Origin of the sequence: Brevundimonas sp. VNH65, assembly GCF_049445955.1 — a bacterium.
Lineage (GTDB): Bacteria > Pseudomonadota > Alphaproteobacteria > Caulobacterales > Caulobacteraceae > Brevundimonas.
On record NZ_JBMSDX010000003.1, the window covers coordinates 55,573 to 278,745 of the forward strand.

Below are 223,173 nucleotides of genomic sequence, written 5' to 3' on the forward strand. Positions count from 1 at the left end.
GCCCAGGTCGATTTCGGCCTGCGTCTGAACGGTCCGGTTCACACCCTGCGCTTCGGGGCCAAACGCCGCGAGCACGAGACGGGGCAGTCGATGAGCGGCGTGGCTTTGGCCGCGATCCAGGGCTACGGCAACGCCAAGGCGTCGCAGTTCGACCCCCGCGACCTGCCGGGCAACTATCTTCAGGGCTTCGGCGACGTCGGTGCCATGTCCAAGCGGTTCACTATCGATGGCTGGGCCCTGGCCGACTACATCCTGAGCGGCGACTGGCTGGCGCCGTGGCAAACCATGCCTGTGCCCGGCACCTTCAACGACGCCTCCTTTGTTTCGAACACCTGGAACGTCACCGAGGATATCAACGCCGCCTACGTCCAGGCCGATTTCGACTGGAACGGCTTCCGCGGAAACCTGGGCGTCCGTTACGTCCAGACCGAGTCCGACAGCCAGGGCTGGCAATGCACCACCGGCACGGTCTGCGCCGCCAACGCGTACGATCTGGTCAGCGTGCGCAAGTCCTACGACGACGTCCTGCCCAATCTGAACATCGCCTATGACTTCTCGAACGACCTGGTGCTGCGCTTCTCGGCGGCCAAGGTCATCTCCCGCCCCAACTACGGCGACATGTCCAACTATCTGTGGCTGGGACCGCAGACCCTGACCGGCGGCGGCGGCAACCCCGACGTCGATCCCTACCGTTCGACCAACCTCGACGCTTCGGCGGAGTGGTACTTCACGCCCAACAGCATCCTGGCCGGCACGGTCTTCTACAAGGATGTCGGCAACTACATCCTGACCACCACGGGCGTCGAAACCCACTTCAACCAGAGCACCCAGACGGACACGCCCTTCGTGATCTCGCGCCCGAACAACGCCGGCGCCGCCAAGATCCAGGGCTTCACCGTCAACTACCAGCAGGACCTCGGCTACGGGTTCGGCCTGCTGGCGAACTACACCTATTCGGACGCCCAGGCCGACAGCGGCGATCCGATGCCCTGGACGTCCGAGCACCAGTATAGCGTCAGCCCCTTCTTCGAGAGCGGACGCTGGAGCGCGCGCGCCACCTACTCCTGGCGGTCGAAGTATTACACCCAGGTCGACCGCGGGAACTATCTGGTGACCGACGACTACCAGTCGCTCGACGCCAGCGCGGGGGTCCAGATCACGGATCAGGTCAGCGTCAAGCTGGACGGCATGAACCTGCTGGACTCCGAATATTACACCTATGCCCAGGTCGAGGGCGTGGCCAATACCGAGAAACTGGTGCGCGGCCTCTATCGCACCGGCCGCCGCGTGATGCTGACCGCCAGCGTGGCGTTCTGAAATGGCGGGCGGGGCCGGATCGCGGCCCCGCCCTTGCCGGATCGTCGAACGCGGACGCAAGCTGGCGTCATGACCCGTCCGACCCCGGCGCAACCTGTGTCCCTTCCTGAGGCCGAACTCGCGTGGGGCTGGTCCCCACGCGCCCTTTTTCATTGCTTTCGAGGCCGCCCGTGATCCGTATCGCCCCGACCTCTCTCAAGACCCGCCTTCTCGGTGTCATGGCCGCCCTGGCCGCCTCCATGTGCGCGCCCGCCGCGACGGGCGCCGGGCACCCGGGTCCCGGCGTCATCCCCCAACCCCTGAGCGTCGTCCACGGCGAGGCGATCTTCCGCATCAGCTCGGCGACGCCGGTCCTGACGCCTCCCGGCGACGCCGAGGCCGCCCAGGCGGCCGCACGCTTCATCGAGCTTGCGAAGTCGACCTGGGGCCTGACCCTGACCGCGACGGAAGGCGCGCCGCGTTCCGGCGCCGTCGTCTTGCGTCGCGGGTCGGGCCATCCGACCGACGGCTACGCACTGGACGTCACCGCCGACGGCGCGACCATCACGGCCGGCGACTTCGGCGGGCTGCTCTACGGCGGCGTCACCCTGTGGCAGTTGGGAACGCCTCAGACCGGAGCGACGTCGATCGCCGTCGGCGCCGTGCAAATCCAGGACGCGCCGCGTTTCGGCTGGCGCGGCCTGATGCTCGATTCGGCCCGTCACTATCAGTCGCCGGAGTTCATCAAGCGCTTCATCGACTGGATGGCGGCGCACAAGCTGAACGTCTTCCACTGGCACCTGACCGATGACCAGGCCTGGCGGCTGGAGATCAAGGCCTTTCCGCGCCTGACCGAAGTCGGGGCCTGGCGGGTTCCGGCCGGCGCGGCGCCCCGGGCCGACATCGACCCCGCGACCGGCCGGCCGAGGCTCTACGGCGGCTTCTATACCCAGGACACGGTGCGCGAGATCGTCGCCTACGCCCAGGCGCGCAACATCGTCATCGTCCCTGAAATCGACGCGCCAGGCCACGCCAGCGCAGCGGTCGCCGCCTATCCGGAGCTCGGCGTCACCGATGCGCCGGATTCCGCCGTTCCCGCCGTCCCTTCGGACTGGGGCATCTATCCGACCCTGTTCAACACCGAAGACGCCACCCTCGCCTTCTTCGGGGCGGTGTTCGACGAGGTCATGGACCTGTTCCCGAGCCTCTACATCCACGTCGGCGGCGACGAGGCGGTCAAGGACCAGTGGAAGGCTTCGCCCAGCACCCAGGCGCGCATGGCCGCCCTCGGCCTGCATGACGAGGAGGAACTGCAAAGCTGGTTCATCAAGCAGCTGGAGGCCCGCCTGAACGCGCGCGGCCGCCGTCTGATCGGCTGGGACGAAATCCTCGAGGGCGGTCTGGCGCCCAACGCCACGGTCATGTCCTGGCGCGGCGTGGACGGCGCCATCGAGGCGGCGCGGCTCGGCCATGATGCGGTGATGACGCCGGGGCCGACGCTCTACTTCGACTATCGCCAGAGCCCCGACGACGGCGCCCCGGGCCGCAGCACCGCCGTCTCCCTGCGCGACATCTATGAGTTCGATCCGACCCCCGACGCCATGACGCCGGATCAGGCCAAACGCGTCCTCGGCGTTCAGGCCAACATCTTCACCGAACACATGCGCGATGAAGGCCGTGTCGAATACATGGCCTTCCCCAGGACATCCGCCCTGGCCGAGATCGCCTGGACGGCCCACGATCGGCTCGACTGGACCAGCTTCCGCGCGCGGCTGGAGCCTCAGTTGGACCGCTATCGCGCCCTGGGCATTCGCTACGCCGAAAGCGGCCTGCGCGAACCGGTGACCACGCCGCCGCCGGACGGCGAGCGTCGCTACAGCCGCCAGCTGACCATGTGCACCGAAGGTCTCGGTCTGTCCCTGATCGATGACGCGCCGCTGATGGGTGAACGCGTCGCCTTCATGATGGACGTCATGAACCCCTGCTGGCTCTACAAGGACGCCGACCTCAGCCGGGGCGTGCGTTTCGAGGCGGCGGTGGGTCAGGTTCCGTGGAACTTCCAGATCGGCGCCGCGCGCGACAATATCCGCCTGGCTGCGCCGCGCACGCCTGAAGGCGAGCTCGAGATCCGGGCCGGCGGTTGCGACGGCGCGGTCGTCCTCGTCCTCCCGCTGACGACGGCGGCCGCTGATCCGGGCGTCACCGTCCTGAACGGAGACCTGCCGGCGCTGGAGGGCCGCCAGGATCTGTGCCTGCGCTTCACTCAGCATCAACTGGATCCGATGTGGGGTCTGGACTGGGTCCGACTGAGCCCTGCGTCATGAGCGATCTGATCGTCCATGCGCCGTTCAGCGGCTGGCTCTGTGGGTTGGCGGAGGTTCCGGACGGAGCCTTCGCCGGCGGCATGGTCGGAGAGGGCGTCGCCATCGACCCCGCCGACACGGTGGTCTGCGCGCCCTTCGACGGCGTCGTCGTCGGATTGGCGCGTTCCGGCCATGCCGTGACCTTGCGCTCAGCGGAAGGCGTTGAGGTGCTGATCCACATCGGGCTCGAAACCGTGGCCCTGCAGGGTCAGGGATTTCAGGCCCGGGTCGCCAGGGGCGCCGCCGTTCGCACGGGCGACCCCTTGCTGACGCTCGACCTGGACGTCATCGCCGCGCGGGCGACCAGCCTGATCTCCCCCATCATCGTCGTAAGCGGCGCCGGGGCTGTGCAGTCGATGCCGACGGGGTGCCGGATCCGGGCCGGCGAGCCGGTTCTCACCGTCTCGGTGGCCAACACTGCGTCAGCGTCTTCGGACGTAGCGGACGCGGCCGCCCTGACCCGAACGGTGCGCGCGCCCCTGCCCCACGGACTGCATGCGCGACCGGCCGCGCGCATCGCCGCCTGCATTCGCGGCTTCGACGCCCGTGTGATGCTCGGCCTGGAGGACCGCCGTGCCGAAGCGACCAGTCTGGTGGCCATGATGAGCCTCGGCGTGCGCGACGGAGACCCGATCACCCTCTCCGCCACCGGAACCCAGGCCGAGGCGGCTCTGAACGCGCTCGAAACCCTGATGACGGCCGGGCTTGAGGACGGCGAGCCCGCGGCGCCGCCCTCCGCAGTCAAACTCGCACCCTCGGCGGCCTCGCGGCCTGAGGTGGGTCAGGACGGCGAACTGATCCTGACCGGGGTGACCGCCGCGCCGGGTCTGGTCGTCGGCCGTGCTGTGCGGCTGCGCCTGGACGAAATCTCCCTGCCTGAAGACGGGACGGGCGTCGAGGCCGAGACCACGGCGCTGCGCCAGGCCCTGACGGACGTTCGGCGGCAGATCGAACAGGCGGCGGCGACCGGCGGCGCTCACCGTCGGGCCATCCTCGCCGCGCACCTGGCCTTCCTCGACGATCCCGGTCTTACTGAGGAGGCCCAACGCCTGGTCGCCGAGGGCCGAAGCGCCGGTTTCGCCTGGCGTCAGTCCACGCGTTCGGCCGCCGATCTGTTCCGCGCCATGGGCGATCCCCGCATGGCGGAGCGGGCGGACGACCTCCTCGATCTCGAACAGCGCGTCCTGGCGATCCTGACCGGCCAGACCCCGGCGACGATCGCGCTGGGGCCCGGCTCGGTCGTGATCGCGGACGATCTGCTGCCGTCCCAACTGCTGGCCATGGACTCCGGCCGGATCGCCGGCCTGTGCACATCCCGGGGCGGCCCCACATCGCATGTCGCCATCCTGGCCGCCGCCATGGGTGTTCCCGCCCTCGTCGCCGTCGGACAGTCGCTCGATCACGTCGAGGACGGCCTGCTGGTGATCCTGGACGCCGACAATCGCCGGATGATCGTCTCGCCCTCAGCCGCCCGCCAGGCCCAGGCCCAGAGCGCCTCCGCCGCCCAGGCGCGCCGCCGCGCCGAGGCGCAGGCCATGGCGATGGAGCCCTGCCACACGGCCGACGGGGTCCGGATCGAGGTCTTCGCAAATCTGGCCAACGCCGCCGAGGCGGCGCCCGCCGTCGCCGGGGGCGCCGAGGGGTGCGGCCTGCTGCGCACCGAATTCCTGTTTCTCGACCGCCAGACCGCGCCGGACGAGGACGAACAGCTGGCGCACTACCAGACGATCGCCGACGCCCTGGACGGCCGCCCGCTGATCCTGCGGACCCTCGACGCGGGCGGCGACAAACCCCTGCCCTATCTGCCCACGCCGCCGGAAGACAATCCGGCCCTTGGCCTGCGCGGCGTCCGCTCGGGTCTGCATCGCCCCGACCTGCTGCTGACCCAGCTGCGCGCGGCCTGTCGCGTCCGGTCGCGCGGCCTGATCGCCGTCATGCTGCCCATGATCGCCTCCGTCGCCGAGGTGCGGCAGGTCCGGGCCCTCCTCGACATCGCGGTGCAGGAGACCGGCGGCGCCCGGCCCTGTCTCGGCGTCATGATCGAAACCCCGGCGGCCGCCATGACCACGGACCTGCTGGCGCCGGAGATCGACTTCATCTCCATCGGCACCAACGACCTGACGCAGTACGCCCTGGCGATGGACCGCCAGAACGCCGCCCTCGCAGCCCAGCTCGACAGCCTGCACCCCGCCGTCCTGCGCCTGATCGCCCAGGCGGCGTCCGGGGCCTCAACCTTGAAATGGATCGGTGTCTGCGGGGGTCTGGCGTCGGACCCGGCGGCGACCGCCATCCTCATCGGTCTGGGCGTCCGCGAGCTGTCCGCGACGCCCGCCATGACCGCCGAGATCAAGGCCGGGGTTCGCGACCTGACCCTGAGCGACTGCCGCGCCCTGGCCGCCGAGGCTCTGGCCCTCGACAGCGCCGACGCCGTCCGCGCCCTGGTCGCGTCCCGCGCGATCGCCGGCTTCACGCCCTCGACCATGGAAGCCTTCGTATGAAGATCGGCCTTTCCAGCCTCCAGCCCCTCGGCCGCGCCCTGATGCTGCCCATCGCGGTCTTGCCGGTCGCCGGACTGCTGCTTCGCCTGGGCCAGCCTGACCTTCTGGACATCGCCTTCATCTCGGCCGCGGGCCAGGCGGTGTTCGCCAACCTGGGGCTGCTGTTCGCCGTCGGCGTGGCCGTCGGTCTGGCGCGCGACAATCATGGCGCGGCGGGCCTGGCCGGCATGGTCGCCTATCTGATCACCATCGAGGCGGCCAAGCCCCTGATCTCCGCGCCCCCCGAGGTCCTGGCCGGGCTCGATGCGGACGCCGCGGCCGAGGCCCTGACCGCCTTCCGCAACAGCGCCATGACCCGGCTCGGCGTTCCCGTCGGGATCGTCTCGGGCCTGATCGCCGGCGCCGCCTACAACCGCTTCTCCAACTTCAAGCTCCCGGACTACCTGGCCTTCTTCGGCGGGCGTCGGTTCGTTCCCATCGTCTCGGGCGTGGCGGCGGTAGGGGTGGCGGCCGTGATCGGCGTCTCCTTCGGCGCCATCGATCATGCGCTGGAGGCCTTCAGCCGCGCCGTGGTCGGATCGGGCGAGATCGGCCTCTTCGTCTACGGCGTCCTGAACCGCCTGCTGATCATCACCGGCCTGCACCACATCCTCAACAACGTGGCCTGGTTCGTGGTCGGCGACTTCAACGGCGCCACGGGCGATCTGAACCGCTTTTTCGCCGGCGACCCGTCCGCCGGCACCTTCATGAGCGGATTCTTCCCCGTCATGATGTTCGGCCTGCCCGCCGCCTGCCTGGCCATGTACCACGCCGCCCGACCGGAACGGCGCAAGGCCGTGGGCGGCATGCTGGCCTCGCTGGCGCTGACCGCCTTCCTGACAGGCGTGACGGAGCCGATCGAGTTCAGCTTCATGTTCCTCGCCCCGGTTCTGTACGTCATCCACGCCGTGCTGACCGGCGTCGCCATGGTGGTGATGGATCTGCTGGACGTTCGGCTGGGCTTCACCTTCTCGGCGGGCCTGTTCGACTATGGGCTGAACTTCGGAAAATCGACCAACCCCTGGCTGCTGATCCCGATCGGCCTGGTCTACTTCGGCCTCTACTACGGCCTGTTCCGGTTGTTCATCCAGCGCTTCAACCTCAAGACGCCCGGTCGCGAAGACGAGGACATCGCCCCCGGTCCTGTGGCGGCCCACGCCGGAACCGCGCGCGGCGACGCCTTCATCGCGGCCCTGGGCGGCCCCGCCAATCTGCGCGATGTCGCGGCCTGCACCACCCGTCTCCGGCTTGAGATCGCGTCGCGAGACCGCGTTGACGAGCCGGCTCTCAAAGCGCTCGGCGCCCTGGGCCTCATCTCGCCCGCGCCAACGGCCTTGCAGGTGGTTCTCGGGCCGGTCGCGGATTCGGTGGCCCAGGACATCCGCGACGCCCTGGCGGCCGATGGCGGACCCGCGTCGGCGCCGGCGCCGGTCGCGATTTCCGGCCGGCCAGCCACACTGCCCGACGCCGTCATCGCGGCCCTGGGCGGAGCCGACAACGTCGAGACGGCGGAAATCCGCGCCGGTCGCACCTGCGTGACGGTCCGCGATCCCTCGTCCGTCGCTGAATGCGATCTGGACGCCGCGGCGCCTCGGGGCTTCGTCCGCACGGGCGACCGGCGTCTGCAACTGCTCGGGTGAAGCCGACCCTGGACACGCCGCCGCGCCTGCTGTCCCTCGACGTGCTCCGGGGCCTGACGGTGATCGGCATGATCGTCGTCAACGCCTCGGCCGGACTTCAATACGGCGGCCAGTTCGAGGTCTATCCACAACTGCTCCATTCCAGGTGGATCGGCGTCACCCTGGCGGATCTGGTGTTTCCGGCCTTCCTGATGATCGTCGGCGTCTCCATTCCGTTGGCGGTCGGGGCCGACGCCGCCCCGCCGAAATCGCATCAGGTCCGCGCCGCCGCCGGTCGGACTGCCCGCCTTTTCCTGCTCGGCCTGATCCTTTCGAACCTGTTCTGGTTCCAGACCCTGGCCGAACCCGGCTGGCGGTTCTGGGGCGTGCTTCAGCGCATCGGTCTGGTCTATGCCGCCTGCGTGCTGCTGTTCCTCTACACAGGACCGAAAGCGCGGCTCGCCGTCGCGATGTCGATTCCTGTGCTCTACTGGCCCCTGTCGCTCCTGCCGCCGCTGGACGGCGGCGCGACCGACCTCGGGCGATCCGGGGTCAACTTCATCGCCTCGATCGACCGGTTGACGCTCGGCGACCACAACTACGTCAAGGGTCCGTCAGGCTATGATCCCGAGGGCCTGATCGGAACCTTTCCCGCCATAGCCCACGGCCTTATCGGCGTTCTCATCGGCGAGTTTCTGCTCAAGCGTCGCGGGCCAAGGGCGGCCGGACAGCTGGCGGCGGCCGGACTGGCCATGCTGGCCGCGGGATTGGCCTGGAGCCTGGCGTTCCCCGTGATCAAGGACATCTGGTCCAGCAGTTTCGTGCTCGTCACCTGTGGACTGACCACGATCATCCTGGCGATCCTCCACGGCGCCCTGGACAGGCCGGAGCCTTCGCGCGGCGCGCTGACCCTGCTGACCGCCGTCGCCGTCCCCTTCGGGATCAACGCCATCGCCGCCTATATCCTCCACGCCCTGGCCGGCCCCATGGTCGGCTGGCGACTGCTGCTGGCGCCCGCCGAACGGATGCAGCCCCTGATCGGCGACCAGACCGCCGCCCTGACCCCGGTCTTGCTGTTCACCGCCGCCATCTGGCTGTGCATGGCGTATCTGCGGGACCGACGCTGGGTTGTCAGAATTTGAACGGCGGTACGGTCAGTTGAACCGATTTCGGTTGAAGGGGACAACACATAGTCGAGGCCTGCCGACACCACGCCACACAAGGCAAAAAAGCCAAGCGTCGCTATCGCCTTGCCCAAATCTCTAGGCTAGGAAATGTCCATCTCAGCCTAGGAGCAGACCTCAACAGGTCTGGACGGAAGAAATCTTGACCAAGACCGCATTGATCACAGGCGTCACCGGCCAGGACGGGGCATATCTCGCTCGTCTTCTGCTCGAAAAGGGCTACGAGGTTCACGGTGTGAAGCGGCGTTCATCGTCGTTCAACACCGGACGGATTGATGAAATGATCCGTGACTCTCAGGATCCGGCAAATCCGATCACGTTGCACCATGGCGACATGACGGATTCCACCAACATCATCCGGATTATCCAGGAAACTCAACCTGACGAAATCTACAATCTGGCCGCTCAGAGTCATGTTCAGGTCAGCTTTGAAACCCCGGAATATACCGCCAACTCGGACGCAATGGGCGTACTTCGCGCGCTCGAAGCGATACGGATTTTAGGCCTTCAAGAAAAAACCAAATTCTACCAAGCCTCGACGTCCGAACTCTATGGCAAAGTCGTAGAAACACCGCAAAGCGAAACGACACCCTTTTATCCGAGATCGCCTTACGCAGCGGCAAAACTGTATGGCTACTGGATCACGGTGAACTACAGGGAAGCTTACGGGATGTTCGCGTCCAACGGCATCTTGTTCAACCATGAAAGCCCGGTTCGAGGCGAGACCTTCGTGACACGCAAGATCACGCGGGCCGTAGCCGAAATCGCAACCGGCTCTCGCCAACAATTCTGGCTCGGAAATCTGGACGCAAAGCGTGACTGGGGTCACGCGCGAGACTATGTCGAAGGCATGTGGATGATCATGCAGCATGATCGGCCTGATGATTTCGTGCTGGCCACCGGCGAAACGCACAGTGTTCGCAAATTCGTGGAAGCCGCTTTTGCATATGTCGATGCGCCGATCGAATGGAGCGGGTCAGGTCTCGAGGAGGTCGGAAAATGTTCTCGCACCGGGGCGGTCAGGGTGGCGGTCGATTCTCGCTATTTCCGCCCCACGGAGGTTGACCTGCTGCTTGGCGACGCGACCAAGGCTCGCAAGGACCTCGGCTGGACGCCGAAGTGTGGTTTCGATCAACTGGTCGCCGAGATGATGGATGCGGATTTGAAAGCAGCCAGGCGTGGCTGACCGTCATATCGACTAATCCAACCGCCCATCCAGGTTACGCGCCCCGGCAAACCACAAACCTATCGGAGAAAAGCCATGGCCGATCAGCGAAAGCTCTCCGGACGCGTCCTTGTCGCCGGGCATCGAGGGATGGTCGGCGGCGCGTTGGTTCGTCGACTGGCGGCCGAAAACGTCGAGGTCCTGACCCTTGGTCGTTCCGACGTGGATTTCGTTGACCAGGCCGCGACTTTCGAAGCCGTGAAGACGCTGCGGCCCGACGTCGTCATCGTCGCGGCGGCCAAGGTCGGCGGCATCCACGCCAACAACACCCAGCCGCAGGCCTTTCTCTACGAGAACATCGCCATCGCCCAGAATCTGATCGAAGGGGCGCACCGCGCAGATGTGAATCGGCTGTTGTTTCTCGGCTCCTCCTGCATCTACCCGCGCGAAGCCGAGCAGCCGATTCGCGAAGAGGCTTTGCTCACCGGCCCGCTAGAGCCGACCAATCAGTGGTACGCCATCGCCAAGATCGCCGGATTGAAGCTGGCTCAATCCTACCGCCGGTCCTTCGGCCGGGACTACATCTCGGCCATGCCGACCAACCTGTATGGCCCGGGCGACAACTACCATCCGGAGCACAGTCACGTCCCCGCCGGCCTGATCCGGCGGTTTCACGAGGCGAAACTGCGTGGCGACCCTCAGGCGACCGTCTGGGGCACGGGGACGCCGCGCCGCGAATTCCTGCATGTCGACGATCTGGCTGACGCCTGCGTCTTTCTCCTGAACACCTACTCCGACGAGACCGCGCTGAATGTCGGCGTCGGCGCCGACATCTCTATCGCCGACTTCGCCCGCGCCGTGGCCAGAACCGTCGGTTTCGAGGGCGAGCTGACATTTGACACCTCGCGGCCCGACGGAACCCCTCGCAAGTTGCTCGACGTCAGCCGCCTGGCGGCCCTAGGATGGTCTGCACGCATCGAACTGGATGACGGCCTGAAAGGCGCCTATTCGGATTTTCTCGAGCGCGGCCTGGGCTAAACCCTATCATCGAAGGAACTCGACCATGTCCGACGGTCATGTGAAGCTTCACCTGGGATGTGGCGTCAAACATCTTCCTGGATGGGTGCATGTCGACGCCCTGCCCTACGACCATATCGATCATGTCGGTCCGGTCGAGGTTCTGCCGTTCCAGGCCGACGGGAGTGTCGATCTGATCTACGCCTGCCATGTGCTGGAGCATTTCGGCCGCAACGAGTACCAGGCCGTCCTGGCGGAGTGGCGCCGGGTGCTCAAGCCGGGCGGCGTCCTGCGTCTGGCGGTTCCGGACTTCGCCGCGTGCGCCGAACTCTATGTTCAGGGCCGTTTGAACAGTCTGAACCAGATCATGGGTCTGCTGATCGGCGGGCAGCGGGATCAATATGACTTCCACAAGGTCCTGTTCGACGAACCCAGCCTGACGCAGGCGCTGCTCGACGCCGGCTTTTCCAGCGTCCGCTCATGGGATTGGCGCGACACCGAACACGCCGGCATGGACGACTACTCCCAGGCCTACCTCCCGCACATGGACAAGGTGAACGGACGACTGGTGAGCCTGAACCTCGAAGGGGTGGCGTAGAAAAGGCGATGCAGAATAGCAGAAAGAATATCGAGGTACAATAAGTGATTAGCAAGCCGACCAGTCACACTAGAGTGTTCCTGCTTGATGATATGCAGAACTCGCCGTTTGTTCTGAAAGATCAAGCCGCCTACCTGTCAGCGACTATAGTTGACGATATAGACGAAGCTGATTTGGTAGTTGGAAGACGCAGGTCTATGTTTGATGAAACTCGCCTACCCAAAGATAAAGTATATTTGCTTTGGACTCACGAGCCATTTTTTGATACTACGCCATCTACAATTATTGCTAACTTTTTTTCCGCGCAATTCCAAAATCGACACTTGTTCGTCTTCAATGTCCACAACGGGTTAGTCTATACAGATAATTTCTATCTTTCGGCCCGAACCCGGAAGATGAGGAACGTCGAAACAGAGTCCGATTTGAATGTCCCGTTCGCCGACAAAACAATTACATTTGCAGCTACCTATAAACTTTCGAAATGCCTGGTCGACGGAGTAGATAAATCTCTAAATAAACTCAGATGCGATATAGCAGTCGACCTGCACAGATCAAAGCAGATGAAAATCATTGGGCGAGATTGGCCTGATAATATTGCAGAAGCCGAAAGCCGATTTGACGATCGACCGAATAAGAAGCTTGAGTTCCTATCAACATCAAATTTCAACTTTTGTTATGAGAACTCACACGCAGATTACTATGTAAGCGAAAAGTTATGGGAGGCGATATCTGGCGGATGCCTCCCTATATACTACCCCAAGGACTCCATTTATTTGAATTTCCCCAGAAATTCTTTAATAGATGGAAGAGAATTCCCATCTTCTGATGATTTAGCAGAATTTGTCAATAGTATGACGTTCGAAGAATACAGGCGGCGTGTAAATTTGTGTCGCCGCATATTTAATTTGGCCGTCTCGGAGCAGCTGTTTTCGAGATCACGTCAGAGAACTACAGATCGACTCAACATGTTTTTGAGGACTGTTGTATCTCAATTGAGATCAGGACATTAAAAATGGGCAATGATCCAATCTACGAAGGACACTTATCTCAAAAGAAGCTCGCGGCCTTGCAGCGACTGTCGGCAAAGTACGCCGATGTGAATAAAGTACTGGTCACTTTTTCGAATAAATATTTCGAATCCGCTCAAATAAACCTGATAGACAGCGCCAAAAACCACTGCGAATTCACGCAATACGCATCATACAACAGTATGTGGCTCCTGAAAACGAGGTTTTACAAGAAATACTCAAATATACTAGATCAAGAAAAAGGAGCCGGGTATTACCTTTGGAAGCCATTTATAATACTCCACGCAATGGACCGTCTGAATGATGGAGACTTCATCATTTATAGTGATTGCGGAAAAAAAGATGGTTTGAAATTCGACCGAAGCATACTGCCCATTATCGGCAAATGCGACGAAAATGGCGGCATATTAACAGCCAGGCCTCTTCGATACAAGCAGTCGGAGTATACGAAAAGAGATTGCTTCGCTCTCATGTCTTGTGACCATGAATCATTTTGGAACTACAAGCAAGTACCTTCAGGATTCATTTGTTTGAAGGTCTGCCCGGACGCTAGAAATCTTGTTCAACAATGGCTCGATTTCTGCACTGATCAGAGAATTTTGACCGACATTCCAAACGAATCCGGCCTCGATAATTTCCCAGACTTCAAAATGCATAGGCATGATCAGTCGATTTTGACTAATTTGTACTGCTTGAATAACGTAAAGTTGAACACGGATTGGCCATCTCTACCCAATAACGGTCGAGATCTCGCTGGTCTTGCGGAGAATTCAATGCTGGATTTCGCTTGCCGTCCACAAGGTTTGAAGAATGTGGCGGTTGGCAAGTCGATATCTTTGAGCTCAGGAAGATTGCGCAACCCTAACGGGTGCTTAAAGGGCTTCAGGGGAGCCTTTAGTGCTTTCTCTGTAGAAACACAGAAAGAAGCGAAACCATGGATCCAAATAGATCTCGAAGATGTATACAATATTAAAGAAATTTATATATTTAATCGATCTGGAGGATGCGCTTCGCGTGCGAGAACCCTCAAGGTTAATATTAAGCAGAATGAAGAGCCCTATAGGTTGATATTCGACGCGGATTATTCTGATTGGAACTTTAACGAACCGTTGATATTGATTGTGGACGAACTGGCCCGATTTATTAAACTCGAACTCGATGAAAACGAGACCCTACACATCGACGAGGTCGAGGTATATTGTTAGATTCGGTCATGTGACTAGTATATTCGAACTGAATGCCAATTCTGTTTGATTTTGGCTAAAAATTTTGATCCAGGAAGGGATTATAAGATTTTCTCGGAGATTATTGATCGAAATTGGCTATTCATCATCTCATATTTCGTATAGCGGGATTCTCCGAAAGAAGAGCTGAGTTTCGTGCGGGAACTGAATGACCACTGATGATCTCGAAGGCCTGTCCTGGTACGCGGGCTCCAATCTCGCTGGCGACGGGCACCTCAAGCGCATTCCGCGCTGGAAGCGCCATTTCAAAGGCTACACCGACCGCACGGCTGACGTTCTGGATATCGGCTGCGGCGCCGGGGCGTCGGCGATCTTCTTCGCCAACTATCTGCCCCACGCCCTGATCACCTGCGTGGACGATCAGGATGACGCCGCCTGGGAGGTGTTTCGCGGCAATCTGGGTGAGGTTCACGCCGGCATCCGGCGCGAACAGGGCGGACCGCTGGGCAAGCTGGAACAGTTGCTTCAGGCCGATCGCAAGTTCGACATCATCCACATCGATCGGGTGCGCAATCGGGACTATGCGATCGCGGTCGGGCTGATGGCCTGGAAGGTGCTGCGCTTCGGCGGGATCATCGTCTGGAGCGAATACCAGTGGGGCGAGGGCCGTCCGTCAGACAAGCGCCCCCACGAGGCGATCAACCTGGTTCTCGCGCTCAAGGAGGCGGAGGCCCGCGTCCTGTGGACCGGCAGCCAGTGTGTGGTTCGGAAGTCGCGCCAGACAACCGACGGCTGATTTCGCCGACCTGCGCCGCCTCTGTGACTTGAAGATTCTGGACGCGCTGCGCCGGGCCGGGCAAGTTGGCGGCGGAGCGATGATCGACAGCCTCTCCCTTCATCGGTCTTGCTGATCACTCAACGGGATGCCGGATGGCCCTGCCTTTCAAGTTGCGCGTTTCGACCGGTGATGCAGCGACCGCCTTGCCGCTGGAAATCACCAAGGCCCTGAGAGACGACGGGGCGCCGCAAGTCTTCGAGGACGGGCTGCACTTCTCCTTCAGGGATGCGGAGGCCACCGGTCGGCTGATCCTCGACGGGAACCGCACAAACCCGGCCAAGGCGCAGACGGTTTTTGTCTACTACTTCGATCGGGAGAAGGTTTCCGCGCTGAATTTGTCGGCGTCCGTGGCCTTGTCGGGCCCGAATCCGAGCCTTGATATTCTCCTGCTCTATTACGACGACGAGGGCGAATACCTCGATGGCGTCAAGATTGCCTGTGTGTCTGCTGAGGTCACGCACAGGCTGGAGCTGCCCGAAGCCGCGACCTGTTGCAATGTCCAACTGCGCTTGAGCGGCGCAGGATCCATCTCCGGTGTCTCCATATCGACCGCCGATCTCGGCGTCAGCGTGAAGCGTCCCGCCGCCAGTTCGCTGTCGATCCCTCACATCCTGCAACGCGCGCGGCGTGTGGTGTCCTCGGGCCCGACATCCGTGGCTAGCGCGCCCGCAAAGCGTCGGATCGAACTGCCCCAGACCGTCGAAGGCTTGGCAGAAAAGGTGCGCCTCGTTCCAGGCGGAGGGGTTTCCACCTTCACCACCCTGGCTGCGAACGGCCTGCGATCCGAGTTGGTCATCGCTGCGGCCATGAACCAGGAGACGGTGGCGATGTTCCCTGCGCCGGTCCGCCCGTACCTCGGCAGCGCCGCTCTCGGCGCTCTGGGGGGGCGAAACGGCTACCAATTGGCGCGCGACCTTATGGAGCGCGAGGATCTGTTCGCTGACGTCGGCGCACTGGACGACGCCGAAACGCGCCGTCTGATGCTTCGTCGGGGGCGGATCTACTATCGCACCGGATCCGTTGAAGAAGCCTGTAATGTCTACAGGCGGCTTCTTGCCGACGATCCGCTCGATGGCGCGGCGTTCATGGGATATCTGCTTTGCCTTGATGACGCCGAGGCGCAGGATTTCCTCCTCGGTCATGCATCATCGCTCAACTATATCAAAGGCCTGTCGTCACGGGCCCTGGTCTATCTGGGCCAGAGCCTGCTGGGCGCAGGCGCGATCGATCAGGCCAATGCCCGTCTGCACAAGGTCATCGCGGCAGGCGATGTCGCCGACGGGAAGATCGGACTCGGCAATCTCTATCGCGCCATGGGGTGTGAGGCCCTTTGGCTTGACACCATCACGTCGGCCTTCGCCTATGACCGGACGCAATTGACGATTGAGCCGCCGGCCGACGGAAGCCCCTTCTTCTTCGGCATGAGCCTGTCGATCCCACGGCACTATGGCGGGCCGAAGGTGACGGTCGTCACCACCGCTTACAATGCTGAACGGACAATTCGACGAAGCATCGAATCTGTCCTCGCTCAAACTTCGGCGAACCTTGAGTATTTCATCGTCGATGACGTCAGTTCTGACGGCACGCGGGCCATCATTGCTGAAATGGCCAGCGCAGACAGCCGGATCCGGCCGCTCTTCCTCGGGCGGAACGGCGGCACCTACGTCGCAAAAAACCAGGCGATCGCCGCCGCTACTGGCGACTACATCACCTTCCACGATTCCGATGACTGGATGCATCCTCAGCGGATCGAAGCCCACCTCCGCATCTCGGATGGCAGCGCGTGCTCTACCTCGAACTGGGTGAGGGTCAGGGAGGACGGCCAAGCGATGGTGCAGCGCGGCGCGGCGTTCGTGCACCTTAATCCGGCGTCGACCTTTGTACCACGAGAGTTGTTCGGGAGGATCGGCGCCTTCGACAACGTTCGCGCCGGAGCAGACGCTGAGTTCCTCGCCCGCATTCGTGCCTCCGGTACGCCGGTGCGCAGCCTCCAGGAGCCATTGGGGATTGGCCTGGAACATGGCGGGTCGCTGACCCAGTCAGGCGCCACCGCCTTTGACGCGCATAGGTATTCGCCGGTCCGCTCCGCCTACGTCACGAGTTGGTTGGCATGGCATATTCACGAGCTCATCAGCGGCCGGTCGCCGGCGATTATCAGCGCCGAACGCGCCTTCGATTGTCCGCGTGAGCTGTCGCCGCATTGAACGTTACATTCAGGATGTGAATCGGCGTTCAACCGCACCGGACGAAAATTCCTCCACCGCCCGTGCCTGTATGTCCCGCTGACGCGCCCTGCCCGTCTTCACCCATCCCCTGACGATTTCGCGAACCACATCCCGCACCTCGTCCGGCTGGGCATAGTAGGCCATGTCGCCGAAATGCTCACGGAACGACGCGGGCAGGATAACCGGGCGCCCCCTGATCAAGGCTTCGACGATGGTCCGGCCGAAGGCCTCGCGCCACTGGGTGTGGGGGAAGTAGACGAAGAGGTCGATCTGATCGAGGTAGGTCCACGGATCGATCGCGCCATAGTCAAGCACGGTCCAGTTTTTCGGAAGCCCGCCGAGACGCCTCTGGGGAATGACCGCCCCGCCCAGGATGTGGATCTGGAAATCGCGGTCGGCTGGATAGGCGGCGCGGAGCTCATTCGGGTCTTCCAGCCACTTCTCCGGGCCGTCCCGACCATGGCGACCGATGACGATCGGGAACGTCAGGGCTTCGGCCACCTCGCCGACATGGCTTTCAACGTCAAAGGTCGGATTCCAGTCGGTCGCCGTCAGTTCCTGATCAGAAAATGTCTCCAGCAACTCCGCCCGTATGCGCGGGCTGATCGGAGCAAGGGCATAGCTGTCCGGGGTTGCGCGGCGGATGATTTGGCGCAGGACGTCAGGGTCATAGACCTGGCCGCCGCTGATCGCGTGGCGCGAGTTGTTGATCACATACCAGGCCCGGCCCGCGCGTAGGCCGCCGGCCAATCGTGCGAACGCCGGCGAGGTGATGACGCGGGGATGGCGAACGATCAGGTCGTCGCATTCTATGCCGTCAACGTCCCACCAATGCCGGATGATCTCGGCATGCTCCCGGAACTTGTCGGAGATGTCGAAATGGTCGCCGTTCTTCAGGCTGAACGCCACCGGACAGTGCACGACCTTGATGTCCACGCCGCCCGCCCGGAGCACGCGGATCTCCTCCAGGGTGGTCGAGGTGTTTCCTCCAGTGAAGTTGAGGTGCGTCACGATACAGACCTGAGCCTTTAGCTGGCGCTCCGGCGCAGGAGACTCTGTAGCGACCGCCAGGTTGGCGGCGACCTTCGCGTGCGGGTTCAGCGATTCCGGCTCGGCGGGATACTTTCGCGGTCTATGCGGGAACGGCAGATAAGCCGTCGATCGATCGAGACTGGAATGCCATCGGGCCGCCTTGCTCCGATTGCTCTTGCGCACCGCCGAGGGGCGACCGGGCGCATAGCCGTGATCGGGATGGTTGGTCAGGCCGTCGGGCATGTCGATGGCGAACATGGCGAACTCGGGCAGGCGCGGAATGATCCGCGCCTCGACCGTCTCGATGCGGTGGATCAATTCGCTGTCGCCGCCGAACCGAAGTTCGTCCCAGAAGCCATAGACGCCCTGAAGCCAGCGCCGCTCGATCATCAGGGAGATAAAGGCCGCAGACCCGACGCCGTCGAAACAGTTCCGCCCGATCTTGGCGAACCGGGTCACCTTCATGTCTGCGTCGAGCCTTAGCATGCCGGTCAGGCAGAACGGCTCGCCCGCCTCCTGCAGAAATCCGACCTGCCGCTCGATCCGCTGCGGGTGGGCCCAGTCATCGGCGTCGTGACCGGTCACATACTGGCCTCGCGCCAGCCGAAGACCGAGGTTTTTCGATACATAGGGCCCGACGTTCTCGGCATTGCGCAGGATCCGCACCCGCGGATCCGTTTGCGCCAAGGCCTGAAGCCGCTGCCAGGTCGCATCCGAACTGGCGTCGTCGATGATGATCAGTTCCAGATTTGACCAGCTCTGGGCGAGGATCGATCCTGCCGCGCCCATGACGGTGTCCGCCGCGTTGAACGCCGGCATCAGCACCGTGACCAGAGGCCCGCCCGTGCGTCGGGAAACCTCGCGGCAAGAAAAGCGATCGACCAGCTGCGGCCGGGACATGTCCAGCATAATCGGCGCCAATCCCTGGCCGGCGAGATATCGGTTGATGGACGCGGTCCATCCTTCGAAGTCGCCCGCAGCCGCCGCAGCGTTGGCCTTCAGCGCTTCCAGGCCGCCGAGTAAATCCTCGGGCAGGTGACGCTCGGCCAGGCGAAGGGCGAGATCGTGGCCGTGAGTCTCGACGATCTCCGACGCCGCCTTCAGCACGAACTGGCTGTCCGCCGGCAGGTCGGGATCCTCGTTCAGCCGTTCGAAAGCGCCCGCCGTGCGATTCTCGAACGCCTTGGCATGATGGCCGTGAGTCTGCCGATAGAAGGCCATCGGCGTGTCGGGGGACGGATCGCGCCCCATCCGGCTTCCGTATTTCAGCCAGTGCGTCCTGGGATCGAATTCGGCGTATTCGACGTCGCCGTAGCGCGCCACGTACCAGGCCTCGTCGAACTCGACTTCGACCCTGTGGTCGATAAGCAAATCCATCACCCGAACCCAGACCTCGCGCCCTGTCTCGCAACCTTGTCCCGCAGCGTTTGCGACTCGGGTCAGGGGATACGTCTTATGCCGCTCCGGGAGAAGTCCCCGCCGCCTCAGAGCGACCTCGCAGCGCCGTCGGAGGCATGTTGATCCAGCACGGCCGCGCGGCTTCTGAGAATCTCATCCAGCGGAACCGTCATTTCGTCACCGGCCCGGAACCGACGCTCACCCGGTCCGGGCGGGAACGGCAGCTCGCCGGCGGACGAGTCCTGGGCGAAGGAGCCATGCCAGGCGGCCCAGGCGTCACTGTAGATCCGGCGCACCGACGACAGCCTGCCCATCTGGTCAACGCCGTACGCAGGATCGTTGGTGAGACTGCTCTCCAGGTCCAGACAGAGCATGGACACCTGTTCGTAGGTTCGGAACGCTCCGCCGATCAGCCGCTTCGCCCGCGCGATCAGTTCGCTGTCCGCCGCAAATCGGACATTGTCCCACCCCCCGAGCCGGCGCTTCAGGAAGTCGGCCTGATAGAGGCAGGTCACGGACGCCAGCCGCAGCACGCCGTCCGGCGAGAACTCCGATCGTGCCCCGATCCTCACAAACCGACCGTCCGGCGCGAGACGCAGCATGTGCGTCAGACTGGCGGGCGGCGCCGTCGCTTCTTGGAGGACAGCGCCCATATGGGCTTCCAGACGCTGGGGATGGGCCCAGTCGTCTGCATCATGGCCGGTGATCCAGGCCCCCTGGGCCACCTCCAGCAGGATATTCTTGCAGACATAGGGGCCGACGCTGACCGGACTGCTGAACGCCTTTACGCGCGGGTCCCGGCGCGCGAGTTCCTGGATGACGGCGCCGGTGGCGTCGGTGCTGGCGTCATCGACGATCAGCAGTTCAAGGTTGCGCCAACTCTGGTTCAGGATCGACGTCGCGGCGGCGACCAGCGTGTCCTCAGCGTTCCGCGCCGGCATGAGGACCGACACCTTGGGCCCGGACGTCACCGCCTCCGACGCTGTCCCGATGAACCGATCAATGAGCGAAGCGCCCCCACCCAGCATCACCGCGCCGGCGCCCCGAGTTGTCAGATAGCGATTCAGACAGGCCAGCCAGCCGCTCTCGTCTCCCGCCGCCAGGGCGGCATTGGCGCGCAGAAGGTCGATCGCGGCGGACGATGCCGACGTCGCGTGCAATTCGGCGAAGAACAGTCCCTGTCGCGTCGCCCCGGTCCGACAGATCGCGTCGGCGGCCTGAAGCTCTCCGAACTCCGGGGGCGGGGCTCGCAGCAGGGCGATAGCGAGGTCGGAGTCCGCCGCCGCCTCAGGCCCCGGCGCGCGCCCCATCGCATGGCCATAGCGACGATAGTGATGCTCGGGGTCCAGCCTCAGGTCCCTGACGTCGGGATAAGTCGCCGCGTACCAGTCCGGATCGAACAGTCCGCGTCCGAAAACGGCATCCAGCGAAGCATCCAAGGCTGCCATCTACAGCCTCAGGTCGCTCGCATCGATGGGAAAGGCGGCCTTGAGGTCGAACAGAACCCCGTCAGGCGCCAGCAGCGCTCGCAGGCGATCAACGCCGCCGGCAACGACCTCGTCATGGGGCACCGCGACGACCACCGCCTGATAGGCGCCCGTTCGCGGTAGCTGGCGATCGATATTGGCGCCGAAAATACGGCGCACCTCGTCCGGATCAGCTTCCCCGTCAACGACATGCGGTTCCAGCCCGTATTCGCGCAGGTTTGACAGCAGGTCGATCACCTTGCTGTTGCGGATATCGGGGCAGTTCTCCTTGAAAGAGACGCCGACCACCAGGACCTGCGCGCCCTTCACGGGCAGCCCACGCTGGATCATCGTCTTCACCAGGCGGGAGGCTGCGTGCCGCGCCATGCCGTCGTTGATTTCTCGCGCCGAGCGAATGATGTCGGGGATGTAGCCGACCGACATCGACTTATGGACCAGGTAATAGGGGTCGACGCCGATGCAGTGCCCTCCGACCAGGCCGGGCTTCAGCTTGATGAAGTTCCACTTGGTCGCCGCCGCCTCGATCACCTCATTGGTGTCGATGCCCAAATGAGAAAAGACGATGGCCAGTTCATTGACCAGGGCGATGTTCACGTCGCGCTGGGTATTCTCGATGATCTTGGCCGCCTCCGCCACCCGGATGGATGACGCACGATAGGTGCCGGCCTCGATGATGCTGGCGTACAGGGCGTCGATGAAATCGGCCGCCTCGGGCGTCGAACCCGAGGTGACCTTGACGATCTTGGTCAGCGGCCGGGCCTTGTCGCCGGGGTTCACGCGTTCGGGGCTGTAGCCGGCGAAGAAGTCCCGATTGAACGTCAGGCCGGACTCTCTTTCGACGATCGGCAGGCAGTCCTCTTCCGTGGCGCCCGGATAGACGGTCGATTCATAGACCACCACTCCGCCTTGACGGATATATCGCCCCACGACTTCTGACGCGGCGATCAGGGGCGCCAGGTTCGGGCGACGGGAAGCGTCGATCGGCGTCGGAACAGCCACGATGAAGACGTTGCACTCGGCAAGGGCATCGATGTCGCTCGACAGCCGAAGACCGACCGATTCCCGCAGGTCCGCGTCGGCCACTTCTCCGGTCTCGTCGCGGCCGTCCAGGAGGGTCTGGACACGGGCGGCGTTCACATCGAAGCCGACCGTCGGGTATTTTCGGCCCAAAGCCACCGCCAGCGGCAACCCGACATAGCCGAGTCCGATCACCGCGATGCGCGCGTCATCGAGCGGGGGCAAGCGGGTCACTGGCGCGTCCATAAAGACGCCTCTACCCCATCACGACGCCGCCCGACACTGCTCGCGGCACGACCCGGCACCCGGCGTCAGCCGGCCTGGCCCTGAAGGCGTCGAAGTTCCTCGTCCTGCCGACGGGCCAAATCTTCCAACGCGATCCACTCAGCCCGATCAAACGAAGCGTCCGGGAGGTCGCGACTAACCTCCGCCTGCTGCTGGAGGGACTCGATCGTTGCAACATAGTCCCGGCGTTGCTGTTCGCTCTGATCTCGCAGAGCCGCAGCTTCAGCTCGCAGCGCCTCGATCTCACCGTTCAAACTCTCGACCAATGAGGAATCGGCCGCCGGCGCCCCCGCCGATTCAGCCGCACGACCATCGAGGCGTTCGGCCAGCGCCCAAAGCGCTTCGACGTCGACGGCCTGATCGGCGAGCCGACGCTCAAGATCCGCCAAGGTCGAATCGAACATCGCCTCGCGCTGCTCGATATGACGGGTCAACAGCGCCAGTTCCCGAAACCGTTCGTCGATCTCCGCGCGAAGCTGCGCCTCACCGGCGGTCGAGGAGAGCGAAATGGGAGAGGCCTCGTTTGGCGTGACCATCGTCCGACCTCAGTGCGCCGAGAGACGAACGAGCAGGAAGGAAAGGTCCCGCGTATCCGGCAAAACGTTCGCGGCGCGGTGCCGTGTCCGGATGCGCAGATCGACGCTCTCTCCTACGGCGAGCGCGACCGGCAAGGCGAACTCCTTCAGTTCGCCGAGGCGGGCGAAATCCGCCGTCGAGGCCGACGTCGATGCGGCCACGATGAACAGGGCGCTCGGCATATCCTCTTCCGGCTTGACCCAGGCGGCCACGCGCACCTCGTTCGTCGCGGCTTCGACCCTCACGGTCAGACGAACCTCGGGCTCGCACCAGTCGTCGCTGAAAAGGCCTTCAGATGCGACGATTTGCAGTCCAACCAGTTCCACGAAGATCTCCCGTGCCGAAACCCGATGGGATGGGCATAGCTTGAAGCCGTGACGGAAATCCAGACGCGGGGGTCAGAAATGTCGGACGACGCTCAAGGAGGCGCCGACCCGGTCAGCTGAACGCCGCGTCCAGGTCCAGACCCGGCGGCGCTCCACCGAGGTTCGCGGCGAAAGTCTCGTCGTCGACGCTCCAGGCATGGTGCCCGCCAGGACCGCGTCGGACATAGACATAGTCGTAGGGATCAGCCGACCAGACGCCCTTTCCCCCATCCAGCAAGGCCTGGCAGAAAGCCTGGTCCTCACCGTGAGGCCGGGCCTCGAACCGCTGATGTGACGCCTTGTCCCGGGACCACAGCAATGTGCCCCCGAACACCCGCTCAACCAGAGCATTCGGCCGCGCGCCCCCTTGGGGAAGCCCGAACGCGTCGCCGCTCTCGACATGACAGTAGGCCAGGGCCTTGCCGGTCAGGGCCACATGGTCGTGCTCATTGTGCATCAGCGCCGCGACGGCGCGTCGGATGTAGTTCGGTCCATAGTGATCATCGTCGTCGATCTTGGCGACGAGGTCGGTGTCGCTGGCGTCCACGCCCAGGTTCAGCAGAGCGCCCAGGGGGGCGTCGGCGGGGCCTCGCAGGATCGTCACCTTGGCGATCTGTCGGAACTGCGCCCTGACGATCTCGCCGTCGTACCCGTCCGCGACGAAAACAACACTCAGATCGGGATGGCGCTGCTCGTCCATCATCCGGGCGATCCGGGGCGCGAACTCGGGCCGCTTCGACACGCACACCATGGTTGTCGGCGCCGGCGCCAAGCGCTCGACTCCGGCGATGGCGTAGAAGGCTCGACGAGCCGCGGGCGCCGGCGCCAGGAACGGCTCCGGGGCGGCGAAAGGTCGGTCTGCAATCTCGTTCGGCGGAAAGGCCAGGGCCGTCGAACCGCCGGACGCCAGGGTCTGGTGCCAGGCCCGCCAGGCCTCGACATAGGCGCGACGCGGCCCCGTGGGACCGGACACATGATTGATGCCCAGAACCGGATCGCTGGTCAGGCCATGATCGCCGTCCAGGCAGATCATGCCCACATAGGGAAAGTCGACGTAGGCGGACGGCGCGGTCGTCCGCGCGCGATGCAGCATCTCGCTGTCGCCCCCGACCTTGACGCTGTCCCACGCCCCCAGATTCTGGTCGAAGAAATCGCGGCGGATCAGGGCGGAGATCGGCGCCTCCTTGGCCACCCCATCCGGAGAGTTGCGCGAGACCGGCGACAGGGACCGGCAACTGCCGTCGGATCTCAGTCGGACCATGCGCATCACACTGACCGCAGCCCGCTCCCGCGCGACGAAATCCATGTGGTCCGCGATACGGCGCGGGTGCGACCAGTCGTCGGCGTCCTGGCAGGTGAGCCAGAGCCCCTTCGCCAGGCGACTGGCGATGTTCTTGGAGACATAGGCCCCCATATTCACCGGATTTCGGTGCAGCGAGATCCTTTGATCGCGCGGTTCGAGCGCCTTGAGGCGTTTCCAGGTGTCGTCGGTGCTGCCGTCGTCGATGATGATCAGCTCAAGGCGGCGCCATGACTGGTTCAGGATGGACGTCACGGCCGCTTCGACCGTATCGGCGGCGTTGAATGTCGTCATCAGGACCGAGACCAGCGGGCCGTCAGGCCGATGTTCCGGAACCACCGCCTCGAGGTCGTTGATGATGTTGTCGCTGACGCGCGCCCTGCGGACCGCCGGAGACGCCGCACCGGCCAGATATGTGTTGAGCGCCTCGATCAGCGCCCTGCTCTCCCCGCCTGCGGCGTGCCGGTTCACATCCAGCATGGCCAGGGTGTGCGCCAACTCCGGGGGGATATGCCGTTCGGCGATGGTCCGGGCCCGTGCGTAATCAAGTCGCCTTTGAACGCAGGCCGCCGCATACAGAACCCGACCGCCGTCCATCACCGGCGTTCCCGCCTCTCGGGCGGCAAGGTGGCGGAACAGGGCCGGAATCTGCGACGGCCCGTCAGGCGGTGGACAGGCCGCGTCATGGAAGACAGGGCTGAAGACGGGCCCCGCGTCTCGTCCCAGCACCGCGCCGAACCGCCAGTAGTGCTCGACAGGGGACAGTCCGGACAGGCCCACGTCGGGATAGCGCGCCGCATACCAATCGCCGTCGAATTCTTCCGAAGACAGCAGGTCTTCCGGGCGTATCGACATGGTGGGTTCGACAGGATTCAGGCGGCGGGGATGCGCAGGACGATCGCGAACGCCCGGCTCGCCGACCCTATGGAGAATCGTCGCGAAGTCCACCCTCTCGCCCGTGCGTCGTCGATCTTGATTATTGTATACGATCTCGGATCGTGATGAAGTCGTCAGTGCGGCTGCCGCCGTTCGGAGGCTGACATGATCGTGCCGATCCTGCTGGGGGCTCTTTCCCTTCTCGCCCTGGCCTATGCCGCGCGCCTGATCATCGAGGCCCGGCGACGTGGGGACCTGGCCCTCCGCCCGGAGGGCGTCGCTGTCGGGGCCGTCGCCAACTTCTTCGACACCCTGGGAATCGGCTCGTTCGCCCCCACCACCGCATGGCTGAAGCTCAGAAAGCTGATCCCGGACAGTTTCCTTCCCGCCGTCCTGATCGCCGGGCATTGCCTGCCGACAGTGACCCAGGCCCTGGTCTTCATCAATCTGGTGCAGGTTGATCCGATCCTGCTGGCCGCCTGCATCGGCGCGGCGGTCGCGGGGTCGCTGGTCGGGGCCCCCATCGTCCAGAAACTTCCGGTGCGCGTGGTCCAGGCCGTCGTGGGCGTCGCCCTGCTGATCGCTGCGGTCCTGTACGCCCTGACCAATCTCAAGCTCATGCCCGGCGGCGGCCAGGCCCTGGCTCTGTCCGGCGGTCTGTTTGCCGCGGCGGTCGCGGCGCATTTTGTCATGGGGGCGCTGATGACCTTCGGCATCGGCCTCTACGCTCCCTCCCTGATCCTGCTCAGCCTGTTCGGCCTCGACCCCAAGGCGGCGTTTCCGATCATGATGGGCGCCTGCGCCTTCCTCATGCCGGTCAGCGCCTTCAGCTTCATCAAGGGCCCCCGCATCGACCTGAAACTGGTGCTGGGCATGGCGATCGGCGGCATACCGGCGGTTCTGCTGGCCGCGTTCGTGGTCAAGTCCCTGCCGCTGGAAGCCCTGCGCTGGGGCGTGGTGGTCGTGGTGCTGTACGCCGCCGCCGTCCTTCTGTGGTCGGCCCTCAAGGGCGGCGACCCCGATCCCGCCCCCAAACCCTGACGGAGGCATGATGACCCATCTGCACCTGATCGCTCCGCCGATCGCCGTGATCGCTCTGGCCGTCGCGCCCTCCCAAGCCTCCGCCCAATCGCCCAGCGCCGCCCTGACGCGCCTGTTCGAGGACGAGCGCGCCGCCGTCTACGCCGCCGATCCCCTCGCGGCGACGGAAGCCGGCGTGGCGGGGTTCAACGATCGTCTGCCCGATGTGTCGCCCGCCGCCCAGGCCCGTCGGCTGGACCAGGACCGCGCCTTGCTGGCGCGCGCCGAGGCCATGGACCGCTCGGGCCTGAGCGAACAGGAGCGGGTGTCGCTGGACCTGTTCATCTTCATGGTGCGCCAGCGGGTCATCCTGGCCGCCCATCGCGACTGGCGAATCCCCTTCAACAGCGACAGCGGCTTCTACGCCTCGATCCTCTCTCTGGGCGAACAGGCCGCGCCGAGAACCGTCGCCGACTATGAGGCCTATGTCGCCCGCCTGAACGACGTCCCGCGCTACTTCGACCAGAACATCGCCAATATGCGCCTCGGCCTGGACGAAGGGTTCACCCAGCCGGCGGAAATCCTGGCCGGGGTGTCCCGCATCATCGCCGGCGCCCAATACGCCCAGGCCGAGGACTCGCCCCTGTGGGCCCCGTTCGCCGACTTCCCCTCCGCCATCCCCGTCGCCGAACGCGAGCGGCTGACGGCGGCCGGACGGCAGGCTCTGACCCAGTCGGTGGCGCCCGCCTACGCCCGTTTCCAGAGCTTCTTCGAAACCGAATACCGTCGCCGCGCTCGAACCTCGCTTGGGGCCCGGGATATGCCGGACGGCGCCGCCTATTACGCCGATCTGGTCCGCTACTTCACCACCCTGCCCGACCCGACCCCCGACCGGGTGCACGAGGTCGGTCTGGCCGAGGTCGCCCGCATCCGGGGCGAGATGGACGCGATCATCGCCCAGACCGGATTCGACGGCGCGTTCCCGGAGTTTCAGGTCTTTCTCCGCACCGACCCGCGCTTCTATCCCAGGACGTCAGACGAACTGCTCCATCGATCGGCCTGGGCATCCAAACGCATCGAGGGGCGACTGCCCCAGTATTTCGGTCGCCTGCCGCGCACGCCGTTCACGGTGCGCGCCGTCCCGGCTCACCTCGCTCCGAACTACACCGGCGGACGGTACAATCCGGGGGCGCCGGGGGCGGCCGGTGAATATTGGGTCAACACCTATGCGCTGGAAACCCGACCGCTGTTCAACGTCACGGCCCTGTCCCTGCACGAAGCGGTCCCGGGGCACCATCTGCAAGGCGCCCTGGCCCGCGAGCTTCAGGACGTCCCCGAATTCCGCCTGAACTTCTACCCGCACGCCTTCGGCGAGGGCTGGGGCCTGTATGCGGAAGCTCTGGGGGTCGAAATGGGGGTCTATGAGACGCCCTACGATCACTTCGGGCGGCTCAGCTACGAGATGTGGCGCGCCTGTCGCCTCGTGGTGGACACCGGCATCCACGACAAGGGCTGGAGCCGTCAGCAGGCGATCGACTACCTGACCGCCAACACCGCCCTGTCGGCGCACGAGATCTCGACCGAGGTCGACCGCTACATCGCCTGGCCCGGTCAGGCCCTGGCCTACAAATGGGGCGAACTGAAAATCTGGGAGCTGCGTCGGCGGGCCGAGGCGGCGCTCGGCGACCACTTCGACATCCGGGGCTTCCACGACGCGGTGCTCGCGGACGGCGGCGTCACCCTGGAGGTGCTGGAAGGCCGGATCGATCGCTGGATCGCGAACCAGACCCGGCCTTCCGTCACGCCTTAAGCCGTCTGTTCGTCGGCGTATTTGACGGCGCACCCATACGGCGTGGCGTAGGGCGTCGCCACCGGGCGCCCGGCCTCGATGTCGGCGAGGGCGGCGCGGACGAAGTTGTTGGCGCCTTCCAGATCCTCGGGCTTGTTGGTCGGCCGGTCGTCAATGGCGCCGGCGTAGAGGATCCGTCCGTCCGGCCCGATGATGCGCATGTCCGGCGTCGTCTTGGCGTCATACAGACGTCCCACCTGTCCGGTGGGGTCCAGCAGCAGATGGGTGTAGCCGGCGTTGAAGCGCGTCTTCCAGTTCCGGGCGCTTTCGCCCTCGACATAGCCCTGGGTTCCGGGCGCGGAGGAAATGATGGTCAGCCAGACGATCCCGTCGGCCGCCGTCTCTCGCTGCAGCGCCTGCATGGCTCCGGTGTAGTGTTTCTTCACATAGGGGCAGCCCTCGTTCGACCACTCCAGAATGACCATCTTGCCGCGGAAGTCGGCGAGAGACCGCTGGGCGCCCTCGGAGTCGACCAGGGTGAAGGCCGGCGCCATGCCGGACACGCCGTTCGACGGCTGCGCCGCCTCGGTCGTCTGTTTGGCGGCGGGTTCTGCGGTTTGCTGCTGGCAGGCGGCCAGCATCAGGGCGGACAGGGATGCGGCGGCGAACAGGCGTCTCATGATCGTCTCCTTCCAGGTGAAAAGTCGGCTCAGGGTGCGGCGGCGGTTTCGAGAGCGGCCGTGACCACCCCTTCTGTCAGCAGTTGCGGCAGGACGACCGGCGCGCCGCCGCCGGCCGGATAGACAAGATACAGGGGAACGCCCGATCGGCCGTGCCGCTCCAGTTCGGCGGCGATGCTGTCGTCCCGGAGAGTCCAGTCCCCGACCAGATACAGGGCGTTGGCCGCCTCGAACGCCTCGGCGACGGCGGCGGAACTCAGCGAGGTGCGCTCATTGACCTTGCAGGTCACGCACCAGTCGGCGGTGAAGTTGACGAAGACCGGACGTCCCTCCGCCTGGGCGGTCTGGACCGTCGCAGCCGACCAGGGCTGGGACGCCAGGCGACCGGCGGCGGCCTCCCCGGCCGCTGGGGCAACCGCGCTGCGGGCGGCCAGCACGGTCAAGCCCAGCGCAAGAACGGCGGCCGCGCCCGCACAGATCGTCGCCACGATCGCTCGGCGACCCGACGCTCTGTCCACCTGAGCCGTCCCGCCCAGCCACAGCGCGAAGGCCAGCGCCAGCCCGCCCGCCAGCAGCAGGGCGGAAGACATGGCCCCTGCCTGCTGACCGAAAACCCAGGCCAGCCAGAGGGCGGCGCCATACATCGGAAACGCCAGAACGGCCTTCAGCCGGTCCATCCACGGCCCGGGCCTCGGCAGGCGTCGAATCAGGCCGGGCGTCAGGCTGGCCGCGACGAACGGCAGGGCGAAACCCAGACCCAGCATCAGAAACACCGTCAGCGCCAGGGGCCAGGGCAGGACAAGCGCCGCGCCGAGGGCGAAGGCCATGAACGGCGCCGTGCAGGGCGCCGCAACCGCCACGGCCAGGACGCCGGTGAAGAAGGCTCCGGCCCACCCTGGCAGCCGCGACAAGGGCCCGCTCGCCGCGCCCTGCAATCCGGCCCCGACATTGAAGACACCCGACAGGTTCAACGCCACCGCCAGCATCAGCAGGGCCAGTCCCGCCGTCACGCCCGGCGACTGAAGCTGGAAGCCCCATCCGACCGCCTGACCGCCCGCACGCAGCAGAAGGAGGGCGGCCGCCAGCACCAGGAAGGTCGCCAGAACGCCCGCGAGGAAGCCCAGTCCGTCTCGACGCGCCTCGGCCCGATCCCCGCCCACCGAGGCCAGGGCCGCCGCCTTCATCGCCAGGATCGGAAAGACACAGGGCATGAGGTTCAGGATGATCCCGCCGAGAAACGCAAACAGGGCCGCCTGGAGGAAGAGGCCCCAGCCGCCGCGTTCAGACGATCCGGCCTCTGCATCCGTCAGGCCGCCGCCTCCCGACGCCCCCGCCAGGGGCTCGCCGGGGCTCGCGACGATCTCATAGCCTTTGCCGTCGATGACCAGCACGCCCGGAAGCGGCGCGTTCAACCCGCCGGCGGCCAGAACCCCGCCGGGTTTCAGACGCAGGGTGAGGCCCTCCGGTCCTCGCTCGCCGGTCTGCGGCGCGGCATGATCGATCACCCCGCCCTGGAAAGGCAAGAACCAGGCGCGGCTCGCCTCCCCTCCACCGGCCGGACCGCCGGCGGCCGTCAGCGTCAGAACGCCCCCGTCCAGGGTCGCGCGCGCCTCGATGCCCGCCGGTTGGGGGGTGGCGGCCATCGCGGCCTGAATCGCCGCGCCGTGCTCGGGAACCAGAGGCGGCGCGCCGTCACGCACCGGAATGTCCAGCGCCAGATTGAGGTCGTCCGGCACGCACATCTCGTCGCTGCAGACCAGGAACCGCGCCTCGACACGCAGGCGCAGCGTCTGGTCGGTCGGCGCGTTCGCCGGAATCGTGATCGGGACGGGCAGATAGACCACGCCGGAATAGCCGTAGTTGACCAGGGTCGCGATCCGCTGTCGCTCGGGCAACGGCCAGACGATATCGCCCGCGCTCAGGCCCGCCGGCAGGCTCCAGACCAGCGTCGTCGCCCCGCCGGAATCGCCCGGATTGCGCCAATAGGTGTGCCAGTCCGGCCGGATGTCCTGACGAACGGCCACCATCAGGGTCGAGCCGGGCGTCGCCCACGCCGTCATCGCCACCAGTTCCGCTTCGATGCGCTCGCTGCGCTGGGGCCCGGTCTCGGCCCAGGCCGGACGGCCCGCGAGCACCAGGCCGAGCACGAGCATCAAGAGGGCGGTCAGGCGGCGCAAGCGCGTCTCCGGGCAGAGGCGTTCGGTGGGGCGTTCCGGATCAAACGCGACGCGCCCGCCGATCCGTCGCGTGTCGGATGAAAACGATCGTCCGATTGCGGTCAACCGTCCATGAGGTCGCTGTCAGGCGGCGCGGTCGGTCCGGGACGATCCTGTCCGCGCCTCGACGGGGCCACGCTGGATGCTGACCGGCTCTGCGGCGGGCGGCGGTTGGCGGGTCAGGCGCACGCCCTTGATCCACAGCTTCAACGCCTCCCAGTGAATGGCCGCCACCACTTTCAGCGTCAGGAAGGGAAACGCCAGCGCCGTGCGCAGCACCTGGGCGTCGCTCAGATCGCGCCGCCCACCGCGCATCTGGGCCGTGATCAGCAGTCCCTCGTCATCCAGACCGTCGACCGTCATGTCCATGCACTCGCCCGGCGCATGCCCTCGAAAGGCGTAGTCCATGTCCATGCCCATGAAGGGCGAAACATACAGGGCCTTGGCCGCGCCCTGACGGATCAGCCCGCGTCGGGCGTCCTCGGCCGACAGCGGAATGACATAGGCGTGCCGCACCCCGAAGGTCGACGTCACCTCATAGACCATCGCCTTCAGAACGCCGTCGGGGCCGCTGCAGTAGTAGAGGCTGATCGGGTTGAAGACGAAGCCGAGAACGCGCGGCATGGTCATCAGGCGGACCGCACCGCCGGCGATCTCGACGCCAGCGCGCGACACCAGATCCTCTATCCGATCTCGCAACGCAGACCCGTCGCCGAGGCCGTGGTCGCGATCATGGAAGGACAGCAGATTGAACCGGTTTCGCGAGAAGAGCTTCAGCTTCCGATCGATGTCGTCGATCTGGTCCAGGTCCAGCAGCATCCAGAAGACCCGATAGCGCAACCTGTGCTCTCGCGGTCTCAGGCGACGGTGAGTCACCTCGCCGATATAGAGGGCCGAGGCCTCGGTCACGCCGCCGTCTCGACCGGGGCCCGCTCCGGCTGCACGAATATCCGACCGTTCGGCTCGGCCACAGTCCAGGGCCGACGAACGCCGCCGAGCTGCTCGGCCACCGCCAGGCCCGACTGCAGCCCGTCCTCATGGAAGCCCGCGCCGAAATGGGCGCCGCAGAACCAGACGCCGCCCTGCCCCTGCAACGACCACAGACGCCGCTGGGCCCGGATCGCCACGGGGTCGAAGATCGGATGCTCGTACAACTCGCTGCGCAGAAGCGATTCCGGCGCCGGGGGCCGAGGCGGATTCAGGGTCACGAACAGATCGCGGCCTGGCAGGCCCTGCAGCGTGTTCATCCAGTAACTGACGCACAGCCCGCCGTCGGCGCCGATATAGTTCCAGCTCGACCAGGCGCGGCGGCGACGCGGCATCAGGCTGGCGTCCGTATGCAGGACGGCGAGGTTCCGGCTGTACCGGAAAGCCCCGAGCAGCTCGCGCTCATCCGATGTCGGCGCATCCAGCATCCGCAGCGCCTGGTCGGCATGGGCGCCGATCACCACATGATCGAAAGTCGAGACGCCGTCGTCGCCATGCCGCAACTCGACGCCCGAGCCGGTCCGACGGATCGAGGTTACGGGCGAGGCCAGACGAATGTCGGCCTTCATGTCGCGGACCAGGGCCTGAACATAGCTGCGGCTTCCGCCTTCGACCGTCCGCCAGATCGGGCGGCCGGTCAGACGAAGCAGGCCGTGATTGTCGCAGAAGCGGATGAAGGACGCGGCGGGATAGTCCAGCAGGGTTCCCGCCGGCGAGGACCAGACCGCCGCCGCCATCGGCAGCAGGTGGTCGTCCCGAAACGCCGCGCTGTAGCCATTCTGCTGGAGATAGTCGCCCAGGGTCATATCGCTGTCGGCCAGACGCGGCAGGTCCGCCGGCGCCTGGCGATAGAAGCGCAGCACTTCCGCCAGCATAGTCCAAAGCCGGGGACGCAACAGGTTCCGCCGCTGCGCGAACAGGGCCGGAGCCGAGTATTCGAACCGCCCGTTCTCAAGCGACACCGCGAAGGACATGTCCGTGGCGCGGCTGCGCACGCCCAGATGGTCGAACAGGGCCGTCAGGTTGGGATAGGTCACGTCGTTGAACACGATGAACCCCGTGTCCACGCCGAGGTCGTCGGCCCCGTCACGCACCGTCACCGTGTTGGAATGGCCGCCCAGTCGTTCGTCCTGCTCGAACAGCGTCACCTCGTGTCGTTTAGACAAAAGCCACGCGCAGGACAGGGCGGAAACACCCGATCCGACAACGGCGATGCGGAGCGGTCGGTCGGTAATGTGGGTCAGGCGCGACATGGCGGCTCCATCGGGGTCTTGCATCGGATACGCGGTCCGCGTCTGATCGGATGCCGAAGTGATCCGGTTTTTAGTTCCGCGCGTAATCGGCGCCATGGATGTCGACTGTGCCCCCATCCCCCCGTCCAGAACGCGGTCGCCGATGACCGTAGAGGCGGACCTGCACGATCGCTGGATCGAGGCCGTGGCCCAGCGACGGGATCGCGATGCCTTCGGCCGCCTGTTCGCCCACTATGCGCCACGGCTGAAGGCCTGGCTGATGAAGACCGGCGCGACCGGCCCGGCGGCCGAGGATTTCGCCCAGGACGCCATGCTGGCGGTCTGGCGCAAGGCCGATCTATTCGACGCCCGTCGCGCTGGCGCCTCAGCCTGGATTTTCGCCATCGCGCGCAACCGCCGGCTCGACATGATCCGCCGCGAGCGCCGCGCGCCGCCCTCGCCCGAGGTCGATCCCTGCGCGCCCGAACACGAGCGGCCGGACGCAGTGCTGGCCGAGGCGCAGGACGCCCGCCGCGTCAGAGCCGCGCTGAAGCAGCTCACCCCCGATCAGGCCGAGGCCCTGCGCCTGGCCTTCTTCCTGGAACACAGCCACTCCGAAATCGCCGACCAGCTCGCCCTGCCGCTCGGCACCGTCAAGTCCCGCATACGCAACGCCATGATAAGACTTCGCCATCTGCTTGAAACTCCCGACGTCGGAGGTCGCCCATGAGCGCCCGGCACGCCGTCTCCGATGATCGCCTGATCGCCTATGCCGCCGGCACGCTCAGCCCGCCTGAGGCCGTCGTGGTCGCCACCCATCTCGCCCTGCGCCCCCGGTCCGAGGACGTGCTGCGCGCCCTCACCCATGTGGCCGGCGACGCTCTGGAAGATCTCGCCCCGGAGCCCCTCTCGGCGGATGCGCTCGACCAGGCGCTCGCTCGCGCCGAGGCCGACGGCGGCGAAGCAGAGGCCCTGCCCCCGCTGAACGACATGCCCGAGCTTCCAGCGCCGCTGCGCCGGTACGCGCTCGGCCCCTGGCGCTGGATGGGGCCGGGCGTCCGCGTGCGCGACGTTCTGGGACCGCGTGACGGCGACTGCCGGGTGATCCTGCTGAAGATCGAGCCCGGCCGATCGACGCCCCGTCACACGCACGGGGGCGTGGAGGTGACCTGTGTCCTCTCCGGCGCCTATGCGACGGATGATGAGCGGTTCGATGTCGGCGACATCGAGGAGGCTGACGATCACACCCTGCACCAGCCAAGAGTGGTGTCTTCAGAGGCGTGCCTTTGCGTCGCGGCGCTGGACGGCCAGATCCTGCTTCCCGGCCTTCTCGGGCGGCTGATGCAGCCTTTCGTCAGGCTGTGACATCGGATCGCCATTGACGCTTGCATAACTGGACCTAAAGTCGGCCTCAAAGCATAAAGGGAGGCCGACATGAACGCTCAGGACGTCCACGATTTCTCGGACCGTTTCTCCGAGGTGCTGGAGCGCGGCGACGGCGACGCCGCCCGCACCTTCTACGCGCCGGACGCGAAGATCTGGCACAACTTCGATGACTACGAGCAGTCGGTCGACGAGAACCTGAAGACCCTCGCCTGGATGCACCGCAAGCTGCCGGTCCGGAAATACAACATCATCCGCCGCGAGATCCTGCACGACGGCTGGATGCAGCAGCATGTGGTCGAGGCGACCCTGCCGAACGGCAATCCGTTCCGGATGACGGCCTGCTGCGTGGTGCAGATGAAGGACGGCAAGATCACCCGCCTGGACGAATACCTCGACCCCGCCCAGGCCGCCGTTCTGAAAGACATCCGGAACTGACGGGCGCTGGATATGGCGCGCGCCTTCACCCTGCCGCCGGCGACGAACCCCCAATCGATCGGCGGACTAATCAACGTCCACGCCGGGCGCGATCCGGACTACCCCGCCCTGACCTGCGGCGACGTCACCCTGACACGACGCGAGTTGGCGGCCCGCATCAACCGGCGCGCCCGGGCCCTGGTTCGCGCCGGGGTCGGCCAGGACGACTTCGTCGCCATCGCCCTGCCCAACGGCACGGCCTTCATGGAGATCGCCTTCGCCTGCTGGGCCATCGGGGCGACGCCCGCGCCGGTGCCACATCGGCTGCCGCCTGTCGAGTTGAGCGCGATCCTCGAGCTGATGAGGCCTCGCCTGATCGTCGGTGACGTGTCCGCAGCCGACGCCGGCGCTACCGTCGTTTCGGAAGCCGACCTCTACGACGCTGACCTCTCCGCCGATCCCCTGGCAGAAGCGGTGGCCCGCTATGTGAAGGCCATTCCCAGCGGCGGCAGCACCGGTCGGCCGAAGGTCATCGTCGACCACGCCCCCGGCGCGCTGGATCCCGACGCGCCGAGCCTGGGCATGCAGAATGGGGACGCCGTCATCATCCCCGGCCCTCTCTATCACGCCGCCCCGTTCGGCTTCGGCTATCTCGCGCTGGCGGCGGGCTGCCACCTGGTGCTGACGCCGCGGTTCGACGCCGAGGAGACCCTGCGTCTGATCGAACGCCACAGGGGCGCCTGGCTCTATGTCGTGCCGACGATGATGCACCGGATCTGGGCCCTGGGCGAAGAGACGCGCTCCCGGTACGACCTTTCGTCGCTGGAGATCGTCTGCCACATCGCCGCCGCCTGCCCGATCTGGCTGAAGGAGAAGTGGATCGAATGGCTGGGCCCGGATCGGATCTGGGAGGGCTATTCCGGCACCGAGTCCATCGCCGCGACCCTGATCGGCGGCCGGGAATGGCTGGAGCACAAGGGATCGGTGGGCCGACTGGCGCCCACCACCCAGATCCGGTTCCTCGGCGAGGACGGTCTTCCGGTCGCCCCGGGCGAGATCGGAGAAATCTATTTCCTGCCCCCCGGCGGAAAGGGGTCGACCTATCATTATCTGGGCGCCGAACCGCGCGCCCAGGGCGAGTGGGAATCCTGCGGCGACCTCGGCCGCATGGACGAGGACGGCTATCTGTATCTGGCCGACCGACGCACGGATCTGATCATCTCCGGCGGCGCCAACATCTATCCGGCGGAGATCGAGGCCGCGATCGACGCCTGTCCCGGCGTCCTGTGCAGCGTCGTGGTCGGCCTGCCCGACGACGACCTGGGCCAGAAGGTTCATGCCATCGTCGAGGTGGTCGCCGATGCGGCTCCCGACGCCGAAACCCTGAGAAACTTCGTGGCCGAACGGCTGGTGCGCTACAAACTGCCTCGCACCTGGGAGATCACCACCGAACGTCTGCGCGACGACGCCGGAAAGGCGCGCCGGACGGCCCTGCGCGACGCCCGGATAGGCGCACAAGGCTGAACCGAAACGGCCCGCGAAGCCGACGCTTCGCGGGCCTGATCCTGACCGAGGATCCGCCTATTTCCCGGCGTTCGGATCCTGCATCTGGAAATAGTCGCGCCACCCGGTGATCCGGCCGTCAGCGCCGAAATCGATAATCCCCATATAGGGGTGCTGGACCAGGACGCAGTCGGCGTTGACATACTCCTCGCGCCCTTCGGTCAGCAGATGGCCGTCACGCTCGGCCCAGTGCTGGATCACCCAGGTGCCCGACGAGTTGTTCGCCCAGTATTTGCGGAAGAATTTCTCGACCCAGTCCAGCCCTTTCAGCGGCCGGGTGCCGACATGGTAGTGGTACTCGATAGCCGGGTCGAAGAAGGCCAGGACGGCGTCCATGTCCTGGGTCTTGATGGCGGCCTGCAGCCGCTCGATCACCTGGATTTTCGGCTCGCTCATGCTGCGGCGCCTTCCGGCTTGCGCGCCGGCGGCGCGATGACCGAGCCGTCGTAGTAGTCACGCATGCGGGCGACCTTGCCGTCGCGGAATTCGATCGCCTGCATGAAGGGGTTGCGGATCAGCCGATCCTCCCCGCGATTGTAGATCATCTCAACACCCTCGCAGAGGATCAGGTCGCCCTGTTCAACCATATGGGTGACGTTCCACTCCTGCTGGTCGAACGCCGCCTCATAGTTGCGGATGAACTTCCGCAGCTTCTCCTTGCTGGTGATCGGCTTGGCGTGCATCGACCAGTAGTATTCCATCTCGTCGTGCCACAGATCGACGAAGGTCTCGTGATCCTTGGCCTTTGACGCCGCCATCAAGGCGCGCAGCGTCTCCTGATTGCCGCTCATGGTCGTCTCCCTGCTTGTCGTTATTGATCCAACGCTATCACTCAAGTTTCGGTATGCAAGCGACTTTGGACCATTGACGCAAGTCTCTCGGAAAAAGTAAGTTTCAAATTGCCAGTGACCGTTGGGGGCGTTTCCATGGATCTCAGAGCCGCCAAGGGGCGACTGCGCCTACCTGCGATCGCCGCGCCGATGTTCCTGGTCTCCGGACCGGATCTGGTTCTCGCGGCCTGTCGCGCAGGCATCGTCGGGTCCTTCCCCGCCAACAACGCCCGCACCCTGGAGGTGCTGGACGACTGGATGGGCCGGATCAGCCGCGAACTGGCCGGGACCGACGCCCTGTGGGCGGTCAACGTCATGGTCCATCGCTCCTATGCGCGGACCGCCGAGGAGATGGAGCTGGTGCTCAGGCACCGGCCGCCGATCGTGATCACCGCGCTGGGCAGTCCGGCCGCGATCGTCTCGGCGGTGCAGGGCTACGGCGGGCTCGTCCTGGCCGATGTCAGTTCCGTCGCCTATGCGCGCAAGGCGGTCGCCGCGGGCGTGGACGGCCTGGTTCTCGTGGCAGCCGGGGCCGGCGGCCACACCGGTCCGTTGTCGGCCTTTGCCTTCGTCCCGGCGGTCAGGGCCTTCTTCGACGGTCCGATCGTGCTCGGAGGCGCCATTGGGTCCGGCCAGGCGATCCGGGCCGCCGAAATCCTGGGCGCCGACTTCGCCTATCTGGGCACGCGCCTGATCGCGGCTGAGGAGAGCATCGCCGAGCCGGGCTACAAGCAGATGATGGTGGAGGCGACGATCGACGACATCGTCCTGTCCGATGTTCTGACCGGCATGCCGGCCAACTGGCTGGCGCCGAGCCTGGTCGCCGCCGGATATGATCCCAAGGCCATGGGTCAGCGCGGCGAGATCGCGCTGGGCCGCCCCGAGACCACCGGCGCCAAACGCTGGCGCGACGTCTGGTCCGCGGGCCAGGGCGTCGATGCGGTGAAAGCGGTCGAGGGCGTGGCGGCCATCGTCGATACGCTGGAAGCCGAATACCGCGCCGCTGGATAGAGAACTTTCTGGTCGACAGGTCTCAGGTCGACAGGCGCTCCCGCCTCAACCGCAGACCGGCAGCCTCTCGATCCCACGTCTGGGCCGTGACGCCCTCGTTGCGCAGTTCGACCTTCTGGATCTTGTTGGTCGGCGTCTTCGGCAGTTCGGGCTCGACCCGGATGAACCGCGGCACCATGAAGTGCGCCATCCTCGGGATCAGGAACTCCGCCAGTTCGCGAGGGTCGATGACGGCGCCGGCCTTCGGCGCGACACAGACCATCACCTCCTGCTCTCCGCCGTCCAGGTCCACCCCATAGGCGGCGACCTCGCGCACCGCCGGATGCGCCCCGACCTCGATCTCAATTTCGACCGAAGAGATGTTCTCGCCACGCCGACGGATGGCGTCCTTCTTGCGATCGACGAAGAAGAACCGCCCCTCCGCGTCGCGGCGCAGCAAGTCGCCGGTGTGGAACCAGCCGTTGCGCCACGCCTGGGCCGTCGCCTCCGGATCGCCCAGATAGCCCTTGAACAGTTGCCACGGCTGGTCGGTCCGCACGATCAGTTCGCCGACCTCGCCATCGGGCAGTTCCCGATCGTTCTCGTCGACGATCCGGCACTCCACCCCGGTGCGCGGCCGACCACAGCTGGACAGCGTCTTTTCGTTGACCTCGGTGACGAGCGGCGAGGACACTTCGGTCATGTTGAAGCCGGAGGTGTAGTCGAACCCGAATCGCTCGGCGATCCGCATGGTGTCTTCCGACACCGGCGACAGGGTGCAGATGCGCAAGGGATTGTCGCCGTCGTCCGCGCGCGGCGGCTCTTTCGACAGAAAGGCCGTCAGGGCGCCGATCAGTCCGCTGCAGGTGGTCGAGCCCGTCTCCCTTACCTGATCCCAGAACCGACGGGTGTCGAAGGCCTCGAACAGCGCGATCGAGCCGCCGACGGCCAGGCCCGCCATGATCCCGGAAATCCCCCCGACGTGGAACATGGGCAGATTGACCAGCATCCGGTCCTCGCCGGTCATATAGCCATAGGTCACCCGCGCCGTCGTCCACTCCTGCACATAGGAAGTGACGACCGCCTTGGACGGCCCCGTCGTGCCCGAGGTGAAGATGATCACCGGCGTGTCCCAGGGCTGAACATCGACCGGCGCCGCCTGGGCCGGATCGCCGATCAGGGCCTCGTGAAGTTCGACAACGCAGGCGACCGGCGGTGCCACATTCGTCGGCGCGGTCAGGATCAACCGCTCCACCTCACCCAGCGAAAGACCCTCCAGCCGCCCCGCCAGTTCGGGATGGATGATCAGCAGCCGGGCCCCGGTCTTCGCCAGGGCGTGCTCCAGCAGACGGCCTCGAAAGCTGGTGTTGATCGGCGCCAGGGCCGCTCCGGCGTAGTTCGCCCCGAACCACGCCCGGACCAGAGCCGCCGAGTTCGGCGCCCAGGCCGCTACGACGTCGCCCGGCTTCACGCCCCGGGCCTGCAAGGCGGCCGCAGTCTCCAGCGACTTGCGCCGGGTCTCAGCCCAGGTCCAGGTTTCTCCCGTCTCGAACAGCAGGAAGACCTCGTCGGGTTTCTCATTCGCGAACCGGTCGATGAGGCGCGGCACGACGCAGTCGGCGGCCGTGGGAGCCTTGGGTTCGAACCACGGCGGATGAAACGCGGCCATCACGCCCGTACCCGATCCGGCCGTCCTGCCGACACCGCAGTCTCCTTTCCCATCGCCGCCATACCTAATCCTCACAACCCTGAAGTCGTCGGTCGGCCCTCGCCGACCCTGTGACCCGACTGTTGCACGATGTCCACATTAGTCTCGTTATGCAAGGGATAGGGGCTGCGACCACATCTTAACTTGCAAAAACAGATTTCTGGTTAGATGGTTCGTTTGCGAAAGTCTCTCTTCTACCGCTCAGAGGGAGACCGAACGCCGGAGGCGGCGACCCAGACGTCGCGCCACGCAACCAATGATCGGGCGTCGCATCGCCGGCGCCGGACGACAACAACGGGGTCAATCCCCGGGAGGGAAACGAGAATGCGTAGACTTGCCTTGGCATGCCTTGCGACCACCGCCCTGACGGTGATCGCGGCCCCCCAGTATGCATCCGCCCAGACGGCGCCCCAGAACTCTGAGCCAGTCGCAACCGTCGAGGACATCATTGTCACGGCCGATCGCCGCGCTCGCAGTCTGCAGGAAGTTCCCAGCGCCATCACCGCCGTCACCAGCGAACAGCTGGAACGCCAGCGGATCGTCGACCTCAACACCCTGGCCAACAGCGTCCCCTCCTTCAGCATGACCGAAGGGTCATCGCTGGGTAAGGAGCTGAACATCCGCGGCATCACCAGCGTCCGCATCATCGACGCCAGCGCCGAACCCTCGGTCGGCATGTTCGTGGACGAAGTCTACATCTCCCGCATGGGCTCGGCCTTCACCGATTTCTTCGACCTGGAGCGGATCGAGGTCATCCGGGGTCCGCAGGGCGTGCTGCTCGGCAAGAACGTGGTCGGCGGCGCCATCAGCGTCATCACCGCCAAGCCCCGCTTCGAACCCTCCGGCCAGATGACGGTCGGACTGGCCAACTACAACGGCTTCAACGCCAACGGCTACGTCACCGGCCCCCTCAGCGACAACTTCGCCGGGCGCTTCGCCTTCCAGGTCCGCAACCGCGACGGATATGGCGAGAATGTCGTGACCGATACCGATGTCGAGGACCTGAAATCGCATCAGGCGCGCGCCGAACTGCTGTACCAGCCGGACGACGGCCGGCTGCGGGCCTTGCTCACCGTGGACTACGGCTCATCGGAGTCGGCCGGTTCCGCCCGCACCATGACCGACGACCCCTTCGCCGCCGGCACCGGCGCCATCGCGGCCTGGCGCGCCGCCCAGGGCCTCGGCCCTCGCCAGACCACCAGCCCCCAACGCGAATACGCCAACCGCACCGGCGGCGGCGCCATGCTGCGGCTCGACTACGACTTCGACTGGGCCCGCCTCAGCTACATCACCGGCTATCGGACGTCCGAAGGCGAGATGGGCTACAACCAGCTGGGCACGGCCTCGCCGCCCGGACTGGCCGACACCTTCTACTATGCGGAAGACAAGCCCGAGACCCTGAGCCAGGAAATCCGGCTGGTCTCGCAGAACCCCGACAGCCGGTTCGACTGGATCATCGGCGGCTTCTATCAGCACGACAATGTCCAGCGCTTCGACGCCAACCGCGCGACGACCTATACAGCCATTCCCGCCCTCAGCGGCCACTTCATGTACACCAACGACGCCGAGCTCGACACCATGGCGGTGTTCGGTCAGGTCGGTTTCAAGATCACCGATCAGCTCAAGGCCACGGTCGGCGCCCGCTACACCAAGGACAAGAAGGGCGGCTACCGGACCGCGACCTGTCTCGAAGACGGCGGCGACGGTCTCTGCGTCGCGGCCCTGGTCCTGGCCGCCGGCCAGAGCTGGGCGTTCAACTACGAGCGCGAATGGGACGCCTTCACGCCGCAGGGCATCGTGGAGTACCGCCCCAACGACGACGTCATGCTGTACGCCAGCGTCGGCAAGGGCTTCAAGGGCGGCGGCTGGGACCACATCCCCGCCACCGAAGCCGGCGGCCGTATCGGCTATGATCCGGAGGAGGTCATCAACTACGAGATCGGCGCCAAGACCGATCTGTTCGACAACCGCGTCCGCCTCAACGTCGCGGCCTTCCAGATGGACTACAAGGATCTGCAGTCCCAGCAGCTGATCCTGGAATGCCTCTGCACCGTCACCAGCAACGCCGGCACCGCCAAGATCCGCGGCATCGAAGGCGAGTTCCAGTTCGCCGTCACCGACGCCCTGTTCCTGACCGCCTCCGGCTCCGTGCTCGACGCCAAATACGAGGACTTCGTCAGCTCGGCCGGCGTGGACTTCTCCGGCAACCGCATCCAGCGGTCGCCCGAGAACAAGTTCGATGTCGGCTTCACCTATGAGTTCGGCGAGGGCGCCTGGGATCGGGCTTTCAGCCTGAAGGCCAACTACACCCGCACCGGCGAGGCCTTCTGGGGACCTGAGAACACGATCAAGCAGGACGCCTTCGGCCTGGTCGACGCCTCGCTCCGCATCCAGCCGCCAGGCGCCGACTGGAACGTCACGGTCTGGGGCAAGAACCTGTCGGACGAACTCTACGCCGTCGCCGCCCAGACCTTCTTCGGCGACCTGATGAACTACTACGGCCCGCCGCGCACCTTCGGGGTGGACCTCCGCTATTCGTTCTAACCCCTGGGCATAGAACGAAAATCAGCCCGCGAGGCGCCGTCCTCGCGGGCTTCTCTTTGCGCCGTGGCCAGGCCCGGAAGCTTGGCTCCGGGCCTGGTGAAAATCAGGCTCGGGCTTCGTACTCCGACGCCTCGATGAAGCTCTTGCGGGCCGCGAAAAGCGACAGCAGGCCGAGGGGCACGACAATCGCCGAGACGATGCCGACCGCCTCGCCGATCCGCACCGGATCCTTCAGCCAATAGTCGCTGATGAGGGCCACGCCCGTCGGCCCGACGGTGAAGGCGATCAGATTGCCGATCAGCAGGTACAGCGCCATCACCCGCGCCCTCAGCCGGTTCGGCGCGATGGCCTGAAGACTGGGCGCCGGCAGACCCTGGGTCAGGCCGAAGGTGAAGCACATGGCCGCGATCCCGACCATGGCCCAGGTTCCGTCCGGAGCAAACGGCGCACCGACCGCGAACGGCAGCGCCAGAACAGATCCAGCCATAGCCACGCGCAGCACGGCGTCCTTTGCACCCCGCGTCGCCATATGATCCGACCACCAGCCGCCCAGCAGAATCCCCCCGGTGCTGAACACCAGCAGGATCATGCCGTAGACCGCGCCGACATGGCTCATCTGCCAGCCGTGCGCCCGCACCATGAAGGCCGGCGTCCAGGTCAAATAGGCCGCGACCGACACGCCGATCAGGGAATAGCCGAGCGACAGCAGGGTGAAGGGCAGCCACCGGCGGCGCAGAAAGGCCACCAGCGACGGCGCCGCCTCGCCGGCCGCGACCGGGCGCTCCTGGCGCTTGGGCTCCTTCACCGGCCACATCGCCAGCAACAGGATCGGTCCGGGCAGGCTGACCATGAGGAAGGCCAGCTGCCAGCTCTTCAACTCGCCGATCAGCGGCAGAGCCACCGGCGGCGCGGAGATGGCCCACTGGATCACCGCCCCGCCGATGATCAGCGCCAGACCGACCCCCATGATGGATCCGATGGCATAGACGCCCAGCGGCCGCGCGCGTCGGGCGGGCGGAAAGCTGTCGGCGATCATCGAATAGGCGGCGGGGGACAGCCCGGCCTCCCCCACTCCCACGCCGATCCGCGCCAGGAACAGGGTCAGGAAACTGTTGGCCATGCCGCAGGCCGCCGTCATGGCGCTCCAGAAGGCGATGCTGATCACGATCAGGCGTCGCCGCGAGCTACGGTCCGCGACCCAGGCGAAGGGTATCCCCATCACCGTATAGAACAGGGTGAAAGCCAGGCCGCTCAGCAGGCTGAACTGGGTGTCGGTGATGTTCAGGTCGCGCCGGACCGGCTCGACCAGCAGCGTCAGAATCTGGCGATCCACGAAAGCCACGGCATAGGCGGCCATCAGGATCAGCACGGTCGCCCAGGCGCGCCGGGAAGACGGCCAGTCGGGCGCCTCGGGGACAGCGACGGGCTCGGCGTGGCGAACGGTCTGATCCATGGGGCGTTTCCAGCAGGCTTTTTATAATGGACCGAATGTGTCTCGCTTTCGTCCAGTAATGCAAGTCGTTTGATTAGGGCGTTCAGCCGCGCCGCGGGCGCACCCCTCAAGCGATCCGCCCGACCGCAAGGGCATAGTCTGTTTACGAAAGCAAACTCCCCCGCTATTGCTTGCAAAACAAGACTAATAGGGAGAGCGACATGGCGCGGCGTCGGCTGACGATCACCGCCGTCCTGGTGGCCCTGATGGTCGCGCCCGGCGCGGCATGGGCCCAGACGGACACCCCCGGAGACGCGGCCGCGACCGATCCCGCCGTCATGGGCTGGATGGTCGGCTCGCCGCCTCCGCCCGAGCGTCAGATCCGCTTCCACGATCTCAGCTTCATGCGCTTCCCCCAGACCCGCTGGAGCTTCTCCCACTGGCGCGAGCTGTTCCCGACCGCCCCTATAGCGCGGGCCGAGAGCGCTCCCAGCCCACTTCCCCTCGCCCTGCGGAACGACATCGACGCGGTCGCCTTCACCCCGATCGGCGCCTCGGCTCCCGTCACCTGGGCCCAGTCCCTCGACCTGAACTACACCGACGGGATCCTGATCCTGCATCGGGGTCGGATCGTCTATGAGCGGTATTTCGGCGCCCTGACCCCGACGGGAAGCCACATCGCGCATTCGGTCACCAAGTCCTTCGTCGGCACGGCGGCGGCGATGCTGATCGCGGAGGGGCGTCTCGACCGCGATGCGCCCGTCGTCCGCTACATCCCGGAGCTCGGCGACAGCGCCTTCGCCGACGCCACCGTCGGCCAGGTGCTCGATATGACCACCGGCCTCGCCTACACCGAAGTCTATACCGACCCTGATTCCGACGCCTTCGCCTTCGTTCGGGCCGGCGGGATGATGCCGACGCCGCCGGGATACGACGGCCCCCGAACCTTCTTCGACTATCTCAAGACCGTGAAGAAGGCCGGTCAGCACGGCCAGGGCTTTACCTACAAGTCGGTGAACACCGAGGTGGCCGGCTGGCTGGTCTCCCGCGTCAGCGGCAAGCCCCTGGCCGAGGTGCTGAGCGAACGCTTCTGGCGGCCGCTGGGCATGGAAGGCGACGGCTATATCCAGGTCGATTCCAGCGGCGCGGGCTACGCCGCCGGCGGCCTGAATCTTCGCCTGCGCGATCTCGCCCGCTTCTGCGAAATGATGCGCGACGGCGGGCGCTTTAACGGACGCCAGATCGTCCCTGCCGCCGTCGTGGGCGAGATCGCGCGCGGCGGCGACCCGGAGGCCTTCAAGTCCGGCGGCTATCAGACCCTGCCCGGCTGGAGCTACCGCAATCAGTGGTGGGTGTCGCACAACGCGCACGGCGCCTTCATGGCGCGCGGCGTCTTTGGCCAGGCCTGTTACGTCGACCCGAAGGCCGAGATGTCGATCGTCCGCTTCGCCTCCAGCCCCCTGGCCAGCAACGCCCTGCTCGATCCGATGTCCCTGCCCGCCTATCAGGCCGTGGCCGAGCATCTGATGGCGACCGCCGCCCAACCCTGACGCCGCGAGACCTCTGATGACCGAAGCCTACATCATCGACGCCTGCCGCACGCCGCGCGGGATCGGCCGGGTCGGCAAGGGTGCTCTGGCGGGGATCCACCCGCACCATGTCGCCGCGACCGTCCTGGCCGCCATCGCCGAACGCAACACCCTCGACACCTCCGAGGTTGATGACGTCATCTGGGGCGTCAGCACCCAGACCGGCCCCCAGGGCGGCGATCTCGCCCGCATGGCGGTGCTGGACGCCGGCTTCGATCCGGGGGCCAGCGCCGTGACGCTGGACCGGTTCTGCGGCTCGGGAATCACATCCCTGAACCTCGCGGCGGCCCAGGTCATGTCCGGTATGGAGGACCTGGTCATCGCGGGGGGGACCGAGATGATGTCCTATTCGACCGCCGTGCCGCCGCCGATGCCCGACGCCGGCAATCTGCGCCTGCGCGAACGCCATCCCCAGGCCCTGCCCGGCGTCTGCGCCGACGCCATCGCCACCCGGGAAGGCATCGACCGCGCCGCCCTCGACGCCTTCTCGCTGGCCAGCCAGCAACGCGCCGATCACGCCATTCGCAACGGCCATTTCGACCGCGCCCTCGTCCCCGTGTATCGCGAGGACGGATCCCTCGCCCTGGATCGCGAAGAGTATCCGCGCCCGCAGACGACCCTGGAGGGGCTTTCCGGGCTGAAGCCCGCGTTCGAGGTCCTGGCCGACCTGCCATGCGAACCCGGCGGCCCCACCTTCGGCCAGTTGGTCCGGCGGAAATACCCCGGGCTGAAAATCGAGCACGTCCATCACGCCGGCAGTTCCTCGGGCGTGGTGGACGGCGCCGCCGCCCTGTTGCTGGCCTCGCCCGCCTACGCCGCCCGGCGCGGCCTGAAACCCCGCGCGCGCATCGTCGCCACCGCCAACGCCGGCGACTGCCCCACCCTGATGCTGAACGCGCCCGTCCCGGCGGCCCGCAAGGTGCTGGCGAAGGCGGGCCTCACGACCGACGACATCGACCTGTTCGAAGTCAACGAGGCCTTCGCCGTCGTGGCCGAGAAGTTCATCCGCGACCTGCGGCTGGACCACGATCGGGTCAATGTGAACGGCGGGGCCATCGCCCTGGGCCATCCAATCGGCGCCACCGGCGCCATGCTGATCGGCATGATGGTCGATGAGCTGGAGCGCCGCGATCTGAAGCGCGGTCTCGTCACCATGTGCGCCGCCGGCGGCATGGCCCCGGCCGTCATCATCGAGAGGATCTGATCATGGCGGCCGACGCCTTCCGCACGCAGGTCCGCGACTGGATCGCCGACCACTTTCCCACGGCTCTCGCCGGACGCGGCGTCCCCACGGACGACGAGATTCTGGACGATGATCGCCTGGCCTGGCGGGCCGCCTTCGGCGCCACCGGCTGGGGCGTCCCGACCTGGCCGACCGCCTACGGCGGCGCCGGGCTCGGGCGGGCGGAGGCGCGAATCATCGCCCAGGAATTGACCGCCGCCCACGCCTACAATCCCATCGGCGGCATGGGCGTCATCATGCTGGGGCCGACCCTGCTGGAATACGGCACGGAACTGCAGAAACTGCGTCACCTTCCGCCCATCGCGCGCGGCGAGATCCGCTGGTGTCAGGGCTTTTCGGAACCAGGCGCCGGCTCCGACCTGGCTTCGTTGCAATGCCGGGCCGAGGACAGAGGCGATCATTTTCTCCTGAACGGCCAGAAGATCTGGACCAGCTACGCCGATCTCGCGGACTGGTGCTTCTGCCTGGTCCGCACCGACACTTCGAAAAAGCAGGGCGGCATCTCCTTCGTCCTGTTCGACATGCGCCAGTCAGGCGTCGAGGTCAGGCCCATCCGGTTGATCTCCGGCGACTCGCCCTTCTGCGAGACCTTTCTCTCCGACGTCAGGGCCGAGAAGGACGATCTGGTCGGAGACCTCAACGGCGGCTGGGGCATCGCCAAGCGGCTGCTTCAACACGAACGGTCCGCCATCTCCGACAGCGGCGACATCATGGCCGGCGGCGTCTCCCTGGTCGAGATCGCGCGCGAGGCGGTGGGCCTCGACGACGACGGACGCCTGGCGGACCCGGACCTTCGCGCCCGGATCATCCAAAACGAGATGGAACAGAAGCTGGTCGAACTGACCCTCGCCCGCGTCGCGGCGGAAGCGCGCGCCGGTCACGTCGGCGGATCCGCCAGCTCCATCCTCAAGAACGCCGGCGTCCGCGCCTTTCAGGACCGGGCCGAACTGATCGTCGAGGCCAAGGGCCTTCAGGGATTGGGCTGGGAGGGCGACGGCTTCTCAGAACAGGAGCTGACGCTGGTTCGAGAGTGGCTGCACGGCAAGGCCTGGTCGATCTTCGGCGGCAGCGACGAGGTCCAGAACAACATCATCGCCAAACAGATCCTTGGACTGCCCTCGTGAAGGCCTTGCTCAGCCACGCGGCCGGCGGGCCGGAGACTCTGGTGCTCGAGGATCGCCCGACGCCGACGCCGGGACCGGGCCAGGTGCGGGTCGCGGTGCGCGCCTGCGGCGTCAACTTCCCTGACACCCTGATCATTCAGGACCTCTACCAGATCAAACCCGAACGCCCCTTTTCGCCGGGCGGCGAGATCGCCGGTGTGATCACGGCTGTCGGCCAAGGCGTCGAGGGATTGGACATCGGCCAGCGCGTCCTCGCCGTGCCCGGCTGGGGCGGCATGGTCGAGGAAATCCTGCTGGACGCCGCCGCCGTCATTCCGATCCCGGACGCCATGCCGTTCGACGAGGCGGCGGCCTTCCTCGCCACCTACGGCACCTCCTACTATGGACTGAAGCGGCGCGGTCGTCTGACGAAGGGCGAGACCCTGCTGGTGCTGGGCGCGGCCGGGGGCGTCGGTCTGGCGGCGGTCGAGCTCGGCGTCGCCCTGGGGGCACGGGTGATCGCCGCGGCCTCCAGTCAGGACAAGGTCGATCTGGCCCTGTCCCGCGGCGCGGCCGGCGGGGTGGTCTATCCGACCGGCCCCTTCGACCGGGACGGCGCCAAGACCCTGGCGGCGGTGTTCAAGGAGGCGGTCGGCAAGGGCGGGGCCGACGTCTGCTACGACGGGGTTGGCGGCGACTACACCGAGGCGGCCCTGCGCTGCATGGCCTGGGAGGGGCGCTTCCTGATCGTCGGCTTCCCCGCCGGCATCGCCCGCATCCCGGCCAATCTGACCCTGGTGAAGGGTTGCGACGTGATCGGCGTCTTCTTCGGCGCGGCCGTGGCCCGCGATCCCGAGGCGTACCGGCGCGACGTCGCCGAGCTTTTCGACCTGTACGCGGCCGGCGCGATCCGGCCCCACATCACGGCCCGCTATCCGCTGGATTGCGCCACCGAGGCCCTGACCCATCTGGCGACCCGCAAGGCCAAGGGCAAGGTCGTCATAACCATGGACGAGGACCCCCGCTGATGGTTCTGGACGACATGCAGAAGATCGTGCTGGACACCGCGCGCGAGTGGACACGCGACCGGATGCCGGTCTCCGCCTTCCGCGCCCTGCGGGATCGCGGCGAGCCGCGCGGGTACGACCCGGCGATCTATGCCGAGCTCGGCGACCTGGGCTGGTGCGGCGTCGCGGTCCCGGAGGCGCACGGCGGCTCGGGCCTGGGCTATCTGACGCTCGCGCTGATCCTGGAGCAGATGGGTCGCACGGTCGGGGCCAGCCCCCTCCTCTCGACCGCGATCGTGGCGGACGCCCTCGTGCGGGGCGGAACAGAGGCCGTGCGCGACGTCTGGCTTCCGCGCCTTCTCTCCGGTCAGGCCGTGGGCGCCCTCGCCGTCGATGAGGGTCCCCGCCATGCGCCCGACGCGATCGGCGCCGTCGCTGTGAAGACGGGCGACGGCTGGCGGCTGGACGGCGTCAAGCGGTTCGTCACCGAAGGCCTGGGCGCCGACCTGCTGATCGTGGCCGCCCGTACCGACGACGGGATCGCCCTGTTCGCCCTGGACGCGGGGGCTGAAGGGCTCTTGCGCACGCCGCGTCGCCTGACCGACCAGCGCGGACACGCGGACCTGACGCTGGACGGCGTCCTGGCGCCGGAGCACGCCTGCCTGGCCCAAGGGACCGGAGACGCCGCCCTGATCGACACCCTGCTGGACCGCGCCCGGGCGCTGACGGCGGCGGAACTGCTCGGCCTCGCCGTCGGCGCCTTCGAGATGACGGTGGAATACCTGAAGGTCCGCGAGCAGTTCGGCCAGAAGATCGGCGCCTTCCAGGCCCTGCAGCATCGGGCGGCCCACCTGCATACCCGGCTGGAGCTGACCCGATCCGCAGTCCTCGCCGCCCTGCTGGCCATCGACGACGGGTCTGGGGACATCCCACGCCTGGTCGCCCTGGCCAAGGCGACGGCCTCCGAAACCGCCAATCTCGCCACCCGCGAGATGATCCAGATGCACGGCGGCATCGGTATGACAGACGATCACGACGCCGGCTTCTACATCAAACGGGCGCGGGTCCTGGAGGCGACCTGGGGCGGCGCCGCCTTCCATCGCGAACGCTATGGCCGGATGATCGGCGTCTGAGGTTTCGTCGGCGTCATGCCAGCGACTGCGGCCCCAGGTCCGACAGCGACCGCGCCCCGGTCAGGGTCATGGCGACGCGCATTTCCTTCTCGAACAGGTCGAGAAGCCGGCTGACCCCCGCCTCGCCGCCCGCCGCCAGCGCATAGACGAAGGCCCGGCCGATCATCACCGCATCGGCGCCCATCGCCCGCGCCCGAACCACGTCCAGCCCGTTCCGCACGCCGGAGTCCATCAGGATCTTCAGCCTGCCCTTCACCGCTTCGGCGATCGGCGGCAGGGCGCGGGCCGACGACAGCACCCCGTCGAGCTGCCGCCCGCCGTGGTTGGAGACGACGATCCCGTCCGCGCCGAAAGCGACCGCGTCCCGCGCGTCCTCGGGATCGAGGACGCCCTTGATGATCATCGGCCCGTCCCAGGCGTCCCGGATCCACTCCAGGTCCTTCCAGGCGATCGAGGGATCGAAATTCCCGGCCAGCCAGCCGATATAGTCGGCCAGGCCCGTCGGCTTGCCGAGATAGGCCGAGACATTGCCGAGGTCGTGAGGCGTTCCGCGCGCGCCCACGTCCCAGGCCCAGGCCGGATGGGTCATGGCCTGCACCATCCGCCTGATCTCGGCGTTGGGGCCGCTCATGCCGGAATGGGCGTCGCGATAGCGTGCGCCCGGCACCGGCATGTCGACGGTGAAGACCAGGGTCTTCACCCCCGCCGCCTTCGCCCGGTCCAGCACATTCCGCATGAACCCCCGGTCGCGCAGCACGTAAAGCTGAAACCACATCGGCCGCTCGATCGCGGGCGCGACCTCCTCGATGGGACAGACCGAAACGGTGGACAGGGTGAACGGCACGCCGCGGGACGCCGCCGCCTTCGCCGCCTGCACCTCTCCGCGCCGCGCGTACATGCCCGTCAGTCCGACCGGCGCCAGGATGACGGGCAAGGCCAGCCTCTCGCCGAACAGGTCAACCGACAGGTCCAGACCTTCAGACCCTCTCAGAACCCGCTGGCGCAGGGCGACCTGCGACAGGTCCGCGACGTTCCGCGCCAGGGTCTGCTCGGCATAGGCCCCGCCGTCGATATAGTGGAACAGGAACGGCGGAAGCTTGCGCCGCGCCGCCTCGCGGAAATCGCCGGGCGAGGAAATGATCACGCCGGGGCGTCCCTATTGGAAGTTGGCGAAGGCGCCGCCGTCGACCAGAAGCGCCGCGCCCGACATATAGCCCGCCATGTCCGAGGCCAGGAAGGCGACCACCGAGGCGATGTCCTCCGGCCGGCCCAGACGCCCGAGCGGGATGCGGCCCTCCATATATCTGCGCTTATCAGGGTCGGCGAGGTCGTCCTTGTTGATGTCGGTGGCGACCGTTCCCGGGAGGACGGAGTTGCAGCGGATGCCGTGCTTGCCCAACGCCACCGCGCAGGACTGCATCAGGCTGTGCACCCCGGCCTTGGTCGGGGTGTAGTGAGTCTGCATCTCCCCGCCGACGAGGGCAGAGATCGAGCTGATGGCGACGATCGAACCGCCGTCACCTTGTCTGACCATCTGGTTGGCGGCGGCCTGAACCATGAAATAGGCGCCGTGGAGGTTGACCTCCATCGTCCGGCGCAGGGTTTCGGCCGGCATGTCGAGAAAGGCGTGGAACGGACAGATGCCGGCGTTCGACACGAAGACGTCGACCCGGCCGAGAGCCGAAACGGCGGCGTCTACAAAGGCCGTCGCGCTCTCCGGCTGGGCCACGTCGCCATCGACCGCGATCGCCCGACGTCCCAGCGCCTCGATCTCGGCCACCACCCCGGCCGCCGCCCCGGCGTCGCGATAGGTGTTGATCGCGACATCCGCCCCCTGACGCGCGGCCTCGATCGCCGTCGCCCTGCCGATGCCCCGCGATGCGCCCGTGATCAGGACGACCTTGTTCTCAAGCAGCATGGAGGCTCCGGCGGTGGCTTCGGTTCAGGATTTCGGCGCCCAGCCCAGGTCGGTGCTGATGGCGTCGGCGGCGTCGGTGACAGTCTTGGTCAGTTCGGCCATGCGGGCGTCGGACATGTACTGCGCCGCCGACGAGACGCTGAGAGCGGCCACGATCTTGCCGTCCACGCCGCGAATCGGGGCTGCGACGCAGCGGATCTGATCCTCGTTCTCTTCCAGGTCGAAGGCGTAGCCCTTCTGGGCGTAGCCACGCATCCGCTCCAGCCACACGGCGCGCGCCGCCGAATCGAACGGCGCGCCCTCCGGCGCATAGAAGTCGGTCCATTCCGGCTCGGTCTTGTCCAGGATCAGGGCCTTGCCCAGGCCCGTCGAGGCGATCGGATGCCGCTCGCCCAGCCGCGACCCGATATTGATCCGTCGCCGCCCGGGCACCTTGTCCAGATAGAGGGCGTGACGTCCGTCCAGCACGCCGAGATGGACGGTGTCCTCCGTGGCGGCCGACAGTTGCTCCAGCCAGGGCCGCGCCACGCGGGGCAGATGCATCTGCTGGCTGGCCGCATGGCCGAGCTCCAGCAGCTTGGGCCCCAGCGAATAGCCCTCGCGCGGGCGGAACGACAGCAGACGCCGGTCCACCAGGGCCGAGGCCAGGCGGTGCGTCGTGCTGCGGGTCAGATCCAGCTTCTCGGAAAGTTCGGCCAGCGGCAGTGAACCGTCGATCAGGGCGTCAATGACGTCGAGGCCGCGCAGCAGGGTCTGGCTGCCGGAGGCCTTGCCTCCCGCCTCCTCGACGCCTTCACTGTCGATCATTGCAGTCTTGATTGACGCCATTCGTCCCATCTCGTAATCCTCTTTCCCAGAATGTAGCAAAACACGCAAGCCGACCATCCTGACAGGGTCGACTTTGACGGGTCGCACGGAGAAACGCCAGTGAAATCCCGCATTATGGGAACCGGTGACCAGGACGCGAGCCTGATCCAATGAGCCGTCTTCCGAAGATCAGACATGTCCGCGCCTTCGTCGTGAAGAACGACGGAACGGGCGGCGGCGCCGACTACCACGACCAGGGCGACGGCCATTGGATCGACGACCACATCGCCACGCCGATGGCGAAGTACCCCGAGTACCGCCAGAGCCGTCGGAGCTTCGGCATCAATGTTCTGGGCACCCTGGTCGTCGAGATCGAGGCCGAGAACGGCGTCGTCGGTTTCGCGGTTACCACCGGCGGCGAACCCGCCGCCTACATCGTCGAGAAGCACCTGGCCCGCTTCCTCGAGGGCCGCGATCCGTCCGAGGTCGAGAAGATCTGGGACCAGATGTATTTCTCGACCCAGTACTATGGCCGCAAGGGTCTGGTGGTGAACGCCATCTCCGGCGTCGATCTGGCGCTGTGGGACCTGCTGGGCCGCCTGCGCCAGGAGCCGGTCTTCGCCATGCTGGGCGGCCCGGTCCGCGACGAACTGACCTTCTACGCCACCGGCGCCCGGCCGGACAAAGCCAAGGAACTGGGCTTCATCGGCGGCAAGATGCCCCTGCACCACGGCCCGGCCGAAGGCGAGGAGGGTCTGCGCAAGAACCTCGCCGAACTCGAAGCCATGCGGAACGCCTGCGGCGATGACTTCTGGCTGATGTTCGACTGCTGGATGGCGCTGGACCTGAACTACGCCACCCGTCTGGCGCACGAGGCGCACAAGTTGGGGCTGAAGTGGATCGAGGAGGCGCTGAGCCCCGACGACTACTGGGGCTATCAGGCGCTGAAGAAGAACGCCCCAAAGGGCATGCTGGTCACGACCGGCGAGCATGAGGCGACCCGCTGGGGCTTCCGCATGCTGCTGGAAATGGAATGCTGCGACATCATCCAGCCGGACGTGGGCTGGTGCGGCGGCGTGACCGAACTGATCAAGATCTCCGCCATGGCCGACGCTAAAGGCGTGCTGATGATCCCGCACGGATCGTCGGTGTACAGCTACCACTTCGTCGTCACACGCCATAACAGCCCGTTCGCGGAGTTCCTGATGATGGCCCCCGGCGCCGATGAGGTCGTGCCGATGTTCCATCCGCAACTGATCGGCGAACCCGTGCCCGTGAACGGTCGGCTCAAGGTTCCGGATGCGCCCGGCTTCGGCGTCGAACTGAACCGCGACATCGCCCTCCACCGCCCCTACGCGCGCTGACCCCTCCTCCCGACGAGATCGACTGATGAAACTGCTCCGCTACGGCCCAAAGGGTCAGGAAAAGCCCGGACTGCTGGACGCCGAGGGCCGCATTCGCGACCTGTCCGGCGTCGTCGCCGACATCACGCCGGATCTGCTGTCGGCCGAAGGGCTGGCGAAATTGGCCGCGATTGACACCGGTTCCCTGCCCGTCGTCGAAGGTCAGCCTCGCTACGGCGTGCCGGTCAACGGCTCGCGCAAGTTCATCGCCATCGGCCTGAACTTCGCCGACCACGCGGCGGAATCGAACCTGCCGATCCCGTCCGAGCCGGTCGTCTTCACAAAGGCCATCTCCTGCCTGAATGGCCCCAACGACGACGTCGTCATCCCGCGCGGCTCGCTGAAGACAGACTGGGAAGTCGAACTGGGCGTCGTCATCGGCAAGGCGGCATCGTACGTCACCAAGGAAGAGGCGCTCGACCATGTCGCCGGCTACGTCCTGATCAATGACGTGTCCGAACGCGCCTTCCAGATCGAGCGCGGCCCGACCTGGGACAAGGGCAAGGGCTGCGACACCTTCGGCCCCGTCGGCCCCTGGCTGGTGACCAAGGATGAGGTCGGCGACGTCCAGAACCTGGACATGTGGCTCGACGTCAACGGCAAGCGCGTCCAGACCGGCAACACCAGGACCATGATCTTCACGGTCGCCGAGATCGTCTCCTACCTGTCCGAGTTCATGACCCTGGAACCCGGTGATCTCATCACCACCGGCACGCCTCCGGGCGTCGGCCTCGGCCAGAAGCCGGAGCCCTGGTATCTGAAGGCCGGAGACACTGTCCGCCTCGGCATCGAGAAACTCGGGGAACAGGGCCAGACCTTCGTCGCGTGGTCCCGATGAGCAGCTATTCCGGACGTTTCGCGGGCCGCACGGCCGTCGTCACCGGCGGCGCCTCGGGCCTGGGCAAGGCTTCGGCCGCCCGCATCGTCGCCGAGGGCGGCAAGGTGATCCTCTGGGATCTCAACGCCGACGCCCTGAAGGCCGCCGCGGCCGAGGTCGGCGCCGTCGCCGTCACCGCCCTCGACGTCGCCGATCCCGAGGCGGTCCAGGCCGCCGCCGAGACCGCCAACGCTATCCTGGGTCGGATCGACATTCTGGTCGCCTCGGCGGGCATCACCGGCGCCACCGTGCCGGTGCCGGAATTCCCGATCGACAGCTGGCGGCGCGTCATCGACATCAATCTGAACGGCGTCTTTTATTGCTGCCGCGCCATCGTGCCCTTCATGCTGGCCAATGACTACGGCCGCATCGTCAATGTGGCCTCGGTCGCGGGCAAGGAAGGCAATCCGAACGCCAGCGCCTATTCGGCGTCCAAGGCCGGCGTCATCGGCTTCACCAAGTCGCTGGGCAAGGAACTGGCCGGCAAGGGCGTCATCGCCAACAGCCTGACCCCCGCCACTTTCGAGAGCCCGATCCTGGAGCAACTGCCCCAGAGCCAGGTCGACTACATGCGCTCCAAGATCCCGATGGGCCGCCTCGGCGAGGTCGAGGAGAGCGCCGCCATGGTCTGCTTCATGGCGTCCGAAGAGTGCAGCTTCACCACCGCCTCGACGTTCGACACGTCGGGCGGCCGCACGACCTACTGAGGTCGGGCGGGTGGCGTCGGACCTTCGCATCGTCGATCCCCACGTCCATCTGTGGGACCTGTCCCGCGCACGCTATGGCTGGCTGCAGGACGATCCCCTGCCGAACAATCCGGCGGGGGACATGTCCCCGATCGCGCATCGCGACTATCTGCTGCCCGACTATCTGGCGGACACGGCCGGCTGGAAGGTCGAGAAGATCGTCCACGTCGAATGCGGCATGCCGATCGGGGCGCAACTGGCCGAAACCGACTGGCTGCAAGGCCTGGCGGACGCCTGTGGCTATCCCCAGGCGATCGTCGCGGGCGCCGACCTGCTTGATCCCGATCTCGACGCCCTGCTCGAAGCCCACGCGGCCCGGCCAAATGTGCGGGGCGTCCGCCAGATCGTCTGCTGGCACGACGATCCGTTGAAGACCTACCAGCCGCGCGACCTGCTGCCCGACCCGAAATGGGTCGAGGGGTTCGCCAAACTGGCCCGGCACGGTCTGTCCTTCGACCTGCAGCTCTATCCGTCCCAGATGGCGACCGCCGCCATCATCGCCGCCCGCCATCCCGACATCCCCCTGATCATCAATCACGCCGGCCTGCCGAACGACCGCGACGAGGCAGGTATGGAGCGCTGGCGCACCGGCCTGCGCCTGCTCGCGGCCCAGCCGCAGATCTCGATCAAGATCTCGGGCCTGGGCATCACCGACCGCGCCTGGAGCGTCGAATCCATCCGCCCGATCGTTCTGGAGTGCATCGACGCCTTCGGGACCGACCGGGCCATGTTCGCCTCCGACTTCCCGGTCGAAAGCGTCCACGGGACCTTCGACGCCTTCTATTCCGCCTTCGACGCCACCACCGCCGACTTCTCGGTCGATGAGCGCGACCGCCTGTTCGCCGCCAACGCCGAGGCGATCTACCGCATCTGATTTCATCCGCCGACGCCGCACGAAGACGGTCAGGCCCGAGGAACCCGAGGACGACATGAGCATCGAAACCGACGCCGCCCACACGCCCGGCGGACTGGCCAGACCGGATGGAAACCTGCGCGGCCCCCTGGCCTTCGCCATCGCCTGCTTCCTGATCTGGGGCCTCGCCTACGGGCTGCTGGACGTGCTGAACAAGCATTTCCAGGAAACGCTGAGCATCAGCCACGCCGACAGCGCCTGGCTCCAGATCGCCTACTTCGGCGCCTATCTGCTGCTGTCGATCCCGGCGGGCATGCTGCTCCAGGCGCGCGGCTACAAGTTCGGCATCGTGGCCGGCCTGGGCGTCACGGCCGTCGGCGCCCTGCTGTTCATCCCGGCGGCGGGCGCGGGCGGCTTCCTGCCCTTCGTCGGTTCGATGTTCGTCCTGGCCGCCGGCCTGTGCCTGCTCGAGACCTCGGCCGATACCTACGTCAACGTGCTGGGTGATCCGGCCAAGGCGCCCCAGCGTCTGAACCTGGCCCAATCCTTCAATGCCCTCGGCGTCTTCTTCGGCCCCCTGATCGGCGGCGCGGTCTTCTTCAGCCCGACCACGACCGAGGCCCTGGGCGGCGCCACCCGCTCCATCCAGATCGTCTACGGCCTGATCGCCCTGGGGGTGGTCCTGTTCGCCCTGGCGGTGTGGCGCGCCCGCCTGCCGGAAACCGGTCTGGCCGATCACGGCGCGGACGAGGTCGGCGGCGTGGCCAGGCCCCTGTCGCAACAGCCCCACTTCGTCTGGGGCGTGGTCACCCAGGCCCTCTACATCGGCGCCCAGGTCGGCATCGGCGCCTTCTTCATCAATCTGGTGACCCAGAACTGGCAGGGCCTGTCCAGCCAGCAGGGCGCCTTCATGCTGTCGCTCGCGGCCATCGGCTATCTGGTCGGCCGCTTCGCCGCCACCGCCCTGCTGCTGCGGGTCAAGCCGCGCACGCTCCTGACCACCTATGGCGTGGTCAATGTCCTTCTGACCCTGATCGTGGCCGCCGGCATCGACAAGGTGTCGCCGATCGCCTTGATCGCGGTCTTCTTCTTCATGTCCACCATGTTCGCCACCATCTTCGCCCTCGGCACCCAGGGCCTGGGTTCGGCGACCAAGCGGGCCTCGTCCCTGATGGTCATGGCCATCGGCGGCGGCGTGCTGCTGCCCTGGCCGATGGGCAAGATTTCGGACCTCTACGGCGCCAACGTCGCCTTCCTCCTGCCCGCCGCCTGTTTCCTGATGGTCGCCTGGTACGGCTGGAAGGGCGCCGGCCTCGGCCGGACGGAGGCCTCGTGATGCTCCGGCTCCGCCCGCTTCTGCTCGCCGCCACCCTGCTGGTTCCCATCGCCGCCTGCGCCCACGCAGAACCGACGCCGGCCGCCGCCGTGGCCCAGGCGCCCACCGCCCGCATCGACCGACAGGCCCTGGTCACGCGCCACAATGTGACCCAGACCGCCGTCGACCGGCACGCGCCCGTGATGCTAGGCAACGGCGACATCGGCTTCACGGCCGACATCACCGGCCTGCAGACCTTTCCGGAACAATATTCCGAACTCGCGCCCTTGCTGACCATGGCGCAATGGGCCTGGCACAGCTTTCCCAATCCCGAGCGCTACACCGAGCAGAGCGGCCTGATCAACGTGGAGGTGCCGGGGCGCGGGCCGCAACCCTATGCCTGGATGAAGTCCTGGTCGGACGCCGAGACCAATCCGGCCTACACCTGGCTGCGCGCCAATCCGCACCGCTTCTCGCTGGGCCGCATCGCCCTGACAGACGGCGAGGGACAGGCGCTGGACTTCAGCAAGGTCGCCGACACCCGCCAGACCCTGGACCTGTGGACCGGAACCCTGACCAGCCGCTTCACCTATGACGGCGCGCCGGTCGAGGTCGTCACCCGCGTCCATCCCGCGCTCGACGCCGTGGCGGCGGACATCCGGTCTCCCCTGATCGCGGATGGGCGACTGACCGCCGTCGTGCGCTATCCGGGCGTGGCGCCCGCCATCAATCCCGACCCGTCGAACTGGACCGAGCGCGGCCGCACCGACGTCCTGGCCCGTTCCGCTGACGCCGTCACCGTGCGCCGGACGATCGACGAGACCGCCTATGTCTCGCGCATCGCCGCCAACGGAAGCGTGACCGCTGCGGGCGCGCACGACTTCCAAGCGGTCGCCGCCTCCGGCGATCGCCTCAGCCTGACCGTCGACTACGCACAGGCGCAACCCGCCGTCGCCCTGCCGTCCACGGCGGAGACAGGCCCGGCCACGGCCGACCACTGGCGCGATTTCTGGACGCGCGGCGGGGCCGTCGATTTCACGGGTTCCACCGACCCACGCGCCGCCGAACTGGAACGCCGCGTGGTCCTGTCCCAGTACCTGTCGGCCGTGAACGGCGCCGGCGAACTGCCGCCCCAGGAAGAGGGTCTGTTCTCCAACTCCTGGTTCGGGAAATTTCATCTCGAGATGCACCCCTGGCATCAGGCCTGGCAGGCCATGTGGGGTCACGCCGACCTGCTGGAACGCAGCCTGCCCTGGTATCTGGGCAACCTCGACAACGCCCGCGCCGAGGCCGCGCGCCATGGCGTCAAGGGCGCATGGTGGCCCAAGATGACCGGGCCGGAGGGCCGCAACAGCCCCAGCCTCGTCTCGCCCTTCATCATGTGGCAGCAGCCGCATCCGATCCTGCTGGCCGAACTGGTCTGGCGCGCGGACAAGGACCGGGCGACGCTGGACCGCTATGCCGAACTGGTCGAGGCCTCGGCCGACCTCCTGGCCTCCTGGCCGCTGGATCGCAACGGCCGGATGGACCTCGGCCCGCCCATGATCCCGGCTCAGGAGAACTATGATCCCCTGACCACTGCCAATCCGACGTTCGAGGTCGAGTATTTCCGCTGGGCCCTGTCGACGGCCCAGGCCTGGCGCGAACGGCGCGGTCTTGCACGCAATCCGGACTGGGACCGCGCCCTGGCCCGGATCGCGCCGCCGGCGATGAAGGACGGCCTCTATCTGCCGACCGACAGCACGCCGGACTTCTGGGACATCGCCGGCTCGGACGCCTGTCGCGAACATGCGTCGGCGCCCCAGTGCAAGAACCGCGACCACCCCTCCTTCCTCATGGCCTACGGCTTCATCGCCGGTCAGCGGATCGACCGCGAAGCCATGCGCCGCACCTTCGAAGCGGTCGAGACGAACTGGGACATTCGCCAGACCTGGGGCTGGGACTTCCCGATGATGGCCATGACGGCCGCCCGTCTGGGCGAACCGGAGAAGGCCGTCGACTGGCTGTTCGCCGATCTGAAGAACAACCAGTGGGGTCCGACCGGCATGACCCCGCGCGTCCACCTGGATGAACACGCTGACGAGCTTGTGCCGGTTTCGGCCGGGGCCGGCGGCGTGGCCATGACGGTCAATCCCGACGGCGCCGGATACCGCCGCGCGGCCGAGACCTACTTCCCCTCCAACGGCTCCCTGCTGTGGGCTGTGGGCCTGATGGCGGGCGGCTGGGACGGCTCGACCGGACATGCCCCCGGCTTCCCGAAGGACGGCTGGACCGTCCGCGTCGAGGGCATCAAGCCCGCCCCCTAAGCTTTTCCCCGAGCGACCAGACAAGAAAGAGGAACGCCCCATGACGACGACCTCCCGCCGCTCCGCCCTCAAGGCCCTGCTGGCCGCCCCCGCCGCCGCAGGGGTCGCCGCCGGCGCCTCGACCGCGACCGCCCGCCAGTATCTGTCGACCAACGCCCCCCTGCCCCCGCCGGGTCAGGTCCCGACCTGGCCGGCGCCCAACACTGCGCCTCCCTCGGTTCAGGCGACGCCCGTCCCGCATCAACCGCACTGGGACGGCCCCATCCCGAGCGACTGGATCGATGCAAAGACCGGCCACCGCATCCGCCGCGTCACCCCCGATGGCGGCGGCAAGCCCTATTTCTACAAGAACATGTTCCTCCCGGGACGCGACGGCCACGCCGACCGCATGGTCATCTCCACGCCCCAGGGCATCACCCTCGTCGATCTGGCGACCTGGACGCACACGGTTCTGGTCCCCGGCCGGGATGCCGACCTGATGTTCACCGGGCGGCTGGGTCGCAACGTTTACTACTCGGTCACCGAACCGGCCGACGCCCAGCTGATGGACCGCAGCAAGACCTTGTTCTCCATCGACGCCGACACGCGAGAGGTCCGCCGCATCGCCCGAATTCCCAACGGAAACGTCAATTCGGTGAACGCCGACGAGACGCTGCTTCTCGGCTTCGTGGCCTACGATTCCCAGCCGCTTCAGCCGACCGTCCGCGACCCGCGCAACCGCCGCTTCGATCAGGCCGAATATGAGGCCAACGGACCGGACGGCCGCCCGCTGAACTTCGCCCGCGCCAAAGGCGTGCGCATGCTGCAACGCTGGGCCGCCCGCTATCCGATGGAGATCTTCGTCATCGACATCGCCACCGGCGAGCGCCGCGTCATCCACAAGACCAACGAGTGGATCGGCCACACCCAGTTCTCGCCGACCGACCCCCAGCGGCTGATCTTCTGCCATGAAGGCCCGTGGCATCGGGTCGACCGCATGTGGACGATGAAGGCCGACGGCACCGACCTGCGCAAGACGCATCAGCGGACGATGAACTTCGAGATCTTCGGCCACGAGTGGTTCAGCCCGGACGGTCGGCACGTCCACTATGACCTCCAGACCCCGCGCGGCCAGGTGTTCTGGGTCGCCTCCGTCGATCTGGAGACCGGCCGGCGGGTCTATCGCCGGGTCGAACAGAACGACTGGTCCGTTCATTTCAACTGCTCGCCGGACGGCAGAATGTTCGCGGGCGACGGCGGCGACGGCGACATGGTCGCCCATGCGCCCGACGGCAAATGGATCGTCCTGCTGCGTCCCGAACCCATCGTCGACGAGGACCCGTCCAGCGACAAGGACGACCAGATTTTCGTGGAGTACCTGCGGTCGGAGCGGCTCGTCGATCTGTCGAACCATGACTACCGTCTGGAACCCAACCTGACCTTCACGCCGGACGGCAGGTGGATCGTCTTCGTGTCCAATATGCACGGGCCCAACCACGTCTACGCCGTAGAGGTCGCCCGGGCGCGGAGCTGACGCGACCAAGGCAAAATTGCGCGCTGGATCCGCCGCTTGCGCCGTCAGGTGACGCCAGTCCGTCCACCTGTTGCAAAATGCGAAATGATGTTGCAATAAGTGGCACGTCGCTGCGTAGCACTATGCGCGACATCATACCAAAAAATGACACCGGTGCCAGCTGACGCCGGAATGGGGAGACAGATTGATGCGACCGACCCTCGACACCCGGACTCTGTGCGCCGTCGGCGTATCGCTCGCCGCCCTCGCCTGGGGCGCCGCCGCCTCTGCCCAGACCACGCCCGCGCAGCCCCAGGAGGGTGAAGCCACCCAGGTGGACGAGATCGTCGTCACCGGCTTCCGCTCCAGCCTGCAACAGGCGCTGAACATCAAGCGTCAGGAGGCCGGCGCGGTGGACGCCATCCTGGCCGAGGACATCGCCGACTTCCCCGACCAGAACCTGGCCGAGGCCATCCAGCGCCTGCCGGGCGTGACCATCGACCGCGTCAACGGCCAGGGCACGACGATCTCGGTGCGCGGCCTGGGATCCGACTTCACCCGCACCCGCATCAACGGTCTGGAGGCCCAGGCGGCCTCGGGCGGCAACCGCAACCGCTCCTTCGACTTCTCGATGTTCGCCTCGGAGCTGTTCAACGCCATCCGGGTCCGCAAGACCCAGTCGGCCGAGATCGAAGAGGGATCGCTGGGCGCGACCGTCGACCTGCAGACCGGCCGCCCGCTGGACTTCCGCACCCCGGGCATCTCTGCGGCCATGTCGGCCCAGGCGTCGTACAACGACCTGTCGGAGACGACCATTCCGCGCCTGGCGGGCCTGCTCAGCTGGTCGAATGAGGACCAGACCTTCGGCGCCCTGCTCTCCGTCGCCTATTCCGAACGCGCCCCGGTTCTGGGCAGCTTCAACACCACCCGCTGGCAGAAGGGCAATCCGGCGCAGGCCTACGGAACGGGCGCGAACTTCCGCTCCTGCATTCCCTGCACCACCGACGCCCAGCGCAGCGAAGTGCTGAACGCCTTCTATCCGCGCATCCCCCGCTACACGCTCGGCGAAACCTTCGAGGATCGCCTGGGCATGACGGGCGCCCTGCAATGGCGCCCCAGCGACCGGACCGAGGTCACGCTTGACCTGCTGTGGTCGCGCTTCAACTCCGAGACCGAAAGCCCGAACATGGAGGCGTGGTCCTTCAGCCGCGCGGCCGTGAACCAGCTGGTCCTGCGGGAATACGAGATCGACACCTCGCGCAACGCCTTCTCATACGGCGTGTGGGACAACATGATCGTGGCCGCCGAGAACGGCTTCACCCGCAACGAGAGCAACTTCTACCAGGCGTCGATCAACGCCCGGCACGAGTTCACCGATCGTCTGCGCGGCACGTTGAAGCTGGGCGTCAATCGCTCGGAAGCCCGGACCCCGCACAACGTCGCCTATCGCTTCGAAACGACCCCCAGCGCCACCTTCACCTACGACGCTCGCGACAACAATCGCCAGCCGCTTCTCGACTACGGCTTCGACGTCACCTCCGGCCAGCGCTTCACCCTGGTCAACGCCACGCGCTCGAGCGGCGGCGGCAATTTCGAAAACAACGTGGCCGCCGGCGCCCTGACCTATGACCTGAACGACTCGTTCTCGATCAAGGCCGGCGGCGAGTATCGCACCTACGCCTTCGAGACCTTCGGCCTCTCGCGCGCCCAGACGTCTCCCACCGGCGCAGATCGCCTGACCGGCGTGGACAGCATCGCTCGCCTCGTGAACCTGGAAGGGTACGTCAACGCACCGGCGGGAACGGCGCTGAACTTCATCGTGCCCGATATCGATGCGATCGCCGACTTCCTCAGCTTCTACGATGCGCCCCTCGTCGCGAACCGCAGCGAACGGGAAGTCGACGAAACGGACAACGGCCTGTTCGTCCAGGCGGACTTCAACACGATGCTGGGCGACTGGATCGTCCGCGGCAACGTCGGCGTTCGCTACGCCACGACGGAGGTCACGGCCAAGGGCTGGCAGACGGTCACGGTCGGCGGCGTTCCCGGCTACAACTACGTCACGGCCGAGAACGACTATTCCGACACCCTGCCGTCGTTCAACCTGGCCATCGAGCCGCGCGACGACCTGGTCATCCGCCTGGGCGCAGCCAAGGTCATGTCCCGCCCCACCCTCGGCGACCTGACGCCGGGCGGCAGCGTCTCGCCGACGACCCGCACCGTGTCCTACGGCAACCCGCTGCTCAATCCGTTCCGCGCCACCAACTACGACGCCTCGATCGAGTGGTATTTCCAGAACGAAGGCCTCCTGGCGCTCGCGGTCTTCCACAAGGAGATCGACAGCTTCATCACCTCGGTGACCGAAGGCCTGCCCTACAACACCCTGGGCCTGCCGCTGGAACTGCTGCAAGGCGCCGCCCAGCCGACGGACATCTTCCAGGTCACCCGCCGCATCAACGGCGACGGCGGCACGCTGGACGGGGTTGAACTGCAGTATCAGCAGCCCTTCACCTTCCTGCCCGGCTTCTGGTCGAACTTCGGCTTCATCGGCAACGTCACCTGGGTGGATTCCGACGTGGGCTACGGCACGGCCGGACGCAATCGTCTGACCGGCCAGTCCAAGAACACCGCCAACGCCACCCTCTACTACGAGGACGGACCGTTCCAGGCGCGCGTCTCCGCCGCCCACCGCAGCCAGTATCTGCTCTCCTTCCCGGGCGCGAACGGCAACTCGGAGGAAGGCATCAATGACACGCTGAACATCGACGCCTCGATGTCCTACGACATCACGCCGAACATGACCTTCTCGCTGGAGGCCATCAACCTGACCGACGAATACGTCGAACGCTATGTCGACGCCCTGAATCGCGTCTCCGACTACCGCCATACGGGTCGCGAGATCGCCGTGGGATTGCGCTGGAAGTACTGATCTTCCCTCCCTGATCTTCCACCGCAAACCTCAGGCCCGGAGCGTCGATCGCTCCGGGCCTTCCTTTTTTCATCGTCGCGCGTTCAAGCGAAATGCGTGGAGAGCTCGATACCTATCGGACGAAGCGGCGGTTCGCCGAGACACCTGAACCTCGGGGCGCCAAGGGCCGGCGCAAGGCGGCCGACCCGCTGCGCTACCTGATCCAGCGACACGCGGCGACGCGCCTTCACTACGATTTCCGCATCGAGATCGACGGCGTCCTCAAGTCCTGGGCGGTCACCAAGGCGCCGTCGCGCGATCCGGCCGTCAAGCGGCTGGCGGTGGAGGTCGAGGACCACCCGCTGGATTACGGATCCTTCGAAGGCGTGATCCCGGCGGGCAACTACGGCGCGGGAACGGTCCAGCTGTGGGACGTCGGATCGTGGCGCCCGCAACAGCCGGCGACGCTGGCGGACGACTACGCCCGGGGATCGATCAAGCTGATCCTTGCCGGCGAGCGGCTGCGGGGCGGCTGGGCGCTGGTCAGGCTGAAGTCCGATCGTGGCAAGCCGTCCAAACGCGCGAACTGGCTGCTGATCAAGGAAAGGGATGAGGACGCCGTCCCGGGCGAAGGCGACGCCCTGGCTCAGATCGACGCCTCGGTGACCACCGGCCGCTCACTGGCCCAGATCGCGGAAGGACCGGCGAAATGGACATCCTCCAGGCCCACATCGCGCAAGGCGCCGTCCAGGCCGAAGCCCACCCGGTCGGAGCGGCCGGTCGCACGTCCTCGCGCCTTCGTCCCGATCCAGCTGTGCAAGGTCTCGGATCACCCTCCCGCCGGCGCGGGATGGGCGCATGAAATCAAGTTCGACGGCTATCGCATCCAGATCGCCGTGGGCGGCGGCGGGGCGACGCTGCGGACCCGCAATGGGCTGGACTGGACCGACCGCTTCCCCGAACTGGCGGCCGACGCCTCATCATGGCCCGACGCCGTCCTGGACGGCGAACTGTGCGCGATCGACGACGACCATATGCCGGATTTTTCCGCGCTTCAGACCGCCATCTCCGAACAGCGCACATCGGGTCTGATCTACTTCGCCTTCGATCTGCTGTTCGAGGGCGCCGAGGACCTGCGCGGCCTCCCCCTCTCGCACCGGAAGGCCCGGCTCCAGGCCTATGTCGATCGTGTCGGCAAGGCCGGAGCGCGCCGGCTGCGCTACGTCGAACACTTCGCCTCGACCGGTCAGGCCGTGCTGGAAAGCGCCTGCCGCATGGATCTGGAAGGCGTCATCTCGAAGAAGCTCGACGCCCCCTATCGCGGCGGCCGGTCTTCGACCTGGCTGAAATCGAAATGCCGAGGCCGCGACGAGGTGGTGATCGGCGGATGGTCGTCCGAAGGCGGAGCTCGCCTGCGATCCCTGCTGGTCGGCGTCCGCGAGGGCCGTGGCCTGCGATACCTCGGCCGCGTGGGAACCGGATTCGGCGCCACGACCGTCAGCACGCTCCTGCCCGCGCTCAAGGCGGCGGGTTCGGACAGCAGCCCGTTCTCCGGCCCGAAAGCGCCCCGGGGCGGCAAGGACATTCACTGGCTCACGCCGGTGCTGGTCGCCGAGATCGAGCACGGCGGTTACACCGAGGCAGGGTCGCTCAGGCAGGCCGCGTTCAAGGGTCTGCGCGACGACAAGACCGCGAAGGAGGTCACCGCGGCTCCGCAAAAACCATCAACACCGGACGTCTCGTCCCGACCCCGATCCCGGCCCGGCAAGACTGTCGTCTCCGGGGTGACGATCTCGAACCCGGACAAGGTGCTGTGGCCTGCTCGCGACGGCCGCCCGGCCCTCACCAAGGCCGACCTCGCCCGCTACTTCGAGGCTGTGGCCGAGCGCCTGCTGCCCCACGTCGCCGATCGGCCCGTCTCCATTGTTCGCGCGCCCGACGGCATCACCGGCCAGACCTTCTTCCAGCGGCACGCCATGGCCGGATCCAGCCCCAGGCTGAAGCTGATCGACGTCAGCGAGCGCAAGCCCTATGTCGGCGTCGACGATGTCGGCGGCCTGGTCGCCATCGGCCAGTCGGGGGGGCTGGAGCTTCATCCCTGGGGCAGCAAGCCCGGCGATCCCGAGACGCCGGAGCAGATCACCTTCGATCTCGATCCCGACGCGGGCCTCGACTTCGACGACGTCATCGCCGCCGCCCGGCTATTGAAGCCGCGTCTGGAGGACCTCGGCCTCGCGCCTTTCGTGAAGACCACCGGCGGCAAGGGCCTGCATGTGGTCGTGCCGATCCGAAGCGACGCCCGCAGCCGCGTCGAATGGGATCAGGCCAAGGCCTTCGCAAAAGCCGTGTGCGAAGACCTGCGCTCGGCCCATCCCGACCGTTTCACCACCACCCTCGCCAGGAAGGCGCGCGGCGGAAAGATCTTTCTCGACTACCTCCGCAACGGCCGCATGGCGACCGCCGTGGCCCCCTGGTCGCCCCGGGCTCGCCCGACCGCCGGCGTCGCCTTTCCGCTGTCCTGGGGTCAGGTCAGATCCGGCCTCGATCCGAGCGCCTTCAATCTCTGGACCTACCCGTCCCTGCTCAGGAAGGCGGACCCCTGGGCGTCATTCAGAAGCGAGGCCGCCGGCCTCAAGTCCGCGCTGAAGCGGCTGGGGATCGACTAGCGCAGACGATCAGGCCGCCTTCTTCTTGCCGGCGGGCTTCCTGCTCGCCGCCTTTTTGGTCGGAGGCTTCGTCGGCGACGACTTGGAGCTTGCCGCCTTCGACGCCGTCTTCGCCCCTCTCGTGGACGCGCCCTTCAAACTGTTCCTGAGGGCCGCCATCAGGTCGATGACATTGGTGTCGTCCGGTTCCGGGGCCTCGACCACCGCCTTGCCGCCCTTCCTGGTCTTGGCCTTGATCAACTCGCGCAAGGCGTCGTCATAGCGGTCCTTGAAGGCGCTCGGATCAAAGTCGGCCTCCTTCTGGGCGATGATCCGTGCGGCGATCTCGACCATGTCGGCGTCAGCCTTCACCGTGGGGATGTCATCGAAATAGTCGGCGGCGTCGCGGACCTCGTCATGGGCCCGGAGGGTATAGGCCACCAGGCCCTTGCCCCGCACCTCCAGCGCGATCTGCCGCTCCTTGCCGCGCAGCACCAGCTTGCCCAGCGCCACCTTGCTCTGCTTGGCCATGGCGTCGCGGATGACGGCGAACGCCTCGATCCCCGCGCCCTTCTCCGGAACGACGAAGAAGGGGGCGTCCCAGTACAGCCGGTCGATTTCGCTGTCGTCGACGAAGGCGTCGATCGAGATCGCCTTGGTGCTGTCCAGCCGGACCTTGTCGAAGTCGGCGTCGTCGAACAGGACGTACTCGTCCTTGGATATCTCATAGCCCTTGACCAGATCTGCCCGCTCGACCGGTCCCGCGTCGGGGTCGGTCGCGACCATGCGGATGCGGTTGTTCGTCTCGGGATTGATCAGGTGGAACCGCACGTCATTGGCGCTGGTGGTCGCGGTGTACAGCGCCACCGGACACGTCACCAATGACAGCTTCAGATGCCCCTGCCAGGTCGGTCGCGCGGCCATGCTCGGTCTCCTCGTTGCGAGAACGCAACGCGGAACCGCGTCATCGGGTTCGTTCAGCCCAGACCCGTCACTCCGCTGGACGCCGTCACCTTCGGCCCCGTCCCGTCCAGGGTGTCGATGTCGCAGTCGGTGAAGCGCCAGTTCTTCGCATTGGCGATCGACCCAGCCTCGCGGACGTCCCACCGCAGACGCTCGAAGACGAAATCCTCAAGCGGCGCCTCGGGATAGGCGGCGGCCTCGAAGCCGATCTTGCCCCCGACGGCCCGGATGTCCGACAGGCGCACGTCGCGGATGCGGGGAATCCCCTGCTCGCGCGGCACCGGCGTGGCCAGGGCGGTCCAGTAGTCGGGCGGATTGGCAATCCCCGCCGGGATCCGGGCGTAGGAATAGTTTGGATACCAGTTCAGGTTCACCCGCATCAGGGTCGCCACGTCCTGCAGATGCACGTCGCGGATGCGGATGTTCGAGATCGAACCCCCGCGCGTGTGGCCCGACTTGAAGAAAATCCCCAGCGGCACCGGATATTCGATCCTCAGGCCGGATACCTCGATGTCGTGAAACCCGCCCGAGGTTTCGGATCCGAACGTCATGCCGGCCAGGGCGTCGCGGACGATGCAGTCGCGCACCTTCACCTCCCGGCAGGGTCGCGCGACCCGCAGCCCGTCCCAGTCCCGACCCGCCTTGATGCACAGGGCGTCGTCATTGACCGCCAGGTCGCACCGCTCGACCACGACCCGCTCGGACGAATCGATATCGACCCCATCCGTCGACGGTCCCCGTCCGCCGATGTTGTTGCGGATGATCAGGTCCGACACCTTCACGTCGCGCGAGTAACAGACATGGACGGTCCAGAAGCCCGCCCGCGCCAGGTTCAGCCCCGACACCTCCACCTTGTCGGCGTCATAGATGTGGATCAGCCGCGGCCGGCGACAGTCATAGTCGGCCGCCCACCTCAGGTCCCTGGGGTCATACTCGCGGCGCAGCGCCCAGTAGGCGTCCCAGAACACCTTGCCGTCGCCGTCGACCAGCCCTTCTCCGGTGATGCGGGCGTTCGACTGCTGATAGACGTTCAGCAACCCGGCCGGCCAGTCCATCTCGATGCCCGCCACCCGCGTCCGCACCATCGGATAGGCGCTCAGGTCGGTGACCCCCTTCAGGGTCGCCCCCCGCCCGACGTTCAGCGTCACGTTCGACTTCACGAACAGGGAGCCGGATCGATAGACGCCCGGTTTCAGCACCACGGTTCCCCCGCCCGCGCCGGCCGCCGCATCGATCGCCGCCTGGATCGCCCGGGTCTGGACCCCGTCGCCGTTGGGAACCGCGCCGAAGTCGGCGGCGTCGAACACCCGGCCGGTCTCCCGCGCCCAGGCCGGAGCGGTCATGGGGGCCAGGGCGCTGACGGCGCCCAGGCGCAACAGGGTTCTACGATGCATGGCGGACATCCTCCTCGGCGTGGGACCTGATCGAACTGCGGCGATCGGCGTCTTCATTTCCCACATTCTGTGCTTTCGTCTCACGATAGCGGACGATAGGGTGAAGACAAGTCGTCGTCGGCCTTGGGCGGCGATCGGTCGCGCGGTCTGGACACCGGTGTCCGTCCGCCGCCGCCCGGACCAGGTTCAAGCAGTCAGGCGCGGGTCCGCCGCGTCGTGGAGGAAGTCATGTTCTCGCATTCCCGCCTGGCTTTGGGCCTGTCCGCCGCCCTGCTCGCCACGACCGCCCTCGCCGGCCCGGTCATGGCCCAATCCTCCGCCCAGGCTCCGCTCCTGTCGCCCGGCGTGGAACGCGCCTGGCTGGAGCCGACGCCCCGCCCGGCATTGAGCACCGACCCGGCCCGTCTGCCCTCGCGCGCCGAGGCGATGGCGGCCGTCGAATATGTCGCCGCCAGCCAGATCAAGGCCATGGCCGCCGAGCCGATCGCCCTGTCGACCGGCAGCAATCTCAGTCAGATGTCGTCCAACTGGGTCGCGGCCACCTTCTACATCGGCGCCGCCCGGCTGGCCCGCGTGTCGGACGATCCGGAGACCCTGCGCTTCCTCACCGCCGTGGCCGAACACTACAACTACAGCGTCCGCGGCGCCCGGTCGGGCCCGACCATGCTGAACGCCGACGACATCACCATCGGCGACCTCTATGAGGAGCTCTACGCCCGGCGCGGTCAGGAAGGCGTTCTGTTGCCCCTGCGCCAGCGACTCGACTGGCAGGTCCCGCACCTGAACCGCTCCGCCGAGACGCCCCAGCTGATCTGGTGGTGGGCCGACGCCCTCTATATGGCCCCGCCGGTCTTCGCCCGTATGTCGGCCATCACCGGCGATCCGAAATATCTGCTCGCCGCCGACAAGGAATGGCGGCGCACGGCCGAACGCCTGTGGGTTCCGGAACAGCGCCTGTTCCTGCGCGACGAACGCTTCAAGGACGACCGCCATCGCAATGCGCGCGGCGAGCACATCTACTGGTCGCGCGGCAACGGCTGGGTGATGGGTGGTCTGGCGCGCTGGCTGGAATCCGTCCCGGCCGACTTCGCCGGCCGCGAATTCTACGTCGACATCTATCGCCAGATGGCCGGCCGGGTGATCGAGCTTCAGCGCGAGGACGGCCTGTGGCCCGCCAGCCTGCTGGACCCCGACGCCTTCCCCCAGGCCGAGACCTCCGGCTCGGTCTTCTACGTCTACGCCCTGGCCTGGGGCATCAACCACGGCCTGCTGGACAGGGCGACCTATCTGCCCCACGTCACGCGCGGATGGGCGGCCCTGAACCGTCATGTCCTGCCCGGCGGACTGATCGGCGCGACCCAGAAGACCGGCGACATGCCCGTGGCCACCGATCCGGGCGAGGTCGGCCTCTACACCACCGGGACCTACATCCTGGCCGGGCTGGAGGTGGCGGACCTGAACGGCCCGCCCCAGTCCCTGCCCCAGGCCGAACCGGCGCGCGACACGGCCGAGGTCATCGCCGCCACCACCCCGACCCCGCCCGCGCCGGTCACGGTGGTCGGCCCTGAAGAGGTTCGCCGACGCGAGGCCGAAATGCGCGCCACCCGCGCCCTGTCCTACGACCCTGCCCAGTTGAACCGCCCTTCGACGGTCGAGCCGCTGGCTCCGCCCCCGGCCGATCAACAGACGCCGCGCGCCGTCGTCCGTTTCGCCCCGGATCGGCTGGACGACCTCCTGTGGGAAAACGACCGCGTCGCGCACCGCATCTACGGCCCGGCGCTGGAGGCGCGCGAGCCGCCGTCGGGATCGGGCATCGACGTCTGGGCCAAGCGGGTGCGCTGGCCCTATATGGACCGCCAGCTGAAGTTCCCGAACTACCACGTCGATCGCGGCGAGGGCCTCGACTACTACGACGTCGGCCGGGGTCGCGGCACCGGCGGACTGGGCGTGTGGTACGACAACAAGCTGTGGACCAGCCGCAACTTCTCGACCTATCGCATTGAAGAAACAGGCGGTGACGTGGCGCGCTTCAGCGTCGACTACCGTCCCTGGCCGGTCGATGTCGCGCGCCGTGTCTGGGAAACCCGCGAGTTCAGCCTGCCGCTGGGCTCCAGCTTCACCCGCATGACCTCGACGATCCAGTCGGACACCGCCGAGCCCCTCACGGTCGCCATCGGCATTTCCAAACGCCGCAACGACAACGGCGCCGGCTTCGTCACGCGCGATCGCGAGAACGGCCGCCTGATGTTCTGGGAGCCCGCCAGCGCCGACCACGGGTCGCTCGGCATCGCCATTCTCGTCGACCCCGCCATGGTCGAAGGCTTCGCCGAGGATGCGGAGAACTACCTGATCCTGCTGCGCGTCACGCCGGGACGGCCCTTCACCTATCTGATGGGCTCGGCCTGGGATCGCGGCCTGGACTTCAACAGCCGCGCCGAGTGGGAGGCCTTCGTCGCCTCCCAGCCGCGCGTCGGTTCAAGACCACGGGCGCACTGACGGCGGCTGGCTCGCCTAGGGGCCGATCGGACACGTCGGGACGGGAAACAGCCCCAGATCGATGCAGCGGCCGTCCAGATCATTCGCCGTTTTCAGCCCGATGACATTGGCCAGTGTCGGGGCGATATCGATGGTCCGGATCGGCAGGAACCGCTCCTGCCCCCGACCCTCTCCGTCAATCCCGCCGGGCTTCCAGAAGATGATCGGCACGCGGCGATCATATTCCCAGGGGCTGCCGTGGCCGGCCAGGGTGCCGCCGACACGCCCGCCGGCGCTGACGTTCGGGGCCAGGGTGAATATGAGGTCGGCCGAACGGCCGTCCGGCAGGGTCGAAAGCCGCATCCGCTCGCGCAGGGTCAACATCTCGGGATTGGCCGTCGACGCAGGCAGCGGCTCGGCCGCCAGCACTTCCCGCCGCTCGACGAAGCCGACGTCCGGCAAGGGGCGCAGACGCTCAACCGCCGCCGTCGCCACCCGGGTGCGCAACGGCTCCGGCAAGGCTTTCCGTTCCCCGTCCGCAACCAGAAGACCGCTCGACCCAGACTGGAGCGGATCGGCGTCCAGGCTGAATTCCGCGCGCAGGGCGGCGTTGACCTGACCGATTGCGGCAGTGTCCAGCCTGTGGGCGTGCGGATAGCCGTGCACGGCCTCACGCTCGACGAAGTCCGACCCCCCGTGATCGGCCGTCAGGACCAGCAGCACCCCGCCCGGCACGTCATCAAGCCGATCCAGGAACGCTCCCATGGCGGCGTCCAGACGATACATCTGCTCGCACATCTCCGGCCCCTGTGTGCCGAAGCTGTGACCGATCCGGTCGGTGCCCGACAGGCTGACGCCCAGCATGTCGGTGACTCCGCGCCTGCCCAGTTGCTGACTGTTCAGCAGATACTCGGCGGCCGCCAGCGTTACCTCGTCCAGCAGGGGCGAGGTGTCGAACTCCTGCGACGCGGGCGGCACGGCGGACCTGAAGGTTTGCCCCCGGATGGTCCAGTCGCCGGCGAGAGCCTGACACTGGGCGTAGGCGCCGGTCCACATAACCGGGGCCTCGGACGTATCATCCCCTTCGACGAGCCTGGCCGCCGCCTGGAACAGGGCGTTGAAACCCGCGACGGGGGCCAGCCTTTCTTCCGCCGTCTGACCCGGTTCGACATAGGTGGTCAGACCGAATGAGCCGGTGAACCAATAGGCGCCGTTCCCATTGTGTCCATTGAGATTGATCGCGCCCCGATCCTTGCCCGAGACGGCGAAGACCCGACTCTGCGGACTGACGTCCTTCAGCCAGTCAGCCACGGTGGTCGCCTTCAATTGGCCGGGGCCGACCGGACCATTGTCGGTGATGCGGCCATGCGCCAGCGTGTTCTCCGGCGCCGCCAGACAATAGACCTCCTGACCCGTTGCCGGATCGATCCAGTCGTTGGCGGGAATTCCCGTGCCGGTCGGATGGCGACCGGTCAGGATGGTGGAGTGTCCCGGACAGGTCTCGGTCAAGCCGTGGGTCTGGTAGCCGTTGATCGACACCAGCCCTTCATCCGCCAACCGCTTCAGTCCGCCCGTGAACCGTGACCGATACTGGTTGAACAGATTGGCGCTGAACTGGTCGATCACCACTGTGACGATCAGGGCCGGCCCGTCGGCGCGGTCCGACGACGCTTCGGCAGGCGGCGCTTCGGGGGCTTGCGCTGCGGCGGGGGCCGAGACCGCAAGGGCGGCGGCCAGAAGGAGACAGCGGGCGACGGCGCGGGCAGGCTTCAAGACAGGGCTCCGATCGAACAGACATCAGCTGCGGCCCCCGATCTAGGCCGCCACCGTTGCGGGCCGATGACAGCGCCGAGCATCGCGCGATCCGCGCGAAAAGCCACGCGCCGGTATCACCAGACGCCGATCTTCTCGGCTTCCTTGTGGCTGATCGGGTGGCCCTGGGCCGCGTGGTCCACCTCGGCCAGGAAGCGGGAGGCGTCCAGCGCCGCCATGCATCCCATGCCCGCCGCCGTGACCGCCTGGCGATAGATGTCGTCGGTCACGTCCCCGGCGGCATAGACGCCTTCGATGTTGGTCGCCGTCGAGCCTGGCTTCACCACCAGATAGCCGCCGGCCTTCATCTCCAGCTGACCGCCGAACAGTTCCGACGACGGCGCATGGCCGATGGCGATGAAGACGCCGTCGGCGGCGATCTCCTTCGCCTCGCCGGACGCCACGTCCTTGACCCGCACCCCGGTGACGTTCGAGCTGATGCCGTCCGTCTGGCCCAGCACCTCATCCACCACATGGTTCCAGACGATCTCGACCTTGGGATGGGCGAACAGGCGATCCTGCAGAATCTTCTCGGCGCGCAGCTCGTCCTTGCGGTGGACCAGGGTCACCTTCGACGCGAAGTTGGTCAGGAAAAGCGCCTCCTCGACGGCCGTATTGCCGCCGCCCACCACAATGACCTCCTTGCCGCGATAGAAGAAGCCGTCACAGGTCGCGCAGGCCGACACGCCGAAGCCGCGATACTTCTGCTCGCTGTCCAGCCCCAGCCACTTGGCCTGGGCGCCGGTGGAGATGATCACGGTCTCGGCCAGCAGCTCGGCCCCGGAATCCAGCTTCAGCCGGAACGGCCGCTGCGACAGGTCGGCGGACACGACGATGTCCTCAATCACCTCGGTGCCCACATGTTCCGCCTGGGCCCGCATCTGCTCCATCAGCCAGGGCCCCTGGATGACCTCGGCGAACCCCGGATAGTTCTCGACGTCCGTGGTGATGGTCAGTTGCCCGCCCGGTTGCAGCCCGGCGATGATCACCGGGTTCAGCAGGGCGCGCGCCGCATAGATGGCGGCGGTCCAGCCGGCGGGGCCGGAACCGATGATGGCGAGGCGGACGGAGCGGGGAGCTTGGGTCATGACGCCCCTATCTAGGCCCTGATTCCCGTTTGCGCGACGCCTGCGCCCTCAACCTTCCACAGGGCCGCGCTCAGAACGTCCAGGCCGCCGGATCGAACGGACGGCGCGTTTCCGTCGCCGACGGATAGCCCCCGACCTCGGTCTCGTCGTCAATCACCTGGCCCCAGCCGGTGCGGGCCTCCTCCAGCACGCGCCGGTCCACGGCGTCGCGCGCCCACGGTCGCGCCCCGGCCTCCGCCCGCACCCAGGCCTCGACCTCGCCGGACGGCCGCGCCGCAAAGCCTTCGGGCCAGGTCGGCGGCACGGTCAGGCGCGTGATCTTCGGATCGCGATCCGAGATGATCCCGATCTCCTGCATCTCCCGGCCGTCGATGTGCCGGGCCGGATTGTCGACGGCGTACAGGTCCAGATCCCCCTGCCCCTCCACGATCAGGAACGGCAGATCGCGCCGTGTCGAACGTCCCCCGCGCGTCACATTGCCGACGATCGCCAGCTTCCCGACCTCCCAGGCGCGGCCCACCCACTCCGAGGCGTTCAGCGCATAGTGCATGCAGCGATTGCCGGGGTTGTAGATCAGGTTGTTGACCGCCGCCGCATGGACGCCGCCCTTGAACAGCACGTTCCGCTCGTGATTGTGAGCATACAGATTGCCGACGATCAGCACGTCCGTGGCGTTGTCGTGGATCAGCGTCCCCTTGGAATGCTCGCCCTTGACGTGGCTGGAGTCCGACAACCCCTCAGAGATGATGTTGCGGCTGAAGGTGACCCGCCGCGAGGTATGCCGGCGCCAGTCCCGGACCGTGTCTCCGCCGTCGAAACGCGGCCCCGAGGCCGACAGGTTCTCGTCCGTCGCCCAGCTGAACGAGCACTGGTCCACGATCAGGTTCCAGGCCGCCCGCGCGCTCAGCCCGTCCACCTCCCAGCCGCTGCCCTTGGCCGCGCCGTCAGCCCCGGCCCGCACGCGGATATGGCGAATGACGACGTCATGCGTCGCCACGTCCAGCCCGCCCCGGATCAGGGTGATCCCCGGATCAGGCGCTGTCTGACCGGCCAGGGTCAGATGCGGGTTGCGGATCCGCAACGTCTGCCGCCCCAGGTCGATGATCCCGCCGACCTCGAACACGACGATGCGCGGCCCCTCGGCCTCCAGCGCCTCCCGCAGCGATCCCCGCCCCGCCGCCGCCAGGGTCGTCACCTTGATGATCCGCCCGCCCCGTCCGCCGGCCGTCGTCGCCGCCCAGCCCAGGGCGCCGTCGAAGGCCAGACGCCTGTCCTCGGCCAGAACCGGCAGCGGCAAAGCCATCGCCGCTGCGGAAAGCAGCAGTCCGCGACGATCGATCATGCATTGTCTCCTGACGCCGGAACGAACGGCTGGTCGGCATGGGCGATGATGCGGCCTTCCGGGTCGAAGTCCACCCGGATCAGGCCCGGCTTCTCGCGAAACGCCGCCTGTTCGTCATTGCCGAAATAGGTGGTCCACCACCGTCCCTCTCGATCCTTGAAGACATTGCCGCCCCCGGCCCCCGGCACGGCCTCGTGCGCCAGCCGATACGGTCCGGTCAGGCTGTCGGCGATGGCGAAAACGAAGGAGTAGCGCCCTTCCGCATTGCCCACCGCCCCCAGATAGTAGAGCCCGTCCTTCCTGAAGATCGTCGCGCCTTCATAGCCCAGGGTGTTCTCGCCCTTCAGACAACGCGCCCGGTCGCGCGCCACAATGCAGGACGAAGCCGGGAGCTGGGTGCGCGTCCACTCCCCGGCATAGCCGGACAGGTCGTCCTTCAGCCGCACGATCTCGTCGCCCGAGCCGTAGGTCAGCCACACCGAACCGTCGTCGTCCTCGAACAGGGTCGCGTCGATGCCCCTCCTCAGATGGGCCTCGGGCGAGAAGGCGTATTCATAGGGCCCTTCAGCCTTTCCGCTGGTGCTGCGCAGAACGCCCAGCCCCGCCCGGCTGACGCTGAAGCAGATGAAGTAGTTTCCCGCGACATAGTGGATTTCCGGCGCCCAGATCGCCCGGAACGGCACGCCGCGCCGCATCCGCCACTCCCGCGCCCAGCCCCCGGCTTCGTCCAGGCTCCAGACCAGGCCCAGATAGGTCCAGTCGATCAGGTTCTGCGACCGCCACAGCTCGACCCCGTCGTTGAACGCCCAGATGTTGTCGCCGGTCGAGCCGGTCATATAGTAGGCGCCGTCTCCGCCGATGCAGATTTGGGTGTCGCGCAGATGCAGCTCCATCAGGGGCCGTATCGCCGGCGTCAGCTTCTTCTCGACCGCCGCCCCCGTCGCCGCCTCGCCCCAGGGCAGGGTCGGATAGGCCATGGGCCGGGCGCCGCTGTAACGCACGCCGGGCAGTCCCGACATCCAGCCGCCCGTCTCGCTGGCCGCATCGGCCGGAAAGCCCGGTCCGCTGACGCCGGAATAGGGATAGGGATTGGGCTCCGGCCGGGGGATCAGCCGTCCGGAATCGTCCCAGGTCGGGGTCAGGCCGCTTTGGGACGAGGCCGGCCAGGCCGACGCCGTCGCCACCCCCGCCAGCCCGCCCAGCAGGCCGCGTCTGTCGATCCGCATATCGCCTCCTCCGGCCGTCTGCGCGACCCTTCGGCGATATAGTATGATAAATTCTGGGATGCGAAAGACGCGGCGGTCCTTCGGACGCGCCGCGTAAGTCGCACCGGGAGCGAGCGTCCCGGCGATCACGAGATTCGCCGACGGCGAACCGAAAGAGGGGCCGACCGATCCTCGGATCGATCGGCGGAAGCCTTAGCCGCGGAACAGGCTCAGCAGGATGCCGCTGGCCTGGCTGGCGATCGACAGGGCCTGCACGCCCAGCTGCTGCTTGGTCTGCAGGGCCGTCAGCTTGGCGCTTTCCTTGGCCAGGTCCGCATCCACCAAATTGCCGACGCCGGCGACCAGGGAGTCCTGCAGCTTCGAGTTGAAGGTGATCTGGCGCTCCAGCGACTTGGCCGTGGTGCCCGTGGTCTGCAGCAGGGCGGCCCAGGCGTCGATCGAGGTCTGAACCTGAGCGGCCGTTTCGCCGGCGGGCACGGCGGCCGGGGTCGGGAAGGCGGCAGTGCCGTCAAAGGTGGCGGCTGCGGCGGCGGCGGTGATTTCGGCGGACAGGGCGGCGAAGTCGGCCTGATAGGCGGTGACGGTGCCGCCCGCCTCGATGGCGGCGGCCAGCGACTTCATTTCCGTCAGGGCGGCCATGATGGTTTCACCGGCGGCGAGACCGACTTCGGCGATCGACGCCTGGCGCTGAAGATTGTTGATGGTGGCGTCCAGAGCCTGGGCGTTGGCGCGCTGGGTGGTGGCCACGGCCCAGATGGCGCCGTTGTCCTTGGCCGAGGAAACCTTCAGACCGGTGGTGACGCGGTTCTGGGTCTTGTCCAGGTCGCGGCTGGTGGCGGCCAGGGCTTGGGCGGCGACGAGGGCGCCGTAGTTCGTGTTGATGCTCGCGGCCATTTTGGCCTCCTGTTTCTGTCTTCGACATGTCCGACGCCGTTTTGGCTGTCGGGAGCGTTTTGCTCATTCATCCGTTGGCAAGGGTCGGGCCAGCTGGCCGCGACAGGGGCAAGACACACAAGCCATTGATTTTATTGATGTCGATGATTTTCGTCAGGATTTCAGCAAGGAAATTTACGCCGGGCTTAACGACCGCCCGGCAAAATCAGCCCGGCAGAAACGACTCAGCGCCCCGCGTGGCCGCCCCGAACTGGGCGCGCAGGTCGTCCAGCGTGCCCTGGATGTGGCCGGCCAGTTGCGTCTCGACCGCCTCCGCACGCCCGTCCAGCCAGGCCTCCAGCAGATCGCGATGCTCGCCGTGCGCCCGCGCCTCACGTCCCGCCGGCTTCAGATGGGCCACCACATAGCGTTCGGACAGGATCGACAGCCGCTCGACCAGCTGGGCGGTCAGCGGACGCCCGGCGCTGCGAACCAGGGCGGTGTGGAAGTCCCGGTTCATCACCGCCACCCGCGCCAGATCGTCCGCCGCCGCCGCATCCAGGCGCTCGAACGCCGTCCGCACCGCCGTCCGTTCCGCCTCGCCCGCCTCGGCGCAAGCGCGACCTGCGGCGGCGGGCTCTATGGCCAGCCGCAGGGCGTAGATTTCCTCGGCCTGGTCCGCCGACATCGGCCGCACGACATAGCCGCGATTGGGTCGGCCGATCAGCAGCCCTTCCTGCTCCAGCCGCGCCAGGGCCTCGCGCAGCGGTATCTTGCTGACGCCCAGTTCCGCCGCCAGGGCGTCCTGACGCACCGGCGCATCTTCGGCGATGACGCCACTGACGATCCGTTCCCGCACCACCTCGAACGCCTGTTCCGACAGGGTGCGGACGGCGGCGTCCGGCGCGCCGCTCACGTGACCTGGAACCCGGCCCAGAAGGGATCCTGGCGGTCAATCCAGACGGTGTTGAACCCGGTGGCCACGGCGGAACCCTCGATGGACGGTACGATCCCCAACACATCGCCGATCCTCGCCTCCGCTTCAACACGCCCGATGAAGCGGCTGCCGATATAGCTCTCGTGGACGAAGCGGTCGCCGACCTTCAGCCGCCCCTGATCGAACAGATGCGCCAGCCGCGCCGAGGTGCCCGTGCCGCACGGGCTTCGGTCGATCGCCTTGTCGCCATAGAAGACGGCGTTGCGCCCGTCGGCGCCCTCGCCCTTCGGCGCGTCGGCCCACAGGATGTGGCTGACCCCCCGAATGGTCGGGTCCAGCGGATGGACCGGCTCATAGACCTCGCGGATCGCCGCCCGCAGACGGCCGCTCGCCTCGATCAGGCGCGCCGCCCCCATCTGGTCCAGACCGGCATAGGCGCCCTGGGGCTCCACGATGGCGTAGAAGTTGCCGCCATAGGACACATCGACCGTCAGCGGCCCGACCCCCTGGACCTCCACCTCGATGCCGCGCGCGGCAACATAGGCCGGCACATTGACGATCCGGACGGCGACGACCTTCTCGCCTTCGGTCTCATAGGCGATGTCGATCACCCCGGCCGGCACCTCGACCCTCAGCCGCCCCGGCTGGCGCGGCTGGATCAGCCCGTACTCCAAGCCGAAGGTGATCATCCCGATCGTCCCGTGCCCGCACATGGGCAGACAGCCCGAGGTCTCGATGAACAGGATGCCGATGTCGGCGTCCTCGCCCGTCGGCGGATACAGGAAGCCCCCCGACATCATGTCGTGGCCGCGCGGCTCGAAACACAGGCCGGTGCGGATCCAGTCGAACCGCGCCATGAAGTCCTGACGACGCTCCGACATGGACGCCCCACGCAGCAGCGGCGCGCCGCCCGCCACCAGCCTCACCGGATTCCCCGCCGTATGGCCGTCGATGCAGAAGAAGGTGTGGCGCACGGCGCTCTCCGGTTCAGCCCTTGATCGTCAGGTCCGGTCGCGTCGCCGCCGCCTGTTCCACCATGGCGATGACCTCGGCCCGACGCTCCCCGATCAGGGGCATGCGCGGCGGCAGAACCCGTTCCGACCCCCGCCCCATGACCTGTTCGGCCAGTTTGATCGACTGGACCAGATCATGTTCGGCGTCCAGATGCAGCAAGGGCATGAACCAGCGATAGATCTCCACCGCCTTGGCGTTGTCGCCCCGCTCCACAGCCTCGACCAGGGCCACCGATTCCTTCGGGAAGGCATTGGTCAGACCCGACACCCAGCCTCGCGCGCCCAGCCACAGACCTTCCAGCGCCACATCGTCCAGTCCCGCGAACAGGACATAGCGATCGCCGAACGCATTCTTGAAATCGGTGAACCGGCGGGTGTCGGGGGCCGATTCCTTGACCGCCACGATGGTCTTCACATCCTCGACCATGGCCATGACCTCGGGGGTGATGACGGTGCGATAGGCCGGCGGGTTGTTGTACAGCATGATCGGCAGGCCGACCGCCTCGCCCACGCCGCGGAAATGGGCGGCCAGTTCGTGCGGCTTGGGCACATAGACCATCGGCGGCAGCAGCATCAGCCCGTCCGCCCCGGCCTTTTCCGCCGCCTGGGCGTAACGGATCGCGCGACGTGTGTCGTACTCCGACACGCCCGTCACCACGGGCACCCGTCCGGCCGTCACCTCGACGATGGCCGTCAGCACCCGGACCTTCTCGTCATAGTCCAGCGAGTTGTTCTCCCCGACCGTGCCAAGGGCGATCAGGCCGGTCACCCCGTCGCGGATCAGGGCGTCCACCACCTTCTGGGTGGCGTCCAGGTCCAGGGACATGTCCTCGGCTACCTGGGTGGTGACGGCGGGGAAGACGCCCTTCCAATCGACGGTCATGATGCGTTGCTCTCGAATGCGGATGTGAATATCGTATACGAAATTGCTGGCGCATCTGCAATGCGGCGAAATGGCGAGGAGACGTGGTGGCGCGAGTGGGGGTGATCGGCGGCGGCGTGGTTGGGCTTTCCGCCGCCTTCCGTCTTGCCCGCGCCGGCCACGCCGTGACCCTGTTCGAACCTGACCCGCTGCGCCGGGCCGCCTCCTGGGGCAACGCCGGCCATATCGCGACGGAACAGGTCGCCCCCCTCGCCTCTCCTGAGACGCTGCGATCCGCCATCCGCCGCCACGTCTGGTTCGGCGGCGCCCTGGACCTGCCCCTGTCCCAGATCGCCGCCTGGACGCCGTTCGCCTCCGCCTTCGTCGCCGCGTCCGGTCCCGCCAGATTCCAGCGCGGCCAGTCGGCGCTCAAGTCCCTGCTGGCCCCGGCGCTCTCGGACTGGATGCAGCTGGCCGCCGACCTCGGACGGCCCGACCTGGTCAACGATCAGGGCCATCTGGTCGTCTGGGAAAGCCCGGCGACCACGCGGAAGGGTCTGGCGGGGTGGCGCGCGGCGGACATCGGCCGGACGACGGCGGCGCCGACAGACGCCTCGCAGGTGCAGGCCCTGACCGCTCGCCCCCTGCACGGGGCGATCCGCTTTTCCGGCAGCGGACAGGTCACCGATCTCGCGGGGCTGGCTGACGCACTGGAGGCCGGCCTGCTGCAGACAGGCGGCCGGATCGCCCGCCAGGCCGCCCGGCTCGACCTGCACGACGGCCGCGCCGTCATCGCCGGCCATGACGCCGATCTGGTCCTGGTCGCCGCCGGGGTCGGATCGGGCGACCTGATGCGCCCCTTCGGTCACCGTGTCCCGATCATCGCCGAGCGCGGCTACCATATCCGCGCCGAGGCCTCCGGCTGGCCCGCCGACCTGCCGCCCGTGGTGTTCGAGGATCGCTCGATGATCGTCACCCGCTACGCTGACTGCGTCCAGGCCGCGAGTTTCGTCGAGTTCGGCCGACCGAACGCCTCGCCCGATCCGCGCAAATGGGAACGGCTGGAACGCCATGTCCGCGACCTCGGCCTGCCGATCTACGGGCCCTTCCGCCGCTGGATGGGCGCCCGCCCCACCCTTCCCGACTATCTGCCCGCGATCGGACGTTCGGAGCGCGCCTCCAACCTGCTCTACGCCTTCGGCCACCAGCACCTGGGCCTGACCCTGGCCGCCGTCACCGCCCGCATCGTCACGGCCCTGGCCGGGCAGGCGCCGTCGCCGGTGGACGTCACGCCCTTTTCCCTCTCCCGCTTCGACAGGAGCCCACGCCCATGATCGGCGGATCGACACCCCAGGCCGAATTGGCCGACCTCTCGCCCTGGCCGAAACCTGCGCCGCCCATCTCGACGCAGGAATACCGGGATCGCCTCGACCTCGCCCGCAACCTGGCCGAAGGCCTCGGCGCCGACGCCCTCGTCGTCAACGTCGGCGCCAGCCTGCGCTACTTCACCGGCGTCACATGGAACCCGACCGAACGGCTGGTCGCCCTGATCCTGCCCGTGTCCGGCCCCCCGTCGATCATCTGCCCGGCCTTCGAACGCGGCTCGCTGGAGGCCGAACTGGCCCTGCCCTTCGACCTGCGCCTCTGGGAGGAAGACGAGGATCCGGCACGTCTGGTCACTGACGCCGTCGCCCCGGGCGCGACCCTGGTCATCGATCCGCTTCTGCCCTTCCACTACGGCGAGCGTCTTCGCGGCTTCGGCCTGGCGCTGACGAACGGGGCCCCGGTCATCGACGGCGGCCGCATGCGCAAGTCGCCCGCCGAACTGGCCCTGATGGCCCAGGCCAAGGCCATGACGCTGGAGGTTCACCGCCGGGCCGCCCGGATCCTGCGACCCGGCATCGCCGCCTCCGAGGTCAAACGCTTCATCGACGACGCCCATCGCGCCCTCGGGGCTTCCGGCTCCTTCTTCTGCGCGGTTCAGTTCGGCCGGGCGACGGCCTTCCCCCACGGCCTTCCCGGCGACCAGCGCTTGGAGGAAGATCAACTGGTCCTGATCGACACCGGCTGCACCGTTCACGGCTATCACTCGGACATCACCCGCACCTACGCCTTCGGCCAGGTCGATCAGCAGGTCCGCGACCTGTGGGATCTGGAAAAGGCCGCCCAGGCCGCCGCCTTCGCGGCCGTCGCCCCCGGCGTTCCCTGCGAAGAGATCGACCACGCCGCCCGCCGGGTTCTGCAGTCCGGCGGCCTCGGCCCCGACTACCGCCTCCCCGGCCTGCCGCACCGCACCGGCCACGGCATCGGCCTGTCGATCCACGAACCCGCCTACCTCGTGCGCGGCGACGCCACGATCCTGCAGCCCGGCATGTGCTTCTCGAACGAGCCGATGATCGTCGTCCCCGACCGCTTCGGCATCCGGCTGGAAGACCACTTCCACGTCACGCAAACGGGGGCCGCCTGGTTCACCGAGCCCCAGGCCTCGATCGACCGGCCGGTTTAGGCTGATGACGGCCGCCGAAAGAGGCGGCGCCCGATTGTGGGGGTTTCAGGGGATATTTAGGAAGCCGTGCTCTGATGCGGTCTGAACAAGGCCGGATCGGACCCCGCAACGCATGCATTTCAGCCGCGCGATGGACATCGAGACCACCGCGTCGTCACCGGCGGCGGCGGTCGTGCGCCCCGCGTCCGGACCGTCCGGCGACAGCGTTTTCGCGCGCCCGCTGCTGCCGATCTTCGCCGGCCTGATGGTCGCGGCCCTGACCACCGTCTCCATCCTCCTGGGCGACCCCAGGGCCCCGGTGCCGCTGTGGATCGCCAACGCCTTCGCCGCCGGCCTGTGGCTGAGGAGCGGGCGCGGCGCGAGTTTCGATCTGAGTTTCGGCGGCCTGATGCTGGCGGGCATCACGGTCGGGGAGTTCCTTGCGGGCAACGATCCCGTCACCTCCATCGTCCTGGCCCTGGTCAATCTGGCCGAAGTGGCCGCCGCCGTCCTGCTGGTGCGCCGGCTGGAACCCAACCTGGGCATCGGATCGGTACGGTCGACGCTGAACATCCTGGCCGCCGTCACCGGCGCCGCCGTGGTCGGCGGCATGGCGGGGGCCACGGCGTTCCACCTGCTGCGAGGCACCGACTTCCTGCACGGATTCCAGGTCTGGACCTTCGGCCACGCCCTCGGCCTGTTGATCGTCCTGCCGATGATCCTGTCGCTGGATCGCAAGATTCTGGACGGACTGAAGTCCCGCGCGAAGCTGATCGAGACGGTCCTGCTGCTGGGCGGCGCGTGCGCCCTGGCCTATTTCCTGTGCCTGAAGTCCTCGTCGCCGGTGGCGTTCCTGATGAATCCGGTGCTGCTGATCATTGCGGTGCGGCTCAGGGTCTGGGCCCTGTCGGTGGTGATGCTTGCGGTGTCGCTGTTTCTGATGGCGTCGATCTTTCAGGGCACCGGCCCGGCGACGACCAACGGCCTGCCGGTTTCCGATCGGGTGGTGCTGGCCCAGCTGATGCTGGCCTTCGCCGCCGCGCCTTACCTCTTCGTGGCGGCGCTGATCGAGGAGCGGGATCGTCTGTGGACCCAGGCGAGGGCAGGTCTGGCGCGAGCCGAACGGGCGTCGGAGGCCAAGTCGCGCCTGCTGGCCAATGTGGCGCATGAGATCAAGAGCCCGGTCGCCGGCGTCATCGGCATCGGCGAGCTATGGTCGTCGGGACAGCTGGGCCCCGTCAACGCCACCCAGGGCGAGATGGCCGGCATGCTGGTCAAGACGGCGCGACAGGTCGAGACCCTGGCGCACGACCTGCTCGACGTGGCGCGGGCCGAGGCCGGCACGGTCAAGGTCGAACCCCGGCCGACGGAGATCGTCAGCCTGATCGAGGACGTGCGTCGCTCGGCCCTGCTGCGGCCCGAGGCGCGCGGCGTCACCATCCAGGTCACGTCGGACGCGCCCAGTCTGGTGGCGCTGGCGGATTCCCAGCGGCTGCGTCAGGTCATCGACAATCTGGCCGTCAACGCGCTGAAGTACGGGGCCTCGGGCGGGGTCGTCGTGTTCCGGGCCCGCCACTGCGCCCTGGGCGTGCGGATCGAGGTCAGCGACCGTGGGCCCGGCCTGTCGGCCGACAAGCAGTCGCAGCTGTTCGAGCCGTTCAACCGCCTGGGTCTGGAGCGGTCGTCGATCGAGGGGCACGGCGTCGGCCTGGCCCTGGCGCGGCGTCTGATCGAACTGCAGGGCGGCGAGATCGGCGTGATCTCCGCGCCCGGCGAAGGCGCGACCTTCTGGGTCGAACTGCCCGCAGGCTGAAGCGGCCTTGCTCTGGCCGCGTTTCGCGGCACAGTGCCCCGCCATGATCCGCACCTGCCTGCTTTTCCGAACCGCCCGGCTGCTGGGCGGCGTGTCGCTGCTGATCGCGACGCCGGCCCTGGCCGCACAGGCCGCGCCCCAGACCGGACAGGCGGGCGCCGACCCCCAGGCCGAGACCCGACGCGGGCCGTCGCCGGAGGCGGTCGAGGCCGGCCGCAGCCTGACGCGCAATCTGAACAGCGGACCGCCGGTCGCCTATCCGACGCCGCCTCCACCGGCTGCGCCCGCGTCCTCAGCGCCCGCCGCCGCGACGCCCATCGCCAGTCCATCCGCAACCCCGATGCGAAGCGACCCGCCCGCGCCCGTCCCTGCGCCCCAGCGTGCCGAACCCGCGCTGTCGGCGGCCGAGATCGAGATACGCCGGGCCCTGACCCGCGATCTGAACAGCGGACCGCCCGCTGCGGCCCGGCCATCGACGCCGCCGCCGCTTGCGACGCCCGTCTCGCCGCCTGCGTCGCGGGTTGTCGAACCCGCCCCGGCCTCGGCTCCGCCGCCGTCAGCGCCAGCCCGCCGCCCGACTCCGCCCCCCGCGACGGTGACCGCGCCCGCCCCGCGTCCAACATCGCCCACGCCGACGGCCCCGGCCCCGGCCCCGACCCGGGCCGCGCCCGTCACGGCAGCGCCGCTTTCGCCGCCGCCCGTCGTCGCGCCCAGACCCGTCGTTCCGGCCCCCGTTCGGCCGTCGCCGAGCGGGTCCGCGCCGGCCTATACGCCCCCGCCCGCCTATGCGCCCCCCCGGCTGCCGGGGTCGAGCCCGGCCGTCGCCCCGCCGGTCGCGTCGGCGCCCGTCATGACGGCGCCGCCGCGCGCGGCCGCGCCCAGCCCCGCGGGGCCGACGACCGCAGCTGTCGGGGCGGCGGGCGTGCTGTCGGCGGCCGCCATCGCGGCCCTGCCGTTCACGGTGGACCTGCCGCAGGGCTTCACCCTGGTCCGCAGCCGACCGGGCGCGGACTTCGACGTCTATGCGGTGCAGCGGGGCGGCCGGTCGTTCGTGATGATCTACGCCGGACCCGCGTCGCAGTTTCCGATCTATGTCGGAGAGACGGCCCAGGTCGGCGGCCGGTCCTCGGTCGTGGTGGTCGAGGAGGGCCGTCGTCGGGCCATGGAGCACCTGTTCCAGCGTCCGGATTCGCCACGCGAGATCCATGTCTGGGTGGCCAGCGTCGCAGAAGCGGACGCCGCCCTGGCTGAAAGGATCGCCCAGTCGGTCGACGCCCGCTGAGGCGTCGCCCCGCAGGTCAGGCCGGACCGGGCTCACGCATCGGTGATGCCGAGCGGCCGCGACAGGCGCCGCCAAGGCTTGCGTGAGGCCGAAAGTCGATACAGTCTGCTAATGGTTCGCAATAGCGGAGACTGTCATGATCGTCCTGACCACCGGCGCCGGCGCCCTGTGCGCCCTGATCGGCGATCGACGCTGGGGCCGCCCGTCGCCCGCCCTCGCTAGCCCGCCCGCATCGCCGTCCCAGAGCCGCGACCCCGGACGCGGCGACGGCGTCAGCAGGTCATTGCAGCCCGGCGCCGGCGGCCTACGACCTGTCTGACCTCGACGTCAGCAGAGCCGACTTGCGCTCTCAGTGTCATCATATAAAACTTGATCCGGTAATGTGAGAGTCGCGCCGACAAGGCGCGCCACCGGGAAACGACGCCATGAAAGCCACCCCTCTTGTCCCGATCCTGGGCCTGATCCTCGCCGCCGGCGGTTTCGCAGCCGGCCTGGCGGCCGGACCGGCCGAGGCCGAGGTGATCCGGCTGAACACCCCCGCCCTGGGCCTGACGGCGGACCGGATCGGCGCCCTGCCCGACGCCGAGCGCGGCGCCTGGATGGACTATCTGGCGCGGTCACAGGCGCAGATGGCGGCGGACCGCGCGGCCCTGGCCGCCGAACTGCCCGCCGGGGCGACGCCGCCACCGCCGCCCCAGGCCGTGGGCGGAAACGGCCGCAACCTGCCGCTGGACCGGCCGGACGCCTGGTATGGATCGGCCGAGGCTCGCGCGACGGCGGACGCGGTCGTCACCTTCCAGACCCCGGCCGGCGGCTGGAGCAAGAACCAGGATCGCCGCATCGCCCGCCTGCCGGGCCAGAGGTTCTCCAACGACGCCGAGACGATGGAGCAGAACCCGGCCAATTTCGACGCGCCCGCCGACCGGTTCTGGACCTTCGTCGGCAGCCTGGACAATGACGCGACCTGGTCGGAGATGCGCTTTCTGGCCAAGGTGGCGGCTCATGCGCCGGGGCCCGAGGGCGACGCCTGGCGCGCCAGCGTGATCCGGGGCGTCCACTATCTGCTGAACGCCCAGTATCCGAACGGCGGCTGGCCGCAGAACTGGCCGCTGGAAGGCGGATTCCACGACTCGATCACCTTCAACGACAACGCCGTGGCCCAGGCCGCCATGGTGCTGAACGACGTGGCCCATGGCGCGGAAGGATTCGACTTCGTTCCGGCCGAACTGGAAAGCCGCGCCGCCGAGGCGACGCGCAAGGCCATCGACGTCATCCTGGCCGCCCAGGTGCGGTACGGCGACCGGGTGATGGGCTGGCCCCAGCAGGTGGAGCCGATGCGCCTGGTCCCGACCAGCGCCCGCAACTATGAGCCGCGATCGGTGGCCAGCGGCGAGACCACCGACATCCTGATCTTCCTGATGCAGCAGCCGGATCCCTCGCCGGAGATGCAGGCGGCGATCCGCGCCGGGGCGGCCTGGCTGGAGGCGGTCAAGGTCCATGACAAGTCGTTCGAGATGACGGCCGACGGCCGCAAGCTGATCGACAAGCCAGGGGCCGGTCCCCTGTGGTCGCGCAACTATGACATCGTCACGGGCCGCCCGATCTTCGGCGACAGGGACCAGACGATCCACGACGACGTCAACGGCATCTCGGTCGGTCGACGCAACGGCTATTCCTGGTGGCTGGCCTCGCCGCAGAAGGCGCTGGACGCCTACGCCGCCTGGTCAGCGGCGCGGCCCTGAGGCGGACGTGACGGGCGACCGGGGCTTCGGCCCTGGCCGGCCCGGCACCTACGGCCGGAAGTCCACATCGAACCGGCAAGGTTCGCCATAGGCCGCCGCCCTGGCCTCGCACAGCGCGGCGACGCCTGCCCCGTCCGGCCGCTCGCCGGTGTCGATCCAACCCTCCAGCGCCGCCAGCAGGGCTGCGTATTGCGGCGTGCTCAGCTTGGAATGCTCGGCCTCGCGCGTGAAGGTCTGCACCAGCAGGTCCGACCGGCCCGCCCGCGCCACCGTCTCGCGATAGGCCGCCGACATGGCGACGAAGGCGGTCGGATCGTCGATGCCGTGGATCGTCACGGTCGGCAGGACGATCAGCCCCGACAGGTCCGCGTCATAGGCCAATTGCGCCACCGCCGCCGGATCGGCCGAGAACCGCTCGACCCCAGCGTTAAGGGCCGCGTCGTCATCCGAGCCTGAATAGACCGTCCGGCTGTTGTCGAACGGATTGCGCCCGCCCAGCCGCTCCTGGACCATGTCCTGAAACAGGTTCGTGCCCCAGGCCAGATGGGCGACCAGCGCCCCTTCCTCGATCCCGACCACCGCCAGAATGTTCTTCAGGTTCGACGCCTGTTGCGGCGTGCGACGCGCGGCTGGCTTGTCCAGCCCCGTGCATTCACTGACCCGCGACGTCAGCTCCGCCCGCGTCATCCGCGCCCCGGCCGGCAGACCCTGCCACAGCGGATACTGCGCCTCGTCCGCGCGCGGGTGGTTGCGGCAATAGAATTGGTAGACGGCCCTCAGGTCGGCGCGAAAGCCGTAGGCCTTCGTCCCGCCCGCCAGGACGCCGCTGGTCAGCATGACCCCGTCGTAGTTGCGGTTGCCGTCCGCATCCAGGGCGTACAGCTCCGCCGCCTTGGCCGCGACGTTTCCGCCCCAGGACTGGCCGTGCAGAATCGTCCGCCTCGGCTTGCCGAACAGGGTCCAGAAGATACGCCGGACGATGTCGGTGTCCTCCGCCGCCATCCGCACGCCGTAACCGCCCCGCCGGTAGGTCGAGCCGATCCAGGCGTAGCCTTCGCGCACGGTCACGGCGAACCGCTGCAGATCCTCGGCCGTCTCGTCGATGTCCGGCGCTCCGGTGCGCGGCCCGCCGTGCGCGTGCACCACCAGGCCGCCGCTCCAGTCGGCGGGCACGGCGATCCAGTAGAAGGCGCCCTGGGCCGTTCCACCGCGCCAGCAGCGCGTCCCGCCCGGCAGGCCGCTCGGGCAGGCCGCCTCACCCGGCCCGCCCGCCACCGTCGCCGGCGTCGGCGTCGTGGGCGGGCTTTGCTGAGCCGAGGCGGGCGGGGTCGCCCCCGCCCAAACGGCGGCGGCCGCCGCGATCGCTGCAAACCCGCGCACCGTCATCCTCATCCCTCGTCCGTCCTCAGAACGACTTGCTGATCCGCGCATACCAGTAACGGCCATAGGGACGGTGGACCGAACCCAGATAGCCGCCGTCCGCCAGGGGCGGGCCTTCGTCGGCCGCATCCCTGACCCCGACGCGCACCCGCGTCCCGGCCAGGGCGCCCTCGTCGCCGAACTCATAGTCGCCATAGGCGTTGACCAGGAACTGGCTGTCCACGACCCAGGGATCGCCGGCCGAACTCAGCAGCCCGTTCTGTTCGATCTCGCTGACATACTGGGTCGAGAAGCCGGCGCGCCACGGCCCCTTGCGCCAGGTGAAGGTGGTGTTGATCCGCCATTCCGGACGTCCGCCCACCCCGATCAGCTGGGTCGAGTCCGGCAGGGGCGTCAGGGGATTGATCGTCCCTGCCTCGCGGGCGGCGTACAGCTCATCGACGATGTCGCCCGGCGCGCGGGAGAAGGTCAGCAGCTGCGAGGCGTTGAAGCGCAGGCTGAAGGTGCCCCAGGCGGTCCGGCGCTTGGTCCAGCTGGCCCCGAAGTCGACGCCCTCGACGGTCTGGGGCAGCAGGTTGATGAACCGGTCCGAGATGCTGATGATGTCGCCGACGGCCGTCAGTCCGGTGCCGGCGAAGAAAGCTTCGTCGTCCGCGTTCGGCGCCGCGCGCACGACCAGCGGATTCGCCCCGCCCTGCATCCGCAGCAGATAGTCCAGCGCCCGCGCGTTCTGCCCGCCCAACAGGCCGACGATGTCGGTCTGTTCGATCTTCCAGCGATCGACCGTGAAGGTGAAATCACCCAGGGCCTCCGGCAGGAAGCGCGGCTGGAACACCAGGCCGACCGACTGGTTGGTGCTCTCCTCCGGTTTCAGGTCCGGATTGCCCGCGATCAGCAGCGAGGCGCTGCCCGAGCGGTTGCAGCCGTTGAAGTCGGCGATGCGGCCCGCGCGCAGGTCGGCCTCGCACTTGTAGTAGTCGTTGCCGCTGTTCAGGCGCGCATACTGGGTCGCGTTCACCTGCTCCAGGTTCGGCGCCCGGAAGCCCTCGGAATAGGAGGCCCGCACCCGCAGGCCGTCGACGATGTCCCAGGCCATGGCGATCTTGGGCTTGGCCACCGAGCCGAAGTCCGAATAGTGCTCGGCCCGTCCGGCGACCTGGAAATCCAGAGCGTAGACCAGCGGGATGTTCATTTCCGGCGACACCACCGGAACGGCGAACTCGATGAAGGCGCCCGAAACCGTCCGATCGCCCTCGGTGTCCGGATTGGGGCTGACCGCCGAGACGTTCGACAGATTGGTGTCGCCCGTCACCATGTCCACGAAGGTGAAGGTGCCGTCCAGATTGGCGTCGCGATCGTCCGACTGGGTCTCGCGGCGGAACTCCACTCCGGCCGCCATGCCCAGCGAGCCGGCGGGCAGCTGGAACAGGTCGCTGCGCGAGACCTTGAAGTCCACCAGGGCCAGGGTCGTGCGCGACACCCGCTTCATGTCGAAGGTGACGGCGTCAATCGCCGCCTGCGACGACGTCAGACAGTCGCGATAGCTGGTGGTATCGACGCATCCGCCGCCGAACGGGTTGTAGGCGTCGGGCGTGGACAGGGCCAACTGCTGCTGCAGCTTGGTCATGTTGATGTTGGGCGAGACGTCCTCCGCCTCGGCCTCGGAATACAGCAGCGCCGTCTCCCAGTCGAAACCGCGCCACTCGCCGCGCAGCCCGCCCAGCAGGCGCGCCTGATAGTTCTTGACCGTCACTTCCTGGAAGCCGGTGTCCACGAAGCGGTAGTTGCCCAGCCGCACCGGCAGGCCCGCCGCCGGCACATTGGTCAGGTTCGGCAGCCGGTTCGGGTTGGCCGCGCCGTTGGCGAAGGTGATCGGGCCGAACGGATTGTAGTAGTTCGACGCCGGGATCCACAGGCCGTTCAGGTTGACCACCGGCGGCTGGATCGCCTTGCTCTCCGCCGCGTACACCCCGATCTCGCCGAAGGCCGTCACGTTCGGCGTCAGCTCGTAGTGGCCGGTGGCGAACAGGTTCAGCCGCTCGACCGAGGGCCGCACCGTCGTGCCGTAGCGTGTGTCATAACGCAGGTCGCGGTTGACGCCCGTATAGGCCACCGTCCCGCTGACCAGGCAGATGTCGCCCATGTCGACGCCCGTGCAGCCCATGCTCTTGGGCTGATAGTGGAACGCCCCGGCGGCGGTGGTCACCACCACCCCGTTCGAACGCGGCCTCAGGGCCGTCGTCGTCGCCGGCACGGCCAGCTGGGCCCACGGCGAGTGCGAGGATCGCCCGTCCGGCACATTGCTGGTCTCATAACCCGCATACTGCGAGAAGAACGGCCGCATGTCGTCGCTGCGGGTGAAGTCCTGCTCGTCCGCCATCAGGGCGGTGCGGTCGGAATAGTTCAGGAACAGGGAGACATTGCCCCGATCCAGATCCTTGCCGGCGAAGAGATTGGTCTCGAACTCCCGCATGCCGGTGCCTTCGGCGCCGCCGTACTGCAGGTCCATGCGCAGACCGTCGAAGTCGTCCTGCAGGACGGTGTTGACCACCCCGGCCACCGCATCGGCGCCGTAGATGGCCGCCGCGCCGTCCAGCAGCACTTCGACCCGCTCGAGCCCCGCCACCGGCACGGCGTTGGAGTTGAAGCTCTGGACCGGCACCGTGCCGGTGTCCGACGTGCCCTGGCTGGTCGGGTGCTGCACCAGTCGGCGGCCGTTCAGCAGCACCAGGGTGTTGCCCACGCCCAGCGAGCGCAGGTTGACCGAGTTGACGTCGCCGCGCGCCGAGTTCGACGTCTGCGGATTGTTGGCGCTGTCGAACAGCACGTCGCCCATCTGCGGAATGGAGCGGAACAGATCGTCGCCCGAGACCGCGCCGGTGGCGGCGATCTCTTCCTGACCCAGCACCGCCACCGGCAGGGCGCCGGTCGTGCGGGCGCCGCGGATCTGCGAGCCGACGACCACGACCTCCTCGACCTGGGTCGCTTCTCCGTCCTGCGCCGCCGCCGCGTCCTGCGCCAGGGCCGATCCGGCCGCCAGAACCAGAACCAGCGAGGCGGTCGTCCCCATCAGGGTCAGTCGATTGTGCGTTCTCATCTCTTCCTCCTCCCGGGCCGCCGTTGTGGTCGACGGTCCCGTCCGTGAATTCGTCCCGGCGGTCAGTCGTCCGCCAGGACCAGATCGTCGCCCGGCCCTGCGGCCGGGTCCGGCGCCGCCGCCAGCGGCTGGGGCGCACCGTCCAGGGCGGCCTTCAGGGCGTCACGATCCAACGCGCCCTCCCAGCGGGCCACCACCACGGTGGCCACGGCGTTGCCGATGAAGTTGGTCAAGGCCCGGCACTCGCTCATGAAGCGGTCGATGCCCAGGATCAGCGCCATGCCGGCGACCGGCACGTCCGGCACGACCGACAGGGTCGCCGCCAGGGTGATGAAGCCGGCGCCGGTGATGCCCGCCGCCCCCTTGGACGACAGCATGGCCACCAGCAGCAGCGTGATCTGCTGCCACAGTGTCAGGTCGATGTTCAGCGCCTGGGCGATGAACAGGGCCGCCATCGTCATGTAGATGTTGGTGCCGTCCAGATTGAACGAATAGCCGGTCGGAACCACCAGGCCGACCACCGACTTGGCCGCGCCGGCGCGCTCCATCTTGGAGATCAGGCTCGGCAGGGCGGCTTCCGAGCTGGAGGTGCCCAGCACCAGCAGTAGCTCTTCCTTCAGATAGCGGATCAGCTTCAGGATCGAGAAGCCGTTGGCCCAGGCCACCGCGCCCAGAATGCCCAACACGAAGATGATCGACGTCAGGTAGAAGGTCGCCACCAGCGCCGCCAGATTGACGATCGAGGCGATGCCATAGGCGCCGATGGTGAAGGCGAAGGCGCCGAACGCCCCGATCGGCGCGGCCTTCATCAGGATCCCGACCAGGCGGAAGAAGGCCGCCGACGCCGACTCCAGGAAGGTCATCACGGGCTTGCCCGCGTCGCCGATCATGGCCAGGGCTATGCCGAACAGGATCGAGACGAACAGCACCTGCAGGATGTTGCCGGTCGAGAAGGCGCTGACCACCGTGTCGGGAATGATGTTGAGCAGGAAGTCCTTGATTTTGGTCTCGTGCGCCGCCGAGGCGTATTGCGCGACCGCACCGCCGTCCAGGGTCGACGGGTCGATGTTCAGGCCGCGTCCGGGCTGCACCACATTGGCGACGATCAGGCCGACGATCAGGGCGAGGGTCGAAAAGACCAGGAAATAGCCGAACGCCTTGGCCGCCACCCGCCCGACCTTGCCGATGTCGCGCATACCCGCGATGCCGGTGACGATGGTCAGGAAGATCACCGGGGCGATGACCATCTTCACCAGCTTGATGAAGGCGTCGCCCAGCGGCTTCAGCTCCGTGCCGAACGCGGGCCAGAAGTGTCCGATCACGGCGCCCAGCGCGATCGCGGTCAGCACCTGCACATACAGGTGGGTCCAGAAGGGACGGCGGCCGGCCGGAACGGCGGCGGCATGCGGATCGACGCTGTGCAACACGATGTCCTCTTTCGCGGACAGGGTCCGCGCCTCCTCCGTCGCGGTCTTGGCGCCGCTGGGGTTCGCCTCATTCTTGCCGCCGCCTCGTCGGGAGCGAACCGATTTGTCCTTGGGCGTCTTCATGTTGTTTTTCCTGCCTTTTGTTCAAACTCCGGGCATGGACGCCCGCCAATGTGTGTGAAATTTCGCCGCGCTCTCTGGCCATAGTGTGCGAAATTCTGCACACTATGGCCGTCATGCCTCAGCGCCTTCATGCCCGGTTCTCGACGCTCTTTCGACAGCCGATGCGGCCGTGGACGGCGCTGGCGGCGATCTGGCTCATCCTGACGTTCGCCGCCGCCTTCGCCGCCGGTGAAATCGCCCGTCGTCAGGCCGCGGCCGAGCTTCGCGCCAAGGCCGAAGCCGCCGCCGCCCTGCACGCCGCGGTCCTGCGCAGCGAACTGGACAAGCACCGGTCCCTGCCCCTGGTCCTGGCCGAGGATCCCGAGGCCCTGGCCCTGCTGCGCGCGCCCGGATCGGACCCCGGCGTCATCAACCAGAAGCTCGAGCGGCTCGCGGCCCAGACCCGCGCCGCCGCCATCTATCTGCTGGACGCCGACGGACTGGCCCTGGCCGCCAGCAACTGGCGCCTGCCCACCAGTTTCGTCGGATCCGACTATGGCTTCAGGCCCTATTTCCGGCGTTCCATGGCCGAGGGCGGCGCCGAGTTCTTCGCCCTCGGCACGGTCAGCGGGCGGCCCGGCCTCTATCTGGCGCGCCGCCTGGTGGACGCCTCCGGCCGCCCCCTGGGCGTCGTCGTGGTCAAGGTCGAGTTCGACGATCTGGAGGCCGAGTGGCGACGGACAAGTGAACCCGCCTATGTCGCCGACCGCAATGGGGTCATCCTGATCACCAGCATCCCCGACTGGCGGTTCCGCACCGTCGCCCCGATGACCGAGGCCCAGCGTCGCGACGTCCTGACCGGCCAAACCCTGGGCCACGACGCCCTGGCGCCCCTGCCGTTCCGCACCCCCGCAGAAGGAACCGGCGTCGTCAGCGCCGCCGCAGAAGGTCCGGTGGAACTCTGGGCGTCGGCGGCCACCAGCACCTCGACGCCGGGGTGGACCCTGCATCTGCTGTACCCGGCCGGGCGCTCGATCACCGTGGCCGTCGCCAACGCCCGGGCCGTCGCCGCCCTGGGGACCAGCCTGCTGATGGGCCTCGCCGCCGTCTGGCTGCGCCGCCGGCTTCAGGCCCAGGCCGAGACCCGTCGCAGGGAGGCGGCCCGCGCCGACCTGGAGCGTCTGGTCGCCGAACGCACCACCGAACTCAGCACCGCCAACGACGAACTCAGCCGCCAGATCGAGGAGCGACGCCGCTCCGAGGCCGCCCGCGAACTGCTTCAGGACGAACTGGTCCAGGCGGGAAAGCTGGCGGTGCTCGGCCAGATCGCGGCGGGCGTGGCCCACGAGATCAACCAGCCCGTGGCCGCCATCCGCACCTCTGCCGAAACCGCCGAAACCTACCTGGGCCGGGGCGACGGCGACGGCGCGCACAAGGCGTTGAGGCGGATCGCCGACCTGACGGGCCGGATCGGCACGATCACCGACGAACTGCGCGCCTTCTCCCGCAAGACGGCGGCCAGCCCGACCCCGATCAGCCCCGACGCCGCCATCGACGGCGCCCTGCTTCTCCTCACCGGCCGCCTCAGGGAAAGCGGCATCCGCATCCGGCATGATCGCGGCGAGGATGATCTGCGGGTCCTGGCCGAGCCGGTCCGGCTGGAACAGGTCATCGTCAATCTGGTGCAGAACGCCCTCGAGGCCATGGAGGGCGCCGACATCGACCATCCGGCTCTCACCCTGTCCACGACGCAGAAGGGCGGCCGGGTCGAGATCAGCGTGACCGACAACGGCCCCGGCCTCGACGCCACGACGGCGGCGGCCCTCTTCACCCCCTTCACCACCACCAAGGCGCGCGGCCTGGGTCTGGGTCTGGTCATCAGTCGCGACATCGTGGCGGCGTTCGGCGGCGAACTGAACCTGCGGCCGTCCGAACGCGGCGCCGTCTTCGTCATCACCCTCCGGGCCGTCTGACACCGCCGCCATGGACTTCAGCCGCCCCAACGCCGTCTGCCTCGTCGATGACGACGACGATTTCCGCGACGCCCTCGCCGAACGCCTGACGCTGGAGAACTATTCCGTCACGCCCTGCTCCGGCGGCGAGGCGGCGCTCAAGGCGCTGGATCCCGGCTTCCCCGGCGTGGTCGTCACCGATCTCCGCATGCCGGGACTGGACGGCCGCCAGCTGCTCAGCCGCATCCAGGCCATCGACGAAGATCTGCCGGTCCTGATGATGACCGGACACGGCGATGTGGAGGACGCCGTCGCCGCCCTGCGCCAGGGGGCCTACGACTTCGTCGCCAAACCCTTCCCCTTCGACCGCCTCAAGGAAAGCCTGGGTCGGGCGATGGAGAAGCGGGCCCTCGTCCTCGACAACCGGCGCCTCGCCGCCGTGGCCGTCGACGCGGGCACCGAACTGCCCCTGCTGGGCGCCAGTCCCGCCATGGCGCGGCTGCGCGACACCATCGCCCAGCTCGCCGACGCCCGGCTGGACGTGTTGATCGAGGGCGAGACCGGCGTCGGCAAGGAGGTCGTCGCCCGCGCCCTGCACAACGGCGGACGCCGCCGCATCCACCCCTTCGTCGCCGTCAACTGCGGGGCCCTTCCCGAGGGCCTGATCGAGACCGAGATGTTCGGCCACGAGGCCGGCGCCTTCCCCGGCGCCCTGCGCCGCCGCATCGGCTACATCGAGGAGAGCCATCGCGGTTCCCTGTTTCTCGATGAGATCGAAAGCATGCCCCCGGCCGTTCAGGTCAAGCTGCTGCGCGTCATCGAGGAACGCGAGGTCCAGCCGATCGGCGGTCGCCCCCGCCCCGTCGATCTCAGGATCCTCGCCTCGTCCAAGATCGACCTGGAAGCCGCCGTCGAGGCCGGCGCCTTCCGTCGCGATCTCTTCTACCGTCTGAACGTGGTGCGCATGCGGGTGGCGCCCCTGCGCGAGCGGCGCGAGGACATTCCCCTGCTGTTCGCCCACTTCCTGCGCCGGGCGGCCGCCCGCGACGATCGCTCGCCTCCGCCCCTGACCCCGACGGTGCGGCGCCGTTTGCTGGACCATGACTGGCCTGGAAACGTCCGCGAGCTCATCAACTACGCCGAACAGGTCGCGGTGGGCCTGGCCGGCGCGGACCGTACGCTCGCAGACGTGCCGGATACGGGCTCGCTCACCGACCGCCTGGCCCGTTACGAGCGCGAGCTTCTGGCCGAGGCCCTGGAGCGCAGCGGCGGCGACGTCACCGCCGCCGGCGCCGCGCTCGGCCTGCCGCGCAAGACCCTCTACGACCGCCTGAAACGCCTCGGCCTCAGGCCCGCCGATTTCCGCGCGCCCTGAATGACCGTTCTCGGCGGTTGCTCAGCGACAGCACATGGACCGCGTCAGTGGCCGCTGAGGGTGGAAAAGAGACGTTGTACGACGGGCCTTTCGCGGGAACATTGCCTGCGCCGCAAATGGAGCCGATCGTGCAATCTCTTTTGGCAGCCTTGGCAGCCACACTTGTGCTCAACGGGTTTTCACCGCCATCCGATGCTGGATGGGAAGGCGCGGCGTGGGGAATGACACCGGAGCAGGTGTCAGCGGCTGTCCCCGGCGTTCGCGTTGTTCGTCGGGGAATGTCTCTGTCCAATGCGCGAAAACAGGGAGTAAGGGACGCTGCGATATACGGCATCGAAATCGAGTCTGAATATTTCTACGGCCCGGACGGCTTGAGCTTTGTTCGATTTGACGTCCCCTTCAGGCGATGCACGTCCCTGCTAGACGGCCTGCTCGCCGAGCATGGACAACCCACGAACGTAAGCGACCAAGCCATTTTGAAGTTGATCACTTGGGAAGACCCCGTAGCGGGCAATAGGCTCGTTCTACTGCACTCCGCCGCTGGCATCTGTGACCTTCGCATCCGGCCGATCGAGGAAGCTGGAAACGGATATGACTAATGTCGACAACGGGTGAAAAGCAGACGCCAGTGCCGTTACTGGAGCCTATGGTTGAGCCTCAAGACATCGGCGAACTGAAGGAGGGGCTAGGAGCGCCGCTTCTTCGTGTTCTCCAGGCTCGAGTAGGTCAACCTACTCTGGTTCGCATGGCGGATGGGACAATTCACACGGTCTTCGACGGCTCGGGATGGGGACGCGACCTGGGTGACAAGTGGGAGCATCTGACCGCTTTCCTCGGACCTGACCATCAAGCTGAATTTGCGTTCTTCTACATGTCTGATGTCGAGTGCCTGATCGATCCTGACTCGCGTGTTGTGCTGATCAGCCAAACACCCGCGCCCGGTGAATCCTGACGTCAGCAACGGGTCGGACGCTGTCGCCAAGACCAAGCCTGAACTCAGTGCTTCCTTCTCCCGGTTGGGAGAAGGTGGCCCGCAGGGCCGGATGAGGGGACGGTTTGGAGTTCGGCGACAGCCGCTGCACCGCCCGCGCTACGGCTGACGCCGACTGCAGCGGTTGTCCCCTCACCCTTGAGCGCCAGAACGACGGCTTCGCCGCCGTGCGCTCAATCCCTCTCCCAACCGGGAGAGGGGAGATCAGAACGTCCGCAACGGGTCGAGAACGGTCATCCGCAAACGCCCGCAAACGACCCTGAGCCGCGCGTTCGGCTTCATCGGAAAACGACGACCATCTCCTCGACCGCCTCCCCCTACGGAGGTTTCATCTCCCCGCCCCAATCCCGACGCAATTCGCTACGCATGTAACGCTACACATGTAGCGGACAACCTCGGGAGCCCCCCATGATCGAGACCCTGCCGCGCCGGGAACGGGAGGTCTTCGAGACCCTGTGCCGGCTGGACGGCGGCACGGCGGCCCAGGTTCGCGAGGCCCTGTCCGACCCGCTCAGCGATTCCGCCGTCCGCACCATGTTGCGCCGGCTGGAGACCAAGGGCCTGGTCCGGCGCGACGGCGGCGGCGACGGCTTCGTCTACCGACCTGCGCCCCGCACCGAGACCGTCGCCGCCGGCGCCCTCCAGCGCATGATCGACACCTTCTTCGCCGGGTCGGCCGCCAGTGCGGCCACGGCCCTGCTCGGCATGGGTCAACGCCTGTCGCCCGAGGAGGCGGCGGCTCTTGAGCGCGCCATCGACCAGGCGCGGGCCCGCGATGAGGAGGCGGGCCAATGAACGGCGCTCATCTGTCCGTCGTGATCCTGGGGCTCGCGCTGAAGTCCTCGATCATCGCCGCCCTTGGCCTCGCCGCCGCGCGCTGGCTGGGTCGCGCGCCGGCGGAACGCGCGACGCTGTTGCGGGTCGCGGTGCTCTTTGTCGTGGCCCTGCCCTTCATCGCCGCCTTCGCGCCGGATTTCGCTCTCACCGTCCTGCCGTCCGCCCGCCCCCTGCCGATGTCGCCGGCGCTCGACCCAGGCCCCATGTGGACCGGTCAGGTCGCCGCCGTCGGTGATGTGGCGGTGGCCGCCGCCCTGCCCTGGCCCACGCTCGGCGGCCTCCTGGCGACGGCCTGGATCGTCGGCGCCTGCGCCCTGTCGGCCCGGCTCGCCCTGGGTCTGCACACCCTGTCGCGCTGGACCGAACGGGGCCAGGCCGTGGCCCAGGGTCCGTGGCGCGACTGGCTGGCCCGCCTCTCCGACCGTCGCCCGCCCCTACTGCTGTCGTCGACCGAGGTCGCCGGGCCGCTCAGCTGGGGCGCGGGCCCCGGCGTGATCCTGCTCGATCCCGCCAGCCTCCAGGCGCGTGAGACCGCGCCGGCCGTCCTCGCCCACGAACTCGCCCACCTGCGGCGTCGCGACTGGATCTTCCTCGTCCTCTCGCGCCTCGCCGTCGCCGCCTTCTGGTTCAACCCGCTTGTCTGGCGGCTGCATGAGGCTCTGGTCGACGCCTCGGAACAGGCCGCCGACGCCGAGGCCGTCCACGCCGTGGGCCGGGACGCCTACGCCCGGACCCTGGTCCGTCTGGCCGCCCAGCCCGTCGCCGCCTCGCCCTCTCCGTTCGTCGCGACCGCCATGGCCGCCGACGCCCGTTCTCTCAAGAAAAGGATCGCCCTGCTGATGACCGACGCCCCTCCCTCTCGCCGCCGCCGCTTCGCCCTGAGCCTGGGCGTGGTCGGCCTCGCGGTCGTGGCCACGCCCCTGGCCGCGCTCGAACTCCACAACCGGGCCGCCGCGCCCGCCGCCCCGGCTCCGGCGGCTCTCGCCTCGGTGATCGCCACCCAGTCCACGGCGCCCCAGGCCCCGACCTCGGCGTCGACCTCGACCCGCGCCGTCTATGTTCAGACCGGCGGCCGCACCTATGTCTCGGTCCCGCACGGATCGCCCCTGCCCCAGGCGACCACCGAGGTGACCTATCTGCGGCCGGAGGACATGCCCGTCGCGCCGCCGCCCCCGCCGCCGCCCGCCCCTCCGGCCCCGCCCGCCGCTCCGACCTTCCTGGCCGCCTTCGCCCCGCCGCCTCCCCCGCCTCCCCCGCCTCCCCCGCCTCCCCCGCCGGCCCCTCCTGCGCCCCCCGCGCCTCCCGCCTTCACCGGACAGGGCGTCTACTACCGCTCATGGGAAGACCTGACGCCGGAACAGCGTCGCGACGTCGAACGGGCGCGTGAACAGGCGGCCCAGGCCCGGGAACAGGCCGCGGAGGCCCGCCGCCACGCCGCCGAGGCCCGTCGGGCGGGCGAAGAGGCCCGTCGCGCCGGAGAGCAGGCCCGCCGCGACGGCGCACGCGCCGCCGCCGACGCCCGCCGCCAGGCCGAGCACGCCCGCACCCACGCCCTCGCCCAGGCCGAACAGGCCCGCGCCCACGCCGTCCGCGCACGCGCCGACGCCGAACGCGCTCGGGGCGAGGCCAAGGTCCACATGCGTCAGGGCGCCGACCAGATGCGCTCCGGCGCCCGCCAGATGCGGGAAGAAGGCCGTCGCCTGCAGGACCCCGCCTACCGGGCCGAACAGATCGCCCGCAACCGCGAGCGCGGCCACACGGTGACCGACGCCCAGCTGCGCGAACTGTCCACCAGCCTGCCGCAACGCGCCGACGAACTGGACCGCCGCGCGGACGAACTGGCCGCCCGCGCCGCCCGGGACTGACACCACACGCCGCCCCGATCGGCCCCGGCCGGTCGGGGACTGCGGCAAATTTGTTTTTCGCCCCGTTTTCTGCGTTTCCGCCCAATTTTCCTCATCCAACCTCTGCGGTTTCGCGTAGTGTCGTTGCATGAAGGCATAGCGCCTCCGTGCCTCAGGCAGGCGGACGGACGGGATGGGCGATCGCGACGCGGCAAAGGAAGCAGGCTGGCCCTGGCGCGACTACTGGCGTTCGGGTCAGGCGGGTGTCGCGGGTGACGGAACCTGCGGGACCGAGGCGGGCAAAACGGACGCTGCCTGGCTGCCGTGGTTCGCTGACGCTCTTGATCGGGCCAGGGTTCTCGACCTCTGCACCGGCGGCGGCGCCGTCCTGCGCCATGCGGCCCAAGCCGCAGGGAGATCCTTCGAACTGATCGGCGTGGATGAAGCAACCCTCGCCGAAGATCCGTCCCTCGTGGCTCTGGGTATCAGGCGGATAGGCGAAACGTCGATCGACGCCCTGCCGTTTCCCGACGGCGCCTTCGATGTCGTCACCTCCCAGTTCGGCGTCGAATACGCCGACCACGGCCGGGCGCTTGCCGAGGTCGCCCGCGTGACCCGGCCCTCGGCGTCGGTCCGCTTCCTGCTGCACCACGCCCACAGCGAGATCACCCGTCAGGCGAGGGCCGGCCTCGCCGCCTATGATGCTGTGATCGGCGACGGCCGACTCGTCGACCAGTGCCGGGCGGCCTACGCCTCACGTCTGAACGGCGCCGCCGAGCTGGAGGCCGCCGCCCAAGCCCAGGCGCTCCGGGCCTCCATCCTGGCCGTGGCGGCGCGGGTCGGCGCCGATCCGGCCCTGTCCACGACCCGCTACATGCTGAGCTACATCAACGACCTGGCCATGGGCGTGGATCGCTACAGTCCGATGAGCGCCCTTCAGTGCATCCAGGACTTCAAGGACAGGAACGCCGCCTGGCGCGAACGCCATCGTCTTCAGGTCGCCGCCGCCATGGACAGCCCGGCGCTCGACGCCTTTCTCGCGATCTGCGCGCAGAACCGACTCAGCCTTCGGTCCCGTGCGGAGTGGCGGGACCCGGTCGGCGGACTGATGGGCTGGCTCGTCGATCTGTCGCGCGACGCCGACGGAGGCGTCTGAGCCGATTCAGGGCGCGGTTGGTCGACCGTCGGCGTCGAGCCCGGCCTCCGCCAGCGTCGCCGGCGGCGTGGTGATGTTCGCCCGGATCCGACGCGCCGCATGTTCGCAACGCCCCGGCAGGCCGAAGAACAGGCCGAAGGCCTGGCTGCGGACCTTCTCGTCCTCCTGCGCCATCAGCGGCGCGAACATCGCCGTGGCGTCGTCCGCCGCACGTCGCGCCGCCTCTCGCACGGCGGACGTCTGACGCGCGGAGGCCTCGGCCAGGGCGGAACGGAAGTCCACCGCCTCAAGACGGCCCAGGCGCATGATCTCGCGATCCAGCGGATCGTCATTGGTCAGGGTCTCGCCCAGCTTCACATGTCCCGTCACAAGGGCCTCGCACCACGCGACGAACGGATAGTCAGCCTCGGGCGCCCCGCGCGGCAGCGGCGCCTCATAGGCCAGCGCCTCGCGCGTCCGCACGTCCGCGACGCTCTCCAGGGGCCGGCGGTTGCCGGTCACCACCACATCGTCCTGGCCGGGCGAGGCGGTCTGCATCAGGGCGGCGAGAAGCAGGGAAGTCAGCATGCGATCTTGGTCCATGTTCCGCGCATCCGGGCGCGCGACGCCTTAACGCCTGGAGGGGCGCGATGGTTTTTCTGCGGCGGAGCTCGATCGGAGCCACGCTTCAGGCGCGCAAGAAAAGGGCGGCGGACCCGAAGATCCGCCGCCCCGTTCTGGCTTCGTCCGACCCGAGGGTCGGTCAGTCTTAGAAGTTCGCGGTCACGCCGACGAACATGTAGCGACCCAGGGCGTCGTACAGCTGCGGGTAGGTGTTCCCGTTGCCGCCGGTGCCGGCCGCGACCGACAGCGGCGGATCGCTGTCGAACACGTTGTTGATGCCGACGCGCGCGCTGACCGTATCGGTCACCTGCCAATCGGCCGACAGGTCGAAGTAGTTCATCGCATCCAGCGTCGAGTCGAGACGACCGCTGACCGGGCCGGTCAGGCTCGAACCGTAGTCGACCTCGCTGTAGTGACGCCACGTGCCGGACACGTTGACGTTCCACGGCGACTGCCAGGTGACGCGGGCGCGGTGACGCCATTCCGGGTTCGGAATGCCGCACTGGGCCGAGCCGTAGTAGCCGACGCAGTCCGAAACCGCGCTGGCGGTGCCGGTGCCGGTGTCGGATTCCAGCGAGTTCAGCCAGGTGCCGACGAAGGCGAAGCCCAGCTGACCCCAGCCCATGACGCCCCAGTCTTCCAGGTCGACATTGTAGCCGGCGTTGACGTCGATACCCGAGGTCTTCAGGCCGCCGATGTTGATCGACAGGTTCTCGACGAAGCCTTCACCGACCCACAGCGAACCGGTCGGACCGCGGTTGATGCGGCCGCAGGCGGCGGCGTCGTTGTCACGGTAGCACAGGTCCAGGGTGTTGGCGGCGCCGACCGACGAGATCAGGCCGTCGACCTGGATGTCGAAGTAGTCAACCGAGATGTTGAAGCGCGGCAGGAACGACGGGGTGGCGACGAAACCGAACGTGAAGGTGTCGGATTCTTCGGCGCCCAGGTTCGGGTTGCCGCCCGTGATCTGGTTGTACTGACCGGCCGGGCTGTTCAGAGCGGCGCTGCCGTACTGCGCCGCCGGAACGCCGGTGGCCGTGCACTGCGCCAGGGTGGCGCGGAAGGCCGTGCCGACCGGGGCGCCGCAGGGATCACCCGAGTCGATGTCGAACAGACCGAAGCCCTGAGCCGCGAACAGCTCCAGCACGTTCGGAGCGCGAACGGCGCGCGAGTAGCTGGCCCGCAGACGCAGGTCGGCCACCGGCGCATAGTCGGCGCCGAACTTGTAGGTGTCGGTCGAGATCGCCGCATATTCCGAGTGGCGATAGGCGGCGTCGATCGAGGCCGAATAGGCCCACGGCTGATCGTCGGCCAGCGGCAGCTGGACTTCCGCGAACACGTCGGTCACGTCCGCCGAACCGGTGATGCCGATCGTCGGGCCGCCCTGGCCGGCGCCGTCGCCCGAAGCGAAGGCGGCGTCCGTGGTCGAACCCAGATAGTCACGACGGTATTCGGCGCCGAAGGCGACCTTGGCGCCGGAGGCGGCCCAGGGCGACTGGATGCCGTACTGGGTCAGGTCGCCGGTCACGGCGGCCGTCACGACCTGCTGCGTCGTCTCGCCGGTCTGGACCAGCGGGATCTGCAGATAGTCGAGCGCGGCCTGGGTCACGCCGCCCGAGGTGAAGACGTCGTAGGGGACGCAGTTCGGGTCCGAACCGTCGACCACCGAACGGCAGGTCGGCACGCCGCCCACGTTCACGACGTCGGTCGCCCGCGTCAGACGCGTGACCGAGAAGTCGTTCAGATAGGTGCGCGACAGACGAACGCGCGAGAATTGCGCGGCGACGTCGTAGTTCCAGCCTTCGGTGATCAGACCGCGCAGGCCGACGACCATGCGGTAGGACTCATAGTTCAGCGAGTCCTGACGACCGCCGCCCTCGACGTTCCGGCGACCGATGTAGAACGGCACCGAATCGCCGGCGGCGATCTGGGCCGGGGTACAGATCAGGCCCGACTGTTGCGCCGACAGCAGCGGGTTGTCGCAGTTGATGGTCGAGGCGTTGAAGAACGAACCCGAGGGCGCGATCTGGGCCACCGACGAATAGTCGTTGAACATCAGCTGGGCGAAGGCCTCGGCGTGCTCATTGATCTCATAGCGACCGAAGGCGCCCATGGTGTAGCGTTCGTCGGGGCGCTGGTAGTAGTTGATCGGGCCGTAGTTGTAGGCGTTCAGGTCGCCGACATACGGGACGAACTCCCGGTTGGCGTTCACGGTGTACGCGAAGGTCGCGAAGTCGGTGAACTGGCCGGGGAAAGAGGTGCCCGAGCCGCCGCAGGCATAGGTCGTGGGACGCGCCGCGACCGGGTTGGCGATCGTACAGGCCGAATAGTCGCGGTGCGCCTGCAGCACTTCATTGTTGTTGCGATAGCCGGCGTAGGCCAGCAGCGAGCCCTTGCCGTCCGGCGTCTGCACGCCCATCGACAGGGTGATTTCGCGGCTTTCGCCGTCCGAGACGTTGTCGTCGGGCAGCTTGAACTGCGAGGCGTTGGTCTGGCCGCGACGCACGATTTCCGCGCGCACGTTGCCGACGCCGTCATAGTCGTTGTTGTGCTGATAGAAGCCGTACTGGGCGTCGATCTGGATGCCCTCGAACTCCTTCTTCATGATGAAGTTCACGACGCCGGCGATGGCGTCCGAGCCGTAGACGGCCGAGGCGCCGCCCGTCAGCACTTCAACCCGCTCGACCAGCTGGCCGGGGATCTGGTTCAGGTCGGCGGCGTCGTCGTTCGGCGAGCCGTAGCCCATGCGGCGACCGTCGATCAGCACCAGGGTGCGCGACGAGCCCAGGTTGCGCAGCGAGACCGTGGCGGTGCCCGAGGCGCCGTTCGACACCGTCGAGTTCTGCGAGGCGAAGGCCTGCGGCAGTTGGGTGATCAGGTCTTCGACGCGGGTCACGCCCTGGACGTCGATGTCCTCGCCGGTCACCTGGGTGACGGGGCTGGTGGTGACCAGGTTGGCCTGCGGAATACGCGAGCCGGTGACGACGATTTCGGCGACTTCGTCGGCCACCGGCTCCTGGCTCTGGGCCATGGCCGGGGCGGCGAAGGCCATCATGGCCACGCCGGTGATGATCGTCGTCGCCATCAGGCGTTGACGGGTGAATTGGGTTCTCAAGGATCTTTCTCCTGATTTTCTACGGCGCTTCCAGTCCCCCAGGGCGCCGCTTCTGACCGCTTGTTATGTCCGCAGACGCGAGCGCATGCGGCTGTCGCCGTATACGGTTCGCGTGCTGCCACAGGTTAGGCGCGAGATTCGCGGTTGCGCCACATCAATTACACAGCGGTAATCAACTCGACGCAGGACTGTCGTATTCGGGCCACGTTCCGGATTGGGCTCACGAAGCTGGCTTTCGGCGCTCCGGCCATGGCAAGCTGCCCCCGGATCTGGCGTCTCCGTTCGACACGCGTCCAGATCACCCGGATTTTGTGAAAGATATGAACATGTTGCCGCAAAACGTCTCGCACCTGCTCGTCGCGGCCGGCCTGACGGCGCTCCTCGGTCTGTCAGCGAACCCTGTTCACGCCCAGACCGCGCCCGCAGCGCGTCCGGAGGCGATGAATCGCCTTGTCGCCTGCCGACAGATCACCGAGGCCCAGGCCCGACTCGCCTGCTATGACGCCGCCGTTTCCGATTTCGACACCGCCCAACGCCAGGGCGAGGTGGTCGTCGTGGACCGCGCCCAGGTCAGCCAGGCCCGGCGTCAGCTCTTCGGCTTCCAACTGCCCAGCGTGACCCTGTTCGATCAGGGCGATCGCCCGGAGGCTCTGGACGCCATCGAGACCACCCTGGTGCGCGCCGGCCAGTCGGGCGAGGGCCGCTGGGTCTTCACCCTGGCCGACGAAAGCGTCTGGCGTCAGGTCGACACCGAGCGCGTCACCTTCCGCAACCGCCAGGGCGAGCCCGTCAGGGTTCGTCGCGCGGCGCTCGGCAGCTTTCTGATGACGGTCGGAAACAGCCGCGCCGTCCGCGTCCGGCGTCAGTAGGAGGCCTCGATATGGCGTTTCGCACCCTCGCGCCCGGCGTCCATGTCTGGGGCCAGATCGATGAGGCGGACCTCGATACGGCCGCCGCCCTGGGCGTTCGCCACGTCGTCAGCAACCGGCCGGACGGCGAAGAGCCGGGCCAGCCCGACGCCGCCGCCGTCGCACAGGCGGCGGCCGCGCGCGGCCTGGGCTTCACCCACGCCCCGGCCCGCGGCCTGCCTGACGCAGTGGCGATCCAGGCCGTGGACGAGGTCCTCCGCACCGGCGAGCCGGTCCTGCTGTTCTGCCGCTCCGGAATGCGCTCCGCCGCCGCCTGGGCCCTGGCCTCGGTCGGCTCCGGACGGCTCACCGTTGATCAGGCCGTGGCGGCGGGCGCAGAGGCCGGCTACGATCTCCGCGCCCTGCCCTACTGACCAGGCGTCGACGACTTCAGCGAACGACGGCTACGCGCACCGCATAGGGAACCGGCTCCGGGTCGCCGCAGGACGCCATCACCAGTTGCACGGCCATGAGACACAGGACCGCCGCCACGATGGGCTGGAGCCGATTTGAGACACCGAAAACGATCGCCTTGGCCACGCCACGCCCTCCGAACAGGATTTACAAGGCGTTAACGCAAGGGTCGGGCCAGATCGCCTGACCCGTCTCGGAGCAACCCATGATCCCTTACGTCCGAGAGTTCGACTTCGCCTGGGGCCGCCGGGATCAGGTCTCGCCGCTTGTTCAGCGGGTCATCGCCGAAAACCCCGGCCCCTTCACCTTCACCGGCACGGGGACCTACATCATCGGGCGCGACATGCCGGGAGCCGCCGTCGCCGTCATCGACCCCGGCCCCGCTGACGATCGCCATCTGGACGCCCTTATTGCGGCGGTCGCCGGCCGCCGGGTCAGCCATGTTCTGGTCACGCACACGCACCGCGACCACTCGCCCCTCGCCCGTCCCTTCGCCCGCGCCGTCGGCGACCCGCCGATCCTCGCCGCACGCCCGCCAGAACGGACGATCCACGCCTCGGGCGACAGCGAGGAGGGCGAGGACGACGCCTTCGCGCCGGACGTCGAACTGTCCGACGGCCAGACGATCGCCGGCGACGGCTGGACGCTGGAGGTCCTGGCCACCCCCGGCCACGCCTCGAACCATCTCGCCTTCGCCCTGAGTGAAGAAAACGCCCTGTTCTGCGGCGATCACGTCATGGGCTGGTCCACCACCGTCGTGGCGCCACCGGACGGAAGCATGGGCGACTATCTGGCGAGCCTTGACCGGGTCATCGCCCGCGAGTTCTCGGTCCTTTGGCCCACCCATGGCGCGCCCATCACCGATCCCGCGCCCTTCCTGGCCGCCTACCGGGCGCATCGCCTCGAGCGTGAGCGTCAGGTGCTGGCCCGTCTGGCGGCCGGCGACCGCACGATCGCGGCCATGGTGCCCCTCCTCTACAGCGCGGTGGATCGTCGCCTGTGGCCGGCGGCCTCCCTGTCGGTGCTCGCCCACCTGATCAAGCTCATCGACGACGGCCTCGTGTCCGCCGATCCGGGCGCGACCCTCGATGCGACCTACGCCCTGACCTGAGTCATCCCAGATTGGCGACGATCGCCTTGGCCAGCCGACAGGCCTCGCCCTCGTCGCCGGGCCGGTCGTCGCGCGAGGTCACGCGCACATCGGTCCGCCCCGGCCGGATGCGGATGGCCGCGTCCCAGGTGCGCCCGAACCACAGGCCGCTGCGCACCCCCGTCGCCCGCCCGACGCCCAGGGTCCCGATCTCGAACCCCGCCTCGCGCAGGGCGTAGCCGGCCACCCCCGGCGCCACCTGCCCTGGATAGGCCGCCAGGCCGTCGCACGTGCCCGATGCGCCTGCCCAGTGGTCGAGCGGAACCGCGCCATATCGACGCCGCGCCGACATCACGCTCTCGCTGAAGCCCGGCGGATCCTCGACATTGGTCAGGGCGTCGGGGATCGAGGTGGCCGCGCCCGCCTTCTGGAAGTGCCAGACGAACAGGCCGATCGTCGCCGTCGCCGCCACCGCGCCGATCAGCGCCGGCAGCCAGCCGCCCCGCCCCGCGCCCCTTGAGGCCCACAGCGCCAGCGCTCCGCCCGCCACGCCGATCCACGACAGGGGCCAGGCCAGCTTCAGCGTGACCAGATCCAGCGCCGTCGCCAGCGGGATCAGCCCGAACCTCAACGCCAGACTGGCCAGCAGCACGACCGCCGGCGCGGCCAGGGCCAGAACGGCCCCGGTCCAGGCCAGGCGGAAACGACGATCACGGGCGGAAACGGTCATGCGGCCAGCCTATCCCAGCCGCCGCCCCATGACCACGACGGCCTGCTCCGACAGGCCGAGCGCCTCGTGAAAGGCCAGGACTTCGGGGTTGTCGGACCGCACCATCAGCTGGATCTTGGGCGCGCCTCGGGCCGTCAGCCAGGTTTCGGCGGCCTGCATCAGGGCGCGACCGAGGCCGCCCCGGCGTCGCGCCGGCGCCACGCCCAGATAGTAGACCCAGCCCCGGTGGCCGTCGAAACCCGCCATGACCGCGCCTTCGACGGGGGCGCCGGCGATCAGGATCGTCGAACCGGGCGAGCCCAGCGCCAGATCGAAATCCGCCTCGGCGTCATTCCACGGCCGTGTCAGTCCGCAGGCCCGCCACAGCTCCACGACTTCCGCACGGTCCGGCGGCGCCGCCTCGCGGATCAGCAGGCTCACCCGATCTGCGCCCGATGCCGCAGCAGGGCGTCGGCCAGGACGCAGGCGGCCATGGCCTCGACCACCGGCACGCCGCGCAGGGCGACGCAGGGGTCGTGCCGCCCCTTGGTTCTCAGATCCGTCTCGGCGCCGTCCCGCGTCACCGTCTGGCGCAGGGTCAGGATCGACGACGTCGGCTTGAACGCCACCCTCAGCGTGATCGGCTGGCCGGTGGAGATCCCGCCCAGCACGCCTCCGGCCTTGTTCGACAGGAAGACAGGCCGGCCCTCTTCGTCCAGCCGCATCTCGTCGGCGTTGTCCTCGCCCGACAGCTCCGCCGCGCCGAATCCCGCGCCGATCTCGACGCCCTTGACCGCATTGATCGACATCATCGCGGCCGCCAGTTCGGCGTCCAGCTTCCCGTACAGGGGCGCCCCCCAGCCGACAGGAACGCCGGTGACTTCCAGGGCCACCACGGCCCCGATCGACGATCCCGCCTTGCGGACGCCGTCCAGATAGGTCCCCCATTCCGCCACGACGGCGTCCGAGGCGGCATAGAGGGGGTTGCGGTTCACGGCGTCGAAATCCACCGCCTCAGGCGCGATCCGGTGCGGTCCCAGCTGCACCACTCCGGCGCGGATGCGGACGCCGTCGCCCAGCAACCGGCGGGCCACGGCCCCGGCGGCGACGCGGCTGGCGGTCTCGCGCGCCGACGAACGCCCGCCGCCGCGATGATCCCGGACGCCGTACTTCTCCTGATAGACATAGTCGGCGTGCCCCGGCCGATAGGCGCGGGCGATCTCGCCATAGTCCCTGGACCGCTGATCCTCGTTTTCGATCTGGATCGCGATCGGCGTCCCTGTGGTCACCTGCCCGTCGCCGTCGTCGAAGACGCCCGACAGGATGCGCGCCGTGTCGCTCTCGCTTCGCTGGGTCACGAAGCGGCTGCCGCCGGGCTTGCGTCGGTCCAGCCACGGCTGGATGTCCGCCTCGGTCAGCGGGATCAGCGGCGGACAGCCGTCGATGACGCAGCCGATCGCCGGCCCGTGGCTCTCGCCCCAAGTGGTGACACGAAACAGATGACCGAAGGTGTTGTACGACATGACGGTCCCGATTAGGCCGCCAGCCGCTCCGGCGTCCAGACCTTGGTGAACCGCGCCAGCAGATGCTCCGCCGCCGACGGGGCGTCCTCGATCGTTTCCAGGGTGACGAACAGATGTCCCGCCGGTCGCGACCCGCGCGCCGGCAGTCCCAGGTCACGCAGCCGCAGTCGCACCGGCGCCGTCAGTCCGGCGGCAACCCAGGCGCTGCGCGGCCCGGCGTGGGTCTCGATCTCGACCCGGCCGCCGTCGCTCATCACCCGCCGCCCCACGGGCCGCGTCACATGGATGTCGTCGCCCAGCACCGTCATGCCGTCCGCCACCCGGATCAGCACCGGCAACAGCAGGTCCGACCCGTCGTCCGCCGCGCCTCTCAGCCTCAGATGATCGCCCGTCCGCACGCCGCGCGGCGCCTTGACCCTCAGACGACGCCGCCCCACGCGCACCTCGACGCTGGCCCCGCCCAGCGCCTGCAAAGGCGTCAGCCCGACCGCCGGCAGCGGGGTCGGTCGCATGACCGACGCCTTCGGCGCTTCCAGGGCCGGATGCGCCGGTGCGTGAATCTCGATCAGCCGGCCCGCGGCGATGACACGTCGGAATCGCTCGGCGTCGCCGCCCGGCATGTCGGGTCGCGCCGCCTTCACCGCCTTGCGGAAGGCGGCCTTGAACGTCGTCTCGTCGACCGGCCCGCCCAGGCCCAGCAGCCGATAGGCGTCGGTCAGCGTCAGACGGTCATCGGCCGGGGCCTCGTGGGGCGCGTCGCTCATGACGGCAGTTAGGATTGATCATGGTCAAGGCGAGGTTAACCGCGTCGATCTACGTCCCGGATTCACCCGACGCCGGTTCCCGCGCCTCGGCGCCGCCTGTAGGATGCCTGTCATGACCGCTCCCGTGATCCCGCCCAGCCCCAGCCGCGAGGACTACGCCCGCGACTACGCCGCCGCCCTGGCCGCCAACGGCGACGAGACCCTGATCCAGCGTGTTGAACCGATCGGCCCGTTCATCGACTGGCTGGAGGACGCCAAACGGCACGAACCGAACGACGCCAACGCCATGTCCCTGGCCACGGTCGACGCCGACGGCCTTCCCGACTGCCGCATGGTCCTGCTGAAGGACGTGGATGCGCGCGGCTTCACCTTCTATTCCAACGCCGAAAGCGCCAAGGGCCTGCAGCTGACCGCCCACCCCCACGCCGCCCTGCTGTTTCATTGGAAGACCCTGCGCCGACAGGTCCGCGTGCGCGGCGCCGTCGAACCGGTGACGCCAGAAGAAGCCGACGCCTATTTCGCCGGCCGCGCCCGTGAAAGCCGTATCGGCGCCTGGGCCTCGGAACAGTCCCGCCCCCTTCCCGACCGCGCGACGCTCGAGGCCGCCGTCGCCCGCGAATCCGCCCGCTTCGCCGATCAGGACCCGCCCCGCCCGGAACGCTGGACCGGCTGGCGCGTCGTGCCGGACGTCATCGAATTCTGGCGCGACCGGCCGTTCCGCCTGCACGACCGGGTCGTCTTCCGCCGCGACGGCGACGGCTGGGCCGCCTCTCGCCTCTGGCCCTGAATCCTTGACCCCTGAAGGCCGTCAGCCGGCGTAGCGCGCCAGGAAGGTCCTGACCGCGTCGTCCGCGATCTGACGCTCGGTCCGGGCGGCGTGAACCTCGTCCCCGGTGACCAGGGGCATGAAGAACACCGGGTGCTCGATCATCCCCATCAACTGCCCGGCCGCCCAGGACGGCTTGTCGACCCTCAGCTCCCCGCCGATCGTCAACTCCGTCAACAGCCGCACCAGCGGGCCGCCGAAATCGGTCCGGCCCCGCTCGAAGAAGGCCATCGCCACGTCGCGAAACCTCGGCCGCTCGGCCATCACCAGCCGGAACACGGATCGCACGAACGGATCGCCCATGAAGCCCGCATAGGCCTCGGCGAAGGCCGTCAGCCGCGTCTCGGCCGAACCTTCCGACGCCCCGACCCGGCACATTCGCTCGGCGAAGTCATCGGACGCGTCCGCGATCACCGCGTCGAACAGCTCGTCCTTGGAATGGAAATAGCCGTAGAGAGTCGCGGTCGAGACGCCCGCCGCCCTGGCGATCGGCTCCATCCGGGTCGCGGCGTAACCTCCGCTCATGAAGGCCTGCCGGGCGTTCTCCACGATCGCATCTCGGCGCGGGTCGCGGGCGGGGTCTGCTTCAGGATCGGCTGCGGCGTTCAGGTGCGTGTTCATGGTCAGGACGTCTCTGACCCGACAGTGGGCCAAGCCCGCCTTCCCCGCAAGCGAAGGCTGAATCGACCGTCAGCGCCGCAACCAGGGCTCCAGCGACGGATGGGCCAGCACCGGCGCCGCCAGCCGCACCACCGCCTGCGGATCCTCCAGCCGCACCGCCGCTGTGGCGTCGGCCACGATGAAGTCGGCATGGGTCTTGGACGGCTCGGTCAGCCGCTCATGCCCCGGCCGCACGGTCAGCAGATACTGATGGATCACCGATTCCGCCGTGCGCCCACGCTCGCTCTGGTCCCGCAGCAGCCGGCGGATGAAGCGGATGTCCGCCGGGGTGTCGACGAACACCCGGATGTCGAACAGGGCCGTCAGCGACGGCGTGCACAGCACATGGGTGCCCTCCAGGATCACCACCGGCGCCGCCCGCACCGGCTCGCCGCCCGGCTCGCGCCCGTGATGGATGAAGGAATAGATCGGCGCCACGATGTCGCGACCGGATTTCAGGGCCGTCAGATCCGCTTCCAGCAGCACGTGGTCACGCGCCGCCACATCGTCGAAATCGTGGGTGTCGGCGTCGAAGTCCGGCAGGCTGGCCGCATCCCGATAATAGGAATCCTCGCGCAGCAGCACGGCCGAACCCGGGGCCAGCCCCTCGACCAGGGCTTCCGCCAGGGTGCTTTTGCCGGAGCCTGAGCCTCCCGAAATGGCGATCAGAATGGTCATCGTTCTCCCCCCGCCGCACGGCCGTCGCCCGCCTGATAATCGACGGGCCGCCTTACGTCCAAATGACACATGAAACATGACGCCGCGTCACGTTGCTTATCGCCGTTCACCTAGATAGCGTGCCGTTCAAGCGCCGCGACCAGCCGGCGCACGATCCGAGGAAATGTGATGTTTGGACAGATGCAGGACTGGCCGCTGACGGTCGACAAGATCCTGGACCACGCGAAGAACTGGCACGGCAAGCGCGAAGTCGTGACGCGATCGGTCGAGGGACCCGTCGTCCGCACCACCTACGCCGACATCCACGAACGGGCCCGCAAGGTCTCCAGCGCGCTGCTCGGATGGGGCGTGAAGCCCGGCGACCGTATCGCCACCCTGGCCTGGAACACCGCCCGCCACATCGAGGCCTGGTACGGCGTCATGGGCATCGGCGCGGTGTGCCACACCCTGAACCCCCGCCTTTTCCCGGAACAGCTGATCTACATCATCAACCACGCCGAAGACCGGATCATCTTCGTCGACCTGACCTTCATCCCCCTGCTCGAGGCCATCCTGCCCCACTGCCCGTCGGTCGAGCGGGTCGTCGTCATGACCGACGAATGGACCATGCCGGCGACCAAGCTGCCGCGCGCCGAATGCTATGAGGCCGTGCTGAACGAGGCCGGATCGGACGTGACCTGGGGCCAGTTCGACGAGAACACCGCCTGCGGCCTCTGCTACACCTCGGGCACGACCGGAAACCCCAAGGGCGTCCTCTATTCGCACCGGTCGAACTTCATCCACACCCTGCTGGGGCTCCAGACCACGGTGCTCGGCCCGACCCCCAGCGAGGTGGTCCTGCCCGTCGTGCCGATGTTCCACGCCAACGCCTGGGGCATCGCCTTCGCCGGCCCGGCCTCGGGCTGCAAGCTCGTCATGCCGGGCGCGAAGATGGACGGCGCCTCCATCTATGAACTGCTGGAGAGCGAAGGCGTCACCTTCTCGGCCGCCGTCCCGACCGTCTGGCAGGGCCTGCTGGGCCACATGCGCGAGAACAACCTCAAGCTCTCCACCGTCAAGCGCGTGCTGATCGGCGGCTCGGCCGTGCCGGAAAGCCTGATCCGCGCCTTCCACGACGACTACGGCGTCGAGGTGCTGCAGGGCTGGGGCATGACCGAGACCTCGCCCATCGGCACCCTGTCGAACATGACGCCCGAGCTGGCCGCCCTGCCGTTCGAGGAACAGCTGAAGTGGCGCACCAAACAGGGTACGCCGCCCCTGGGCGTTGAGCTCAAGATCAAGAACATCGCCGGTCAGGACCTGCCGCATGACGGCCACACCTACGGACGGCTGATGGTCAAGGGCCCGACCATTTCCGGCGGCTACTTCCGCTCCGACGAAAAGATCCTGGATCACGAAGGCTTCTTCGACACCGGCGACGTCTCGACCATCGACGAGCACGGCTTCATGCAGATCACCGACCGCGCCAAGGACGTGATCAAGTCGGGCGGCGAATGGATCTCCTCGATCGAGATCGAGAACATCGCCGTCGGCCATCCCAAGGTCGAACTGGCCGCCGTCATCGGCGCCGCCCACCCCAAGTGGGACGAACGTCCCGTCCTGGTCGTCAAGCTCAAGCCCGGCGAAACCCAGGACAAGCAGGAGCACCTCGACTTCCTGGTCGGCAAGATCGCCAAATGGTGGATGCCGGACGACGTCGTCTTCGTCGACGAAATCCCCCTCGGCGCCACCGGCAAGGTCGACAAGAAGCTGATCCGCGAGCGCATGAAGGACTACCGCCTGCCTACGGCGGGCTGAGCTTTTAGCTCCGCGAGGCGTGGGCCCTGGGTCACGCCTCGCCGCCATTCGGCCATCCTCACGACAGGGTTACCCGTCATTCACACTCGCCCGGCTAAAGCGGGACGTGGGGAGAACCATGCCATGAAGTCCATTTCGCGCATCGCCGCCGTCGCCGTCCTGCTGAGCGGCTCGCTGATGCTCCAGGGATGTCTGGTCGGCGCCGTGGTCGGCACCACCGCCGCCGTCGTCGGCACGGGGGTCAAGGCCACGGGGGCCGTGGTCGGCGCCGGCGTCGACGCCGTCACCACCTCCGACGAGGAAACCAGGGCCAAGCGCGAGCGCGAACAGCGCGAATGGGAACGCGAACAGCGCCGCTGCGAACAACGCCAGCGCCAGGGCAAACGCTGCTGATCTGATCCCGGCTCGAGGTTCCCGGCGGTCATGCTAACCTCTCCGCATGACCCCCATCGTCCTGATCCCCGGCCTGGTCTGCACGGCTGAACTGTTCGCGCCCCAGGTCGCTGCCCTCTGGCCGCGCGGGCCCGTCACCGTCGCCTCCACCCTCGGCGCCGACAGCATCCACGGCCTGGCCGCCGACATTCTGGCGAACGCCCCGCCGCGCTTCGCCCTCGGCGGCCTGTCGATGGGCGGCTACATCGCGCTCGAGATCATGCGTCAGGCGCCCGAGCGAGTGACCCGCCTCGCCCTGATGGACACCACGGCGCGACCCGACACGCCCGAACAGACCGCGATGCGAAACGGCCTGATCGACCAGGCCCTGAACGGCGCCTACGGCAAGGTGCTGGCCCAGACCATGCCCAATCTGGTCCATCCCTCGCGCCGCGCGGACCGCCCCCTGGTCGACCAGCTGATCCGCATGGGCCATGACCTCGGCGCGCAAGTCTTCGCCCGCCAGCAGACCGCCATCATGGGCCGGATCGACAGCCGTCCGCACCTCGCCGCCATCTCTGTGCCGACCCTGTGTCTGGTGGGGGACAAAGACGCCCTCACCCCGCCCGACCGCGCCGAGGAAATGGCCGCCGCCATTCCAGGCGCCCGCCTCGCCGTCATCCCCGACGCCGGCCACGTCTCGACCCTGGAGCAGCCCGAGACGCTCAATGCGGCGTTGCTGGAATGGCTGAACGCCTGACTGTTCATCCGGCGCCGAGCATCGCTCTTGACTCAATTCGATGATTAGCTAATCATCGATTCATGAGCCAGGTTTTCAAGGCCCTTTCGGATCCGACACGCCGCCGCGTGCTGCACCTGCTGCGCGCCGGACCGCTGAGCGCCGGTGACATCGCCGACCAGTTCGACGTGTCCAAACCCACCATGTCGGCCCACTTCGCCGTCCTGAGGGAAGCGGACCTGGTTCATACGGAAAAGGTGGGGAAATCCGTCATCTATCACCTGAAGCTGTCAGTCCTCGAAGACGCGCTGCTGGGCTTCGTCCATTCCTTCGGCCTCGACGCACAGGCGTCTGGCCCTCGAGAGGAGACCGCCAAATGAACGCCGACATCATCAAGAGCCTGGCCTGGGGCGGCGGCATCGTCGTCCTGGCGCTGCTGGCCACCTTCGCCCGCGGCCAGGGCCTCATCGACAGCGAGATGGTCAACCGCATCGTCATGGGCGCCATCGGCCTGATGGTCGTCTGGTTCGGCAATCGCATGCCCAAGACCTTCGCGCCCAGCGCCCGGGCCCGGGACGCCCAGCGCGTCGGCGGCTGGTCCATGGTTCTCAGCGGCCTGATCTACGCCGGACTGTGGGCCTTCGCGCCCCACGAGGTGGCGGTGATCGGCGGCAGCGCGGCCGTCCTGATCGGCATCGCCGTCACCGTCGGCTACTGCCTCATGCTGCGGGGCCGGGCGGCCGCCTGAGCCCCCTACCGCACCCCGATGTATTTGTGCGTCTGGACGCTCAATCGCCACTGCGGATGGGTCAGGCAATACTCGATCGCCGCCGCCGTGTTCGCCGCCTGGTCCGGCCCGTCCATGGGCTGCAGCCAGAAGCGTTCGAAGTCCAGATGTGCAAACCGCTCGGGCCGGGCCGTCGCCTGGGGATAGACCAGCTTCAGCTCCTGCCCCGAGGTCTGCACCACCGGCGCCTCGGCTTTCGGGCTGACGCAGATCCAGTCGATCCCCTCCGGCGCCGCGATCGTGCCGTTGGTCTCCACCGCGATCTCGAAGCCCCGGCCATGCAGGGCCGCGATCAGCGACGGATCCAGTTGCAGCAGCGGCTCTCCGCCCGTCACAACCGTCAGCTTCGGATCGCCTGCCCGTCCGCGCCACAGGCCGTCGACGTGCTCCGCCAGCGCCTCCGCCGACCCAAACTTGCCGCCGCCGTCCCCGTCCGTGCCGACGAAATCGGTGTCGCAGAACGCACAGACCGCCGCCGCCCGGTCCCGCTCCAGCCCGTTCCACAGATTGCAGCCCGCGAAGCGCAGGAAGACCGCCGGCCGCCCGGCCTGACCGCCCTCCCCCTGCACGGTCAGGAAGGCCTCCTTGACCGCATAGGTCACGACCGCGCCCCGCGCCGATCCGCCAGTCCGCGCCACCAGGTCTCGAACCCCGCCGCCCGCAGCTCGCAGGCCGGGCAGGTCCCGCAGCCATAACCCCAGTCGCGCCGCCGCGTGCGATCGCCGCGGTAGCAGGTGTGGCTGTCCTCGACGATCACCTGCACCAGATCGTCCCCGCCCAGCTGATGCGCCAGGGCCCAGGTCTCGGCCTTGGTCAGGGACATCAGCGGCGTCTCGATCGGCACGGGCTTGTCCAGCCCCAGGCTCAGCGCCTGCTGCATGGCGTCGATCGTGTCGCGCCGACAGTCGGGATAGCCCGAGAAATCGGTCTCGCACATGCCGCCGACCAGCACCTCCAGCCCCCGCCGATCGGCCAGGGCCGCCGCATAGGTCAGGAACACCAGATTGCGCCCCGGCACGAAGGTCGTCGGCAGGCCGCGCGCATCCATTTCGATGGCGCGATCGGCCGTCAGGGCGCTCTCGGCGATCCGGCCGAACCCGGTCAGATCGACCACATGATCCGGCCCCAGCCGCTCGGCCAGGTCAGGCAGAGCCCCTTTCATGGCCTCGCGCACCGCCAGCCGCGCCTGCATCTCGACGGCATGCCGCTGGCCATAGTCGAAACCGACGGTCTCCACCTTTTCGTACCGGTCCAGCGCCCAGGCCAGGCAGGTGGCGCTGTCCTGCCCTCCCGAGAACAGCACCAGGGCGGAGGAATGAGGGGCCGAGGAAGGGGCGGCCAGCGGGGCATGGGCCGAAACGTGGGGGGTGAAGGGGATTTCGCTCATGACAAACCTGCGGTCGGCCGAAGGCCGCGCGCATTCCGGAAACGCCTGGAGATGGCGGATGAAGGCCCGATCCTACACCGCCGCCTGCCGCCCGGCAAATCCGCCGCCGCCGGACAGCGCGCGCGACCGATTGCCGAAAACGGGGGATTTTTAACGGTTCCGCAAACCTCGCTTTCTATCTTGGACGTGTGGTGTGGGGGTACGGCCAGGATGCCGATGGTTGAAGCGTACGCAGACAAGGTGACACCGGTCACCCGGGAAACCCCGGTGGCGGAGCTGCTCGCGCGGCTGGAATCGGCGCCGGATCTGCACCTCATTCCCGTGCTGGACGGCCAGCGGCTGGTCGGCCTCATCGAGCGCGGCGCGCTTCTGATGCGCCTGGCCGTGACGCCGGCGGCGCCGCTCACCGCTGAACAGCTGATGGATCCCGAGCCCGTGGTCGTCGAGGCCGACGCCGCGATCGAACCCCTGTGCGACATCCTGCTCCAGGGCGGGGACGCCGCCGTGACGCGCGGCTTTGTCGTGACCCGTCGCGGGCGCTATGTGGGTGTCGGAACGGCCTCCAGCCTGCTGCGCGCTCTCCGCGCCGAAGCTTCCGCCGCGCCGACCCAGGCCGCCGATGCGTCCGAGACCGCCGGTCTCGCCCGACAGATTCATCAGGCCTTCCGCGCCCCGGTCCAGGGCCTGACCGCCGCCGTCGAACTCCTGGAGCGCCAGGTCGAGGCCGGAGAGGTGCTGGAGCAGATCCGCGCGATCGGGGACCAGGCCCGCGAACTCGGCGACGTGGTCGGCGACGTGGCCGAGCTCTCCGCCCCCGCTACGCCTTCCGCATCCACCGCTGTCCCCACCCCGCTGCGGGGCCTGATGGACGACGTCGAGGCGCGCTGGACCGCGCGCACCGCCGGCGACGGGGTGACGCTGCTGGTGGGCTATGAGGGCGACACCGAACTGTCGGCCGATCTCGACGCCGCGCGTCTGCATCGCCTTTTCGACAATCTGATCGGATCGGCGGCGCGCTACGCCCGCGAGGGCATGGTCGAGGTCCGGCTCAAGGCCCAGGCCATGGGCCAGGAAGTCCATGTCTCGGCCCAGGTGCGCGACGACGCCGTCCGCTCCGATCCGGGCGCTTCCGATCTGTTCGGCGACGACCTCGCCGGTGCGGTTTCCCGCCGGCTGGCGGATCGCCTCGGCGGACGGCTTCGCGCCGAGAACAACGCCGGTCGCGGCTCGACCGTCACCTTCGAACTGGAGGCGCCGCTCAGCATCCCGGTCGAGGCTCCGGCCAGCAACGTCGAAAGCCTGGTCGATCTCGAGCTCGGCGCCGCCCCGCACGTCCTCATCGTCGATGACAACGCCACCAACCGCGTCGTCGCCCAGGCCCTGGTCGAAATGTTCGGCTGCAGCTGCGAAACCGCCGAGGACGGCGTCGAGGCCCTGGAGGCCGTCCGGGCGCGCCCCTTCGATCTGGTCCTCATGGACATCAAGATGCCGCGCATGGACGGCGTCCAGGCCACCCGCGCCATTCGCGCCCTCGACGGCCCGGAACGGTTCACGCCGATCATCGCCCTGACCGCCAACGCCGATCCGGCCGACGCCGCCGCCTATATGGCCAGCGGCATGGCCGCCGTGGTGGAAAAGCCGATCAAGCCCGAGCGGCTGCGCATGGCCATGAACGCCGCCCTCGCCGCCGAACCCGAAGCCGACCCGGTCGAGACCTCAGGACGCCGCAGCGCCTGACGTTCCCCCGTCCGCGGCCTCCTCCTCCGCGACGTCGTCTTCCTCGTCATAGCCGACCAGCCGCAGCGCCCGCGCCGGCTGGTCGTTCAGTTCGCACCACCGCAACAGGCCCTCTTCGCGGCCGTGGGTGATCCACGCCTCCCGGGGCCTCAGTTCCGTGAACGTGGCCGTCAGCTCGGGCCAGTCGGCGTGGTCCGAAATCACCAGCGGCAACTCGACCCCGCGCTGCCGCGCCCGCGCGCGCACCCCCATCCAGCCCGAGGCGAAGGCCGTCACCGGGTCGGCGAACCGACGCGACCAGCGATCCTGCGTCGCCGACGGCGGCGCCAGCACGATCTCCCCGGCCGCCCCGTCCGCCGCCGCCGTCGCCGGCCTCAGCGGCCCCAGATCGACGCCATGGGCCGCATACAGGGCGTTCAGCCGCTCCAGCGCCCCATGAACATAGATCGGCCGGTCCCATCCGGCCTCGCGCAGCAACCGGATCACTCGCTGCGCCTTGCCAAGGGCGTAGGCGCCGACCAAATGGGCCCGCTCCGGAAACCGGCCGACGGACGCGATCAGGCGGCTGATCTCCTCCCCGTCCGGCGGATGGGTGAACACCGGCAGACCGAAGGTCGCCTCGGAAATGAAGACGTCGCACGGCGTCGTCTCGAACGGCGCGCAGGTCGGATCGCGCCGACGCTTGTAATCGCCGGACACCACGATCCTCAGCCCCCGCCATGCGATCAGCGCCTGGGCCGATCCCAGCACATGGCCGGCCGGAACCAGGGTGACCGCAACCCCGCCGATCTCCGCCGCCTGCCCATAGGGCGCCGCCTGGCGCGTCCGACAGAAGTCCTGCCCGTACCGCTCCCCCATGATCGCCAGGGTCTCGGGCGTCGCCAGCACCGCATCGTGGCCCGACCGTGCATGGTCCGCATGGCCGTGGGTGATGACCGCCCGCGCCACCGGCCGGGTCGGATCGACGAAGAAGTCGCCCGGCGGGCAGTACAGCCCCTTCGGCGTCGGATGCAGCAGGTCCTCGAAACGAATCGTCGCCTCCCCTTCGTCGCTCTTGCACACGCCTGACGGCAGGATAAGGACGGTCGAATGAGCGATATGTTCCTGAACCAGATGCTGCCGCAACTGGCGACCGGCGTGCCCCACATGGCGGCGCTGGGCCTGGCCTTCGACGGCGTGCAGGACGGCCGGGTGCGGCTGCGGGCGCCCTGGCGCGAGGATCTGGTCGGCGATCCCGACACCGGGGTGCTCGCCGGGGGCCTGGTCTCCACCATGCTCGACCACGTCGGCGGCCTCGCCACCTGGGTCGCGCTCGGCCGGTTCGAGACCATCGCCACCCTCGACCTGCGGGTCGACTACATGCGCGCCGCCCGCCCCCACGCCGCCCTGATCGCCGAGGCGGAGTGCTATCGCCTGACCCGCAACGTCGCCTTCGTCCGGGGCTGGGCCTTCGAGGACACGGCCGACGACCCGGTCGCGGCGTCCCAGGCGGCCTATGTCCTCACCGCCGACGCCTCGTCGCGCTTCGGCGCCAATCTCCGCTCGCGTCGCGGAGACGCCGCATGACCGACGCCCTCTTGTCCCGCATCCCCTACGCCCGCTTCCTCGGTCTGGAGATCGAACGCAGCGGCGACGACCTGACCGTGGTCATGCCCTTCGCCGAACGCCTGATCGGCAACCCGATGCTCCCGGCCCTGCACGGCGGTTCAACCGCCGCCCTGCTGGAGCTCACCGCCACGGCCCAGGCGGCCATCGCCTTTCCGGCCCTGCGTCAACCCCGCCCGATCAACGTCACCGTCTCCTATCTGCGCTCGGGCCGGCCCGAGGCGGTGCGGTGCCGCGCCCGCATCCTTCGCGCGGGCCGTCGCGTCGCCCATGTCACCGCCGAGGCCTGGCAGGGCGACCCGGATCAGCCGATCGCCGCCCTGGTCGCCAACTTCCTGCTCGACGATCCCGATTGACGCCGGTTGCACGCCGCCCCCGCCCGTGGCTCACTTCGCGCGACGGAGGGAGGGCGGACGATGACGCGCATCACCGGACATGACGTGGCCGCCGGCCTGGCCCGCGCCCGGGCGGCCCTCGACGCCGCGACCGCCAAATCGGCCGCCGCCTGTCCCGACGCCGGCCGTGCTCCGACCGCGGCTCCGCCCCTGCTCCTGGCGCTGGAACAGGCCCGCGAGGGCCTCGACGCCGCAGGGGCCGCCCTCTCCGTCCTGGCGGATAAAATGGGCATGGAGCCGCTGGCCGTCGGCCCTCTCGACAAGCCCGAGGACAGCCCCCCGATCGGCGGCGGCCCCCGCCCTTCGCGCGCGCGGTAAGGCTTCGGCGAAATCTTTCGCGCGGCTTAACAAATCCCTACCGAACAGCGTTAACCTGTGTTAACGAATTGGCTGTTTCAGTTCTTTTGGAGGGATGTCTGAACATGGACCGCATCGAGACCATCAACCAGGTCGCCGCCGAGCTTCACGCCTCTGAACAGGCGATCGACGCCGCCATCGTCCAGGCCACCACCTTGGTCCAGGCCTTCGTCGGCGCCCGCGCCAAGCTGTCGCTGTCGCCGGTGGCCGCCGCCGGCTCCCAGACCAAGGCCATGGAAGCCGTCGCCGCCCTCGGCGCCGCGCGTGAAGCCATGATCGCCTGCCACGCCGAAATGGCCAAGGACCACCGTCGCCTCGGCTTCGGCGTCTACAACGTCGGCCCGCTGGACAAGCCCGACGACGCCGAATACGGCCCGCCGAAGAAGCCTACGGTCGAGGCGGCTGCGGCCAAACACCTCAAGGTCGTATAATTACACCGATTTCATCCCGGCCGGACTTCGGTTCGGCCGGGACCTGTACCATACTGCCCTCCCGTCGAACGACGCGGGGGGCGTTTTTATGTTTGACACATGGACCTCTCAGGTCGGCGCCGTCCTTGTGGTGGCTGTCTGCCTGTTCGCCTTCCTGAAGGGGGGCGAGACCGAACGCATCGGCACCGGGGCCTATATCCTCGGCTGGTTCGCCTCCCTGCTGCTCCAGAACGGCGGCGCCCTGTATCAGGCCCAGTACGGCGTCATGGCCATGGACATCCTGATGCTGGCGGTCCTGATCTTCCTGACCTGGCGCTCGCGCACCGCCTGGCCCGCCTGGGCCGCCGCCTGCCAGCTTCTGGTGGTGGCCAGCCACATCGTCTCCATGACCGACCTCCGACCGCAGTTGGGCAGCTACATCGCCGTCATCAACCTCGCCGGCCTCGGCGTCCTCGTCGCCATCGGCGTCGGCACCTTCTGGGCCTGGCAGGAACGCCGCGCCGCTGGCCTGGAATAGGTGGATATTCCTATTCACCCACGGTAAGCTGACCCGACTCAGCCCCCGGTCGCACCCTTGCCCCTGTCCCACGCCAAGATCTGGAAGGCCGTCGACAATCTGGCGCGGCGCGAGGGTCTGACGCCGTCGGGGCTGGCGCGCCGGGCGGGGCTGGATGCGACCAGCTTCAATCCGTCGAAACGCCATGGCCCCGGAGATCCGCCGCGCCCGCGCTGGCCCTCGACCGAGAGCCTGACCCGCATTCTGGAGGTCACCGGCGTGTCCCTGGGCCAGTTCGCCGCCCTGGCCGAGGACGATGCGCCCGCCGCCCTGCCCCTGCTCGGCCTGGCCCAGGCCGGGTTCGACGGCTTCTTCGACGATGCGGGCCTGCCGACCGGCGACGGCTGGGAACAGACCGAGCTGCCCCGGGCGGGCGATACGCTGTTCAGCCTGCGCATTTCGGGCGACTCCATGGTTCCCCTCTATCGCGAGGGCGACCGCGTGATCGTCGATCAGGCGGCCGGCGAGGTCCGGCGCGGCGACCGGGTCGTGGTCCGCACCCTGGCGGGCGAGACCCTGGCCAAGGAAATCCTGTCCCTGACGGCCCGGACCGTGACCCTGGGCTCGATCAACCCCGCCTATCCGCCCCGCGTCCTGAACCGTCGCGACCTGCACTGGATGGCCCGCATCCTCTGGGTTAGCCAATGAAAAGGGCCGCCCCTTCCGGAGCGGCCCCATTCACACACTGGCGCGCGGTGCGCCGGGCTTAGTTCACGCCGACGTAGCGGGCGCTGACCCAGCCGCCGCCGGCGATCTGGACCCATTCGCCCTGCGAGCCGATGGCGCTGAAGGGCTGGCCGGCGTCCAGACGCGACACCACGCGATAGTTGGTGCCCGGGCCCGAACGGACGTTCAGGTTCGACAGGGCGCGATAGTCGCCGCCCGCCTGCACGCTGGCCGCGCGAGCCCGCTGCTGGTTACAGCCGATGTAGGAACCGGCCGCCGCGCCGGCGCCGGCGCCGACGATGGTGCCGGCCGTGCGCTCGTTGCGGGCCAGGTTCGAACCCACGACGCCGCCCAGCACGGCGCCGATCAGGGCGCCGGCGCGCTGGCGACCGCCGGGGGCGTCGCAGTTGGTGATGCCGTTAGCCTGGGCCGAGGCGCTCATCGGCGCGGCGGTGACCAGGGCCGCCAGGGCGGCGGCGGCGGCGAACGAGGTGGTGATCATCTTCTTCGACATGGCTCTCTCCTGTCATCGAGGTTGGTCGATGGCTGAAAGAATGCCCGACGCGCCGTATGGCTCCGCTGAACGCGTCGTTGTTTTCGGTTCATGTTTGCGGGGTGCGCAGAGCCTCTCGACCTGAGCCCCGCGGCCCTGACTGAAAGGGCGTCACCCCGCCAGTTCGCCCCGCGCGCCCTTCTCGATCAGTTCGATCGTCTGCGGCAGGCCGTAGATGGCCGCGAACGAGCCGAACCGCGGCCCCTGGCTGTCGCCCAGCAGCACCTCGTACAGCGCCGCGAACCACGCCCGCAGCGGCTGGAACTCATGATCCTTGCCCACCGCATAGACCGCGTTCTGGATCACCTCGCCGTCCGTGGTGTCCGCCGGCAGGGCCTTCAGCCGGGCCGCCAGGTCCAGGAACGCCGTCGATTCCTGCTCTGTCGGCGCGCGATAGGTCTTCGTCGGCTTCACGAAGTCCTCGTAATAGTTCAGCGCATGGCCCATCAGCCGGTCCAGCGTCGGCTCGCTCTCGGGCGTGGCGTCCGGCAGATACTTCGCCACATAGGCCCACAACTGGGCCTTGTCCGAGGCGTTGGCCACCCCCACCAGGTTCAGCAGCAGGGCGAACGACACCGGGCTGGCGACCTTGGGTGGATCGCCCGCATGGATCGACCACACGGCGTTGTCGATCCGCTTGGCCGGTTCCTGGCCCTGGAACTGGTCGATGAAGCTCAGATAGTCGTCGATCGCGCGCGGAATGACGTTGAAGTGCAGGCTCTTGGCCGACTTCGGCGACTGGTACATGTACCAGCTCAGGCTCTCGGGCGTGCCGTAGCGCAGCCACTCGTCCATCGTCAGGCCATTGCCCTTGGACTTGGAGATCTTCTTGCCCTCGATGTCGAGGAACAGCTCGAAGTTGAAGCCCTCGGGCGCCACCCCGCCCAGGGCGCGACAGATCTTGCCGCTCTCGCGCACGCTCTCGATCAGGTCCTTGCCCGACATCTCGTAGTCGACGTCCAGCGCCGTCCAGCGCATGGCCCAGTCCGGCTTCCACTGCAGCTTCACATGCCCGCCCGTGACCGGCAGCTCGGTGCGCCCGCCCGCCGGGTCGTCGAACACGATCGTGCCCTTCTCGACGTTCCGCTCCAGCGTCGGCACCTGCAAAACGTGACCTGTCCGGGGACTGATCGGCAGGAAGGGCGAATAGGTCGCGCGCCGCTCCTCGCCCAGGGTCGGCAGCATGATCGCCTGGATCGCGTCGAACCGCTCCAGCAGGGTCAGCAAGGTCTGGTCGAACCGGCCCGACCTGTAGGTCTCGGTCGACGACATGAACTCATAGTCGAACCCGAAACTGTCCAGGAACGCCCTCAGCCGCGCATTGTTGTGCGCGCCGAAGCTGTCGTGCGTCCCGAACGGATCGCGCACCCGGGTCAGCGGCAGATGCAGGTCCTCGCGCAGCATCTCCGGGTTCGGCAGACCGTCCGGAACCTTCCGCAGCCCGTCCATATCGTCCGAGAACGCGATCAGCCGAGTGCGCCAGTGATCCCCGGTCAGGGCGCGAAAGGCGTTGCGCACCATGGTCGTGCGCGCCACCTCGCCGAACGTGCCCATGTGCGGCAGGCCCGATGGCCCATAGCCCGTCTCCAGCACCACCGGCTTCTGCAGCGCCTCGAACGTCGCCAGGGCCTCGTCGGCCTTGCCCGCGTCGATCAGCAGCTTCGCCGCATCCCGCTCCGCGTCGCTCAGCCGCTTCTTCAGAACATGGGCCAACAGGTTGCGGGCTTGTTCAAACGGCCAGGACTTGGCCTCGCGGGACAGGGATTCAAGGTTCTGCAGCATCCGGGCGGTTTGGCGTGTTGCAGCGCAACGGTCAACGTCCGCCGATCCCTATGACGCTCAACCGGCCAGAACCACCCTGCCGTCGTCCCACCCTTTTCCAACCGGGAGAGGGTCGCGACCGCCTTCCTTCTCCCAACCGGGAGATGGTCGCATAAAACATTCCTTCTCCCTGTTGGGAGAAGGTGCCCGCAGGGGCGGATGAGGGGACGATTTCGAAATCGGCGACAGCCGCGCACGGACCGTGACACGGCTCTCGCCGACTGCAACGATTGTCCCCTCACCCTTGAGCGCCAGAACGACGGCTGCGCCGCCGTGCGCTCAATCCCTCTCCCGACCGGGAGAGGGAGGAGTCTGGCAGAGGGCGGTCATCCATCACACTTCGACACCCCCTCCCGCTGTAATGCCTCAGCTTTCCCCGAAACTTGCGGCCCGCTTCCGGCCGCAGGTGAGACCTGCCCCATAATACCCCCACTCCGTCGCACGGGAGGGCCGTCGGCCGGCGACCTGCGGGCGGTGGAGGCGAGACAGCGGGGGCGGGGTCTGTTCACACGGGCCTCGCCGCCTCGACCGCGGAGGGGAACCTTTTCGGAGCCGAGGCTGGGTCGGAGTTGAAATCCCGACCGTTCCGGGGATCGGCCGCGCCGGCCGACCCGCCCGCCGGGGGGCTATTCGACGCCGGCGCCAATCAGCGCCCCCCGTCGCTCCTCCCGTCCAGGCCTCGCGCGGAGCGACCAGACTTCGTCGAAAACGGTACTTCTACCCTACAGACCGGGCGAGGCCCGGCGCTCCGCCCCTCCCCACCCTTCAGGCCCCCGCCGTGAAGCCGAAGACTCTTACCCAAATTCCGTCACCCTCGGGCCTGTCCCGAGGGCTTATCGAAAGCGCGGCAGGAACGGCGCCCATGGCGCACCAACGCCTGACCCACCTTAAGGCGGCCTTCAGCACAGCCCCAGCAACGCAAAACGGGCCGGGGATCGCTCCCCGGCCCGTCCTGTCTTCGCGAAAGCGGCGAAGGCCAGACTTACTTGATCTGGACCTTGGCGCCGGCTTCCGTCAGCTTCTTGGCGATCTCGTCGGCGGTCTGCTTCGAGACGTTCTCGACGACGTTCTGCGGAGCGCCTTCGACCAGGTCCTTGGCTTCCTTCAGACCCAGGTCCGAACGCACGCCACGGACTTCCTTGATGACGTTGATCTTCTTGTCGCCGCCGTCGACCAGGACGACGGTGAACTCGGTCTGCTCTTCAGCAGCTTCAGCAGCGCCGCCGGCGGCGCCGCCGCCGGCCGGCATGGCCATGGCGACAGGAGCGGCGGCGGAGACGCCCCACTTCTCTTCGAGCAGCTTCGACAGTTCAGCGGCTTCGAGAACGGTCAGAGCGGACAGGTCTTCAACGATTTTGGACAGGTCGGCCATTTGTCAGTTTCCCTTCGGAGGATTGGTAGGTTTAGAGATTTGCGGAGATGGAAAGGACGGAAACGTAAGTATGGGGGCTTACGCCGCTTCCTTGGTCGCATAGGCGTTGAACACCCGGGCCAGCTGACCGGCGGGCGCTTGCAGCACGCCGGCGATCTTGGTCGCGGGCGCATTGAGCAGGCCGATGAGCGAGGCGCGGACTTCGTCGAGGGTCGGCAGCTTGGAGAGAGCCTCCACGCCCTTCGGATCGACGACGGTTTCGCCCATGAAGCCGCCGACGATCACGAACTTGTCGTTGCCCTTGGCGAATTCCGTGGCGACCTTGGCGGCCGTGCCGGGGTTTTCGGCATACGCGATACCGACCGGACCCTTGAACAGGCCGTGGTATTTCGAGCCTTCCTCGGCTTCGAGCGCCTTCAGCGCCAGGCGGTTCTTGACCACCTTGAATGCGCCGCCGGCGGTACGCAGCCGGCCACGCAGGTCTTCCATTTCCGCAACGGTCAGACCCAGGTTGTGGGTCACGACCACGCTGCCCGCGTCGGCGAACACGCCCTTGAGCGTCTCGATCGACTCGGCCTTTTGTGCGCGATCCATTGCGGTCTCCCGTTCAGCATTCGTCGCCGGGAACAGCCCCGACGCCGTTTGGCCGAAGCGTCTCCCGTCACCGAGAGGCGTTCTGGCCGGTCGTATTGTCCGAAGGATGCGACTGACGCCGTCGTCCCGACTGGCGGGCCGAACCGGTCATGTCTCGCGTCCCCATCTCCCCACGGCGCCAGAGGGCTCTCTGACAGTTACGGCGAAGGTGGCCCCCTCGCCCCGAAGTTCTCGGACAGGCTCGCCCTGACCCCGATATCGAGAGAGGTCATGACGAAGAAGCGGCGCTCATACAGGCGAAGTCCGACGAAATCAACCACCCCCCGCCATTCCGTCGAAGCCGCCTGCGGCGCCCCCGCCACGCCGGCGACAAAGCCGCGACGCTTCGTCCGATGCCGGATTGACGGCGTTCGGCGACTGGCGACATTACAGATCGTCAATGATGACGGCGAGAGCATGACCGTGGTCGAACTTGTCGGCGAACAGGCCGAGCTTCTGAGGCAGGCCAGCCAGGCCCTGGCGCGCCAGGACGCCGCCCAGGCCCTGGCTCTCATCGACCGGGCCGACGCCTTCGGCGTGACCCACAATGCGGTGCTCAATCGGTCTCTGGCCCTGCGGCTGCTGGGCGATTTCGCCGGATCCCTGGTGCAGGTCGACCGCGCCCTGTCGATGCAGCCGTATGACTTCATCGCCCTTCTGGCCAAGGGCGCCCTGCTGGAAAAGCTCGGACGGCCCAAGGCGGCGGTCGAGCCGTACAGGAACGCCCTGAAGATCGCGCCGACCCGCGACCGCTGCCCCCCGGCCCTGCTGGCCCAGATCGACTACGCCTCGGAAGCCGTTCGCAAACACGCCGAGGCCCTGCGCGATCACATGCGCCAGTCGGTGGCCGAGGCCTCGGCCGACCTCGACCCCGCCACCCGCGAGCGCTTCGACGAGGGGCTGGAGATCTACGCCGGCCTCAAGCCCGCCCCGAAGCAGGAACCCATCCTGCTCAACTACCCGCGTCTGCCGGCCATCCCCTTCTATCACCGCTCCCTCTTCCCCTGGCTGGAGCGGCTTGAGGCCGGAACCGACATGATCCGGGCCGAGCTGGAGGCTCTGATCGCCTCGGACTTCGACCGCTTCGCCCCCTATATCGCCTATCCGCCCGAGGCGCCGGTCAACCAGTGGGGCGATCTCAATCACTCCCACGACTGGAGCGCCGTCTTCCTCTGGAAAGACGGCGCCAAACAGCCCGAAGTCTGCGACCGCTGTCCCGGAACCACCGCCCTGCTGGAAAGCCTGCCCATGGCCGACCAGCCGGGCTTCGCCCCGACCGTCACCTTCTCGGCGCTCCAGCCCCACACCCACATCCCCGCCCATACCGGATCGGCCAATGTGCGGCTGCTGTGCCACCTGCCGCTGATCCTGCCCGGCCCGGCCCGCTTCCGCGTCGGCAACGACACCCGCGAATGGAAGATGGGTCAGGCCTGGGTCTTCGACGACACCATCGAGCACGAGGCCTGGAACGACGCCGACGCCCTGCGGGTGATCCTGATCTTCGACGTCTGGAACCCGTTCCTGGCCGAGGGCGAAAAGGCCATGATCACCGCCATGATGCAGGCCCAGCGCCGCTTCATGGCCGACTGACGCGAGCCGTCCTATTCGCGCGGCGCAAACGCCCGAATCAGGGCCGCCAGGTCCGGCTCATGCACGGCCGCTGCGGCCTCTTCCAGGCTCATCCAGCGCCGGTCCCGCTCATGCGCCTCGGGCCAGGCACCCAACTGGATCAGCACCCGCAACGGATAGACCGCCACGACATAGGGCCGCACATCCTCCGCGCTGAACACCTTCTGATAGCGGAACACGCCGAGGGCGGTCTGACCGACCTTGCCCTGCACGCCGGCCTCCTCCATCGCCTCGATGGCGGCGGCTTCGGGATCGGTCTTGCCCGACATCCGCCCGCCCTTGGGAATGACCCAGCGCCGCGTCTCGCGCGAGGTGATCATCAGCACCTGCACGCCCGCCTCGGTCCGCCGCCACGGCAGGGCCGCCACCTGACGCGTTTCGGAACGGCCGGACCTCCTCGAGGACGCCATCACGACCTCCCGGCGGGGGCCGCAGCCAGGGTCGCTCCCGCCTCCCGTCGCATTCCGTCGCCTTCCGCCCTCGATCCACCCTCTCAAGCCGGACCGCAGCCCCCTCGTCAACCCATCCGTATCAGGACGATCCCGTCAGGGCTTGGCGGTCGTCTGACCCTCACAGCTGAAGGCCGCGCAGTACTTCTTGAACAGGTCCAGCATGAACACCTGCTGCGCCTCGACCATCGCCTCGCTCTGACGCACGCCCAGGTCGATCGATTTCGACGCGATCGAGCGGCCCTCCGGCGTCTCATAGAAGGCGATCTGCGCCTCGAGCTCCTGCCGGGTGAAGGTCTCGGCGTAGATGGGGATGAGGTCCTCCATCAGCTGCTCCATGAAGCGGGTCGCCATCCGGGGGGCGTTGTCGCGCAGCCAGGCCCGCTCCCGCTCCGGCACCTCTTCCATATCGCCCATCCCGGCCAGGACGGCGGCCTCGGTCTGCTTCATCAGGTTCGCCCCCTGCGACACCTGCACCAGCCGCCGCGCCAGGTCCATGCGGCGGTCCATGTCGCCGGTCTGGGCCACGGCCGGCGTCGTCACCGCCAGCAGCAGCGCGACGAGGGAAAGCAGAATACGAGCAGACATGGCCGGGGCCCTTCGGGTTCAATCGCTCCCAGCCTTCCCCCATCACGCGACCCGGGACAAATGAAAACGGCGGCGGAGATCGCTCTCCGCCGCCGTTCTCACTCGAACTTTATCAAAATCAGCCGATCGTGGCCGGATCGATCTTGAAGCCCGGGCCCATCGTCGAGGACAGGCTGATGCGCTTGATGTAGGTGCCCTTGGCGCCCGACGGCTTGGCGCGGTTCAGGGCGTCCAGGTAAGCCTTGACGTTGGCTTCCAGCGCGTCGACGGCGAACGAGGCCTTGCCGATGCCGCCGTGGGCGATGCCGGCCTTCTCGACGCGGAACTCGACCGCGCCGCCCTTGGCGTCCTTGACGGCCTGGGCGACGTTCGGGGTCACGGTGCCGACCTTGGGGTTCGGCATCAGGCCGCGCGGACCCAGCACCTTACCCAGACGACCGACCAGGGCCATCATGTCCGGCGACGCGATGACGCGGTCGAAGTCCATGAAGCCGCCGTTGATCTTCTCGTACAGATCCTCGGCGCCGACGTGCTCGGCGCCGGCCGCGCGGGCTTCATCGGCCTTGGCGTCCTTGGCGAAGACGGCGACCTTGACGTCGCGGCCCGTGCCCGACGGCAGGTTGACGACGCCGCGGACCTGCTGGTCGGCGTGACGGGGATCGACGCCCAGGTTGACGGCGATCTCGATGGACTCGTCGAACTTGGCCTTGGCGTTGGCCTTCACGGCCTCCACGGCGTCGGTGATCGACATCAGGACCTGGGTGTCGCCGGTGCGGGCCTTCTGGGCCTTGGTTTGCTTGGCCATGTGCTTAGCCCTCCACCACGTCGAGGCCCATCGCGCGGGCCGAGCCTTCGATGATCTTGGTCGCGGCGTCCAGGTCGTTCGCGTTCAGATCCTTCATCTTCTTTTCGGCGATCTCGCGCAGCTGCGAGACCTTGATCTTGCCGGCCACTTCACGGCCGACCAGCTTGGAGCCCGACTTCAGGCCGGTGGCCTGCTTCAGGTACCAGGTCGCCGGTGGCGTCTTGGTGACGAAGGTGAACGACTTGTCCTGATAGACGGTGATGACGGTCGGAAGCGGGGTGCCCTTGGCTTCCTTTTCGGTCCGCGCGTTGAACTCCTTGCAGAAGCCCATGATGTTCACGCCGCGCTGACCCAGGGCCGGGCCGATCGGGGGCGAAGGCGTGGCCGAACCGGCCGGCACTTGCAGCTTGATATAGCCGAGAATCTTCTTGGCCATTGGTCTCTCCTGTGAATGACCCGAACACGCGGTCCGGGCCGGTGAGCCGTGGTGCGGCATGGCTGCCTCCCACGGATTTGACGCACCACGGACCGAGGTCCGCCGAGCGAAGGCGCGCCTGTATCAGAGCGCCTGTTCAAAAGCAAACGGCGGCTCCAGGGAGCCGCCGCTGCAAAACCGTCTGTCGGGGCGATCAGGCCGCGACCTTCTCCACCTGGCTGTACTCCAGATCGACCGGGGTCGGACGGCCGAAGATGGACACGGCCACGCGCAGGCGTGCGTTGTCCTCGTCGACGCTCTCGACCTGGCCGTCGAAGCTGGCGAACGGGCCGTCGATGACCTTGACGTTCTCGCCGATGTCGAAGCGGATCGTGGGTTTGGGACGTTCGACGCCCTCTTCCACGGCGCCGATGATGTTCTGGACCTCACGCTCGGAGACCGGCAGCGGCTTGGTGCCGCCGGCGGCGCCCAGGAAACCCGTCACCTTCGGCGTGTCCTTGACCAGGTGATAGGCGTCGTCCGTCAGCTCCATCTTCACCAGCACATAGCCGGGGAAGAACTTGCGCTCGGAGTTGACCTTGCGGCCGCGGCGGATCTCGACCACGTCCTCGGTCGGCACGAGGATTTCAGAGAACTGGTCTTCCAGCCCGCGCTGCTTGGCCTGGTCGCGCAGGTGCTGGGCCACCTTCTTCTCGAAGTTGGAATAGGCGTGGACGATGTACCACTTGTGCCGGGGATTGGAGGCCGGCTTGTCGGTCGCCGCGTCGGTCATGGGAACGAGATCCTTGGCTTAACCGATGCTCAGAACCTGCCCGGACGCCCAGGCCAGAACGAAGTCAACGATCCAGAAAAACAGGGTGGCGATGGCCACCATGATGAAGACCATCACCGAGGTGATCCAGGTCTCCTTGCGCGACGGCCACACGATCTTGCGGGCCTCGGCGCGAACCTGGCTGAAGAACTGCGGGATCGACGTCCGCTTCTTGGGTTCGGCGGCCTCGACCGTGACGGTCTGGCCGGCGGTCGCGACCTGGGGCTTGGCGCCCTGCGGTCGCTTGCCCGGAATCTTGGCCTTGGCCATCAGCTGCTCTTCAACACAATTGATCCTGCCGCCCCAGATGGGGTGTTCCATCCGGCGGCGACAGGGGGAGGGAAAAAATGGCAGGAGTTGGGGGACTCGAACCCACGACCCCCGGTTTTGGAGACCGGTGCTCTACCAGCTGAGCTAAACTCCTAGACAAGCACGCGACCGAAACGACCGCGCATTCGCCAGAGGCGGGGCTTTAGCAAGCCCCCCGATCCGAGGCAAGGCCGCGTCGCCGTCCGCCGGAATGTAAACTCCGGTCAATCCTGCGGCCCCAAGCTTCGCGTTGACGTAGTGTTTGCCAGTGGGCGCGTAACCTCCGGGCGATATTCGGGGTCAGGGGCGAGGCGACAGTGCGCATTCCACAGTTCACAGCACCAGGCTGGATCCGGCGCCTGACGGGCATCCGCGCAGACCGTCGCGGCAATGTGGCGATGATGTTCGCCCTGGCCGCCCCGGTCGTGGCCCTGATCGTCGGCTTCGGCATCGACCTGACCCGTCATCAGGTGGCCCGCAGCGCCGCCCAGGATTCCATCGACTCCAGCGCCCTGGCCGCCGCGGCGTCAGGCACATCCGACATCGACGAACTGACTGAACTGGTGAACGCCTATCTCGCCGCAAACGTCGATCCTAAACAGATCAACACCGGCTACACCGTCGATGTCCGCTATGAGAACGAGACAGAACTGAACGTCAGCCTCAAGGGCGATATCGACGCCTATTTCGGCGGCCTGTTCGGCATGTCCAAACTGCCCGTCAATGTCTCGGCGGTGGCCCAGCGCGGCACGGCCGACGCGGTCGAACTGGCCCTGGTTCTGGACAACACCTGGTCGATGTCGGATTCGGCGGGCGACGGCCAGACCCGCATCCAGGCATTGAAGGCCGCCGCCAGGACCCTGACCGACGCCCTGATGCTCAAGGACGACGGCCGGGTGAAGATCGGCGTCGTGCCCTATGCCGAATACGTCAACGTCGGCACCGGCAATCGCGGCCAGACATGGGTCTCCGTCCCCGCCGACTACTCCACCACCAGCAATCCGTCCCCGCGCGTTTGCGAGACCCGCACGACCAGATCGGTCTGCACCGGCGGCGTGCGCGGAACCTGCACCCGCTACAACGACGGCGTGCCGGAACAGTACGCCTGCTGGACCACGCCACAGACCTGCACGACCCAGACCGTCGCTCCGTATGAATACTGCACCGGCGGCGGCAATCCGACGACGACCAACTATCGCTGGTACGGCTGCGTGCGTTCCCGCAACAGCGGCAGCCTGCGCCTCAACGACAGCCTGCCCGAAACGCCCTATGTCGGCTTCCTGGGCACCAGCCAGCGATGCCTGAACCCGATTCTGCCGCTCAACGAGACCAAGGCGACCGTCACCTCGACCATCGACGCCCTGGTGGTCAATGTCGGCTCCTACCGGCCCAACACCCACATCCCGTCCGGCCTGATCTGGGGCGTCAATGTCCTGTCGCCCACGGCGCCCTTCACCGACGGCCGGGCCTACAGCGTCGGCAACACCGCGCCGCGCAAGATCCTGGTCCTGATGACGGACGGCGAGAACACCCTGCGGTTCCAGGCGTCTGACGGCCAGCATCTGGCCCTATCGTCGAACGCCACCACGGCAGCCAGCCAGTTGACCCAGACGAACAGGGACGTGTCCGATATCTGCGTCTACGCCAAGAGCCAGGGCATCGAGATCTACACCGTGGCCCTGGCGGTCGATTCAGCGACGGCCCGAACCATGCTCCAGAACTGCGCCACCGACGCCGACCACTATTTCGACGCGGCCGACAGCGCTTCCCTGGTCCAGTCGTTCGCCGACATCGCCGCCTCGATCAACGCCGTGCGGCTGGTGAAATAGGCCGGACGGCCGCCCGACAGGCCCGGAGCGGCTCAGTCCTCGTGCTGGGCCGCCACCGCCTCGCGCTCGTCTTCAGCGCGCACCACCTGCCGGAACAGCAGCTTGTCGATCCGCCGATCGTCCATGTCGACGACCTCGACCTCGAACCTGCCGATCTGGAGGGTCTCGCCCTCGTCCGGCACGCGCGACAACTGGTGCAGGACCAGGCCGGCGATGGTGTGGAACCCTTCCTTCTCGCCGAAGTCCTCGCCGAGGATGTCCGCCAGTTCCTCGATGTCCATCTGGCCGTCCACCATCCAGGTGCCGTCCTCGCGCTGGCGAATATGAGGCTCGACCTCGTCATGCCCCTCGTTGAAGTCGCCGGCGATCATTTCCAGCAGGTCGGTGGCCGTGATCACGCCCTCGAAGGCGCCGAACTCGTCGACGATGAAGGCCATGTGGACCCTTGAGCCCTTCATGATCTCCAGCGCCTTCAGCACCGAGGTCGACTGCGGAATGAAGGCGGGCTCGGCCACCAGCTTCTCGACGTTGAACTCGCCGTTGTCCAACAGGCTGTCCAGCAGGTCCTTCTTGTGGACGACGCCCAGCGGATTATCGACGTCGTTCTCCTTGGCCACGACGATGCGCGAATAGGGGCAGGTGCGAATTTCCTCGCGCAGCAGCTCCTCGGGATCGTCCAGAGCGATCCAGAACACCTCGTGGCGCGGCGTCATGGCCACCCGCACTGGCCGGTCGCCCAGGGTCAGGATCTCCTCGATCATCGTCTGTTCTTCGGGCTCGATCAGACCGGCCGACGTGCCTTCGGCGATCATGGTCTCGACCTCTTCCTGGGTGACGTCGGAACCGTCGCGGTCCTTCACGCCCAGAAGTTTCAGGATGCCCGACGTCGACGCTGTCAGCAGCAGGACGAACGGCTTCATCACCAGCGCCAGGGTTGAGATCGGCCCCGCCATCTTCGACGCGACCGCCTCCGGGAAGATCAGGGCGATCCGCTTGGGCACCAGTTCGCCGACGATCAGCGAGACATAGGTGATGAACACGACCACCAGCCCGGTGGCGATGGCTTCGGAATAGGCCGCCAGAGCCGGAATCGTCTGTTCCAGCATGCGGTTCAGCTCGCCCGCGATCGAGGCCTGGCCATAGGCGCCCGCCAGAATGCCGATCAGGGTGATGCCGACCTGCACCGCAGACAGGAACTGGGTCGGCTCCTCGGACAGCTTCAGGGCCTTGCGGGCCCCGCGATCCCCCTTCTCCGCCCGGCTCTGCAGCTTGGACTTGCGCGACGAGACGACCGCCAATTCGGTCATGGCGAACAGGCCGTTGAGCACCACGAGGAGCAGAACGACGACGACAGCGATCAATAACATCTAGGGGGTGGGGGGACCGACGCGGCGCGACAGACGGCGTCCGCATCAACGCCCATAAAGGAAATCCCGCGTTTCCGCCACGGATTCGTTCAGATGCGGCGTTTCGGCCGTGCTCAGAGTGTCGATTGCACGGCGGCGAGCGTTCCGGCGACACGCTCCGGCGCGGCGCAGGCCGACATCCCGATCAGGGTGCCGATGAACAGTCCGATGTGCAGAGCGCGCCGCATGGTCGCCGTGTCCTCGCAGGGGTCGGCCTCCCTTTGATCGCGACGTTAAGATTTCATCAACCATTATCGCGCGCGGCGCGACCGGCGCTCACCTTGAAGGCTATGCGCCTGTCCGGCCGTCGCTCGGGCTCTGCTCCCCGCCCAGCAGGGCGTTGGTCCGACGCCCGAAGAAGGTCTCGCCCGCCCGACGATGCAACGACCTCAGTCGACGGCCCAGCGCGCGCATCACCCGCCACAAGATCCAGACCGACACCAGGATCGCCAGCGGAACCAGCAACGGCGCCAGCAGGGCCAGGCCCGTCAGCACCACCGCCCAACCGTCCTCCGCGACGCTGGCGGCCGGATTGCCCAGTCCGCCGGTCGTCGCCGTCACCGCAGGCCGGGTCACCGCCTTGGCTCCATGGCCGATCAGGGCGACAGGCGCGGCGATGAGGGCCAGAATCGGAGCCACCGCCGGGTCGGCCTGGCTGAACGACGCCATGACCAGCACCGCCGCCAGCGCCGGGCGGACCGCGGTCATCACCACATCGGCGGCGCTGTCGACGGCCGGGATCTTGTCCAGCACCAGTTCGGCGACCACGGCCGCCGACAGGGCGATCAGCGCCGTGTTCGATTCCAGCCAGGCGAAGTTCGGACCGAAATCGACTCCCATCAGCTTGAAGCGCGCCAGCACGGCCACGATCAGCAGCGGCAGAAACGCGCGCAGCCCCGTCGCCGCCGCCAGCCCCAGCCCCAGGCACAGGGCGATCAGAAACCCGCCGGCGCCGCCTTCGCCGACCAGGTCCCAGACCTGTCCCCATCCTTCCATTCGTCAGCCCTGCCCCGCCACCAGCTGCACCTGGATGGTTTCGCCGGTCACCGCCCGCGCGGTCCACCGGGCGCCGACCTGTCCCCTCACGATGGGCGTGCAGTAGCGCCCCGGCATCGGGATCGGCCGCCGCTGGCTGAAACAGACCTTGCCTTCGTGCACCCGCCAGACGCCCGACGTCAGATCGCCTCTCCGGCCGCGCCCCTCATAGGTCCCGCCGGACTTCATCCACAGCCGGGCCGTGCGTCCGTCCGGATAGGTCGAGACCAGGGTGTTGCCGAACACCGGGCCCAGATCGGCCTCGCCCGGCTGTGACGACTGGATAAGCGCAAGCGCGCTCAGCACCAGGACTGAGATCATTCGAACACTTCCTTCCCCGCCGACAGGAAGGCAGGCGGTCCGCCGTCCGTCAATGCCGACCGTCCTCCTGCGCGAAAAACGCCCGACGTTGCGCGCCGCCGTGTTCGCGACCACCTACGCCGGATGTCACCGATCGACCGGCTGGGCCTCGCATACCCCATCTTCCAGGCTCCGATGGCGGGCGTCTCCACCCCGGCCATGGCCGTCGCCGTGTCCGAGGCCGGAGGCCTGGGCGCGATCGCCGTCGGGTCTGTGGGCGCTGCGGCCGCCGGCGATCTGATGGCCCGGGTGCGCGCCGGAACGCGCCGGGCGTTCAACGTCAACCTGTTCGTCCATGCGCCTCCCCGGCGCGACGCGACGCGCGAATCCGCCTGGCTGGAAGCCCTGCGCCCGCTGTTCGCCGCCTTCGACGCCGAACCGCCGGCGACCCTGACCAGTCCCTACCTCAGCTTCGCCGAGGACGACGCCATGCTGGCCTTGCTCGTCGCCGAGCCGCCTCCGGTCGTCAGCTTTCATTTCGGCCTGCCCGACGCCCGCCGCATCGCCGCGCTGAGGCAGGCGGGCTGCCTGCTGGTCTCCACCGCCACCAGCCTCGCCGAGGCCCTGGCCGCTCGTGACGCCGGCGTCGATCTCGTCGTCGCTCAGGGTTATCAGGCCGGCGGCCATCGCGGCGTGTTCGATCCGGACGCGCCGGACGAGCGGCTCGACACCCTGTCCCTGGTTCGCCGCCTGAGCTGGGACGCCGGCCTGCCCGTCGTCGCGGCCGGCGGGCTGATGGACGGCCGTGACATCCGGGCGGCGCTGGACGCCGGCGCCGTGGCGGCCCAGCTCGGCACCGCCTTCCTCCTCACGCCCGAAAGCGCTGCGGACGCCGCCTACCGCGACGCCCTGGTCAGCGACGCGGCGCGCCACACCGTCATGACCGACGCCGTCTCGGGCCGCCCCGCCCGCTCCCTGCGCAGCCTGTTCACCGAATGGGGCGCGGGAATCTCCCTGCCGCGTCCAGATTATCCCGTCACCTATGACACCGGAAAGGCCCTGAACGCCGTGGCGCGCGCGGCGGGCCAACCCGGCTACGGCGCCCTGTGGGCCGGCGAGGGCGCGCCTCGCTTGCGCGCTGGGTCAGCGGCCCAGATCATCGCTCAACTCGCTCGCGAACTGGCGGACGCCGACGTTCAGCCGCCCCTGAACTGAAGCTCGGCCAGATGGGCGTACAGACCGCCCTTGGCGATCAGCTCGGCGTGGGTGCCCTCCTCGGCCACCCGCCCGTCCTCCATCACCACGATCCGGTCCGCGCGCAGAACCGTGGCCAGGCGATGGGCGATCACCAGGGTCGTGCGGCTCTCCATCGCCTGGTCCAGCGCAGCCTGCACCAGCCGCTCGTTCTCGGCGTCCAGGGCGCTGGTGGCCTCGTCCAGCAACAGGATGGGCGCCTCGCGCACCAGGGCCCGGGCGATCGCCACCCGCTGGCGCTGACCGCCCGACAGGCTCTTGCCGCGCTCTCCCAAGGGGGTGTCGAACCCTTCCGGCAGGGCTTCGATGAAGCCGAGCGCCTGCGCCTCGTCGGCGGCGGCGCGCACTTCCTCATCCGAGGCGTCCTCCCGCCCGAATCGGATGTTGTCGGCGGCCGAACCCGAGAACAGCGGAGCCTCCTGCGACACCCAGGCGAAGCGGCTGCGGACCTCGACCGGATCGGCCGCCCGCACGTCCACCCCGTCCACGGACACCAGCCCGGCCTGTGGATCGTAGAAGCGCAACAACAGGCGGAAGACCGTCGACTTGCCCGCGCCCGACGGCCCCACCAGGGCCACCGTCTCGCCCGGCCGCACCGTCAGGGAAAAGCCTTTCAGCGCCGGCAGGTCCGGCCGCCCCGGATAGGCGAAGTCCACCGCCGACATCGACAGTTCGCCGCGCGGCGGGACCGGCAACACCGAGGGCGCGTCCGGCGCCGCGATGTCCGGCTCGGCCTTCATCAGCTCATCGATCCGCTCCATGGCGCCGGCGGCCTTCTGGACGTCGCCCCAGCTCTCGCCCAGGGCGCCCACCGCCCCGGCCACGAACACCGACAGCAGGACGAACTGCAGCAGCGCGCCCGGGCTCATCGACCCGGCGATCACGTCCTGCGCGCCCAGCCAGAGCACCAGGGTCACCCCGCCGAACATCACCATGATGACGAAGGCGGTCATGCCCGCCCGCACCTTCATCCGCGTCAGACTGGCGGCGAAGGCGGCCTCGACGGCGGCGCCGAACCGGGTGATGGCGCTGTGCGATCGGCCGAAGGCCTGGACCGTCTCGATGGCGTCGACGCTCTCCCCGGCGAATCCGACCGCATTGGCGAACCGGTCCTGGGAGGTCACGGTCAGCTTCCGCACCCGTCGCCCGATCAGAAAGATCGGCCCGATCAGCAACGGCGCCAGCAGCAGCACCAGTCCCGTCAGCTTGGGACTGACCACAAACAGCATGATCGCCCCGCCGATCAGCGTCAGGAAGTTCCTCAGGGCGAACGAGACCGAGGTCGTCAGCAGGGTCTCCACCAGGGCGATGTCGGTCGTCAGGCGCGACAGCACCTCGCCCGTCCGCATGCGCGCGAAATAGGCGGTGTCCAGGCCCAGGATGCGCCCGAACAGCGCCGTCCGGATGTCCGCGATCATCCGCTCGCCGGTCTTGGTGACGTAGAAATAGCGGGTGGCCGTGGCGATCCCCAGCACCAGGGCGTTCGCCCCCAGCAGCAGAAACCACAGATTGATATGACGCCCCCCGTCCTCGAACCCGTGGTCGATCGCGCCGCGCGCCGTCGCCGTCAGGGCCAGGGACGCCGCCGTGGAGGCCAGCAGCCAGAACAGGGCGAACACCGCCGTCAGCCGATGCCGGGCCAGATAGGGCAGAAGCCGGCCCAGCGGCCGCACGTCACGGCGCCGTTCGCGCTTCTGGCCGGCCTCGTCCAGCTGGCCGATCAGGACCGCGCCCGCGCTGGGTCGGCCGTCGGCGAGCGGGGCGTCTGCGGGGAGCGGCGTATGCGTCATGCGGCGCCTCTTGCCCCGGAAAGCCCCACGGTGTAAACGCCGCCGCTCTCCCGCCGGGACTCCTCGGCGGGTTTTCTCATTCCTCCGTCGCCCAAGCAGCAAGGCTCCACGAGCCGAGCGTTGGCGACACTCAACAGACAGCGCACCCGACGGTCGGCATCGTCACCTGCGCCAGAGACGGACGACGACCATGAAAGCGGACACGCACCCCGACTACCACTTCATCACCGTCACCCTGACGGACGGCTCGTCCTACAAGACGCGCTCGACCTACGGCAAGGAAGGCGACGTGCTGAACCTGGACATCGATCCCTCGACCCACCCGGCCTGGACCGGCGGCAACCAGCAGCTGATGGACCGCGGCGGCCGCGTCTCGCGCTTCAACAACAAGTTCGGCGGCTTCATCAAGAAGTAAGCCGCGGATCGCCCCTCCCTCCCCTCTCGGGCGGCGTGGTGCGACATAGTAGTCACGGAGAGCGCCGGTCCCCCGACCGGCGCTTTTTGTTTGCGCCGAACGCCGATAACATGGCGGCTCATCGTTGGGGGGACGATGGCGACGACGGACCAGGAAGCGGACGGAAGATGAATCGACGGCAGTTGACGATCGGCGTGGCGACCACCGCCCTGGCCGCCGCCGGCCAGGCCCAGGCCCAGTTCCGCCGCCCGCAGGCCCGCCCGGCTCCCGCTCAATCCGCGCCGGTCGATCACCGCGCGGTCCTCACCGAACAGCTTTCGCGCCTGCCGGCGGACGTCCAGAACGACGTCCGCATGTTCTATGACCTGAACGGCTGGCGCCCGGTCTGGAGCGCCGAGCGGCTGAACGCCCTGACCCTCGTCGCCCGCAAGACGGACGCCCACGGCTTCGCCCCCACCGACTTCTTCGACTTCGTCGGTCTGGCCGCCGATCCCGCCAGCGCAGACGTCCGCACCACCGCTGCGGCCATGACCTACGCCCGCGCCCTGGCCGAAGGCCGCGTCCGGCCCGAGACCGTCGAAGAACTGTGGGAGATGGACAAGAACCGGGTCGACCTGCCCACCGGCCTGTCCAACGCCCTGGCCACCGGACAGTTGGTCGGCTGGTTCGACGGCCTGCCGCCGACCGACATCGGCTACACCAACCTGTCCGCAGGCTATCTGCGTTATCGCCGACTGGCGCGCGAAGGCGGATGGCCGACCTTCGCTCCGGGCGGTTCGATCGAACCGAACACCAGTGACTCCCGTATCCCGTCCCTGATCCGCCGCCTGGTCGCCGAGGGCGACCTGACCGCCTCGGCGGGCGCGCGCCTGACGGCGGAGGGCCTCAACTACGGCGACGAGCTTCAAACCGCCGTTCGGGGCTTCCAGTCGCGACACGGTCTCCTGGCCGACGGCCGGATCGGCCCTGCGACCCAGCGTTCGCTCGGCGCCTCGGCCGAGGATCGCGCGCGTCAGATCGCCCTGAACCTGGAACGTCGCCGCTGGCTCAAGCGGACGCCGTCGCCCGAGCGGATCGAGGTCAACACCGCCGCCGCCATCATGGTCTACTGGAAGGACGGCCGTCCGGTTCACTCCAACCGCGTCGTCGTCGGCACGCCGGAAAACCAGACCCCGAGCCTGGAAAAGCCCTTCGCTTCGGTGGTCGCCAACCCGCCCTGGTATGTGCCGGCCGGCATCGCCCGTCGCGAGATTCTGCCGCGCGGCCCCGCCTATCTGGCGGCAAACAACATGTATCTGTCGAACGGACAGGTGATCCAGCGCGCCGGTCCGACGGCGGCCCTGGGCTACGTCAAGTTCGAGTTGCGCGACAGCTACGCCATCTTCCTGCACGACACCCCCGGCAAGGCGGCCTTCAACCTGGCCATGCGCCAACGCTCGCACGGCTGCGTCCGGGTCCAGGGCGCGGTGGAATTCGCTCGTCTGCTGCTGTCACCCAACTCGGATCTTCTGGGCCAGTTCGACACCGCCCAGAACACTCGCGAGACCAAGCGCATCCAGGTCGGGCGCGAGATCGACGTGCGGCTGCTCTACTGGACGGCGTTCGTCGACGGCCAACAGCGCGTGGCCTTCCGCGAGGACGTCTACAAGCGCGATCAGAAGCTCGCCGAGGCCCTGGGCATCGCCGTCAGCCTGCCTGACGTGGTCGCCGACGGTCCGACCGACGCCGACGACGTCGGTCCGTAGACGCGAGATCGCGTTCGGTCGCCGGAACGCTCCGCCGCACCTGATCCGGATTCAGGTGCGGAACGCGGCTTCCAGCATGCCGAGCTGGCTCAACACCGGATTGGCTTCCGGCTCGGGCGTCTCGTCGCGATACATGCGCCGGTCCAGATACAGAACGCGGTCGTGCAGGCGTTCGGCGCGCACGGTCAGCTCGATCAGGCCGATCGGCAGGTCGGGATGGCTGGGCTCGGCCGCGACGGCGCGGTCCGCCAGCCGGTAGCGGGTGTCGCAGGCGGCCTCGGGCGTCATGTCGCCCTCCCGCACCGCGCGCTGCACCAGAAGCCAGGACGCCACCTGCATCAGCCGCGTCGTCAGCTTCATGCTCTCGGACGCATAGGCCAGGGCGGCGGCGCGGGACAGCAGCTTGGACTCGCGGCGACCGTCGCCGTCCAGCCAGGCGGCGGCCTCCTCGACCAGCTCCATTCCTTCCTGGAAGGTGCGCTCGAACAGTTCGGACCGCGCGAAGTCGCGCACCTCTGCGGATCGGGACCGTCCTGTCGGCTCTGGGCCGCTATCGACCGTGGGTTCACTCATATTCACGCACACGGCCCTCGCCGGCGCCGCGACCCACACGCCGCGACCTCGCCTGGCTCCTCGATTGCAACGCCCATGCCATGCCGCCTGTCGGGGGAAAAGGGGGCGATCGCGTCACGCCGCCCGCGAACCAGGGCCGGCGAGTTCGCCTCTCCGGCGTCATTTGAAATTGAACAGGGCGTCGGCGGCGCTCTTTTTGTCCCGTTTCGCTGCGATGGCCTGCCTCCGGCGTTCGATTTCGGCGCCCAGGGTCGCGATCTGTTCGTCCAGTTCATCCACCGAATAGACGTCCAGGTCCTCGCGCGTCAGAGCGACGAGGTGGGCGCCGCGTGTCGGGCGCGGCTCCAGATCTTCAAATGTCATCTCGGCCTCCCATGGCCAGGAGCGTTCCAGACGCCTATCTGAACGCCCGGATACGGACGATTGCAAGCCGGAGGCCCAATGCGCGTCATCGAGATCACCGGTGGGTCGGGTCCCGCCGAAGCCCTCGTCCTGGCCGATCGCCCCCGACCGGAGCCTGCCGACGGCCAGGTGCGCATCCGTGTGCAGGCCGCCGGCGTCAATCGCCCCGACCTGCTCCAGCGCAACGGCGGCTATCCTCCGCCGCCCGGCGCCTCAGATATACTGGGCCTCGAGGTCGCGGGCGTGATCGACGCCATCGGCGGCGGGGTGCAAGGCTGGACGGTCGGCGACGCGGTCTGCGCCCTGCTCGGCGGCGGGGGCTACGCCGAATACGCCGTGGTCGACGCGCGCCATGTCCTTCCGATTCCCCGGGGCCTGACGCCCGTACAGGCCGCGGCGCTGCCGGAGACGGTTTTCACCGTCTTCGCCAATGTGTTCGAGTCGGGCGGCCTCCGACCTGGCGAAACCCTTCTGATCCACGGGGCCACCAGCGGCATCGGGGTCACGGCCATTCAGATGGCCAAGGCCGCCGGAGCGCGAGTGATCGCCACATCGCGCGGCGCCGAAAAGGCCATGGCCGCGTCCCGTCTCGGCGCCGATCTCAGCCTGGACGCTTCGATTGAGGCTCTGAAGTCCGCCATCCTCGACGCCGGCGGCGCCGATGTCGTGCTGGACATGATCGGGGCCGACTACGCCGCCCTGAACCAGGCCGTCCTCAAACCCGGCGGCCGCTGGGTGGTGATCGCGACCCTGACGGGAAACCTGGCCGAGATCGACCTGATGCGGCTGATGCTCAGGCGCATCGTCCTGACCGGCTCGACCCTCCGTTCACGACCGGCGGACGAAAAGGCCCGCCTGGCTTCGGCCGTGCGTCAGACGGTCTGGCCCTGGATCGAGGCCGGCCATTTGGTGCCGCCGATCGAGGCCGTCTTTCCTCTCGAAGACGCTGCGGCCGCCCACCGATTGCTGGAGGGCGGCCGCCATGTCGGCAAGATCGTGCTGACGATCTGAGGCCTATCGGCCTTACCAGCCGCCGCGCGCGGGACGCATCGACGAGATGCGGTCGTTGAAGCCGGTGTCGCCCAGATTGCGCACATCGCCCCGGAACACCTGGCAGCTGCCCCGGAAGTTGCTGTCGGTGCAGACCTCCCAGGCGCCGCGCATCTCCATCGAGCTGATCACGTCGTTGAAGCCGGTCGACCCCAGATTATAGACCTCGCCCTGGAAGCTGGCGCGTTCGCCGCGGAAGTTGCTGTCCTTGTAGACGGTGATCGAGCCCCGCCCGCCGCCGGCGCCCCAGCCGCCGCCCGGACGGTCATTGCCGCCGCCGTTGCGTTCCCATTCGCCGCGCTGGCTGCCACAGATCAGCAGGCCGTTGCTGTTGGCGATATCCACACCGCCGCAGCGGTTCAGATCCAGGGAGCTGGCGCGCTGGTTGCGCCCCACGTCCCGACAGGTGGCGTACAGTCGATCCCCGCGCACGGAGATCTCATTGCAGCTCGACTGATAGCTGCCCTGCGGCGCCCGATTGCCGCCGCCCCAGCCGGGTCCGCGTTGCGCCGCGTCCGCCGCCGCGGGCGCCAGAACCGCCGCGACCGCCGCCGCCGTGAGAATACGAGTGAACATCTTGGCCCTCCCAAAAGAATGAAGACGCGCCGGGCGTCGATGGGTGCTTATCAGCCCTCCAAGCTGAACCTTAGCTGTACGACGCCCTCATGAAGCAGTCGAACTCCGTTTCCTTTCCAAGCGAATAAGACTATATCGGTTCCACTCGCGCCCGGCCGAAAGGTCGGGCGCCGCCGTTTCCAGCGCCCGACTTCGGGCCATTGCACACCGGGATTTTCGCCCATGACCGACATCCTCATGCCCAAGGCCACCGCGGTCTGGCTCGTGGACAACACCTCCCTGACCTTCGAGCAGATCGCCGACTTCTGCGGTCTGCACGCGCTCGAGGTTCGCGGCATCGCCGACGGCGACGTGGCCCGCGATATTCGCGGCGTCGATCCGATCACCGGGGGCCAGCTGGCTCGCGAGGAACTGGACAAGGCCCAGGCCGATTCCAACTACCGCATGAAGGCGATCGTCAGCCGCCACGCCGAACTGCTGAAGGTCACCAAGACCGGGCCGAAATACACCCCCGTCTCGCGCCGTCAGGACCGCCCCGACGCCATCGCCTGGTTCGTGCGCAACCACCCCGAGGTGACCGACGCCCAGATCGCCAAACTGCTGGGCACGACCAAGTCCACGATCGAGAGCGTGCGCAACCGCACCCACTGGAACTCGGCCAATATCAAACCGGTCGATCCCGTGACCCTGGGCCTGGTCGGCCAGCTGGCCCTCGACGATCTGGTCAAGAAGGCCGCCGAGAAGAAGGCCCGCGATGACGCCAAGAAGGGCGGCGCCACGATTCAGCCCGTCGAGGCCGAACCGGTCGAGGAAGAATTCGTGCCCGAAGCGCGCGAACGTCCGACCGCCGAGCCGACCGCCGAATCCGTCTTCGGCCCGCGTTCCTGATCGACGCTCCCCTCACGAATGCGGCCCCGGAGATCGCTCTCCGGGGCCGCTTCAATTCCACATAGTCGTTCGGGCCTTAGTGCGCCCTCTGCTCCAGACTGACGATCTCCTCCTTCAGGCGAAGCTTCTTCTGCTTCAGCTCCTTGACCTGCAACGAATCCACGGACGGATGAAGTCGGGCCTCGTGCAGCTGACTTTCCAGCTGACGGTGCCGATTGCCCAGTTCGCGGATACGAGCTTCGATGGTCATGGCTTGCGCCTCCATGTCTAAGGGACGACGGTAGTGAGCGCCCGGATCCGCGACCTGTGGAATCACGATTCGGTGACGTAAACCGGCGTTCACCAAGGTCGCACATACGGACCACCTCAGGCTGACCCGCGAATAGGACCATGTTGTGAACGGAGCCGTTGCAACCTCGACATCGACGCCGGACCGGATGGTGGTCGGCGTCTCCGGCGCATCCGGCGTGATTCACGGCGTCCGCCTTCTCGACGCCCTGCGTGACCTGGGCATCGAGAGCCATCTGGTCGTCACCCGCGCCGCCCTCCTGACCCTGTCGCAGGAGACCGATCTGACCCCCGACGATCTGACGGGCCGCGCCGATGTGACGCACCGGCTGAACGACGTCGGCGCCTCCATCGCCTCCGGCTCGTTCCGGACCCTCGGCATGATCGTGGCCCCCTGCTCGGTCCGCACCATGGGCGAGATCGCCACGGGCGTGACCTCGACCCTCCTCACCCGCGCGGCGGATGTGGCGCTCAAGGAGCGGCGCCGCCTCGTGCTGATGGTTCGCGAGACCCCCCTGCACCTCGGCCACCTGCGCACCCTGACCGCCCTGGCCGAGATGGGCGCCGTCATCGCCCCGCCCCTGCCCGCCTTCTACACCCGCCCTGAATCGCTCGACGAGGTGGTGGACCAGTCGGTCGGCCGCGTGCTCGATCTGTTCGGTCTGGACTGGGCGCCGGTTCGTCGGTGGAGCGGGCTCAAGGGACCGGCGGCCGAGACATGAGCGGGCCCCCCTTCTGGGACTGGGCCCTGGCCGCCTACGCCGCGCCGGGCGTGGCCGAGGCCTGTCTCGACCTTCAGGACACTCATGACCAGAACGTGCCGTTGCTGCTCTGGGCCGCCTGGTGCGCCCGGACCGGCCGTCGCCTCGACGCGGACGACCTCGACGCCGCCTGCGACACCGCAAGGGTCTGGACCGACGCCGCCATCGTGCCGCTTCGCGACCTGCGACGCCGCCTGAAATCGACGATCCCGGACATGGACACCGATGATCGTCTGGCCGTTCGCGAACAGATCAAGGCGGTGGAACTGGACGCCGAGCGTCGTCTCATGTCGGCCCTGGAGGCCTTGGCGCCCGCCCCGGGCGGGGCCGCCCGTCCCGCCCTCGACGCCCTGGTCGACCTGAGCCGCCGCCGGGACCGGGTCACGCCCCGTCCCGCCCTTGCTGCCTTGGCGGACCGCCTTCCGGCCTAGGCCGGATTCGGCTATGATTCCGTTCGCCCCGGACGCCCTGCCGACATGAACGACGACGATCCTTTCCTGACCGAAGAAGACTTGGCCTTGCGCGCCGAGGTGCAACTGCTTCGGCAGGAGCACGCTGACCTTGACGCCTCGATCGAGGCCCTCGGCCATGTGCCCGTTCCGGACCAGCTTCTCATTGCCCGATTGAAGCGCAAGAAACTCGCCCTGCGCGACGAAATCGTCCGTATCGAAGGCCGTATTCTTCCGGACATCATCGCCTGACGATCGCTGGCGGCCCCGTACAAAAATGGCTATACTTATGGCCATAATCGGAGCTCAGCCATGGCCACCTACGGCGTCGCCGAAGCCAAGAACAAGTTCACCCACCTGCTCGAACGGGTCGAAGCGGGCGAGAACATAACGATCACACGGCATGGGCGGGCGGTCGCCGAAATGACAGCTGTCTCCCGCACGGCCAGACGGCCCGACATGGAACAGCGACGCGCATCCCTGCGCGACCTGGCGAACTGGCGGGATCAACAACCGTCATTGGGCGACTCCGCGGCCGCATTGGTTCGTCAGATGCGGGACGACGACCTCTAGTGGACAGCTATCTCGACGCCAGCGTTCTGGTCGCCCTGTTGGGCCGCGAGGCCTCGAGTACGGTTGTCTCCGACTGGCTCGAGAACAGCCAGGACGATTTGATGGTTTCGGACCTGGCCCGCGCCGAAGCGTCCGCGGCATTGGCGAGACAGGCCCGGATCGGGGCGCTGTCCGCGACGGGGGTGGCGGAGGCCTTCGGCCATCTCGACGCCTGGACGTCGCGATTCACGAACCTCGTCGAGATCGTTCCCTCTGATCTGGCGCTCGCGACGCACTGGGTCCGACGTCTCGACCTCTCGCTCCGGGCACCCGACGCCATGCATGTCGCCGCCGCACGGCGGCTCGGCGCCATGCTGGTGACGCTCGACAAGGGCCAGGCCGCCGCCGCCGCGACGCTCGGCCTCTCCTGCCTCAACCCCGCCGACCCGGCGAACTGAAAGACCGAATGGCTCGCACTCCCCAACGTCCCGTCGCCGGCCTGCCCGACGAGGAAACCCTGATCCGCTTCCTGCGCGAGGCCGGCGCCGCGGAGAAGGCCGACATCGCCCGCGCCTTCGGCCTGAAGGGCGCCGAGCGCCGCGCCCTGCGAGAAATGCTGCGAGAGCTCGAGGCCCAGGGCAAACTCGGCAAGCGGGGCCGTAAGGGCTTCTCCGAGGCCGGCGCCCTTCCGGCCGTCGGCGTGGCCGACGTGGTCGAGCGCGACGGCGACGGCGAACTCTATGTCCGCCTGGTCGAAGGTTCGGCCGACGCCCCGCGCGCCCTGCTGGTCCCCGACCGAAAGATCGTCGGCCCCGCCCCCGGCATGGGCGACCGCCTTTTGGTCAAGTTCGCGCGCGCCGAGGACGGCTGGGAGGCCCGCCTCATCAAGAAGCTCGACACCGACCGCAGTCGCCTGCTCGGCGTCATCCGCAGATCCGCCCGCGAGGTCCGCATCGAGCCCGTCGATCGCCGCTCCAAGGACGTCTTCGTCGTCCCACCCGCCCAGGCCGAGGGTCTCAAGGACGGCGATCTGGTGCTCGCCGCCGCCGAAAAGGGCGAGCACCGCTACGGCCCCAAGCGCGGCAAGATCCTGGAGCGCATCGGCCGCGAGGACGACCCCCGCGCCGCCTCCCTGATCGCCATCCATTCCCACGGCGTGCCGGCCGGCTTCTCCGACATGGTCGAGCAGGAAGCCGAGAATATGGAGCTGCCCACGCTCAAGGGCCGCGACGACCTGCGCGACATTCCCTTCATCACGATCGATCCGGCCGACGCCCGCGACCACGACGACGCCATCTACGCCCAGCGCGACGACGATCCGAAAAACGAAGGCGGCTGGATCGTCTGGGTCGCCATCGCCGACGTCGCCGCCTATGTCACCCCCGGCTCGGCCCTGGATCGCGAGGCGCGCGCCAAGGGCAACTCCACCTACTTCCCGGACCGTGTGGAGCCCATGCTGCCCGAGCGCCTGTCCAACGGCCTGTGCAGCCTCAAGGAAGGCGAGAACCGCGCCACGCTCGCCGTGCGCATGGTCTTCGACAAGGAGGGTCGCAAGACCGGCCACAAGTTCCATCGCGGCCTGATGCGTTCGCACGCCAAGCTCAGCTATGAACAGGCCCAGGCTGCCATCGACGGCGAACTCAACGACGGCGGCGTCGACGACACGACCGGCCCAATCCTGGAGCCGATCCTCTATCCGCTATGGAACGCCTACCGCACGATGTTGAAGGGCCGCCTGAAGCGGGCGCCGCTTCAGATCGAAAGCGCGGAACGCAGGATCCGCATGGCTCCGGACGGCGGCATCGCCTTGATCGAGAAGCGCACGTCCCTGGAGGCGCACCGCCTGATCGAGGAAATGATGATCCAGGCCAACGTCTGCGCCGCCGAGACCCTGGAACAGAAGAAGACGCCCCTGATCTATCGCGTCCACGAGGCGCCCAGTCAGGAGAAGATTTTCAACCTGGCCGACTTCCTCTCGACCATCGCCATGCCCTGGAACAAGGGCGAGCCGGGCACGACCAGGCGATTCAACAGATTGCTGGACCAGACCCGCGACGGCCCCCACGCCGAGGTGGTCAACGAAGTCGTCCTCCGCACCCAGATGCAGGCGATCTATTCGCCGGAGAACATCGGCCACTTCGGCCTGAATCTCGACCGCTACGCCCACTTCACCTCGCCGATCCGCCGCTACTCCGACCTGATCGTCCATCGCGGCCTGATCCGGGCGCTCAATCTCGGCCCAAAAGACGGAAAGGGGGACGGCCTGACGGATCGCGAGATCGCCGAACTTGCCGCCATCGCCGATCAGGTGACCCAGACCGAGCGCCGCTCCATGGCCGCCGAACGCGACGCCATGGACCGCTACATCGCCGCCTTCCTCGAGGACCGGGTCGGCGCGACCTTCACCGGACGGATCACCGGCGTCACGCGCTTCGGCCTGTTCGTCCGCCTCGACGAGACGGGCGCCGACGGCCTGGTGCCGGTCTCTTCGCTGGGCAATGAGTATTTTGTCCACGATGACCGCGCCCACGCCCTGGTCGGCGAACGCAGCGGCCAACGCTATCGCCTGGGCCGGGTGGTCGAGGTCAAGCTTATGGAGGCCACCCCCATTACCGGCGGTCTGGTCTTCGAAATGCTGTCCGAGCCGGAGGCCCGCGACCCCAACGCCCCCGCTCCCCGCCTGGGCATGCGGGGGCGCGGCGGCGATGATCGGCCTTCACGCGGAAAAGGCCGCCCCGGCGGCCCCAAACCGCGTAATGACGGGCGGGGCGGCAAACCCTCCGGCGGCCTGAAGGGCGTTCGCAAGGGCAAGCGGCGCTGACGATCGTCAGCAATCGACGGTTTCCGGTTCGAGGATCAGGCGGGACAGTCCCGTAATATCTCGGGATCTCGCCATGTCCGTTCTTCGCCTGTGCCTGCCGGCCTTCCTGTCGCTCGCGCTGACCGTCTTCTCGCCAGCCTCGGCCAACGACAGCGTCGCCGCGATGCGCGCGGGCGGGCTGGTGCTGCAGAAGACCGACGGCATTCGGATGGACGCCGAGGACCTGTTCGTCTCGGCGCGCGAGATCCGCGTCAAATATCGCTTCTTCAACCATACCGATCGGGACATCGAGACGATCGTCGCCTTCCCCCTGCCCGATATCGACGGCGAATGGGAAATGGATGACACGCTCGATTCCAGCCGCACCCTGCCCTTCATCACCTGGGTCGACGGCTATTCGGTCCGGACCGAGATCGAGAAGAAGGCGACGCTGGACGGCGCCGAAGTCAGCGAGCGTCTGCGCGGCTTCGGCCTGCCCCTCGAACCGCATCTGGCGAGCACGCGCGAGACCCTGAACGCCCTGCCCGAGGCCCGTCTGCGACAGCTCGAAGCCGCCGGATTCGTCAGGCTGGAGGCCGCTTCTGACACCTCTGGGCGCGCCTTCTGGGTCACGCCGCTATGGACGCTGAAGACCACCCACTACTGGACCCAATACTTCCCGACCGGCCGGACGACCGAGATCGAACACCTCTATGCCCCGGCCATCGGCGGCGCGGCGTACAGCCTGATCGGCGACACCGGCGAACACGTCGATGAGCCCCAGGCCGTCATGCGCGCCAAATACTGCATTGAGCCGTCGGTCGAGAACGCCGTCCGCCGTCGCCGCGCCGCCGGCCACTATTTCACCGAGACCTGGATCGACTACGTCCTGACCACCGGCGCCAACTGGTCCGGCCCGATCCGCGACTTCCGCCTGGTGGTGGACAAGGGCGCCCCAGAAAATTTCGTCAGCTTCTGCGCCGAGGGCGTCCGCCGCCTCAGCCCGACGCAGTTCGAGGTCCGTCGAACCAACTATACGCCCGACCGCGACCTGGAAGTCCTCATCCTGACAGGCGCCCCTCAGCCGGAATAGGGATTTTTCCGGCCGCCCCTTCCGGACGGTCTATAGTGGCCGCATGTCCTGCGACTTCGCCCACCCTTCGCCCGCGCACTTTCCACCCGACGCCTCCGCGCGGATTTCCATGTTTTCCAGAGCATGCGCAGACATCTCGCGGCCCGCAGCGGCCGTCGCCGGCCGTTTTGTCCCCGCTTGTCCCCGCAGGGGCGCCGCATGACTTCATCCGCCCAGCCCTTCGACGCCGCCCAAGACCTGCGCGATGCGCCGCGCAGCCCAGCCGGAACCCGGATGCGACCCAAAGACGCGGCGACCCTGATCCTCACGCGCGGTCCGGCCCGACACACCGAGGTGCTGATGGGCCGCCGCGCCTCGGGCCATGTCTTCATGGCCTCCAAATGGGTGTTTCCCGGCGGCCGGATCGACCGGGCCGACTTCGCCGCCGCCTCGGCCACCGATCCCGATCCCGCCAGCCTGGCGCGTCTGGCCGCCGAAATGCCGCCGCGCCGCGCCCGCGCCCTGACCCTGACCGCCGTCCGTGAAACCTGGGAGGAGACCGGCCTGATGCTGGCGCGTTCCGCTCCGACCGCGTACGTCGCCGGGCCATGGCGTGGATTCCGCCAGGCGGGCGCCCTGCCCGATCTCGCCGCCCTGACCTATGTCGCTCGCGCCATCACCCCCCCGGGCCGCACCCGCCGATTCGACGCTCGCTTCTTCATGGCCGACGCCTCGGCCCTTCTGACGCCCGAACCGACCGCCGGCTCGGGCGAACTGGACGAGATCGCCTGGCTGCCGCTGGAGCAGGCCCGGGCGCTGGACCTGCCCGCCATCACCCGTTTCGTGCTCGGCGAGGTGGCGGACCGTCTGGCCGCCCCGAGCCGCCCCCTGCCCTTCGTGCGCATGGTGCGGGGCCGACATATCGTGGACCATCAGGACTGATCCCATGGCCGAAGCCCCCGTCACCCTGCGCCTGACGATCGCCGATCCGGTTCCGGGCGTCCGCTATAGCCTGCAACAGGACGACGCTCCCTTCGAGCCGATCACCGCCGGCGACGCGCCGCTCTCCTTCGACGTGCCTGTCCGCCTGGCCGACGACGGCCGCCTGCTTGGCCCGTTCGTCCGCCGGGAGGGCAAGGAACGACGCTTCGTCTACATCCGCATCGGAACCTCGGCCGGCGATCACGCCTCGGAATGGAGTCGCCGTGCCAAGATCGATATTCACAACATTCCGCCCGCCTTGCTGGACCGGGCGCGGGCGGGCGCTGTGCTGGAAGCCCGCCTGCCGGGCCGTGGCAAGGACGGCACGCCCGCATGCGCCACCGTGCGACCGCTGGAAGAGTGGCGTGAAATCTAATCCGTCAGCGGCTTGGTCAGGTCGAACTCGACCCGCAGGAACCGCCCCTCCGGCCGCCGCAGTTCATAGGCGAACACCCGGCCCGGATGAACCTCGACGGCCCAGACGTTGGTGGTCGAGACCTGGGCGCCGCCCGCAATGAACTGCGCGATCGATTCCTGATCGACCGGGAACTCCTGCCGCCCGGCTGTGCCCGCGTCGGCCGTGTCGCCGCCGTACATGTGGTAGCCATGAATGACCCCCTGCGGATCGCGGTGGTCATGCTTCAGCCGAAGACCCTCTCCGGTGCGGGTGATCACCCAGCGTCGCGACCGATCCTCTCCGACCGCGAACGGGATACCCACTTCCTCCGGAGCACAGTCACGGACGTGCATGACCAGCCGGCTGCTACGGAAATCGGCGTCGGCGGCGTCCGTGCTGACCACCCGCCCTTCGAACCTCTGGCCGCACAGGGCGTTCAGTCGGGCCAGGAACACATCCTGGGCGGTCTCCGACGACGCGGCGGGCGCGGAAGCGCAGGCGGACAGCAGGCCGATGACGGCGATCAAGGCGATTTTCATCCCGCGAAGTTACGGCTCGCCGCCCCAGATTCAATGCGTCCTGACGCCCGTTGACTTTGAGCCGGTCCTGAGTATGTTCCGCGCCTCTTATTTTAAGCGGCTTTCGCCGTCGCAGAGGTAATTCCGATGGCCAAACCGGCTTCCATCAAGATCCGCCTGAACTCCTCGGCCGACACCGGCTTCTTCTACGTCACCAAGAAGAACGCCCGCACCATGACCGAGAAGATGGTCGTCAACAAATACGACCCGATCGCCAAGAAGCATGTCGAGTTCAAGGAAGGCAAGATCAAGTAAGCGCCTGACGCTTCGATGATTTCGGAACGCCCGGCCGGTAACGGCCGGGCGTTTTTCGTGGCTCAGGCCGCCCGGGCGATGACTCGGTTTCGGCCTGCGCTCTTGGCCTCATAGACGCCCTCGTCGGCGCGCTTCATCAGGCTTTCAGGCGTGTCTCCGGCCTGGGTGGCGGACACGCCGATCGACACCGTGATCGACAGATGTTCGCCGCCCAGAATGCGGAAGGGCGCCGCGGCGACGTCGCGCCGGATTCGGTCGGCGATTCGATGCGCATCCTCCAGTCGGGTGTCCGGCATCACCACCACGAACTCCTCCCCCCCCATCCGACAGGGCAGATCAACCGCACGGACATTGGTCGCCAGCCGGACCGCGAACTCGGCCAGCACCTCATCGCCGGCATCGTGCCCGAAACCGTCATTGACGGCCTTGAAATGATCGATGTCGATGACCAACAAGGCCACCGACCCCGCTCCGCGATTGGCCCCACGCACGAAATCCGACAGCTGTCCGACCATGTAGCGCCGGTTGTGAAGACCGGTCAGCGCGTCGGTGACCGCCATCTCCAGACTGTAGTCCAGCTTCTGGCGCAGGAAGTCGGCGTAGCGTTTGCGCCGCACCTGCGTCCGGGCTCGCGCCGCCAATTCCTCGGCGTCCACCGGTCTCGGCAGGATGTCATTGACCCCGAGCTCCAGCGCCTTCAAAAGCCGCGGCCGCTCGACAGGATCGACCACCGCCAGCATCGGCACGCCACGCGTGGTTTCAGTCGAACGAATCTGGGCGATCAGCCGCAGGCCGTCAAACGTCTCCGCCGCCGTGTTGATGATCATCAGGTCCAGTGGTCCGCCAGCCTGCCGCTTGGCGGCTTCGGGATCGGTCTCGATCGACACCCGATGTTCGCGTCCCAGTTCGGCGACGATCTGTTCCGCCTGCCGCACATTATCGTCCACCAGCAGAACTCGCCCACCGCTCTCGCGTAGCCGGGCGCCCGCCTCGATCTGGCCCGAGACGCCCATACGGCGCCCCGCCTCCTCGCGTTCACGCAACTCGTCCATGACCAGTTTGAGCCGCACCAGCGACTTCACGCGCGCGAACAGGACCGCGTCGTCCAGCGGCTTGGTGACGAAATCGTCGGCGCCAGCTTCCAATCCCTTGATCCGGTCCTGACGCCCGTCGAGTGCTGTGACAAGCACCACCGGGATGTGCCGCGTCGCCGGATCCCCCTTCAACCGCCGACAGGTCTCGAACCCGTCCATGCCCGGCATCATGACGTCCAGCAGGATGATATCCGGCTGTTCCGTCTCGGCCAGATTCAGGGCCGTCGCTCCGTCATGACAGGCCAGAACGTCGTAGTATTCCAGGGTCAGCTTGGCCTCGAGAAGCCGCACATTGGCTTCGACATCATCGACCACAAGGATACGCGCGGTCATGAACTCCCCCTCAGGCCGCCTGGCCCAGATGCTTCCGCACCGTATCCAGGAAGGTCATCACCGAGATCGGCTTGGAGATATAGGCCTCGCAACCGCCCTGACGGATCCGTTCCTCATCACCCTTCATGGCGAAGGCGGTCACGGCCACGACGGGAATGTGCGCCAGATCCTCGTCGTCCTTCAGCCATTTGGTCACTTCCAGACCCGATATCTCAGGCAACTGGATATCCATCAAGATCAGGTCCGGGCGATGCTGACGCGCCAAGGCCATCGCCTGCAGGCCTTCGCGGGTCTGCAGCGTCTCGTAGCCCTGGGAGTCGAGCAGATCATGAAACAGCTTCATGTTCAGCTCGTTATCCTCCACGATGAGGACTTTCTTGGACATCGCCACTCGGTCGTTCGCCCCCTCGATCCGCCATCTTCGCGGACACGGCCGGAAGCCGGTCTTCTTCGCTGGCACTATCGTCGTTCAGTCTTAAGTTGGGGTGAAGTCGGCGACTTTCGCCGCCGGACACTCCGGAGGATCCCTTGGCGGTCACGGCCGTCTGTCGCGACTGTATGTGGAGCGGGGCAGCGGCGCCGGCCTCCGGCCGATGTGCTTCCTGTAACTCCATGCGCCTCGTCTGCGATCCTGAACTGGATCAGCTGACGATCGCCCATCTGGACTGCGACGCCTTCTACGCCTCGGTCGAGAAGCGGGATCGTCCTGAACTGCGCGACCGTCCCGTCATCGTCGGCGGCGGGGCGCGGGGGGTCGTCTCCACCGCCTGTTACATCGCCCGACTGCATGGCGTCGGCTCGGCCATGCCGATGTTCAAGGCGCTGAAGGCTTGCCCTGACGCCGTGGTGCTCAAGCCCGACTTTCCGCGCTATGTGGAGGAGAGCCGGCGCATTTTCGATCTTGTTCGATCGCTCACGCCGCTGATCCAGACCCTGTCTCTCGACGAGGCCTGGATCGACCTGTCCGGCACGGACCGCCTCAACGGCGGCCCTCCGGCGGTGCAGTTGATCCGGCTCCAGAAGCGGATCGAAGATGAGATCGGCCTCACCGTCTCAATCGGCCTCGCCCCAAATCGGTTCCTTGCGAAGATGGCGTCAGAGATGGACAAGCCGCGCGGATTTTCGGTCATCAATCGCAACGAGGCCATGATGATTTTGTCCCCGCGGCCGGTCACAGCGCTACCCGGCGTCGGCCCGGTGTTCGGCAAGGCTCTTCGCAGCGACGGCTTCGCCACTATCGGAGATCTTGCCCGCGCCGATGTGCGCGATCTCGCCCGCCGCTACGGCGAGACGGGCCTCCGTCTTCATGATCTCAGCCATGCCCGGGACGGCCGCCCGGTGCGGCCGGATCACGATCGCAAAGGAATGAGCGCAGAGACGACTTTCAATACCGACCTCGCGTCCGCCGCTGACCTTGAAGCTCAGCTTTGGCCACTCTGCGAGAAACTGGCGACCAAGGCGCGCCGGGACGGCGTCGCCAGTCGGACGGTGCAACTGAAGCTGCGCCGAACCGATTTCAAGATCGTCACGCGCCGCGCCACGGTCGCCGAGCCGGTTCGGACAGCCCGTGGCCTTTTCGCCGCCGCTCGCGCGCTCCTGAAGCCCGAATTGGGCCGCCCATATCGCCTGATCGGGGTAGGTTTGATGGATGTTCAGGACTCGACCGATGGGCCTTCAACCTTGTTCGATACGCCTGAAGCACGAAGCCTCAAGGCCGAGACGGCCATCGACGTGCTTCGGGAAAAGTTCGGCAAGGATGCGGTGGTCGCTGGCCGGACGTTGAAGTCGCCTTAAGGCCGTTCGGTGCAATCTGGCGTCATGAACGCCTTCATCGACAAGATGCGTCGCCGCGCGGGTCGCTATCTGGACGTCCGCCCGAGCCCGATACGTCCAGCGCGCGGGACCTTCAGCCTGTCGTTCGACGACATCCCGGTCACAGCCTGGACCGAGGCCGGGCCCATTCTGGCTGAACACGGAATCCAGGCCACCTACTATGTTTGCGGCGGCCTGGCCGGCAGTCAAAACCTGGGCCTTCCCCAATTCGACCCCGAGGATCTGGAGGCGATCCACGACGCCGGTCACGAGGTCGGCTGTCATACCTTCGAACACGTTTCGACTCTGAGGATCGGCGCTGCAGAGCTGGACGCCAGCCTGGCGCGGAACGCCGCCTGGGTGTCGGACGTCTTGGACGGCTATGAGATGCGGACGTTCGCCTATCCGTTCGGCGATTGCGCCCTGGCGGCCAAGGCCGTGATCGATCAGCGCTTCCTGTGTGGGCGAGGCGTGCGGGACGGCGTCAACACCGGTTCGGCCGACCGCAACCTGCTCCAGGCGATCGGGCTCGAATCTCGCCGTCTGCCTGGATACGACCTCGAGGCCTTGATGTCCGAAACCGCCAAGCAGAATGGCTGGATGATCGCCTACGGACATGACGTCATGGATGGGCCGACGCCCTACGGCTGCACGCCCGACGATCTGGACCGCGTGATCCGTCTGGCCAAGGCGGCCGGTCTCGACATCCTGCCGGTCGCCGCCGCCTGGGAGAAGATGGCGGCCTGAGGCCGCCGCGCAGCCACAGCAGGCGAGTTCAGGCGACCTGCTCGACCGGGTTCATCTTGGCGGCATGCGCCTTCGCCCAAGGGATCAGGGTCGCGCGCGGCCAGGCCACCAGCCAGGAGCGCGGCGTGTATTCGCCCGACTCGATCATCGCCCTGCGGGTGGGCGAAGTCGCGCCGCACCGCTGCGAATGCACTTCGCCCGGGCCCTGATGGATGATGAAGGCGCCGCCCGCCAGCGGGTTCTTGCGCAGATAGGCCAGACGCGGGCTGATGGTCTCCAACGGCGGATCATAGAACCAGCTGGATCCGATCATGCCCGCCAGCTCTGGTCGTCGCTCGCAGATCGCGCCCGCCGTCGCCCACGCCTGATCCCAGCCTTCTTCGGTGAAATCAACGGTGTGGCGGCTCTCGGTGTGAACCTCCAGCCATGGCCGCTTCCAGCCTTCCGCCTTCATATAGGCGACGGCCTGGGACCATCCGTGTCCGCCCAGCCCGTTCTGGAGCACCTGACGCGGCCCCATGGGCGAAGACAGATCGATGGTCTGGGTGCGAGCGCCCGGCACCGAAAGCGCCAGGACGAACCGGACGTCCTTGGCCCAGTGGTCCGGATCATAGGCGTCGCCGGCCTCGGCCGCCGCCGAGAGGAACTCGGCGAGACGATCCAGCCAGAATGCATAGTTGGCGTGAACTTCCGGCGGAAGATCAGCGGCGTGCGCCCTCTCGGGCAATTCCAGCGCCCAGGTCGCGACGAGTGCACGCTTCAGCGCATCGTCCACCGGACCGCCCTCGGCCAGCGCCTGTTCAGCAGCATGGGCCGGCAGGTCGAAGTTCCAGTGGGGCGCAGCCGCTCGGGCCGGGTCCACGGCCTTCACCGAGGCGACGTCGATACGATAGAGGGCTCCGGCGTCCAGTCTGTTGCGGACGTCCTGGAAGGCGGCGATCTGGGCGGTCGAGAGCGTTTCCATAACGGGACTATGCCGCATGAGCGTTGGCGAACCTTTAAGCGCGCCTCCTGCCGCGCTACATGCGGCCGGACAACCTGTTTCGGAGACCGCCATGACCATCGCCGCCCGCCTCGCCGAACTGGGCATCAGCTTGCCAGAGCCCGCCAAGGCGGTCGCCAACTATGTGCCTTATGTCCAGTCCGGGAACCTGCTGCACATCTCCGGCCAGCTCTCCAACGACGCCTCGGGCGGCCTGAAGGGTACGGTGGGCGAGGACGTGACGCCGGAACAGGCCGCCGCCGGCGCCCGCCTGTGCGGGATCAACCTGCTGGCCCAGATTTCGGCCGCGCTTGACGGCGATCTGGAGCGGGTGGTCCGCATCGTCAAACTGGGCGGCTTCGTCCAGGCCGGGCCGGGCTTCACCGCCATTCCCGCCGTCATCAACGGCTGTTCGGACCTGATGGTCGAGGTGTTCGGCGACAAGGGCCGCCACGCCCGTTCAGCCGTCGGCGTCTACCAGCTGCCGCTCGGCTTCGCCGTCGAGGTGGACGCCATCGTCGAGGTGAAGTGAGCTTCACGATCCAGGTTCACGACGGGGTCGCCGATATCGGCCGCGAGGCCTGGGACGCCTGTGCGGCCCCGACCGGCGATCCCTTCGTCAGCTACGACTTCCTCCACGCCTGCGAGGCCTCGGGCAGTGCGACACCGCGCGAGGGCTGGGGGGCGCGCCATCTCAGCCTGCGCGATCCGGATGACGGGGTGATCGGCGTCATGCCCCTCTATCTGAAGGGGCATAGCCAGGGCGAATATGTCTTCGACCATTCCTGGGCAGACGCCTTCCAGCGGGCGGGCGGACGCTACTATCCCAAGCTGCTGGGCGCCGTGCCCTTCACGCCCGCGACGGGGCCGCGGTTTCTGGCTCACCCCGACGCCGACGCCCCGACGGCGCGGGAGGCGTTGCTGCAGGGCGGCCTGACCCTGGTCGAGCGGCTGGGCGTGTCGTCCCTGCACGTCAACTTCCCGACAGAGCCTGAATGGCGGGCCATGGGCGAGGCCGGGATGCTGTTGCGTCAGGACATGCAGTTCATCTGGCGCAACGACGGCTATCGAACCTTCGACGACTTCCTGAACGCCCTGTCGTCGAACCGGAGAAAGACCATCCGGCGCGAGCGACGGGAGGCCAATGCAGGGCTGGATATCCGCGTCCTGACCGGGGCGGAGATCACGGAGGCGCACTGGGACGCCTTCTTTGAGTTCTACATGGACACCGGGTCGCGAAAGTGGGGACGGCCCTATCTGACGCGCGCCTGGTTCTCGATGATCGGCCAGACCATGGCCGACCGCATCGCCCTGGTCGTGGCGTTCAGGGATGGGACGCCGATCGCAGGGGCGCTGAACTTCATCGGCCGCGACGCCCTGTACGGGCGCCAATGGGGAACGTTGGACGAGGTCCCCTTCCTGCATTTCGAGCTCTGCTACTACCGGGCCATTGAGTTCGCCATCGAACGTGGCTTGTCGCGGGTCGAGGCGGGGGCGCAGGGGGAGCACAAGATCGCGCGCGGCTACCTGCCCTCCCCGGTCTATTCCGCGCACTTCATCGCCCATGAGGGACTGCGGGATGCGGTGGGGCGGTATCTGGATCAGGAGCGAGCGGGGGTGGCGGCGGAGATCGAGGCGATGAGGGAAGAGTTGTCGCCGTATCGGGCCGCCGAATAGACTGCATCTTCGGCTGAGCTACCGGCCGTATGCGCGGCGCTCGATATTCAGCGCCGCATCCTGTGCTGCCTCATCGTCCGTAAAGAAGGTAAAGCCTTGAGGCTTCCTGCGCATTGGCGTCCACTTGAGATCGCGAACGCTCAGCGCCTGGACACTTCCAACCGTTGTCAGCGCAGAGCCTGCCTGGGACTGCCAAGTCCTTTCAATCAAGGCCGTGGCCAGCACCTGTGCTTCGACGGGGTCAGCCGCCCGCACGTCCCGCGTGGCATAGAAGCCTAGATATTCTTCGTCGGCATCCAGACCCTCTCCCTGAAGGAGAACGCGGAACTGCGATGAATGGGCGGGCCGAAACATGAGGCGAGCCTGATGAAAATCCTGGAGCTCCGCAACAAGGCTGTAGCAATCAGACCTAACCCACGCCCGCCAGCCGGGTCAGTTCGGCGACGTGGGTCTTGAAGGCGGTGCGGCCGGCGGCGGTCAGGCTCAGCCAGGTGCGCTGGCGGCCTCCGGCCGTGGCCTTGGAGACGGCGACATAGCCCGCCTCCTCCAGCTGTTTGACATGTTTGGACATGACCGAGTCGGACACGGCGATGGCGTCGCGGACCATGGCGAACTCGGCGTCGTCGACGCTGGACAGGATGGCGCAGATCTGGAGTCGGCCGGGGGCATGGATGACAGGGTCGAAGACGGGCGGCGGGATCACCGGACCTCCTCCGACATCTCCTTGCGCCACACCCGCATCCACAGACGGCCGGCCAGCGCCGCTCCGATCCAGCCGATCCCGCCGGAGACCAGGAACAGCCACCACGGCCCGGCGTATTTGCCGTAGAGCGACAGCCCCATGAGGGCGAGGAACAGGGCTAGCAGGCCGAACGCCACCCAGCGGGCGCGTTTCGGCGCATAGCCGTTGACCCACCAGCCGACCCGATTGCGCCACCAGGCGACCATCAGGGCCAGACTGCCGAGGGCGATCGGCAGGACAATGAACGACCAGGGACTGGGCATCCCCTGCCCCGCCACCAGCAGACCGCACACGCCGCCGTAGGCGATGTCATAGCCGACGGGATAGTCGGCGTTGCGCACTACGCTGCTGCGCGCGGTCTGGATCTGGGCGAGGGCGTCTTTCGGATCGGGTTGGTTCGTCATGGCGACATCTCACTTTCCAATACGGAAAGAGTAGCGTCAGTTTCCAGATTGGCAAGTGATGATTTTCCAGATTGGAAAATCAGCTCTCCAGCGCCCGGAACCACCGGTCCAGCAGGACGGCCTCGTCGCGGCGGGCGGCGGTACGGGCCTCGGCCTCGGCGTCCACGCCCCACTGGCTTTCCTGATGGGCCTCGTCGAGGCGGGACAGGTCGAAGGCTGCCTCGCCGGTCAGGGCACCGCGCTGGACCGCCAGCCCCAGCACCGCCGAGCCCAGCAGGGGCACGGCCGTCGCCAGACCGGTCAAGGCGAAGACGTCCAGTTCCAGCGCCAGGGCCTTGACCCGCGCCAGCGACGCCGGGTTCTGGGCCCGGTGAATCAGGCCATAGGCCACCGTCAGTTCGACGCCCAAACCGGCGGCCCAGTCGCGCCACGGCGCCCATTCCCGCGCCTGACGCTCGACCAGGGGCGTCGGGTGTTCGGCCGGATAGCAGAGGGCGTCCGACCCGGCGTAGGCGGCGATCTCGTCGGCCACGGCTTCGCGCGCCTGTTCGATGCGGTCGATGGCGGTGGCGGCCAGACGGGTGGCGGGCATGGCGGCCGGGATCAGGAACTCGCCCTGGGCCGCCCATTCATCGGCGACCAGACGGGCGGCGGCCTCGGTCGGCAGATCATAGGGGACGCCGCCCGGCGTCTTGGGCGCGCGACCGTCCAGCAGGACGCGCCAGGCTTCCGTAGAATCGACGCCCTCCACCTGACCGACGTCGGCGACCTTCCAGAACCGCTTCAGCCGGTCCTCCGATTCGCGGAAACCCTTGCGGGCGGCGACCATGGGGTCGAGGGGCGGGATATGGCTCATGACGGCTCCAGAACGCCGCGGCTGTCGGCGAAGTTCGCCAGGGCGCCGTCCAGATCGGGGAAGTCGAGGGCGACATGGCGCACGCCCTCGGCGCGCTGTTCCTCGACGGTGTGAAAGCCCCAGCTGACGCCGACGGCGGCGATGCCGGCGTTGCGGGCCATGCGGGCGTCGTGGGCGGTGTCGCCGATCATCACAGCCTGTTCAGGCCGGGCGTCGCAGGCCCTGAGCGCGGCGAACAGCATGGAGGGGTCCGGCTTGCCCGGGCCGTCGTCGGCGCAGTGGCTGGAGATGAACAGATCGGCCCAGCCCTCGCGGGCCAGGTTGCGGGTTACTCCCTTGCGGTTCTGGCCGGTGGCGAGGGCCAGCCGCCAGCCGTCGCGGTGCAGCCGGCGCAGATGGTCCAGCGCCCCCTCGTACAGCGGCTCCTGATAGCCCTCGGCGTGCATGCGGGCGAAGCTGGCGCGGAAACCGGCGACGAAGGCGGCCAGGGTCGGCGCGTCCAGATCGGGCTCCAGCGCCCGCATCGCCTCGTCGAGCGACAGGCCGACGATCTTGCGGACCCGGTCGTATTCGGGCTCGGGCGCGCCGATGTCGCGCGCCGCCTCGGTCGCCGCTCGGAAGATGGAGGCGCGGCTGTCGGCCAGGGTGCCGTCGATATCGAAGATGGCGAGGGGTCTCAACGGATCCTCTTCACCCCCGCGAAGGGATCGTGGTCCGCCTCTCGCTCATCGAAGCCGAAGTGGTTGAAACCGGCCTTCATCTCAGGGCTCAGCGGCGCCTCGACGGTCAGCTTGCCGCCGCCGGGGTGGTCGAGTTCGATGCGGCGGGCGTGGAGTTGGAGCTTCAGGACGCCGCTGAGCTCGCGCGATTTTTCATCGTCATATTTCGGATCTCCCAGAATGGGATGGCCGATGCCCTTCATGTGGGCTCTCAACTGATGGGTGCGGCCGGTGAAGGGACGCAGGGCCATCCATGACGCCTTCTGGCCCGCATGGCTGATCAGGGCGTAGGCGGTTTCGGCGGGCTCTGCGCCTTTCTCCTTGGGGTCGGCCAGGCGCATGATCTCGAAGTCGTTGATGCCCGACTTCTTCAGCGCCATGTCGATCTGGCCCGAGGTCGGCTTGGGCAGGCCCTGGACGATGGCCCAGTAGGTCTTCTTCGCCTGGCGCCGGGCGAAGGCGCCCGCAAGTCTCTTGGCCGCCTCCGGCCCTTTGCCGAGCAACAGAACGCCGGAGGTGTCGCGGTCGAGGCGGTGAACCAGACGCGGCCGCTCCAGACCTTCTCCCCAGGCAGAAAGCAGACGGTCCACGTGGCGGCTGGTCTTCGTGCCGCCCTGCACGGCCAGGCCGTGCGGCTTGTTCAGGGCGATGACGAGGTCGTCCTCGAACAGGACCAGGGACTTGGCGAAGGCGATGTCGCGCTCGCTCAGGGTATGAGGATCGCCCGCTTGACGCGAGGTGTCGTCGGGGATGGGCGGCACGCGGACGGCGGCCCCGGCGGTCAGACGGCCTTCGGGCTTGATCCGGGCGCCGTCGACGCGGATCTGGCCGCTGCGGGCCATCTTCTGGACCTGGATGTTGGACAGGTGCGGCCAGCGGCGGCGGAACCAGCGATCCAGTCGGATGCCGTCCTCAGCCTCCGCGACATAGATCGTCTGGACCTGACGGACCGGTGCGTCGTTTGCGGATTTGGCGTCGTCGCTCATGCGTCGGCTCCGAACAGACGGCGCGCGACCATCAGGCCAATGAACAGGGCCGCGATCGCGAAGACAACCGAGACGCCGACATAGGCGGCGGCCGGGCCATAGCGACCGCGCTCCATCATCAGCGCCGTCTCCAGCGAGAAGGCCGAGAAGGTGGTGAAGCCACCCAGAACGCCCACGGCCGCGAACAACCGCACCTGTTCCTGATCCGCCCCGCCGCGATGGGCGAGCCAGCCGGTCAGCAGCCCCATCAACAGGCCGCCGAGGACATTGGCGGTCAGCGTCGCCCACGGCCAGGCGGCGCCTGGGATCAGCCGGCCGAAGCCTACGCCGAGCCCATAGCGGGCCGAAGCCCCGATCGCGCCGCCGAGGGCGACCAGAAGGATGCGTGTCATGCGGGCCTCATACAGGGATCGGGCGATCTTTGCCAAAGCCCGTTCGGCTCGCCTTTTGAGCGAACAGGGGGCGACGAGCCGCCGTATTCGGGCAATATGGTGATGAACGAACTCCGGGGGGCCGCTACGCCCATGTCGCACGACCACTCGAACGACCCGCATGCAGCGGCGGCCGGGGCCAGTCCCTATCCGCCGTCCCCGTTCGACTCCCATCCCGTCCCCGCCGCCGCGCCGGATCCACATGCATCGACTGCTGCGCCCGTCGCCGCGCCAGCCGGCCACTATCACCATGCGGCAGAGGCCCCGCCGCCCGGCGCGGCCGATCTCGCGGACCGCCCGGTCCCCGCCGCGATCCCAGACGCCCCCACCGCCCTTCGTGCGGCGGACGGCATTCTGCGACCGATCCAGGACGCCGAGGTCTTTTCCCATGAGCCGGCGGCGATTCAGGCGGTTTCGCGCCACATCAACGAGTATTTCAACCAGCCGCTGGACCTGTTCCCCTTCTGGGAGACCGAGAGCAAGCCGGACCGGTTCCACGTCCTGTTCGCGCGACAGATCGAAGAGCGGTTTCCCGTCGATCACGACCTGCGTGCGCACATCCACGCCTATGGCCGCCGGGTGTTTCGGGCCCTGTGCGTGCATGTCGGCGTCAAGCGATTGTGCCAGGCCCTGGCGCTGATCGCCTTCACCATCCTGGCGACCCTGGGACCGACCTGGTTCAGCCAGTGGACGGGCGCCCTGACCACCGGCGCCGCTGTCGCCGCTGGGGCCATGCTGGCGGTGCTGGGCCTGTACTGGGGCGTCCAGTCCATCCTGTTCGTCCAGTACCGGTTCCGGCTGGAGAACGACTCCTACAGCCTGTCCCGCGAGATCGTTCAGCGGACGCGCGAACTGCAGAACCTGTTCACCAGCGCCCGCGCCATGGCGGATCAGGCCGAGACCCACTACCAGATGGACGGCAAGGGCTGGGGCCGTCGCGCTCATTATCTGACCCGCCTGACCATGTGGATGGGGGCGCGGATGGAGTATCTGGAGAAATACGTCCAGATGGAGCTGTGGCGCGTGCGGCGCGAGCGGTACTGGATGCGGTGGTTCGCCCGGTTCGTTACCCCCCTCGTCTTCATCGTCTGGGGTCTTCTGTTCGCGCTGGAGCCGGCGCCGGCCGAGGCGGCGTGGTTCCGGGGGTTGCAGGCCCTGGCCGGGCTGCTGGGCGTGGTCGTCAGCCTGGCCTCCTACTTCTTCTGGCAGACGCCGCCGCAGGCGATCCAGGCCAAGCTTGGAGTGGACGGCTGGGTCCGCTACGCCTCGCTGGACGTGGACGACGCCGTGGCCGATCAGGTCCGCCGCGACAAGGAACGGCTGGTCGAGTACCGCGCCCTGACCCGGGGCCGTTGATCGGCCGTCAGTACCGCGGCCCGGCCAGCGCCCCGGCGACCTGGCGGGCGTCGTAGGCCTCGGCTGCGTCGGGTCGGGCGCCCCGTCCGAGACGAACCTCGAGCACAGTCGAGGTCGGAGTCGGGCCGCTGAAGTTCAACCCGACGCCGACGCCCGTGCCCGAAGTGCGCCATCCGCCGTAGTTGGAAGAACCATAGCCCACCGAGACGCTGGGCCTAAAGCCGCCGGCGCTATCCGGACGGCCGTCGACATAGCGTTGAGTGACCTGGAACCAGTCATAGCCTTCGCTGAGCGTCAGTTCGGCGGCGCGGCGCAGGGCCAGGTCGGCGACAGGCCCCGGCGCGCCGACGCCGTTGTAGGTAACCCGCCAGCGGTCACGCTCGATCCGCTGTTCGGAATATCCCTGACCGCCGGGACCGCCCTGCGGGCCGTAGGGGGCCAGACTGGCGCAGCCGCCGAGGATCAGACCGGTCGCCAGCAGGGCAGGCAGAAAGCGTCGCATGTGTCGCTCCTCTCCCTTCAGGAACCGCTGCGCCCGGGCGCGGTTCCCGGCAAGCCCTTGTCCACCCCTATGGCCTGGGCCAGATCGGCGAAGTCGTCGGGCGGCGGGGCCTCGAGGGTGACGCGTCCGCCGTCCGGATGCGGAAAGGCCAGACGCACGGCATGCAGCATCAGCCGTGAGGCCCTATGTCCACCCGCCGTGAGAGCGCCGCCGTAGCGGACGTCGCCGACCAACGGCCGGCCGATGTGGGCCATATGAACCCGCAGTTGATGCATCCGCCCGGTCAGGGGCTCCAACTCGACCAGGGCGCCGTCGTCGGAGGCGGCCAGAGTGCGATAGCGGCTTTCGGAGGCCTGAGCGCCGTCGGCGTCGGCGTCGACCACCCGCATATAGCTTTCGCGGCCGATCTCCTCGCGGCGAAGGGGGGCGTCGATCCGGCCCTGGCGCGGTTCGGGCGGGGCGGACAGGAGAGCCAGGTAGGTCTTCTGGAATTTGCGCGCCTGCAGCGCCTTGCCGAGGAAGCCCGCCGCCGGCTTGGTCCTGGCCGCCAGAATGACGCCGGAGGTGTCCCGATCCAGCCGGTGGACCAGTTCCGGCCGCTTTCCGTTGGAGCGGGCGTAGGCCCACAGCAGATCGTCCAGCGTATGCGCCTGGATGCGTCCGCCCTGGCTGGATAGCCCCGACGGCTTGTTGAAGGCGATCAGGTGCGCGTCCTCATGCACCACCCAAGAGCGGACGGCGGCGATGTCTTCAGGCGTGAGCGGGACGAGCGTGCGTTGGGATTTCATGGCGGTCACCCGTCATCCGGACGATGACGGGCGGCAAAACAGAGTCGAGAGAGTCCAGAGAGTCGGGTCTGACCCCGACCCTCCGGCGCGATCGTCAGCGCAGGACGCCCTTGCCCCGGATCCAGTAGGCGTAGGCGACCTCGACCAGGCACAGGACGAAGATAAAGGCCGAGAACATCAGGCCCGCGCTTCCCATGATCCGCGTCCCGTCGCTGAGGACATAGACATAGGCGCTATAGGCGATGAAGCCGATGAGGCCGGCGACATAGGCGTGAAAGGCGAGCCGACGCCGGAACAACAGCATGAGAGCGCCGAGCAAGCCGGCCCAGACGGCCAGGCCATAGGCGACCGTCGCCCACATCGGCATCGCCTGGACATAGGCGACCTGTTCCATCGTCATCTCGGCGAAATAGGCGGGCGAGCGTGTGACCTGCTGTTGCCAGGACCAGCATCCGATGGCGTTCCACGCCAAAGACAGCACGCCGAACAACCACAGATGCCAGGGCGTCTTCATCCGCATTCTCCCTCCCACGCGTCCGGTCGATTCCGGCGCGCCGCCATTATACCCCAGGTTTGACCGTCGTTCAGATGAAAGACGTCAGCGCAGCACGCCCGCCTTGCGCATCGTCCAGGCGTACCAGGCCAGGAAGACGGCGATGACGACAATGACGTAGGACATATAGCCCATCGCCTGCATGCCTTCCGGCAGGGGCGGCATTGGATTGATGAACTTCTGATAGATCAGGCTGACGACGGCGCCGACGACGGACAAGGCGAAGGCCGTGACCGCCCACCGGCTTCGCATCAGCAGAAGGATCGACCCGGCCACGGCGCCCCACACGCCCAGAATCCAGGGCCCATACATCCAGGTCGGCATAGCCATGAAATAGTCGATCATCGGCTGGGTCATGCCCGCGGACCGCATATAGGTCTCGCCCTGGGTCGTGGTCATGATGAAGTCGAAGCCGCCGAACCCATTCCACAAAAGGCTCAAGCCGCCCACCAGCCACAGATGCCAGGGCGTTTTCGTCGATGCAGCCATAGTTCCCTCCCAGAAACGGTTGAACGGCCAAGCTAGGCCGCAACCTCAGGCTCGACAATGAACGGTGTTAACCTATGTCGTCGGGGTCAGACGCCAGGGCGGATCAGCGCGGTTCCGGCCCGCAAAATATAGGCAACACCGGTTGCCGTCCGGATCGCGCAGCCAGGCCTCGCGCCACAGCCATCGCCGGTCAACGGGGTCATGGTCGAAGGCGATCCCGGCCGCCTTCAGCCGTTCGACCCGCGCATCCAGATCATCGCATTCGAAGTAGACGCCGGTCCCGTTCGGCCGGACCGTGTCGCTGAGGTGGATCGAGAAGGTGGCGCCCTGCCCCTCCGGGGTAGGGCACTGGAAGCGGGCATAGTGGTCGGCCGAAACGATCAGCTCCAATCCCAGCCGCTGATAGAAGTCGCGGCTGCGCCCGATGTCGGAAACCTCGACCGTGATCTGGTTGAGGTTCATTCTCTCCCACCTTCCTCCTGCATCTTCGCCCGCAGCTCAGCCCAATGCTCCAGCCGGGCCTTGATCTTCTCCTCGTGGCCCTCGCCCTTGGGCCTGTAGAAGGTGCGGCGCTCCATTTCGTCGGGGAAGTAGTTAGCGCCGGAAAAGCCGAGTTCGGTGTCGGGGTCGTACTGGTAGCCCTTTCCGTATCCGAGCTGTTTCATCAGCCTGGTCGGGGCGTTGCGGATATGGGCGGGCGGCGTCAGGGAGCCGGTCTCGGCCGCCGCGCGCTTGGCGGCCTTGTAAGCCTCATAGACCCCGACGGACTTGGGCGCCGTGGCCAGGTGAACCACCGCCTGGGCCAGGGCCAGCTCACCCTCGGAACTGCCGAGAAAATCGTAGGTGTCCTTCGCCGCATTGGCGACCAGGATGGACAGGGGGTCGGCCTCGCCGATGTCCTCCACCGCCATCCGCACGATGCGGCGGGCGAGGTAGAGGGGGTCCTCGCCGCCGTTCAGCATCCGCGCCAGCCAGTACAGGGCCGCGTCGGGGTCGGAGCCTCGCACCGACTTATGCAGGGCGGAGATGAGGTTGTAGTGCTCCTCCCGGCTCTTGTCATAGGCGGGGGCGCGACGTTGCAGGGTTCCGGCCAGGCCCTGGACGTCCAGCACCACGCCCTCGGGCAGGGCGAACAGTTGTTCGGTCATGGTGAGCAGATAGCGACCGTCGCCGTCGGCCAGGGCGGTCAGGGCATGGCGCGCCTCGGGCGTCAGGGGCAGATCGCGGCCCTCATGCGCTTCGGCCCGGCCCAGAAGCTGGTCCAGTCCGGCGTCGTCGAGGCGTTTCAGCACGAAGACCTGGGAGCGCGACAGAAGGGCGCCGTTCAGCTCGAACGACGGGTTCTCGGTCGTGGCGCCGACCAGGGTGACCACCCCCTCCTCCACGAACGGCAGGAAGCCGTCCTGCTGGGCGCGGTTGAAGCGGTGGATTTCGTCGACGAACAGCAGGGTCGACTGGCCCGCCGCGCGGCGGACGCGGGCCTGTTCGAACGCCTTCTTCAGGTCGGCCACGCCCGAGAAGACCGCCGAAATCTGCTGGTACTGATAGCCGGCGGCGCGGGCCAGAAGTCGGGCGATCGTAGTTTTGCCCGTGCCCGGCGGCCCCCACAAAATCATCGAGCCCAGACGCCCAGCCTCGACCATGCGGCGAATCGGGCCGCCCTCGCCCAGCAGGTGATCCTGACCGACGACGTCCTCCAGACGCGTCGGCCGCAGCCGGTCGGCCAGGGGCGCGCCATCCTGAGACTCGGGGGGCGGCAGAACGCCGGAGGCTTCGAACAGATCGCTCATGCGGATCCATATGCTCCCTTCCCCCTTGATGGGGAAAGGGCCGGGGTTGGGGGTGAAGGCGCCGGACGTCGTTTCATCGGCGGCGGCGCCGGTTCCGACCGCTGTCACCCCCATCCCAACCCTTCCCCCGTCAAGGGGGAAGGGCTTAAATATGCGAAACGGAGAGACCGCATGGCCGTCGATCATGAGACGCAGGGACCGACCGGCGGGGTGACGCCGCATCTGGTCATTCCCTCTCGAGGCGGACAGGCGGCGCTGGAGTTCTACACCCGCGCGTTCGGAGCCGAGGTGCTGGACCAGAAGCTGGCCGAGGACGGCGAGCGACTGATGCACGCGCACCTGAAGATCAACGGCGCCAGCGTCATGTTGCATGACGAGTTTCCCGAGTATGGCCATGACGCCGACATCCGTCCGCAGGGCGTGACCCTTCACCTGCAGGTCGACGACGCCGACGCCTGGTGGGAGCGGGCGATGCTGAATGCCGCCATTCCCGTCCTGCCGATGGCCGACCAGTTCTGGGGCGACCGCTATGGCCAGTTGCGCGACCCGTTCGGCCACAGCTGGTCGATCGGATCGCCGATCAAGGGCTGAGGACGATGAGCGACTATGTTCCTCCCGATCCGCCGGTCGTTCCCCATCTGATGGTTCATGACGGCCCGGGGGCCATCGACTGGTACGGGCGGGCGTTCGGGACCGAGGTTCTGCTACGCCACGACGAGGCCGATGGACGGGTCGGCCATGCTGCACTGGCGATCAACGGCGGCGGCGTCCTCTATCTGGCCGACGAGTTTCCGGAAGTGCAGGACCGTGTCGGGGCACGGTCGCCGCGCGCGCTGGGCTCGACGTCCGTCGGCCTGTCGATGGCCGTCGACGACGTGGACGCCTGGGTCGCCCGGGCGGCCGCCGAGGGGGCAGTCGTCATACGCGCCGCCGCTGACGAGCCCTTCGGTCGCATAGCCAAGCTGACCGACCCCTTCGGACATGTCTGGTCGATCCTCGGGCCGCGATTGAAGGACTAGCGCCCCGCATCACCCCCAAGCCGGCGGCGATTAACGGATCACGCCCGTCAGCTGACGGCCGTTCCGCTGGATCGTCAGCCGCGCAGGCGCCGACAGGTTCAGGGCCTGGACCGAGCCGATCGGCCGGCCGTTCAAGGCCACCAGAACATCCTTCTCCTGCAGGCCCCATCGCGACGCGCGGCCGCCCGCCTCGGCGACTGTGAAGACCTTGGCGAAGGCGTCGCCCGCGAGACTGTCGGCCTCGGATGGGGACAAGGTCGTGAGCCGGAGCCCTTGCAGCGGGCCGCTGGACACCACGATGGCCGGACCGGCGGAGGTGGGCAGGGTCTGGACCCGGCTGTTCAACGTCACCGTGCGACCGTCGCGCAGCACCTCCAGCCGGGCCGTGTCATTGGCCGACATGGTGCCGACGCGGAAGTTCAGTCCGCCCTGATCGTTCACCTCCTGCCCGTTGACGGACACGATGACGTCGCCGTCCTGGAGGCCCGCCCGGGCGCCGGGGCCGCCCGGATAGATTTCATTGACGATCACGCCGCGCGGCCGCTCCATGCCCAGGCTGCGGGCGATGTCGGAGGTCACGGTCTGACCCTTCACCCCCAGCCACAGCCGCGCCACGGAGGTCGCGCCGCCGAGGGCGGAATCGACCACCCGTTTGACCATCTGGGCCGGAACGGCGAAGCCGACGCCCGCCGAGGAGCCGCTACGCGAGAAGATGGCGGTGTTGATGCCGATGACGTCGCCGTCCATATCGACCAGCGGCCCCCCCGAATTGCCCGGATTGATCGCCGCGTCGGTCTGGATGAAGGAACCGCTGTCCGAAATGCCCGTCTCGGTCCGGTTCAAGGCCGAGATGATGCCGTTGGTCACCGTCTGGCCCACGCCGAACGGATTGCCGATGGCCAGGACCAGGTCGCCGACCTGAAGGTCCTCCTGGGCGTCAATGGCCAGGACCGGCAGGGCCTCGTTGACGTCGTCCAGCTTCAGCACGGCGATGTCGCTGCGTTCGTCGGCCAGCAGGACGGTGGCGGGAAACTCGCGCCGGTCGTTCAGGACCACGCGGATCTGCTGGGCGTTGGCGATGACGTGGTTGTTGGTCACCACGATGCCGTCCGAGCGAACGATGACGCCCGATCCGGCCGATTCAGCGACCCGGTTGCTGGGCATGCCGCCGCCGAACATGCCCCAGAAGGGGTCCTGAACGCGCTGGACCGTGCGGGCCGAGATGTTGACGACGGCCGGGGCCGCGCGGCTGACCACCGGCGCGAAACTGGCCTTCACCGCGCTGGCGTCGCGCGGAACCTCCCGGTCGGTCGGCTGGGCGAAGACGCCTTCCTGGGCGCGGCTGTCGTTGGCGTTGCCGCAGGCGGCCAGAAGAACGGCGACGGCGGCGAGGACGGTGGAGCGTTTCATCAGGTCTCGGAGATCAGTCACTTCGGTCACGCTTGGGATCATGCCCAGTATCTGGTCGGCATTTCGGCCGGATCAAGGCGTCGCTGATGTCGCGGTCTCACCCCGGGCCACGATCACGGCGATGACGGCCGCCACGGCCAGGACCGCAGCGGCGATCAGGAAGCTGACGCCCGAACGCCAGGGCGCGACGTCCTCGCCCGCCGTCAGGGTGTAGACCCAGCCGAAGAACAGCGGCGAGGCGACCCCGGCGATCGAGGCGACGCTCATGGTCGCGCCCTGAAGCTGGCCCTGTTCGTCCTCGCCGACGCGGCGGGTCATCAGCGATTGCAGGGTCGGCATGGCCAGACCCCACATGGCGTTGGGCAGCATGGCCAAACAGAACCAGAGACCGGACGGCGCCCACCCCATCATCGCGATGCCGACCGTGCCTCCGATCAGGCCCACGACCATGGTCCGCCGGTCGCCGAGCGCCTTGACCGTCGGGCCGACGACCAGGCCCTGCATGACCATGTCCAGCACGCCGACGGCGGCCAGAAGCAGGCCGACCTGCAACGGGCCCCAGCCGTATCGGTGTCCGGCATACAGCACGAAGACGACCGAAAAGACGTGGTGGGCGAAGTGCAGCAGGAAGGTCACCCCCGCCAGGCCGGTCAGTTCGCGGTGGCGCAGCAGCAGCACCATGGCGCCGACGGGATTGGCGCGCCGCCAGCTAAATCTCATGCGATTCTCGGGCGCCAGGCTCTCGGGCAGGACCAGCAGTCCGTAGAGGAAGGCCACGCCTGACATGACCGCCGCCGTCCAGAACGGCAGGCGCGGATCGATGTCGCCCAGCACGCCGCCCATGGCCGGCCCGAGCACAAACCCGGCCGAGAACGCCGCGCCCACCAGACCATAGGCCCGCGCCCGCCCCTCGGCCGGCGTCACATCGGCCATATAGGCGTAGATGGTGGTGAAGCTGGACGAGGTGACGCCCGCCAGGATTCGCCCCAGCGCCAGCCACCACAGGTTGGGCGCCACGGCCATCAGCACATAGTCGGCCGCCAGCCCGGCGCAGCTGAGCAGGATCACCGGCCGACGGCCGTACTGGTCCGACAGACTGCCGATGATCGGCGAGGCGACGAACTGCATGCCGGCCCACAGGGCGACGAACAGGCCGTTGATGGCGCCCGCTCTGGCGTTCGACCCCACGAACTGCTCGATCAGCGACGGCAGCACGGGGATGACGATCCCCATGGCCATGATGTCGAGCATGGCCGTGACCAGGATGAAGCCCAGGGCGGCGCGATGCGAGCGGAGGTTGAGCAGGGGCATGGTCCGGCGCTCTTAGCCGAGCGTAGCGGCAATCACCATCAGCGCCCGGTCACCACCTGCGTATCCTCGCGGCGACCGTCGCCGGCGGGAACGGCGAGGCCCATCAAGCGGCCGATCAGGGGCTGGACGTCGACGCTGTCGAGGTCGCGCAGGATCCGCCCGCGCGCCACGCCGGGGCCATGGGCGACGAACAGGGCCTGCATCTCGCGCGCGGCGTTGTCATAGCCGTGGGCGCCGCCGCTGCGCGTCACCTCGCGACCCGGGGCGGAGAAGAGCCAGCCCACGTCGGCGGCGCAGACGATGGCCGGAACCCGGGGATTGGAGCCCAGAACGAGGCGCGAGGGGATGGTCGCCTTCGTCCAGCATTCGCCATGGGCGTGACGACGCGCCAGGGCGGCCTCGACCTCGGCCTCGCGGCCCGGCTTCGGATTCAGGAAGACGGCGGCGCCGCTGTAGAGGACGTCGATCGCCTCCGGATCGACCAGGTCGCCCAGGCGCATGACCCGATCCGGCGAGGTCGCGGCCATGCCATGGTCGGAGGCGATGATCAGGACGGTCTCATCGTCCAGGCCGCGCGCCTTCAGCCCATCGATCAACCGGGCCAGGGAGGCGTCCACCTCGGCCATGGCCGCGTTGGTCTCGGCGCCGTCCGGACCATGGTTGTGGCCGGCGGTGTCGACAATGTCGAAGTACAGGGTGGCGAAATCCGGCCGGGGCGAGGCGTCCATCCAGGCCAGGATCTGGTCGACACGCGCATCGCCTTCGACGGCCTTGTCGTAGGGACGCCAGTAGCGGGGACGCACCCCGTCGTGCTCGGTCTCCGAGCCCGGCCAGAACATGGTGGCCGAGGTCCGTCCGGCCTTTTCGACGGTGATCCAGATCGGCTCGGCCTGGTTCCACCAGCCGGGCTCGGTCTTGGCCATGGAGAACCGACCGAGTTCGGCGTCGATGAAGCTGTTGCCGACGATGCCGTGGTGGTCGGGGTGCCGTCCGGTGACCAGGGTGTAGTGGTTGGGGAAGGTCACGCTGGGGAACGAGGGCCGCATCGGGCCCGACGCCCCTTCGGCCGCCAGGCGCGACAGGGTCGGCGTCACGCCGCGTTCCAGATAGTCCCAGCGGAAGCCGTCGATCGACACCAGGATCACCCGCTTCAGTTCCGAGCGCGAGGCCCCCTGCCCGTCCAGAGACCCCTGGCCGCCCAGGCCGGCGCAGGCTGTGGCGGCCAGTCCGAGGACGGTCAGCGTCAGGATCGAAAGCAGGCGAGCGAACATGGGGGCTCCGGTCAGACGGGTCTCAATCATTGCCTAAGCTTAATCCGCGACAGGCGCGCGACGCCTTGCCGGATCGGATCGGCCACGCCAAGGTCGCCTCATGAGCGCCGTTATCGAAACCCGCGACCTGACCAAGACCTATGGCGCCGTGCGCGCGCTGGACGGTCTGTCCCTGTCGATCCCCAGGGGCGGGGTGTATGGCGTGCTGGGGCCGAACGGCGCCGGCAAGTCGACCCTGTTCCGCACCCTGCTGGGCCTGATCCGGCCGACCTCGGGCGCGGCCATGGTGATGGGCGGCCATGTCGGCGACGTCGCCGCCACCCGACGCATGGGTTCGATGATCGAGACCCCGCGATTCCCGCCGTACATGACCGCGCGACAGGTCCTGACCTGGCTGTCGATCGCCCACGGGCAGAAGGCGGACGCCGCCAGGGTGTCGCGCTGGCTGGAGCGGGTCGGCCTGGCCGACGCCGCCGACCGCAAGGTGCGCGGCTTCTCCGTCGGCATGATGCAGCGGCTGGGCGTGGCCATCGCCCTGATCACCGAGCCGGAACTTATCATCCTGGATGAGCCGACCAGCGGCATGGACCCGCCCGGCATCCAGGAGATGCGCGCCCTGATCCGGTCCCTGGCCGACACCGACGGCCTGACGGTCGTCCTCGCCAGCCACCAGTTGCTGGAGGTGCAGCGCGTCTGCGACCGTGTGGCCATCCTGAACAAGGGCCGGCTGGTGCGCGAAGGCGCGGTCAGCGAACTGACCTCGACCGGCGAACGCCTGCGCCTGAACGTCAGCCCCCTGGCCACGGCCATGGGCGTGCTGGGCGAAAAGGGGACGCTGGAAGGCGACGCCGTCGTCGCCGCGATCAAGCGGCCCGAGGCCCCGGCCCTGATCCGCGCCCTGGTCGAAAAGGGCGTCGAGATCACCGAGGCGCGCTGGATCGGCGCGGACCTGGAAAGCGTGTTCATGACCGAAACCGGCGTCGTCCAGACGCCCGAAGCCGTGATCTGAGAGGGCCCGACCCCATGCTGGCCGACGCCGTCGTCTCCGAATCCTATCGCTTCCTCCGCAACCGCGCGGCGGTCTTCTGGTCCACGCTGTTCGTGCCCGTGCTCGGCCTCGCCATGGCCGTGGCCAGCCACTATTTCCTCAAGCAGAAGATGGGCGAACTGAAGGACGCCAAGCTTCCGCCCGAGCTGCTTCAGGTGGGCGGGCCGCTGGACCTGGGCCTGGCCCTGGTGGAACTGGCCGGCAAGGCGGCCAATCCGATGCTGATCCTGTTCGTCCTGATCGGGGCCGCGACCCTGTACGCCGGCGACTACCGCTGGGAGACCTGGCGGCTGATTTCGGCGCGCAACACCCGCTTCAACCTGGTCCTCGGCAAGGTCGGCGTGGCCAAGCTGCTGAGCCTTGTCGCCGTCCTCCTGCTGCTCGCCTTCGGCTTCATCGGCGAACTGGCCAAGGGCGCCATCTTCGAGCGGTCCTACGCCTTCACCTTCGGCGGCGAGGAGGCGGGCACGTTCATCCTGTCCCTGCTGGTCTCCTATGTGCGGGTCGTCCAGGTGACCCTGATCGGCCTGCTGGCGGCGGTGTTCACCCGCTCGCTCCTGGCGGCCCTGTTCACTCCGCTGGCGGTGTCCATCGGCCAGTTCTTCCTGGCGGTCCTGATCATGCCCCAGATCGGCTGGGACGCCTCTGACTGGTACGCCCAGGCGCTGGCGCCCAATCTGGCGGCCGAAACCCTGCTGGGCTTCATCAACGGCAATCCCGGCGGCCCAACCGTCGCCACGGCCTGGCTGGCCGGGGCCAGCCTGGTCGGCTGGTGCCTGATCCCCCTGGGCCTGTCCCTGTGGTGGTTCCAGCGGCAGGACCTGTCGAAGGAGTAGCGGCGAACCGGGCGTCGCGCACAGTCTCCCCCGCCCCTCTCGTCACCCTCCGCCACGTGCCGAGGGCCCATGGGTCGGCCCGCCCGGACGATGGGGCGGGCGTCCGCGCGCCGCCCTGGCCGTTCGGATCGCGGCCAGCATGGGCCCTCGGCACGTGGCCGAGGGTGACGAGTGTTTGGGATTTGGAGCGGCCGGCCCCCTCCACCGCTTCGCGGCCGAGGCGGCGAGGTCCGTGTGAACAGACCCCGCCCCCGCTGTCTCGCCTCCACCGCCCGCAGGTCGCCGGCCGACGGCCCTCCCGTGCGGTGAAGCGGGGGTATTATGGGGCAGGTTTCACCTGCGCCCGGAAGCGGGCCGCAAGTTTCGGGGAAAGCTGAGGGATTACAGCGGTCGGGGGTGTTGAAGCGTGATGGATGACCGCTCTCTGCCAGACGCCTCCCTCTCCCGGTTGGGAGAGGGATTGAGCGCACGGCGGCGGAGCCGTCGTCCTGGCGCTCAAGGGTGAGGGGACAATCGTTGAAGTCGGCGTGAGCCGTGTCGCGGGCGGTGCGACGGCTTGCGCCGACGTCGAGACCGTCCCCTCATCCGTCTCGCTACGCGAGCCACCTTCTCCCAACAGGGAGAAGGGAAGTGTGTTGCGAGCCACTGCCGGTCGAGGGAGGGTAGCTGAGAGCGTCCGAGATGGGTCGATTCGCGACCAGACCCGACCACGCAAAAGGGGCGGCCGGATGGCTCCGACCGCCCCTTGGGAAGGCGTCAACCTGACGGGTCGGCTTATTCGTCGCCGGCGTCGAAGGTCTGGACCGGACCGGAGTCCAGGCCCTTGGCGTCGACGTCGCGGTCGACGAACTCGATCACGGCCATCGGGGCGTTGTCGCCGTGGCGGTAGCCGGCCTTCATGATGCGGATGTAGCCGCCGTTCCGGGCCGTGTAGCGCGGCGCCAGGGTGTCGAACAGCTTGCCGACCTGGGTCACGTCACGGACCTGGCTGATGGCCTGACGACGGGCGTGCAGGTCGCCCTTCTTGCCGAGCGTGACCAGCTTTTCGACGAAGGGACGCAGTTCCTTCGCCTTGGGCAGGGTGGTCGTGATCTGCTCGTGCTTGATCAGCGACGCGGCCATGTTGGCGAACATGGCGGTGCGGTGGCTGGCCGTACGGCCGAGCTTGCGATGGGCGGCGCCGTGGCGCATCGGGGTCTCTCCTACTCCGGCTCCGGTATCCCCTGACGGGGACCTTGAACCGCATTCTTTCTAACCGCCCCGACTTTCTCCCGACGGGAGATGGGCGGAGGGTTGAACTCAGATCTGGTCGTCGAACTTCTTGGCCAGGTCTTCGATGTTTTCCGGCGGCCAGTTCGGCACATCCATGCCGAGCGACAGGCCCATGCTCGTCAGAACTTCCTTGATCTCGTTCAGCGACTTGCGGCCGAAGTTCGGGGTGCGAAGCATTTCGCCCTCGGTCTTCTGGATCAGGTCGCCGATGTAGACGATGTTGTCGTTCTTCAGGCAGTTGGCCGAACGGACCGAAAGCTCCAGCTCGTCGACCTTCTTCAGCAGGGCCGGGTTGAAGGGCAGGTCGGGCTTGCCGTCGGCGGCCTCGACAGCCTTCTTGGGCTCTTCGAAGGTGATGAAGATCTGCAGTTGGTCTTGCAGGATGCGCGAGGCGTAGGCCACGGCGTCGACCGGCGAGACGGCGCCGTTGGTTTCGACTTCCAGCACCAGCTTGTCATAGTCCAGCGACTGGCCCTGACGCGTCGGCTCGACGCGATAGGCGACGCGCTTGACCGGCGAATACAGGGCGTCGACGGCGATCAGGCCGATCGGGGCGTCTTCCGGACGGTTGAACTCCGAGGCGACATAGCCCTTGCCGTTCTGGACGGTCAGTTCCATGCGCACCGAAGCGCCGTCGTCGAGGGTGCAGATGACGTGATCGGGGTTCAGGACCTCGATGTCGGCCGGAACGTCGATCTGGCCGGCGGTCACCTGGCCGGGGCCGGTGGCGCGCAGGGTCATGCGCTTGGGACCCTCGGCGTGCATGCGCAGGGCCAGTTGCTTGATGTTGAGGACGATGTCGACCACGTCTTCGCGCACGCCTTCCAGCGACGAGAATTCATGGACCACGCCGTCGATCTGGATGGCGGTCACCGCCGCGCCTTGCAGCGACGACAGCAGCACGCGGCGCAGGGCGTTGCCGAGCGTCACGCCGAAGCCGCGTTCCAGCGGCTCGGCCACCAGACGGGCCTTGCGCTGGGGGTCGGAGCCGAGCTCGACCTGCGGCTTCTCGGGACGGATCAGCTCTTGCCAGTTACGTTCGATCATAGGTGTCCCTCGAAACGGGTTTCGCTGGCTCCTCTCACCTCGTCAGGGAGGCGGAGCCGGCGGAGATGGGAGGCGGGCGGCGAACGAAGCTTAGACGCGACGGCGTTTCGGCGGACGGCAACCGTTGTGCGGCATCGGGGTGACGTCGCGGATGGTGGTGATGGTCATGCCGACGGCCTGCAGGGCGCGCAGGGCCGACTCACGGCCGGAACCGGGACCCGAGACGTTGACTTCCAGCGTCTTGACGCCGTGCTCGGCCGCCTTCTTGCCGGCGTCCTCGGCCGCCATCTGGGCGGCGTACGGGGTCGACTTGCGCGAGCCCTTGAAGCCCATGTGACCGGCCGACGACCAGGAAATCGCATTTCCTTGCGCGTCGGTGATGGTGATCATGGTGTTGTTGAACGACGCGTTCACGTGAGCGACGCCCGACGTGATGTTCTTGCGCTCGCGCTTTTTGACGCGACCCTGTTCCTTGGCCATCGGTTCGGCTCTCTCTTACTTCTTCTTGCCGGCGATCGGCTTGGCCGGACCCTTGCGGGTGCGAGCGTTGGTGTGGGTGCGCTGGCCGCGGACCGGCAGGCCCTTGCGGTGACGCAGGCCGCGGTAGCAGGCCAGGTCCATCAGACGCTTGATGTTCATCGACGTCTCGCGGCGCAGGTCGCCCTCGACGGTGTGATCCTTGTCGATGGTCTCGCGGATCTGCAGGACTTCGGCGTCCGTCAGCTGGTTCACGCGGCGGGCCGGCTCGATGCCGACCTTCGCGGTGATCTCTTCGGCCGACTTCGGGCCGATGCCGTGAATGTACTGAAGCGCGATGACGACGCGCTTGTTGGTCGGAATGTTGACGCCAGCGATACGGGCCACGAAAATCTCCAGGTTCGCGTTTACGGACGCAACAAACGCTCCGGTCAACAGACCAGGAGCGCCGACGCCCTTCGCGGGAAGCGCGCCTTATACAGGCGATTCACGATCCGTCAATGCCGGGCGCCGTTCGGCGGGCGCGCGGCGGCTCAGTCGCCCCACCAGTCCTGTTCCGAACCGATCGGACTGCCCGGCGGAATCGGGGCGGCGGCGGCGCGTTGTTCCAGCAGCTGGTCCAGGCGCTCGCGATCCGCCAGCAGGGCGCCGAGGCGGCGGTCGTGGGCGCGCTGGACCGGATCGGCCGCGCGCGAACCGGCCAGGCGGCCGCCCAGTTCAGCCAGCCGCGCCTCGATCACCGCCGCCGAGGTGGAGGACAGCCCCCGATCGCGCAACAGGCCGGCCAGGGTCAGGACATAGCGCGCCTGGACCCGGCGTGCGGGCTCGGCCAGGCGGCCGGCGGCGGGGGCGAAGACGGCGGCGGTCGTGGTCTGCAGCGTCTCGTCCAGCGACAGGGTCGCGGGGTCGCGGCGGGCCTGGTCGGTCAGGCGATTGACGCGCTGGGGCGCGAACAGGGCCTGGAAGGCGGTCTCGGCCGCCGCCTCGACCGCCGCGCCCGGATCGAAGGCCCGCCCGTTCAGGCTGCGGAACACCTCGATGTCGTTCTGGGGGTCGGCGTCGCCGGACTGCTGCGCGGCCAGCAGGGCCAGCAGGGGTTCGGGCAGGTCGAGTTCAGCCGGGGCCAGGGTGGCCAGCAGGCCCTTCAGGGCGGCCCGCTGGGTTTCGGCGGCGACCGGTGTTGCGACCTCGCGCCCGTCGCCGATGACCGAGTAGCCGTAGTCGATGCCGCCGACCAGCTTGGCCACCATGTCCACCTGGTAGCGGTGATACAGATAGATCGGGACCAGACGGCGTCTGAGGTCATTGACCGCCGAACCCTCGGGCAGGCTGTTCAGGCCGAAGCGGTCCAGGGCGATGCGGCGGACGCGCATCAGATGGACCAGTTCCGCGACCGGATCCTCGCCATTGTCCCAGAGGCCGCCCCAGGGCTGGGCGTCGCCGCCGATGCGGGCGTCGGCGTCGGTGACGTAGCGCAGGCGGGCGGCGCCCTCGGCGGCCTTGCGCTCCAGCGTCGCCGCGTCGCCGTCGGCGTAGAGCCAGTCGACGGCGAAATCGTCCCAGTCGCCCATGCCGACGCCATAGGCGTTGGAGAAGTCGAGCTCGCCGTCCGTCACGGCGATCTTCGGCACCGGATAGTCCATGACCGAGCCGTTGCCCTGGGTCGAGGCGGCGAAGTTATGGGCCAGGCCGATGGCGTGGCCGACCTCATGCGCCGACAGCTGGCGGATGCGGGCCAGGGCGATGCGTTGGGGATCATTGACGCCGCCGTCGCCGGTGCGGTCGGCGCCGACCAGACCCTCGAAGATCAGGATGTCCTGGCGGATGCGCAGACTGCCCAGCAGGACCGAGCCCTTGACGATCTCGCCCGTACGCGGATCGGCCACGCTCTGGCCGTAGGACCAGCTGCGGGTGGCGCGGTTGACCCAGTTGATGACGTTGTAGCGGGCGTCCAGCGGATCGACGCCCTCGGGCAGGACCTCGACCTTGAAGGCGTCGATGAAGCCCGCCTTGTCGAAGGCGTCGGCCCACCACAGGGCGCCGTCGACGAGGGCGGACCGGATCGGCTCGGGCGCGGCGCGATCGACGTAGAAGACGATCGGCTTGACCACGGTCGAGCGGGCGGCCGTCGGGTCTGTCTTCTCCAGGCGGAAGCGGTTGGCCCAGCGGCGCACCATGGCCTGATCCAGGGGCGCCGAATAGTCGGTGACGACGGAGGAGAAGCCGCCCGTGCGCGGATCGAAGGCGCGGGGTTCGTAGCCGTCGTCGGGCAGGCGGATGAAGCTGTGGCGCACGGTGAAGGTGGCCAGACGGGGGTCCGGCGCGATCTGGCGCAGTTGGCCGCCGGGCGTATCCACCGCGAAGGTCAGCCGGGCCTCGAGTTCGACATTGTCGGGAAAGGCGCGGGCCTGGGACGGGTCGACCAGGGTCAGGTCGGACTGGACGCGCAGGGTCCCCTGCCCTGACGATTTCAGCTGTTCGGCGATGCCCATGGCGTCGCGGGTCAGGAAGCCGGCGATGTCCACCAGCACCGAGCCGTCGGGCGCCGTGGCGACGACGTCGCCGGCCCAGACGGTCGAACCGACGAAGGCGTCGCGGGCCGCCGCCTGTTCTTCGGGCGAGCCGGCGGGGGCGGCGTATTTGGGGTTCTCGAACTCGGCGACCACCTTCTTGCCGATGCGGCGGAAGGCCAGGATGTTGGTCGCCCCGATCTGGGCCCGGTCCAGACCGGTGACGGAGGAGCCGACGCCGGTGCGCAGCGCCGTGTGGTGGATGACCCGGGCGAGGGTCCCGTCCTCGGCCGCGACCGGAAGCTGGACCAGGACGCGACCGCCCTTCTCGTCGACGAAGATGGGCAGCAGGCCGTCCTGGCGCGCCAAGGGGGCGACGATCTCGGCATAGGGCTTGGGCTCGGGATCGGCGGCCCAGGCCGGGGCGGCGACGCCCGTGAAGGCCAGGGCCAGGACGAGCGCGCTCGCCGTCTGTCGAATCCGTGTCCGCGCCGTCATGCCGTCCCCCGATACTGCGAAGCCGCGATAAGGGCGTGATTGGCCCGGTCCTGTCAAACGCCGCTCGCTACGGGAATGGCCGTAGCCCAACGGGACATCGCCTCACATTCGACTGAGCGCCCCGGCGAAGGCCGGGGTCCAGATGATGAATGTCGTCATCCGCCGTGGTGACCAGAGGCCCACTCGCGGCTGCTGCGATCTCTATCTGGATCCCGGCCTTCGCCGGGATGCTCGGAAAGGGGGTGTCGTCGCGTCCAGGGTATAGGCGCCGACTAGGTTCTACTGTCGGCCGAAGAGGACGGTGATCGTGGCGCGCTGGCCGGGGATCGGCGCGCCGGAGGGCGAGGTCGGCGGGCGGTAGCGGAAGTAGGGCGCGGCGCGCAGCCCGGCCTCGCCGAAGCCGAAGCCCGCCGGGGTCTCGCTGACGACGCGGCAGTCGCCCAGTCGCTGATCCAGGCCGATGACGCAGTTGATCGACGCCCGACCGGCCCGGCGCGCCCGGCGCGCCTCGGGCGGCACGATGGCCAGGATCTCGGCCGTGGTCGGGCCGCGCAGGATCATCGGCGGCGTGCCGCCCCGGCCGGGACCGACCCCGTCGCCGTCTCCGCCGCCGACGCCCGCGCCGGAGCCGCCCTGCCCGGCTGCCGGTTGAGGCGAGGGCGTGGGATCGGGAGAGACGCCGATGACCAGCGGCTGTTCCGGGGCCGGTCGCGGCGGGGCCGGCAACTCGGGCGGGGCCTTCGGCGCGGGGGTGGGGCGGAGGACGGACGGGGCCGAGGGCGCGCCGCCGCCGGCCCTGGGCGCCGGATCGGGCGGCGGGGGCGGAGGGGGCGGCGGCGGCTCAAGGGTGATTGGAACCAGGGTCACCTGCATATGCGGCGAGGGCTCCTGGTCCGGCGCCGAGGCTTTCACCAGGCCGAGGGCGGCGAACAGCGCCAGATGCACGGCCGTGACGCCCAGGCCGATGCCGACCTGCGCGCTGCGTTTGCGTGAGACGAGACGGGACAGGCGCACGGAGAGCCCTATAGCAGGGCAGGGTTCAGGCGTCTCTCAAGCGTACTCTTCTGCCGTGCATCCCGGCGAAGGCCGGGATCCAGATGCAAGGTTCAGTCTGGGCTGGAACATCAGACGCCACATGCCAGCCGCCCTCATCCGCGATCTGGATCCCGGCCTTCGCCGGGATGCACGGAGATCGGGGACGATGCACGGAGAGAGGGGTCGCCAATCGCGCGACGGGGCGTGTCAGCCCAGGACGGCGTCGATGCCGGCGGCGACGGAGGCGATGTCGCCCATGCCGTCGATCTCGGTCAGCTTGCCCTGTTGCTCATAGTAGGGAAGCAGGGGGGCGGTCTGTTTGTTGTAGACAGCCAGACGGTCCTTGAAGGTGTCGGGATTGTCGTCCGGACGGCCCTGTTCGGCGAACCGCTTGGCGATGCGCGCGGTCAGGGCGGCGTCGTCGACCTTGAGACGGATGACGCTGTCGATCCGGGCGCCGCGCTTGGCCAGCATGGCGTCCAGGGCCTCGGCCTGGGCCACGGTGCGCGGGAAGCCGTCGAAGATGGCGCCGCCGGCGGCCTCGGCCTCGGGCAGACGATCCTCGATCAGGGCGATGACGATCTCGTCCGTGACCAGATCGCCGCGGGCCAGCACGTCCTTGACCTTCAGGCCCAGCTCGGAGCCGGACGCGATGGCGGCCCGCAGCATGTCGCCGGTGGAGAGCTGGACCATGCCGCGCTCCTCGACCAGACGCTTGGCCTGGGTCCCCTTGCCCGCCGCCGGCGGCCCGAACAGAATCAGGTTCACAACCGCCCTCCCGGCGACTCGTCTCGATCAGCGTCGTAGGGCCGGCGTGCCGCCGCGTCCACCGCCGCGACCACGAAGCTTGGCCTTCTTGATTAGACCTTCGTACTGGTGGGCCAGCAGTTGGGACTGAATCTGGGACACGGTGTCCATGGTCACCGACACCACGATCAGCAGCGAAGTGCCGCCGAAATAAAGGTTGGTGCTGCCCATCTGGGACACGAGGAATTCCGGCAGAAGGCAGACGGCGGTGATGTAGGCCGCGCCGATGACCGTCAGACGGGTCAGAACGTAGTCCAGATATTCCGCCGTGCGCTTGCCCGGACGGATGCCCGGCAGGAAGCCGCCGTATTTCCGCAGGTTCTCCGCCGTCTCCTCCGGATTGAAGGTGATCGAGGTGTAGAAGAAGCAGAAGAAGATGATCAGCGCCGCGTACAGGATCATGAACACCGGCTGGCCGTGGGTCAGCTGGGCGGTCACGGCCGGAAGCCAGCTCAGCCACTCGGGCAGGTTGGCGTTGGCGGTCATCGAGGCCACCGTCGTCGGCAGCATCAGCAGGGACGAGGCGAAGATGGCCGGGATGACGCCGGCGGTGTTGACCTTCAGCGGCATGAAGGAGCGTTCGCCGCCCGTCATGCGGTTGCCTTCCTGACGCTTCGGATACTGGATCAGCAGGCGACGCTGGGCCCGTTCCATGAAGACGATGAACACGACCACGGCCACGGCCATGGCGGCGATGAACAGCAGGGTGAAGGCCGAGATCTGACCCTGTTGGGCAAGGCCGAACAGACGGGCGAGGGTGCCCGGCAGGACGGCCACGATGCCGGCGAAGATGATCAGCGAGATGCCGTTGCCGATGCCGCGCGCGGTCACCTGCTCACCCAGCCACATCAGGAACATGGTGCCGCCGGTCAGGCAGGTCACGGTTGAGATGATGAAGAAGAGACCCGGCTGGTCCACCAGCTGCGGCTGGGCGTTCAGGCCGGCCGCGATGCCCAGCGACTGGGCCACGGCCAGGAACACCGTCAGATAGCGGGTGTACTGGTTCAGCTGCTTGCGGCCCTGTTCGCCGCCTTCCTTCTTCAGCTTCTCCCACGGCGGATACACCGCGCCCATCAGCTGCACGATGATCGAGGCCGAGATGTAGGGGGTGACGTTCAGGGCGAAGACGGCCATCCGCTCGACCGCGCCGCCCGAAAACATGTTGAACATGTCCAGGATGCCGCGCTGGCCGTCCGGGTTCTGGAAGAAGGCCAGGAAGGCCGCCGAGTTGATCCCCGGGATCGGCACATAGGTGCCGATGCGGTAGACCAGCAGCGCACCCAGAGTGAAGAGCAGCCGCTTGTGCAGGTCCGTCGCCTTGGCGAACGTCCCCATGTTCATGTTTGCGGCAAGTTGTTCAGCGGCCGAAGCCATAGGTCGTCACCCCGACTGTCAGTGGGCGGCGCATCGGACCGGAATCCGGCGCCCGCGTCCAGATAGGCGAAGGGCGGCCTCTTAGCGAGACCGCCCCCAGCTTATTTTGGCCTAAGCGGCGATTTGGCCTCAGCCCTTGGCCGCGGCGCGCTTGGCGCGGGCCGAGATCTTGTTCGCGTCGCCCTTGGGCGCCTTGGGGGCCGGAGCCTTGCCCTTGGCGGCGTTGCGCTTCTCCACGCGGGCGGCGGCCTTGGCCTCGGCCTCGGCGCGCAGCTGGCGGACTGAACCGCCGGCGGCCTCGATGGCCTTGACGGCGCCCGACGAGGCCGACCACACGACCAGGTTCAGCTTGGCCTTCAGTTCACCGGTGCCCAGCACGCGCACGCCGTCCTTGACGCGACGGATGGCGCCGGCGGCCACCAGGGCCTCGCCGTTGATTTCCGCCTTGGCGTCCAGCTTGCCGGCGTCGACCGCGTCCTGCAGACGCCACAGGTTGACCTCGGCCAGCGACAGGGCGTTCGGCTTGTTGAAGCCGCGCTTGGGCATACGCATGTACAGCGGCATCTGGCCGCCTTCGAAGCCCAGCAGGCTGACGCCGGTGCGTGACTTCTGACCCTTGACGCCGCGGCCCGAGGTCTTGCCCTTACCGGAGCCGGGGCCGCGGCCCACGCGCATGCGCTTCTTGTGCGCGCCTTCGTTGTCGCGGATTTCGTTCAGTTTCATGTGCCTGATCCTTTCGGGTGCTAGCGCCTGGCAAAGCCAGACTCGGCTTGGAAAAAAGAAAGTGGCGAGTGGCGAGTGATGAGTGTCGAGTCAAGAGAAATCGGACGAAACGCCCCTTCCCTACTCGTCACTCGCCACTAACCACTCGCCACTCCCGCTCGAAGAGCGGGGCTTACTTCTCGACGATCTCGGTCAGGTGGGCGACCTTGGCGATCATGCCGCGAACCGAGGGGGTGTCCTCCAGCGTGGACTCGCGGCCCATGCGGTTCAGACCCAGGCCCACCAGGGTGGCGCGCTGGTCCGACTTGCGGCGGATCGGCGAGCCCGTCTGGCGAACGGTCACGGTGGCTTTGGATTCGGTCTTGGCCATGACTTAGGACTCCACGGCTTCGGCGGTCTCGACCGGAGCGGAAGCGCCGTCGTTGCGGCGGCCCATCAGGTCGGCGACCTTCTTGCCGCGCTTCGACGCGATGGTGCGCGGCGACGACTGGACCTTCAGCGCCTCGAAGGTCGCCCGGATCATGTTGTAGGGGTTCGACGAACCGGTCGACTTGCCGACGACGTCCTGGACGCCGAGGGTTTCGAGGACCGCACGCATCGGACCGCCGGCGATGACGCCGGTGCCCGGAGGGGCCGCGCGGAACATGATCTTGCCGGCGCCCCAACGGCCATTGCCGTCGTGGTGCAGGGTGCGGTTCTCGCGCAGCGGAACCTTGATCATGGTCTTCTTGGCTTCTTCGGTCGCCTTGCGGATGGCTTCCGGCACTTCGCGCGCCTTGCCGTGACCGAAGCCGACGCGGCCCTTGCCGTCGCCGACGACCATCAGGGCCGCGAACGAGAACCGGCGGCCGCCCTTCACGGTGGCGGCGACGCGGTTGATGTGCACCAGCTTCTCGATGATGTCCGAGTCCGGACCATCGACGGCGGGAGCGTTGCGGTTGTCACGACGATTGCGATCGCCGCCGCCGCGTTGGGGTTGTTGCGCCATCTGTCGCGTCCCTTAGAAGTTCAGGCCGGCTTCGCGCGCGGCTTCCGCCAGCGCCTTGACCCGGCCGTGATAGATGTAGCCGCCACGGTCGAAGACGACGTCCTTGACGCCCTTCTCGATGGCGCGCTCGGCGATCAGCTTGCCGATCTGAGCGGCGGCCGCGACGTCCGAACCCTTGGCGCCCTTGCCGCCTTCCAGCGACGAGGCGGCGGCGACCGTGACGCCCTTGGCGTCGTCGATGACCTGGGCCGAGATGTTCTTGTCCGAACGATAGACCGACAGACGCAGACGACCGTTGGCCACAGCCTTGAGGCGGCGACGGTTGCGCTCGGCGCGGCGCTTGGCTTGTTGTTGCAGAGAAAGAGCCATGGCTTACTTCTTCTTGCCTTCCTTGCGACGGACCGTCTCGCCCTGATAGCGGACGCCCTTGCCCTTGTACGGCTCAGGCGGACGCAGCTTGCGGATGTTGGCCGCCAGTTCGCCGACGACCTGCTTGTCGTTGCCCTGGATCTTGATCTCGGTCTGCTTCGGCACCGCGAACGTCACGCCCGGAGGGGCCTTGATGTCCACTTCGTGCGAGAAGCCGAGCTGCAGCGACAGGTCCGAACCCTTCAGGGCGGCGCGGTAACCGACGCCGACCAGTTCGAGGGTGCGTTCGAAACCTTCGGTGACGCCCGTGACCATGTTGTCGACCAGGGTGCGCGACAGACCCCACAGGGCCTTGGCCTTGGCCGTGTCGTTGCGGGGCTTGAAGCTCAGGCCCTCGGCGTCCTGGACGATCTCGATTTCCTCCGCCACGGTCCAGGTGCGTTCGCCCTTCGGACCCTTGACGGTGATGGTCTGGCCGTCGACCGAGAGCGTGGCGCCCTTCGGAACGGCGACGATTTTCTTGCCGATACGAGACATCTTAGTAGACCTTGCAGAGGACTTCGCCGCCGACGTTGGCGTCGCGCGCGGCCGCATCCGACATCACGCCCTTCGAGGTCGAAAGGATCGAGATGCCCAGTCCGTTCTTGATCGGCTTCAGGTCGCCGATGGCCGAGTAGACGCGGCGGCCCGGCTTGGACACGCGCGAGATCTCGGCGATGACCGGCTGGCCGTCGAAATACTTCAGCTCGATCTGGAACTGCGGGAATTCACCCGGGTTCTGAACCAGCGAATAGCCGCGGATGTAGCCTTCGTCCTGCAGCACGTCGAGGACGCGCTGACGCAGGCGGGAGGCCGGGGTGAGCACCGAAGAACGCTTGCGCATGTGCGCGTTCTTGATGCGGGCGATCATGTCGCTCAGGGGATCGTTGATCATCATGTCCTGTCGCTCCCCTTACCAGCTCGACTTCGTCAGACCCGGGATCTGACCCAGGTTGCCGAGTTCGCGAAGGGCCACACGGCTCATCTTGAGCTTGCGATAGTAGGCCCGCGGACGGCCCGTCACTTCGCAGCGGTTGCGGATACGAACGGCCGCCGAGTTGCGGGGCAGTTCGGCCAGCTTCAGGCGAGCTTCGAAACGCTCTTCCAGCGGCAGGCTCTCGTCGTTGGCGGTCGCCTTGAGGGCGGCCCGCTTCGCGGCATACTTCGCAACCAGGGCCTTGACGGCTTCGTTGCGGTTTACGGCGCTTTTCTTAGCCATAGTGTTTTTCCCTTCCCGCTCAGTTCTTCACGAACGGGAACTTGAACTCGGTGAGGAGAGCACGGGCTTCCTCATCGGTCTTGGCCGTGGTGCAGACGATGATGTCCATGCCCCACATCTGGTCGATCTGGTCGTAGTTGATCTCCGGGAACACGATGTGCTCCTTCAGACCCATGGCGTAGTTGCCGCGACCGTCGAACGACGTCGGCTTCAGGCCCCGGAAGTCCTTCACGCGCGGCAGGGCGATCGTGATCAGACGGTCCAGGAACTCGTACATCTGGTCGCCGCGCAGGGTGACCTTGCCGCCGATGACCATGCCTTCGCGCAGCTTGAAGCCGGCGATGGAGTTGCGGGCCTTGGTGGCGACCGGCTTCTGGCCGGCGATGGCCGCCAGGTCCTTGAGGGCCGCATTGACCTTCTTGGAGTCGGCGACGGCTTCGCCGATGCCCATGTTCAGGACGATCTTGTCCAGCTTGGGCGTCTGCATCGGATTGGTGTAGCCGAACTTCTCGTCCATCGCCTTCTTGATGCGATCGACGTACTCGGTCTTCAGCCGGGGGGTGTAGGTTTCGGTAGCCATCAGATGACGTCTCCGGTCGTCTTCGCGAAGCGAACCTTCTTGCCGTCTTCGACCTTGAAGCCGACGCGGGTCGCCTTGCCGTTGGCGTCGGCGATCGCGACGTTCGACAGGTGGATCGACGCTTCCTTGTTCTTGATGCCGCCCTGGGGGTCGGCCTGGGTCGGACGGGTGTGACGCTGCACCATGTTGATGCCGGTCACGACGACGCGGTTCTCGGACGGCAGCACCTTGGCCACCTGGCCGGTACGGCCCTTGTCCTTGCCGGTCAGGACGACGACGCGGTCGCCCTTCTTGATCTTGGCGGCCATGGTTACAGCACCTCCGGAGCCAGCGAGATGATCTTCATGTGGTTCTTGGCGCGCAGTTCGCGCGGAACCGGGCCGAAGATCCGGGTTCCGACCGGCTCGTTCTGCTTGTTGACGATGACGGCGGCCGAACGGTCGAAGCGGATGACCGAACCGTCCTTGCGCTGGATGTCCTTGGCGGTACGAACGACGATGGCGCGAACGACGTCGCCCTTCTTCACGCGGCCGCGCGGGATGGCTTCCTTGACCGAGGCGACGATCGTGTCGCCCACCGAGGCGTAGCGACGCTTCGCGCCGCCCAGCACCTTGATGCACATGACCCGGCGAGCGCCCGAATTGTCGGCCACGTCCAGGTTAGTTTGCATCTGGATCATGAGATCAGATCCTTCTGATTACGAGGCCGAAGCCGGGGAAAGGACTTCCCACCGCTTCAGCTTGGACTTGGGGGCGCACTCGACGATGCGGGCCACGTCGCCGGTCTTCAGCGAGTTGCTCTCGTCGTGAGCGTGATACTTCTTGGACAGGCGGACGGTCTTTTTCAGGACCGGGTGCAGCAGGGTGCGCTCGACCTTGACGACGACGGTCTTGTCGCCCTTGTCGGAGACGACCACGCCTTCGAGAATACGTTTCGGCATCGGTGTTTCCTTAACCCGCCGCGCGGTTCGCACGCAGAAGCGTGGAAATGCGGGCGATGTCCTTGCGGACCTGCTCGACCCGGTGGGTCTTCTCCAGCTGGCCGGTGGCCGCCTGGAAGCGCAGGTTGAACTGTTCCTTCTTCAGGTTCAGCAGCTCGTCGGCGAGCTGATCCTGGGTCTTGGCGCGGAGATCGGCGATCTTGGTCATCAGGCGGCCTCTTCCGAGTGAGCGACGCCAGCGTCGATGCGGGTCACCACCTTGGTGCGGACCGGCAGCTTGGCGGCGCCGAGGCGCAGGGCCTCGCGAGCGATATCGTCCGGCACGCCGTCGATTTCGAACATGATGCGGCCGGGAGCCACGCGGGCGGCCCAATGGTCCACCGCGCCCTTGCCCTTGCCCATCCGGACTTCGGCCGGCTTGCCGGTCACCGGCAGGTCGGGGAAGATGCGGATCCAGACCCGGCCTTGACGCTTCATCTGGCGGGTGATCGCGCGGCGGGCCGCCTCGATCTGACGCGCGGTGATGCGTTCCGGCTCGAGCGTCTTCAGGCCGTAGGAGCCGAAGTTCAGCGAGAAACCGCCCTTGGCCGTGCCATGGATCCGGCCCTTGAAGGCCTTGCGGTATTTGGTTTTCTTAGGCTGCAGCATGTTCCTTAGCCCTCACGGCCACGGCGGCCGCCACGATCGTCGCGGCGGGGACCACGTTCGCGGCCTTCGTTGGACGACGGACCCGAGGCTTCCTGGGCCCAGCGCTTGTCCTGGGCCATCGGGTCGTGCTCGAGCACCTCACCCTTGAAGACCCAGACCTTGACGCCGATGATGCCGTAGGTCGTCTTGGCTTCGTAGAAGCCGTAGTCGATGTCGGCGCGCAGGGTGTGCAGCGGCACGCGACCTTCGCGATACCACTCCATCCGCGCGATTTCAGCGCCGCCCAGACGGCCCGAGACGTTGATGCGGACGCCCTTGGCGCCGAGGCGCATGGCCGACTGCATCGAACGCTTCATGGCGCGACGGAAGGCGATCCGGCGTTCCAGCTGCTGGGCGATGTTCTCGGCGATCAGCTGGGCGTCGGTTTCCGGCTTGCGGACCTCGACGATGTTCAGGTGAACTTCGCCTTCCGTGCGTGCCGAGATGTCCTTGCGCAGCTTCTCGATGTCCGCGCCCTTCTTGCCGATCACGACGCCCGGACGGGCGGCGTAGATGGTGACGCGGCACTTCTTGTGCGGACGCTCGATGATGACGCGCGACACGCCGGCGGCCGACAGGCGCTCCTTCAGCCACTCGCGCAGCTTCAGGTCCTGGTGCAGCAGACGGGCGTAGTCGGCGCCGCCGGCGTACCAGCGGCTGTCCCAGGTGCGGTTCACGCCGAGGCGGAAACCGATCGGATTGATTTTCTGTCCCATCAGGCGGCCTCGCCGGCTTCACGGACCACGATGGTGATCTCGCTGAACGGTTTCAGGATGCGCGACGAGCGACCACGAGCGCGGCTCGCGAAACGCTTCATCACCAGGTTCTTGCCCACGAAGGCCTCGGCCACGACCAGGGAGTCGATGTCGAGGTTGTGGTTGTTCTCGGCGTTCGAGATGGCCGAATACAGCACCTTGCGGACGTCGGTCGCGATGCGCTTGCGGCTGAATTCCAGCTCGTTCAGCGCCTTCTGGACCGGCAGGCCGCGGATCGAGGCGGCGACCAGGTTCAGCTTCTGCGGGCTGATGCGGACGTTGACCAGCTTGGCGCGGGCTTCGGTCGCGCCGACGCGGCGGGGATTGTTGGTCTTGGGCATGGCTTACTTCCGCTTCGCCTTCTTGTCCGCCGCGTGGCCCGGGAAGTTCCGGGTCGGGGCGAACTCGCCGAACTTCATGCCGACCATGTCCTCGCTGACGTGAACGGGCACATGCTTGAGGCCGTTGTGGACGCCGAACGTCAGGCCCACGAACTGCGGCAGGATGGTGGAGCGGCGCGACCAGGTCTTGATCACGTCCTTGCGGCCCGACGTCTGAACGGCGTCGGCCTTCTTGAGCAGATACCCGTCGACGAACGGGCCTTTCCAGGAGGAGCGGGCCATGTCTTAGCGAGCCTTCTTCACGTGGCGGCTACGGATGATGAACTTGTCCGTGGCCTTGTTCTTGCGGGTGCGGGTGCCCTTGGTGTCCTTGCCCCACGGCGTGACCGGCGTGCGGCCGCCCGAGGTCCGGCCTTCACCACCACCGTGCGGGTGGTCGATCGGGTTCATGGCGACGCCGCGGACGTGCGGGCGGAAGCCCATGTGACGCTTGCGACCGGCCTTGCCGAGGTTCTGGTTCATGTGGTCGGGGTTCGACACCGCGCCCACCGTGGCCATGCAGCCGTCCAGAACCATGCGCAGCTCGCCCGAGCCGAGACGGATCTGGGCGTAGCCCTGATCGCGGCCGACCAGCTGGGCGTAGGCGCCGGCCGAACGGGCCAGCTGGGCGCCCTTGCCCGGCTTCATCTCGACGTTGTGGATGATCGTGCCAACCGGGATCGAACGCAGCGGCATGGCGTTGCCAGGCTTCACGTCGGTCTTTTCGCCGGCCACGATCACGTCGCCCGCCTTCAGGCGTTGCGGCGCGATGATGTAGGCCTTTTCGCCGTCCTCATAGGTGATGAGGGCGATGAAGGCGGTGCGGTTCGGATCGTATTCCAGACGCTCGACGGTCGCCGAGGCGAACTTGCGACGCTTGAAGTCGATCTTGCGATACAGGGTCTTGGCGCCGCCGCCGCGGAAGCGAACGGCGATCCGGCCGCCCTGACCGCGTCCGCCCGACTTGGTCAGGCCTTCGGTCAGCGACTTTTCCGGACGGCCCTTGTGCAGTTCCGAACGGTCGATCAGCACCAGGGCGCGACGGCCCGGCGAAGTCGGATTGTAGGTCTTCAAAGCCATGTGCTCAGAGCCCCGTCGTGACGTCGATCGACTGGCCTTCGGCCAGGGTCACGATCGCTTTTTTGATGTCGACCCGGCGGCCGGCGATGCCCCGGAAGCGCTTGGTCTTGCCCTTTTGGACCAGGGTGTTGACCTTCAGGACGTTGACCTTGAACAGGCTTTCGACCGCCGCGGCGATCTCGTCCTTGGTGGCCGTGTCCGCGACGCGGAAGACGACCTTGTTCTGCTCCGACAGGATCGTGGCCTTCTCGGTGATGACCGGCGCCAGGATGGTGTCGTAGTGCTTGGCGGTAGGTTGAGCGGCCATTACGCGGCTTCCTTGTCGCTGAAGCGGGCTTCGATCGCCTCGACGGCGGCCTTGGTCAGCACCAGCTTGTCGGCCCGCAGGATGTCATAGACGTTCAGGCCGGCGTTCGGCAGCACGTCGATGTGCGGGATGTTGCGGGCGGCCAGGCCGAAGTTCTTGTCGACTTCCGGACCGGCGATGATCAGGGCCTTGGTCCAGCCCAGCTTGCCGAACTGCTCGCGCAGGGCGGCGGTCTTGGCTTCCTTGACCGTCAGGCTGTCGACCACGACCAGGGCGTCGGCCTTGACCTTGGAGGACAGGGCGTGGCGCAGGGCCAGGGCGCGGATCTTCTTCGGCAGGTCGAAGGCGTGCGAGCGGACGACCGGGCCGAAGGCGCGCGAACCGCCGACGAACTGCGGCGCACGGCGCGAACCGTGACGGGCGCCGCCGGTGCCCTTCTGCTTGTACATCTTCTTGCCCGTACGAGAGTTCTCGTTGCGGGTCTGAACCTTGTGCGTGCCGGCGCGGCGCTTGGCCAGCTGCCAGTTGACGGTGCGGGCCAGGATGTCGCCGCGGATCTCGTCGATGCCGAACACGGCGTCAGACAGTTCCACGTCGCCGGCGGCCTTGCCGTCCAGTTTGATGACCGAGAGTTTCATTACGCTTCACCGCCTTCGACGACTTCAGCGGCCGGAGCGTCTTCCGCCGGAGTTTCGGCGGGAGCGGCGGCGGCTTGACCGGCCTTCTTGAACGAACCGGGGAACGGCAGGTCGGCGTGCGGCTTCTTGTGCGCGTCGCGGACCTTGACCCAGCTGCCTTCGTGGCCCGGGACGGCGCCCTTGACCAGGATCAGGCCGCGCTCGGCGTCCACGCGGACGACGGTCAGGTTCTGGGTGGTGATGGTCTCGGTCCCGTAGTGACCGGCCATCTTCTTGCCCTTGAAGGTCTTGCCCGGGTCCTGACGGTTGCCCGTCGAGCCGTGCGAACGGTGCGACACCGACACGCCGTGGGTGGCCCGCAGACCGCCGAAGTTCCAGCGCTTCATGGCGCCGGCGAAGCCCTTACCGATGGTCTCGCCCTGGATGTCGACCTTCTGGCCGGCGACGAAATGGTCGGCCGACAGGGTCGCGCCCACTTCGATCAGCGCGTCTTCCGACACGCGGAACTCGGTGACGACATGCTTCGGCTCGACTTCCGCATTCGCGAAGGTCGTGCGTTGAGCCTTGTTGGTGTTCTTTGCCTTCTTGGCCCCGGCGCCCAGCTGCAGGGCGACGTAGCCGTCCCGCTCCTGAGTGCGTTGGCCGACGACCTGACAGTCGTCGAGCTGGAGCACGGTGACCGGAACGTGCGCGCCGTCTTCGGCGAACACGCGGGTCATGCCCAGCTTCTTGGCGATCACGCCCGTGCGCATCGGATCCCGCCTCTTTCTTCTTAAATCTTGATTTCGACGTCGACGCCGGCGGACAGGTCGAGCTTCATCAGCGCGTCCACGGTCTGCGGGGTCGGATCGACGATGTCGAGCACGCGCTTGTGCGTGCGGATTTCAAACTGCTCGCGCGACTTCTTGTCGACGTGCGGCGAGCGGTTCACGGTGAACTTTTCGATCAGGGTCGGCAGCGGAATCGGACCGCGGACGGTCGCGCCGGTGCGCTTGGCCGTATTGACGATTTCGCGCGTCGAAAAGTCGAGGACGCGGTGATCGAAGGCCTTGAGCCTGATGCGGATGCTCTGATCCATATCGGTTGCTATTCCCAAGCAGGCGAACCTGCGTCCCTGTGAACCATTTCAAAGACCGGAGTCTTCGGGTCGAAACCCTCAGAGTACGCACTTCGCAAAAACGATCGGCCCACGCAGTCCCCCGCGAAGGCCGTGAAGTCCCAAGAAGCTGCAAAGAACAGGTACTTAGGTCGTTCCTGCGAACTGCGTCTGCGGCCTTTGTCCCTCAGCGAGGGCGTCCGGCCGCACAGCCAGTCCAACAAGAGTGCGGGCTTATGCCGATCGATTCCGTTTTCGTCAAGCGGCCCGCGTCGGATTCAGCGGCAGGATTTACCGCCCCGGCGTCAGGGTCCGGCTGGTCGCATCCCAGGTCAGGGCGACGGTCGGGCAATTCTCGCCTTCACCACAGCCGGGGCCGTCCAGCAGGACCGCCGGCGTCGCGCCGACGTCGAGTCGCGGCCACCGCTCGGTCGCCGATGTGAAGGCCAGGGTCGCCCCGCCCTGTCCGTCCGACGCCCAGACCTGATAGCCGTATTCGGGACCGGGCTGTCCCGCGCAGGTTCCGGGCGCCTCGATCACCCAGTCGCGCACGCCGTCGCCGTTGACGTCCGGGATGTCCCCCACGGCGGGGAAGTAGATGTTCACGCCGCCCGCCTCGTCCGGAAGGGGGCAGGCGCGGCGGCCGGCCTGTCGCAGGTCATAGACCGCCCGGGGCATGTCGTCGGGCAGAACGGTTTCGCCATCCTTCTCGCCGAGATCGACCGGCCCTTCCCCCATGCCGCCGATGATGCGCGCGCCGTCGGAACTGGGCCTCTCCGCAAGACGGCGCGCGGCGGGGGCCCAGGCCCAGGCCAAGCGGCAGGTCTCGCGGGCCGGCGAGCAGTTCAGGTGATGGAAGGACGCCTCCAGCCGAATCTCGGCACCGACCGGCCTGATCTCCAGATCCCAGGCCTGACGGTCGAAGGCGCGGACATAGCCGCCGTCGTCGCTGACATAGAGGCTGCGTTGGCAGCCGCCGGTGCCGCAGAACTGGGTGTCTTCGGGCCACTGGATCAGCCAGTCGGTCACGCCGTCCTTGCTGACGTCGACAGGGATCAGGACGCCCTCGGGAACCTCGGTGACCAGAGGGGGCCGATTGGTGGGGTCATCGATGTCGAAGCCGAAGCTGTTGAGCTGGTTCAGCACATACCAGGCGAACCCAGGCGGGGGCTCCTGGGCCTGGACATGGGCCTGGGCCGGACCCGAAATCACGGCCGTACAGGCCGCCGCCGTCAACGCCAGGACGGCCACGCCGCCGTTACGCCAGGACTTCATCGTTTTCTCCGTGGATGGAGAACATCCTCGCGGAGCGCATGCGGCGCCGGCCACTGTCGTTTCCTGACGTCAGCGGCGGCCGCGCCTGACATCGGACGTGAAGAAGGCCGGAGACGCAACTCCGGCCTTCCCTCGTCGGACGCAGCTGGGATCTGATAACAGCTTGAGCGAAATCTGAGCCGAGCTGGACGGCGTCCAACGCGACCGATTTCGTTCTAGCGCCCGATGATCACCGAGCCGGAGCCCATGACCGCGCGGCTGACCTCGCCGCGGACGCGCGAGACCCGCACGTCGCCCGAGCCGACAATGGCGGCGTCCACCTGGTCGGCCTCGCCACGGAAATCGATGTCGCCCGATCCGGCGATCGCCACCGACAGGTTACGCGCCCGGCCGCCGCGCACGGTGATGTCGCCCGATCCGCCGATGGCCAGATCGGCGTCGCCCTCGGCGCGCGCCACGACGATGCTGCCCGAGCCGCCGATGTTCGCTTCCAGGTCGCCGGTGGCCCCGGCGACCACGTCGCCCGATCCGCCGATGTTGACGTCCAGGCGGGAGGACGTGCCCGCCCGCACCGTGCCGGACCCGCCGATCTGAAGCTGCATCGGACCGCCGACGTTGGCCACGGTCCAGTCGCCGCAGCCGGCGGCGTTCAGCTCCAGCGAGCGCGCGCCCGGCCCGACCGAGCCGAACACGGCGCCGCCGCCGTCCACCCGGACGTCGCGCGGGGCGCGGATGACGACAAGGCTGGCGTCGTTCATGTCGATGCGGCCGCGATTGCGGACCTCCACTGAGGCGCCCTCGCCCGGTTGACGGGCGTAGGCGGGGCCGGAGCGGCAGTTGCGGATGTCGCGGCGCAGACCACCGTCCAGCACCACCTTGCCCGCCTCGCGGCGCAGCTGCAGCGCCGGCAGGCCGGCCCGGCCCGGCTCGACCTCGATCGAGACGTCCGAACGGTCCTCGACGATGACCACGACGCGGGCGACTGCGTCCTTCAGCTCGACGCGACGGGCGTCGAAGGTTTCGGCGGCGGCGGGCGATGCGGCGGCGGCCAGGCCCAGGACGGCGGCGACGGCGCTCAGAACGACGGTCTTCATGACGGCTTCCTCTCTGTCAGTGACCAAGGGATGCGCCGCGCCCCGTCCAAAGTCATTTTAACTCGAGGTCATGACCTCGAATTAATCCAGCCGCGACGGGGGTTTTCCGGAAAGTTCCGTCGCTTCAAAGCCCCGATCACGCGCGAGCTGGACTGTTCAACGGCCGTTCATGTTCGAATCCTTAACCCTGTCGGCAACGGAGGGGCGGCTGAACCGTTCAGCCCGCATCCACTTCAGGGGTTTCACGCCATGTTCACCCGTCTTGCCCGGCCCGCGATGATCGCCGCCGCCGCCGCGGCCGCCCTCAGCGCCGTTCCCGCCGCCGCCTCGGCCCAGGTCTACACCCACCAGGGCTATGTGCCCGGCTACGGCGGCCAGACCTACGCCTATCCCGACTATTGCGAGCGCAACCGCCAGGGCCGCACCGGCGCCGGGGCCGTGATCGGCGCGGGCGCGGGGGCAGTGATCGGCTCGCAGCTGGCCGCGCGCGGTCGTCGCACCGAGGGTTCGATCCTGGGCGGCGTCCTGGGCGCCGTGGTCGGATCGGCCGCCGGTCGCGGATCGGGCGACCAGTGCTACGGCTATCGCGACGACTATCGGGACGGCTACGCCTATTCGCCGAACCCGCCCGCCTATTCCAGCGGATACGGCTACTCCCAGTCCTACGGCCACAGCCCGTCCTATTCCTCGGGCTACAGCTACGGCAGCGGCTACGGGAGCAGCTATGGCGGCGGCTCGGTCTATTATGACGAGAACGGCTACGGCCCCTATTCGTCCGATCCCCGCCATGGCGACCGCTACGGCTCGGGCGGCGGCTATTACGACCGCGACGACCGGGGCCGGTATGACAACGATGGCTGCCGCCTGGCTGAAAGCCGCATCCGCCTGCCCGACGGGCGCAGCGAGACCCGCTATGTCCGCACCTGCCCCGACCGATCGGGCCGTTATCGCGTCGTGGACTGACTTTCAGCCCCCCTGTGCAGTTCGCGATGTGACGGAAGCCGCCGGCGGATCCCTCCGCCGGCGGTTTTTCTTTGTTTGTGGCGCTATGCTCGGCTCGCGGAACCTCGCGGCTTGAGCGCGGGGTTGATGTGATCGGCGCTATGCTCGGCTCATGCGTTCTCCCTCCCCTTCATGGGGAGGGATGGTGAGGCGAAGCCGAACCCGGGTGGGGATGTCCAATCCACGCTCGCGACTTCAAACTTCCCCACCCTGATCGCTACGCGATCGTCCCTCCACATGAAGGGGAGGGAGAGGTCAGGCCCGACGGGCCCAGACGAGGAATTCGACATTGCCGTCGCCGCCGGAGATGGGGCTATCGGCGGTTTCGAGGACGGTCCAGCCCTCGCCTTCCAGCCAGGCCACGACCCGATCCAGCGTCGCCTGGCGCGCCTCGGCGTCACGCACCACCCCGCCCCGTCCGACGTCCTTGCGGCTGTCCATCTCGAACTGCGGCTTGACCAGGGTAACGAGGTCCGCGTCCGGCGCAGCCAGCGACAGGGCGACGGGCAGGACCTTCGTCAGGCTGATGAAGCTGGCGTCGCAGACGATCAGGCCGGGCGGAACGGGAATCAGGTCGGGCGTCAGGTCGCGCGCGTCGGTCTTCTCCAGATCGACGACGCGGGCATCGGACGCGATGCGGGGATGGAGCTGCCCCTGCCCCACGTCGACGGCGAAGACACGGGCGGCGCCGCGCTCCAGACAGACCTCGGTGAAGCCCCCGGTTGAGGCGCCGACGTCCAGAACCGTGCGCCCCTCGACCGCCACGGGCCAGAGGGTGAGGGCGTGATCCAGTTTCAGGGCACCGCGGCCGACGAAGCGGTGCGCGGCCTCGGCGGTGAGGACGGCGTCGTCGGCGACCTGTTCCGACGGCTTCTTCACCACGACGCCGTTCGCCGTGACCAGACCGGCCTCGATGGCGGCCTTGGCCCGGGCGCGGGTATCGAACAGGCCGCGCTGGATCAGCAGGTGGTCGATCCTCACTTCCTTCTCCCCTCGGGGGAGAAGGTGGCTCGCGTAGCGAGACGGATGAGGGGGTTGCCCGTCGCACATCGAACATCAACCGAAGAGGATGGCCTGACCAGCCCCCTCATCCGGCCCTCCGGGCCACCTTCTCCCCCGAGGGGAGAAGGGGTCACAGCGAACTCAAACGTTGCAGCGCCGCCTCGAGACGGGCCTTGCCGGCTTCGGCCTCGGCCAGTTTGGCGCGTTGTTCCTCGATGACGGCGGGGGCGGCCTTGGCGACGAAGTTGGGGTTGCCGAGCTTCTTGTTGAAATGGCCGATGTCGCTGTCGAAGGCGGCGATCTCCTTGGCCAGACGGGTCCTCTCGGCGGTCAGGTCGATGATTCCGGCCAGGGACAGGGCCGCCGTCGCCCCGCCGGAGACGAAGGTGACGGCGCCCTCGGGCGCGGCGTCGACGACGGAGATTTCAGATACGCGACCAAGAGTAATCAGAAGATTCTGATGACTATCGATCCGCCCGGCCGTGGTCGAATCCGGCGCGACGAAGGCCAGGGGCGGCTTGGCGGACGGGGGCACGTTCATCTCGGCGCGCAGGCCGCGGATTTCGGTGACCAGATCGACCAGCCAGCCGATCTCGGCCTCGGCCTCAGGGTCCGCGAAGTCGTCCGGCAGGACCGGCCATTCAGCGCCGATCAGCAGGGTCTCGCGAGCCGGCCCCTCCTTGCCCAGTTCGGCCCAAAGCTCCTCGGTGATGAAGGGCATGACCGGGTGCAGCAGCTTCAGCGTCTGATCCAGCGTCCAGGCGGTCATGGCGCGGGTCTCGGCCCTGGCGGCCTCATCCGACCCGTTGAACACCGGCTTGGCCAGTTCCAGATACCAGTCGCAGAAGACGTTCCAGACGAAGCGGTAGAGGGCCGAGGCCGCGTCGTCGAAGCGGCCGCCCTCGATGGCCTCGGCCACCTGACGTTCCGCCTTCAGCAGTTCGCCGCGAATCCAGCGGTTGATCGTCTGGTCGACCGTGGCGGGATCGAAGCCCTCGACGCGCTTGGCCTCGTTCACCTGGCTGAAGCGGGCGGCGTTCCACAGCTTGGTGCCGAAGTTGCGATAGCCCTCGATCCGCTGCTTCGACAGCTTGATGTCGCGCGTGCCCGACAGGATGGCCATGGTGAAGCGCAGCGGGTCGGCGCCCAGTTCGTCGATGATGGTCAAGGGATCGATGACGTTCCCCTTGGACTTCGACATCTTCTGGCCCTTCTCGTCGCGGACCAGACCGTTGATGATGACCCGCCGGAACGGGACCTCATCCATGAAGTGCAGGCCCATCATCATCATCCGGGCGACCCAGAAGAAGATGATGTCCGCCGCCGTGACCAGATCGCTGGTCGGATAGAAGCGTTCCAGATCCTCGGTCTTCTCCGGCCAGCCCATGGTCGAGAAGGGCCACAGGGCCGAGGAGAACCAGGTGTCGAGGACGTCCTCGTCCTGATGCAGGACGACCTCATGGTCATAGTCGGCCATCGCCTGTTCGCGGGCGTCGGTTTCCGTTTCGGCGACGTAGATCTCGCCATTGGGGCCATACCAGGCCGGGATGCGGTGACCCCACCAGAGTTGGCGCGAGATGCACCAGGGCTCGATATTGCGCAGCCATTCGAAATAGATCTTCGAATAGGAGGCGGGTTCAAAGGTGGTCGCGCCGGTCTCGACCGCCTTGATGGCGGGCTGGGCCAGGGTATGGGCGTCGACGTACCATTGATCCGTCAGCCAGGGCTCGATGACGACGCCGGAACGGTCGCCATGCGGGACCATGTGCTTCGTCTTCTCGATCTCTTTCAGCCAGCCCTCGGCCTCGGCGCGGGCGACAATGGCCTTGCGCGCGGCGAAGCGGTCGAGGCCCCTAAGTTCTTCCGGGATGGCATCGACTGTCGGCGGGCCAAGCAGGCCATCTTCGTCAGCGTGCTGGACTCCATTGACCACGGCCTTGTGGCCGAAACTGAAGTCATCCAGCGGCGAGGAGATGATCCTGCCATAGGCATCCAGAATGTTGATTGATGGCAAACCCGCTCGCTTGCCGACCTGGAAATCGTTGAAGTCGTGCGCCGGGGTGATCTTCACCGCGCCCGATCCCTTGGTCGGATCGGCGTAGTCGTCGGCGACGATGGGAATGCGACGGCCGGTGATGGGCAGGATCACCGACTTGCCGACGATCGAGGCGTAGCGTTCATCGTCCGGGTGCACGGCCACGCCGGTGTCGCCCAGCATGGTCTCGGGCCGGGTGGTGGCGACGACGATGTAATCGCGCGTCTCCCATTCGGTCGCCTTGCCGTCCTCGTCGAAGGCGACGGGGTGTTCGTAGGTGACGCCATCCGCCAGCGGATAGGCGAAGTGCCAGTAGGCGCCCTCGACCTCGCGCTGTTCGACCTCCAGGTCCGAGATGGCGGTCTGGAAATGCGGGTCCCAGTTCACCAGCCGCTTGTCTCGATAGATCAGGCCCTCCTTGTGCAGCTGCACGAAGACCTTACGGACGGCGTCCTGGAGGTTGGGATCGAGGGTGAAGCGTTCGCGCGACCAGTCGCAGGATGATCCCAGGCGGCGCAGCTGACCCTGGATGGCTCCGGCGCTGGTGGCCTTCCAGTCCCAGACCTTCTCGACGAAGGCGTCGCGGCCCATGTCGCGGCGGCTGATGTTGCCCGCCGCCGCAAGCTGGCGCTCGACCACCATCTGGGTCGCGATGCCCGCATGGTCAGTGCCGGGCAGCCACAGCACGGCCTTGCCCTTCATCCGGTGATAGCGGGCCAGGATGTCCTGAAGCGTGTTGTTCAGGGCGTGGCCGATGTGCAGGGTTCCCGTCACGTTCGGCGGCGGAATGACGATCGAATAGCACTGGGCCGAGGCGTCCGTCTTCGGCGCGAACAGACCCGACGCCTCCCACTGGGCGTAGAGGCGCGGCTCGGCGGCCTGGGGATCGAAGGTCTTTTCAAGCATGGCGGTCGTCTTCGTTCGTTCGGCGAACTCCCTTGCCGTGCACCCCGGCGCAGGCCGGGGTCCAGACGGTCGGATGGGCGAAACTCGCGAGCCGACCCGGGATTTCGTGGAGCGGGAACTCCTCTGGATCCCGGCCTTCGCCGGGATGCACGGTTGGGGAATGAAAAAGGGCGGCCCCACCCGGAGCCGCCCCTGATCCTTAGTCGCGGGTGTGGCGAAGGGCTAGACGCTGCGCGAGATGCGCTCGACTTCCTTGCGTACCGCCTCCTCGACGATGCCGGGCAGATTGGCGTCGAGCCAGTCCTTCAGCATCGGGCGCAGCATGTCGGCGACCATGGCCTCGACGGTCGAGCCGCTGGCGAAGGTCAGGTCCGCAGCCGGGGCGGCGGCGGAGGATGCGGGCTTTTTCAGCGCGTGCAGGCCGGCGAAGGCCGAGGCGGCGCTGGCGGCGGCGCTTTCCCCGACCAGGGCGTCATAATCGGGCGCGGCTGCGGTCGGAGCGGCAGGCTCCGGCTCGGGCTCAGGCTCGACATAGCTGCTGGTGTAGGCGTCCTCGGGGCCGGACACATCCAGGTCGCCGATGGATTCGACCGGTGCGGCCTCATAGGGCTCGGTGAGGTCCAGAACGTCGTCCTCGGCCTCGAAGATCGGCTCAGGCTCCGGCATCGGAAAGGGCGCGGCCTCGGCCACGGGCTCCGGCTCGGGTTCGGGCGCGGGAGCAGGCTGCGGCGCGGGAGCCGCGGCGGCCGTTTCGGCAGGCTGGTCGTCCTCGGAGATGATCCGGCGAATGGACGCCAGGATTTCCTCCATGGTCGGTTCCTGGGACTGGTCGGTCATGCCTAACCTCGAACGGCCTGAAGCGGGATGCGTCGGGGACGCGGGGAGAAACGTATCGCCGACCGGCGCTCCGACTCCCGCAGGCTCCCGCCGCGAACGCCTGTCGTCGCATCAACGCCCGATGGAATCAACGCGCCATTTCCTTAGTTTGGGTTAAGCGCGTCGCAGAACCGCCCCGGAAACGGGCGGCGGCGGTCGCTCAGTCGCCGACGGCCGGAGCCGCTGCGGCCGTGTCGGCCTTGAGCTGGGCGTCGATCGGGGCGTCCTCGGCGTCGGCGGCCGGAACCACCGGCGGCGCGGCGATCCGATCCAGGGCCTCGATCGCCGGATCCCACGGCAGGGCCCCGCGCCAGCGCACGGCCGCCGCATTGGCGCCGGCGTCATAGGCGTCGATCGCGGCGACCAGACGCGGGCCTTCCAGACGACCCATGGCCGCCAGAACGGCCGCCTGGGCGACGTATTCGTTGCGACGGGCCGAGACCAGGTTCACCTGGGCGGCGCGCAGCTCCAGCTCCTGGTTCAGCACGTCCAGGGTGGTGCGCAGGCCCACCTGGGCCTCCTGGCGCACGCCCTCGGCGGCGACCGAGGCGGCGCGAACCGCCTGCTCGCCCGCGGCGACGCTGGACCGGGCCGACACCAGCTGGGCGTAGGCGGAGGACACGTCTTGCAGCACGCCGCGACGCTGGCCCTCCAGGTCGATCTGGGCGGCGTTGGCCGTCTCCAGGGCCTGGGCCACGCGCGAACGGTTCAGCCCGCCGGTGAACAGGGGCACCGACAGGGAGGCCCCGGCGGTGAAGGCGGTGCGATCCGTCAGGTCGAAGTTCGACAGGTCGCTGGACCCGCCATAGGAGGCGGTGGCGCGCACCGACGGCAGATATTCGGAACGGGCGGCGGCGACGCGGGCCTCGGCGGCGCGCAGGGCGAACTCGGCGCCGCGAACGGCCGGGTTCTCGACCAGGCCGACGTCCAGGGCGGAATCGAAATCGGCCGGGACGCCCGGCAGGGCGACGGGCGCCTCCAGATTGGTCGGCGCCTGGCCGACCACGGCGGCGTAGGCGGCGCGCGACACCGACAGCTGGGCCTGGGCCTGGGCCAGATCGGCCTCGGACTGGGCCAGACGGGCCTGGGCCTGGGCGACGTCGGTGCGGGTGATCTCGCCGACCTCGAAGCGGGCGTCGGCCTCGTCCAGCTGACGGCGCAGGACGGCCAGATTGTCCTGGCGAATGGTCAGGATCTCCATGTCGCGACGCACGTCGACATAGGCCTGGATGACCGAGGCGAGCACGGCCTGCTCGACCCCGCGCAGCTGCTCGCGCCCGGCCAGGACATTGGCCTCGGCGGCGCCGATCGCGTGGCCGACGCGACCGCCGGTGTAGAGGTTCTGGCTCAGGCCGACGCCGACGCCCAGGGTGTCGGTCTCGACCACGCCGGCCGGGGTGTCGGCGCGCGAATAGTCGACGTCGGCGCTGACGCTGATCGTCGGACGCAGACCGGCGCGGGCCTGGGGCACGCTTTCATCCAAGGCCCGCTGGTTGGCGCGCTGGGCCAGCAGGGTCGGATTGGTGCGGTAGGCCAGGGCGATCGCGTCCGACAGGGTCTCGGCCGAAACCGGCGCGGCGACGGCGGCCAGGGCGAACAGGGCGACAGAGGCCAGCACCGACGAGCGTTTCAACATCTTCAATCCCCAGAGGGCGCGCACGCCGCGCCTCACCTTGCTGCACCGGCGTAGAGCGCATTCCCGATACGTCGCGCCAGTTAAGTTTTTTTCACGCGGACGCCAGCCATGTCCGTCGCAAATCCCGTGACCGATCGTAACCCTGACGCGAAAGACACGAAAGGACGCGATTTCTGGACGTCCGCTGCCTTGGACAGACGGTTCAGAGGGCGAAGGTCGGCTCGGGCGTCAGCTCAGCCAGGACGTCGGGATGGGCGTCGAACAGCTCGCGCCGCGACACGCCCGCGGCGCCGCGCACATACAGCACGGCCTTGCCCGCCGCGCCCGGACGCTCGACCACCACCAGACGGCCGCCGATCTTCAGGGCGGCGATCCAGGCCTCGGGCCGGGCGGCGACGGCGCCTTCGCTGATGATGATGTCCCAGTCGCCGGCCGCCGGCTGGGTCAACGGCGCGACCACCGTCTGGACGCCCGCCTCAGCCAGGGCGGCGCCCGCGACCTCAAACACGGCGGCGTCCGATTCCTGGGCGGTGACCGTCAGACCCATCCGCGCCAGCACCGCCGCCGCATAGGGGGCGGCGACGGCCAGGACGGTCTCGCCCTCGCGCGCGTCGAGATTCTGCAACAGCTTGGACAGGTCGCGGGCCAGCATCAGTTTGCGCCCGGCCGCGATCTCGACCTCGACCTCGGCATAGGCGGCGAAGGCCCGGTCGGCGGGCACGAAGCGCTCGCGCGGCACGGCCAGCATGGCCGCCTGCACGGCGCGGTCGGTGACGTCGTTCACCCGCACCTGGGAATCCACCATGACCTTTCGAGCGGCGGCGTAGTCCATGGGGCGAATCCTGATCTGGGGCGAACGAGAGAATTGTGCGGCGCTTATAGGTCCGTGCGTTGCGGCGGACAATCCGATCTGATAGCGAACGCCCCTCGCGATGGCGGGGCGGTTCAGAACCGCCGACGGCCTGATGGCGGAGTGGTGACGCAGAGGACTGCAAATCCTTGCACCCGGGTTCGATTCCCGGTCAGGCCTCCATCGCGAGCTTTCTTCTTATTCCACCCGATCCCCCGGCCATAGCGGGGCGGCGAAGCGGGCGGCGAGGTAGTCCATCAGGGCGCTGACCCGCGCCGGGCGCGGCCCCCCTCCCCCCGGCGCGACCAGGTGCAGGGAGATGGGCGGCAGGGACCAGTCGGGGAGGATGACCTCCAGCCGGCCCTCGGCGACATCCCGCCAGTGAATGAAGTCGGGCTGTTCGGCGACGCCCAGCCCCGCCCGCACCGCATGGGTCAGGGCGTCGGCGTTGTTGGCGCGCATGGGGCCGTGCAGGCGCACCGACGCCTCTTGCCCCGTCGTCCGGTGCGTCAACCGCCAGGTGTTGGCCGTGGGGAGATAGGCGTAGCCGAGGCAGGCGTGGCGGGCGAGGTCGTCGGGATGCCGGGGACGCCCCCTCTGGTCCAGATAGGCCGGGGCGGCGACGATGCAGCGCCGCACGGTCCGCAGCCGTCGCGCCGTCAAAGAGGAATCGGCGAGGGCCGCGATCCGCAGGGCGCAGTCGAAGCCGCCGCCGACCAGGTCGATGACCTCGTCCGACAGGTGCAGGTCCACCGAGACGTCCGGATGGCCGGCCAGAAACTCCGGCAGGGCCGGCGCGACATAGGCCATGCCGAACGACATCGGCGCGGCCAGCCGCACCAGACCGCGCGGGCTGACGGCCTGATCCATGGCCTCGCACTCGGCGGCCTCGGCCTCGGCCGTCATGGCCGCCGCCCGCGCCGCCAGCATCCGGCCCGTCTCGGTCAGGGCGAAGCGGCGCGAGGTCCGGTGCAGCAGGGTGGTGCCCAGCCGCTGCTCCAGCCGGGTCACCGCCTTGGACACCGTCGCCTTGGACAGGCCCAAAGCCTCTCCGGCTCCGGAAAAGGACTGGGTCTCGGCCACCCGGGCGAAGATGGCCAGGGCTTCGAGATCGGGCAGCTTGGACAAGGGCGATCACCTTCGGAACGAAACGATGAGTTTCATTCGTTTCTATTTCTGATCTGAAAGCGATCTCTATCTTGACGTCAAGCCAGAGCGGTCGCTCCCTGCGACACGCTCCCAACCGGAGACCCGACATGATCGACGTCAGACCCTTCAGCAGCCTGGGCGGAGCGAACCACGGCTGGCTGAACGCCAAACACCATTTCTCCTTCGCCAACTACTATGATCCCTCGCGGATGAGCTGGGGCAATCTGCGCGTCTGGAATGACGACGAGATCGCGCCGGGCACGGGCTTTCCGCCCCACCCCCACTCGGACATGGAGATCATCACCTATGTCCGCGAAGGAGCCATCACCCACGAAGACAGCCTGGGCAACAAGGGCCGCACCGAGGCCGGCGACGTCCAGGTGATGAGCGCCGGCACCGGCATCCGCCACGCCGAATACAACGCCGAGCCGATCCTGACCCGCATCTTCCAGATCTGGATCGAGCCGACCAAGCGGGGCGAAAAGCCGTCCTGGGGCGCCAAGCCCTTCCCCAAGGGGGATCGCGCCGGTGAGTTTGTGATCCTGGCCTCGGGCTTCGAGGGGGACGGCGACGTCCTGCCCATCCGCACCGACGCCCGCATCGTGGCGGCGACGCTGAAGGCTGGCGAGACCGCTGAGTATCCGCTGGGCGCCGACCGTCGCGGCTATCTCGTTCCGGCGATGGGCGACGTGGAGATCAACGGCGTGCGCGTCAACGCTCGCGACGGCGCCGCCATCCGCGACGTCGATGTCCTGAAGGTCACGGCCGTCAACGACGCCGAACTGGTGCTGGTCGACGCGGCCTGACGCAACTGCAGTGGCTTAACCGGCGTCGCATCGGGCGACGCCGGTCCTCTTCATCATCGAGAAGAATAATGACTTCCTTCAATAGCGCTGACTGGGCCCCACGCGCCCTGGCCGCCCTACGCATCGTCGCCGGCGTCCTGTTCCTGGCTCACGGCGTGATCAAACTGTTCGGCTTTCCCGAGGGCGCCCAGCCCGGTCAGGTCGAGAACCTGCTCAGCCTCATGGGCATTGGCGCGATCATCGAACTGGTCACCGGCGCCCTGATCGTGCTGGGCCTGTTCGTGCGCCCGGCCGCCTTCCTGGCCTCGGGCACGATGGCCGTGGCCTACTGGATGTTCCACGCCCCCTCCAGCCCCTATCCGGCCGTCAACGGCGGCGACGCGGCCATCCTGTTCTGCTTCGTCTTTCTGTACCTCGCCGCCGCCGGCGGCGGGGCCTGGCAGTTGAAGAAGGGCGGCTGAAGACCAGCTGAGCCTGGCGGTCGAAAGGCCGACGGCCCGGGAGCGATCCCGGGCCGTTTTCCGTTCAGGGCCGCTGCGACGCGCTGGCCTCGCGCACGGCCTCGAACTCATTGCCCGGTGTCCACCTCGGCCAGTCGGTGCCGTTCGCCAGGTCGCGGCCGACCTTGTAGAGCAGGGCCACATCGGCTGCGGCGCCGGAGAGGTCCCAGGGCGAGGTCCATTCGTCGGTCGGCTGGTGGTAGCGGTTGCGGACGTAGTCGCGACTGGCCTCGGACGCGCCTGTGAAGCCCGCCGCCGCGAACAGGGCCGGCACGCCCATCTTGGCCAGGGGGAAGTGGTCCGAGCGATAGAAGGCGCCGACCTGGGGCGCCGGATCGGGGATCAGTCGCCGACCCTCGACGGCCGCATCGCGCGCCAGCCGGTCCTGAACATCGGTCTTGCCATAGCCGATGACCACGATCTCCTCCGAGGGCGGGCCGGCCAGCAGACTGTCCATATTGATGTTGGCGACGGTCGTCTCCAGCGGGGCCAGGGGATGGGCCGCATAGTGATAGGCGCCGAGCAGGCCGGCCTCCTCCGCGCCCCAGGACACGAACATCACCGACCGCTCGGTGCGCGGGGCCGCCGCAAACAGTCGCGCCAGCTCGATCACGGCCGCCACGCCCGAGGCGTTGTCGACCGCCCCGTTATAGATGTCGTCGCCGGCCGCATTGGCCACAGCCCGGCCGTAGGCGTCCCAGTGGGCCCCGTACATGACCGTCTCGTTGGGCCGCGTCGTCCCGGTGAGGCGCGCCGCCACATTGCGCGTGGTCAGACGCTCGAACCGGTGACCGATGTCGAAGGACATCGACACGCCGTCCAGCGTCACCGGTCGGAAGTCGGACCGCTGGGCGGCCGCCTTCAGCGTGGCGAAGTCGAGGCCCGCCGCCTGCATCAGCCGCGCCGCCTGGGCCTGCTGGATCCAGCCCTGGACCTTGACCCGTTCCTTCTCGGGATCGGCGCGGACGATGTCCAGGCCGGCGGCGGTGGAGGAGTTCTGCAGCGTGGTCCAGGGATAACCGGCCCCGGCGGTCTCATGGATGACCAGCACGCCCGCCGCGCCGCGCCGCGCCGCCTCCTCGAACTTGTAGACCCAGCGGCCGTAGTAGGTCATGCCCTGGCCCTCGAACTTGCCGGCCACGGGACTGTCGGCCGGGACCTCGAAGTCGGGATCGTTGACGAGCACCAGCATGATTTTGCCGGTCAGGTCCACGTCCTTGAAATCATCCCAGCCGCGCTCCGGCGCATCGACGCCGTAGCCGACGAAGACCACCGGCGCGTCGGTCACCGTAATGCGCGCCTGGGGGCGATGGCTGTTGGCGATCACCTCGGTCGCGCGCTTGAGGGCGACCGTCTCGCCGCCGGGAAGGGCGGCGGAGATCGAGGCCGGCCCCTCCTGCACGAACCGGTTGATCGGCACGGTCTGGAACCAGCCGCCGTCGTCGCCGGCCGGCTCGAGCCCGAGGGCCTGGAACTGGGCGGCGATATACTGGACCGCCTTTTCCTCGCCGGGCGTCGTCGGGCCCCGGCCTTCCATGGCGTCGTCCGCCAGGGCGGCGATATGGGCGTTGAGCCGATCCTCGGACACCCGCGTCGGTTCGCCGGCGGCGCCGGTCGAGGCGCACCCCGCCAGCACGGTCGTCGCCAGAATCAGGGACAGCGGAACGGCGGTTCGGAACATGGGCGGGCTCGGGCAAAGAAAAGGGCGGGGAGGTCCGCAACCCTGCCCCGCCCGGCCGCACCTTGTCGAGACGAAGTCTCAGACCGGCGCAGTCATCCAGCCCACCGTGGCGGCGACGCTGACACACAGCGCGACGACGCCGAACGCGACCAGCGGCCGCGCCTTGCGATGGAAGAATTCCAGGATCATGAACGCCTCCCCCGATTGGTTCCTGCCGCAATCTGGACATACACCCAAATCCCGCGCAAGCGCCTTCGCGACTAAAACGCTGAAAAACGACAGATTTTCCCCATATCGGCGATCCGGGATCATCGCCTTCGCCCGACAGGCGAAGGCGGGCTCAGACGCGCGACAACTGATGCAGGGCCACAGCCGCAGCCGTGGCGACGTTGAGGGAATCGAATCCGCCTGACATCGGGATGGCGACCGGGCGACAGCGGGCGATAACGGCCGCAGGCAGACCCGGCCCCTCGGAGCCGACCAGCAGCGCCCTTCGTCCGCCGGGCCCCAGGCCCGACAGCGGCTCGGTCGCGCCGGGGGTCAGGGCGATGATCTCGAACCCGGCGGCGGCCAGGGCGTCGATTGTCTGGTCCAGCGGCAAGGGCGCCGGACAGGGCGTCCGCAGCACCGCCCCGACCGACACCCGGATGGCCTTGCGATAAAAGGGGTCCGCGCAACGGTCGTCCAGCACCACCGCCCCGGCGCCGAAGGCCGCCGCATTGCGGAACAGGCCGCCGATGTTGTCGTGATTTCCGACCCCCGACGCCGCCAGCACCACCGCATCCGGGCCCAGTCCCGCCAGCACGTCGGACAGCGATTGGGGCGCCGGCTTTTCGCCGAGACCCAGCAGCCCCCGGTGCAGCGGAAAACCGGCGATCGAGTCCAGCACGGCCTGCGGCGCGGAATACGCCATCGCGTCCGTCGGCATGGCCGCCAGGACGTCGCCCATCGAGTCCAGCCTGTGTTCGGCGATCAGCACCGACCGCAACCGGCACAGGGAGGACGGCGCCGTGATCTGTCGCAGGACCACCGCCCCCTCGGCCACGAACAGCCCCTGACGGCCTGTCAGGTCGCGTTCGCGGATGTCGCGATAGGCGGCCACGGCGGGGTCGTCGGGGTCCCGAATACGGATCACGTCGAAGTGCATATTTCCCGTTGCCACACGCGCCGCCCCGCTGCTATAGGCCCGCCTCCCGAGCATGTTCCGCAGTAGCTCAGTGGTAGAGCAGCCGACTGTTAATCGGCTGGTCGTAGGTTCGAATCCTACCTGCGGAGCCACTCGGCCCGACCGCCTCGCCGGGCGTGTCAGTCCCCTCTTCCCCCCGAAAAGTGACGACGGCCGCAGGTCCGCCGACCGGATGGCCGGCGTCGTCGCCGACTGTAGCGGGCGCCGGCGTTTCCGGGCTAGGCTGGCCGCTGGATCAATGCGCGATCATCGCCACTGGGGGAGACGGTGCAGCAGAACGCCCTGATGAGGTCCGGCCGCAGGCGCCGGTGGCTGTTCGCTGACGCCGTCTTCGACGAACCCAGCTGGAGCCTGTCGGTCAGGGAGCGGCGCATGGACCTGGAGGGCAAGCCCCTGCTGGTCCTTCTGGAACTGCTGCTCCACGCCGGCGAGACCGTCACCCGCGACGAACTGCTCGACGCCGTCTGGCCGGACGTCCATGTCGTCGAAGCCTCGCTGACCACCGCCATCTCCAAGCTGCGCAAGGCGCTCGGCGACCGGACGGGAAAGGTGATCGAGACCGTGCCGAAGATCGGCTATCGGCTGGCCGCCCCGGTCCAGGTTCAGGACGTGGGGGAGACGCCCGTGGTCCGGTTCGACTTCTCCCCCGGCGACGCCGTTCCCGGACGTCCTCAGTGGCGGCTGGCCGCCGTTCTCGGCGATCCGGAGGCGAACGACGTCTGGCGCGCGGTTCATGAGAAGTCCGACGAGGTCCGGATCTTCAAGTTCGCCGATTCGGGCGACCGGCTCGCCGCCCTGCGCCGCGAGGTGACCCTGTATCGCGTGCTCCGCCGCGCCCTCGGCGACGCCCATCCGGGCGTCGATCTGCTGGAATGGAATTTCGACCGGCGCCCCTACTGGATCGAAAGCCGAGACGGCGGACTGGAGCTGGAGGCGGCTGTTACGGCCCGGGACCCGGATCGAAGGGATGCGGCGCTCGGACTGGAGCTGGCCGAAAAGCTGTGCCGCGCCGTCGCCGCCGCCCACGGCGCGGGCGTGCTGCACGAGGATCTCAAGCCGTCGAACATCCTGGTGGCGACCGGAACGGACGGCGCGCCGATCGTCAGGCTGGCCGATTTCGGCAACGGGCGGCTGCTGGACGCCGCCGTCCTCGCCCGATTGAACATCTCCGGCGTTCTCGACGACGCCGAGGACGGTGCCAGCGGCGCGGGGACGCGCGCCTATATGGCCCCCGAGCTGTTGCGGGGCGAAGCGCCCAGCGTGGGGTCTGATGTCTACGCTCTCGGCCTGATCATTCTCCAGCTCGCCACCCGGGATTTCAGCCGGACCTTCGCGCCGGGCTGGGAATCCGGTGTCGAGGACGAACTTCTGCGGGACGACATCGCCGCCGCAAGCGCCAGCGATCCGGCCCTTCGGCTGAGGGACGCCGCCGCCCTGGCCGACCGGCTGGCGACGCTTTCCGAACGGCGCGCGGCGCTGGCCGAAAGGCGCGACGCCCTGGCCAGGCTACAACGGCTGGAGATGCGGGAGACGGCTCGCCGCGCCCAGCGACCGGCCGTGATCGCCGCCGTCTCGGCCGCCGCCGTCGGTCTGGCCATCGCGCTCGGCGGCGGCACCATAGCCTTGCAGCAGCGCAACGAGGCGCGCCAGGCCCTGGCGCTGAGCGAGGCCAGCTACGCCTTTCTGGCTGACGACGTGCTGGGCAGCCCTGACCCGACCCGCGCCAGCCAGGCCGAGGAATCCCTGGTCGAGGCGATCGTCAGGGCCGGGACCGCGATCGACCACCGTTTCGACGGGCAGCCGTTGATCGCCGCCCGCCTGCATGCGTCCCTGGCCCGCGCCTTCGATCAGCGGTCGGACTATCCGAGAGCCTTCAACTTCTACAATTCCGCGGACGGCCAGTTCCGTCGCGCCGGACAGGGGGACGAGCCGGCGGCGATCATCAACCGCCTGCAGTGGGCGACCGCCGAGGCCCTGTCGACGCGGGAAGGCGGCGTGGCCAGCGCCCGCAGACGGGTGGCGGCTGAGGAGGCTCGCATCGAGGCGACCGAGCCGGACGACGAGCTCCGCTTCTGGAGAGAGTCAGCCAGGGCGCATATCGCCCTGGCCGAGAGCAACGGACCCGAAGCCCTGGCGCGGTTCGGCGCCGCCCGCGCCTGGGCGGAGAACCACCCTGCAAACTTCACCCCCGTGCAGCGGCTGAACATCGTGCAACGGCACGCCTTCATGCTGCTGAGGATGGGCAAGGCGCAGGAGGCCGAACCGGTTTTCCGCCAACTGGTCTCGGAGATGGCCGGTCTGCAGGGAAAGGATCACCCCGACACCCTGCTGCTACGATTGAATCTGGCCCAATCCCTGATGCTGCAGCATCGGCATGAGGCGGCGGTCGAGGCGTTCGACGCCCTGCTGCCGATGATGGAGCTTCGGCTGGGTCGGGACCATCGCCATACCCTTTTGCTCCTGGCGGCCAGACAGCAGTCGCGCGGATCGCTCGGGCTCTACGCCGAGGCGGCTGCGGACGGCGACCGGGTCTGGCGGGCCGCCGAGGCCAAGGACGGCGCGGGCTCGTTCGCCGCCGTCGCCGGTCGCACAGACACGGGCATCAACCAGTGCCGCGCAGGCGCCACCATATCGGGCCAGGCGTTGATCCGGGCCGCCCACTCCGCCGTCAAGGTGTCGGGCGTCGGCGCACCGGCGCTCGAAAATGCGGTGCGCGCCGCCCTCGCCGACTGCCTGATCATCGCCGGGCGGCATCGGGACGCCGAGGCTTTGCTGACCGACATCGACGCGACCGCGGTGGGACAACTGGTCGGGGATGCGAACTGGGGCGCCGGCCTGGATCTGATGAAGGCTGAAATCGCCTGGGTCGAAGGACGAACGGCGGAGGCCCGGACCCTGCTGGCCCGGGCCGGGCCGGGGCTGGCCGACAATCGCGACCGGTTCACCCGGCAGCGCCAGGAGCGCCTGGCGACGGCCCTGGTGGGCTGAATGCGAGCTTCAGCTTTTCTTTAGATCGCCTTGCGGCCGCGCGTGCGGCCGAGGGCCAGTCTGTCCTCCGTTCGGGACGCCGCTGGGGCGCCCGTCGCGAGGAGGGCAGAAGATGAAGGGACGAATTCTGGGCGTGGACGCCGACGGGTCGGGCGTCATCGTCAACGACGCCGGGAGCCGCTTCCGGTTCGGGCCGACCGACTGGCGCGGCGAGCGCCGGCCCGCCGCCGGATCGGCCGTCGATTTCGAGGTTCGGGACGACGGCGCCCGCGACATCTATCCGGCCATATCCGCGATCAGCGGCCTCGGCGCCGCCGTGGATCTCGACGCCATTCGCTCGAGCGAAGCCGCGTCCCGTATCCAGACCCTGTCGCGACAGCAGGCCGCCGTTCCTCTGGCCGCTTCGGCGCTGACGGTGATCGCCTTCTTCCTGCCCGCCCTGTCGGCGCCGGAGCTCTCCACCACCCTGTTCACCCTGGACAAGGTGCCGCGCCTGATGGCCTCGGCCGGCGCGGTGATGGGCGGGGACGGCGGCCTCGGCCTTGTCGGATCCCTGCTCTGGCTGCGCTTCGCCGCGCCGCTGGCCGCCATCGGTCTGGTGTTCATGATCGTGACAGGCCGGCCCTATGGACGTGTGCCGTTGATCGCCGGCGTCGCGGCCATCTTCGCCGGCGCCCTGCCCTTCCTGATCAAGGGCGCGATCATCAGCAAGCTGGAGGCAAGCGGCTACGGCGCGGCCATGAGCGGCTCCGTCGACGCCTTGATGGACGTAGGCCTGGGCGCCTGGCTCTGCCTGCTCGCGGGCGCCGCCCAGATCGCCGCCGGCCTGGGCGTGCTGAAGAACCCCTTCGCGGCCAGGTCCTCGAACTGACATGCGCCGGCCGGAGCCGCTCGGCGCCCCGGCTCGGATTCTCCTCGATCTCGCGACGTGGATGCGAACCACCGCCTCCCCTGTCGCCTTCAAAGGACACTCTGTCATGCGTTTCCCGTACACATCCTCCATCGTCCTGGCGCTCGCCCTGGGTCTCGTCGGCTGCGGCTCGGGCGAGACGACGGACGACGGCTCGGCCGGGGGTCTGCTCAACGCCGAACCCGGCTCCGCCGCAGCTGTCGCCAACGAGGCGCGGGGCAAGGTTCGGTGCCCGGCCCGGATCGCCACCCCGGCGCCCGCTGCGGGTTCTCCGACCGTGGACGTCATCGGTCTTCGCCCCGGCCTCACCTATGACGAGGCCGCCAACCTTGTGCTCTGCGACAATCCGCTGATGACCGTCACGGAAGAGAAGTATCGCGGATTCAACATCGACAACGGCGGCCAGAGCTGGCGCAAGGGCTTCACCGGCGCCTTCGCCCAAGCCCAGTCCAACCTCACGCCCGAGCAGCAGTTGCAGGAGACGCTGCGTGAGGCCAGCGCCCGCAGCGCCGGGGCCCGGCCCCGGGACGAGGTCAACCCCGGCGAATCCCGCGTCTATGTCGCCACGATCGGCCTGCCGGGTCAGGAGCGGGTGATCTCGGCGTCGCGTCGGGAGCGGTACGCCGACGGCGCCAACCCGACGATGGCCAACGTGGTCGCCGCCCTGACCGGCAAGTACGGCGCACCGACGGCGGACGACGATCAGGGTCGGCGGCGGGTGCTGAAATGGGCCTATGACCCGTCCGGTCGGCGCATTCTCGAGACCTCGCCGTACTTCTTCAGCTGCTCCGCGCCGGCGAACCCCGACTCCGGCAGCAATCTGTCGCCGAAATGCGGCGTCGTGGTGCAGGCCGAGCTCGTCGCCGGAAACGACAATCCGGACCTCGCCGAAAGCCTGTCTGTCGGCGTCATCGATCAGGCGGGCGGATATCGCCTGTTGTCCGAGGTCGAACAGGCCTTCGCAAACCAGGACCAGGCGCGCCGCGCCGCCGAGGTCGAACGCGCCGCCGCCCAGGGCGCGGCGCCCAAGCTCTAGGAGAGACGCACATGAAATATCTCATCCCGATGATCGCCGGCCTGGGCCTGATGCTGGCCTCCTGCGACCGATCGCCCGAAAAGGCCGAGACCGGAGCGGGCGGGGCCTCAGCGAGCGGGGCCTCGGCACCCGGCGCCGCTCCGGCCGGCGGCGCGCCGTCGGCCCTGCCCCAGGGCGACGCCGCCGCTGCGCCGTCTGCGGCCCTGGCCGGCCGCACGGCCGAGCTCGTCAATCCGGACGAGCAGACCATGATTTTCCTCTACTACGATCTGGCGGGACTCGCGCCGCCCATCGAGAGCTGGATCTCCGAGGACAGCGATGTCCGGTACGGGCCGGCCGAAGCCAAGCCGGCCAGACGCGAGGAGCTTCGCGCCGCCTATGCGGCGGCCCAGGCCAGCGTTCGCAACGTGGGACGACTGCGCCTGACCGTGCAGTCGAACCTCAGTGAATACGACCCGTCCTACGGCGAGTTCACCGTCCAGGCTCTGGCCCCCGGCTCGACCTACGACTTCCGCGCCTTCTCGCGATCGGTGACGTTGCGCCTGGCCAACGGTCAGGCCGCGCAACGCTGGGCCGTGGCGCCGGCCGAAGCCCAGAAGATCAAGGATCGCGTCTCCTATCTGCGGAGCACGCAAGTCGACGTCCTGCTGCAGATCACCGGTGTTCAGCCCGGAAAGGACGGCGGCTCCATCACCGCCAACGTCATCTCGTACGAGATCCGCGATCGCTCCGCCGGGGTTCTGGGCCGGGTGCAGGTCGCGCCCTGACTCCCACGGGATCGCCTGGCCGGAAGCGGTCGGGCTCCGATTCCAGCCTTCGATGCGCCGGCCAGGCTTCACGCCCGGCCGGCGTCATTGCGTTCGCCGGACCGGCAGACGTACACCGCCGAGGTCACGCCCGCGCCTGAATGATTTTGCACCGCACACATAACGAAAGTCATCGACACGCATCAAGCGACGCCCGACTTTCGCACCAGAGCTGCCTCGCCGGACACGCCCCTCCCTGATGGGAGGCCTATCTTCGTGCAATTCGCGTGCCCCCGCCTGCGTTTTTCAGAGCACCCCATTTCCCATATTGCATTGCAGCGCAATAACGTATCTTTGTTATTAAGATAAACACGGTCGCCGATCGTCGGTCCGCGTCCGGGTTGGATTTCATGATGGTGGGGGCCATGGTGGACGGACGGGGTTGGACGGCGACGGCGGAAGCCGTCAGCGACACGGTTACGGCTGACGAGACGCGTGAAGCGCAGATTGCGCGCATGCGCCAGGGCGGACATCGCCGGGTGCTTCATGTGCGTATCGGAGGCGTTCCCGTCGCGCTTCTGTCCCGCACGGGCCTGATCGATCGCATGCTGCATGACGCGCCTACGGTGCGCAGGTCGGGCGGTCCGCCCTGGCTGGTGTTCGACGCCAACGGCCACGCCCTGTCGATGGCCGCGACGGATCCCGCGTTTCGGGACGCCCTGGAGCAGGCCGACATCGTCCATGCCGACGGCGGCGTGATCGTCGCCGCCTCCCGCCTGATCGGGGGCGGCCATACGATCCCGGACCGGTCGGCGACGACCGACGTCTATATAGACAGTCTGGTCGCCTGCGCCGCGCGCGGCCTGCGGATCTATCTGCTGGGCGGCAAGCCGGGCGTGGCCGAGGCCTGTGCGCGCCGCTCCCTCGACCTGGCCCCCGGCCTGAACATCGTCGGCGTCCGTGACGGCTATTTTTCAGAGGCCGAAGAGGCGTCGGTCGTCGCGGAGATCAACGCCGCCCAGGCCGACGTCGTCTGGGTCGGCCTGGGCAAGCCGAAGGAGCAGGCCTTCTGCCTGCGCCGCCGGGAGGAGCTGAGCTGCGGCTGGCTGGTGACCTGCGGCGGCCTGTTCAACTATCTGACGGGCGACTATCCGCGCGCGCCCCGCTGGATGCAGCGCACCGGCCTGGAATGGGCCCACCGCCTGGCCACCAATCCGCGCCACCTTCTCTGGCGATACCTCACCACCAATCCGCACGCCCTGTGGCTGATCGCGACGCGAACCGAGCGGGCCCGTCCATGAGCACGGGCACCTCCGCCAGAACACGCATCAGGGAGGGCGCCGCCAGTCTGATAGGCGCGGCCAACAGTCTGCAGGTCCGAAAGCTGGTTGGCGGCGCAGCCTTGAGCGGCGGCCTGAAACTGATCGGGATGGGCCTTGGCTTCCTGTTCTACCTCGCGGTCGCCGCCGTCACAGGACCGGAGGCTTACGGTGTTTTCGCCGCCGGATTCTCGCTGGCGACAATCGCCGGCTTCGCAGCCACTTTGGGCCAGCACACAGCCGTGCTTCGCTTCTGGCCTGCCATCGATCAAATCCACGGCCCCGGCGTGGCCTCCCATGCGATTGTCCGCAGTTTTCGGCTGACGCTGGCCGGCTCGATAGCGGTCGCCGTCGCATTGTTCATCGTCGGAATCGTCCAACGGCGAGTCGCGGGCGGCGGGCCTGCAGAAGAGTTCTACCTCGTCGTGGGCGTGCTCGGCGCCGCCTTCGCCCTGTCAGAATTTGCGGTAGCCGCAGCGCGCGCACGCGGCGCCCTCTGGTGGGCGCTGGCGCCGAGGGACATCGGATGGCGGGTGTTGGTGATCGCCGTTTGCGGCGGCGTCGCCCTGCTGCCGGCGACAGCCGACCGCCATGTCGCCATCTCCGGGCCGGTGGCCCTGCTGATCGCCGCCGTCACCCTGCTGCTGGTGACTGCGCCACAACTCGCCATTGTTCTGAAAGGCGCCGCCGCCGATGTCCGGCAGCACTTTCTGCCGCTGGAGGAGAAGCGAGCGATGATCCGCGCGACGCCAGGTCTCTGGGGCGGAGCTATCGCTGAACCCATCGGCAATCAGGCCGCCACCCTGATCGTCGGCCTCGCCCTGGGTCCTGTCGCAGCAGGCGCCTTTTTTGCGGCCAGCCGGCTATCTCAACTCCTGGCCATACCGCTCGTCGGCATCACCATGGTCTCCGCCCCCATGATGGCTCGAGCCTGGAGGGGCAATGCCGTGAACGAGCTTCGCGGGATATTCTGGGGGACGGCGGCGGCGGCGACGCTCGGCACCGCTGTCGGCGTCATCGGAATGGCGTTTGTCGGCCGAACCGCGCTGGCGATGTTTGACCCGCACTACGCGTCTGCCTTCCTCGTCCTTCTCATACTCAGCGCCTCTCAACTGGTGAACGCCGCCGCCGGGTCGGTGAAGACGCTTTACCAGATGACCGGTCACGACAGGCGCTTCCTGGCCATCGAGACGCTCTGGGCGCTGGCCGGGATCGGGATGGTGTGGTGGGGCGGCGTCAACCATGGCCTCGTCGGCGCAGCACTCGGCTTTTTGGCGCAAAGGTTCGCTCGAAACCTCCATGCACTGCTTGGTCTGCCCACCTTGCTCCGATACGGGAGAGCGGAGTCATGACCGGCGGCCGAGGCGAGAATAGTCCCAATATCGGCTTCTTCAGTCTTCGAACGCAGTTCGAAAATGTCGGCGATGCGCTGATCAACCGGGAATTGATCCGTTTGATGGCTGGCGAGGGCCCAACTCACGTCGATCTGTCTCGATGCCCGCCCGAGTTCAGAAGGACCCTGGCCCTACAGGACATTCCCAACGTCAGGATCGCCGCCAACTCGAAAGAGTTGTTCTGGAAACTGTTGCTGGAAGCGTGGGCGGGGCGTCGTCCGTTCTATTTCCTCAGCCCTGGAGGCTACACCGGGGACGTCACCGGCTTCCTGAAGCGTGGGGCGAATCTGGTCGCGCTGGCTATGCTCAGGATGTTGGGCGTTCGCCTGGTGCAGGTCGGAACCTCGTACGACAACCTGTCGACGCGTCACGCCTGGCTGCTGCGCATGCGATCCAAGCTTCTCTGGGCGCACCATGTCAGAGACTCGGAGAGCCTTGGATACGGGCGCAGCCTGGGCATGAATGTCCACGGCGTAATGCCGGATCTGGCGTTCAATATCTTTGACCAGGATACGGGCGACCGAGCCATGACCGGAAAGGCGGCGATTTGCTTTCGGTCTGATCAGTACCCCGATCAACTTGCTGAAGTTGAACAGATCGTCACACGCCACCTGATCCAATCATTCTCATCTCTTGTGATCGTGGTTCAGGTCGATCGCGACATCGTGGGCGCCACGAAGTTGAAATCCAGCTTGGCGCAACTCGGGTATCGACAGGTCGAGATCGAGGTTTGCGCCCATGATCTCAAGGCCTGCGCCGCAATTGACGTGACCCCCGTTTCTCATCCAGCCATAACAAGAGTCCGTCGTTGATCTGAGCTGGGGTTGTTGGGGTTGGCAAGAGGCCGGTCTGCGCAGCCATCAACCAGCGCAGCAGGCCGGCCGATCTGT

Annotated in this window: 217 protein-coding genes, 3 tRNA genes and 1 pseudogene (1 of these 221 only partly in view); 101 read left to right on the forward strand and 120 right to left on the reverse strand. The window is 67.8% G+C overall.

Annotated elements, in window-relative coordinates:
* The 12 genes from ACO2Q1_RS07255 to ACO2Q1_RS07310 form a co-directional block, all read left to right on the forward strand.
* Window positions 1–1,317: the 3' end of a TonB-dependent receptor gene (locus tag ACO2Q1_RS07255; RefSeq protein WP_423328823.1), read on the forward strand. 1,497 nt of this gene lie to the left of the window's left edge; 1,317 of the gene's 2,814 nt are visible here — the last part of the coding sequence; its start codon lies beyond the left edge, outside the window; it ends in the stop codon at window positions 1,315–1,317.
* A 170-nt stretch (window positions 1,318–1,487) separates the two neighbouring features.
* Window positions 1,488–3,620 (forward strand): family 20 glycosylhydrolase, encoded by a 2,133-nt coding sequence (locus ACO2Q1_RS07260; protein ID WP_423328824.1) that lies wholly within the window; start codon window positions 1,488–1,490, stop codon window positions 3,618–3,620.
* Window positions 3,617–6,157, forward strand: a complete 2,541-nt coding sequence (ptsP, locus tag ACO2Q1_RS07265; RefSeq protein ID WP_423328825.1) for a phosphoenolpyruvate--protein phosphotransferase — start codon at window positions 3,617–3,619, stop codon at window positions 6,155–6,157. The genes ACO2Q1_RS07260 and ptsP overlap by 4 nt, the downstream gene beginning before the upstream one ends.
* Window positions 6,154–7,836 (forward strand): N-acetylglucosamine-specific PTS transporter subunit IIBC, encoded by a 1,683-nt coding sequence (nagE, locus tag ACO2Q1_RS07270; RefSeq protein WP_423328826.1) that lies wholly within the window; start codon window positions 6,154–6,156, stop codon window positions 7,834–7,836. Before ptsP ends, nagE begins: the two co-directional genes overlap by 4 nt.
* Window positions 7,833–8,957: an acyltransferase family protein gene (locus ACO2Q1_RS07275; RefSeq protein ID WP_423328827.1), complete on the forward strand. Its 1,125-nt coding sequence runs from the start codon at window positions 7,833–7,835 to the stop codon at window positions 8,955–8,957. The genes nagE and ACO2Q1_RS07275 overlap by 4 nt, the downstream gene beginning before the upstream one ends.
* 184 nt (window positions 8,958–9,141) lie before the next feature.
* Entirely contained in the window at window positions 9,142–10,185 is a 1,044-nt protein-coding gene (gene gmd / locus ACO2Q1_RS07280; RefSeq protein WP_423328828.1) for a GDP-mannose 4,6-dehydratase, read from the forward strand.
* 75 nt (window positions 10,186–10,260) lie between these two features.
* A complete protein-coding gene (locus ACO2Q1_RS07285) occupies window positions 10,261–11,202 on the forward strand; it encodes a GDP-L-fucose synthase family protein (RefSeq protein ID WP_423328829.1) in 942 nt (313 codons plus the stop codon).
* 25 nt (window positions 11,203–11,227) lie between these two features.
* Window positions 11,228–11,779: a class I SAM-dependent methyltransferase gene (locus tag ACO2Q1_RS07290; protein WP_423328830.1), complete on the forward strand. Its 552-nt coding sequence runs from the start codon at window positions 11,228–11,230 to the stop codon at window positions 11,777–11,779.
* 395 nt (window positions 11,780–12,174) lie between these two features.
* Window positions 12,175–12,789, forward strand: coding sequence for a glycosyltransferase family 10 domain-containing protein (locus tag ACO2Q1_RS07295; RefSeq protein ID WP_423329042.1), 615 nt, complete (start codon window positions 12,175–12,177; stop codon window positions 12,787–12,789).
* A 2-nt stretch (window positions 12,790–12,791) separates the two neighbouring features.
* Window positions 12,792–14,012: a discoidin domain-containing protein gene (locus ACO2Q1_RS07300; protein ID WP_423328831.1), complete on the forward strand. Its 1,221-nt coding sequence runs from the start codon at window positions 12,792–12,794 to the stop codon at window positions 14,010–14,012.
* A gap of 187 nt (window positions 14,013–14,199) precedes the next feature.
* Entirely contained in the window at window positions 14,200–14,787 is a 588-nt protein-coding gene (locus tag ACO2Q1_RS07305; RefSeq protein WP_423328832.1) for a class I SAM-dependent methyltransferase, read from the forward strand.
* A 134-nt stretch (window positions 14,788–14,921) separates the two neighbouring features.
* A complete protein-coding gene (locus ACO2Q1_RS07310; protein WP_423328833.1) occupies window positions 14,922–17,033 on the forward strand; it encodes a glycosyltransferase in 2,112 nt (703 codons plus the stop codon).
* 9 nt (window positions 17,034–17,042) lie between these two features.
* On the opposite strand, the gene ACO2Q1_RS07315 is transcribed toward ACO2Q1_RS07310, so the two are convergent.
* The 6 genes from ACO2Q1_RS07315 to ACO2Q1_RS07340 all read right to left on the reverse strand — a co-directional run bounded on the left by ACO2Q1_RS07315 (window position 17,043) and on the right by ACO2Q1_RS07340 (window position 25,369).
* Window positions 17,043–19,463 (reverse strand): glycosyltransferase, encoded by a 2,421-nt coding sequence (locus ACO2Q1_RS07315; protein WP_423328834.1) that lies wholly within the window; start codon window positions 19,461–19,463, stop codon window positions 17,043–17,045.
* Window positions 19,464–19,570: 107 nt separating this feature from the next.
* Complete coding sequence (locus tag ACO2Q1_RS07320) at window positions 19,571–20,932, reverse strand: glycosyltransferase family 2 protein (protein WP_423328835.1); 1,362 nt, start codon at window positions 20,930–20,932, stop codon at window positions 19,571–19,573.
* Complete coding sequence (locus ACO2Q1_RS07325; protein ID WP_423328836.1) at window positions 20,933–22,222, reverse strand: nucleotide sugar dehydrogenase; 1,290 nt, start codon at window positions 22,220–22,222, stop codon at window positions 20,933–20,935.
* Window positions 22,223–22,299: 77 nt separating this feature from the next.
* The gene (locus ACO2Q1_RS07330; RefSeq protein WP_423328837.1) at window positions 22,300–22,809 is read right to left on the reverse strand and encodes a hypothetical protein; all 510 of its coding nucleotides are present in this window, start codon (window positions 22,807–22,809) and stop codon (window positions 22,300–22,302) included.
* Window positions 22,810–22,818: 9 nt separating this feature from the next.
* Window positions 22,819–23,061 (reverse strand): hypothetical protein, encoded by a 243-nt coding sequence (locus tag ACO2Q1_RS07335; RefSeq protein ID WP_423328838.1) that lies wholly within the window; start codon window positions 23,059–23,061, stop codon window positions 22,819–22,821.
* Window positions 23,062–23,287: 226 nt separating this feature from the next.
* Window positions 23,288–25,369 (reverse strand): glycosyltransferase, encoded by a 2,082-nt coding sequence (locus ACO2Q1_RS07340; protein WP_423328839.1) that lies wholly within the window; start codon window positions 25,367–25,369, stop codon window positions 23,288–23,290.
* Between the two features lie 186 nt (window positions 25,370–25,555).
* Here ACO2Q1_RS07340 and ACO2Q1_RS07345 point away from each other — a divergent pair, with 186 nt between their 5' ends.
* Window positions 25,556–26,431, forward strand: coding sequence for a sulfite exporter TauE/SafE family protein (locus ACO2Q1_RS07345; protein WP_423328840.1), 876 nt, complete (start codon window positions 25,556–25,558; stop codon window positions 26,429–26,431).
* Window positions 26,432–26,441: 10 nt separating this feature from the next.
* A complete protein-coding gene (locus ACO2Q1_RS07350; RefSeq protein ID WP_423328841.1) occupies window positions 26,442–28,220 on the forward strand; it encodes a DUF885 domain-containing protein in 1,779 nt (592 codons plus the stop codon).
* On the opposite strand, the gene ACO2Q1_RS07355 is transcribed toward ACO2Q1_RS07350, so the two are convergent.
* The 4 genes from ACO2Q1_RS07355 to ACO2Q1_RS07370 form a co-directional block, all read right to left on the reverse strand.
* Complete coding sequence (locus ACO2Q1_RS07355) at window positions 28,217–28,879, reverse strand: redoxin domain-containing protein (RefSeq protein ID WP_423328842.1); 663 nt, start codon at window positions 28,877–28,879, stop codon at window positions 28,217–28,219. The genes ACO2Q1_RS07350 and ACO2Q1_RS07355 overlap by 4 nt on opposite strands.
* A 29-nt stretch (window positions 28,880–28,908) precedes the next feature.
* Window positions 28,909–31,056, reverse strand: a complete 2,148-nt coding sequence (locus tag ACO2Q1_RS07360; protein WP_423328843.1) for a protein-disulfide reductase DsbD family protein — start codon at window positions 31,054–31,056, stop codon at window positions 28,909–28,911.
* 123 nt (window positions 31,057–31,179) lie between these two features.
* A complete protein-coding gene (locus ACO2Q1_RS07365; RefSeq protein WP_423328844.1) occupies window positions 31,180–32,004 on the reverse strand; it encodes a DUF1365 domain-containing protein in 825 nt (274 codons plus the stop codon).
* Window positions 32,001–33,335, reverse strand: a complete 1,335-nt coding sequence (locus tag ACO2Q1_RS07370) for an NAD(P)/FAD-dependent oxidoreductase (RefSeq protein WP_423328845.1) — start codon at window positions 33,333–33,335, stop codon at window positions 32,001–32,003. The genes ACO2Q1_RS07365 and ACO2Q1_RS07370 overlap by 4 nt, the downstream gene beginning before the upstream one ends.
* A gap of 142 nt (window positions 33,336–33,477) precedes the next feature.
* On the opposite strand from ACO2Q1_RS07370, the gene ACO2Q1_RS07375 reads away from it, so the two are divergent.
* The 4 genes from ACO2Q1_RS07375 to ACO2Q1_RS07390 all read left to right on the forward strand — a co-directional run bounded on the left by ACO2Q1_RS07375 (window position 33,478) and on the right by ACO2Q1_RS07390 (window position 36,638).
* Complete coding sequence (locus ACO2Q1_RS07375; protein WP_423328846.1) at window positions 33,478–34,044, forward strand: sigma-70 family RNA polymerase sigma factor; 567 nt, start codon at window positions 33,478–33,480, stop codon at window positions 34,042–34,044.
* Entirely contained in the window at window positions 34,041–34,679 is a 639-nt protein-coding gene (locus ACO2Q1_RS07380) for a ChrR family anti-sigma-E factor (protein ID WP_423328847.1), read from the forward strand. The genes ACO2Q1_RS07375 and ACO2Q1_RS07380 overlap by 4 nt, the downstream gene beginning before the upstream one ends.
* Before the next feature lie 69 nt (window positions 34,680–34,748).
* On the forward strand, window positions 34,749–35,135 hold the full coding sequence (locus ACO2Q1_RS07385; RefSeq protein ID WP_423328848.1) for a nuclear transport factor 2 family protein: 387 nt from the start codon (window positions 34,749–34,751) through the stop codon (window positions 35,133–35,135).
* A gap of 12 nt (window positions 35,136–35,147) precedes the next feature.
* A complete protein-coding gene (locus tag ACO2Q1_RS07390) occupies window positions 35,148–36,638 on the forward strand; it encodes an AMP-binding protein (RefSeq protein ID WP_423328849.1) in 1,491 nt (496 codons plus the stop codon).
* Window positions 36,639–36,695: 57 nt separating this feature from the next.
* Here ACO2Q1_RS07390 and ACO2Q1_RS07395 read toward each other — a convergent pair whose 3' ends face one another.
* The gene (locus tag ACO2Q1_RS07395; protein WP_423328850.1) at window positions 36,696–37,073 is read right to left on the reverse strand and encodes a nuclear transport factor 2 family protein; all 378 of its coding nucleotides are present in this window, start codon (window positions 37,071–37,073) and stop codon (window positions 36,696–36,698) included.
* The gene (locus tag ACO2Q1_RS07400; protein ID WP_423328851.1) at window positions 37,070–37,468 is read right to left on the reverse strand and encodes a nuclear transport factor 2 family protein; all 399 of its coding nucleotides are present in this window, start codon (window positions 37,466–37,468) and stop codon (window positions 37,070–37,072) included. Before ACO2Q1_RS07400 ends, ACO2Q1_RS07395 begins: the two co-directional genes overlap by 4 nt.
* A 135-nt stretch (window positions 37,469–37,603) precedes the next feature.
* Here ACO2Q1_RS07400 and ACO2Q1_RS07405 point away from each other — a divergent pair, with 135 nt between their 5' ends.
* Window positions 37,604–38,518: an NAD(P)H-dependent flavin oxidoreductase gene (locus ACO2Q1_RS07405; RefSeq protein ID WP_423328852.1), complete on the forward strand. Its 915-nt coding sequence runs from the start codon at window positions 37,604–37,606 to the stop codon at window positions 38,516–38,518.
* A gap of 22 nt (window positions 38,519–38,540) precedes the next feature.
* Here ACO2Q1_RS07405 and ACO2Q1_RS07410 read toward each other — a convergent pair whose 3' ends face one another.
* Complete coding sequence (locus ACO2Q1_RS07410) at window positions 38,541–40,166, reverse strand: AMP-binding protein (RefSeq protein ID WP_423328853.1); 1,626 nt, start codon at window positions 40,164–40,166, stop codon at window positions 38,541–38,543.
* Between the two features lie 363 nt (window positions 40,167–40,529).
* On the opposite strand from ACO2Q1_RS07410, the gene ACO2Q1_RS07415 reads away from it, so the two are divergent.
* Entirely contained in the window at window positions 40,530–42,749 is a 2,220-nt protein-coding gene (locus ACO2Q1_RS07415; RefSeq protein ID WP_423328854.1) for a TonB-dependent receptor, read from the forward strand.
* Window positions 42,750–42,852: 103 nt separating this feature from the next.
* On the opposite strand, the gene ACO2Q1_RS07420 is transcribed toward ACO2Q1_RS07415, so the two are convergent.
* Window positions 42,853–44,202 carry a spinster family MFS transporter gene (locus ACO2Q1_RS07420; RefSeq protein ID WP_423328855.1) on the reverse strand — a complete coding sequence of 450 codons (1,350 nt, stop codon included), beginning with the start codon at window positions 44,200–44,202 and terminating at the stop codon, window positions 42,853–42,855.
* A 200-nt stretch (window positions 44,203–44,402) separates the two neighbouring features.
* On the opposite strand from ACO2Q1_RS07420, the gene ACO2Q1_RS07425 reads away from it, so the two are divergent.
* Genes ACO2Q1_RS07425 through ACO2Q1_RS07445 form a run of 5 tightly spaced genes read left to right on the forward strand, consistent with a single transcriptional unit; the run spans window position 44,403 to window position 50,256 of the window.
* Window positions 44,403–45,731 carry a serine hydrolase gene (locus ACO2Q1_RS07425; RefSeq protein ID WP_423328856.1) on the forward strand — a complete coding sequence of 443 codons (1,329 nt, stop codon included), beginning with the start codon at window positions 44,403–44,405 and terminating at the stop codon, window positions 45,729–45,731.
* A gap of 16 nt (window positions 45,732–45,747) precedes the next feature.
* Entirely contained in the window at window positions 45,748–46,974 is a 1,227-nt protein-coding gene (locus tag ACO2Q1_RS07430; RefSeq protein WP_423328857.1) for an acetyl-CoA C-acetyltransferase, read from the forward strand.
* 2 nt (window positions 46,975–46,976) lie between these two features.
* Window positions 46,977–48,137 carry an acyl-CoA dehydrogenase family protein gene (locus ACO2Q1_RS07435; RefSeq protein ID WP_423328858.1) on the forward strand — a complete coding sequence of 387 codons (1,161 nt, stop codon included), beginning with the start codon at window positions 46,977–46,979 and terminating at the stop codon, window positions 48,135–48,137.
* A complete protein-coding gene (locus tag ACO2Q1_RS07440; protein ID WP_423328859.1) occupies window positions 48,134–49,144 on the forward strand; it encodes an NADPH:quinone oxidoreductase family protein in 1,011 nt (336 codons plus the stop codon). Before ACO2Q1_RS07435 ends, ACO2Q1_RS07440 begins: the two co-directional genes overlap by 4 nt.
* Complete coding sequence (locus ACO2Q1_RS07445; RefSeq protein ID WP_423328860.1) at window positions 49,144–50,256, forward strand: acyl-CoA dehydrogenase family protein; 1,113 nt, start codon at window positions 49,144–49,146, stop codon at window positions 50,254–50,256. The genes ACO2Q1_RS07440 and ACO2Q1_RS07445 overlap by 1 nt, the downstream gene beginning before the upstream one ends.
* Window positions 50,257–50,269: 13 nt before the next feature.
* Here the strand turns inward: ACO2Q1_RS07445 and lldD are convergent, their stop codons facing one another.
* The 3 genes from lldD to ACO2Q1_RS07460 are packed head-to-tail and all read right to left on the reverse strand — an operon-like array spanning window position 50,270 to window position 52,981.
* Complete coding sequence (gene lldD, locus ACO2Q1_RS07450; RefSeq protein ID WP_423328861.1) at window positions 50,270–51,400, reverse strand: FMN-dependent L-lactate dehydrogenase LldD; 1,131 nt, start codon at window positions 51,398–51,400, stop codon at window positions 50,270–50,272.
* A gap of 12 nt (window positions 51,401–51,412) precedes the next feature.
* A complete protein-coding gene (locus ACO2Q1_RS07455) occupies window positions 51,413–52,174 on the reverse strand; it encodes an SDR family NAD(P)-dependent oxidoreductase (RefSeq protein ID WP_423328862.1) in 762 nt (253 codons plus the stop codon).
* Window positions 52,175–52,198: 24 nt separating this feature from the next.
* Window positions 52,199–52,981, reverse strand: a complete 783-nt coding sequence (locus tag ACO2Q1_RS07460; RefSeq protein ID WP_423328864.1) for an IclR family transcriptional regulator — start codon at window positions 52,979–52,981, stop codon at window positions 52,199–52,201.
* A 170-nt stretch (window positions 52,982–53,151) separates the two neighbouring features.
* On the opposite strand from ACO2Q1_RS07460, the gene rhmD reads away from it, so the two are divergent.
* The 9 genes from rhmD (at window position 53,152) to ligD (ending at window position 67,547) form a co-directional block, all read left to right on the forward strand.
* Window positions 53,152–54,345: an L-rhamnonate dehydratase gene (gene rhmD, locus ACO2Q1_RS07465; protein ID WP_423328865.1), complete on the forward strand. Its 1,194-nt coding sequence runs from the start codon at window positions 53,152–53,154 to the stop codon at window positions 54,343–54,345.
* 25 nt (window positions 54,346–54,370) lie between these two features.
* Entirely contained in the window at window positions 54,371–55,222 is an 852-nt protein-coding gene (locus ACO2Q1_RS07470) for a fumarylacetoacetate hydrolase family protein (RefSeq protein ID WP_423328866.1), read from the forward strand.
* Entirely contained in the window at window positions 55,219–55,968 is a 750-nt protein-coding gene (locus ACO2Q1_RS07475; RefSeq protein ID WP_423328867.1) for an SDR family NAD(P)-dependent oxidoreductase, read from the forward strand. The genes ACO2Q1_RS07470 and ACO2Q1_RS07475 overlap by 4 nt, the downstream gene beginning before the upstream one ends.
* A gap of 10 nt (window positions 55,969–55,978) precedes the next feature.
* Complete coding sequence (locus tag ACO2Q1_RS07480; protein ID WP_423328868.1) at window positions 55,979–56,881, forward strand: amidohydrolase family protein; 903 nt, start codon at window positions 55,979–55,981, stop codon at window positions 56,879–56,881.
* 55 nt (window positions 56,882–56,936) lie between these two features.
* Complete coding sequence (locus tag ACO2Q1_RS07485) at window positions 56,937–58,196, forward strand: sugar MFS transporter (RefSeq protein ID WP_423328869.1); 1,260 nt, start codon at window positions 56,937–56,939, stop codon at window positions 58,194–58,196.
* Entirely contained in the window at window positions 58,196–60,481 is a 2,286-nt protein-coding gene (locus ACO2Q1_RS07490; RefSeq protein WP_423328870.1) for a hypothetical protein, read from the forward strand. The genes ACO2Q1_RS07485 and ACO2Q1_RS07490 overlap by 1 nt, the downstream gene beginning before the upstream one ends.
* A gap of 40 nt (window positions 60,482–60,521) precedes the next feature.
* Window positions 60,522–61,994, forward strand: a complete 1,473-nt coding sequence (locus tag ACO2Q1_RS07495; protein WP_423328871.1) for an oligogalacturonate lyase family protein — start codon at window positions 60,522–60,524, stop codon at window positions 61,992–61,994.
* A gap of 187 nt (window positions 61,995–62,181) precedes the next feature.
* Complete coding sequence (locus ACO2Q1_RS07500; protein ID WP_423328872.1) at window positions 62,182–64,902, forward strand: TonB-dependent receptor; 2,721 nt, start codon at window positions 62,182–62,184, stop codon at window positions 64,900–64,902.
* A gap of 92 nt (window positions 64,903–64,994) precedes the next feature.
* Window positions 64,995–67,547: a DNA ligase D gene (ligD, locus tag ACO2Q1_RS07505; RefSeq protein WP_423328873.1), complete on the forward strand. Its 2,553-nt coding sequence runs from the start codon at window positions 64,995–64,997 to the stop codon at window positions 67,545–67,547.
* 9 nt (window positions 67,548–67,556) lie between these two features.
* On the opposite strand, the gene ACO2Q1_RS07510 is transcribed toward ligD, so the two are convergent.
* Together ACO2Q1_RS07510 and ACO2Q1_RS07515 are read right to left on the reverse strand one after the other, a co-directional pair.
* Entirely contained in the window at window positions 67,557–68,450 is an 894-nt protein-coding gene (locus ACO2Q1_RS07510; RefSeq protein WP_423328874.1) for a Ku protein, read from the reverse strand.
* 53 nt (window positions 68,451–68,503) lie between these two features.
* Window positions 68,504–69,883 (reverse strand): glycoside hydrolase family 28 protein, encoded by a 1,380-nt coding sequence (locus ACO2Q1_RS07515; RefSeq protein ID WP_423328875.1) that lies wholly within the window; start codon window positions 69,881–69,883, stop codon window positions 68,504–68,506.
* Between the two features lie 228 nt (window positions 69,884–70,111).
* Between ACO2Q1_RS07515 and ACO2Q1_RS07520 the strand changes: the two genes are divergently transcribed.
* A complete protein-coding gene (locus tag ACO2Q1_RS07520; RefSeq protein ID WP_423328876.1) occupies window positions 70,112–72,379 on the forward strand; it encodes a glycoside hydrolase family 88 protein in 2,268 nt (755 codons plus the stop codon).
* Window positions 72,380–72,394: 15 nt separating this feature from the next.
* On the opposite strand, the gene ACO2Q1_RS07525 is transcribed toward ACO2Q1_RS07520, so the two are convergent.
* The 8 genes from ACO2Q1_RS07525 to ACO2Q1_RS07560 form a co-directional block, all read right to left on the reverse strand.
* Window positions 72,395–74,131: an alkaline phosphatase family protein gene (locus ACO2Q1_RS07525; RefSeq protein ID WP_423328877.1), complete on the reverse strand. Its 1,737-nt coding sequence runs from the start codon at window positions 74,129–74,131 to the stop codon at window positions 72,395–72,397.
* A 116-nt stretch (window positions 74,132–74,247) separates the two neighbouring features.
* Window positions 74,248–75,258: a thioredoxin-disulfide reductase gene (trxB, locus tag ACO2Q1_RS07530; protein WP_423328878.1), complete on the reverse strand. Its 1,011-nt coding sequence runs from the start codon at window positions 75,256–75,258 to the stop codon at window positions 74,248–74,250.
* A gap of 70 nt (window positions 75,259–75,328) precedes the next feature.
* Window positions 75,329–76,600: a pectate lyase family protein gene (locus tag ACO2Q1_RS07535; protein WP_423328879.1), complete on the reverse strand. Its 1,272-nt coding sequence runs from the start codon at window positions 76,598–76,600 to the stop codon at window positions 75,329–75,331.
* Complete coding sequence (locus ACO2Q1_RS07540; protein ID WP_423328880.1) at window positions 76,597–77,826, reverse strand: family 43 glycosylhydrolase; 1,230 nt, start codon at window positions 77,824–77,826, stop codon at window positions 76,597–76,599. Before ACO2Q1_RS07540 ends, ACO2Q1_RS07535 begins: the two co-directional genes overlap by 4 nt.
* A 192-nt stretch (window positions 77,827–78,018) precedes the next feature.
* Window positions 78,019–78,720, reverse strand: a complete 702-nt coding sequence (locus ACO2Q1_RS07545; protein WP_423328881.1) for a flagellin — start codon at window positions 78,718–78,720, stop codon at window positions 78,019–78,021.
* A 205-nt stretch (window positions 78,721–78,925) separates the two neighbouring features.
* Complete coding sequence (locus tag ACO2Q1_RS07550) at window positions 78,926–79,615, reverse strand: GntR family transcriptional regulator (RefSeq protein WP_423328882.1); 690 nt, start codon at window positions 79,613–79,615, stop codon at window positions 78,926–78,928.
* Window positions 79,612–80,610 (reverse strand): 4-hydroxyproline epimerase, encoded by a 999-nt coding sequence (locus ACO2Q1_RS07555; RefSeq protein ID WP_423328883.1) that lies wholly within the window; start codon window positions 80,608–80,610, stop codon window positions 79,612–79,614. The genes ACO2Q1_RS07550 and ACO2Q1_RS07555 overlap by 4 nt, the downstream gene beginning before the upstream one ends.
* Window positions 80,611–80,623: 13 nt before the next feature.
* Window positions 80,624–81,532 (reverse strand): dihydrodipicolinate synthase family protein, encoded by a 909-nt coding sequence (locus tag ACO2Q1_RS07560; RefSeq protein WP_423328884.1) that lies wholly within the window; start codon window positions 81,530–81,532, stop codon window positions 80,624–80,626.
* 86 nt (window positions 81,533–81,618) lie between these two features.
* Here ACO2Q1_RS07560 and ACO2Q1_RS07565 point away from each other — a divergent pair, with 86 nt between their 5' ends.
* From ACO2Q1_RS07565 to pelA, 6 genes are all read left to right on the forward strand, one after another.
* Window positions 81,619–82,845 (forward strand): NAD(P)/FAD-dependent oxidoreductase, encoded by a 1,227-nt coding sequence (locus tag ACO2Q1_RS07565; protein WP_423328885.1) that lies wholly within the window; start codon window positions 81,619–81,621, stop codon window positions 82,843–82,845.
* On the forward strand, window positions 82,842–84,017 hold the full coding sequence (locus ACO2Q1_RS07570; RefSeq protein WP_423328886.1) for a M24 family metallopeptidase: 1,176 nt from the start codon (window positions 82,842–82,844) through the stop codon (window positions 84,015–84,017). Before ACO2Q1_RS07565 ends, ACO2Q1_RS07570 begins: the two co-directional genes overlap by 4 nt.
* A gap of 112 nt (window positions 84,018–84,129) precedes the next feature.
* Window positions 84,130–85,809 carry an ATP-binding protein gene (locus tag ACO2Q1_RS07575; RefSeq protein WP_423328887.1) on the forward strand — a complete coding sequence of 560 codons (1,680 nt, stop codon included), beginning with the start codon at window positions 84,130–84,132 and terminating at the stop codon, window positions 85,807–85,809.
* A 43-nt stretch (window positions 85,810–85,852) separates the two neighbouring features.
* Window positions 85,853–87,091, forward strand: coding sequence for a hypothetical protein (locus ACO2Q1_RS07580; RefSeq protein WP_423328888.1), 1,239 nt, complete (start codon window positions 85,853–85,855; stop codon window positions 87,089–87,091).
* A gap of 136 nt (window positions 87,092–87,227) precedes the next feature.
* Window positions 87,228–87,410, forward strand: coding sequence for a hypothetical protein (locus tag ACO2Q1_RS07585; protein WP_423328889.1), 183 nt, complete (start codon window positions 87,228–87,230; stop codon window positions 87,408–87,410).
* A 106-nt stretch (window positions 87,411–87,516) separates the two neighbouring features.
* Window positions 87,517–88,833 (forward strand): pectate lyase, encoded by a 1,317-nt coding sequence (pelA, locus tag ACO2Q1_RS07590; RefSeq protein ID WP_423328890.1) that lies wholly within the window; start codon window positions 87,517–87,519, stop codon window positions 88,831–88,833.
* A gap of 48 nt (window positions 88,834–88,881) precedes the next feature.
* Here pelA and ACO2Q1_RS07595 read toward each other — a convergent pair whose 3' ends face one another.
* The 3 genes from ACO2Q1_RS07595 to ACO2Q1_RS07605 all read right to left on the reverse strand — a co-directional run bounded on the left by ACO2Q1_RS07595 (window position 88,882) and on the right by ACO2Q1_RS07605 (window position 94,860).
* Window positions 88,882–90,213, reverse strand: coding sequence for a hypothetical protein (locus tag ACO2Q1_RS07595; protein WP_423328891.1), 1,332 nt, complete (start codon window positions 90,211–90,213; stop codon window positions 88,882–88,884).
* 25 nt (window positions 90,214–90,238) lie between these two features.
* Window positions 90,239–93,310 (reverse strand): TonB-dependent receptor domain-containing protein, encoded by a 3,072-nt coding sequence (locus ACO2Q1_RS07600; RefSeq protein WP_423328892.1) that lies wholly within the window; start codon window positions 93,308–93,310, stop codon window positions 90,239–90,241.
* A gap of 62 nt (window positions 93,311–93,372) precedes the next feature.
* Window positions 93,373–94,860: a dicarboxylate/amino acid:cation symporter gene (locus ACO2Q1_RS07605; protein WP_423328893.1), complete on the reverse strand. Its 1,488-nt coding sequence runs from the start codon at window positions 94,858–94,860 to the stop codon at window positions 93,373–93,375.
* A 113-nt stretch (window positions 94,861–94,973) separates the two neighbouring features.
* Between ACO2Q1_RS07605 and ACO2Q1_RS07610 the strand changes: the two genes are divergently transcribed.
* From ACO2Q1_RS07610 to ACO2Q1_RS07635, 6 genes are all read left to right on the forward strand, one after another.
* The gene (locus tag ACO2Q1_RS07610) at window positions 94,974–96,812 is read left to right on the forward strand and encodes a sensor histidine kinase (protein ID WP_423328894.1); all 1,839 of its coding nucleotides are present in this window, start codon (window positions 94,974–94,976) and stop codon (window positions 96,810–96,812) included.
* A 10-nt stretch (window positions 96,813–96,822) separates the two neighbouring features.
* On the forward strand, window positions 96,823–98,166 hold the full coding sequence (locus tag ACO2Q1_RS07615; RefSeq protein ID WP_423328895.1) for a sigma-54-dependent transcriptional regulator: 1,344 nt from the start codon (window positions 96,823–96,825) through the stop codon (window positions 98,164–98,166).
* 598 nt (window positions 98,167–98,764) lie between these two features.
* Window positions 98,765–99,118: a hypothetical protein gene (locus ACO2Q1_RS07620; RefSeq protein WP_423328896.1), complete on the forward strand. Its 354-nt coding sequence runs from the start codon at window positions 98,765–98,767 to the stop codon at window positions 99,116–99,118.
* Between the two features lie 447 nt (window positions 99,119–99,565).
* Window positions 99,566–99,952: a BlaI/MecI/CopY family transcriptional regulator gene (locus ACO2Q1_RS07625; RefSeq protein WP_423328897.1), complete on the forward strand. Its 387-nt coding sequence runs from the start codon at window positions 99,566–99,568 to the stop codon at window positions 99,950–99,952.
* Window positions 99,949–101,859, forward strand: a complete 1,911-nt coding sequence (locus ACO2Q1_RS07630; RefSeq protein WP_423328898.1) for a M56 family metallopeptidase — start codon at window positions 99,949–99,951, stop codon at window positions 101,857–101,859. The genes ACO2Q1_RS07625 and ACO2Q1_RS07630 overlap by 4 nt, the downstream gene beginning before the upstream one ends.
* Before the next feature lie 172 nt (window positions 101,860–102,031).
* Entirely contained in the window at window positions 102,032–102,994 is a 963-nt protein-coding gene (locus tag ACO2Q1_RS07635; protein WP_423328899.1) for a class I SAM-dependent methyltransferase, read from the forward strand.
* A 6-nt stretch (window positions 102,995–103,000) separates the two neighbouring features.
* Here ACO2Q1_RS07635 and ACO2Q1_RS07640 read toward each other — a convergent pair whose 3' ends face one another.
* Together ACO2Q1_RS07640 and ACO2Q1_RS07645 are read right to left on the reverse strand one after the other, a co-directional pair.
* Entirely contained in the window at window positions 103,001–103,561 is a 561-nt protein-coding gene (locus ACO2Q1_RS07640; RefSeq protein WP_423328900.1) for a hypothetical protein, read from the reverse strand.
* A 181-nt stretch (window positions 103,562–103,742) separates the two neighbouring features.
* Entirely contained in the window at window positions 103,743–106,712 is a 2,970-nt protein-coding gene (locus ACO2Q1_RS07645; RefSeq protein ID WP_423328901.1) for a TonB-dependent receptor plug domain-containing protein, read from the reverse strand.
* Window positions 106,713–107,038: 326 nt separating this feature from the next.
* On the opposite strand from ACO2Q1_RS07645, the gene ACO2Q1_RS07650 reads away from it, so the two are divergent.
* Both ACO2Q1_RS07650 and ACO2Q1_RS07655 read left to right on the forward strand, forming a co-directional pair.
* Window positions 107,039–107,581 (forward strand): hypothetical protein, encoded by a 543-nt coding sequence (locus ACO2Q1_RS07650; RefSeq protein WP_423328902.1) that lies wholly within the window; start codon window positions 107,039–107,041, stop codon window positions 107,579–107,581.
* Between the two features lie 11 nt (window positions 107,582–107,592).
* Complete coding sequence (locus tag ACO2Q1_RS07655) at window positions 107,593–107,994, forward strand: TIGR01244 family sulfur transferase (RefSeq protein ID WP_423328903.1); 402 nt, start codon at window positions 107,593–107,595, stop codon at window positions 107,992–107,994.
* A gap of 16 nt (window positions 107,995–108,010) precedes the next feature.
* Here ACO2Q1_RS07655 and ACO2Q1_RS07660 read toward each other — a convergent pair whose 3' ends face one another.
* Window positions 108,011–108,160 carry a hypothetical protein gene (locus ACO2Q1_RS07660; protein ID WP_423328904.1) on the reverse strand — a complete coding sequence of 50 codons (150 nt, stop codon included), beginning with the start codon at window positions 108,158–108,160 and terminating at the stop codon, window positions 108,011–108,013.
* Window positions 108,161–108,239: 79 nt separating this feature from the next.
* Between ACO2Q1_RS07660 and ACO2Q1_RS07665 the strand changes: the two genes are divergently transcribed.
* Window positions 108,240–109,145, forward strand: a complete 906-nt coding sequence (locus ACO2Q1_RS07665) for an MBL fold metallo-hydrolase (RefSeq protein ID WP_423328905.1) — start codon at window positions 108,240–108,242, stop codon at window positions 109,143–109,145.
* A gap of 1 nt (window position 109,146) precedes the next feature.
* On the opposite strand, the gene ACO2Q1_RS07670 is transcribed toward ACO2Q1_RS07665, so the two are convergent.
* The 4 genes from ACO2Q1_RS07670 to ACO2Q1_RS07685 are packed head-to-tail and all read right to left on the reverse strand — an operon-like array spanning window position 109,147 to window position 112,120.
* Window positions 109,147–109,854 carry a hypothetical protein gene (locus ACO2Q1_RS07670; protein ID WP_423328906.1) on the reverse strand — a complete coding sequence of 236 codons (708 nt, stop codon included), beginning with the start codon at window positions 109,852–109,854 and terminating at the stop codon, window positions 109,147–109,149.
* A 9-nt stretch (window positions 109,855–109,863) separates the two neighbouring features.
* Window positions 109,864–110,274, reverse strand: a complete 411-nt coding sequence (locus ACO2Q1_RS07675; RefSeq protein ID WP_423328907.1) for a GNAT family acetyltransferase — start codon at window positions 110,272–110,274, stop codon at window positions 109,864–109,866.
* Complete coding sequence (gene aroC / locus ACO2Q1_RS07680; protein WP_423328908.1) at window positions 110,271–111,356, reverse strand: chorismate synthase; 1,086 nt, start codon at window positions 111,354–111,356, stop codon at window positions 110,271–110,273. The genes ACO2Q1_RS07675 and aroC overlap by 4 nt, the downstream gene beginning before the upstream one ends.
* Before the next feature lie 11 nt (window positions 111,357–111,367).
* The gene (locus ACO2Q1_RS07685) at window positions 111,368–112,120 is read right to left on the reverse strand and encodes a DnaJ C-terminal domain-containing protein (RefSeq protein ID WP_423328909.1); all 753 of its coding nucleotides are present in this window, start codon (window positions 112,118–112,120) and stop codon (window positions 111,368–111,370) included.
* A 112-nt stretch (window positions 112,121–112,232) separates the two neighbouring features.
* On the opposite strand from ACO2Q1_RS07685, the gene pdxH reads away from it, so the two are divergent.
* Window positions 112,233–112,907, forward strand: coding sequence for a pyridoxamine 5'-phosphate oxidase (pdxH, locus tag ACO2Q1_RS07690; protein WP_423328910.1), 675 nt, complete (start codon window positions 112,233–112,235; stop codon window positions 112,905–112,907).
* Window positions 112,908–112,928: 21 nt separating this feature from the next.
* Here pdxH and ACO2Q1_RS07695 read toward each other — a convergent pair whose 3' ends face one another.
* Window positions 112,929–113,567, reverse strand: a complete 639-nt coding sequence (locus ACO2Q1_RS07695; protein ID WP_423328911.1) for a TetR/AcrR family transcriptional regulator C-terminal domain-containing protein — start codon at window positions 113,565–113,567, stop codon at window positions 112,929–112,931.
* A gap of 69 nt (window positions 113,568–113,636) precedes the next feature.
* Complete coding sequence (gene udk / locus ACO2Q1_RS07700) at window positions 113,637–114,284, reverse strand: uridine kinase (RefSeq protein ID WP_423328912.1); 648 nt, start codon at window positions 114,282–114,284, stop codon at window positions 113,637–113,639.
* Window positions 114,285–114,452: 168 nt separating this feature from the next.
* Between udk and ACO2Q1_RS07705 the strand changes: the two genes are divergently transcribed.
* The 5 genes from ACO2Q1_RS07705 (at window position 114,453) to ACO2Q1_RS07725 (ending at window position 117,940) form a co-directional block, all read left to right on the forward strand.
* Window positions 114,453–116,081, forward strand: a complete 1,629-nt coding sequence (locus ACO2Q1_RS07705; protein WP_423328913.1) for a long-chain-fatty-acid--CoA ligase — start codon at window positions 114,453–114,455, stop codon at window positions 116,079–116,081.
* A 123-nt stretch (window positions 116,082–116,204) separates the two neighbouring features.
* Complete coding sequence (locus ACO2Q1_RS07710; RefSeq protein ID WP_423328914.1) at window positions 116,205–116,474, forward strand: hypothetical protein; 270 nt, start codon at window positions 116,205–116,207, stop codon at window positions 116,472–116,474.
* A gap of 46 nt (window positions 116,475–116,520) precedes the next feature.
* Window positions 116,521–117,213 carry an alpha/beta fold hydrolase gene (locus ACO2Q1_RS07715; RefSeq protein ID WP_423328915.1) on the forward strand — a complete coding sequence of 231 codons (693 nt, stop codon included), beginning with the start codon at window positions 116,521–116,523 and terminating at the stop codon, window positions 117,211–117,213.
* Window positions 117,214–117,275: 62 nt separating this feature from the next.
* Window positions 117,276–117,572, forward strand: coding sequence for an autorepressor SdpR family transcription factor (locus tag ACO2Q1_RS07720; protein ID WP_423328916.1), 297 nt, complete (start codon window positions 117,276–117,278; stop codon window positions 117,570–117,572).
* Window positions 117,569–117,940: an ammonium transporter gene (locus tag ACO2Q1_RS07725; RefSeq protein WP_423328917.1), complete on the forward strand. Its 372-nt coding sequence runs from the start codon at window positions 117,569–117,571 to the stop codon at window positions 117,938–117,940. The genes ACO2Q1_RS07720 and ACO2Q1_RS07725 overlap by 4 nt, the downstream gene beginning before the upstream one ends.
* Window positions 117,941–117,945: 5 nt before the next feature.
* On the opposite strand, the gene queE is transcribed toward ACO2Q1_RS07725, so the two are convergent.
* Window positions 117,946–118,581: a 7-carboxy-7-deazaguanine synthase gene (gene queE, locus ACO2Q1_RS07730; RefSeq protein WP_423328918.1), complete on the reverse strand. Its 636-nt coding sequence runs from the start codon at window positions 118,579–118,581 to the stop codon at window positions 117,946–117,948.
* Window positions 118,578–119,366, reverse strand: a complete 789-nt coding sequence (gene queC, locus ACO2Q1_RS07735; RefSeq protein ID WP_423328919.1) for a 7-cyano-7-deazaguanine synthase QueC — start codon at window positions 119,364–119,366, stop codon at window positions 118,578–118,580. Before queC ends, queE begins: the two co-directional genes overlap by 4 nt.
* 216 nt (window positions 119,367–119,582) lie before the next feature.
* Here queC and ACO2Q1_RS07740 point away from each other — a divergent pair, with 216 nt between their 5' ends.
* Entirely contained in the window at window positions 119,583–121,103 is a 1,521-nt protein-coding gene (locus ACO2Q1_RS07740) for a response regulator (protein WP_423328920.1), read from the forward strand.
* Here the strand turns inward: ACO2Q1_RS07740 and ACO2Q1_RS07745 are convergent.
* Window positions 121,083–122,165, reverse strand: coding sequence for a ligase-associated DNA damage response exonuclease (locus ACO2Q1_RS07745; protein WP_423328921.1), 1,083 nt, complete (start codon window positions 122,163–122,165; stop codon window positions 121,083–121,085). The two genes, ACO2Q1_RS07740 and ACO2Q1_RS07745, sit on opposite strands and share 21 nt — an antisense overlap.
* 27 nt (window positions 122,166–122,192) lie before the next feature.
* On the opposite strand from ACO2Q1_RS07745, the gene ACO2Q1_RS07750 reads away from it, so the two are divergent.
* The 6 genes from ACO2Q1_RS07750 (at window position 122,193) to ACO2Q1_RS07775 (ending at window position 125,095) form a co-directional block, all read left to right on the forward strand.
* Window positions 122,193–122,669: a PaaI family thioesterase gene (locus ACO2Q1_RS07750; protein WP_423328922.1), complete on the forward strand. Its 477-nt coding sequence runs from the start codon at window positions 122,193–122,195 to the stop codon at window positions 122,667–122,669.
* Entirely contained in the window at window positions 122,666–123,064 is a 399-nt protein-coding gene (locus tag ACO2Q1_RS07755; protein WP_423328923.1) for a PaaI family thioesterase, read from the forward strand. Before ACO2Q1_RS07750 ends, ACO2Q1_RS07755 begins: the two co-directional genes overlap by 4 nt.
* 60 nt (window positions 123,065–123,124) lie before the next feature.
* The gene (locus tag ACO2Q1_RS07760; RefSeq protein ID WP_423328924.1) at window positions 123,125–123,421 is read left to right on the forward strand and encodes a hypothetical protein; all 297 of its coding nucleotides are present in this window, start codon (window positions 123,125–123,127) and stop codon (window positions 123,419–123,421) included.
* A 104-nt stretch (window positions 123,422–123,525) separates the two neighbouring features.
* Complete coding sequence (locus tag ACO2Q1_RS07765; protein ID WP_423328925.1) at window positions 123,526–123,891, forward strand: hypothetical protein; 366 nt, start codon at window positions 123,526–123,528, stop codon at window positions 123,889–123,891.
* 88 nt (window positions 123,892–123,979) lie between these two features.
* Entirely contained in the window at window positions 123,980–124,408 is a 429-nt protein-coding gene (locus tag ACO2Q1_RS07770) for a hypothetical protein (protein WP_423328927.1), read from the forward strand.
* 57 nt (window positions 124,409–124,465) lie between these two features.
* On the forward strand, window positions 124,466–125,095 hold the full coding sequence (locus ACO2Q1_RS07775; protein ID WP_423328928.1) for a S24 family peptidase: 630 nt from the start codon (window positions 124,466–124,468) through the stop codon (window positions 125,093–125,095).
* A 58-nt stretch (window positions 125,096–125,153) separates the two neighbouring features.
* Here the strand turns inward: ACO2Q1_RS07775 and ACO2Q1_RS07780 are convergent, their stop codons facing one another.
* The 4 genes from ACO2Q1_RS07780 to rplJ form a co-directional block, all read right to left on the reverse strand.
* Window positions 125,154–125,627, reverse strand: coding sequence for an SH3 domain-containing protein (locus ACO2Q1_RS07780; protein ID WP_423328929.1), 474 nt, complete (start codon window positions 125,625–125,627; stop codon window positions 125,154–125,156).
* Between the two features lie 150 nt (window positions 125,628–125,777).
* Window positions 125,778–127,448 carry a lysine--tRNA ligase gene (locus tag ACO2Q1_RS07785; RefSeq protein WP_423328930.1) on the reverse strand — a complete coding sequence of 557 codons (1,671 nt, stop codon included), beginning with the start codon at window positions 127,446–127,448 and terminating at the stop codon, window positions 125,778–125,780.
* A 1,021-nt stretch (window positions 127,449–128,469) separates the two neighbouring features.
* Complete coding sequence (gene rplL / locus ACO2Q1_RS07790) at window positions 128,470–128,859, reverse strand: 50S ribosomal protein L7/L12 (RefSeq protein WP_423328931.1); 390 nt, start codon at window positions 128,857–128,859, stop codon at window positions 128,470–128,472.
* Window positions 128,860–128,937: 78 nt separating this feature from the next.
* Window positions 128,938–129,453: a 50S ribosomal protein L10 gene (gene rplJ, locus ACO2Q1_RS07795; protein WP_423328932.1), complete on the reverse strand. Its 516-nt coding sequence runs from the start codon at window positions 129,451–129,453 to the stop codon at window positions 128,938–128,940.
* 456 nt (window positions 129,454–129,909) lie between these two features.
* Between rplJ and ACO2Q1_RS07800 the strand changes: the two genes are divergently transcribed.
* Window positions 129,910–131,082: an aspartyl/asparaginyl beta-hydroxylase domain-containing protein gene (locus ACO2Q1_RS07800; protein ID WP_423328933.1), complete on the forward strand. Its 1,173-nt coding sequence runs from the start codon at window positions 129,910–129,912 to the stop codon at window positions 131,080–131,082.
* Window positions 131,083–131,093: 11 nt separating this feature from the next.
* On the opposite strand, the gene ACO2Q1_RS07805 is transcribed toward ACO2Q1_RS07800, so the two are convergent.
* The 7 genes from ACO2Q1_RS07805 to ACO2Q1_RS07835 form a co-directional block, all read right to left on the reverse strand.
* Entirely contained in the window at window positions 131,094–131,531 is a 438-nt protein-coding gene (locus ACO2Q1_RS07805) for an NUDIX hydrolase (protein WP_423328934.1), read from the reverse strand.
* 135 nt (window positions 131,532–131,666) lie between these two features.
* Complete coding sequence (locus ACO2Q1_RS07810; protein ID WP_423328935.1) at window positions 131,667–132,158, reverse strand: DUF2059 domain-containing protein; 492 nt, start codon at window positions 132,156–132,158, stop codon at window positions 131,667–131,669.
* A gap of 118 nt (window positions 132,159–132,276) precedes the next feature.
* On the reverse strand, window positions 132,277–132,963 hold the full coding sequence (rplA, locus tag ACO2Q1_RS07815; protein ID WP_423328936.1) for a 50S ribosomal protein L1: 687 nt from the start codon (window positions 132,961–132,963) through the stop codon (window positions 132,277–132,279).
* A 4-nt stretch (window positions 132,964–132,967) separates the two neighbouring features.
* Complete coding sequence (rplK, locus tag ACO2Q1_RS07820) at window positions 132,968–133,399, reverse strand: 50S ribosomal protein L11 (RefSeq protein WP_423328937.1); 432 nt, start codon at window positions 133,397–133,399, stop codon at window positions 132,968–132,970.
* A gap of 193 nt (window positions 133,400–133,592) precedes the next feature.
* Complete coding sequence (gene nusG / locus ACO2Q1_RS07825; protein ID WP_423328938.1) at window positions 133,593–134,171, reverse strand: transcription termination/antitermination protein NusG; 579 nt, start codon at window positions 134,169–134,171, stop codon at window positions 133,593–133,595.
* Window positions 134,172–134,189: 18 nt separating this feature from the next.
* A complete protein-coding gene (secE, locus tag ACO2Q1_RS07830) occupies window positions 134,190–134,480 on the reverse strand; it encodes a preprotein translocase subunit SecE (RefSeq protein ID WP_423328939.1) in 291 nt (96 codons plus the stop codon).
* 78 nt (window positions 134,481–134,558) lie between these two features.
* Window positions 134,559–134,634: transfer RNA gene (locus ACO2Q1_RS07835), tRNA-Trp, on the reverse strand.
* Between the two features lie 202 nt (window positions 134,635–134,836).
* On the opposite strand from ACO2Q1_RS07835, the gene ACO2Q1_RS07840 reads away from it, so the two are divergent.
* Window positions 134,837–136,348 (forward strand): pilus assembly protein TadG-related protein, encoded by a 1,512-nt coding sequence (locus ACO2Q1_RS07840; RefSeq protein ID WP_423328940.1) that lies wholly within the window; start codon window positions 134,837–134,839, stop codon window positions 136,346–136,348.
* Window positions 136,349–136,380: 32 nt separating this feature from the next.
* Here ACO2Q1_RS07840 and ACO2Q1_RS07845 read toward each other — a convergent pair whose 3' ends face one another.
* From ACO2Q1_RS07845 to ACO2Q1_RS07855, 3 genes are all read right to left on the reverse strand, one after another.
* Window positions 136,381–137,715 carry a hemolysin family protein gene (locus tag ACO2Q1_RS07845; RefSeq protein ID WP_423328941.1) on the reverse strand — a complete coding sequence of 445 codons (1,335 nt, stop codon included), beginning with the start codon at window positions 137,713–137,715 and terminating at the stop codon, window positions 136,381–136,383.
* 327 nt (window positions 137,716–138,042) lie between these two features.
* Window positions 138,043–138,750 (reverse strand): DUF4126 domain-containing protein, encoded by a 708-nt coding sequence (locus ACO2Q1_RS07850; RefSeq protein ID WP_423328942.1) that lies wholly within the window; start codon window positions 138,748–138,750, stop codon window positions 138,043–138,045.
* 3 nt (window positions 138,751–138,753) lie between these two features.
* Window positions 138,754–139,110: a hypothetical protein gene (locus ACO2Q1_RS07855; protein ID WP_423328943.1), complete on the reverse strand. Its 357-nt coding sequence runs from the start codon at window positions 139,108–139,110 to the stop codon at window positions 138,754–138,756.
* 123 nt (window positions 139,111–139,233) lie between these two features.
* Here ACO2Q1_RS07855 and ACO2Q1_RS07860 point away from each other — a divergent pair, with 123 nt between their 5' ends.
* Complete coding sequence (locus tag ACO2Q1_RS07860; protein WP_423328944.1) at window positions 139,234–140,304, forward strand: NAD(P)H-dependent flavin oxidoreductase; 1,071 nt, start codon at window positions 139,234–139,236, stop codon at window positions 140,302–140,304.
* Here ACO2Q1_RS07860 and ACO2Q1_RS07865 read toward each other — a convergent pair.
* Entirely contained in the window at window positions 140,286–142,133 is a 1,848-nt protein-coding gene (locus ACO2Q1_RS07865) for an ABC transporter transmembrane domain-containing protein (protein ID WP_423328945.1), read from the reverse strand. The genes ACO2Q1_RS07860 and ACO2Q1_RS07865 overlap by 19 nt on opposite strands.
* 190 nt (window positions 142,134–142,323) lie before the next feature.
* Here ACO2Q1_RS07865 and rpmE point away from each other — a divergent pair, with 190 nt between their 5' ends.
* Both rpmE and ACO2Q1_RS07875 read left to right on the forward strand, forming a co-directional pair.
* Window positions 142,324–142,548, forward strand: coding sequence for a 50S ribosomal protein L31 (gene rpmE / locus ACO2Q1_RS07870; RefSeq protein WP_423328946.1), 225 nt, complete (start codon window positions 142,324–142,326; stop codon window positions 142,546–142,548).
* A gap of 167 nt (window positions 142,549–142,715) precedes the next feature.
* A complete protein-coding gene (locus tag ACO2Q1_RS07875) occupies window positions 142,716–144,293 on the forward strand; it encodes a L,D-transpeptidase family protein (protein WP_423328947.1) in 1,578 nt (525 codons plus the stop codon).
* A gap of 51 nt (window positions 144,294–144,344) precedes the next feature.
* Here ACO2Q1_RS07875 and ACO2Q1_RS07880 read toward each other — a convergent pair whose 3' ends face one another.
* Complete coding sequence (locus tag ACO2Q1_RS07880) at window positions 144,345–144,866, reverse strand: DUF1465 family protein (RefSeq protein WP_423328948.1); 522 nt, start codon at window positions 144,864–144,866, stop codon at window positions 144,345–144,347.
* Window positions 144,867–145,025: 159 nt separating this feature from the next.
* Entirely contained in the window at window positions 145,026–145,229 is a 204-nt protein-coding gene (locus tag ACO2Q1_RS07885; protein ID WP_423328949.1) for a DUF1192 domain-containing protein, read from the reverse strand.
* A gap of 78 nt (window positions 145,230–145,307) precedes the next feature.
* Here ACO2Q1_RS07885 and ACO2Q1_RS07890 point away from each other — a divergent pair, with 78 nt between their 5' ends.
* A complete protein-coding gene (locus tag ACO2Q1_RS07890) occupies window positions 145,308–146,279 on the forward strand; it encodes an NAD(P)H-quinone oxidoreductase (protein ID WP_423328950.1) in 972 nt (323 codons plus the stop codon).
* Between the two features lie 12 nt (window positions 146,280–146,291).
* On the opposite strand, the gene ACO2Q1_RS07895 is transcribed toward ACO2Q1_RS07890, so the two are convergent.
* Window positions 146,292–146,894: a beta/gamma crystallin-related protein gene (locus ACO2Q1_RS07895; protein WP_423328951.1), complete on the reverse strand. Its 603-nt coding sequence runs from the start codon at window positions 146,892–146,894 to the stop codon at window positions 146,292–146,294.
* A gap of 222 nt (window positions 146,895–147,116) precedes the next feature.
* Between ACO2Q1_RS07895 and ACO2Q1_RS07900 the strand changes: the two genes are divergently transcribed.
* Window positions 147,117–147,782 (forward strand): DUF1013 domain-containing protein, encoded by a 666-nt coding sequence (locus ACO2Q1_RS07900; protein WP_423328952.1) that lies wholly within the window; start codon window positions 147,117–147,119, stop codon window positions 147,780–147,782.
* 76 nt (window positions 147,783–147,858) lie between these two features.
* On the opposite strand, the gene ACO2Q1_RS07905 is transcribed toward ACO2Q1_RS07900, so the two are convergent.
* Window positions 147,859–148,032 (reverse strand): YdcH family protein, encoded by a 174-nt coding sequence (locus ACO2Q1_RS07905; protein ID WP_423328953.1) that lies wholly within the window; start codon window positions 148,030–148,032, stop codon window positions 147,859–147,861.
* A gap of 187 nt (window positions 148,033–148,219) precedes the next feature.
* On the opposite strand from ACO2Q1_RS07905, the gene ACO2Q1_RS07910 reads away from it, so the two are divergent.
* The 9 genes from ACO2Q1_RS07910 (at window position 148,220) to ACO2Q1_RS07950 (ending at window position 155,061) form a co-directional block, all read left to right on the forward strand.
* The gene (locus tag ACO2Q1_RS07910) at window positions 148,220–148,792 is read left to right on the forward strand and encodes a UbiX family flavin prenyltransferase (protein ID WP_423329043.1); all 573 of its coding nucleotides are present in this window, start codon (window positions 148,220–148,222) and stop codon (window positions 148,790–148,792) included.
* Complete coding sequence (locus ACO2Q1_RS07915; protein ID WP_423328954.1) at window positions 148,789–149,262, forward strand: TIGR02444 family protein; 474 nt, start codon at window positions 148,789–148,791, stop codon at window positions 149,260–149,262. The genes ACO2Q1_RS07910 and ACO2Q1_RS07915 overlap by 4 nt, the downstream gene beginning before the upstream one ends.
* 45 nt (window positions 149,263–149,307) lie before the next feature.
* Window positions 149,308–149,532, forward strand: coding sequence for a YdcH family protein (locus ACO2Q1_RS07920; protein ID WP_423328955.1), 225 nt, complete (start codon window positions 149,308–149,310; stop codon window positions 149,530–149,532).
* A gap of 60 nt (window positions 149,533–149,592) precedes the next feature.
* On the forward strand, window positions 149,593–149,853 hold the full coding sequence (locus tag ACO2Q1_RS07925) for a type II toxin-antitoxin system Phd/YefM family antitoxin (RefSeq protein WP_423328956.1): 261 nt from the start codon (window positions 149,593–149,595) through the stop codon (window positions 149,851–149,853).
* The gene (locus ACO2Q1_RS07930; RefSeq protein ID WP_423328957.1) at window positions 149,853–150,290 is read left to right on the forward strand and encodes a type II toxin-antitoxin system VapC family toxin; all 438 of its coding nucleotides are present in this window, start codon (window positions 149,853–149,855) and stop codon (window positions 150,288–150,290) included. The genes ACO2Q1_RS07925 and ACO2Q1_RS07930 overlap by 1 nt, the downstream gene beginning before the upstream one ends.
* 8 nt (window positions 150,291–150,298) lie before the next feature.
* A complete protein-coding gene (gene rnr / locus ACO2Q1_RS07935; protein WP_423328958.1) occupies window positions 150,299–152,653 on the forward strand; it encodes a ribonuclease R in 2,355 nt (784 codons plus the stop codon).
* A gap of 73 nt (window positions 152,654–152,726) precedes the next feature.
* Window positions 152,727–153,725: a DUF4424 family protein gene (locus ACO2Q1_RS07940; protein ID WP_423328959.1), complete on the forward strand. Its 999-nt coding sequence runs from the start codon at window positions 152,727–152,729 to the stop codon at window positions 153,723–153,725.
* A 198-nt stretch (window positions 153,726–153,923) separates the two neighbouring features.
* Window positions 153,924–154,646 carry an NUDIX hydrolase gene (locus tag ACO2Q1_RS07945; protein ID WP_423328960.1) on the forward strand — a complete coding sequence of 241 codons (723 nt, stop codon included), beginning with the start codon at window positions 153,924–153,926 and terminating at the stop codon, window positions 154,644–154,646.
* A 4-nt stretch (window positions 154,647–154,650) separates the two neighbouring features.
* Window positions 154,651–155,061, forward strand: coding sequence for a DUF5990 family protein (locus ACO2Q1_RS07950; RefSeq protein WP_423328961.1), 411 nt, complete (start codon window positions 154,651–154,653; stop codon window positions 155,059–155,061).
* Here ACO2Q1_RS07950 and ACO2Q1_RS07955 read toward each other — a convergent pair.
* A complete protein-coding gene (locus ACO2Q1_RS07955; RefSeq protein WP_423328962.1) occupies window positions 155,058–155,609 on the reverse strand; it encodes a hypothetical protein in 552 nt (183 codons plus the stop codon). The genes ACO2Q1_RS07950 and ACO2Q1_RS07955 overlap by 4 nt on opposite strands.
* Window positions 155,610–155,747: 138 nt before the next feature.
* Here ACO2Q1_RS07955 and rpmG point away from each other — a divergent pair, with 138 nt between their 5' ends.
* Window positions 155,748–155,915, forward strand: a complete 168-nt coding sequence (rpmG, locus tag ACO2Q1_RS07960) for a 50S ribosomal protein L33 (RefSeq protein WP_423328963.1) — start codon at window positions 155,748–155,750, stop codon at window positions 155,913–155,915.
* Between the two features lie 62 nt (window positions 155,916–155,977).
* On the opposite strand, the gene ACO2Q1_RS07965 is transcribed toward rpmG, so the two are convergent.
* Both ACO2Q1_RS07965 and ACO2Q1_RS07970 read right to left on the reverse strand, forming a co-directional pair.
* Window positions 155,978–157,342 carry a PleD family two-component system response regulator gene (locus tag ACO2Q1_RS07965; protein WP_423328964.1) on the reverse strand — a complete coding sequence of 455 codons (1,365 nt, stop codon included), beginning with the start codon at window positions 157,340–157,342 and terminating at the stop codon, window positions 155,978–155,980.
* Between the two features lie 10 nt (window positions 157,343–157,352).
* A complete protein-coding gene (locus ACO2Q1_RS07970) occupies window positions 157,353–157,727 on the reverse strand; it encodes a response regulator (RefSeq protein ID WP_423328965.1) in 375 nt (124 codons plus the stop codon).
* Between the two features lie 143 nt (window positions 157,728–157,870).
* Between ACO2Q1_RS07970 and ACO2Q1_RS07975 the strand changes: the two genes are divergently transcribed.
* Window positions 157,871–159,136 (forward strand): DNA polymerase IV, encoded by a 1,266-nt coding sequence (locus ACO2Q1_RS07975; RefSeq protein WP_423328966.1) that lies wholly within the window; start codon window positions 157,871–157,873, stop codon window positions 159,134–159,136.
* Window positions 159,137–159,160: 24 nt separating this feature from the next.
* Window positions 159,161–159,901, forward strand: a complete 741-nt coding sequence (locus tag ACO2Q1_RS07980) for a polysaccharide deacetylase family protein (protein WP_423328967.1) — start codon at window positions 159,161–159,163, stop codon at window positions 159,899–159,901.
* Between the two features lie 28 nt (window positions 159,902–159,929).
* Here ACO2Q1_RS07980 and ACO2Q1_RS07985 read toward each other — a convergent pair whose 3' ends face one another.
* Window positions 159,930–160,865 (reverse strand): hypothetical protein, encoded by a 936-nt coding sequence (locus tag ACO2Q1_RS07985; RefSeq protein ID WP_423328968.1) that lies wholly within the window; start codon window positions 160,863–160,865, stop codon window positions 159,930–159,932.
* Between the two features lie 91 nt (window positions 160,866–160,956).
* Here ACO2Q1_RS07985 and ACO2Q1_RS07990 point away from each other — a divergent pair, with 91 nt between their 5' ends.
* Entirely contained in the window at window positions 160,957–161,415 is a 459-nt protein-coding gene (locus ACO2Q1_RS07990; protein ID WP_423328969.1) for a RidA family protein, read from the forward strand.
* On the forward strand, window positions 161,412–162,560 hold the full coding sequence (locus ACO2Q1_RS07995; RefSeq protein WP_423328970.1) for a GNAT family N-acetyltransferase: 1,149 nt from the start codon (window positions 161,412–161,414) through the stop codon (window positions 162,558–162,560). Before ACO2Q1_RS07990 ends, ACO2Q1_RS07995 begins: the two co-directional genes overlap by 4 nt.
* Before the next feature lie 18 nt (window positions 162,561–162,578).
* On the opposite strand, the gene ACO2Q1_RS08000 is transcribed toward ACO2Q1_RS07995, so the two are convergent.
* The 7 genes from ACO2Q1_RS08000 to crcB form a co-directional block, all read right to left on the reverse strand.
* Window positions 162,579–162,914 (reverse strand): hypothetical protein, encoded by a 336-nt coding sequence (locus tag ACO2Q1_RS08000; RefSeq protein ID WP_423328971.1) that lies wholly within the window; start codon window positions 162,912–162,914, stop codon window positions 162,579–162,581.
* Between the two features lie 55 nt (window positions 162,915–162,969).
* Window positions 162,970–163,263, reverse strand: a complete 294-nt coding sequence (locus ACO2Q1_RS08005; RefSeq protein ID WP_423328972.1) for a winged helix-turn-helix domain-containing protein — start codon at window positions 163,261–163,263, stop codon at window positions 162,970–162,972.
* The gene (locus tag ACO2Q1_RS08010; RefSeq protein WP_423328973.1) at window positions 163,260–163,706 is read right to left on the reverse strand and encodes a hypothetical protein; all 447 of its coding nucleotides are present in this window, start codon (window positions 163,704–163,706) and stop codon (window positions 163,260–163,262) included. Before ACO2Q1_RS08010 ends, ACO2Q1_RS08005 begins: the two co-directional genes overlap by 4 nt.
* A gap of 79 nt (window positions 163,707–163,785) precedes the next feature.
* Window positions 163,786–164,562 carry an ATP12 family chaperone protein gene (locus ACO2Q1_RS08015; protein ID WP_423328974.1) on the reverse strand — a complete coding sequence of 259 codons (777 nt, stop codon included), beginning with the start codon at window positions 164,560–164,562 and terminating at the stop codon, window positions 163,786–163,788.
* A complete protein-coding gene (locus ACO2Q1_RS08020; RefSeq protein WP_423328975.1) occupies window positions 164,559–165,242 on the reverse strand; it encodes an HAD-IA family hydrolase in 684 nt (227 codons plus the stop codon). Before ACO2Q1_RS08020 ends, ACO2Q1_RS08015 begins: the two co-directional genes overlap by 4 nt.
* Window positions 165,239–166,267 (reverse strand): RluA family pseudouridine synthase, encoded by a 1,029-nt coding sequence (locus ACO2Q1_RS08025; RefSeq protein ID WP_423328976.1) that lies wholly within the window; start codon window positions 166,265–166,267, stop codon window positions 165,239–165,241. The genes ACO2Q1_RS08020 and ACO2Q1_RS08025 overlap by 4 nt, the downstream gene beginning before the upstream one ends.
* Window positions 166,264–166,659 (reverse strand): fluoride efflux transporter CrcB, encoded by a 396-nt coding sequence (gene crcB, locus ACO2Q1_RS08030; RefSeq protein ID WP_423328977.1) that lies wholly within the window; start codon window positions 166,657–166,659, stop codon window positions 166,264–166,266. The genes ACO2Q1_RS08025 and crcB overlap by 4 nt, the downstream gene beginning before the upstream one ends.
* 132 nt (window positions 166,660–166,791) lie before the next feature.
* Here crcB and ACO2Q1_RS08035 point away from each other — a divergent pair, with 132 nt between their 5' ends.
* Window positions 166,792–168,054: a hypothetical protein gene (locus ACO2Q1_RS08035; RefSeq protein ID WP_423328978.1), complete on the forward strand. Its 1,263-nt coding sequence runs from the start codon at window positions 166,792–166,794 to the stop codon at window positions 168,052–168,054.
* Window positions 168,055–168,061: 7 nt separating this feature from the next.
* On the opposite strand, the gene ACO2Q1_RS08040 is transcribed toward ACO2Q1_RS08035, so the two are convergent.
* From ACO2Q1_RS08040 to ACO2Q1_RS08065, 6 genes are all read right to left on the reverse strand, one after another.
* Window positions 168,062–168,556, reverse strand: a complete 495-nt coding sequence (locus ACO2Q1_RS08040) for a CC0125/CC1285 family lipoprotein (RefSeq protein WP_423328979.1) — start codon at window positions 168,554–168,556, stop codon at window positions 168,062–168,064.
* Window positions 168,557–168,573: 17 nt separating this feature from the next.
* Window positions 168,574–169,344, reverse strand: coding sequence for an RluA family pseudouridine synthase (locus tag ACO2Q1_RS08045; RefSeq protein ID WP_423328980.1), 771 nt, complete (start codon window positions 169,342–169,344; stop codon window positions 168,574–168,576).
* Between the two features lie 94 nt (window positions 169,345–169,438).
* A complete protein-coding gene (locus ACO2Q1_RS08050) occupies window positions 169,439–169,858 on the reverse strand; it encodes a hypothetical protein (protein WP_423328981.1) in 420 nt (139 codons plus the stop codon).
* Between the two features lie 84 nt (window positions 169,859–169,942).
* Window positions 169,943–170,386, reverse strand: a complete 444-nt coding sequence (locus tag ACO2Q1_RS08055) for a hypothetical protein (RefSeq protein WP_423328982.1) — start codon at window positions 170,384–170,386, stop codon at window positions 169,943–169,945.
* A gap of 72 nt (window positions 170,387–170,458) precedes the next feature.
* Window positions 170,459–170,848, reverse strand: a complete 390-nt coding sequence (locus ACO2Q1_RS08060) for a VOC family protein (RefSeq protein ID WP_423328983.1) — start codon at window positions 170,846–170,848, stop codon at window positions 170,459–170,461.
* Window positions 170,845–172,176, reverse strand: coding sequence for a replication-associated recombination protein A (locus tag ACO2Q1_RS08065; RefSeq protein WP_423328984.1), 1,332 nt, complete (start codon window positions 172,174–172,176; stop codon window positions 170,845–170,847). Before ACO2Q1_RS08065 ends, ACO2Q1_RS08060 begins: the two co-directional genes overlap by 4 nt.
* 171 nt (window positions 172,177–172,347) lie before the next feature.
* Between ACO2Q1_RS08065 and ACO2Q1_RS08070 the strand changes: the two genes are divergently transcribed.
* Window positions 172,348–172,767 carry a VOC family protein gene (locus ACO2Q1_RS08070; RefSeq protein WP_423328985.1) on the forward strand — a complete coding sequence of 140 codons (420 nt, stop codon included), beginning with the start codon at window positions 172,348–172,350 and terminating at the stop codon, window positions 172,765–172,767.
* Window positions 172,768–172,772: 5 nt separating this feature from the next.
* Window positions 172,773–173,195, forward strand: a complete 423-nt coding sequence (locus ACO2Q1_RS08075; RefSeq protein WP_423328986.1) for a VOC family protein — start codon at window positions 172,773–172,775, stop codon at window positions 173,193–173,195.
* 30 nt (window positions 173,196–173,225) lie between these two features.
* On the opposite strand, the gene ACO2Q1_RS08080 is transcribed toward ACO2Q1_RS08075, so the two are convergent.
* The 3 genes from ACO2Q1_RS08080 to ACO2Q1_RS08090 all read right to left on the reverse strand — a co-directional run bounded on the left by ACO2Q1_RS08080 (window position 173,226) and on the right by ACO2Q1_RS08090 (window position 177,187).
* On the reverse strand, window positions 173,226–174,605 hold the full coding sequence (locus ACO2Q1_RS08080) for a Do family serine endopeptidase (protein ID WP_423328987.1): 1,380 nt from the start codon (window positions 174,603–174,605) through the stop codon (window positions 173,226–173,228).
* A 72-nt stretch (window positions 174,606–174,677) separates the two neighbouring features.
* The gene (locus ACO2Q1_RS08085) at window positions 174,678–175,916 is read right to left on the reverse strand and encodes a TCR/Tet family MFS transporter (protein WP_423328988.1); all 1,239 of its coding nucleotides are present in this window, start codon (window positions 175,914–175,916) and stop codon (window positions 174,678–174,680) included.
* 38 nt (window positions 175,917–175,954) lie between these two features.
* Window positions 175,955–177,187, reverse strand: a complete 1,233-nt coding sequence (locus ACO2Q1_RS08090) for an ectonucleotide pyrophosphatase/phosphodiesterase (protein WP_423328989.1) — start codon at window positions 177,185–177,187, stop codon at window positions 175,955–175,957.
* 100 nt (window positions 177,188–177,287) lie between these two features.
* On the opposite strand from ACO2Q1_RS08090, the gene ACO2Q1_RS08095 reads away from it, so the two are divergent.
* Complete coding sequence (locus ACO2Q1_RS08095) at window positions 177,288–178,196, forward strand: ABC transporter ATP-binding protein (protein WP_423328990.1); 909 nt, start codon at window positions 177,288–177,290, stop codon at window positions 178,194–178,196.
* A gap of 14 nt (window positions 178,197–178,210) precedes the next feature.
* Window positions 178,211–179,071 (forward strand): hypothetical protein, encoded by an 861-nt coding sequence (locus ACO2Q1_RS08100; protein ID WP_423328991.1) that lies wholly within the window; start codon window positions 178,211–178,213, stop codon window positions 179,069–179,071.
* 774 nt (window positions 179,072–179,845) lie between these two features.
* Here the strand turns inward: ACO2Q1_RS08100 and rplQ are convergent.
* The 31 genes and pseudogenes from rplQ to ACO2Q1_RS08255 all read right to left on the reverse strand — a co-directional run bounded on the left by rplQ (window position 179,846) and on the right by ACO2Q1_RS08255 (window position 200,261).
* Window positions 179,846–180,262 carry a 50S ribosomal protein L17 gene (rplQ, locus tag ACO2Q1_RS08105; protein WP_423328992.1) on the reverse strand — a complete coding sequence of 139 codons (417 nt, stop codon included), beginning with the start codon at window positions 180,260–180,262 and terminating at the stop codon, window positions 179,846–179,848.
* Between the two features lie 108 nt (window positions 180,263–180,370).
* Complete coding sequence (locus ACO2Q1_RS08110) at window positions 180,371–181,390, reverse strand: DNA-directed RNA polymerase subunit alpha (protein WP_423328993.1); 1,020 nt, start codon at window positions 181,388–181,390, stop codon at window positions 180,371–180,373.
* A gap of 90 nt (window positions 181,391–181,480) precedes the next feature.
* Window positions 181,481–181,870 (reverse strand): 30S ribosomal protein S11, encoded by a 390-nt coding sequence (gene rpsK, locus ACO2Q1_RS08115; RefSeq protein ID WP_423328994.1) that lies wholly within the window; start codon window positions 181,868–181,870, stop codon window positions 181,481–181,483.
* Window positions 181,871–181,885: 15 nt separating this feature from the next.
* Window positions 181,886–182,254, reverse strand: coding sequence for a 30S ribosomal protein S13 (rpsM, locus tag ACO2Q1_RS08120; RefSeq protein WP_423328995.1), 369 nt, complete (start codon window positions 182,252–182,254; stop codon window positions 181,886–181,888).
* 146 nt (window positions 182,255–182,400) lie between these two features.
* The gene (locus ACO2Q1_RS08125; protein ID WP_423328996.1) at window positions 182,401–184,875 is read right to left on the reverse strand and encodes a zinc-dependent metalloprotease; all 2,475 of its coding nucleotides are present in this window, start codon (window positions 184,873–184,875) and stop codon (window positions 182,401–182,403) included.
* A 279-nt stretch (window positions 184,876–185,154) separates the two neighbouring features.
* Window positions 185,155–185,889 carry an energy transducer TonB gene (locus ACO2Q1_RS08130; protein ID WP_423328997.1) on the reverse strand — a complete coding sequence of 245 codons (735 nt, stop codon included), beginning with the start codon at window positions 185,887–185,889 and terminating at the stop codon, window positions 185,155–185,157.
* 228 nt (window positions 185,890–186,117) lie between these two features.
* Window positions 186,118–186,678 carry an adenylate kinase gene (locus ACO2Q1_RS08135; protein ID WP_423328998.1) on the reverse strand — a complete coding sequence of 187 codons (561 nt, stop codon included), beginning with the start codon at window positions 186,676–186,678 and terminating at the stop codon, window positions 186,118–186,120.
* A 27-nt stretch (window positions 186,679–186,705) separates the two neighbouring features.
* Window positions 186,706–188,091, reverse strand: a complete 1,386-nt coding sequence (gene secY, locus ACO2Q1_RS08140; protein WP_423328999.1) for a preprotein translocase subunit SecY — start codon at window positions 188,089–188,091, stop codon at window positions 186,706–186,708.
* A gap of 282 nt (window positions 188,092–188,373) precedes the next feature.
* Window positions 188,374–188,814: pseudogene (gene rplO / locus ACO2Q1_RS08145) on the reverse strand (50S ribosomal protein L15); the annotation flags it as partial.
* Between the two features lie 172 nt (window positions 188,815–188,986).
* Window positions 188,987–189,184, reverse strand: coding sequence for a 50S ribosomal protein L30 (gene rpmD / locus ACO2Q1_RS08150; protein WP_423329000.1), 198 nt, complete (start codon window positions 189,182–189,184; stop codon window positions 188,987–188,989).
* 3 nt (window positions 189,185–189,187) lie between these two features.
* A complete protein-coding gene (gene rpsE / locus ACO2Q1_RS08155) occupies window positions 189,188–189,802 on the reverse strand; it encodes a 30S ribosomal protein S5 (protein ID WP_423329001.1) in 615 nt (204 codons plus the stop codon).
* Between the two features lie 12 nt (window positions 189,803–189,814).
* The gene (gene rplR, locus ACO2Q1_RS08160; protein ID WP_423329002.1) at window positions 189,815–190,171 is read right to left on the reverse strand and encodes a 50S ribosomal protein L18; all 357 of its coding nucleotides are present in this window, start codon (window positions 190,169–190,171) and stop codon (window positions 189,815–189,817) included.
* Between the two features lie 3 nt (window positions 190,172–190,174).
* Window positions 190,175–190,708 carry a 50S ribosomal protein L6 gene (rplF, locus tag ACO2Q1_RS08165; RefSeq protein WP_423329003.1) on the reverse strand — a complete coding sequence of 178 codons (534 nt, stop codon included), beginning with the start codon at window positions 190,706–190,708 and terminating at the stop codon, window positions 190,175–190,177.
* A gap of 1 nt (window position 190,709) precedes the next feature.
* The gene (rpsH, locus tag ACO2Q1_RS08170) at window positions 190,710–191,108 is read right to left on the reverse strand and encodes a 30S ribosomal protein S8 (protein ID WP_423329004.1); all 399 of its coding nucleotides are present in this window, start codon (window positions 191,106–191,108) and stop codon (window positions 190,710–190,712) included.
* A 15-nt stretch (window positions 191,109–191,123) separates the two neighbouring features.
* The gene (gene rpsN, locus ACO2Q1_RS08175) at window positions 191,124–191,429 is read right to left on the reverse strand and encodes a 30S ribosomal protein S14 (protein WP_423329005.1); all 306 of its coding nucleotides are present in this window, start codon (window positions 191,427–191,429) and stop codon (window positions 191,124–191,126) included.
* 19 nt (window positions 191,430–191,448) lie between these two features.
* Window positions 191,449–192,009: a 50S ribosomal protein L5 gene (gene rplE, locus ACO2Q1_RS08180; protein WP_423329006.1), complete on the reverse strand. Its 561-nt coding sequence runs from the start codon at window positions 192,007–192,009 to the stop codon at window positions 191,449–191,451.
* Window positions 192,009–192,317 carry a 50S ribosomal protein L24 gene (rplX, locus tag ACO2Q1_RS08185; protein ID WP_423329007.1) on the reverse strand — a complete coding sequence of 103 codons (309 nt, stop codon included), beginning with the start codon at window positions 192,315–192,317 and terminating at the stop codon, window positions 192,009–192,011. Before rplX ends, rplE begins: the two co-directional genes overlap by 1 nt.
* Window positions 192,318–192,319: 2 nt before the next feature.
* Complete coding sequence (gene rplN, locus ACO2Q1_RS08190; protein WP_029417718.1) at window positions 192,320–192,688, reverse strand: 50S ribosomal protein L14; 369 nt, start codon at window positions 192,686–192,688, stop codon at window positions 192,320–192,322.
* An 18-nt stretch (window positions 192,689–192,706) separates the two neighbouring features.
* Window positions 192,707–192,949, reverse strand: a complete 243-nt coding sequence (gene rpsQ / locus ACO2Q1_RS08195) for a 30S ribosomal protein S17 (protein WP_423329008.1) — start codon at window positions 192,947–192,949, stop codon at window positions 192,707–192,709.
* Window positions 192,950–192,959: 10 nt separating this feature from the next.
* A complete protein-coding gene (gene rpmC / locus ACO2Q1_RS08200) occupies window positions 192,960–193,157 on the reverse strand; it encodes a 50S ribosomal protein L29 (protein ID WP_423329009.1) in 198 nt (65 codons plus the stop codon).
* Complete coding sequence (gene rplP / locus ACO2Q1_RS08205; protein ID WP_423329010.1) at window positions 193,157–193,597, reverse strand: 50S ribosomal protein L16; 441 nt, start codon at window positions 193,595–193,597, stop codon at window positions 193,157–193,159. Before rplP ends, rpmC begins: the two co-directional genes overlap by 1 nt.
* A 5-nt stretch (window positions 193,598–193,602) precedes the next feature.
* Window positions 193,603–194,352, reverse strand: a complete 750-nt coding sequence (gene rpsC, locus ACO2Q1_RS08210; protein ID WP_423329011.1) for a 30S ribosomal protein S3 — start codon at window positions 194,350–194,352, stop codon at window positions 193,603–193,605.
* A complete protein-coding gene (gene rplV, locus ACO2Q1_RS08215) occupies window positions 194,352–194,732 on the reverse strand; it encodes a 50S ribosomal protein L22 (RefSeq protein ID WP_423329012.1) in 381 nt (126 codons plus the stop codon). Before rplV ends, rpsC begins: the two co-directional genes overlap by 1 nt.
* Window positions 194,733–194,735: 3 nt before the next feature.
* The gene (gene rpsS / locus ACO2Q1_RS08220) at window positions 194,736–195,014 is read right to left on the reverse strand and encodes a 30S ribosomal protein S19 (protein WP_423329013.1); all 279 of its coding nucleotides are present in this window, start codon (window positions 195,012–195,014) and stop codon (window positions 194,736–194,738) included.
* 3 nt (window positions 195,015–195,017) lie between these two features.
* A complete protein-coding gene (gene rplB, locus ACO2Q1_RS08225; RefSeq protein ID WP_423329014.1) occupies window positions 195,018–195,851 on the reverse strand; it encodes a 50S ribosomal protein L2 in 834 nt (277 codons plus the stop codon).
* A gap of 4 nt (window positions 195,852–195,855) precedes the next feature.
* On the reverse strand, window positions 195,856–196,158 hold the full coding sequence (locus ACO2Q1_RS08230; RefSeq protein ID WP_423329015.1) for a 50S ribosomal protein L23: 303 nt from the start codon (window positions 196,156–196,158) through the stop codon (window positions 195,856–195,858).
* Window positions 196,158–196,796, reverse strand: coding sequence for a 50S ribosomal protein L4 (gene rplD, locus ACO2Q1_RS08235; RefSeq protein ID WP_423329016.1), 639 nt, complete (start codon window positions 196,794–196,796; stop codon window positions 196,158–196,160). The genes ACO2Q1_RS08230 and rplD overlap by 1 nt, the downstream gene beginning before the upstream one ends.
* On the reverse strand, window positions 196,796–197,548 hold the full coding sequence (gene rplC, locus ACO2Q1_RS08240) for a 50S ribosomal protein L3 (RefSeq protein ID WP_423329017.1): 753 nt from the start codon (window positions 197,546–197,548) through the stop codon (window positions 196,796–196,798). Before rplC ends, rplD begins: the two co-directional genes overlap by 1 nt.
* Window positions 197,549–197,568: 20 nt before the next feature.
* Window positions 197,569–197,874 carry a 30S ribosomal protein S10 gene (gene rpsJ, locus ACO2Q1_RS08245; RefSeq protein WP_003164367.1) on the reverse strand — a complete coding sequence of 102 codons (306 nt, stop codon included), beginning with the start codon at window positions 197,872–197,874 and terminating at the stop codon, window positions 197,569–197,571.
* Window positions 197,875–198,183: 309 nt separating this feature from the next.
* The gene (locus ACO2Q1_RS08250) at window positions 198,184–199,167 is read right to left on the reverse strand and encodes a hypothetical protein (RefSeq protein ID WP_423329018.1); all 984 of its coding nucleotides are present in this window, start codon (window positions 199,165–199,167) and stop codon (window positions 198,184–198,186) included.
* Between the two features lie 215 nt (window positions 199,168–199,382).
* Window positions 199,383–200,261, reverse strand: coding sequence for a GIN domain-containing protein (locus ACO2Q1_RS08255; RefSeq protein ID WP_423329019.1), 879 nt, complete (start codon window positions 200,259–200,261; stop codon window positions 199,383–199,385).
* Between the two features lie 249 nt (window positions 200,262–200,510).
* Between ACO2Q1_RS08255 and ACO2Q1_RS08260 the strand changes: the two genes are divergently transcribed.
* A complete protein-coding gene (locus tag ACO2Q1_RS08260; RefSeq protein WP_423329020.1) occupies window positions 200,511–201,224 on the forward strand; it encodes a hypothetical protein in 714 nt (237 codons plus the stop codon).
* A gap of 294 nt (window positions 201,225–201,518) precedes the next feature.
* On the opposite strand, the gene ACO2Q1_RS08265 is transcribed toward ACO2Q1_RS08260, so the two are convergent.
* The 5 genes from ACO2Q1_RS08265 to ACO2Q1_RS08285 all read right to left on the reverse strand — a co-directional run bounded on the left by ACO2Q1_RS08265 (window position 201,519) and on the right by ACO2Q1_RS08285 (window position 208,550).
* Complete coding sequence (locus tag ACO2Q1_RS08265; RefSeq protein ID WP_423329021.1) at window positions 201,519–202,244, reverse strand: TlyA family RNA methyltransferase; 726 nt, start codon at window positions 202,242–202,244, stop codon at window positions 201,519–201,521.
* Between the two features lie 151 nt (window positions 202,245–202,395).
* The gene (locus ACO2Q1_RS08270) at window positions 202,396–205,206 is read right to left on the reverse strand and encodes a valine--tRNA ligase (protein ID WP_423329022.1); all 2,811 of its coding nucleotides are present in this window, start codon (window positions 205,204–205,206) and stop codon (window positions 202,396–202,398) included.
* Window positions 205,207–205,428: 222 nt separating this feature from the next.
* Window positions 205,429–206,043 carry a DUF2497 domain-containing protein gene (locus tag ACO2Q1_RS08275; RefSeq protein ID WP_423329023.1) on the reverse strand — a complete coding sequence of 205 codons (615 nt, stop codon included), beginning with the start codon at window positions 206,041–206,043 and terminating at the stop codon, window positions 205,429–205,431.
* 199 nt (window positions 206,044–206,242) lie between these two features.
* Window positions 206,243–207,718, reverse strand: coding sequence for a TolC family outer membrane protein (locus tag ACO2Q1_RS08280; protein ID WP_423329024.1), 1,476 nt, complete (start codon window positions 207,716–207,718; stop codon window positions 206,243–206,245).
* A 202-nt stretch (window positions 207,719–207,920) separates the two neighbouring features.
* The gene (locus ACO2Q1_RS08285) at window positions 207,921–208,550 is read right to left on the reverse strand and encodes a protein-L-isoaspartate O-methyltransferase family protein (protein WP_423329025.1); all 630 of its coding nucleotides are present in this window, start codon (window positions 208,548–208,550) and stop codon (window positions 207,921–207,923) included.
* 127 nt (window positions 208,551–208,677) lie between these two features.
* Between ACO2Q1_RS08285 and ACO2Q1_RS08290 the strand changes: the two genes are divergently transcribed.
* Window positions 208,678–208,751: transfer RNA gene (locus ACO2Q1_RS08290), tRNA-Cys, on the forward strand.
* 15 nt (window positions 208,752–208,766) lie between these two features.
* Here ACO2Q1_RS08290 and ACO2Q1_RS08295 read toward each other — a convergent pair.
* Window positions 208,767–209,696: a LysR family transcriptional regulator gene (locus ACO2Q1_RS08295; RefSeq protein WP_423329026.1), complete on the reverse strand. Its 930-nt coding sequence runs from the start codon at window positions 209,694–209,696 to the stop codon at window positions 208,767–208,769.
* Window positions 209,697–209,824: 128 nt separating this feature from the next.
* Between ACO2Q1_RS08295 and ACO2Q1_RS08300 the strand changes: the two genes are divergently transcribed.
* Both ACO2Q1_RS08300 and ACO2Q1_RS08305 read left to right on the forward strand, forming a co-directional pair.
* Window positions 209,825–210,523 carry a pirin family protein gene (locus ACO2Q1_RS08300; RefSeq protein ID WP_423329027.1) on the forward strand — a complete coding sequence of 233 codons (699 nt, stop codon included), beginning with the start codon at window positions 209,825–209,827 and terminating at the stop codon, window positions 210,521–210,523.
* 68 nt (window positions 210,524–210,591) lie between these two features.
* The gene (locus ACO2Q1_RS08305) at window positions 210,592–210,984 is read left to right on the forward strand and encodes a DoxX family protein (protein WP_423329028.1); all 393 of its coding nucleotides are present in this window, start codon (window positions 210,592–210,594) and stop codon (window positions 210,982–210,984) included.
* A gap of 64 nt (window positions 210,985–211,048) precedes the next feature.
* Here ACO2Q1_RS08305 and ACO2Q1_RS08310 read toward each other — a convergent pair whose 3' ends face one another.
* Both ACO2Q1_RS08310 and ACO2Q1_RS08315 read right to left on the reverse strand, forming a co-directional pair.
* Complete coding sequence (locus tag ACO2Q1_RS08310; RefSeq protein ID WP_423329029.1) at window positions 211,049–212,704, reverse strand: M28 family metallopeptidase; 1,656 nt, start codon at window positions 212,702–212,704, stop codon at window positions 211,049–211,051.
* A 340-nt stretch (window positions 212,705–213,044) separates the two neighbouring features.
* Entirely contained in the window at window positions 213,045–213,839 is a 795-nt protein-coding gene (locus ACO2Q1_RS08315) for a TrmH family RNA methyltransferase (protein WP_423329030.1), read from the reverse strand.
* A 68-nt stretch (window positions 213,840–213,907) separates the two neighbouring features.
* On the opposite strand from ACO2Q1_RS08315, the gene ACO2Q1_RS08320 reads away from it, so the two are divergent.
* The 8 genes from ACO2Q1_RS08320 (at window position 213,908) to ACO2Q1_RS08355 (ending at window position 223,095) form a co-directional block, all read left to right on the forward strand.
* Window positions 213,908–213,982: transfer RNA gene (locus ACO2Q1_RS08320), tRNA-Asn, on the forward strand.
* Window positions 213,983–214,157: 175 nt separating this feature from the next.
* Window positions 214,158–216,878, forward strand: a complete 2,721-nt coding sequence (locus ACO2Q1_RS08325; protein WP_423329031.1) for a protein kinase domain-containing protein — start codon at window positions 214,158–214,160, stop codon at window positions 216,876–216,878.
* A gap of 112 nt (window positions 216,879–216,990) precedes the next feature.
* Complete coding sequence (locus tag ACO2Q1_RS08330; protein ID WP_423329032.1) at window positions 216,991–217,749, forward strand: hypothetical protein; 759 nt, start codon at window positions 216,991–216,993, stop codon at window positions 217,747–217,749.
* Between the two features lie 106 nt (window positions 217,750–217,855).
* The gene (locus ACO2Q1_RS08335) at window positions 217,856–218,824 is read left to right on the forward strand and encodes a hypothetical protein (RefSeq protein ID WP_423329033.1); all 969 of its coding nucleotides are present in this window, start codon (window positions 217,856–217,858) and stop codon (window positions 218,822–218,824) included.
* A gap of 11 nt (window positions 218,825–218,835) precedes the next feature.
* Window positions 218,836–219,591, forward strand: coding sequence for a hypothetical protein (locus ACO2Q1_RS08340; RefSeq protein WP_423329034.1), 756 nt, complete (start codon window positions 218,836–218,838; stop codon window positions 219,589–219,591).
* Window positions 219,592–219,983: 392 nt separating this feature from the next.
* Window positions 219,984–220,871: a WecB/TagA/CpsF family glycosyltransferase gene (locus tag ACO2Q1_RS08345; RefSeq protein ID WP_423329035.1), complete on the forward strand. Its 888-nt coding sequence runs from the start codon at window positions 219,984–219,986 to the stop codon at window positions 220,869–220,871.
* Window positions 220,868–222,241: a lipopolysaccharide biosynthesis protein gene (locus ACO2Q1_RS08350; protein WP_423329036.1), complete on the forward strand. Its 1,374-nt coding sequence runs from the start codon at window positions 220,868–220,870 to the stop codon at window positions 222,239–222,241. The genes ACO2Q1_RS08345 and ACO2Q1_RS08350 overlap by 4 nt, the downstream gene beginning before the upstream one ends.
* On the forward strand, window positions 222,238–223,095 hold the full coding sequence (locus ACO2Q1_RS08355; RefSeq protein ID WP_423329037.1) for a hypothetical protein: 858 nt from the start codon (window positions 222,238–222,240) through the stop codon (window positions 223,093–223,095). Before ACO2Q1_RS08350 ends, ACO2Q1_RS08355 begins: the two co-directional genes overlap by 4 nt.
* The last annotated feature ends 78 nt before the right edge of the window (window positions 223,096–223,173 follow it).

Excerpts from the sequence above, each read along its gene's own strand:
- ptsP (WP_423328825.1), top strand. The coding sequence starts at position 3,617 with ATGAGCGATCTGATCGTCCATGCGCCGTTCAGCGGCTGGCTCTGTGGG.
- nagE (WP_423328826.1), top strand. The coding sequence starts at position 6,154 with ATGAAGATCGGCCTTTCCAGCCTCCAGCCCCTCGGCCGCGCCCTGATG.
- ACO2Q1_RS07285 (WP_423328829.1), top strand. The coding sequence starts at position 10,261 with ATGGCCGATCAGCGAAAGCTCTCCGGACGCGTCCTTGTCGCCGGGCAT.
- ACO2Q1_RS07290 (WP_423328830.1), top strand. The coding sequence starts at position 11,228 with ATGTCCGACGGTCATGTGAAGCTTCACCTGGGATGTGGCGTCAAACAT.
- ACO2Q1_RS07295 (WP_423329042.1), top strand. The coding sequence starts at position 12,175 with ATGAGGAACGTCGAAACAGAGTCCGATTTGAATGTCCCGTTCGCCGAC.
- ACO2Q1_RS07300 (WP_423328831.1), top strand. The coding sequence starts at position 12,792 with ATGGGCAATGATCCAATCTACGAAGGACACTTATCTCAAAAGAAGCTC.
- ACO2Q1_RS07305 (WP_423328832.1), top strand. The coding sequence starts at position 14,200 with ATGACCACTGATGATCTCGAAGGCCTGTCCTGGTACGCGGGCTCCAAT.
- ACO2Q1_RS07310 (WP_423328833.1), top strand. The coding sequence starts at position 14,922 with ATGGCCCTGCCTTTCAAGTTGCGCGTTTCGACCGGTGATGCAGCGACC.
- ACO2Q1_RS07315 (WP_423328834.1), bottom strand. The coding sequence starts at position 19,463 with ATGGATTTGCTTATCGACCACAGGGTCGAAGTCGAGTTCGACGAGGCC.
- ACO2Q1_RS07320 (WP_423328835.1), bottom strand. The coding sequence starts at position 20,932 with ATGGCAGCCTTGGATGCTTCGCTGGATGCCGTTTTCGGACGCGGACTG.
- ACO2Q1_RS07330 (WP_423328837.1), bottom strand. The coding sequence starts at position 22,809 with ATGGTCACGCCAAACGAGGCCTCTCCCATTTCGCTCTCCTCGACCGCC.
- ACO2Q1_RS07340 (WP_423328839.1), bottom strand. The coding sequence starts at position 25,369 with ATGTCGATACGCCCGGAAGACCTGCTGTCTTCGGAAGAATTCGACGGC.
- ACO2Q1_RS07345 (WP_423328840.1), top strand. The coding sequence starts at position 25,556 with ATGATCGTGCCGATCCTGCTGGGGGCTCTTTCCCTTCTCGCCCTGGCC.
- ACO2Q1_RS07350 (WP_423328841.1), top strand. The coding sequence starts at position 26,442 with ATGACCCATCTGCACCTGATCGCTCCGCCGATCGCCGTGATCGCTCTG.
- ACO2Q1_RS07355 (WP_423328842.1), bottom strand. The coding sequence starts at position 28,879 with ATGAGACGCCTGTTCGCCGCCGCATCCCTGTCCGCCCTGATGCTGGCC.
- ACO2Q1_RS07370 (WP_423328845.1), bottom strand. The coding sequence starts at position 33,335 with ATGTCGCGCCTGACCCACATTACCGACCGACCGCTCCGCATCGCCGTT.
- ACO2Q1_RS07375 (WP_423328846.1), top strand. The coding sequence starts at position 33,478 with ATGACCGTAGAGGCGGACCTGCACGATCGCTGGATCGAGGCCGTGGCC.
- ACO2Q1_RS07380 (WP_423328847.1), top strand. The coding sequence starts at position 34,041 with ATGAGCGCCCGGCACGCCGTCTCCGATGATCGCCTGATCGCCTATGCC.
- ACO2Q1_RS07385 (WP_423328848.1), top strand. The coding sequence starts at position 34,749 with ATGAACGCTCAGGACGTCCACGATTTCTCGGACCGTTTCTCCGAGGTG.
- ACO2Q1_RS07390 (WP_423328849.1), top strand. The coding sequence starts at position 35,148 with ATGGCGCGCGCCTTCACCCTGCCGCCGGCGACGAACCCCCAATCGATC.
- ACO2Q1_RS07395 (WP_423328850.1), bottom strand. The coding sequence starts at position 37,073 with ATGAGCGAGCCGAAAATCCAGGTGATCGAGCGGCTGCAGGCCGCCATC.
- ACO2Q1_RS07400 (WP_423328851.1), bottom strand. The coding sequence starts at position 37,468 with ATGAGCGGCAATCAGGAGACGCTGCGCGCCTTGATGGCGGCGTCAAAG.
- ACO2Q1_RS07405 (WP_423328852.1), top strand. The coding sequence starts at position 37,604 with ATGGATCTCAGAGCCGCCAAGGGGCGACTGCGCCTACCTGCGATCGCC.
- ACO2Q1_RS07410 (WP_423328853.1), bottom strand. The coding sequence starts at position 40,166 with ATGGCCGCGTTTCATCCGCCGTGGTTCGAACCCAAGGCTCCCACGGCC.
- ACO2Q1_RS07415 (WP_423328854.1), top strand. The coding sequence starts at position 40,530 with ATGCGTAGACTTGCCTTGGCATGCCTTGCGACCACCGCCCTGACGGTG.
- ACO2Q1_RS07420 (WP_423328855.1), bottom strand. The coding sequence starts at position 44,202 with ATGGATCAGACCGTTCGCCACGCCGAGCCCGTCGCTGTCCCCGAGGCG.
- ACO2Q1_RS07425 (WP_423328856.1), top strand. The coding sequence starts at position 44,403 with ATGGCGCGGCGTCGGCTGACGATCACCGCCGTCCTGGTGGCCCTGATG.
- ACO2Q1_RS07430 (WP_423328857.1), top strand. The coding sequence starts at position 45,748 with ATGACCGAAGCCTACATCATCGACGCCTGCCGCACGCCGCGCGGGATC.
- ACO2Q1_RS07435 (WP_423328858.1), top strand. The coding sequence starts at position 46,977 with ATGGCGGCCGACGCCTTCCGCACGCAGGTCCGCGACTGGATCGCCGAC.
- ACO2Q1_RS07445 (WP_423328860.1), top strand. The coding sequence starts at position 49,144 with ATGGTTCTGGACGACATGCAGAAGATCGTGCTGGACACCGCGCGCGAG.
- ACO2Q1_RS07455 (WP_423328862.1), bottom strand. The coding sequence starts at position 52,174 with ATGCTGCTTGAGAACAAGGTCGTCCTGATCACGGGCGCATCGCGGGGC.
- ACO2Q1_RS07460 (WP_423328864.1), bottom strand. The coding sequence starts at position 52,981 with ATGATCGACAGTGAAGGCGTCGAGGAGGCGGGAGGCAAGGCCTCCGGC.
- rhmD (WP_423328865.1), top strand. The coding sequence starts at position 53,152 with ATGAGCCGTCTTCCGAAGATCAGACATGTCCGCGCCTTCGTCGTGAAG.
- ACO2Q1_RS07470 (WP_423328866.1), top strand. The coding sequence starts at position 54,371 with ATGAAACTGCTCCGCTACGGCCCAAAGGGTCAGGAAAAGCCCGGACTG.
- ACO2Q1_RS07475 (WP_423328867.1), top strand. The coding sequence starts at position 55,219 with ATGAGCAGCTATTCCGGACGTTTCGCGGGCCGCACGGCCGTCGTCACC.
- ACO2Q1_RS07485 (WP_423328869.1), top strand. The coding sequence starts at position 56,937 with ATGAGCATCGAAACCGACGCCGCCCACACGCCCGGCGGACTGGCCAGA.
- ACO2Q1_RS07490 (WP_423328870.1), top strand. The coding sequence starts at position 58,196 with ATGCTCCGGCTCCGCCCGCTTCTGCTCGCCGCCACCCTGCTGGTTCCC.
- ACO2Q1_RS07495 (WP_423328871.1), top strand. The coding sequence starts at position 60,522 with ATGACGACGACCTCCCGCCGCTCCGCCCTCAAGGCCCTGCTGGCCGCC.
- ACO2Q1_RS07500 (WP_423328872.1), top strand. The coding sequence starts at position 62,182 with ATGCGACCGACCCTCGACACCCGGACTCTGTGCGCCGTCGGCGTATCG.
- ligD (WP_423328873.1), top strand. The coding sequence starts at position 64,995 with ATGCGTGGAGAGCTCGATACCTATCGGACGAAGCGGCGGTTCGCCGAG.
- ACO2Q1_RS07510 (WP_423328874.1), bottom strand. The coding sequence starts at position 68,450 with ATGGCCGCGCGACCGACCTGGCAGGGGCATCTGAAGCTGTCATTGGTG.
- ACO2Q1_RS07515 (WP_423328875.1), bottom strand. The coding sequence starts at position 69,883 with ATGCATCGTAGAACCCTGTTGCGCCTGGGCGCCGTCAGCGCCCTGGCC.
- ACO2Q1_RS07520 (WP_423328876.1), top strand. The coding sequence starts at position 70,112 with ATGTTCTCGCATTCCCGCCTGGCTTTGGGCCTGTCCGCCGCCCTGCTC.
- trxB (WP_423328878.1), bottom strand. The coding sequence starts at position 75,258 with ATGACCCAAGCTCCCCGCTCCGTCCGCCTCGCCATCATCGGTTCCGGC.
- ACO2Q1_RS07535 (WP_423328879.1), bottom strand. The coding sequence starts at position 76,600 with ATGATCGATCGTCGCGGACTGCTGCTTTCCGCAGCGGCGATGGCTTTG.
- ACO2Q1_RS07540 (WP_423328880.1), bottom strand. The coding sequence starts at position 77,826 with ATGCGGATCGACAGACGCGGCCTGCTGGGCGGGCTGGCGGGGGTGGCG.
- ACO2Q1_RS07545 (WP_423328881.1), bottom strand. The coding sequence starts at position 78,720 with ATGGCCGCGAGCATCAACACGAACTACGGCGCCCTCGTCGCCGCCCAA.
- ACO2Q1_RS07560 (WP_423328884.1), bottom strand. The coding sequence starts at position 81,532 with ATGACCGTCGATTGGAAGGGCGTCTTCCCCGCCGTCACCACCCAGGTA.
- ACO2Q1_RS07570 (WP_423328886.1), top strand. The coding sequence starts at position 82,842 with ATGATCGGCGGATCGACACCCCAGGCCGAATTGGCCGACCTCTCGCCC.
- ACO2Q1_RS07575 (WP_423328887.1), top strand. The coding sequence starts at position 84,130 with ATGCATTTCAGCCGCGCGATGGACATCGAGACCACCGCGTCGTCACCG.
- ACO2Q1_RS07580 (WP_423328888.1), top strand. The coding sequence starts at position 85,853 with ATGATCCGCACCTGCCTGCTTTTCCGAACCGCCCGGCTGCTGGGCGGC.
- ACO2Q1_RS07585 (WP_423328889.1), top strand. The coding sequence starts at position 87,228 with ATGATCGTCCTGACCACCGGCGCCGGCGCCCTGTGCGCCCTGATCGGC.
- pelA (WP_423328890.1), top strand. The coding sequence starts at position 87,517 with ATGAAAGCCACCCCTCTTGTCCCGATCCTGGGCCTGATCCTCGCCGCC.
- ACO2Q1_RS07600 (WP_423328892.1), bottom strand. The coding sequence starts at position 93,310 with ATGAGAACGCACAATCGACTGACCCTGATGGGGACGACCGCCTCGCTG.
- ACO2Q1_RS07605 (WP_423328893.1), bottom strand. The coding sequence starts at position 94,860 with ATGAAGACGCCCAAGGACAAATCGGTTCGCTCCCGACGAGGCGGCGGC.
- ACO2Q1_RS07610 (WP_423328894.1), top strand. The coding sequence starts at position 94,974 with ATGCCTCAGCGCCTTCATGCCCGGTTCTCGACGCTCTTTCGACAGCCG.
- ACO2Q1_RS07615 (WP_423328895.1), top strand. The coding sequence starts at position 96,823 with ATGGACTTCAGCCGCCCCAACGCCGTCTGCCTCGTCGATGACGACGAC.
- ACO2Q1_RS07620 (WP_423328896.1), top strand. The coding sequence starts at position 98,765 with ATGTCGACAACGGGTGAAAAGCAGACGCCAGTGCCGTTACTGGAGCCT.
- ACO2Q1_RS07625 (WP_423328897.1), top strand. The coding sequence starts at position 99,566 with ATGATCGAGACCCTGCCGCGCCGGGAACGGGAGGTCTTCGAGACCCTG.
- ACO2Q1_RS07630 (WP_423328898.1), top strand. The coding sequence starts at position 99,949 with ATGAACGGCGCTCATCTGTCCGTCGTGATCCTGGGGCTCGCGCTGAAG.
- ACO2Q1_RS07635 (WP_423328899.1), top strand. The coding sequence starts at position 102,032 with ATGGGCGATCGCGACGCGGCAAAGGAAGCAGGCTGGCCCTGGCGCGAC.
- ACO2Q1_RS07640 (WP_423328900.1), bottom strand. The coding sequence starts at position 103,561 with ATGCTGACTTCCCTGCTTCTCGCCGCCCTGATGCAGACCGCCTCGCCC.
- ACO2Q1_RS07650 (WP_423328902.1), top strand. The coding sequence starts at position 107,039 with ATGTTGCCGCAAAACGTCTCGCACCTGCTCGTCGCGGCCGGCCTGACG.
- ACO2Q1_RS07655 (WP_423328903.1), top strand. The coding sequence starts at position 107,593 with ATGGCGTTTCGCACCCTCGCGCCCGGCGTCCATGTCTGGGGCCAGATC.
- ACO2Q1_RS07665 (WP_423328905.1), top strand. The coding sequence starts at position 108,240 with ATGATCCCTTACGTCCGAGAGTTCGACTTCGCCTGGGGCCGCCGGGAT.
- ACO2Q1_RS07670 (WP_423328906.1), bottom strand. The coding sequence starts at position 109,854 with ATGACCGTTTCCGCCCGTGATCGTCGTTTCCGCCTGGCCTGGACCGGG.
- aroC (WP_423328908.1), bottom strand. The coding sequence starts at position 111,356 with ATGTCGTACAACACCTTCGGTCATCTGTTTCGTGTCACCACTTGGGGC.
- ACO2Q1_RS07685 (WP_423328909.1), bottom strand. The coding sequence starts at position 112,120 with ATGAGCGACGCGCCCCACGAGGCCCCGGCCGATGACCGTCTGACGCTG.
- pdxH (WP_423328910.1), top strand. The coding sequence starts at position 112,233 with ATGACCGCTCCCGTGATCCCGCCCAGCCCCAGCCGCGAGGACTACGCC.
- ACO2Q1_RS07695 (WP_423328911.1), bottom strand. The coding sequence starts at position 113,567 with ATGAACACGCACCTGAACGCCGCAGCCGATCCTGAAGCAGACCCCGCC.
- udk (WP_423328912.1), bottom strand. The coding sequence starts at position 114,284 with ATGACCATTCTGATCGCCATTTCGGGAGGCTCAGGCTCCGGCAAAAGC.
- ACO2Q1_RS07705 (WP_423328913.1), top strand. The coding sequence starts at position 114,453 with ATGTTTGGACAGATGCAGGACTGGCCGCTGACGGTCGACAAGATCCTG.
- ACO2Q1_RS07710 (WP_423328914.1), top strand. The coding sequence starts at position 116,205 with ATGAAGTCCATTTCGCGCATCGCCGCCGTCGCCGTCCTGCTGAGCGGC.
- ACO2Q1_RS07715 (WP_423328915.1), top strand. The coding sequence starts at position 116,521 with ATGACCCCCATCGTCCTGATCCCCGGCCTGGTCTGCACGGCTGAACTG.
- ACO2Q1_RS07720 (WP_423328916.1), top strand. The coding sequence starts at position 117,276 with ATGAGCCAGGTTTTCAAGGCCCTTTCGGATCCGACACGCCGCCGCGTG.
- ACO2Q1_RS07725 (WP_423328917.1), top strand. The coding sequence starts at position 117,569 with ATGAACGCCGACATCATCAAGAGCCTGGCCTGGGGCGGCGGCATCGTC.
- queC (WP_423328919.1), bottom strand. The coding sequence starts at position 119,366 with ATGAGCGAAATCCCCTTCACCCCCCACGTTTCGGCCCATGCCCCGCTG.
- ACO2Q1_RS07740 (WP_423328920.1), top strand. The coding sequence starts at position 119,583 with ATGGTTGAAGCGTACGCAGACAAGGTGACACCGGTCACCCGGGAAACC.
- ACO2Q1_RS07750 (WP_423328922.1), top strand. The coding sequence starts at position 122,193 with ATGAGCGATATGTTCCTGAACCAGATGCTGCCGCAACTGGCGACCGGC.
- ACO2Q1_RS07755 (WP_423328923.1), top strand. The coding sequence starts at position 122,666 with ATGACCGACGCCCTCTTGTCCCGCATCCCCTACGCCCGCTTCCTCGGT.
- ACO2Q1_RS07760 (WP_423328924.1), top strand. The coding sequence starts at position 123,125 with ATGACGCGCATCACCGGACATGACGTGGCCGCCGGCCTGGCCCGCGCC.
- ACO2Q1_RS07765 (WP_423328925.1), top strand. The coding sequence starts at position 123,526 with ATGGACCGCATCGAGACCATCAACCAGGTCGCCGCCGAGCTTCACGCC.
- ACO2Q1_RS07770 (WP_423328927.1), top strand. The coding sequence starts at position 123,980 with ATGTTTGACACATGGACCTCTCAGGTCGGCGCCGTCCTTGTGGTGGCT.
- ACO2Q1_RS07780 (WP_423328929.1), bottom strand. The coding sequence starts at position 125,627 with ATGTCGAAGAAGATGATCACCACCTCGTTCGCCGCCGCCGCCGCCCTG.
- ACO2Q1_RS07785 (WP_423328930.1), bottom strand. The coding sequence starts at position 127,448 with ATGCTGCAGAACCTTGAATCCCTGTCCCGCGAGGCCAAGTCCTGGCCG.
- rplL (WP_423328931.1), bottom strand. The coding sequence starts at position 128,859 with ATGGCCGACCTGTCCAAAATCGTTGAAGACCTGTCCGCTCTGACCGTT.
- rplJ (WP_423328932.1), bottom strand. The coding sequence starts at position 129,453 with ATGGATCGCGCACAAAAGGCCGAGTCGATCGAGACGCTCAAGGGCGTG.
- ACO2Q1_RS07800 (WP_423328933.1), top strand. The coding sequence starts at position 129,910 with ATGACCGTGGTCGAACTTGTCGGCGAACAGGCCGAGCTTCTGAGGCAG.
- ACO2Q1_RS07805 (WP_423328934.1), bottom strand. The coding sequence starts at position 131,531 with ATGGCGTCCTCGAGGAGGTCCGGCCGTTCCGAAACGCGTCAGGTGGCG.
- ACO2Q1_RS07810 (WP_423328935.1), bottom strand. The coding sequence starts at position 132,158 with ATGTCTGCTCGTATTCTGCTTTCCCTCGTCGCGCTGCTGCTGGCGGTG.
- rplA (WP_423328936.1), bottom strand. The coding sequence starts at position 132,963 with ATGGCCAAGCAAACCAAGGCCCAGAAGGCCCGCACCGGCGACACCCAG.
- rplK (WP_423328937.1), bottom strand. The coding sequence starts at position 133,399 with ATGGCCAAGAAGATTCTCGGCTATATCAAGCTGCAAGTGCCGGCCGGT.
- nusG (WP_423328938.1), bottom strand. The coding sequence starts at position 134,171 with ATGACCGACGCGGCGACCGACAAGCCGGCCTCCAATCCCCGGCACAAG.
- secE (WP_423328939.1), bottom strand. The coding sequence starts at position 134,480 with ATGGCCAAGGCCAAGATTCCGGGCAAGCGACCGCAGGGCGCCAAGCCC.
- ACO2Q1_RS07845 (WP_423328941.1), bottom strand. The coding sequence starts at position 137,715 with ATGTTATTGATCGCTGTCGTCGTCGTTCTGCTCCTCGTGGTGCTCAAC.
- ACO2Q1_RS07850 (WP_423328942.1), bottom strand. The coding sequence starts at position 138,750 with ATGGAAGGATGGGGACAGGTCTGGGACCTGGTCGGCGAAGGCGGCGCC.
- ACO2Q1_RS07855 (WP_423328943.1), bottom strand. The coding sequence starts at position 139,110 with ATGATCTCAGTCCTGGTGCTGAGCGCGCTTGCGCTTATCCAGTCGTCA.
- ACO2Q1_RS07860 (WP_423328944.1), top strand. The coding sequence starts at position 139,234 with ATGTCACCGATCGACCGGCTGGGCCTCGCATACCCCATCTTCCAGGCT.
- ACO2Q1_RS07865 (WP_423328945.1), bottom strand. The coding sequence starts at position 142,133 with ATGACGCATACGCCGCTCCCCGCAGACGCCCCGCTCGCCGACGGCCGA.
- rpmE (WP_423328946.1), top strand. The coding sequence starts at position 142,324 with ATGAAAGCGGACACGCACCCCGACTACCACTTCATCACCGTCACCCTG.
- ACO2Q1_RS07875 (WP_423328947.1), top strand. The coding sequence starts at position 142,716 with ATGAATCGACGGCAGTTGACGATCGGCGTGGCGACCACCGCCCTGGCC.
- ACO2Q1_RS07880 (WP_423328948.1), bottom strand. The coding sequence starts at position 144,866 with ATGAGTGAACCCACGGTCGATAGCGGCCCAGAGCCGACAGGACGGTCC.
- ACO2Q1_RS07885 (WP_423328949.1), bottom strand. The coding sequence starts at position 145,229 with ATGACATTTGAAGATCTGGAGCCGCGCCCGACACGCGGCGCCCACCTC.
- ACO2Q1_RS07890 (WP_423328950.1), top strand. The coding sequence starts at position 145,308 with ATGCGCGTCATCGAGATCACCGGTGGGTCGGGTCCCGCCGAAGCCCTC.
- ACO2Q1_RS07895 (WP_423328951.1), bottom strand. The coding sequence starts at position 146,894 with ATGTTCACTCGTATTCTCACGGCGGCGGCGGTCGCGGCGGTTCTGGCG.
- ACO2Q1_RS07900 (WP_423328952.1), top strand. The coding sequence starts at position 147,117 with ATGACCGACATCCTCATGCCCAAGGCCACCGCGGTCTGGCTCGTGGAC.
- ACO2Q1_RS07905 (WP_423328953.1), bottom strand. The coding sequence starts at position 148,032 with ATGACCATCGAAGCTCGTATCCGCGAACTGGGCAATCGGCACCGTCAG.
- ACO2Q1_RS07910 (WP_423329043.1), top strand. The coding sequence starts at position 148,220 with ATGGTGGTCGGCGTCTCCGGCGCATCCGGCGTGATTCACGGCGTCCGC.
- ACO2Q1_RS07915 (WP_423328954.1), top strand. The coding sequence starts at position 148,789 with ATGAGCGGGCCCCCCTTCTGGGACTGGGCCCTGGCCGCCTACGCCGCG.
- ACO2Q1_RS07920 (WP_423328955.1), top strand. The coding sequence starts at position 149,308 with ATGAACGACGACGATCCTTTCCTGACCGAAGAAGACTTGGCCTTGCGC.
- ACO2Q1_RS07925 (WP_423328956.1), top strand. The coding sequence starts at position 149,593 with ATGGCCACCTACGGCGTCGCCGAAGCCAAGAACAAGTTCACCCACCTG.
- rnr (WP_423328958.1), top strand. The coding sequence starts at position 150,299 with ATGGCTCGCACTCCCCAACGTCCCGTCGCCGGCCTGCCCGACGAGGAA.
- ACO2Q1_RS07940 (WP_423328959.1), top strand. The coding sequence starts at position 152,727 with ATGTCCGTTCTTCGCCTGTGCCTGCCGGCCTTCCTGTCGCTCGCGCTG.
- ACO2Q1_RS07945 (WP_423328960.1), top strand. The coding sequence starts at position 153,924 with ATGACTTCATCCGCCCAGCCCTTCGACGCCGCCCAAGACCTGCGCGAT.
- ACO2Q1_RS07950 (WP_423328961.1), top strand. The coding sequence starts at position 154,651 with ATGGCCGAAGCCCCCGTCACCCTGCGCCTGACGATCGCCGATCCGGTT.
- rpmG (WP_423328963.1), top strand. The coding sequence starts at position 155,748 with ATGGCCAAACCGGCTTCCATCAAGATCCGCCTGAACTCCTCGGCCGAC.
- ACO2Q1_RS07965 (WP_423328964.1), bottom strand. The coding sequence starts at position 157,342 with ATGACCGCGCGTATCCTTGTGGTCGATGATGTCGAAGCCAATGTGCGG.
- ACO2Q1_RS07970 (WP_423328965.1), bottom strand. The coding sequence starts at position 157,727 with ATGTCCAAGAAAGTCCTCATCGTGGAGGATAACGAGCTGAACATGAAG.
- ACO2Q1_RS07980 (WP_423328967.1), top strand. The coding sequence starts at position 159,161 with ATGAACGCCTTCATCGACAAGATGCGTCGCCGCGCGGGTCGCTATCTG.
- ACO2Q1_RS07985 (WP_423328968.1), bottom strand. The coding sequence starts at position 160,865 with ATGGAAACGCTCTCGACCGCCCAGATCGCCGCCTTCCAGGACGTCCGC.
- ACO2Q1_RS07990 (WP_423328969.1), top strand. The coding sequence starts at position 160,957 with ATGACCATCGCCGCCCGCCTCGCCGAACTGGGCATCAGCTTGCCAGAG.
- ACO2Q1_RS08000 (WP_423328971.1), bottom strand. The coding sequence starts at position 162,914 with ATGTTTCGGCCCGCCCATTCATCGCAGTTCCGCGTTCTCCTTCAGGGA.
- ACO2Q1_RS08010 (WP_423328973.1), bottom strand. The coding sequence starts at position 163,706 with ATGACGAACCAACCCGATCCGAAAGACGCCCTCGCCCAGATCCAGACC.
- ACO2Q1_RS08015 (WP_423328974.1), bottom strand. The coding sequence starts at position 164,562 with ATGAGCCATATCCCGCCCCTCGACCCCATGGTCGCCGCCCGCAAGGGT.
- ACO2Q1_RS08025 (WP_423328976.1), bottom strand. The coding sequence starts at position 166,267 with ATGAGCGACGACGCCAAATCCGCAAACGACGCACCGGTCCGTCAGGTC.
- crcB (WP_423328977.1), bottom strand. The coding sequence starts at position 166,659 with ATGACACGCATCCTTCTGGTCGCCCTCGGCGGCGCGATCGGGGCTTCG.
- ACO2Q1_RS08035 (WP_423328978.1), top strand. The coding sequence starts at position 166,792 with ATGTCGCACGACCACTCGAACGACCCGCATGCAGCGGCGGCCGGGGCC.
- ACO2Q1_RS08040 (WP_423328979.1), bottom strand. The coding sequence starts at position 168,556 with ATGCGACGCTTTCTGCCTGCCCTGCTGGCGACCGGTCTGATCCTCGGC.
- ACO2Q1_RS08045 (WP_423328980.1), bottom strand. The coding sequence starts at position 169,344 with ATGAAATCCCAACGCACGCTCGTCCCGCTCACGCCTGAAGACATCGCC.
- ACO2Q1_RS08050 (WP_423328981.1), bottom strand. The coding sequence starts at position 169,858 with ATGAAGACGCCCTGGCATCTGTGGTTGTTCGGCGTGCTGTCTTTGGCG.
- ACO2Q1_RS08055 (WP_423328982.1), bottom strand. The coding sequence starts at position 170,386 with ATGGCTGCATCGACGAAAACGCCCTGGCATCTGTGGCTGGTGGGCGGC.
- ACO2Q1_RS08060 (WP_423328983.1), bottom strand. The coding sequence starts at position 170,848 with ATGAACCTCAACCAGATCACGGTCGAGGTTTCCGACATCGGGCGCAGC.
- ACO2Q1_RS08065 (WP_423328984.1), bottom strand. The coding sequence starts at position 172,176 with ATGAGCGATCTGTTCGAAGCCTCCGGCGTTCTGCCGCCCCCCGAGTCT.
- ACO2Q1_RS08070 (WP_423328985.1), top strand. The coding sequence starts at position 172,348 with ATGGCCGTCGATCATGAGACGCAGGGACCGACCGGCGGGGTGACGCCG.
- ACO2Q1_RS08075 (WP_423328986.1), top strand. The coding sequence starts at position 172,773 with ATGAGCGACTATGTTCCTCCCGATCCGCCGGTCGTTCCCCATCTGATG.
- ACO2Q1_RS08080 (WP_423328987.1), bottom strand. The coding sequence starts at position 174,605 with ATGAAACGCTCCACCGTCCTCGCCGCCGTCGCCGTTCTTCTGGCCGCC.
- ACO2Q1_RS08085 (WP_423328988.1), bottom strand. The coding sequence starts at position 175,916 with ATGCCCCTGCTCAACCTCCGCTCGCATCGCGCCGCCCTGGGCTTCATC.
- ACO2Q1_RS08090 (WP_423328989.1), bottom strand. The coding sequence starts at position 177,187 with ATGTTCGCTCGCCTGCTTTCGATCCTGACGCTGACCGTCCTCGGACTG.
- ACO2Q1_RS08095 (WP_423328990.1), top strand. The coding sequence starts at position 177,288 with ATGAGCGCCGTTATCGAAACCCGCGACCTGACCAAGACCTATGGCGCC.
- ACO2Q1_RS08100 (WP_423328991.1), top strand. The coding sequence starts at position 178,211 with ATGCTGGCCGACGCCGTCGTCTCCGAATCCTATCGCTTCCTCCGCAAC.
- rplQ (WP_423328992.1), bottom strand. The coding sequence starts at position 180,262 with ATGCGCCACGGCGCCGCCCATCGCAAGCTCGGCCGTACGGCCAGCCAC.
- ACO2Q1_RS08110 (WP_423328993.1), bottom strand. The coding sequence starts at position 181,390 with ATGATCGAACGTAACTGGCAAGAGCTGATCCGTCCCGAGAAGCCGCAG.
- rpsK (WP_423328994.1), bottom strand. The coding sequence starts at position 181,870 with ATGGCCAAGGAACAGGGTCGCGTCAAAAAGCGCGAGCGCAAGAACATC.
- ACO2Q1_RS08125 (WP_423328996.1), bottom strand. The coding sequence starts at position 184,875 with ATGACGGCGCGGACACGGATTCGACAGACGGCGAGCGCGCTCGTCCTG.
- secY (WP_423328999.1), bottom strand. The coding sequence starts at position 188,091 with ATGGCTTCGGCCGCTGAACAACTTGCCGCAAACATGAACATGGGGACG.
- rpmD (WP_423329000.1), bottom strand. The coding sequence starts at position 189,184 with ATGGCCAAGACCGAATCCAAAGCCACCGTGACCGTTCGCCAGACGGGC.
- rpsE (WP_423329001.1), bottom strand. The coding sequence starts at position 189,802 with ATGGCGCAACAACCCCAACGCGGCGGCGGCGATCGCAATCGTCGTGAC.
- rplR (WP_423329002.1), bottom strand. The coding sequence starts at position 190,171 with ATGGCTCTTTCTCTGCAACAACAAGCCAAGCGCCGCGCCGAGCGCAAC.
- rplF (WP_423329003.1), bottom strand. The coding sequence starts at position 190,708 with ATGTCTCGTATCGGCAAGAAAATCGTCGCCGTTCCGAAGGGCGCCACG.
- rpsH (WP_423329004.1), bottom strand. The coding sequence starts at position 191,108 with ATGATGATCAACGATCCCCTGAGCGACATGATCGCCCGCATCAAGAAC.
- rpsN (WP_423329005.1), bottom strand. The coding sequence starts at position 191,429 with ATGGCTAAGAAAAGCGCCGTAAACCGCAACGAAGCCGTCAAGGCCCTG.
- rplE (WP_423329006.1), bottom strand. The coding sequence starts at position 192,009 with ATGGCTACCGAAACCTACACCCCCCGGCTGAAGACCGAGTACGTCGAT.
- rplX (WP_423329007.1), bottom strand. The coding sequence starts at position 192,317 with ATGGCCGCCAAGATCAAGAAGGGCGACCGCGTCGTCGTCCTGACCGGC.
- rplN (WP_029417718.1), bottom strand. The coding sequence starts at position 192,688 with ATGATCCAGATGCAAACTAACCTGGACGTGGCCGACAATTCGGGCGCT.
- rpsQ (WP_423329008.1), bottom strand. The coding sequence starts at position 192,949 with ATGCCGAAACGTATTCTCGAAGGCGTGGTCGTCTCCGACAAGGGCGAC.
- rpmC (WP_423329009.1), bottom strand. The coding sequence starts at position 193,157 with ATGACCAAGATCGCCGATCTCCGCGCCAAGACCCAGGATCAGCTCGCC.
- rplP (WP_423329010.1), bottom strand. The coding sequence starts at position 193,597 with ATGCTGCAGCCTAAGAAAACCAAATACCGCAAGGCCTTCAAGGGCCGG.
- rpsC (WP_423329011.1), bottom strand. The coding sequence starts at position 194,352 with ATGGGACAGAAAATCAATCCGATCGGTTTCCGCCTCGGCGTGAACCGC.
- rplV (WP_423329012.1), bottom strand. The coding sequence starts at position 194,732 with ATGCCCAAGACCAACAATCCCCGCCGCGTCGGCGCGACCGAAGCCCGC.
- rpsS (WP_423329013.1), bottom strand. The coding sequence starts at position 195,014 with ATGGCCCGCTCCTCCTGGAAAGGCCCGTTCGTCGACGGGTATCTGCTC.
- rplB (WP_423329014.1), bottom strand. The coding sequence starts at position 195,851 with ATGGCTTTGAAGACCTACAATCCGACTTCGCCGGGCCGTCGCGCCCTG.
- ACO2Q1_RS08230 (WP_423329015.1), bottom strand. The coding sequence starts at position 196,158 with ATGGCCGCTCAACCTACCGCCAAGCACTACGACACCATCCTGGCGCCG.
- rplD (WP_423329016.1), bottom strand. The coding sequence starts at position 196,796 with ATGAAACTCTCGGTCATCAAACTGGACGGCAAGGCCGCCGGCGACGTG.
- rplC (WP_423329017.1), bottom strand. The coding sequence starts at position 197,548 with ATGCGCACGGGCGTGATCGCCAAGAAGCTGGGCATGACCCGCGTGTTC.
- rpsJ (WP_003164367.1), bottom strand. The coding sequence starts at position 197,874 with ATGGATCAGAGCATCCGCATCAGGCTCAAGGCCTTCGATCACCGCGTC.
- ACO2Q1_RS08250 (WP_423329018.1), bottom strand. The coding sequence starts at position 199,167 with ATGAAGTCCTGGCGTAACGGCGGCGTGGCCGTCCTGGCGTTGACGGCG.
- ACO2Q1_RS08255 (WP_423329019.1), bottom strand. The coding sequence starts at position 200,261 with ATGAAGACCGTCGTTCTGAGCGCCGTCGCCGCCGTCCTGGGCCTGGCC.
- ACO2Q1_RS08260 (WP_423329020.1), top strand. The coding sequence starts at position 200,511 with ATGTTCACCCGTCTTGCCCGGCCCGCGATGATCGCCGCCGCCGCCGCG.
- ACO2Q1_RS08270 (WP_423329022.1), bottom strand. The coding sequence starts at position 205,206 with ATGCTTGAAAAGACCTTCGATCCCCAGGCCGCCGAGCCGCGCCTCTAC.
- ACO2Q1_RS08275 (WP_423329023.1), bottom strand. The coding sequence starts at position 206,043 with ATGACCGACCAGTCCCAGGAACCGACCATGGAGGAAATCCTGGCGTCC.
- ACO2Q1_RS08280 (WP_423329024.1), bottom strand. The coding sequence starts at position 207,718 with ATGTTGAAACGCTCGTCGGTGCTGGCCTCTGTCGCCCTGTTCGCCCTG.
- ACO2Q1_RS08285 (WP_423329025.1), bottom strand. The coding sequence starts at position 208,550 with ATGGACTACGCCGCCGCTCGAAAGGTCATGGTGGATTCCCAGGTGCGG.
- ACO2Q1_RS08300 (WP_423329027.1), top strand. The coding sequence starts at position 209,825 with ATGATCGACGTCAGACCCTTCAGCAGCCTGGGCGGAGCGAACCACGGC.
- ACO2Q1_RS08305 (WP_423329028.1), top strand. The coding sequence starts at position 210,592 with ATGACTTCCTTCAATAGCGCTGACTGGGCCCCACGCGCCCTGGCCGCC.
- ACO2Q1_RS08310 (WP_423329029.1), bottom strand. The coding sequence starts at position 212,704 with ATGTTCCGAACCGCCGTTCCGCTGTCCCTGATTCTGGCGACGACCGTG.
- ACO2Q1_RS08330 (WP_423329032.1), top strand. The coding sequence starts at position 216,991 with ATGAAGGGACGAATTCTGGGCGTGGACGCCGACGGGTCGGGCGTCATC.
- ACO2Q1_RS08335 (WP_423329033.1), top strand. The coding sequence starts at position 217,856 with ATGCGTTTCCCGTACACATCCTCCATCGTCCTGGCGCTCGCCCTGGGT.
- ACO2Q1_RS08340 (WP_423329034.1), top strand. The coding sequence starts at position 218,836 with ATGAAATATCTCATCCCGATGATCGCCGGCCTGGGCCTGATGCTGGCC.
- ACO2Q1_RS08345 (WP_423329035.1), top strand. The coding sequence starts at position 219,984 with ATGGTGGGGGCCATGGTGGACGGACGGGGTTGGACGGCGACGGCGGAA.
- ACO2Q1_RS08350 (WP_423329036.1), top strand. The coding sequence starts at position 220,868 with ATGAGCACGGGCACCTCCGCCAGAACACGCATCAGGGAGGGCGCCGCC.
- ACO2Q1_RS08355 (WP_423329037.1), top strand. The coding sequence starts at position 222,238 with ATGACCGGCGGCCGAGGCGAGAATAGTCCCAATATCGGCTTCTTCAGT.